167 protein-coding genes, 1 tRNA gene and 2 other RNA genes are annotated in these 188,194 nt (G+C 53.2%); 100 read left to right on the forward strand and 70 right to left on the reverse strand.

Annotated elements, in window-relative coordinates; genetic code table 11:
- Positions 1-495 precede the first annotated feature (495 nt).
- Positions 496-1,185 (forward strand): FadR/GntR family transcriptional regulator, encoded by a 690-nt coding sequence (locus M2403_RS21400; protein WP_152323781.1) that lies wholly within the window; start codon positions 496-498, stop codon positions 1,183-1,185.
- On the opposite strand, the gene rbsR is transcribed toward M2403_RS21400, so the two are convergent.
- The 7 genes from rbsR to kup all read right to left on the reverse strand — a co-directional run bounded on the left by rbsR (position 1,168) and on the right by kup (position 9,075).
- Positions 1,168-2,178: a ribose operon transcriptional repressor RbsR gene (rbsR, locus tag M2403_RS21405; RefSeq protein WP_259230878.1), complete on the reverse strand. Its 1,011-nt coding sequence runs from the start codon at positions 2,176-2,178 to the stop codon at positions 1,168-1,170. The genes M2403_RS21400 and rbsR overlap by 18 nt on opposite strands.
- Complete coding sequence (gene rbsK, locus M2403_RS21410) at positions 2,179-3,108, reverse strand: ribokinase (RefSeq protein WP_152323779.1); 930 nt, start codon at positions 3,106-3,108, stop codon at positions 2,179-2,181.
- A 60-nt stretch (positions 3,109-3,168) separates the two neighbouring features.
- The gene (gene rbsB, locus M2403_RS21415) at positions 3,169-4,059 is read right to left on the reverse strand and encodes a ribose ABC transporter substrate-binding protein RbsB (protein ID WP_152323778.1); all 891 of its coding nucleotides are present in this window, start codon (positions 4,057-4,059) and stop codon (positions 3,169-3,171) included.
- Positions 4,060-4,082: 23 nt separating this feature from the next.
- A complete protein-coding gene (gene rbsC, locus M2403_RS21420) occupies positions 4,083-5,054 on the reverse strand; it encodes a ribose ABC transporter permease (protein WP_208950093.1) in 972 nt (323 codons plus the stop codon).
- A 6-nt stretch (positions 5,055-5,060) separates the two neighbouring features.
- A complete protein-coding gene (gene rbsA / locus M2403_RS21425) occupies positions 5,061-6,566 on the reverse strand; it encodes a ribose ABC transporter ATP-binding protein RbsA (protein ID WP_152323776.1) in 1,506 nt (501 codons plus the stop codon).
- Positions 6,567-6,573: 7 nt separating this feature from the next.
- Positions 6,574-6,993, reverse strand: a complete 420-nt coding sequence (gene rbsD, locus M2403_RS21430; RefSeq protein WP_259230882.1) for a D-ribose pyranase — start codon at positions 6,991-6,993, stop codon at positions 6,574-6,576.
- Between the two features lie 213 nt (positions 6,994-7,206).
- Entirely contained in the window at positions 7,207-9,075 is a 1,869-nt protein-coding gene (kup, locus tag M2403_RS21435) for a low affinity potassium transporter Kup (RefSeq protein WP_208950092.1), read from the reverse strand.
- A 267-nt stretch (positions 9,076-9,342) separates the two neighbouring features.
- Here kup and ravA point away from each other — a divergent pair, with 267 nt between their 5' ends.
- The 23 genes from ravA to phoU all read left to right on the forward strand — a co-directional run bounded on the left by ravA (position 9,343) and on the right by phoU (position 33,472).
- Positions 9,343-10,851, forward strand: a complete 1,509-nt coding sequence (ravA, locus tag M2403_RS21440) for an ATPase RavA (protein WP_165060622.1) — start codon at positions 9,343-9,345, stop codon at positions 10,849-10,851.
- A gap of 2 nt (positions 10,852-10,853) precedes the next feature.
- Positions 10,854-12,323: an ATPase RavA stimulator ViaA gene (viaA, locus tag M2403_RS21445; protein ID WP_259230885.1), complete on the forward strand. Its 1,470-nt coding sequence runs from the start codon at positions 10,854-10,856 to the stop codon at positions 12,321-12,323.
- A 20-nt stretch (positions 12,324-12,343) separates the two neighbouring features.
- Positions 12,344-12,805: a transcriptional regulator AsnC gene (gene asnC / locus M2403_RS21450; RefSeq protein ID WP_259230886.1), complete on the forward strand. Its 462-nt coding sequence runs from the start codon at positions 12,344-12,346 to the stop codon at positions 12,803-12,805.
- A gap of 89 nt (positions 12,806-12,894) precedes the next feature.
- Complete coding sequence (gene mioC / locus M2403_RS21455; protein ID WP_152323771.1) at positions 12,895-13,338, forward strand: FMN-binding protein MioC; 444 nt, start codon at positions 12,895-12,897, stop codon at positions 13,336-13,338.
- A gap of 379 nt (positions 13,339-13,717) precedes the next feature.
- Complete coding sequence (mnmG, locus tag M2403_RS21460) at positions 13,718-15,607, forward strand: tRNA uridine-5-carboxymethylaminomethyl(34) synthesis enzyme MnmG (protein ID WP_208950089.1); 1,890 nt, start codon at positions 13,718-13,720, stop codon at positions 15,605-15,607.
- A gap of 130 nt (positions 15,608-15,737) precedes the next feature.
- A complete protein-coding gene (gene rsmG / locus M2403_RS21465; protein WP_152323769.1) occupies positions 15,738-16,358 on the forward strand; it encodes a 16S rRNA (guanine(527)-N(7))-methyltransferase RsmG in 621 nt (206 codons plus the stop codon).
- 649 nt (positions 16,359-17,007) lie between these two features.
- Positions 17,008-17,406, forward strand: a complete 399-nt coding sequence (atpI, locus tag M2403_RS21470; protein WP_152323768.1) for a F0F1 ATP synthase subunit I — start codon at positions 17,008-17,010, stop codon at positions 17,404-17,406.
- A 22-nt stretch (positions 17,407-17,428) separates the two neighbouring features.
- Positions 17,429-18,211, forward strand: coding sequence for a F0F1 ATP synthase subunit A (atpB, locus tag M2403_RS21475; RefSeq protein WP_152323767.1), 783 nt, complete (start codon positions 17,429-17,431; stop codon positions 18,209-18,211).
- Positions 18,212-18,260: 49 nt separating this feature from the next.
- The gene (gene atpE / locus M2403_RS21480) at positions 18,261-18,500 is read left to right on the forward strand and encodes a F0F1 ATP synthase subunit C (protein WP_004093904.1); all 240 of its coding nucleotides are present in this window, start codon (positions 18,261-18,263) and stop codon (positions 18,498-18,500) included.
- 65 nt (positions 18,501-18,565) lie between these two features.
- Entirely contained in the window at positions 18,566-19,036 is a 471-nt protein-coding gene (gene atpF / locus M2403_RS21485) for a F0F1 ATP synthase subunit B (RefSeq protein ID WP_104923890.1), read from the forward strand.
- Positions 19,037-19,050: 14 nt separating this feature from the next.
- Positions 19,051-19,584 carry a F0F1 ATP synthase subunit delta gene (atpH, locus tag M2403_RS21490; protein ID WP_152323765.1) on the forward strand — a complete coding sequence of 178 codons (534 nt, stop codon included), beginning with the start codon at positions 19,051-19,053 and terminating at the stop codon, positions 19,582-19,584.
- Between the two features lie 12 nt (positions 19,585-19,596).
- On the forward strand, positions 19,597-21,138 hold the full coding sequence (gene atpA / locus M2403_RS21495) for a F0F1 ATP synthase subunit alpha (RefSeq protein ID WP_152323764.1): 1,542 nt from the start codon (positions 19,597-19,599) through the stop codon (positions 21,136-21,138).
- A 71-nt stretch (positions 21,139-21,209) separates the two neighbouring features.
- Positions 21,210-22,073, forward strand: coding sequence for a F0F1 ATP synthase subunit gamma (atpG, locus tag M2403_RS21500; protein WP_152323763.1), 864 nt, complete (start codon positions 21,210-21,212; stop codon positions 22,071-22,073).
- 32 nt (positions 22,074-22,105) lie between these two features.
- Entirely contained in the window at positions 22,106-23,488 is a 1,383-nt protein-coding gene (atpD, locus tag M2403_RS21505; protein ID WP_101077832.1) for a F0F1 ATP synthase subunit beta, read from the forward strand.
- A 27-nt stretch (positions 23,489-23,515) separates the two neighbouring features.
- On the forward strand, positions 23,516-23,938 hold the full coding sequence (locus M2403_RS21510; protein ID WP_101077831.1) for a F0F1 ATP synthase subunit epsilon: 423 nt from the start codon (positions 23,516-23,518) through the stop codon (positions 23,936-23,938).
- A 271-nt stretch (positions 23,939-24,209) separates the two neighbouring features.
- On the forward strand, positions 24,210-25,580 hold the full coding sequence (gene glmU / locus M2403_RS21515; protein ID WP_259230892.1) for a bifunctional UDP-N-acetylglucosamine diphosphorylase/glucosamine-1-phosphate N-acetyltransferase GlmU: 1,371 nt from the start codon (positions 24,210-24,212) through the stop codon (positions 25,578-25,580).
- A gap of 228 nt (positions 25,581-25,808) precedes the next feature.
- A complete protein-coding gene (gene glmS / locus M2403_RS21520) occupies positions 25,809-27,638 on the forward strand; it encodes a glutamine--fructose-6-phosphate transaminase (isomerizing) (RefSeq protein ID WP_259230893.1) in 1,830 nt (609 codons plus the stop codon).
- A 154-nt stretch (positions 27,639-27,792) separates the two neighbouring features.
- Positions 27,793-28,665 (forward strand): 23S rRNA pseudouridine(2604) synthase RluF, encoded by an 873-nt coding sequence (gene rluF / locus M2403_RS21525; RefSeq protein ID WP_152323760.1) that lies wholly within the window; start codon positions 27,793-27,795, stop codon positions 28,663-28,665.
- A gap of 216 nt (positions 28,666-28,881) precedes the next feature.
- Entirely contained in the window at positions 28,882-29,922 is a 1,041-nt protein-coding gene (gene pstS, locus M2403_RS21530; RefSeq protein WP_152323759.1) for a phosphate ABC transporter substrate-binding protein PstS, read from the forward strand.
- A gap of 94 nt (positions 29,923-30,016) precedes the next feature.
- A complete protein-coding gene (gene pstC, locus M2403_RS21535; protein ID WP_152323758.1) occupies positions 30,017-30,973 on the forward strand; it encodes a phosphate ABC transporter permease PstC in 957 nt (318 codons plus the stop codon).
- 1 nt (position 30,974) lies between these two features.
- Positions 30,975-31,862 (forward strand): phosphate ABC transporter permease PstA, encoded by an 888-nt coding sequence (gene pstA, locus M2403_RS21540; protein WP_152323757.1) that lies wholly within the window; start codon positions 30,975-30,977, stop codon positions 31,860-31,862.
- A 100-nt stretch (positions 31,863-31,962) separates the two neighbouring features.
- Entirely contained in the window at positions 31,963-32,730 is a 768-nt protein-coding gene (pstB, locus tag M2403_RS21545) for a phosphate ABC transporter ATP-binding protein PstB (RefSeq protein WP_013577692.1), read from the forward strand.
- 10 nt (positions 32,731-32,740) lie between these two features.
- Positions 32,741-33,472, forward strand: coding sequence for a phosphate signaling complex protein PhoU (gene phoU / locus M2403_RS21550; RefSeq protein ID WP_152323756.1), 732 nt, complete (start codon positions 32,741-32,743; stop codon positions 33,470-33,472).
- An 80-nt stretch (positions 33,473-33,552) separates the two neighbouring features.
- On the opposite strand, the gene M2403_RS21555 is transcribed toward phoU, so the two are convergent.
- Positions 33,553-34,245 carry a TetR/AcrR family transcriptional regulator gene (locus M2403_RS21555; protein WP_152323755.1) on the reverse strand — a complete coding sequence of 231 codons (693 nt, stop codon included), beginning with the start codon at positions 34,243-34,245 and terminating at the stop codon, positions 33,553-33,555.
- Positions 34,246-34,355: 110 nt separating this feature from the next.
- Here M2403_RS21555 and M2403_RS21560 point away from each other — a divergent pair, with 110 nt between their 5' ends.
- Positions 34,356-35,186, forward strand: a complete 831-nt coding sequence (locus M2403_RS21560; RefSeq protein ID WP_259230896.1) for a sugar phosphate isomerase/epimerase — start codon at positions 34,356-34,358, stop codon at positions 35,184-35,186.
- Here the strand turns inward: M2403_RS21560 and yieH are convergent.
- On the reverse strand, positions 35,176-35,841 hold the full coding sequence (yieH, locus tag M2403_RS21565) for a 6-phosphogluconate phosphatase (RefSeq protein ID WP_152323753.1): 666 nt from the start codon (positions 35,839-35,841) through the stop codon (positions 35,176-35,178). The genes M2403_RS21560 and yieH overlap by 11 nt on opposite strands.
- 152 nt (positions 35,842-35,993) lie before the next feature.
- On the opposite strand from yieH, the gene M2403_RS21570 reads away from it, so the two are divergent.
- Positions 35,994-37,331 (forward strand): NCS2 family permease, encoded by a 1,338-nt coding sequence (locus M2403_RS21570; protein ID WP_165060642.1) that lies wholly within the window; start codon positions 35,994-35,996, stop codon positions 37,329-37,331.
- Between the two features lie 90 nt (positions 37,332-37,421).
- Here M2403_RS21570 and M2403_RS21575 read toward each other — a convergent pair whose 3' ends face one another.
- The gene (locus M2403_RS21575) at positions 37,422-37,991 is read right to left on the reverse strand and encodes an NADPH-dependent FMN reductase (protein WP_152323751.1); all 570 of its coding nucleotides are present in this window, start codon (positions 37,989-37,991) and stop codon (positions 37,422-37,424) included.
- Between the two features lie 93 nt (positions 37,992-38,084).
- The gene (locus M2403_RS21580) at positions 38,085-38,810 is read right to left on the reverse strand and encodes a 4'-phosphopantetheinyl transferase superfamily protein (protein WP_152323750.1); all 726 of its coding nucleotides are present in this window, start codon (positions 38,808-38,810) and stop codon (positions 38,085-38,087) included.
- 323 nt (positions 38,811-39,133) lie between these two features.
- Between M2403_RS21580 and M2403_RS21585 the strand changes: the two genes are divergently transcribed.
- A complete protein-coding gene (locus M2403_RS21585) occupies positions 39,134-41,029 on the forward strand; it encodes a methyl-accepting chemotaxis protein (RefSeq protein WP_217153262.1) in 1,896 nt (631 codons plus the stop codon).
- A 68-nt stretch (positions 41,030-41,097) separates the two neighbouring features.
- Here M2403_RS21585 and M2403_RS21590 read toward each other — a convergent pair whose 3' ends face one another.
- Positions 41,098-41,985 carry a LysR family transcriptional regulator gene (locus M2403_RS21590; protein WP_259230897.1) on the reverse strand — a complete coding sequence of 296 codons (888 nt, stop codon included), beginning with the start codon at positions 41,983-41,985 and terminating at the stop codon, positions 41,098-41,100.
- 100 nt (positions 41,986-42,085) lie between these two features.
- Here M2403_RS21590 and M2403_RS21595 point away from each other — a divergent pair, with 100 nt between their 5' ends.
- Positions 42,086-42,685, forward strand: a complete 600-nt coding sequence (locus tag M2403_RS21595) for a short chain dehydrogenase (protein ID WP_165060651.1) — start codon at positions 42,086-42,088, stop codon at positions 42,683-42,685.
- Between the two features lie 70 nt (positions 42,686-42,755).
- Here the strand turns inward: M2403_RS21595 and mnmE are convergent, their stop codons facing one another.
- From mnmE to rpmH, 5 genes are all read right to left on the reverse strand, one after another.
- Positions 42,756-44,120 (reverse strand): tRNA uridine-5-carboxymethylaminomethyl(34) synthesis GTPase MnmE, encoded by a 1,365-nt coding sequence (mnmE, locus tag M2403_RS21600; RefSeq protein WP_152323746.1) that lies wholly within the window; start codon positions 44,118-44,120, stop codon positions 42,756-42,758.
- Positions 44,121-44,230: 110 nt separating this feature from the next.
- Positions 44,231-45,865, reverse strand: a complete 1,635-nt coding sequence (yidC, locus tag M2403_RS21605; protein WP_165060657.1) for a membrane protein insertase YidC — start codon at positions 45,863-45,865, stop codon at positions 44,231-44,233.
- 2 nt (positions 45,866-45,867) lie between these two features.
- On the reverse strand, positions 45,868-46,125 hold the full coding sequence (gene yidD / locus M2403_RS21610; RefSeq protein WP_095924029.1) for a membrane protein insertion efficiency factor YidD: 258 nt from the start codon (positions 46,123-46,125) through the stop codon (positions 45,868-45,870).
- Positions 46,089-46,448 carry a ribonuclease P protein component gene (gene rnpA, locus M2403_RS21615; RefSeq protein WP_071823635.1) on the reverse strand — a complete coding sequence of 120 codons (360 nt, stop codon included), beginning with the start codon at positions 46,446-46,448 and terminating at the stop codon, positions 46,089-46,091. Before rnpA ends, yidD begins: the two co-directional genes overlap by 37 nt.
- An 18-nt stretch (positions 46,449-46,466) precedes the next feature.
- Complete coding sequence (gene rpmH, locus M2403_RS21620; RefSeq protein ID WP_009637487.1) at positions 46,467-46,607, reverse strand: 50S ribosomal protein L34; 141 nt, start codon at positions 46,605-46,607, stop codon at positions 46,467-46,469.
- A 685-nt stretch (positions 46,608-47,292) separates the two neighbouring features.
- On the opposite strand from rpmH, the gene dnaA reads away from it, so the two are divergent.
- The 11 genes from dnaA to M2403_RS21675 all read left to right on the forward strand — a co-directional run bounded on the left by dnaA (position 47,293) and on the right by M2403_RS21675 (position 60,714).
- Positions 47,293-48,684: a chromosomal replication initiator protein DnaA gene (dnaA, locus tag M2403_RS21625; RefSeq protein ID WP_152323743.1), complete on the forward strand. Its 1,392-nt coding sequence runs from the start codon at positions 47,293-47,295 to the stop codon at positions 48,682-48,684.
- 4 nt (positions 48,685-48,688) lie between these two features.
- Entirely contained in the window at positions 48,689-49,789 is a 1,101-nt protein-coding gene (gene dnaN, locus M2403_RS21630) for a DNA polymerase III subunit beta (protein ID WP_013573353.1), read from the forward strand.
- Positions 49,790-49,798: 9 nt separating this feature from the next.
- Positions 49,799-50,887, forward strand: coding sequence for a DNA replication/repair protein RecF (recF, locus tag M2403_RS21635; protein ID WP_152323742.1), 1,089 nt, complete (start codon positions 49,799-49,801; stop codon positions 50,885-50,887).
- Positions 50,888-50,906: 19 nt separating this feature from the next.
- Positions 50,907-53,321, forward strand: coding sequence for a DNA topoisomerase (ATP-hydrolyzing) subunit B (gene gyrB / locus M2403_RS21640; protein WP_152323741.1), 2,415 nt, complete (start codon positions 50,907-50,909; stop codon positions 53,319-53,321).
- A 143-nt stretch (positions 53,322-53,464) separates the two neighbouring features.
- Positions 53,465-54,280 carry a sugar-phosphatase gene (gene yidA / locus M2403_RS21645; RefSeq protein ID WP_152323740.1) on the forward strand — a complete coding sequence of 272 codons (816 nt, stop codon included), beginning with the start codon at positions 53,465-53,467 and terminating at the stop codon, positions 54,278-54,280.
- A 254-nt stretch (positions 54,281-54,534) separates the two neighbouring features.
- Entirely contained in the window at positions 54,535-55,233 is a 699-nt protein-coding gene (locus M2403_RS21650) for a FadR/GntR family transcriptional regulator (RefSeq protein ID WP_152323739.1), read from the forward strand.
- Positions 55,230-56,120, forward strand: a complete 891-nt coding sequence (locus M2403_RS21655; RefSeq protein WP_259230900.1) for a 2-dehydro-3-deoxygalactonokinase — start codon at positions 55,230-55,232, stop codon at positions 56,118-56,120. The genes M2403_RS21650 and M2403_RS21655 overlap by 4 nt, the downstream gene beginning before the upstream one ends.
- The gene (locus tag M2403_RS21660; protein WP_217153267.1) at positions 56,104-56,721 is read left to right on the forward strand and encodes a 2-dehydro-3-deoxy-6-phosphogalactonate aldolase; all 618 of its coding nucleotides are present in this window, start codon (positions 56,104-56,106) and stop codon (positions 56,719-56,721) included. Before M2403_RS21655 ends, M2403_RS21660 begins: the two co-directional genes overlap by 17 nt.
- Entirely contained in the window at positions 56,718-57,866 is a 1,149-nt protein-coding gene (gene dgoD, locus M2403_RS21665; protein ID WP_259230903.1) for a galactonate dehydratase, read from the forward strand. The genes M2403_RS21660 and dgoD overlap by 4 nt, the downstream gene beginning before the upstream one ends.
- A 218-nt stretch (positions 57,867-58,084) precedes the next feature.
- Positions 58,085-59,380 carry an MFS transporter gene (locus M2403_RS21670; protein ID WP_152323735.1) on the forward strand — a complete coding sequence of 432 codons (1,296 nt, stop codon included), beginning with the start codon at positions 58,085-58,087 and terminating at the stop codon, positions 59,378-59,380.
- Positions 59,381-59,448: 68 nt separating this feature from the next.
- On the forward strand, positions 59,449-60,714 hold the full coding sequence (locus M2403_RS21675; protein ID WP_259230904.1) for a DUF3748 domain-containing protein: 1,266 nt from the start codon (positions 59,449-59,451) through the stop codon (positions 60,712-60,714).
- Between the two features lie 51 nt (positions 60,715-60,765).
- Here M2403_RS21675 and M2403_RS21680 read toward each other — a convergent pair whose 3' ends face one another.
- The gene (locus M2403_RS21680; protein WP_152323733.1) at positions 60,766-61,143 is read right to left on the reverse strand and encodes a YceK/YidQ family lipoprotein; all 378 of its coding nucleotides are present in this window, start codon (positions 61,141-61,143) and stop codon (positions 60,766-60,768) included.
- A 391-nt stretch (positions 61,144-61,534) separates the two neighbouring features.
- Here M2403_RS21680 and ibpA point away from each other — a divergent pair, with 391 nt between their 5' ends.
- Positions 61,535-61,945 carry a small heat shock chaperone IbpA gene (gene ibpA, locus M2403_RS21685; protein WP_152323732.1) on the forward strand — a complete coding sequence of 137 codons (411 nt, stop codon included), beginning with the start codon at positions 61,535-61,537 and terminating at the stop codon, positions 61,943-61,945.
- Between the two features lie 118 nt (positions 61,946-62,063).
- Positions 62,064-62,498: a small heat shock chaperone IbpB gene (gene ibpB / locus M2403_RS21690; RefSeq protein WP_152323731.1), complete on the forward strand. Its 435-nt coding sequence runs from the start codon at positions 62,064-62,066 to the stop codon at positions 62,496-62,498.
- A 78-nt stretch (positions 62,499-62,576) separates the two neighbouring features.
- On the opposite strand, the gene M2403_RS21695 is transcribed toward ibpB, so the two are convergent.
- From M2403_RS21695 to M2403_RS21745, 11 genes are all read right to left on the reverse strand, one after another.
- Positions 62,577-63,827, reverse strand: coding sequence for a valine--pyruvate transaminase (locus tag M2403_RS21695; RefSeq protein WP_165060677.1), 1,251 nt, complete (start codon positions 63,825-63,827; stop codon positions 62,577-62,579).
- A gap of 131 nt (positions 63,828-63,958) precedes the next feature.
- Positions 63,959-64,936, reverse strand: coding sequence for a glyoxylate/hydroxypyruvate reductase GhrB (ghrB, locus tag M2403_RS21700; RefSeq protein WP_165060680.1), 978 nt, complete (start codon positions 64,934-64,936; stop codon positions 63,959-63,961).
- Between the two features lie 14 nt (positions 64,937-64,950).
- A complete protein-coding gene (locus M2403_RS21705; protein ID WP_259230907.1) occupies positions 64,951-66,228 on the reverse strand; it encodes an MFS transporter in 1,278 nt (425 codons plus the stop codon).
- A 28-nt stretch (positions 66,229-66,256) separates the two neighbouring features.
- Complete coding sequence (locus tag M2403_RS21710; RefSeq protein ID WP_259230908.1) at positions 66,257-67,006, reverse strand: sugar phosphate isomerase/epimerase; 750 nt, start codon at positions 67,004-67,006, stop codon at positions 66,257-66,259.
- A 212-nt stretch (positions 67,007-67,218) separates the two neighbouring features.
- Positions 67,219-68,253, reverse strand: coding sequence for a LacI family DNA-binding transcriptional regulator (locus M2403_RS21715; protein WP_152323726.1), 1,035 nt, complete (start codon positions 68,251-68,253; stop codon positions 67,219-67,221).
- Between the two features lie 68 nt (positions 68,254-68,321).
- Complete coding sequence (locus M2403_RS21720; RefSeq protein WP_259230909.1) at positions 68,322-69,608, reverse strand: MFS transporter; 1,287 nt, start codon at positions 69,606-69,608, stop codon at positions 68,322-68,324.
- Between the two features lie 58 nt (positions 69,609-69,666).
- Positions 69,667-71,793, reverse strand: a complete 2,127-nt coding sequence (locus M2403_RS21725; protein ID WP_259230910.1) for an alpha-galactosidase — start codon at positions 71,791-71,793, stop codon at positions 69,667-69,669.
- Positions 71,794-71,933: 140 nt separating this feature from the next.
- Positions 71,934-72,941 carry a LacI family DNA-binding transcriptional regulator gene (locus M2403_RS21730; RefSeq protein WP_259230912.1) on the reverse strand — a complete coding sequence of 336 codons (1,008 nt, stop codon included), beginning with the start codon at positions 72,939-72,941 and terminating at the stop codon, positions 71,934-71,936.
- A gap of 102 nt (positions 72,942-73,043) precedes the next feature.
- Positions 73,044-73,706: an OmpA family lipoprotein gene (locus M2403_RS21735; protein WP_152323786.1), complete on the reverse strand. Its 663-nt coding sequence runs from the start codon at positions 73,704-73,706 to the stop codon at positions 73,044-73,046.
- Positions 73,707-73,929: 223 nt separating this feature from the next.
- Positions 73,930-74,373, reverse strand: a complete 444-nt coding sequence (locus tag M2403_RS21740) for an N-acetyltransferase (RefSeq protein ID WP_208951426.1) — start codon at positions 74,371-74,373, stop codon at positions 73,930-73,932.
- Positions 74,370-74,936 (reverse strand): DNA-3-methyladenine glycosylase I, encoded by a 567-nt coding sequence (locus M2403_RS21745; RefSeq protein WP_152323721.1) that lies wholly within the window; start codon positions 74,934-74,936, stop codon positions 74,370-74,372. The genes M2403_RS21740 and M2403_RS21745 overlap by 4 nt, the downstream gene beginning before the upstream one ends.
- Before the next feature lie 183 nt (positions 74,937-75,119).
- Here M2403_RS21745 and M2403_RS21750 point away from each other — a divergent pair, with 183 nt between their 5' ends.
- From M2403_RS21750 to M2403_RS21820, 15 genes are all read left to right on the forward strand, one after another.
- Complete coding sequence (locus M2403_RS21750) at positions 75,120-77,120, forward strand: autotransporter outer membrane beta-barrel domain-containing protein (protein WP_259230914.1); 2,001 nt, start codon at positions 75,120-75,122, stop codon at positions 77,118-77,120.
- Positions 77,121-77,193: 73 nt separating this feature from the next.
- Positions 77,194-77,442: a type II toxin-antitoxin system Phd/YefM family antitoxin gene (locus M2403_RS21755; protein WP_152323719.1), complete on the forward strand. Its 249-nt coding sequence runs from the start codon at positions 77,194-77,196 to the stop codon at positions 77,440-77,442.
- Positions 77,432-77,716, forward strand: coding sequence for a type II toxin-antitoxin system RelE/ParE family toxin (locus M2403_RS21760; protein ID WP_259230915.1), 285 nt, complete (start codon positions 77,432-77,434; stop codon positions 77,714-77,716). Before M2403_RS21755 ends, M2403_RS21760 begins: the two co-directional genes overlap by 11 nt.
- Before the next feature lie 111 nt (positions 77,717-77,827).
- On the forward strand, positions 77,828-78,742 hold the full coding sequence (gene glyQ, locus M2403_RS21765; RefSeq protein ID WP_152323717.1) for a glycine--tRNA ligase subunit alpha: 915 nt from the start codon (positions 77,828-77,830) through the stop codon (positions 78,740-78,742).
- 9 nt (positions 78,743-78,751) lie between these two features.
- Positions 78,752-80,821: a glycine--tRNA ligase subunit beta gene (glyS, locus tag M2403_RS21770; protein WP_165060699.1), complete on the forward strand. Its 2,070-nt coding sequence runs from the start codon at positions 78,752-78,754 to the stop codon at positions 80,819-80,821.
- A gap of 183 nt (positions 80,822-81,004) precedes the next feature.
- Positions 81,005-81,727, forward strand: coding sequence for a DUF3053 domain-containing protein (locus M2403_RS21775; protein WP_259230916.1), 723 nt, complete (start codon positions 81,005-81,007; stop codon positions 81,725-81,727).
- Between the two features lie 329 nt (positions 81,728-82,056).
- Positions 82,057-82,503: a PTS mannitol transporter subunit IIA gene (gene cmtB / locus M2403_RS21780; RefSeq protein WP_259230917.1), complete on the forward strand. Its 447-nt coding sequence runs from the start codon at positions 82,057-82,059 to the stop codon at positions 82,501-82,503.
- A gap of 30 nt (positions 82,504-82,533) precedes the next feature.
- Positions 82,534-83,937 carry a PTS mannitol transporter subunit IICB gene (locus M2403_RS21785; RefSeq protein ID WP_208951430.1) on the forward strand — a complete coding sequence of 468 codons (1,404 nt, stop codon included), beginning with the start codon at positions 82,534-82,536 and terminating at the stop codon, positions 83,935-83,937.
- Positions 83,934-85,202 (forward strand): zinc-binding dehydrogenase, encoded by a 1,269-nt coding sequence (locus M2403_RS21790; RefSeq protein ID WP_259230918.1) that lies wholly within the window; start codon positions 83,934-83,936, stop codon positions 85,200-85,202. Before M2403_RS21785 ends, M2403_RS21790 begins: the two co-directional genes overlap by 4 nt.
- Before the next feature lie 42 nt (positions 85,203-85,244).
- Entirely contained in the window at positions 85,245-85,772 is a 528-nt protein-coding gene (locus tag M2403_RS21795) for an MltR family transcriptional regulator (protein ID WP_259230920.1), read from the forward strand.
- Entirely contained in the window at positions 85,750-86,457 is a 708-nt protein-coding gene (locus M2403_RS21800; RefSeq protein ID WP_152323710.1) for a nucleoside/nucleotide kinase family protein, read from the forward strand. Before M2403_RS21795 ends, M2403_RS21800 begins: the two co-directional genes overlap by 23 nt.
- Positions 86,458-86,573: 116 nt before the next feature.
- Positions 86,574-87,368, forward strand: coding sequence for a DsbA family protein (locus tag M2403_RS21805; RefSeq protein WP_259230921.1), 795 nt, complete (start codon positions 86,574-86,576; stop codon positions 87,366-87,368).
- Between the two features lie 528 nt (positions 87,369-87,896).
- Positions 87,897-89,810, forward strand: a complete 1,914-nt coding sequence (locus M2403_RS21810; protein WP_152323708.1) for a PTS mannitol transporter subunit IICBA — start codon at positions 87,897-87,899, stop codon at positions 89,808-89,810.
- A 125-nt stretch (positions 89,811-89,935) separates the two neighbouring features.
- Positions 89,936-91,084 carry a mannitol-1-phosphate 5-dehydrogenase gene (locus M2403_RS21815; protein ID WP_152323707.1) on the forward strand — a complete coding sequence of 383 codons (1,149 nt, stop codon included), beginning with the start codon at positions 89,936-89,938 and terminating at the stop codon, positions 91,082-91,084.
- Between the two features lie 136 nt (positions 91,085-91,220).
- Positions 91,221-91,769, forward strand: a complete 549-nt coding sequence (locus M2403_RS21820) for an MltR family transcriptional regulator (protein ID WP_014411435.1) — start codon at positions 91,221-91,223, stop codon at positions 91,767-91,769.
- A 2-nt stretch (positions 91,770-91,771) separates the two neighbouring features.
- Here the strand turns inward: M2403_RS21820 and M2403_RS21825 are convergent, their stop codons facing one another.
- Entirely contained in the window at positions 91,772-92,380 is a 609-nt protein-coding gene (locus M2403_RS21825; protein WP_152323706.1) for a LysE family translocator, read from the reverse strand.
- Between the two features lie 145 nt (positions 92,381-92,525).
- Here M2403_RS21825 and M2403_RS21830 point away from each other — a divergent pair, with 145 nt between their 5' ends.
- Together M2403_RS21830 and M2403_RS21835 are read left to right on the forward strand one after the other, a co-directional pair.
- Entirely contained in the window at positions 92,526-94,028 is a 1,503-nt protein-coding gene (locus tag M2403_RS21830) for a PLP-dependent aminotransferase family protein (RefSeq protein ID WP_208951434.1), read from the forward strand.
- A 65-nt stretch (positions 94,029-94,093) separates the two neighbouring features.
- Entirely contained in the window at positions 94,094-94,453 is a 360-nt protein-coding gene (locus M2403_RS21835; protein WP_208951435.1) for a YibL family ribosome-associated protein, read from the forward strand.
- Between the two features lie 65 nt (positions 94,454-94,518).
- Here M2403_RS21835 and yiiM read toward each other — a convergent pair whose 3' ends face one another.
- From yiiM to fdhD, 4 genes are all read right to left on the reverse strand, one after another.
- Positions 94,519-95,190 (reverse strand): 6-hydroxyaminopurine reductase, encoded by a 672-nt coding sequence (yiiM, locus tag M2403_RS21840; protein ID WP_152323703.1) that lies wholly within the window; start codon positions 95,188-95,190, stop codon positions 94,519-94,521.
- A 107-nt stretch (positions 95,191-95,297) separates the two neighbouring features.
- Positions 95,298-97,241, reverse strand: a complete 1,944-nt coding sequence (locus M2403_RS21845) for a methyl-accepting chemotaxis protein (RefSeq protein ID WP_259230926.1) — start codon at positions 97,239-97,241, stop codon at positions 95,298-95,300.
- A gap of 310 nt (positions 97,242-97,551) precedes the next feature.
- The gene (gene sodA / locus M2403_RS21850; RefSeq protein WP_259230928.1) at positions 97,552-98,172 is read right to left on the reverse strand and encodes a superoxide dismutase [Mn]; all 621 of its coding nucleotides are present in this window, start codon (positions 98,170-98,172) and stop codon (positions 97,552-97,554) included.
- A gap of 208 nt (positions 98,173-98,380) precedes the next feature.
- Positions 98,381-99,223 (reverse strand): formate dehydrogenase accessory sulfurtransferase FdhD, encoded by an 843-nt coding sequence (fdhD, locus tag M2403_RS21855; RefSeq protein ID WP_259230930.1) that lies wholly within the window; start codon positions 99,221-99,223, stop codon positions 98,381-98,383.
- Between the two features lie 145 nt (positions 99,224-99,368).
- Between fdhD and fdnG the strand changes: the two genes are divergently transcribed.
- The 6 genes from fdnG to M2403_RS21885 all read left to right on the forward strand — a co-directional run bounded on the left by fdnG (position 99,369) and on the right by M2403_RS21885 (position 107,293).
- The gene (gene fdnG, locus M2403_RS21860; RefSeq protein ID WP_259230931.1) at positions 99,369-102,416 is read left to right on the forward strand and encodes a formate dehydrogenase-N subunit alpha; all 3,048 of its coding nucleotides are present in this window, start codon (positions 99,369-99,371) and stop codon (positions 102,414-102,416) included.
- A 12-nt stretch (positions 102,417-102,428) separates the two neighbouring features.
- Complete coding sequence (gene fdxH, locus M2403_RS21865; protein ID WP_152323699.1) at positions 102,429-103,343, forward strand: formate dehydrogenase subunit beta; 915 nt, start codon at positions 102,429-102,431, stop codon at positions 103,341-103,343.
- The gene (fdoI, locus tag M2403_RS21870; protein ID WP_152323698.1) at positions 103,340-103,993 is read left to right on the forward strand and encodes a formate dehydrogenase cytochrome b556 subunit; all 654 of its coding nucleotides are present in this window, start codon (positions 103,340-103,342) and stop codon (positions 103,991-103,993) included. The genes fdxH and fdoI overlap by 4 nt, the downstream gene beginning before the upstream one ends.
- Complete coding sequence (gene fdhE, locus M2403_RS21875) at positions 103,990-104,916, forward strand: formate dehydrogenase accessory protein FdhE (RefSeq protein ID WP_165060719.1); 927 nt, start codon at positions 103,990-103,992, stop codon at positions 104,914-104,916. Before fdoI ends, fdhE begins: the two co-directional genes overlap by 4 nt.
- A 95-nt stretch (positions 104,917-105,011) precedes the next feature.
- The gene (locus tag M2403_RS21880; RefSeq protein WP_259230932.1) at positions 105,012-105,653 is read left to right on the forward strand and encodes a glutathione S-transferase; all 642 of its coding nucleotides are present in this window, start codon (positions 105,012-105,014) and stop codon (positions 105,651-105,653) included.
- Positions 105,654-105,754: 101 nt separating this feature from the next.
- Entirely contained in the window at positions 105,755-107,293 is a 1,539-nt protein-coding gene (locus M2403_RS21885; protein WP_152323695.1) for an aldehyde dehydrogenase family protein, read from the forward strand.
- A gap of 115 nt (positions 107,294-107,408) precedes the next feature.
- Here the strand turns inward: M2403_RS21885 and M2403_RS21890 are convergent, their stop codons facing one another.
- Complete coding sequence (locus M2403_RS21890; RefSeq protein WP_165060725.1) at positions 107,409-108,647, reverse strand: MFS transporter; 1,239 nt, start codon at positions 108,645-108,647, stop codon at positions 107,409-107,411.
- A 237-nt stretch (positions 108,648-108,884) separates the two neighbouring features.
- On the opposite strand from M2403_RS21890, the gene M2403_RS21895 reads away from it, so the two are divergent.
- Together M2403_RS21895 and M2403_RS21900 are read left to right on the forward strand one after the other, a co-directional pair.
- Complete coding sequence (locus M2403_RS21895; protein ID WP_259230933.1) at positions 108,885-109,880, forward strand: acyltransferase; 996 nt, start codon at positions 108,885-108,887, stop codon at positions 109,878-109,880.
- A 168-nt stretch (positions 109,881-110,048) separates the two neighbouring features.
- Positions 110,049-110,591 carry a hypothetical protein gene (locus M2403_RS21900; RefSeq protein WP_217153286.1) on the forward strand — a complete coding sequence of 181 codons (543 nt, stop codon included), beginning with the start codon at positions 110,049-110,051 and terminating at the stop codon, positions 110,589-110,591.
- A 164-nt stretch (positions 110,592-110,755) separates the two neighbouring features.
- Here M2403_RS21900 and M2403_RS21905 read toward each other — a convergent pair whose 3' ends face one another.
- The 5 genes from M2403_RS21905 to M2403_RS21925 form a co-directional block, all read right to left on the reverse strand.
- On the reverse strand, positions 110,756-111,703 hold the full coding sequence (locus tag M2403_RS21905; protein WP_259230934.1) for a GlxA family transcriptional regulator: 948 nt from the start codon (positions 111,701-111,703) through the stop codon (positions 110,756-110,758).
- A 35-nt stretch (positions 111,704-111,738) separates the two neighbouring features.
- Positions 111,739-112,293 (reverse strand): isochorismatase family protein, encoded by a 555-nt coding sequence (locus M2403_RS21910; protein WP_152323690.1) that lies wholly within the window; start codon positions 112,291-112,293, stop codon positions 111,739-111,741.
- A 119-nt stretch (positions 112,294-112,412) separates the two neighbouring features.
- Positions 112,413-113,009, reverse strand: a complete 597-nt coding sequence (locus M2403_RS21915; RefSeq protein WP_152323689.1) for a DJ-1/PfpI family protein — start codon at positions 113,007-113,009, stop codon at positions 112,413-112,415.
- A gap of 82 nt (positions 113,010-113,091) precedes the next feature.
- Positions 113,092-114,123, reverse strand: coding sequence for an L-idonate 5-dehydrogenase (idnD, locus tag M2403_RS21920; protein WP_259230936.1), 1,032 nt, complete (start codon positions 114,121-114,123; stop codon positions 113,092-113,094).
- A 133-nt stretch (positions 114,124-114,256) separates the two neighbouring features.
- Complete coding sequence (locus M2403_RS21925) at positions 114,257-115,459, reverse strand: benzoate/H(+) symporter BenE family transporter (protein WP_259230937.1); 1,203 nt, start codon at positions 115,457-115,459, stop codon at positions 114,257-114,259.
- Positions 115,460-115,596: 137 nt separating this feature from the next.
- Between M2403_RS21925 and M2403_RS21930 the strand changes: the two genes are divergently transcribed.
- Entirely contained in the window at positions 115,597-116,163 is a 567-nt protein-coding gene (locus M2403_RS21930; protein WP_208951447.1) for a helix-turn-helix domain-containing protein, read from the forward strand.
- A 28-nt stretch (positions 116,164-116,191) separates the two neighbouring features.
- Positions 116,192-116,644, forward strand: a complete 453-nt coding sequence (locus M2403_RS21935) for a GNAT family N-acetyltransferase (RefSeq protein WP_165060747.1) — start codon at positions 116,192-116,194, stop codon at positions 116,642-116,644.
- On the opposite strand, the gene M2403_RS21940 is transcribed toward M2403_RS21935, so the two are convergent.
- Both M2403_RS21940 and M2403_RS21945 read right to left on the reverse strand, forming a co-directional pair.
- Positions 116,641-117,114: an N-acetyltransferase gene (locus M2403_RS21940; protein WP_259230938.1), complete on the reverse strand. Its 474-nt coding sequence runs from the start codon at positions 117,112-117,114 to the stop codon at positions 116,641-116,643. The two genes, M2403_RS21935 and M2403_RS21940, sit on opposite strands and share 4 nt — an antisense overlap.
- Before the next feature lie 11 nt (positions 117,115-117,125).
- On the reverse strand, positions 117,126-117,665 hold the full coding sequence (locus tag M2403_RS21945) for a hypothetical protein (RefSeq protein ID WP_217153291.1): 540 nt from the start codon (positions 117,663-117,665) through the stop codon (positions 117,126-117,128).
- 257 nt (positions 117,666-117,922) lie between these two features.
- On the opposite strand from M2403_RS21945, the gene M2403_RS21950 reads away from it, so the two are divergent.
- Together M2403_RS21950 and yfcF are read left to right on the forward strand one after the other, a co-directional pair.
- Positions 117,923-119,917 carry a methyl-accepting chemotaxis protein gene (locus tag M2403_RS21950; protein WP_405047852.1) on the forward strand — a complete coding sequence of 665 codons (1,995 nt, stop codon included), beginning with the start codon at positions 117,923-117,925 and terminating at the stop codon, positions 119,915-119,917.
- Positions 119,918-120,088: 171 nt separating this feature from the next.
- Positions 120,089-120,721: a glutathione transferase gene (gene yfcF, locus M2403_RS21955; RefSeq protein WP_259230940.1), complete on the forward strand. Its 633-nt coding sequence runs from the start codon at positions 120,089-120,091 to the stop codon at positions 120,719-120,721.
- A 40-nt stretch (positions 120,722-120,761) separates the two neighbouring features.
- Here the strand turns inward: yfcF and M2403_RS21960 are convergent, their stop codons facing one another.
- The 3 genes from M2403_RS21960 to M2403_RS21970 all read right to left on the reverse strand — a co-directional run bounded on the left by M2403_RS21960 (position 120,762) and on the right by M2403_RS21970 (position 122,291).
- Entirely contained in the window at positions 120,762-121,208 is a 447-nt protein-coding gene (locus M2403_RS21960; RefSeq protein WP_208951448.1) for a GNAT family N-acetyltransferase, read from the reverse strand.
- 18 nt (positions 121,209-121,226) lie between these two features.
- Positions 121,227-121,862: a LysE family translocator gene (locus tag M2403_RS21965; protein WP_259230941.1), complete on the reverse strand. Its 636-nt coding sequence runs from the start codon at positions 121,860-121,862 to the stop codon at positions 121,227-121,229.
- A 171-nt stretch (positions 121,863-122,033) separates the two neighbouring features.
- A complete protein-coding gene (locus tag M2403_RS21970) occupies positions 122,034-122,291 on the reverse strand; it encodes a YdgH/BhsA/McbA-like domain containing protein (RefSeq protein WP_208951449.1) in 258 nt (85 codons plus the stop codon).
- Positions 122,292-122,707: 416 nt separating this feature from the next.
- On the opposite strand from M2403_RS21970, the gene M2403_RS21975 reads away from it, so the two are divergent.
- On the forward strand, positions 122,708-122,956 hold the full coding sequence (locus M2403_RS21975) for a GlsB/YeaQ/YmgE family stress response membrane protein (RefSeq protein ID WP_056775793.1): 249 nt from the start codon (positions 122,708-122,710) through the stop codon (positions 122,954-122,956).
- A 99-nt stretch (positions 122,957-123,055) separates the two neighbouring features.
- Here the strand turns inward: M2403_RS21975 and M2403_RS21980 are convergent, their stop codons facing one another.
- From M2403_RS21980 to atzF, 9 genes are all read right to left on the reverse strand, one after another.
- Positions 123,056-123,400, reverse strand: coding sequence for a hypothetical protein (locus tag M2403_RS21980; RefSeq protein WP_259230944.1), 345 nt, complete (start codon positions 123,398-123,400; stop codon positions 123,056-123,058).
- 84 nt (positions 123,401-123,484) lie between these two features.
- Positions 123,485-124,183: an urea ABC transporter ATP-binding subunit UrtE gene (gene urtE / locus M2403_RS21985; protein WP_152323678.1), complete on the reverse strand. Its 699-nt coding sequence runs from the start codon at positions 124,181-124,183 to the stop codon at positions 123,485-123,487.
- Positions 124,184-124,194: 11 nt separating this feature from the next.
- The gene (gene urtD, locus M2403_RS21990) at positions 124,195-124,992 is read right to left on the reverse strand and encodes an urea ABC transporter ATP-binding protein UrtD (protein WP_208951600.1); all 798 of its coding nucleotides are present in this window, start codon (positions 124,990-124,992) and stop codon (positions 124,195-124,197) included.
- A gap of 8 nt (positions 124,993-125,000) precedes the next feature.
- Positions 125,001-126,074, reverse strand: coding sequence for an urea ABC transporter permease subunit UrtC (gene urtC, locus M2403_RS21995; protein ID WP_259230946.1), 1,074 nt, complete (start codon positions 126,072-126,074; stop codon positions 125,001-125,003).
- Positions 126,074-127,642 carry an urea ABC transporter permease subunit UrtB gene (urtB, locus tag M2403_RS22000; protein WP_259230948.1) on the reverse strand — a complete coding sequence of 523 codons (1,569 nt, stop codon included), beginning with the start codon at positions 127,640-127,642 and terminating at the stop codon, positions 126,074-126,076. Before urtB ends, urtC begins: the two co-directional genes overlap by 1 nt.
- A 176-nt stretch (positions 127,643-127,818) precedes the next feature.
- A complete protein-coding gene (urtA, locus tag M2403_RS22005) occupies positions 127,819-129,087 on the reverse strand; it encodes an urea ABC transporter substrate-binding protein (protein WP_208951596.1) in 1,269 nt (422 codons plus the stop codon).
- A 67-nt stretch (positions 129,088-129,154) separates the two neighbouring features.
- Complete coding sequence (locus M2403_RS22010) at positions 129,155-129,877, reverse strand: GntR family transcriptional regulator (RefSeq protein WP_208951595.1); 723 nt, start codon at positions 129,875-129,877, stop codon at positions 129,155-129,157.
- 26 nt (positions 129,878-129,903) lie between these two features.
- Positions 129,904-133,536, reverse strand: coding sequence for an urea carboxylase (uca, locus tag M2403_RS22015; protein WP_259230951.1), 3,633 nt, complete (start codon positions 133,534-133,536; stop codon positions 129,904-129,906).
- A gap of 10 nt (positions 133,537-133,546) precedes the next feature.
- Positions 133,547-135,397: an allophanate hydrolase gene (atzF, locus tag M2403_RS22020; protein WP_259230952.1), complete on the reverse strand. Its 1,851-nt coding sequence runs from the start codon at positions 135,395-135,397 to the stop codon at positions 133,547-133,549.
- 268 nt (positions 135,398-135,665) lie between these two features.
- On the opposite strand from atzF, the gene M2403_RS22025 reads away from it, so the two are divergent.
- The 17 genes from M2403_RS22025 (at position 135,666) to M2403_RS22110 (ending at position 150,237) form a co-directional block, all read left to right on the forward strand.
- A complete protein-coding gene (locus M2403_RS22025; RefSeq protein ID WP_259230955.1) occupies positions 135,666-136,127 on the forward strand; it encodes a hypothetical protein in 462 nt (153 codons plus the stop codon).
- Between the two features lie 3 nt (positions 136,128-136,130).
- A complete protein-coding gene (locus M2403_RS22030) occupies positions 136,131-136,424 on the forward strand; it encodes a type II toxin-antitoxin system RelE/ParE family toxin (RefSeq protein WP_259230956.1) in 294 nt (97 codons plus the stop codon).
- Positions 136,424-137,869, forward strand: a complete 1,446-nt coding sequence (locus M2403_RS22035; protein WP_217152268.1) for a carboxylesterase — start codon at positions 136,424-136,426, stop codon at positions 137,867-137,869. Before M2403_RS22030 ends, M2403_RS22035 begins: the two co-directional genes overlap by 1 nt.
- Positions 137,870-137,935: 66 nt before the next feature.
- A complete protein-coding gene (locus M2403_RS22040) occupies positions 137,936-138,400 on the forward strand; it encodes a MarR family winged helix-turn-helix transcriptional regulator (RefSeq protein ID WP_371819720.1) in 465 nt (154 codons plus the stop codon).
- A 135-nt stretch (positions 138,401-138,535) separates the two neighbouring features.
- Positions 138,536-138,958 (forward strand): organic hydroperoxide resistance protein, encoded by a 423-nt coding sequence (locus tag M2403_RS22045; protein ID WP_013573432.1) that lies wholly within the window; start codon positions 138,536-138,538, stop codon positions 138,956-138,958.
- Between the two features lie 264 nt (positions 138,959-139,222).
- The gene (gene eptB / locus M2403_RS22050; RefSeq protein ID WP_208951589.1) at positions 139,223-140,902 is read left to right on the forward strand and encodes a kdo(2)-lipid A phosphoethanolamine 7''-transferase; all 1,680 of its coding nucleotides are present in this window, start codon (positions 139,223-139,225) and stop codon (positions 140,900-140,902) included.
- Between the two features lie 100 nt (positions 140,903-141,002).
- Positions 141,003-141,079: transfer RNA gene (locus tag M2403_RS22055), tRNA-Pro, on the forward strand.
- Between the two features lie 34 nt (positions 141,080-141,113).
- Positions 141,114-141,241: non-coding RNA, RtT sRNA (locus M2403_RS22060), on the forward strand.
- Between the two features lie 34 nt (positions 141,242-141,275).
- Positions 141,276-141,403: non-coding RNA, RtT sRNA (locus tag M2403_RS22065), on the forward strand.
- A 942-nt stretch (positions 141,404-142,345) separates the two neighbouring features.
- Complete coding sequence (gene dppA, locus M2403_RS22075; protein ID WP_152323667.1) at positions 142,346-143,953, forward strand: dipeptide ABC transporter periplasmic-binding protein DppA; 1,608 nt, start codon at positions 142,346-142,348, stop codon at positions 143,951-143,953.
- Between the two features lie 101 nt (positions 143,954-144,054).
- On the forward strand, positions 144,055-145,074 hold the full coding sequence (dppB, locus tag M2403_RS22080) for a dipeptide ABC transporter permease DppB (protein ID WP_259230958.1): 1,020 nt from the start codon (positions 144,055-144,057) through the stop codon (positions 145,072-145,074).
- Between the two features lie 10 nt (positions 145,075-145,084).
- Positions 145,085-145,999, forward strand: a complete 915-nt coding sequence (gene dppC, locus M2403_RS22085; RefSeq protein ID WP_013573446.1) for a dipeptide ABC transporter permease DppC — start codon at positions 145,085-145,087, stop codon at positions 145,997-145,999.
- 10 nt (positions 146,000-146,009) lie between these two features.
- Positions 146,010-147,035, forward strand: coding sequence for a dipeptide ABC transporter ATP-binding protein (gene dppD / locus M2403_RS22090; protein ID WP_152323665.1), 1,026 nt, complete (start codon positions 146,010-146,012; stop codon positions 147,033-147,035).
- Positions 147,025-148,038, forward strand: coding sequence for a dipeptide ABC transporter ATP-binding subunit DppF (gene dppF / locus M2403_RS22095; RefSeq protein ID WP_259230959.1), 1,014 nt, complete (start codon positions 147,025-147,027; stop codon positions 148,036-148,038). The genes dppD and dppF overlap by 11 nt, the downstream gene beginning before the upstream one ends.
- Before the next feature lie 259 nt (positions 148,039-148,297).
- Positions 148,298-149,197, forward strand: coding sequence for a DUF3289 family protein (locus M2403_RS22100; protein WP_208952402.1), 900 nt, complete (start codon positions 148,298-148,300; stop codon positions 149,195-149,197).
- The gene (locus M2403_RS22105) at positions 149,194-149,625 is read left to right on the forward strand and encodes a DUF943 family protein (RefSeq protein WP_165060781.1); all 432 of its coding nucleotides are present in this window, start codon (positions 149,194-149,196) and stop codon (positions 149,623-149,625) included. Before M2403_RS22100 ends, M2403_RS22105 begins: the two co-directional genes overlap by 4 nt.
- Before the next feature lie 72 nt (positions 149,626-149,697).
- Positions 149,698-150,237, forward strand: coding sequence for a DUF943 family protein (locus tag M2403_RS22110; protein ID WP_259230960.1), 540 nt, complete (start codon positions 149,698-149,700; stop codon positions 150,235-150,237).
- 74 nt (positions 150,238-150,311) lie between these two features.
- On the opposite strand, the gene M2403_RS22115 is transcribed toward M2403_RS22110, so the two are convergent.
- From M2403_RS22115 to M2403_RS22145, 7 genes are all read right to left on the reverse strand, one after another.
- The gene (locus M2403_RS22115; RefSeq protein WP_165060786.1) at positions 150,312-151,325 is read right to left on the reverse strand and encodes a glycosyl hydrolase family 8; all 1,014 of its coding nucleotides are present in this window, start codon (positions 151,323-151,325) and stop codon (positions 150,312-150,314) included.
- 9 nt (positions 151,326-151,334) lie between these two features.
- On the reverse strand, positions 151,335-151,814 hold the full coding sequence (bcsD, locus tag M2403_RS22120) for a cellulose biosynthesis protein BcsD (protein WP_259230961.1): 480 nt from the start codon (positions 151,812-151,814) through the stop codon (positions 151,335-151,337).
- A gap of 18 nt (positions 151,815-151,832) precedes the next feature.
- The gene (locus tag M2403_RS22125; protein ID WP_259230963.1) at positions 151,833-155,792 is read right to left on the reverse strand and encodes a cellulose biosynthesis protein BcsC; all 3,960 of its coding nucleotides are present in this window, start codon (positions 155,790-155,792) and stop codon (positions 151,833-151,835) included.
- Positions 155,793-155,877: 85 nt separating this feature from the next.
- Entirely contained in the window at positions 155,878-158,367 is a 2,490-nt protein-coding gene (bcsB, locus tag M2403_RS22130) for a cellulose biosynthesis cyclic di-GMP-binding regulatory protein BcsB (protein WP_259230964.1), read from the reverse strand.
- Positions 158,364-160,463 (reverse strand): UDP-forming cellulose synthase catalytic subunit, encoded by a 2,100-nt coding sequence (bcsA, locus tag M2403_RS22135; RefSeq protein ID WP_152323658.1) that lies wholly within the window; start codon positions 160,461-160,463, stop codon positions 158,364-158,366. Before bcsA ends, bcsB begins: the two co-directional genes overlap by 4 nt.
- Before the next feature lie 29 nt (positions 160,464-160,492).
- On the reverse strand, positions 160,493-161,296 hold the full coding sequence (gene bcsQ / locus M2403_RS22140; RefSeq protein WP_165060797.1) for a cellulose biosynthesis protein BcsQ: 804 nt from the start codon (positions 161,294-161,296) through the stop codon (positions 160,493-160,495).
- Complete coding sequence (locus M2403_RS22145; protein WP_259230965.1) at positions 161,287-162,129, reverse strand: cellulose biosynthesis protein BcsO; 843 nt, start codon at positions 162,127-162,129, stop codon at positions 161,287-161,289. Before M2403_RS22145 ends, bcsQ begins: the two co-directional genes overlap by 10 nt.
- 560 nt (positions 162,130-162,689) lie before the next feature.
- On the opposite strand from M2403_RS22145, the gene hmsP reads away from it, so the two are divergent.
- From hmsP to M2403_RS22160, 3 genes are all read left to right on the forward strand, one after another.
- Complete coding sequence (hmsP, locus tag M2403_RS22150) at positions 162,690-164,672, forward strand: biofilm formation regulator HmsP (RefSeq protein WP_259230966.1); 1,983 nt, start codon at positions 162,690-162,692, stop codon at positions 164,670-164,672.
- Between the two features lie 236 nt (positions 164,673-164,908).
- The gene (locus M2403_RS22155) at positions 164,909-166,201 is read left to right on the forward strand and encodes a dicarboxylate/amino acid:cation symporter (RefSeq protein ID WP_152323654.1); all 1,293 of its coding nucleotides are present in this window, start codon (positions 164,909-164,911) and stop codon (positions 166,199-166,201) included.
- 317 nt (positions 166,202-166,518) lie between these two features.
- Entirely contained in the window at positions 166,519-168,024 is a 1,506-nt protein-coding gene (locus M2403_RS22160) for a pitrilysin family protein (RefSeq protein ID WP_165060809.1), read from the forward strand.
- Between the two features lie 608 nt (positions 168,025-168,632).
- On the opposite strand, the gene M2403_RS22165 is transcribed toward M2403_RS22160, so the two are convergent.
- Together M2403_RS22165 and M2403_RS22170 are read right to left on the reverse strand one after the other, a co-directional pair.
- Positions 168,633-169,571 (reverse strand): sugar kinase, encoded by a 939-nt coding sequence (locus tag M2403_RS22165; protein WP_259230967.1) that lies wholly within the window; start codon positions 169,569-169,571, stop codon positions 168,633-168,635.
- A gap of 204 nt (positions 169,572-169,775) precedes the next feature.
- Positions 169,776-169,979, reverse strand: a complete 204-nt coding sequence (locus M2403_RS22170; protein ID WP_208951243.1) for a 2-hydroxymuconate tautomerase family protein — start codon at positions 169,977-169,979, stop codon at positions 169,776-169,778.
- A gap of 278 nt (positions 169,980-170,257) precedes the next feature.
- On the opposite strand from M2403_RS22170, the gene pdeH reads away from it, so the two are divergent.
- Positions 170,258-171,034: a cyclic-guanylate-specific phosphodiesterase gene (gene pdeH, locus M2403_RS22175; protein ID WP_152323650.1), complete on the forward strand. Its 777-nt coding sequence runs from the start codon at positions 170,258-170,260 to the stop codon at positions 171,032-171,034.
- Between the two features lie 212 nt (positions 171,035-171,246).
- Positions 171,247-173,301 carry an AsmA family protein gene (locus tag M2403_RS22180; protein ID WP_259230968.1) on the forward strand — a complete coding sequence of 685 codons (2,055 nt, stop codon included), beginning with the start codon at positions 171,247-171,249 and terminating at the stop codon, positions 173,299-173,301.
- 37 nt (positions 173,302-173,338) lie between these two features.
- Here M2403_RS22180 and M2403_RS22185 read toward each other — a convergent pair whose 3' ends face one another.
- The 4 genes from M2403_RS22185 to M2403_RS22200 form a co-directional block, all read right to left on the reverse strand.
- Positions 173,339-174,106 carry a CDP-diacylglycerol diphosphatase gene (locus tag M2403_RS22185; RefSeq protein ID WP_165060818.1) on the reverse strand — a complete coding sequence of 256 codons (768 nt, stop codon included), beginning with the start codon at positions 174,104-174,106 and terminating at the stop codon, positions 173,339-173,341.
- A gap of 60 nt (positions 174,107-174,166) precedes the next feature.
- Positions 174,167-175,489, reverse strand: coding sequence for an MFS transporter (locus M2403_RS22190; protein ID WP_259230970.1), 1,323 nt, complete (start codon positions 175,487-175,489; stop codon positions 174,167-174,169).
- Between the two features lie 287 nt (positions 175,490-175,776).
- Positions 175,777-176,901 (reverse strand): inner membrane protein YhjD, encoded by a 1,125-nt coding sequence (gene yhjD / locus M2403_RS22195; RefSeq protein WP_259230971.1) that lies wholly within the window; start codon positions 176,899-176,901, stop codon positions 175,777-175,779.
- 84 nt (positions 176,902-176,985) lie between these two features.
- Entirely contained in the window at positions 176,986-177,885 is a 900-nt protein-coding gene (locus M2403_RS22200) for a LysR family transcriptional regulator (RefSeq protein ID WP_165060821.1), read from the reverse strand.
- Positions 177,886-178,010: 125 nt separating this feature from the next.
- Here M2403_RS22200 and M2403_RS22205 point away from each other — a divergent pair, with 125 nt between their 5' ends.
- Positions 178,011-178,769, forward strand: coding sequence for an SDR family NAD(P)-dependent oxidoreductase (locus M2403_RS22205; RefSeq protein WP_165060824.1), 759 nt, complete (start codon positions 178,011-178,013; stop codon positions 178,767-178,769).
- 23 nt (positions 178,770-178,792) lie between these two features.
- On the opposite strand, the gene M2403_RS22210 is transcribed toward M2403_RS22205, so the two are convergent.
- Positions 178,793-179,539 (reverse strand): flagellar brake protein, encoded by a 747-nt coding sequence (locus M2403_RS22210; RefSeq protein ID WP_259230973.1) that lies wholly within the window; start codon positions 179,537-179,539, stop codon positions 178,793-178,795.
- A 271-nt stretch (positions 179,540-179,810) separates the two neighbouring features.
- Between M2403_RS22210 and M2403_RS22215 the strand changes: the two genes are divergently transcribed.
- The 6 genes from M2403_RS22215 (at position 179,811) to mqo (ending at position 185,376) form a co-directional block, all read left to right on the forward strand.
- A complete protein-coding gene (locus M2403_RS22215; RefSeq protein WP_259230974.1) occupies positions 179,811-180,869 on the forward strand; it encodes a GGDEF domain-containing protein in 1,059 nt (352 codons plus the stop codon).
- Positions 180,870-180,960: 91 nt separating this feature from the next.
- Positions 180,961-181,539: a cytochrome b gene (locus tag M2403_RS22220; protein ID WP_165060829.1), complete on the forward strand. Its 579-nt coding sequence runs from the start codon at positions 180,961-180,963 to the stop codon at positions 181,537-181,539.
- A gap of 31 nt (positions 181,540-181,570) precedes the next feature.
- Positions 181,571-182,113: a tetratricopeptide repeat protein gene (locus M2403_RS22225; protein ID WP_259230975.1), complete on the forward strand. Its 543-nt coding sequence runs from the start codon at positions 181,571-181,573 to the stop codon at positions 182,111-182,113.
- Positions 182,114-182,192: 79 nt separating this feature from the next.
- Complete coding sequence (locus tag M2403_RS22230; RefSeq protein WP_405047851.1) at positions 182,193-182,648, forward strand: sigma-70 family RNA polymerase sigma factor; 456 nt, start codon at positions 182,193-182,195, stop codon at positions 182,646-182,648.
- Positions 182,645-183,430, forward strand: a complete 786-nt coding sequence (locus tag M2403_RS22235; protein WP_217152597.1) for an anti-sigma factor — start codon at positions 182,645-182,647, stop codon at positions 183,428-183,430. The genes M2403_RS22230 and M2403_RS22235 overlap by 4 nt, the downstream gene beginning before the upstream one ends.
- 302 nt (positions 183,431-183,732) lie before the next feature.
- On the forward strand, positions 183,733-185,376 hold the full coding sequence (gene mqo, locus M2403_RS22240) for a malate dehydrogenase (quinone) (protein ID WP_152323637.1): 1,644 nt from the start codon (positions 183,733-183,735) through the stop codon (positions 185,374-185,376).
- A 199-nt stretch (positions 185,377-185,575) separates the two neighbouring features.
- Here the strand turns inward: mqo and M2403_RS22245 are convergent, their stop codons facing one another.
- Entirely contained in the window at positions 185,576-186,745 is a 1,170-nt protein-coding gene (locus M2403_RS22245) for a helix-turn-helix transcriptional regulator (RefSeq protein WP_259230976.1), read from the reverse strand.
- Between the two features lie 92 nt (positions 186,746-186,837).
- Positions 186,838-188,007, reverse strand: coding sequence for an MFS transporter (locus M2403_RS22250; protein ID WP_254302933.1), 1,170 nt, complete (start codon positions 188,005-188,007; stop codon positions 186,838-186,840).
- Positions 188,008-188,194: the final 187 nt, after the last annotated feature.

Below are 188,194 nucleotides of genomic sequence, written 5' to 3' on the forward strand. Positions count from 1 at the left end.
ACACGTTAAGCGGTGCTCAAAGTTTACTTTCGTAATAATTCAACTAAATGAATTACTGCTTGGTCACTCTAAGACTTGATATTTTTTGCCACCGAAGTGGCTGATATCGTCTTGTGAGTGCCCACACAGATTGTCTGATAAATTGTTAAAGAGCATGCCGCGGTTCGCAAGGAATCTTATGCGGCGCGGGAGGCGTATATTACGTTTTCCCGCTGAAGAGTCAAGAGATTATTCATTCGAACTTTCATCTTTTTCTCTTCCTGTCCGAGCGACTTGTCAGTCGTTGTTCCCGGTCAGTGGAGGCGCATTATAGGGAGTTCTCAGAAGGCCGCAACCCCTAATTTCAATTATTTTATCAACCGTTCACTAATTCAACAATTTCGCCCGAATTGGATAATAAACAATCTAAATCGACCCAAAAAGCATCAGTTTAAAGCCAGAGGCTGGCGTAAACTCTCCTTTATAATAAGAGAAAGACATTCAGGAATACCTTACATGCTACTCAATGCACATCAACAGGCTGCTCAACGTAACCTTTCTTATTTACTGGCGGAGAAGATTGCACAGCGCATTTTGTCTGGCGAGTATCCGGAGGGTTCTATCCTTCCTGGTGAAAACGAGCTGGGTGAGATTTTTGGCGTCAGCCGGACAGCGGTGCGTGAAGCGGTCAAAACGTTAACTGCAAAAGGGATGCTATTACCGCGGCCACGTATTGGTACGCGGGTGATGCCACAGTCCAGCTGGAATTTCCTCGATCAGGAATTACTGACCTGGTGGATGACGCGTGAGAACTTTGATGAAGTGATGGCGCATTTTATTGTTTTGCGCCGGGCGCTGGAGCCACAGGCTTGTGCTCTTGCGGCCATCTCAGCCACACAGGAGCAAAAGCATCAGCTATCTCTATATATGTCAGAGATGCGCCAGCTGCATAAGCGTTTTGACCGGGAACGCTGGATAACCGTCGATACACAGTTCCACCAGCTAATCTATGAAGCAGGAAAAAACCCTTTCCTGACTTCATTTTCGAATTTGTTCAGTTCTGTCTACCAGAGTTATTTCCGGGCCATCACGGAGAATGAAGTTATCAGGCTGGAACATCATCAGCGCCTGACGGACGCAATCCTTGCAGGCAATGCGAAAGCCGCATTACAGGAATGCCACCGTCTGTTACTTGCTGATGAGTGATCCCACGGACTGGCGTACAACCAGTTCCGGCGTCAGCACTAAAACCTGAGGCTCTGATTCAGGCTCTTGCAGACGATGTAATAATGCATCGACGGCCAGTTCGCCCAGCGAGTCTTTGGGCTGATGGATGGTGGTTAGCGGAGGCATCAGATATTGCGCCAACTGAATGTCATCGTATCCTACGACAGCGACTTCATCGGGCACGCGTAATCCGCGCTGATAAAGTGCCTGATAGATGCCCACGGCCATCGCATCATTGCTGGCAAAAACGGCATGAGGCGGTTCGGGCAACATAAGCAACTGCTCCATCGCCACCAGACCGCCGCCAAATTCAAAGTCACTGCTGACTTCATAACCCGGCGGGATCTCCAGCCCGGCTTTTTTCATGGCCTGACGATATCCGTTCAGCCGTTCCTGCGCCGTCGTTTTGTCCAGCGGGCCGGTGATGCAGGCAATGCGGCTATATCCATGACGGATTAAATAGTCCGTCGCCATTTCTCCACCCAGCAGCGCGTTATCCTGAATGATGTCGATGGCACCATCGAAAGGTGACCAGTCCATCATCACAATGGGTAATGACGGATAACGGCTGATAGCTTCTTTCGAAGGCCGGTGGTTTTCAGTACACATGATCAGTAACCCGTCGACGCGCTTTTGCAAAAGCGTTTCCAGGCTGCGGCTCATGCGTTCTGCGTCCCCGTCGGTGTTACAGAGGATCAGACTATAACCGCGTTCATAGCAACTGCGTTCAACGCCACGAACAACTTCGGAATAAAACGGGTTACTGCTGGCGGTCAGCAACATTCCGATGGTGCGGGTTTGATTGAGTTTAAGGCTTCGGGCTAACGCGGAAGGGGCATAGTTAAGTTGTTCAACAGCGGCATTCACTTTGTCGGCAATGGATTCGCTGACAAAGCGATTTTTATTGATGACATGAGAGACTGTAGAGGTTGAAACGCCCGCAAGGCGGGCGACATCTTTCATGGTGGCCAATCAGGCCTCCTGTTGTGCAAGAAAATCGTCGATTTCTTTACGCCACGGAACCGAGGGCTGCGCGCCAGGACGTGTTACGGCTATCGCGGCAGCGGCATGAGCAAAACGCACGGCGCTGTCCATGGCTTTGCCTTCAAGCAAAGCCGTGACTAATGCACCGTTGAAGGTATCACCGGCGGCGATGGTATCCACAGCTTTCACGCGGAACCCGGCAACCTGCTTGCCTTCACCGTTCTGGCTAAGCCAAACACCTTTACTTCCCATCGTAATAATGACCGTCGCGATACCTTTATCATGCAGTACGCGGGCGGCGCGTGTGGCGTCATCGTTATTTTCGACTTTAATCCCCGTCAGCTTTTCGGCTTCGGTTTCGTTAGGGGTGATCATATCCACCCGCGCCAGCAATTCATCAGGCAGTTTACAGGCCGGTGCCGGATTAAGGATAACCTGCGTGTCATTGTCTTTAGCCAGCTTCGCCGCTGCAATCACCGTTTCCAGGGGAGATTCCAGCTGCATCAGCAAGGCTGAAGCGCCGATTACGTTTTGTTTATAACGCTCAAGATAGTCAGGCGTGACGGCTTTGTTTGCCCCCGCATCGATACCAATGACATTCTCACCTTCCGCATTCACAAAAATCAGCGCTACGCCGGTGGTTGTCTCTTTGATAGCTTCGATAGGTTGCGTATTAATGTGGTCACTCGCCAGCTGCTTGCGAACACGCTCGCCAATATCGTCATCACCGACACAGGCAATAAATGAAATATCAGCGCCACTGCGACCGGCGGCGACCGCCTGGTTTGCACCTTTGCCGCCGAAAGCCACGGTGTATTGCTTACCGATTACGGTTTCACCCGGTTGCGGGAAATGGTTGATATTCAAAATATGGTCGGCATTGATACTGCCGAGAACCACCAGTTTGCCTGTCTTCACGTGTTGCTCCCTGAGTTAAATAGCGCCCCCGTAAGGAGGCGCGCAGATACAGCGTCAATATTACGGCTGAGCAACCAGTTTCAAATCAACAGGGATAACCGCCGGAACTTTTTCGCCTTTCAGCACTTTGTCTGCGGTTTGGACGCCGATTACGCCGATTTGTTCAGGACGCTGTGCCACAGTAGCGCCCATTTTGCCGCCGTTGACCGCTTTGATGCCGTCTTCTGTGCCGTCGAAACCGACAACCAGCACGTCAGTTTTACCGGCAGTCTGCAAGGCACGCAATGCGCCGAGTGCCATTTCATCATTCTGAGCAAAGACCGCCTGCACGTCCTGATGCGCAGTCAGCAGGTTTTGCATAACGTTCAGACCTTTGGTGCGGTCGAAGTCAGCAGGCTGGCTGGCCAGGATCTGGAAGTGATGTTTTTCAGCGGCCTGAGCGAAACCTTTACCACGTTCGCGGGCAACAGACGTCCCGGCAATCCCTTCCAGTTCGATAACTTTCGCGTTATCGCCCAGTTTCTTAGCAATGTAATCACCGGCCATCTGGCCGCCAAAGGCGTTATCAGAAGCCACGTGGCTGGCGACAACGCCCTTGGTCGCCTGACGGTCAAGGGTGATCACCGGGATTTTAGCCTGGTTGGCCATCGCTACGGCGTTACCTACCGCGTCAGAATCCGTCGGGTTGATCAGCATCAGCTTGGTGCCGCGAACGGTCAGGTCTTGCACGTTCGCCAGTTCTTTTGCCGGGTTGTTCTGAGAATCAAGCACTACCAGGTTGTAGCCCAGTTTATCGGCTTCTTTTTGCGCGCCGTCTTTCATAGAAACGAAGAACGGGTTGTTCAGAGTAGAAACGACCAGCGCAATGGTATCTTTCGCCAGAACGTTAGCACTGAAAGAAGCGGTGATCGCTGCGGCGGAAACCCAGACAGCCAGTTTTTTCATATTCATGGTCATAAGTCCTGTAGGAGAGTTTATTTGTTGCTTTTGTTATCCACCAGAACCGCCAGCAGAATGACGACTGCTTTTACGATCATCTGGTAGTAGGAAGAAACACCTAATAAGTTCAAACCGTTATTCAGGAAGCCAAGGATCAAAGCACCGATCAGGGTGCCTACAATACGTCCTTTCCCGCCAGAGAGGCTGGTTCCCCCTAATACCACAGCGGCAATCGCATCCAGCTCGTAACCGGTACCTGCGTTAGGCTGCGCAGAAGACAGACGCGCCACTTCGATGATACTGGCCAGAGCCGCCAGCAATCCGCACAGGGAGTAGACGATAATTTTGACTTTATCGACGCTGATACCTGACAGACGCGTCGCGGATTCATTACCGCCCAGCGCGTAGATATAACGCCCCAAGCGTGTGTGATGGAGCATGTACCAGGCGGCAATAAACACGATGGCCATCAGCCAGACCGGCGTCGGAATGCCCAGCGGACGTCCGATACCAAACCAGCCGAATACGTCTGCCACATCGTTAAAACCGGTGCTGATCGGGCTGCCGTTGGTATAAACCATCGTGATACCGCGCAGCAGTAACATCATGACCAGCGTGGCGATAAACGCCTGCACCTTGCCTTTAGCGACAATCAAACCCGTGACAGCGCCGACACCTGCACCCAGCGCCAGCGCGCCCGCCACTGCGACTAAAGCATTCACTTCCAGCCCGACAATTGAAGCCGCCACCGCGCCGGTCAGCGCCAGCAGAGATCCGACGGATAAATCAATGCCGGAAGTGAGGATCACCAGCGTCATACCGACCGCCATAATGGCGTTAACCGACGTCTGCTGAAGGATGTTAAACAGGTTATTGAGCGTGAAGAAATTCGGGCTCATGGAAGAAACCACGGCAATCAACACCAGCAGTGCAATCAGAGACTTTTGCTCCAACAACCACTCTTTACTGATCCAGCGCTTTTTGGCTGGCAATGTCTGAGAACTCATATCTGATTACTCCTGCGTCACGCCGTATTGCTTGCCGACAGCGGCTGCCATCAACACTTCTTGCGTAGCCTGTTCTATCGGGAATTCACCGCTTAAATGACCTTCATGCATCACCAAAATCCGGTCACTCATGCCGATCACTTCCGGCATTTCTGAGGAAACCAAAATGATGCTCAGCCCTTCGCGCTTGAACTGGTTTATAAGCTGGTAAATCTCTTTTTTGGCACCCACGTCAACGCCGCGCGTCGGTTCGTCCAGGATCAGGACTTTTGGCCGTGTCATTAATCCGCGGGCAATCGCCACTTTTTGCTGATTACCCCCGGAAAGCAGGCCAATGGTCTGCATCATTGAAGGCGTTTTAATATTGAAGAGGCGGATAAAGTCGCCGACGGCTTGCTGTTCTTCCGCATGTTTGAGTCGTCCGCCGCCGTGGCTGAAATAACGCAACGCGGTCAGTGACATGTTTTCTTTCACAGACATGCCCAGCACTAAACCATCACGCTTACGGTCTTCAGAGATATAAACGATGCCGTTCGCCAGCCCGTCCTGCGGTGAATGGGTGACGACTTCGCGCCCATCAAGCGACACATAGCCACTTTTACGCGGCAACGCGCCGTAGAGAATTTTCATCAGTTCGGTACGGCCTGCGCCCATCAAACCGGAAATCCCGAGAATTTCACCGCTGTGCAGATCAAAACTGACGTTATCCACACCCGGCCCGCTGACATCACGTACCTGCAGACGCAGCGCACCGCGCTGATGATTAATACGCGGGTACTGTTCTTCGAGGCGGCGACCGACCATCATTTCAATCAGCGAGTCTTCTTCCAGCGAACTGACCGGACGCTCTGCGATAAACTGACCGTCACGGAATACGGTCACGTCATCACAGATTTCGAAGATTTCTTTCATACGGTGAGAGATATACACCACGCCACAACCCGCAGCTTTCAGCTCGCGGATCACGCTAAATAAAGAGGCAGTTTCGGTGTCGGTCAGGGCATCCGTCGGTTCATCCATGATGATGACTTTGGACTCAAAGCTCAGCACCTTGGCAATTTCGACCATCTGCTGGTCGCCAATTGATAATTCGCCAACCAGACGATTGCTTTTGTAGCGCAAGTTCAGGCGTGCCAGCAGTTTATCGGCTTCGGCATACATCTTTTTCCAGTTAATGCGGCCAAAACCGTTCACAAACTCCCGGCCCAGAAAGATGTTTTCAGCGATGGTCAGCTGTGGGATCAGGTTCAATTCCTGATGGATGATGCCAATTCCGGCTTCCTGAGAAGCTTTCGGGCCATTAAACGCCGCTTCCTTACCGAGAAAATGTACTGAGCCGGCATCTTTCTGGTAGATGCCGGTCAGCACTTTCATCATGGTGGACTTGCCCGCGCCGTTTTCTCCCACCAGCGCCATCACACGTCCCGGATAGACGCTGAGCGCCGCGCCGGAGAGTGCTTTCACGCCAGGAAAGGCTTTATCAATGCCTGTCAGTTGCAGCAAAGGTTGCATAAAGACCTCAGAAGGTTACGCCGGCACACAGAATAATGTTCGCGTAGGGCGAACATTCCCCGCTGCGGATCACAGCCCGACTTTTTTCGCTTTGCGCTTTGAATGCCTCATGACTGACGTAATCCAAAGCAATGGTGTTTCCCTGGTGTTGTTCGAGTTGTGTCAATCGGGCGAGTAACGCTTCATGGAGTTGAGGATTTTTAGTGAGGATTTCCTCTGCGAGGATAGCCCGCTCAACCTGCATCTCGTGTGTCACTACCTCTAAGACTTGTAAAAAGGTGGGCACTCCCTGAGTTAGCGCCAGATCGATGCGTTGGCAAGCTGCTGGCACCGGAAGTCCGGCATCGCCAATAACCAGCTGATCGGTGTGACCTAACCGGGCAATAATATTTGAGATTTCGGCATTTAACAGCGGTGACTTCTTCATTGTGTACTCCTACAGCGAAACGTTTCGCTCACGGATGAGTTTATGAGACTCAGCGGGCAAGGCAACGAAGATGTGATGGAATTGTGATCAGCGTCGAAACGTTTCGCTGAATGATTCAGAAACCACGCAGAAATTTGAGTTTGGTGATTATTAAAGGGGTGAAGAAATAAAACAGGGCACCCGAAGGCGCCCTGTGAGCGGCAGAAAAAAGCGTTAAATTTCTACCTGTGTACCGAGTTCGATCACGCGGTTCGGCGGAATTTCAAACTGATCCGGTGCACGCAATGCGTTACGGCTAAGCGCCATAAAGAGTTTGCCACGGAAATAGAGATACCACGGTCGCTTGGTCAGGATCAGCGATTCGTGCGACATAAAGAACGAGGTTTCCATCATCCGGCACGGCAATCCTTCCAGACCACAGCGGTGGAAGACTTCTTCCACATTCGGCGTTTCTTTAAATCCATAACTCGCCACCACGCGCCAGAATGTCGGCGAAAGCTGCTCAATGGTGACGCGCCGGACATTATGCACATAAGGCGCATCTTCGGTGCGTAACGTCAGCAATACTACGCGCTCATGCAACACTTTGTTGTGTTTGAGGTTATGCAGCAGCGCAAACGGGATCACGTTGATGGCGCGCGACATATATACCGCCGTGCCCGGAACACGAACCGGCGGGGATTTTTCCAGGGACGCGATCATCGCTTCCAGAGAATTGCCGTGTTCGTTCATGCGGCGCATAAGGCGGAAGCGCTCGCTTTTCCAGGTGGTCATGACGATAAACATGCACAGGCCGAGCGTCAGCGGCAACCAGCCACCGGAGAACAGTTTCGTGGCGTTCGCGGCAAACAGCGGGATATCCATAAACAGCAGACCGATCAACAAAATCCCAACCAGAAACGGTTTCCAGTGCCAGTTTTTGAGCGCCACCGTGCAGGAAAGAATACTGGTCAGCACCATCGTACCGGTCACGGCGATACCGTACGCCGCCGCCAGATTGCTCGAATGCTCGAAGCTGGCGATGACGATAACCACCGCAAAGTACAGCAGCCAGTTAATCGCAGGGATGTAGATCTGACCCGCTTCCATTTCTGAGGTGTGGATAATGCGCATCGGCGGCAAATAGCCCAGACGCACAGCCTGACGGGTCAGGGAGAACACACCGGAGATAACGGCCTGGGACGCGATAATGGTTGCCAGCGTCGCCAGAATCAGTAAAGGAATCAGCGCCCAGTCAGGTGCAAGCAGAAAGAACGGGTTTTTGATCGACTCCGGGTTTTTCAGCAGCAACGCGCCCTGACCGAAATAGTTCAGCACCAGAGAAGGCAGCACGACGGTGAACCAGGCCAGACGGATAGGGAATTTCCCGAAGTGGCCCATATCGGCATACAGCGCTTCCACACCGGTAATCGACAGAACGACCGCGCCGAGTGCCAGGAAGGAAAACGACTTGTGCTCGATAAAGAAATTAACCGCCCACATCGGGTTCATGGCGCGCAGCACTTCCGGGTTCTGCATGATGCTGTTCACACCGAGCACCGCCAGCGTCAGGAACCACAGCAACATGACTGGCGCAAAGAGTTTGCCCACGATGCCGGTACCGTGCTTCTGAATAACGAAAAGCAACGTCAGGACAGTAATAGAAAGAGGGACAATATAGGGATCGAGTGAAGGTGCTGCGATTTCAAGACCTTCCATCGCGGAAAGAACGGAAATAGCCGGCGTGATCACCACTTCACCATAGAAGAAACTTCCCCCGATCAGGCCGAGAATGACCAGAACGGCGGTGGTACGTGCCGACGTATTTCTGCCCGCCAGAGACATCAGCGTAAGAATACCGCCTTCACCTGCGTTGTCTGCCCGCATCACATAAGTGAGGTATTTGAGCGAAACAATGAGGATTAACATCCAGAAAATCAGAGAGAGAAAACCAAAAACGACGCTGGGTTCAACGTTGAAACCATAGTGACCAGAAAAGCACTCTCTTAAGGTATAGAGAGGACTGGTACCAATGTCGCCATAGACCACACCAATGGCGGCCAGGGTTACTGCTGGGAGTGACCGTTTATGTTCAGTGCTCATATTTCGTTTCTTTTTTGCTCGAACATCCGTAAGCGATGCGTGCGCTCAGTCTTATGATGCCCACTAAAAGGCGCACAGTATGCACGAATAAATCAGATTGCCTACCCTTAAATGTGCAGCTAAACCGCCATTCAGATGAACGCGGTCACAATTCTGATAATAGAAAATTTTTACTAATCAACAAGCTATAGCGTTAAAAATAAACGTGGCATATCGTCATAAGCCAGTACACTATTCAACAACTAAATGGAAACCGGAAGAGACAGTATGGCGCAATCCCCCCTTCTGGCAGAACGGATAGCCCGTCTTGCTAACGCATTAGAACATGGCCTGTACGAGAGGCAAGATGCCATACGCCTGTGCCTGCTGGCGGCCCTGTGCGGGGAGAGCGTTTTTCTGCTTGGCCCGCCGGGTATTGCAAAAAGTCTGATTGCCCGCCGTCTGAAATTTGCTTTCCGTCACGCACGCGCTTTTGAATATCTTATGACGCGCTTTTCCACGCCGGAAGAAGTCTTTGGTCCGCTGTCGATTCAGGCCCTGAAAGATGAAGGCCGTTATCTGCGTCTGACTGAAGGTTATCTGCCGGAAGCGGAAATTGTTTTCCTGGATGAAATCTGGAAAGCAGGACCGGCCATCCTTAATACGTTGCTTACCGCCATCAACGAACGTCGTTTCCGTAATGGCGAGCGCGAAGATCCTATTCCGATGCGTCTGCTGGTCAGTGCTTCCAACGAATTGCCTGAAGCCGACGGCGGACTGGAAGCATTGTATGACCGCATGCTGATTCGCCTGTGGCTGGATAAAGTGCAGGATAAGCAGAATTTCCGCTTACTGCTGACCAGCCGTAATAATGAAAGCACCAATCCGGTGGCGGAATCCCTGAGTATCAGCGATGAAGAATATCAACAATGGCAGCCGGAGATCGATAAAGTCAATCTTTCAGACAGTTGCTTTGAACTGGTGTTTCAGCTTCGGCAGCGCCTTGATGCACTCGACACGGCGCCTTATGTTTCTGACCGTCGCTGGAAAAAGGCACTCCGCCTGTTGCAGGCCTGCGCCTTCTTCAGCGGCCGGGACACTATTACCCCGATAGATCTGATTCTGCTGAAAGATTGTCTGTGGCATGACCTGAATACCTATCAGCTGCTGCAAACCCAAATCGAGCAACTGATCACCGAACAGGCTTATCAGCAGCAAACCTTGCTGATGAAAATCCAGCAGCTCAACCAACAATGGATGCAATACCAACAGCAACAAAGCTCCCGCCAGTCGGTTAAGCTGAGCAAAAAAGCCGGTATTTTTAGCCGTAAGCCACAATACAGCCTGCCGGATGCGCTTGTTGCCAGCGGAGTGACGCTGTTGCTGCAAACGCCTTTGCATCTGCACGAGATTAAAGTCACGCATCTGCTTTTTGAACGCAGCGTTCTGGAAGAGTGGCTAAATAAAGGTGGCGTTCTGAAAGCCAAACTTAACGGGATTGGTTTTGTTCAAACGGTTGATGCCGAAATCGATGATAAGCAGCAATTACTGGTGCTGGATGTCAGCCGCCAAAGTACGCCGCTGACGCTGCCGGGTAATGAACACATCGCGGTGCCGGACGAAATGAAAAATACGCTGAATGACCTGAACGCAAAACTCGCTCAACAAAGACATGAGTTCGGCCAGCAGCAGAACTGCCTGTTTGTTCCCGCGACGTGGATGGCAAAGATTGAAGCCAGCCTGTTGCAGGTTTCTGAACAGCTCCGCCTCCAGCAACAAACCTTTAGCGGTCACTGATCGTGTTTACACTGGAATCTCTGGATCTTCTGCTGGCGATCAGCGAAGGAGAACTGATCGAGGAACTCATCGTCGGGTTACTGGCAGCGCCAGCCCTGGCGATTTTCTTCGAGAAGTTTCCGAGGCTGAAGCGCGCACTGACCCGGGATCTTCCTGAATGGAAATTACGTCTGCGCCAGAGGATCCACGAAACCCCGGTGCCCCCGGATCTGGCAAAAGAGTTTTATCTCTATCAGCATAGTCAGCAAACTGATGCCGTGACGTTTCAGTCAGAGCTGGGATCCCTGCTTGATGAGCTGGCGCGGCTGAATTCCCCGTTTGCGACCGAAGCCCGTACCTTGCGGGAAAATAATGAAAACTCCCGCACGGCGCAGACCGGTAACAGTTTTCAGACTTTATTCCTCCAGCGCTGGCGCCTGAACCTGACATTCCAGACGGTGAACGTTCATCATCAGTTGCTGGAACAGGAGCAGGAACAGCTACAGGAAGAATTATTACAACGCCTCGAACTGAGCAGCGAGTTGTCTCCTTTACTGGCAGAGAACGATACCGCCGCAGGCCGGTTATGGGACATGAGTAAAGGAAAGCGTCTTCGGGGCGATATCCAGTCGCTGGCACGTTTTGGCGCTTTCCTCCAGCAGCAGCCGGAACTGATGAAACTGGCAGAGCAGCTCGGGCGCAGCCAGACGGTGAAAACCAGCCCGCATGAAGATGCCAAAATGGAAACGCACCGGCTGATGGTTCGCGAGCCGGCGACGGTGCCGGAAGAAGTGAATGGCATTCATCAGAGCGATGATATTTTGCGTCTGATGCCCACCGAGCTGGGCACATTAGGAATTCCGGAACTGGAATATGAATTTTACCGGCGCCTGCTGGAAAAACGTCTGATGACCTACCGGCTGCAAGGCGACGTCTGGTGCGAAAAAGTCGTGAGGCGTCCGGTGGTCTATCAGCAGCAGGAGCCACAGCCGCGTGGTCCTTTTGTCGTCTGCGTGGACACGTCAGGTTCGATGGGCGGCTTCAATGAGCAATGTGCGAAAGCGTTCTGCCTGGCGCTGCTGAAAATAGCGCTTGCCGATAACCGTAAGTGTTACATCATGCTGTTTGCCAGCGAAGTGATCCATTACGAACTGACTTCTGCCGGCGGGCTGGATCAGGCGTTACGCTTTCTCGGGCAACATTTCCGCGGCGGTACTGATCTGGCTGCCTGCCTGAATGCCACGCTGGACAAACTGGCCTCTCCGCAATGGCACGACGCAGATGCGGTTGTCATCTCTGATTTTATCGCCCAGCGCTTACCCGATGAGGTGCAAAGAAAAGTAAAATTGCTGCAACGGGAAAAGCAGCACCGCTTCCACGCGCTGGCAATGTCACACTACGGAAAGCCCGGAATTCTGCGCATATTCGATCATATCTGGCGCTTTGATACCGGCGTTAAAAGCCGCGTTCAGCGACGCTGGCAGAGAAATTAAGCTTAAAGAGAAAGATAACCATGACTGAAATCTATCAGCTCGACGAGCTGGATCGCGCGATTCTGAACGCCTTGATGGAAAATGCCCGCACACCTTACGCTGAGCTGGCTAAAGTGTTTACCGTCAGCCCGGGAACCATTCACGTACGCGTCGAGAAGATGAAGCAGGCAGGCATCATTACCGGCGCACATATCACTGTGAATCCAAAGCAGCTGGGTTATGACGTTTGCTGCTTTATCGGCATCATTCTCAAAAGTGCCAAGGATTATCCGTCCGCGCTAAAAAAGCTTGAGAGCATAGAAGAAGTGGTGGAAGCCTATTACACCACCGGACATTACAGCATCTTCATTAAGATCATGTGCCGCTCCATTGATTCCCTCCAACACGTACTTATCAACAAGATCCAGACCATTGACGAGATCCAGTCTACGGAGACCCTGATTTCCCTGCAGAACCCCATCACACGGACTATCCAACCCTGAGTCTCCATTTCTATACCCCTATTATCCACAGGTAGATCCCAGCTCATTCACAGCGTACAATAGCCTCCTTTTCTCGGGTTGAGAGCACAATGGCAGACATTACCCTGATCAGTGGCAGTACGCTTGGCAGCGCCGAATATGTGGCAGAACACGTGGCAGAGAAACTGGAAGAAGCCGGTTTTTCGACCGAGATGTTTCATGGCCCGGAGCTGTATGAAGTCCCGCAGGACGGGATCTGGCTAATGGTGTGTTCAACACACGGTGCGGGTGAACTGCCTGACAATTTGCAGCCCTTTATGGAACAGCTGGAAGATCAGCAACCCGATCTGTCCAAAGTGCGTTTTGGTGCTTTAGGTTTAGGCAGCAGCGAATATGACACTTTCTGTGGTGCGATCGGCGCTTTGGATCAAAAACTGACGTCATTAGGGGCAAAACGGATCGGTGATCGTCTTGAGATCGACGTGACTCAACACGAAATTCCTGAGGATCCGGCCGAGGTTTGGGTGATCAACTGGATTAATTTGATCAAATAAGTGTAAATTTCAGGCGATCAGATGTGGATAAGTATGCTTAAAAGCAGGGTAAAACCCGTAGTTATCCCTCTAACAACTCCTGTACGCTTTTCATGCTGTGTATAACTCTCACTTCTGATCCCAGCTTATACTGTCCAGGATCACCGATCATTCACAGCATTCGATCCTTCTTAGCATACTGATCTTCATAAACAAAAATGACTTATGCACAGAGGATCGCGATCCTAATAGAAGTATTAATAAGAGATCTTTAAATAAAAAAGATCTTCTTTTAATTAGTGAAGATCCCCGGGGACTTGTGGAACCTCTAAACTTGAGTAGAATCCCTCCTCCCAACGCCATACAAAGAAAGTTCGCTTGAACGCTGAGGTGCAGTCGCATGTTTTATCCGGATCAATTTGACGTCATCATCATAGGTGGTGGTCATGCAGGTACTGAAGCCGCCATGGCTTCTGCCCGCATGGGACGTCAGACCTTATTATTAACCCACAATATCGACACGCTGGGACAGATGTCGTGTAACCCGGCGATTGGCGGGATCGGGAAGGGACATCTGGTTAAAGAAGTGGACGCACTGGGCGGACTGATGGCAACTGCCATCGATCATGCGGGCATTCAGTTTAGGATACTAAACGCAAGCAAAGGTCCTGCCGTAAGGGCAACCCGTGCTCAGGCAGACCGCGTGCTTTACCGCCAGGCGGTCCGTACTGCGTTAGAAAATCAGCCAAACCTGATGATCTTCCAGCAACCTGTTGAAGACCTGATCGTCGAAAACGATCGTGTCGTGGGTGCTGTGACCAAAATGGGCCTTAAATTCCGCGCTAAAGCCGTTGTGCTGACCGTCGGTACTTTCCTTGACGGGAAGATCCACATTGGTCTGGAGAACTACAGCGGCGGCCGTGCAGGGGATCCTCCTGCGATCTCTTTGTCACAGCGTCTGCGTGAATTGCCATTACGCGTCAACCGCCTGAAAACGGGGACACCACCGCGTATTGATGCACGTTCCATTGATTTCAGCGTTCTTTCACAGCAACATGGCGATAATCCGGCGCCGGTATTCTCGTTCATGGGGAATGTGTCGCAACATCCGCGCCAGATCCCGTGTTACATGACCTATACCAATGAAAAAACCCATGACGTGATCCGTAATAATCTGGATCGCAGTCCGATGTATGCGGGGATCATCGAAGGGATCGGCCCGCGCTACTGCCCGTCGATCGAAGATAAAGTCATGCGTTTTGCCGATCGCAATTCTCATCAGATCTTCCTCGAACCGGAAGGCCTGACCAGCAATGAAGTTTATCCGAACGGGATTTCGACCAGCCTGCCATTCGATGTACAGATGCAAATCGTCCGCTCAATGCAGGGGATGGAAAATGCGGTCATCGTTCGTCCAGGCTACGCCATTGAATACGACTTCTTCGATCCACGTGATCTAAAACCGACGCTGGAAAGTAAATTTATCGCTGGTCTGTTCTTTGCAGGACAGATCAACGGCACCACCGGTTACGAAGAAGCTGCTGCACAGGGCTTGCTGGCGGGGATGAACGCAGCCCGTTGCGCCACCGAGCAGGAAGGCTGGGCCCCACGTCGCGATCAGGCGTATCTCGGTGTGTTGGTTGATGACCTGTGTACGCTGGGCACCAAAGAACCGTACCGCATGTTTACCTCTCGTGCCGAGTACCGCCTGATGCTGCGGGAAGATAATGCTGATTTACGCCTGACTGAAAAAGGCCGTGAATTAGGTCTGGTTGATGATGCACGCTGGGCGCGTTTTAACGAAAAACTGGAAATGATCGAACAGGAACGTCAGCGCCTGCGTGGCATTTGGGTGAACCCGCACCATGCGCAGGTTGACGAAATCAACGCACATCTTTCTGCTCCGCTTTCTAAAGAAGCCAGTGCGGAAGAGCTGCTGCGTCGTCCTGAAATGACGTATGAGCTTATCACGCGTCTCTCTCCGTTTTCCCCGGCAGTTCCTGACGTCCAGGCGGCAGAACAGGTTGAGATTCAGATTAAGTACGAAGGCTATATCGCCCGTCAGCAGGAAGAGATCGAAAAACAGCAGCGCAACGAAAACACTGTGTTGCCAATAGATCTTGATTATCGCCAGGTGAATGGTCTTTCGAATGAAGTGATCGCCAAGCTTAACGATCACAAGCCGACCTCCATTGGTCAGGCATCACGGATTTCCGGGATTACACCGGCTGCGATTTCCATTTTGCTGATCTGGCTTAAAAAACAGGGCTTACTGCGCCGCAGTGCCTGAACCACATCTATAATGACCGCTCTTTAAACTTGAAGAGCGGTCAATTCTTGCTTTTCCCACTTTTATGGCTGTTTTATCATTTCTAAACCGGGCTGTTCCCGGCAAATCGACTCTGTCTGAGGATTTCACTGTGCAAAAGAAACTGGACTCGCTGCTTGCTGCGGCAGGAATAGCGTTACCCGATCAGCAAAAACATCAACTGATTGGCTATGTCGAGCTGCTGCATAAGTGGAACAAGGCTTACAACCTGACTTCTGTACGTGATCCGATGCAAATGCTGGTGCGCCATATTATGGACAGCATTGTGGTGAACGAGCATTTGCAAGGCAGCCGTTTCATTGATGTGGGAACAGGACCGGGCCTGCCGGGCATTCCGCTCGCTATTGTCCGCCCTGATTCACATTTCACGCTGCTGGACAGCCTGGGTAAGCGCGTACGCTTCCTGCGTCAGGTTCAGCATGAGCTGGGTCTGAAGAACATTGAGCCAGTGCAAAGCCGCGTTGAAGAGTTTGAGCCAGCGCCACCATTTGATGGCGTGATCAGCCGGGCATTTGCTTCCTTGCAGGACATGTTGTCATGGTGCCACCATCTGCCTCAGAAAGGGCAGGGGCGTTTTTATGCCCTCAAAGGCGTGCAGCCGGATGATGAGCTGAACGCACTGCCGCAAGGTATCACTCTGGAAAACGTCATAAAATTGCAGGTTCCGGAACTTGACGGAGAACGTCATCTGGTAATTCTGACTGCAAACTAAAGTTGAGTTTTATCAAATAATCCTTAAAAAACGTATGTGTTATCAGAGTTAAAATGAGCAGGCTAATTAAATAGCGTCACCGGCCTCTCAATTACCGATTTTTTACACACTGATAGCATTTCAGTGATGTTTTTATTTTAATCCGGGACGTAATAGTCACTTTTGAAATTGAACAATCGTCAACCTGCTGATATTCAACTTGTAATGAAAATGTTGTTATTTGTTGGGTTGTTGTATCAATAAATCGTGCCTATTTTTAAATAAGATTGATTATCAAACATGGAATTCTTAACGTGCTGATTTATATGTATTTTAAAAGGCCTGATTAGCTAAAGACATTCAAACAGCGCAAGGTATATAAAGAGGTCTGGGTTAATTATGTGATCCAGTGCACGCTTCTTTGTCAGGTGATGAAATAACCGAAGCAAAGTAAAAAGGACAAATTCAGCTATAGTTTGGTGGTCAAAATAGTGATGAAGCGGAAAATTTAAATAATTGTTCACCTTTTCGCTACTTATCCATTGAATTCGTTCCAGTGCCCCGTATAATTTGCTCGGTTTTTGCTGCTTGACTCAAAACAGTAAAGGCAGTGATATACGGCCTTCAGAATACCTCCAGCTAGGTACTTGATACGGAGAGAACAAACGTCATGTCTGTATCCGGTATTTTACACAGTGCCAATAGTGTGAAGGTTGCCAGAAAGCTGTTAATACTGCAGTTATTGACCTTTGTTCTGCTCAGCGCTGTATTTGGCTTTAAAAGCCTGGAATGGACCACATCGGCCCTTATGGGTGGTTTGGCCGCCTGGGTGCCAAATGTACTGTTTATGCTGTTTGCATGGCGCCACCAGGCGCAAACAACGGTCTCTGGACGGGTTGCCTGGTCCTTTGCTATCGGGGAAGCGCTGAAGGTTCTGGTTACGGTGATCTTAATGATTGTCGCACTTGGCCTGTTTAAGGCGGTTTTTGCCCCGTTGGGGTTGGCCTATTTATCGGTGTTGATGACTCAGATTTTGGCACCGGCCGTCATTAACAGTTACCGTACTTAACTACTAAAGGGTAAGAGGCATCATGTCTGCATCAGGAGAAATCTCTACTCCACAAGAGTATATCAGTCACCATCTGACCCAGCTTCAGATCGGGACGGGATTCTGGTCGATTAACATCGATTCGATGTTTTTCTCCGTGTTCCTCGGAGTACTCTTTCTGGTTATCTTCCATCGCGTAGCCAAAAACGCCACCAGCGGTGTCCCGGGTAAGCTGCAAACTGCAGTCGAACTGGTCGTTGGTTTCGTCGACAGCAGCGTGCGTGACATGTATCACGGCAAAAGCAAAGTGATTGCACCTCTCGCGCTGACCGTCTTCGTCTGGGTGTTTATGATGAACCTGATGGATTTGCTGCCAATCGATTTGCTGCCGACTATCGGTGAGAGAGTCCTTGGTCTGCCAGCGCTGCGTGTGGTTCCTACGGCTGACGTGAACATTACGTTATCCATGGCGCTTGGCGTATTCATTCTGATTCTTTTCTATAGCATTAAGATGAAAGGCTTTGGCGGTTTCATTAAAGAACTGACAATGCAGCCATTCAATCATCCGGTTTTCATTCCGATTAACCTGATTCTTGAAGGTGTCAGCCTGCTGTCTAAACCAGTTTCACTGGGTCTGCGACTGTTTGGCAATATGTATGCGGGTGAGTTGATCTTCATCCTTATTGCTGGCCTGTTGCCGTGGTGGTCACAGTGGATCCTGAATGTGCCTTGGGCCATTTTCCACATCCTGATCATTACGCTACAAGCCTTTATTTTCATGGTTCTGACGATTGTCTATCTCTCGATGGCATCTGAAAAACACTGATTTTCTTTCAACACTACTGCGTTTTAACTGAAACAAACTGGAGACTGTCATGGAAAACCTGAGTATGGATCTGCTGTACATGGCTGCCGCTGTGATGATGGGCCTGGCGGCAATCGGTGCTGCGATCGGTATCGGCATCTTGGGTGGTAAATTCTTGGAAGGTGCTGCACGTCAGCCTGACCTGATCCCTCTGTTGCGTACACAGTTCTTTATCGTTATGGGTCTGGTCGATGCAATCCCAATGATTGCTGTTGGTTTGGGTCTGTACGTGATGTTTGCTGTCGCCTAACACTGAGTTCGCTCAGCGTTAAACGAACTACATCAAATATTTCACTTTGAAAGAGGCATTGTGCTGTGAATCTTAACGCAACAATCCTCGGCCAGGCTATCGCGTTTGTCCTGTTTGTCGTGTTCTGTATGAAGTACGTATGGCCGCCAATTATGGCTGCCATCGAAAAACGTCAGAAAGAGATTTCTGAAGGTTTATCTTCTGCAGAACGTGCAAAAAAAGAACTGGATTTAGCGCAAGCCGATGCGACCGACCAACTGAAGAAAGCCAAAGCTGAAGCTCAGGTAATCATCGACCAGGCGAACAAGCGTAAAGCACAGATCGTCGACGAAGCGAAGACCGAAGCCGAGCAGGAACGTAACAAGATCGTAGCGCAAGCTAAGGCAGAGATTGACGCCGAACGCCAACGCGCCCGCGAAGAGTTGCGTAAACAGGTCGGGATTTTGGCCATTGCTGGCGCCGAGAAGATCATCGAACGTTCCGTGGATGAAGCTGCTAACAGCGACATCGTTGATAAACTGGTCGCTGAACTGTAAGGAGGGAGGGGCTGATGTCTGAATTTGTAACTGTAGCTCGCCCCTACGCCAAAGCAGCTTTTGACTTTGCCGTTGAGCACCAAAGCTTAGATCGCTGGCAGTCCATGTTAGCGTTCACGGCTGAAGTCACGCGCAATGAACAGATTGAAGAACTGCTTTCCGGTGCTAGCGCGCCAGAAACTTTGTCTAAAACGTTTATTGCCGTATGTGGTGAACAACTCGACGACGCAGGCCAGAACCTGATTAAGGTAATGGCCGAAAATGGACGTTTACGCGTTCTTCCTGAAGTGTTGCAGCAGTTCATCGAACTGCGTGCCTCACTGGAGGCGATTGCTGAAGTTGATGTGACCTCAGCAAATCCACTGACGGAAGAACAGCAGGCAAAAATTGCTGCTGCGATGGAAAAACGTCTGTCTCGCAAAGTTAAGCTGAATTGCAAAATTGACAAGTCTGTTCTTGCCGGTGTCATTATCCGTGCAGGTGATATGGTGATTGATGGCAGCGTTCGCAGTCGTCTTGAACGCCTGGCAGACGTCTTGCAGTCTTAAGGGGACTGGAGCATGCAACTGAATTCCACCGAAATCAGCGAACTGATAAAGCAGCGCATTGCTCAGTTCAATGTAGTGAGCGAAGCTCACAATGAAGGTACTATCGTTTCCGTCAGTGACGGGATCATCCGCGTGCACGGCCTGGCCGATGTCATGCAAGGCGAAATGATTGCGCTGCCGGGTAACCGCTACGCTATCGCCCTGAACCTGGAGCGCGACTCTGTAGGTGCCGTTGTAATGGGCCCTTACGCTGACCTCGCCGAAGGTATGAAAGTAAAATGTACGGGTCGTATCCTGGAAGTTCCAGTAGGCCGTGGCCTGCTGGGCCGCGTTGTTAACACCCTGGGTGCGCCAATTGACGGTAAAGGTCCGGTAGAGCACGACGGCTTCTCAGCTGTTGAAGCAATCGCACCGGGCGTTATCGAACGCCAATCCGTAGACCAGCCTGTGCAGACAGGTTATAAGTCCGTTGACGCCATGATCCCAATCGGTCGTGGTCAGCGTGAACTGGTCATCGGTGACCGTCAAACCGGTAAAACTGCTCTGGCTATTGATGCGATCATCAACCAGCGTGATTCCGGCATCAAATGTATCTATGTGGCTATCGGCCAGAAAGCGTCCACCATTTCTAACGTGGTTCGTAAACTGGAAGAGCACGGCGCACTGGCAAACACCATCGTTGTTGTTGCAACTGCATCAGAATCTGCTGCACTGCAATACCTGGCACCGTACTCCGGTTGCGCAATGGGTGAATACTTCCGTGACCGCGGCGAAGACGCACTGATCGTTTATGATGACCTGTCTAAACAGGCTGTTGCTTACCGTCAGATTTCCCTGTTGCTTCGTCGTCCACCAGGTCGTGAAGCTTACCCAGGCGACGTTTTCTATCTCCACTCCCGTCTGCTGGAACGTGCTGCGCGTGTAAACGCCGATTACGTTGAAGCATTCACCAAGGGTGAAGTGAAAGGCAAAACCGGTTCCCTGACTGCGCTTCCAATCATTGAAACGCAAGCAGGCGACGTTTCCGCGTTCGTTCCGACTAACGTAATTTCGATTACCGATGGTCAGATCTTCCTGGAATCAAACCTGTTCAACGCCGGTATTCGTCCTGCGGTTAACCCGGGTATTTCGGTATCCCGTGTTGGTGGTGCTGCTCAGACTAAGATCATGAAAAAACTGTCCGGTGGTATTCGTACCGCACTGGCACAGTATCGTGAACTGGCTGCGTTCTCGCAGTTCGCATCAGATCTGGACGAAGCAACGCGTAAACAGCTGAACCATGGTCAGAAAGTGACCGAGCTGCTGAAACAGAAACAATACGCTCCGATGTCTATCGTTGCGCAGTCTCTGATCATCTTCGCAGCAGAACGTGGTTACCTGGAAGACGTTGAATTGTCTAAAGTCGGTAGCTTCGAAGCGGCACTGTTGGCTTACGCCGACCGTGAGCACGGCGAGCTTCTGCAGCAAATCAACCAAACTGGTGCGTATAACGATGAGATCGAGGGTAAATTCAAAAATATTCTCGATACCTTCAAAGCAACCCAGTCCTGGTAATACTAAACGGCCCTGCTGCCCTGCTTTTAGCAGATAAGCAGCAGGCCGTTTGGTCATGAGGAGAAGCAGAGATGGCCGGCGGAAAAGAGATACGTAGTAAGATCGGCAGCGTGCAGAACACGCAAAAGATCACTAAAGCGATGGAAATGGTCGCCGCCTCCAAAATGCGTAAAACGCAGGATCGCATGGCGGCCAGCCGTCCTTATGCAGAAACCATTCGTGAAGTGATTGGTCACCTCGCGCTCGGGAATCTGGAATACAAGCACCCTTACCTGGATGAGCGTGAAGTTAAACGCGTCGGGTATCTGGTGGTGTCTACTGACCGTGGTCTTTGTGGTGGTCTGAACATTAACTTGTTCAAAAAACTGCTCACAGAGATGAAAGATTGGTCCGCGAAAGGCGTTGAGGTTGACTTAGCCCTGATCGGTTCCAAAGCAGCTTCTTTCTTCGGATCCGTTGGGGGCAACGTTGTTGCTCAGGTGACTGGCATGGGGGATAACCCTTCCCTGTCAGAGCTGATCGGACCGGTGAAAGTGATGTTGCAAGCTTTCGACGAAGGTCGTTTAGACAAGTTATGCGTTGTTAGCAACAAATTCGTCAATACCATGTCTCAGGAACCACGCATCGTTCAGTTGTTGCCTCTGCCACCGGCAGAAGACGGCGAACTGGCGAAGAAATCCTGGGATTACCTGTATGAGCCGGACCCTAAAGCACTGCTGGATACCCTCCTGCGCCGCTATGTGGAATCTCAGGTTTATCAGGGCGTCGTAGAAAACCTGGCCAGCGAACAGGCCGCGCGAATGGTAGCGATGAAAGCCGCAACCGATAACGGCGGCAGCCTGATCAAAGAGCTGCAGTTGGTATACAACAAAGCTCGTCAGGCCAGCATCACTCAGGAACTCACCGAGATCGTCGGGGGAGCCTCCGCGGTTTAAGCTAGGTTTACGAATTACGTAGAGGATTCAAGATGGCTACTGGAAAGATTATCCAGGTAATCGGCGCCGTGGTGGACGTCGAGTTCCCTCAGGATGCGGTACCGAACGTGTACCATGCTCTTGAGGTAGAAAACGGTACCTCCAAGCTGGTGCTGGAAGTTCAGCAACAGTTAGGCGGCGGCGTTGTTCGTTGTATCGCAATGGGTACATCAGATGGCTTGCGTCGCGGTCTGAAAGTGAACAACCTGGAACACCCAATTGAAGTTCCGGTGGGTGTTGCAACACTGGGTCGTATCATGAACGTATTGGGTGAACCAATCGACATGAAAGGTGAAATCGGCGAAGAAGAACGTCGTGCAATTCACCGTGCTGCGCCTTCTTATGAAGAGCTGGCAAACTCCCAGGAATTGCTGGAAACCGGTATCAAAGTTATGGACCTGATGTGCCCGTTCGCTAAGGGCGGTAAAGTCGGTCTGTTCGGTGGTGCGGGTGTAGGTAAAACTGTAAACATGATGGAGCTGATCCGTAACATCGCGATCGAGCACTCCGGTTATTCTGTGTTTGCAGGTGTGGGTGAACGTACTCGTGAGGGTAACGACTTCTACCACGAAATGACCGAATCCAACGTTATCGACAAAGTTTCCCTGGTCTATGGTCAGATGAATGAGCCACCAGGTAACCGTCTGCGCGTTGCACTGACCGGTCTGACCATGGCGGAGAAATTCCGTGATGAAGGTCGTGACGTACTGCTGTTTGTTGACAACATTTACCGTTACACCCTGGCAGGTACCGAAGTGTCTGCACTTCTGGGCCGTATGCCATCAGCGGTAGGTTATCAGCCAACGCTGGCGGAAGAGATGGGCGCTCTGCAAGAACGTATCACCTCTACCAAAAGTGGTTCTATCACCTCCGTACAGGCCGTTTACGTCCCTGCGGATGACTTGACTGACCCATCTCCAGCCACCACATTTGCTCACTTAGATGCAACCGTGGTACTGAGCCGTCAGATCGCGTCTCTGGGTATCTACCCGGCGGTTGACCCACTGGATTCCACCAGCCGTCAGCTGGATCCACTGGTTGTTGGTCAGGAACACTATGATGTGGCTCGTGGCGTGCAGTCTATTCTGCAACGTTACAAGGAACTGAAAGACATCATCGCGATCCTGGGTATGGATGAGTTGTCAGAAGATGACAAACTGGCCGTATCCCGTGCGCGTAAGATCGAACGCTTCCTGTCCCAGCCATTCTTCGTGGCCGAAGTCTTCACCGGTTCTCCGGGCAAGTTCGTATCGCTGAAAGACACCATTCGTGGTTTCAAAGGCATTATGGACGGCGACTACGATCACCTGCCAGAGCAAGCGTTCTACATGGTTGGCACCATTGAAGAAGCAGTGGAAAAAGCCAAGAAACTGTAACGCTAGTTTGTTGTGAGAGAGGATGACATGGCTGAAAAAGCTTACCATCTGGATGTTGTCAGTGCGGAAAAACGTATGTTTGCCGGCATGGTACAGAAAATCCAGGTGACGGGTAGCGAAGGCGAACTGGGTATTTTCCCGGGGCATGCTCCGCTGCTCACCGCCATCAAGCCTGGCATGGTGCGCATTGTTAAAGAACACGGTGAAGAAGAGTATATCTATCTTTCCGGTGGCATCCTTGAGGTGCAGCCGAATGCAACGACCGTGTTGGCTGATACTGCAATCCGTGGGCAAGACCTCGACGAAGCGCGCGCGCTTGAAGCTAAGCGCAAAGCGGAAGAACACATTAGTGGTTCTCACGGCGACGTTGATTACGCTCAGGCGTCAGCGGAACTGGCTAAGGCGATCGCGAAACTTCGCGTTATCGAACTGACCAGAAAAGCGATGTAACAACATCATTGAGAAAAGCGACCTTCGGGTCGCTTTTTTTTTACCTTTAAAAAAGGGTGTTTTCAGCATTTTCCCCAAGGTTAATTTGGGCATCTGGTGGAATACTTGGGTGATTAATGGACATATTACCCTCAGATTTTTTGTTATAGTCTATATCGTGTTCAACCCTTGCGGGCTGCGGTTTGCAGGCGGTTTTTGACGCGAAATATGTAGTAATTCGGTCACATAACGGGTTACTTTTGTCACTCAAATTGGATTTGTCAGGTCATCTATGTCAAACAGCGCACTGAGTGTGGTGATCCTTGCCGCGGGCAAGGGAACACGCATGTATTCCAACCTCCCTAAAGTTCTTCATACATTGGCGGGTAAGCCAATGGTTCAACACGTCATTGATGCGGCCACGCAAGTGGGTGCCAGAAACGTGCATCTGGTCTATGGCCACGGTGGCGATTTACTGAAGAAAACGCTGGCTGGCAGTGAACTGAACTGGGTATTGCAGGCTGAGCAGCTGGGTACCGGGCATGCAATGCAACAGGCTGCGCCTTTCTTTGCAGATGACGAAGATGTCCTGATGCTTTACGGCGATGTCCCGCTGATTTCGGTTGAAACGCTGGATAAGTTGCTGAAAGTTAAGCCTGAAGGTGGTATCGGTTTGCTGACCGTCGTGCTGGATGATCCAACCGGCTATGGCCGCATCGTGCGCGAAAATGGCATTGTGACCGGCATCATTGAGCAGAAAGATGCGAATGCTGAGCAGCTTAAAATCCAGGAAATTAACACCGGTATTCTGGTGGCTAACGGTGCATCGTTCAAACGCTGGCTCGGTCAGTTGAACAACAACAACGCGCAGGGCGAATATTACATTACCGACATCATCGCGATGGCACATGCGGAAGGCAATCTGATCGCCACTGTTCATCCGGCGAGAAACAGCGAAGTGGATGGCGTGAATAACCGCCTGCAGCTTTCCCGTCTTGAGCGCGTATATCAGACCGAACAGGCCGAACGTCTGCTTCTGGAAGGCGTAATGCTGATGGATCCGGCGCGCTTTGATCTCCGTGGCGAGTTGTCTCATGGGATTGATGTGGTGATCGACACCAACGTCATTATCGACGGCCACGTAAAACTGGGCGATCGCGTGAAAATCGGCGCGGGCTGCGTACTGAAAAACTGCGTGATCGGCGATGACTGCGAAGTCAGCCCTTACAGTGTATTCGAAGATGCGGTGCTGGAAAGCGGGTGTACAGTCGGACCTTTCGCGCGTCTGCGTCCGGGTGCCGAACTGGCTGAAGGCGCTCATGTGGGTAACTTCGTCGAAATCAAAAAAGCGCGCTTGGGGAAAGGTTCGAAAGCAGGACATCTTTCCTATCTTGGCGACGCTGAAATTGGCGACAACGTGAATATCGGTGCGGGGACGATTACCTGCAACTATGACGGCGTGAACAAAAGCAAAACGATTATCGGCAATGACGTCTTTGTCGGATCGGATACCCAGCTGATTGCGCCGGTCACCGTGGGTAATAACGTCACCATCGCTGCCGGAACAACTGTGACGCGCGATGTGCCGGATAACGGCTTGTTGCTAAGCCGTGTGCCGCAGGTACATAAACCTGATTGGCAAAAACCGGTGAAGAAAAAGTAAGCTATTCTGAGGTTTACGTATTCAGGCGCAGTTTTCTGCGCCTGATGTTTGTTTATTGCATTGTGTTTTGGTCTGGGTTTTGTCGTCGAAACTCAGTCCAAAACATAATAATCCCCAACTCTCTACAAGGCTCGGGGAACCGCACGTACACCGGAAAACGGGGCGTGTGGATAAATCAGGTCAGGCATCAAAAAAGGTCCCGAAAGACCTTCTATAGGAATAAAACTGATGTGTGGAATTGTAGGCGCTGTAGCGCAACGCGATATTGCTGAAATTTTGTTGGAAGGTTTACGCCGTCTGGAATACCGCGGTTATGACTCAGCCGGTCTGGCTGTCATTGATACCGACGGGAAAATGGGGCGCCTGCGTCGTCTGGGAAAAGTCCAGATGCTGGCTGAGGCTCTGGATCAACATCCTTTGCACGGCGGTACCGGTATTGCACATACCCGCTGGGCAACGCACGGTGAACCTTCTGAAGCGAACGCACACCCGCATGTGTCTGATTACATTGCGGTAGTGCACAACGGCATTATCGAAAACCACGAACCTTTGCGTGAATTACTGATTGAACGTGGTTACCGTTTTGATTCTGAAACGGATACCGAAGTGATTGCGCATCTGGTGCATTGGGAACAACTTCAGGGCGGCACACTGCTGGAAGTCGTTCAGCGCGTGATCCCTCAGCTGCGCGGCGCTTATGGCACTGTGGTGATGGACCGACGTGATCCGTCCGTTCTGGTCGCAGCCCGTTCCGGCAGCCCGCTGGTGATTGGCCGTGGCGTAGGTGAAAACTTCATTGCCTCCGATCAGCTGGCGCTGTTGCCTGTGACCCGCCGCTTCCTGTTCCTGGAAGAAGGTGATGTGGCTGAAGTTAAGCGCCGTTCCGTCAGTGTCTATGACAAAAATGGTCATGCTGTAGAACGTGCCGAAATCGAATCCAAAGTGCAGTACGACGCCGGTGACAAAGGCGCTTACCGCCACTACATGCAAAAAGAGATTTACGAACAGCCGCTGGCGATTAAAAACACGCTGGAAGGACGTTTCAGCCACGGTGAAGTGAATCTGAGCGAACTGGGCGAAAAGGCGGATGAGATACTCTCCCGCGTTCAACATGTTCAGATCATTGCCTGCGGCACGTCATACAACTCCGGTATGGTGGCGCGTTACTGGTTCGAATCACTGGCCGGTATGCCGTGTGATGTCGAGATTGCGTCGGAATTCCGTTATCGCAAATCTGCCGTTCGTCCTGGCAGCCTGATCATCACCCTGTCTCAGTCCGGTGAAACCGCCGACACGCTGGCTGCACTGCGCCTGTCCAAAGAGCTGGGTTATCTCGGTTCTCTGGCCGTGTGTAACGTAGCCGGTTCTTCGCTGGTGCGTGAATCCGATCTGGCGATGATGACCAAAGCGGGCACGGAAATCGGCGTGGCGTCGACGAAAGCGTTTACCACGCAGCTGACCGTTCTGCTGATGCTGGTGGCACGTATGGGTCGTCTGAAAGGCATGGCACCGCAGGTTGAGCATGACATTGTTCACGCGTTACAGGCGCTGCCTGCGCGTATCGAACAGATGCTGTCGCTGGATAAAACCATCGAATCGCTGGCGGAAGGCTTCTCTGACAAACATCATGCGCTGTTCCTCGGCCGTGGCGATCAATATCCGATCGCGATGGAAGGTGCGCTGAAGCTGAAAGAGATTTCCTATATTCATGCGGAAGCGTATGCGGCAGGCGAGCTGAAACACGGCCCGCTGGCGCTGATTGACGCGGATATGCCGGTGATTGTGGTTGCGCCTAATAACGAACTTCTGGAAAAACTGAAGTCGAATATCGAAGAAGTGCGCGCACGCGGTGGTCTGCTGTATGTCTTCGCCGATCAGGATGCCGGTTTCACCGACAGCGACGGTATGAAAATCATTCAGTTACCGCATGTCGAAGAAATCGTCGCACCGATCTTCTACACGGTCCCGTTACAGCTGCTGTCTTACTATGTCGCGCTGATTAAAGGCACTGACGTAGACCAGCCACGTAATCTGGCCAAATCGGTCACAGTAGAATAAGCCACGCTGGCTTTGAAACTGCCTGCTAAGCGCCCATCTCGGGCGCTTTTTTATTTCTAAAAGGCTAAGGCGTGGTCACGATTCTCCTCTCTCAGGCTTCGTTAGCCGCCACGGATAAGGTATAGTCCGCCTTTTTACGAAGGTGATTTGCTGAATGCTGTCCAACCCCTCCATTCGTCTCAACAAATACATTAGCGAGAGCGGGATCTGCTCACGCCGTGATGCCGATCGTTACATCGAACAGGGAAACGTTTTTATCAATGGCAGACGCGCCTCCGTGGGCGCACAAGTATTTGCCGGTGATGTGGTGAAAGTTAACGGCCAGCTGATTGAACCGCGTGATGAAGAAGATTTAGTGCTTATCGCGCTCAATAAGCCCGTGGGGATCATCACCACGATGGAAGACGGTGAGCGGGACAACATCAGTGATTTCGTTAACCACAGCAAGCGCGTTTTCCCTATCGGGCGTCTGGATAAAGATTCTCAGGGCCTGATTTTACTGACCAACCACGGTGATCTGGTCAATAAAATCCTGCGTGCGGGCAACGACCACGAAAAAGAATATGTCGTAACGGTCAACAAACCGGTGACGGATGAGTTTATTACCGGCCTGGGCGCGGGTGTGCCGATGCTGGGAACGGTGACCAAAAAGTGCAAAGTGAAGAAAGAAGCGCCCTTTGTATTTCGTATCACGCTGGTTCAGGGGCTTAACCGCCAGATCCGCCGTATGTGTAAGCATTTTGGCTTTGAAGTCACCAAGCTTGAGCGTGTGCGGATTATGAACATCAACCTGAAAGGCCTGCCTTTGGGGGAATGGCGTGATTTGACGGACGATGAGCTGGTCGAATTATTCAGACTGACTGAAAACTCAACTTCGGAAGAAAAGCCGGCCAAAAAAACGCAGTCTAAACCTGCTCAGGCCAAAAAACCGGTTGTCACAAAACCGAAAAATACCGAGAAACCCGACGGAAATTCAGCTTCCCGTAAACGTTTTGCACAGCCAGGACGTAAAAAGAAAGGGCGTTAAGTCCGCATCTCTTTCCGCTGCCACCGGCCTTTGGGCCGGTTTTTATTTGATCGGTCCGCTTCAGTTTGCCCATCTCGCCTAAATTGTGACCAGTGTCATAAAACTGTCATATAACGTACATTTTACTGTCACCAAACTGTCCTATTTTCCTCCTGTGCCAAACACTTTATAAATCTCGACCTGGGTCGAACAAAAAAAAACCACTAGGAGTGGAACATGAAATTGATGCGTAACACCGTCGCCGGTATTGTAGCAGCGACTTTCTCCCTCACAGCAATGTCTGCTTTCGCTGCTAGTAATCTGACTGGCGCTGGCGGCACCTTCCCTGCACCTGTCTACGCTAAGTGGGCGGATGCATACCAGAAAGCAACCGGTACTCAGGTTAACTATCAGGGCATCGGCTCTTCCGGCGGCGTGAAACAAATTATCGCCAAGACCGTTGATTTCGGCGCATCTGATGCTCCGATGAAAGAAGAAGATCTGAACAAAAACGGCCTGTTCCAGTTCCCTACCGTTATCGGTGGCGTGGTACTGGCAGTGAATATCCCGGGCATCAAATCAGGTCAGCTGACGCTTGACGGCGCAACGCTGGGTGATATCTACCTGGGCAAAATCAAAAAGTGGAACGACGCGGCGATCACTAAGCTGAACCCGGGCGTGAAACTGCCAGATACCAATATCGCCGTTGTTCGTCGTGCTGACGGTTCCGGTACTTCTTTCGTGTTCACCAGCTATCTGGCAAAAGTGAACAACGAGTGGAAAGAGAAAATCGGTTCAGGTTCAACAGTTAACTGGCCTACCGGTCTGGGCGGCAAAGGTAACGACGGCGTAGCCGCATTTGTACAGCGTCTGCCGGGCTCCATCGGATACGTAGAATATGCTTACGCTAAACAAAACAACCTGGCTTATACCAAGCTGGTTGATGCGGATGGCAAGGCGATCAGCCCGACAGAAGAATCCTTCAGTGCAGCAGCTAAAGGCGCTGACTGGAGCAAAACCTTCGCTCAGGACCTGACTTTCCAGAAAGGCGACAACGCGTGGCCAATCAGCTCCACCACCTTCATCCTGATTTACAAAGATCAGCAGGATGCGACCAAAGGTGCTGAGGTTCTGAAGTTCTTCGACTGGGCTTACAAAAACGGCAATAAACTGACGACTGACCTGGATTATGCAACGCTTCCACCTTCAGTCGTTGAGCAGGTTCGTGCAGCCTGGAAAGCAAATATCAAAGATAGCAGCGGCAAAGCACTTTACTAGGATCTGACGTCTCGTCTGATATAGAGTACAAGTCTTCTGCTTCATTCCCTCTCCGGCCGGGGAGGGAATTAAATCTTAATTAAAAGAGAGTGGTATGGCTGAATACAAGCCGGCTATCAAAGCACCAAGCAAAAACGGTGACATCCTTTTCGGCGCGCTGGTCAAACTGGCTGCGCTGATCGTGTTATTAATGCTGGGCGGAATCATCGTCTCGCTGTTTATTGCTTCGCTGCCTAGCATTGAAAAATTCGGATTATCCTTCCTGTGGACGAAAACATGGGATGCCCCGAATCAGCAGTTCGGCGCACTGGTGCCTATTTACGGTACCGTCGTGACCTCGATTATCGCCTTACTGATTGCCGTTCCCGTCAGTTTTGGTATCGCATTATTCCTCACTGAGCTGGCACCTAACTGGATGAAACGTCCGCTGGGTATTGCTATCGAACTGCTGGCGGCGATCCCCAGCATTGTTTACGGCATGTGGGGTTTATTCGTTTTCGCTCCGCTGTTTGCCCAGTATTTCCAGACACCGGTCGGTGATGTGCTTTCCGGTATTCCGATTGTTGGCGCGCTATTCGCTGGCCCGGGATTTGGTATCGGCATCTTGGCGGCAGGTGTCATTCTGGCCATCATGATCATTCCATACATTGCCTCCGTCATGCGTGACGTGTTCGAGCAAACGCCGGTCATGATGAAAGAATCGGCCTACGGAATTGGTTGTACGACCTGGGAAGTGATCTGGCGCATCGTGCTGCCGTTCACCAAAAATGGTGTCATCGGCGGTGTCATGCTTGGTCTTGGCCGTGCGCTCGGCGAAACCATGGCGGTGACCTTCATTATCGGTAACACCTACCAGCTCGACAGCATTTCGCTTTATGCGCCCGGCAACAGTATTACCTCGGCGCTGGCGAACGAATTCGCCGAAGCTGAAGCAGGTCTGCATACGTCCGCGCTGATGGAGCTGGGCCTTATCCTGTTTGTTATCACCTTTATTGTTCTGGCGCTGTCGAAAGTCATGATTCTGCGTCTGGCTAAGAAAGAGGGCCGTTAAGATGACGACACTCGAAATGCAAAGTAACGCAGCCTTACTGGAATCACGTCGCAAACGTCAGGCATGGCGCCGTCAGAAGAACCGTCTGGCGCTGATGATTTCCATGCTGACCATGCTTTTTGGCCTGTTCTGGCTGGTCTGGATCCTGTTCACGACCGTCGTGAAAGGCGTAGACGGTATGTCTCTGGCGCTGTTTACCCAAAACACCCCGCCGCCAAATACGGCTGGCGGTGGTCTGGCGAACGCCATTGCGGGCAGCGGACTGCTGATTTTATGGGCGACGGTTATCGGTACGCCGCTGGGCGTGATGGCGGGGATTTATCTGGCAGAATATGGCCGTAAATCCTGGCTGGCGGAATTCATTCGCTTCATCAACGACATTCTGCTTTCTGCTCCTTCCATTGTGGTTGGCCTGTTCGTTTACACCATCATGGTGGCGAAAATGGGGCACTTCTCTGGCTGGGCGGGCGTACTGGCGCTGGCGCTGCTGCAAATCCCGATTGTTATCCGTACCACGGAAAACATGCTGAAACTGGTGCCGGACAGCCTGCGTGAAGCGGCTTATGCGCTGGGGACGCCGAAATGGAAAATGATTTCTGCAATCACCCTGAAAGCGTCTGTTTCCGGCATTATCACCGGTATTTTGCTGGCTATCGCCCGCATCGCCGGCGAAACCGCACCGCTGCTGTTTACGTCGCTCTCCAACCAGTTCTGGAGCACCGACATGATGCAGCCGATCGCCAATCTGCCGGTGACCATCTTCAAGTTTGCGATGAGCCCGTTTGGCGAATGGCAACAACTGGCCTGGGCGGGCGTGCTGCTGATTACAGTGTGTGTGCTGTTGCTGAACATTCTGGCGCGTGTGATCTTCGCCACGAAGAAGCAGTAAGTTAATTCATTACTGATGGCAGAGTTTTTCACTCTGCCATCACTGTTTACCCGGCGTCGCACAGCGGCGCGCGCAAAAGAGAGATGTCTTAATGAGTCGAATGACTGACGCATCCAACAGCAAGATTCAGGTTCGCGATCTGAATTTTTATTACGGTAAATTCCACGCGCTGAAAAATATTTCCCTGGATATCGCTAAGAACGAAGTCACGGCATTCATCGGCCCGTCAGGTTGTGGTAAATCCACGCTGCTGCGTACGTTCAACAAAATGTATCAGCTTTACCCTGAGCAGCATGCAGAAGGCGAAATTCTGCTCGATGGCGAAAATATTCTGGTCGATAAACAGGATATCGCGCTGCTGCGTGCCAAAGTTGGCATGGTCTTCCAGAAACCGACGCCGTTCCCGATGTCGATTTACGACAACATCGCGTTTGGTGTGCGTTTGTTTGAAAAACTTTCCCGTACGGACATGGACGAGCGCGTGCAATGGGCGCTGACCAAAGCCGCTTTGTGGAATGAATCCAAAGACAAGCTGCACCAGAGCGGTTACAGCCTGTCCGGCGGCCAGCAACAGCGTCTGTGCATTGCGCGCGGCATTGCTATCCGCCCTGATGTTCTCCTGCTTGATGAACCATGTTCGGCGCTGGACCCAATTTCAACCGGCCGTATCGAAGAGCTGATCACCGAGCTAAAATCTGATTACACCGTGGTGATCGTGACCCACAACATGCAGCAGGCTGCGCGTTGTTCAGACCGCACTGCGTTTATGTATCTGGGTGAGCTGATCGAATACAGTGACACTGACTCGCTGTTTACTTCGCCAGCGCGCAAACAGACTGAAGATTACATTACTGGCCGCTACGGTTGAGGTAAGAACGATGGACAACCTGAACTTAAATAAACACATTTCCGGCCAGTTTAACGCCGAGCTCGAGCACATCCGTACACAGGTTCTGGCGATGGGTGGGCTGGTTGAACAGCAACTGACTGATGCGATCACCGCGATGCACAATCAGGATGCCGAACTGGCGCAGCGCGTCATCAAAGGTGATGACAAAGTTAACCTGATGGAAGTGGCGATTGACGAAGCGTGCGTGCGCATTATTGCCAAGCGCCAGCCGACCGCCAGCGATCTGCGTTTGGTGATGGCGATTATCAAAACCATTTCTGAGCTCGAACGTATCGGCGATGTGGCGGATAAAATCTGCCGCACGGCGCTTGAGAAATTCTCGCATCTGCATCAGCCGCTGCTGGTCAGCCTGGAATCTCTGGGCCGCCATACGGTAGAAATGCTGCATGACGTGCTCGACGCGTTCGCGCGTATGGATCTTGACGAAGCGGTGCGTATTTACCGTGAAGATAAGAAAGTGGATCAGGAATATGAAGGCATTGTGCGTCAGCTCATGACCTACATGATGGAAGATCCGCGTACCATTCCAAGCGTCCTGACCGCGTTGTTCTGCGCCCGTTCCATTGAGCGTATCGGCGATCGTTGCCAGAATATTTGTGAATTCATCTTCTACTTCGTGAAAGGGCAGGATTTCCGTCACGTTGGTGGCGATGCGCTCGACAAATTGCTGACAGACGGCAAAGACGCTGCGAAAGACTGATCGGTCACTGATACTCGTCATACAAAATCTTCGCCATAAAAAAGGCCTCTAACGAGGCCTTTTTGCTGTTCGCTGACGCGCTATTTCATCACATACCGCAGTGCCACCACCACTGCCAGCTGGCGATAATGCGCAACCTGCAAATCCACTTCGTCAGGGTTTTCGAACAGAGCACCGAATGTGTACTGGTTTGCGACCTGATGCACACACAGGCTGCTGATCAGCCGGTGAACGTCGCGCGCCTGGGAATCTTCCTTAAATAAATGGCTCTGTTTTCCGCGTTCGAGAATATCTTCCAGCAGCGTTAACGCCGTTTTATTGATCTCGCGGATGCTGGTGGACTGACGGATAAACCGGCCGCGCAGCATGTTTTCTGTCGACACAATGCGGATGAATTCCGGGTGAGAAACGTGAAAATCGAAGCTGGCTTCCACCAGTTTGACGATCGCCTCCGCCGGGGGAAATGACGACAAATCCAGATCCAGCTCGTGCTGGCGGATGCCGCGGTAAACGTGCTCCAGAACCAGCATGTACAGGGCTTCTTTGGTCTTGTAGTGATAGACCACCATACGTTTTGTGGTGTTGGCGTTTGAGGCGATATTTTCCATACGCGCGCCCATCAGGCCGGATTCAGCGAATTCAGCCAGAGCACTGTCGAAAATGCGCTGTTTCAGTCCTATCGGATCATTTTTACGTCCCGGCGCCGGGGAACTTTGGCTGCTCAGCGTCATATCCTCATTAATAACCTCAATCTCGCCACAGAGATTAACCATTGATTCGATCAGTTACAATCTGTGCGTTCATACAAGCCGCCAACACTTGACGAATGCGGTATGAAGGTCCACTACTGTAAGTCTCGAAGCCTGACAAAAAGGACGCTATTTTGCCTGCTACCACCCGGTTACGTTCTATTGCGACAGTTTCAGTACCAGGAACTCTGCCCGAAAAACTCACCGCCATCGCGGCGGCGGGGTTTGATGGCGTAGAGATTTTTGAAGATGATTTACTCAAAAGCCCGGTCAAACCCATCGCCATCCGAAATCTGGCGGATTCGCTCGGGTTACGGATTTTCCTGCTACAACCTTTCCGCGACTTCGAAGGCGTTCAGCCGGAAAAGCGTAATGAGAAGTTTGCCAGCGCGCGCCGGCAATTTGATCTGATGAATGAACTGGGGTGCGACCGCTTGCTGGTGTGCAGTAATACCGACCCTGAAAGTTCAGCGGAGCGCGATATACAGATTGCAGATCTCGCCGCACTGGCAGAAATGGCGCAGCCTCATGACATCCATATTGGCTTTGAGGCGCTGGCGTGGGGGAAACACATCAACCGTTACCGGCAGGCGTGGGATCGCGTGCGTGAAGTGAACCACCCGGCGCTGGGGATTGTGCTCGACAGCTTTCATATTCTCGCCGTGGGCGACAACCTCGACCGTCTGGATGAAGTGCCGCTGGAGAGAATCAGCTTCCTGCAACTGGCGGATGCGCCGTACAAAGACATGAACGTGCAGCAATGGAGCCGCAGTTACCGGTGTTATCCCGGCCAGGGCGACTTGCCGCTGGTGGATTTCGTCAGCACCCTGAACCGGAAAGGTTTTACCGGTCCGTGGTCGCTGGAAATCTTCAATGATAAAACCCTGCCGCTCGCAGAGGGCCTGAGTTCCCTGACGGAACTGGAACGACGCATGCAGGCTTACGACAAAACCCTTAACGCGTAATCTGATAACCCTTTTCACGCCAGATCGCCGGCAACTCGCGCATGTCGTGGAAAGTGGTCACCAGCGGATTGTTCAGCGGCGGGTTGTGCGGATCGGCGCAGTAATAAAATACCGGGATCCCGGCGGCGATCCCGGCCTGTGCGCCCGCCACGGAATCCTCAACCAGAATGCACGCTTCCACCGGAACGTCCATCACTTCGGCGGCTTTGTATAACACCGCCGGATCGGGTTTCCAGCGCTGTAAATCGTATCCGCTGAACAGTTTGTCGCCCATGAAAGGCAGCAGACCGGTGAGGCCGAGCGAGTGCTGCATTTTGGTGACCGGGCCGTTGGAGACCACACACATCGGCACGGAAATTTGCTCCAGCAGCTCCCGTGCGCCGTCAACCGGCTCAAGTTTGCTGTCGAAAAGCCGCGCAACGTGCTGGCGGAAAATCACTTCCATCTCCTCTTTTGGCACGTCGATACCGTGCTCTTTATTGACGATCTCGACGATTTCATAAAGCTTAACACCTTTGTATTTCTTATACATTTCGTCAAAAGAAACCGTCACGCCAAAATGTGCAAACATCTCGACATAGGCTTCGCAGCACAACATTTCACTGTCCACCAGCGTACCGTCGCAATCAAAAAAGACACATTCAACCTGTGACATACTTTCTCCCTGTGAGTGTTTCATCTATTCGCGTGGTTTATGGCACTGTACCCGAACGATAGATTTAATCCCACACATCCAGTGCTGGCGCTTTACGGCTAAAATCCTTAGGATACCCCCCGATTGTTTTTCCCCCATTTTGGAACTCACTGATGAGCACACCACACAGCAATGCTAACGGCGGAAGAGGCCTGGCTGAACGTTTATTTAAACTGACGCAGCACGGCACAACGGTACGCACCGAAACTATCGCAGGCTTAACCACCTTCCTGACCATGGTCTACATCGTTTTCGTGAACCCGCAGATTCTGGGTGTCGCGGGCATGGATAAACAGGCCGTCTTTGTGACCACCTGTCTGATTGCCGCGTTTGGCAGCATTTTGATGGGCGTGATTGCCAACCTGCCGGTTGCACTGGCGCCAGCGATGGGTCTGAACGCCTTCTTCGCCTTTGTGGTGGTGGGTGCGATGGGCGTTTCATGGCAAATCGGGATGGGCGCTATTTTCTGGGGCGCTGTTGGCCTGCTGCTGCTGACTATTTTCCGTATCCGCTACTGGATGATCGCGAACATTCCGGTCAGCCTGCGCGTGGGGATTACCGCCGGTATCGGGCTGTTCATCGGCATGATGGGGCTGAAAAACGCCGGCATTATTGTCGCGAACCCGGATACCATCGTCACCATCGGCAATCTGACATCCCACAACGTCCTGCTGGGCGTGCTGGGCTTCTTCATTATTGCCGTACTGGCGTCACGTAACTTTCACGCTTCCGTTCTGGTGTCGATCGTAGTGACCACGGGCATTGGTCTGGCGATCGGTGACGTGCATTACAACGGTTTCTGGTCGATGCCGCCGAGCATCACCACCGTCGTCGGTCAGGTTGACCTGAAAGGCGCGCTGAATATCGGTCTGGCAGGCGTAATTTTCTCCTTCATGCTGGTCAACCTGTTTGACTCCTCCGGTACGCTGATTGGCGTGACGGACAAAGCCGGTCTGGCGGATGAAAAGGGTAAATTTCCGCAGATGAAACAGGCACTGTACGTCGACAGTATTTCCTCTGTGGCGGGTGCTTTCATCGGGACATCTTCCGTTGGCGCGTATATCGAAAGTACGTCCGGCGTGTCCGTGGGGGGCCGCACCGGCCTGACCGCTGTCGTGACCGGTTTGCTGTTCCTGCTGGTGATCTTCATTTCCCCGCTGGCGGGCATGGTGCCGGAATATGCGGCAGCCGGAGCGCTAATTTATGTGGGCGTTCTGATGACCTCCAGCCTGGCGCGCGTTTCGTGGGATGACCTGACAGAAGCGGTTCCTGCTTTTGTGACGGCAGTAATGATGCCATTCAGCTTTTCCATCACAGAAGGCATTGCGCTGGGCTTCATCTCTTATGTGGTGATGAAACTGGGCACAGGCCGCTGGAGAGAGATCAGCCCGTGCGTCGTTGTTGTTGCCCTGTTGTTCGTGCTGAAAATCGCGTTTGTTGACGGTCATTAATCCGCACGCGATTTAGCGTCTGTGAATGATAAAAAAACAGCCCGCCACTTTCTGAAAGTGGCGGGCTGTTTGTATTTTAGCGGCTGAAAATTATTTGCTGACGCGGTGCGTATAGTCGGCAAATGCGGTCAGCTGGCCTCTGAGGAAATCCAGCGTCCCCTGATCGATAACTTCACCGGTTTGGGCGTCGACTTTGTTCTGAATGACGCCACCCATAAACTCAGGCTTATTCATCACCATCGCATCGAGGAAGACCAGAATCTGACGCAGATGATACTGACAGCGTGCGCCGCCGACCGGTCCCATTGAACTGGTCTGAATCAGCACCGGTTTGCCCGCCAGTGGCTGGTCAGGCAAACGTGAAATCCAGTCGATGGCGTTCTTCAGTCCGCCGGGAACGGAATAGTTGTATTCCGGCGTCACGATGATCACACCGTCCGCCTGGCGGATTTGTTCCGCAATCGCGTTTAAATCGGCCGGAAACCCCTCTTCCTGCTGAATATCGGCATCGTACAACGGCAGAGTACCGATAGACGGTAACGCTTCAATGGTGACGCCCTCAGGCGCGACTTTCGGCAGCGTGCGCGCGACCATGGCGTTGTAAGACGCTTTGCGAAGACTACCTAACAGTGTGACAAACTTCAGAGGCTTAGCTGACATGGTTAACTCCTGTTATGGATGACTCTCTGATTCTTACCTTAAACGAAAAACGGCACGTCGATATACAAGGTTTTTGAAAACATGAGTGAAGTTTTATTTGGCAGGCGGCAGGCTGGTGAACTTCATGTAATGCAGTGAATCAGATTGCTGATCAACGGACAGCGTTTGTGTGCGGGTAAAACCATTTTCCGGTTCGTAGCGCCAGCACTGTAACCGGATAATCGACGGAGACTGCGCGCATGCCCAGGTAATCGACCCTTCAATATCACTCATCACCTGCGCCTCCGGCGTGACCGTCGAACGCAGGCGGCCGGAAGCCGGATTCAGGCTGAGTGTCAGCTGGCTTTGTTCGTTCAGGCCGGACATTTTCAGCATACTTTGACGTATGCACCAAAGCTGTAGGGAGGATTCAATCGGGTCGGACTGCATAGCAATCCAAGTTTTTTCGACGGCAGAAAGTTGCAGCTGGTGCTGCGGATTAACCAGTGCGCTGCGCGCGTGAATAATTTCGAGATCAAGACCGACTTTTCCTTCGCTGCTGATCAGCACACCGACGGTGCTGCCTGCATATGCCAGGCTGAAATCGGGAAGATCGGAGGATTCAAAACTCGGGCGGCCGCTCGGCAGGGTGATGACGTTAGGAAGCTCCGCAATACCGTAAAGATAGAAAATCATTTCGGCCAGTAAAACACGACCGTTTAAAAATCGTTTTCGTTGTTTTTCGGAAAGGTGTTTTGCGGATACAACAATTTCTCTGGGCAACCGATGTGTATCGGGTTCAGCTTCCGTCACAGCCCATCTTGCAAAGTGGCACGCCATTGTTCACTCCATGATTAATGGTTCGACCGTATTTTCTCTGTATTCGTGAAGAATAACATTAAGAGAAATCATTAAAAACCGCTTAAACCCCGCGTCCGCGCACACTCTTTTTACTTTTCAGAAAGTTTTTCATAACGATAAAGCGAAAGGAATCACTGTATTAACCGCATATTGAGAAAAAATCTCATCGGGACGATGTTCTGGTTTTTCACTCATATGATCCGGGTACCAGATATATCTACTATAGCCTCATAAAGAAACCTCAGAAAATGCCGTTATAAGTTAAGCAGCGATCTCGCTGCTTTGCCTGTGAGTACCCTAAAATGTTAAAAACAACGCAATCCCGCTTTATCGCATTGATCAGCTTGTTTTTTATTGTGCTGGTCATCGTTACGCTCATCGTGATCCAGGTCTTTATTGCTCCTCAGCTGAAACAAACAGAAAGCACTCTGGTTGCGAATCAGGTTGATGATATCGCCGTCGTTATCAACGAACGGCTGAACAAAGTGGAATCTCAGGTGCGTACCATCACTCAAACCGTCGCACAAATGGACAGCGACAGCATTGACCGGTTGCTGCCCGCGCTGGTGGATCAATACGGTGATTCCGCCGTATTTGGGGGCGGTATCTGGCCGCTGCCGAACCAGCGCGACCCGGCAAAAATCAAATTCAGCACTTTCTTTGCACGTAACAGTAATAACCAACTGACGGTAAATACCTTCTGGAACAGTGCTGAATCGCCGAATTACTTCGAGCAATCCTGGTATCTTGCCGCTTCAAAAGGCGAAAAGGGCCAGTGTGTCTGGGCGCCTGCCTACTTTGATGACGCCAGTACACAGCCGCGTACCAACTGCGCGATGCCGATTTATAAAGGCGACAAACAGTGGGGCGTTGCCACCATCGACGTGACGCTGGGTTTCTTTAACCAGCTGGTGACGGAAATGGAGAAAAAGGTTCACGCGAAGATTTATATCGTCGAGAAAGACGGCACCCTCGTCGGTACCAGCCAGTCCACGGATGAAAAGCTGCCGAAGCTGGCTTCTCTGGGCGAACAATCTCCGCTGGTGGTGCAGATCCGCAAAAGTCTCGATCAGATTGACGGGCAGGCGAATCTGGTTGCCGACTACGACAACAACGGTACGTCTCACACGATGTTCATGAGCAACATTCAGGGGCCGTGGTATATCGCCACCGATATGCCAACCAGCCAGTTGCTGACGCGGACGCATGGCATCCTGCAAAGTCTGGGTCTGGTGCAAATTCCAATGGTGATTTTGCTGCTGGTTGTGCTGATCCTGGCGATCAAAATTTTTATGCGTCAGCTGGATGCGCTGCATAAAAATATCAGCCAGCTTTCCGCTGGTGGCGCTGATCTGACCCTCCGCCTGCCAGAAAGCCGCAGTCCGGAATTCAACCGTGTAAATCAGAGCTTTAACCAGTTCCTGTCATTCCTGCAATCGATCCTCCGTCAGGTCGGCGACAGCAGTCTGGCGATCACCTCGGCATCGCGCGAAATCGCCAGCGGTAACATGGATCTCTCCGGGCGTACCGAAGAACAGGCGAGTTCGATTGTTGAAACGGCGGCGTCCATGGAACAGCTGACCAGCACCGTGAAACAGAACGCCGCCAACGCCGAAGGCGCTAACCAGCTGGCGCGCGATGCGTCTGCGGTGGCGCAGAAAGGGTCGGAAGTGGTGAAACAGGTGGTCGATACCATGGGTTCGATCACCCGTTCCTCGCACAAAATTGTCGATATCATCAGCGTGATCGACGGTATTGCTTTCCAGACCAACATTCTGGCGCTGAATGCCGCCGTTGAAGCGGCCCGTGCGGGCGAACAGGGGCGCGGATTTGCCGTCGTGGCTTCGGAAGTGCGCAGCCTGGCGCAACGTTCTGCTACGTCTGCCCGCGAAATCAAAAAACTGATTGAAGATTCCGTCGCGGATATCACCACTGGCAGCCAGCTGGTGGCAACCGCCGGAACGACGATGGATGAAGTGATGGGTGGCGTGAATAACGTGGCGACGCTGATGAACGAAATCATGTCTTCCAGTCAGGAGCAAAGCCTCGGTATCGAGCAGGTGAACGTTGCAATCACCCAGCTGGATAACGCCACTCAGCAGAATGCGGCGCTGGTGGAACAGGTTTCTGCGGCCGCTCAGGCCATGCAGGATCAGACCGTTCAGCTGGAAACCGTGGTGGCGGGCTTTAAGCTCTGATTGTTTTTTTCACTGTAAATTGAACGGTAAGTGAGCGATCACTTACCGTTTTTTTATGGAAGGAATAATCAGTAGAAATCGTTTTCTGTCATGTAGTTAATCAGACTGTTCAGTTTCGCCCGCGGGCGGAAATCGGGCAGATAAACCACATGCACGGCGCGCGGTGTGGGAATGAAAGACTCGAGAACCGGGATAAGCCTGCCGCGGAGAATATCTTCGGCCAGCAGCACCTTCGGCTGAAGCAGTAAACCGGCTCCTTCCAGCGCGGCATTGCGCAATGCATGGCCATCGTTGGAGACATACCGGCTGTTCACCGGCCACGCCGACGTGGTTTGCCCGGCGTTCGCCAGATGCCAGCCTTCACTCTGATTCCACACGGAGTGGATCAGGCACGGATGCGTTTTCAGATCTTCCGGCGATTCGGGTGTGCCGTTGCGCTGCAAATACTCCGGCGATGCGCAAATCACCATTTCATAGGGTTTCAGTGGCCTGGCGACCAGCCGGTCATCCCCGATTTCACCAATACGGATGGCGAGATCGAAATTTTCGCCGATTAAATCGACGCGGGCATTGCTCAGCACCAGTTCCACTTTGACCTGAGGGTAGAGATTCAGATAACGGGCGAGCATCGGCGCAATCACGCCGGAGCCTAAAGAAACTGGCGCACTGACGCGCAGCAATCCGGTGGGAACGCTTTGCAGGCTTTCCATTGCGCTTTCCGTTAATTTCATCTGCTCCAGCACCCGTTTGCCGTTTTCATAAAACACTTCACCGGCATCGGTCAGGCTTTGCCTGCGGGTGGTGCGCTGCAACAGACGGGCATTCAGATGCTTTTCCAGCAGCTGGATATGCTTGCCGACCATCACTGCCGAGATCCCCAGCTTTTCGGCCGCAGTACTGAAATTTCCGGTTTCTACTACGCTGACAAAGACTTCAATATTTCGCAGCTTATCCACATTACAAACCCTGAGTTAGAACAGAACGAATAATACGAGTCTATATCTAACCCTGAGTTTGGTAAAAGATGAACTTACCAACAACATTGAGGAGTCTGTGATGAAAATTTTAGTGATTGGCGGGACTGGTACATTGGGGAGCGCTGTGGTGCGTGAGTTTGCCGATGATCATGAGGTGATCACTGCAGGTAAAACGCACGGTGATTTTCAGGTCGATATTACCGATGAAAGCAGCGTCCGGGCGCTTTTCAAAAACGCAGGGAAGGTCGATGCGATTATTGCCACCACCGGCAGCCTGCACTTTGGCCCGCTGACTGAAATGACCGCAGAACAATTCAATATTGGTTTGCAGGACAAACTGCTCGGGCAGGTACGTATTGCGCTGATCGGTCAGTCATTCCTGAACGAGAGGGGTTCCATCACACTGACCAGCGGGATTATTGCTGATGAACCTATCCGTCAGGGAGCAAACGCTACCACGGTAAATGCGGCTGTAGAAGGTTTTGTGCAGGGGGCGGCGATCGAACTCCCGCGTGGTATCCGCATCAACGTGGTTAGCCCGACTGTCGTGGAAGAGTCACTGAAAGCTTACGGTTCATTCTTTCCGGGTTTTGAAGCAGCACCGGCAGCACGCGTGGCGAAAGCCTATCGTCGCAGCGTGGAAGGGGCGCAGACCGGACGCGTTTATAAAGTCTGGTAAGGCTAATACGTTGAAAAAAATTAAAAACCCACATTTTACAATGTGGGTTTTGTTTGTTGCCAGGAGGGAATTATTTACCGATACAGAAACTCGAGAAAATGCGCCCCAGCAAATCATCAGATGTGAATTCGCCGGTGATTTCACTCAGTGACTGTTGTGCAAGGCGTAACTCTTCCGCCAGTAATTCACCTGCCCATGCGCCAAGCAGCTGATCTTTACCCTGAACCAGATGTTGTGCCGCGTCTTCCAGCGCCTGCAAGTGACGACGACGGGCAAGAAATCCGCCTTCCATGTTGTGATTAAAGCCCATCACCTGTTTCAGATGATCGCGCAGCAAATCCACGCCGTCGCCGGTGCGGGCAGAAAGGCGAATAAGTGAGTGACCATTCACTTCGGTTTTCCCCAGTGCTTCGGCGGTAATATCGGCTTTATTGCGTACCACGACGATAGGTAAAGAAGCGGGAAGGCGTGCCATAAACTCGGGCCAGATCTCTGCCGGTTCAGTCGCAGCCGTTGTGGTGCCGTCAACCATAAACAGCACTAAGTCTGCCTGTTCGATCTCATTCCATGCACGTTCGATACCAATGCGCTCAACTTCGTCGCTGGCTTCACGTAAACCGGCGGTATCAATAATGTGCAAAGGCATGCCGTCGAGATGAATATGCTCGCGCAGAACGTCGCGCGTGGTGCCCGCGATGTCGGTCACAATCGCCGCTTCACGACCGGCCAGCGCGTTCAGCAGGCTGGATTTACCGGCGTTCGGGCGTCCGGCAATCACCACTTTCATCCCTTCACGCAGCAGGCTGCCCTGACGGGCTTCAGCACGTACCGCATCGAGATCGCCCATCACCGTATTAAGTTTGGCTTCGATTTTGCCGTCTGACAGAAAGTCGATTTCCTCATCCGGGAAGTCGATAGCCGCTTCGACAAAGATCCGCAGGTGAGTGAGTGCTTCCACCAGATGATGAATACGGTTCGAGAATGCGCCCTGAAGCGAGTTAACCGCTGAGCGTGCGGCCTGCTCGGAGCTGGCGTCGATAAGATCGGCAATTGCTTCTGCCTGTGCCAGATCCAGCTTATCGTTGAGGAAAGCACGCTCAGAGAATTCGCCCGGACGCGCAATACGCACGTTTTCCAGCGCGATAATGCGTTTGAGCAGTAAATCGAGGATCACCGGTCCGCCGTGGCCTTGTAACTCAAGCACGTCTTCGCCGGTGAAGGAATTAGGGCCGGGGAACCACAGCGCGATGCCCTGATCCAGCGTACTGCCGTCCGCATCCTGAAATGGCAGATAGTCGGCGTAACGCGGCTTTGGCAGTTTACCTAAGACAACCTGTGCAACATCACGCGCCGCACGGCCAGAAATGCGCAAAATGCCCACACCACCGCGGCCGGGTGGGGTGGCCTGGGCGATAATGGTATCTGAGGTGCTCATAACGTTTTTCCCATCGGGTATTTACGGATATGCAAAAGGCGATCAAATGATCGCCTTTGTTTTTTATCATCAAGTTTAGCTGTCAGGACGGAAGCCGCCCTGACATTCACTTATGACTTTTTCTTGTCGCGGCTGTGCAGGCCGCGTTTTTCCAGCCCGCGATAAATCAGCTGCTGCTGGAGAATGGTTACCAGGTTACTGACGATGTAGTACACCACCAGACCGGACGGGAACCACAGGAAGAACACGGTGAAGATGACCGGCATGAAGGTCATGATCTTCTGCTGCATCGGGTCAGTGACGGTGGTCGGCGACATCTTCTGAATGAAGAACATCGTGATACCCATTATGACCGGCAGAATGTAGTACGGGTCTTGCGCTGACAGGTCATGGATCCACAGGATGAACGGCGCGTGGCGCAATTCAATGGAACCAGACAGCATGTAATACAGTGCCAGGAAGATTGGCATCTGAATAACCAGCGGCAGACAGCCACCCAGCGGGTTCACTTTCTCAGACTTATACAGCGCCATCATTTCCTGACTCATGCGCTGTTTGTCATCACCGATACGTTCACGCATCGCGGCCAGTTTCGGCTGCAACATGCGCATTTTCGCCATCGACGTGTACTGAGCACGGGTCAGCGGGTACATGATACCGCGCACGATGAAGGTGATAACAATGATTGAGAAGCCCCAGTTGCCGACGAAGCTGTTAATGAATTTCAACAGTTTGAACAGCGGCTGAGAAATGAACCATAACCAACCGTAATCGACTGTCAGGTCAAGGTGTGGCGCGATAGCGGCCATTTTGTCCTGAATTTCCGGGCCCACCCACAGGATTGAAGCAACCTGTTGTTGTGCGCCAGGGGCAACGGTGAACGGTGTGCCTTTAAAGCCAATCGATGAGATACCGTTGTTGGTGGTCGTGAAGAATGTGTTGGTGTCCTTCGCTGACGGGATCCACGCCGTTGCAAAATACTGCTGCAACATAGCAATCCAACCGCCCTGTGTGGTGACATTCAGCGCTTCGCTCTTATCGAACGCATACTTCTGATATTTGTCATCACTTGAAGAGTATGCTGCGCCACGGAACGTATGCAGAGCAAAGTTATTGCTGCCAGTATCGCGGTGCTTAGGCAAGTCGGTGGTTTGTTTGAGCTGGCCAAACATGGTTAGTTCAAGTGGGGCAGCCGTGGTGTTGTTGACGTTGTACTCAACATTCACCGCATAGGAGCCACGTTTGATCACGAAAGTTTTGGTAAAGATGGCACCGTTTTGAGCCGTATAGGTCATCGGGATGCGCAGTTCAGACTGGCCTTCTGCCAGAGTGAACGAATCCGAGCTGGCCTGGAACAGAGGACGTTCGCCGTTCGCCGGATTATCTGGACCATTTTTACCTGTCAGACCGCTTTGTGCCTGATAGATGAAATTAGGAGTGGTTTCCAGTAACTGGAAAGGCTGGTCAGAGCCCAAAGATGTAGGGTAAGCAGTCAGCAGAGCCTGCTCAATGTCGCCACCACGGGTGTTGATCGTTAATGACAGCACATCACTGTTAACTGTAATTAATTTGCCCTGTCCGCTACCAGGAACAGCCTGGTTAGCAGCATCACCGTTTGCAGTGTTCGCAGTCTGTTGCGTGGTCTGGTTGGCGGGTTGCGGAGCGTGGTCCGTTTGCCATGCCTGCCAGATCATGAAAGACACGAACAGCAGAGCGATGAGGAAAAGATTGCGTTGCGAATCCATCGTTAGTGTTCTCTGTTATTGTCGGTTTTCGGCGGTACGGGGTCATCACCACCTGGGTTCAAAGGATGGCATTTTAATACGCGTTTCAAAGTCAACCAACTGCCTTTTAACATGCCAAAACGACCAATTGCTTCAATACCGTATTGAGAGCAGGTTGGTCGAAAGCGGCAATGTGGCCCGAGCAACGGACTGATGAACAACTGATAACCACGTATCAGCTTTATCAGGATGCGGGAGCCTGTCGGCAATGTCGACGCCATAATTTCTCCAACGCTTCCGTCAGCGCGCGATTATCTAAATCGGCGACACCCTTCTTGGCCACAACCACAAAATCCATCGACGGCAGCGTATGCTGATTCAACCGGAAACTTTCGCGGGTAAGGCGTTTAATCCGATTGCGTTCATGTGCGCGTTTGACGTGTTTTTTTGCGACGGTGAGACCGATGCGGGGATGCCCCAGCTCGTTCAGGCGGCCGAGTATCGTAATTTGCGGCGTGCCAGCCCGTTGTGGCTGCTGGAAGACGAAAGTGAAATGACGGGGAGTTAACAAACGTAACTCCCTGGGAAAAGCGAGCTTAACCACTAAATAGGTTAGCTTTTATTACTTAGAAGCTGACAGACGGGTACGGCCTTTCGCACGACGGCGAGCCAGAACCTGACGACCATTTTTGGTGGCCATACGAGCACGGAAGCCGTGGCTACGGTTGCGCTTCAATACGGACGGTTGGAAAGTGCGTTTCATGGCGATTTCTACCTAAACTTAAATTATTACTGATCAGTAAACGCGAAGACATTTCGGCGAAAAAACGACCGGTGCCTTTGTCGCAACATATAAAGAAGCGGGATTGTAATAACTGTACAGTCCTGAGTCAATTTACATTGCCAGAAATGGTTCAAGTGTTTACCAGAATTGCCCGTGGTCACACCGCAATATCCATCTGGTTATGACCATCAGGAACACAGGCTTCACACGTAGGGCTGAGGATTATACGGACTCTGCCGCAAATCGCAAGGATCCTCGCCTGATCCTTATCCACAGGGCTGAGATCTTTCTCTCAATGTGATGAAAATTAGCTCAGCGGACTCCTATTTTTTCAGCAGAGTGATGATTACATCGCCTAATTTTAAAAGGATCGGCTAAGCTTACCCACTCGCTGACTGCTGCCTGTGGATAAAAAGGATCTAAACTGTCAGGAAGGGGAGGATCTCTGTGCCGGATTGCGTTATGATCCGCCATTCCGATCGCGATCCCGGCTGGGTGGCTTTCGACAAAAACCGCAAAAAGCGGTTCGCACGTGACTTTACGCCACTGACAGGGTGGTGAGAGAAATTTCCCCCTTCTATGGGCGGGACGTGTGCCAAAAATCATGATTTAAAAAATATCCTGATCCTTTTCTTTTTTGATACTTGTTCGAGTGGAGTCCGCCGTGTCACTTTCGCTTTGGCAGCAATGTCTTGCCCGTTTGCAGGATGAACTACCTGCCACAGAATTCAGTATGTGGATACGCCCCCTACAGGCGGAACTCAACGACAATACGCTGGCGCTTTACGCCCCGAATCGTTTTGTCCTTGATTGGGTTCGTGACAAATACTTAAACAATATTAACGGCTTGCTCAACGATTTCTGTGGGGCGGATGCACCGTTGCTCCGTTTTGAAGTCGGCAGCAAACCGGTGATGCAACGCGTCAGTCAGCCCGTTGCGGCCAGCGTCAGCTCTCAGGCTGCGCCCGCTATTCCGCGTCTGGCACCTTCACGTCCAAGCTGGGACAGTTCGCCTGCTCAGCCCGAGCTTTCCTACCGCTCGAACGTCAATCCGAAACACACTTTTGATAACTTTGTCGAAGGTAAGTCTAACCAGCTGGCCCGCGCGGCGGCGCGTCAGGTGGCGGATAATCCGGGCGGCGCCTACAACCCGCTTTTCCTTTATGGTGGCACCGGTCTGGGTAAAACCCACTTATTGCATGCGGTCGGTAACGGCATCATGGCGCGTAAAGCCAATGCAAAAGTGGTGTACATGCACTCGGAGCGATTTGTGCAGGACATGGTAAAAGCCCTGCAAAACAACGCCATTGAAGAGTTCAAACGTTACTACCGTTCTGTCGATGCGTTGCTCATCGATGACATTCAATTCTTTGCTAATAAAGAACGTTCACAGGAAGAGTTCTTTCACACCTTTAATGCACTGCTGGAAGGCAATCAGCAGATCATCCTGACCTCGGATCGCTATCCAAAAGAGATCAACGGTGTTGAAGATCGTCTGAAATCGCGTTTCGGCTGGGGCCTGACGGTGGCGATCGAGCCGCCTGAATTAGAAACCCGCGTGGCGATCCTGATGAAAAAAGCCGACGAGAACGATATCCGTCTGCCGGGCGAAGTTGCCTTCTTTATTGCTAAACGTCTGCGTTCTAATGTGCGTGAGCTTGAAGGCGCACTGAACCGCGTGATCGCCAATGCCAACTTTACCGGCCGCGCGATTACCATCGACTTCGTTCGTGAAGCACTGCGCGATTTGCTGGCGCTTCAGGAGAAGCTGGTCACTATCGATAATATTCAGAAAACAGTGGCCGAATATTATAAAATCAAGGTCGCTGACCTGCTCTCCAAACGGCGCTCCCGTTCGGTAGCCCGCCCACGCCAGATGGCGATGGCGCTGGCGAAAGAGCTGACCAACCACAGCCTGCCAGAAATCGGCGATGCGTTCGGTGGTCGGGACCATACCACGGTGTTGCACGCCTGCCGTAAAATCGAGCAGTTGCGTGAAGAAAGTCACGACATCAAAGAAGATTTCTCCAACTTAATCAGAACATTATCTTCCTAGCGCTATGAAATTTATTGTTGAACGTGAGCATTTGCTGAAACCACTGCAACAGGTCAGTAGCCCGCTGGGTGGACGACCGACGTTGCCTATTCTGGGTAACCTGTTATTACAGGTTACGGATGGCGCGCTGTCGCTGACCGGGACGGATTTGGAAATGGAGATGGTGGCGAAAGTTGCGCTGTCTCAGCCACATGAAGCCGGGGCGACCACCGTTCCTGCGCGTAAATTCTTTGATATCTGCCGTGGATTGCCCGAAGGCGCGGAAATTTCCGTCGCTCTTGATGGCGACCGCATGCTGGTAAAATCAGGCCGCAGCCGTTTCTCGCTGTCGACCTTACCGGCCACAGATTTCCCTAATCTCGACGACTGGCAAAGCGAGGTGGAATTCACCCTGCCGCAGGCCACGTTGAAACGTCTGATTGAAGCCACGCAGTTTTCTATGGCACATCAGGACGTTCGTTATTATTTAAACGGCATGCTGTTTGAAACCGAAGGTGAAGAACTGCGTACCGTGGCGACCGACGGTCACCGTCTGGCCGTCTGTTCTATGCCAATCGGCCAGTCTCTGCCATCGCATTCGGTGATCGTGCCGCGTAAAGGCGTGATGGAACTGGTTCGTCTGCTTGACGGCGGCGACACCACGCTGCAACTGCAAATCGGTAGCAACAACATCCGTGCGCACGTCGGTGACTTCATTTTCACTTCCAAGCTGGTTGATGGCCGTTTCCCTGATTATCGCCGCGTATTGCCGAAGAATCCGGACAAAACGTTGCAGGCAGGTTGTGACCTGCTGAAACAGGCCTTTGCCCGTGCGGCCATTCTTTCTAACGAAAAATTCCGTGGTGTGCGTTTGTACGTCAGCCATAACCAGCTGAAAATCACTGCGAATAACCCGGAACAGGAAGAAGCAGAAGAAATTCTGGATGTCGGTTACGAAGGCACCGAAATGGAAATCGGCTTTAACGTCAGTTACGTACTTGATGTGCTCAATGCCCTCAAGTGCGAAGACGTTAATCTGCTGCTGACAGACTCCGTCTCCAGCGTGCAGATCGAAGACGCTGCGAGTCAGTCAGCGGCCTACGTTGTTATGCCTATGAGGCTCTAGTCTGAATTAATGGCCTTAACGCGCTTACTGATAAAAGATTTCCGCAACATCGAGGCGGCGGATTTAGATCCGTCGCCCGGTTTTAACTTTCTGGTCGGTCCCAATGGCAGCGGTAAAACCAGCGTGCTCGAAGCGGTCTATACGCTGGGGCATGGCCGCGCTTTTCGCAGTTTGCAGGCCGGACGTGTTATCCGTCACGATCAGCCGGAGTTTGTTCTTCATGCCCGTGTGGATGATGGCGGTGATCGTGAGCTGTCGATTGGCTTGAGCAAAAGCCGTCAGGGTGACAGCAAAGTGCGTATTGATGGCAGTGACGGCCACAAAGTGTCTGAACTGGCACAAATGCTGCCGATGCAACTGATCACACCCGAAGGTTTCACCCTGCTCAATGGCGGGCCGAAATACCGGCGGGCATTTATCGACTGGGGCTGTTTTCATCACGACCCCGGTTTTTTTATCGCCTGGAGCAACCTGCGACGGTTACTCAAGCAGCGCAACGCCGCGCTGCGACAGGTGACTCGTTATGCGCAAATTCGTGCCTGGGATCAGGAATTGATCCCGTTAGCCGAGCGCATTAGCGAATGGCGGGCAGCATACAGCGACGCGATCGCGGCTGATATCAGCGCGACCTGCGCGCAATTCCTGCCTGAATTCGCCCTCAGTTTTTCTTTCCAGCGTGGATGGGACAAGGAAACGGAGTATGGCGAGTTGCTGGAGCGTAATTTTGAGCGCGACAGAGCCTTAACCTATACCGCATCAGGCCCGCATAAGGCGGATTTCCGCATTCGTGCCGACGGCACGCCGGTGGAAGATTTACTGTCCCGAGGGCAGCTGAAATTACTGATGTGTGCGCTGAGACTGGCGCAGGGTGAGTTTCTCACCCGACAGAGCGGGCGGCGTTGCCTGTATCTTCTTGACGATTTTGCCTCTGAGCTGGACGCCGACCGACGTCGGTTGCTGGCCGATCGCCTTAAAGCCACCCAGGCACAGGTTTTTGTCAGTGCGATTAGCGCTGAACAAGTGACCGACATGATGGGTGAAAAGGGCAAGATGTTCCGCGTGGAACAAGGTAAAATAGCCGTTCTATCACAGGACTAAAAATGAGCGAGAAACGTTGATGTCGAATTCTTATGACTCCTCAAGTATCAAGGTATTAAAAGGGCTGGACGCGGTGCGTAAGCGCCCCGGCATGTATATCGGCGATACCGATGACGGCACTGGTCTGCACCACATGGTATTCGAGGTTGTGGACAACGCTATCGACGAAGCCCTCGCGGGCCACTGTAAAGAGATTCAGGTCACGATCCATGCGGATAACTCTGTTTCCGTACAGGATGATGGCCGTGGTATTCCGACCGGTATTCACGAAGAAGAGGGCGTTTCTGCTGCTCAGGTCATCATGACCGTTCTTCACGCTGGCGGTAAATTTGACGATAACTCGTATAAAGTCTCCGGCGGTCTGCATGGCGTGGGTGTTTCCGTCGTTAACGCCCTGTCGGAAAAACTGGAACTGGTTATCCGCCGCGAAGGTAAAGTCCATACCCAGACTTACGTACACGGTGAGCCGCAGGATCCGCTGAAAGTTATTGGCGATACTGACGTAACCGGTACCACGGTGCGTTTCTGGCCGAGCTTTAACACCTTCACCAATCACACCGAATTCGAGTATGACATTCTGGCGAAACGCCTGCGCGAACTGTCATTCCTGAACTCCGGCGTGGCAATCCGCCTGCTGGATAAACGTGATGGGAAGAATGATCACTTCCATTATGAAGGCGGTATCAAAGCTTTCGTGGAATATCTGAACAAAAACAAAACCCCAATTCATCCGACCGTGTTCTATTTCTCCACGGTAAAAGATGACATTGGCGTTGAAGTGGCGTTGCAGTGGAACGATGGTTTCCAGGAAAACATCTACTGCTTCACCAACAACATTCCACAGCGTGATGGCGGGACTCACTTAGCCGGTTTCCGTTCGGCAATGACCCGTACCCTGAACGCGTACATGGATAAAGAGGGCTACAGCAAGAAATCCAAAATCAGCGCCACCGGTGACGATGCCCGTGAAGGCCTGATTGCTGTGGTTTCTGTGAAGGTTCCGGATCCGAAGTTCTCTTCCCAGACCAAAGACAAACTGGTTTCTTCCGAAGTGAAAACGGCTGTTGAAACGCTGATGAACGAGAAGCTGGTGGATTACCTGATGGAAAACCCGTCAGACGCCAAAATCGTTGTCGGCAAAATCATCGATGCGGCCCGTGCCCGTGAAGCGGCGCGTAAAGCCCGCGAAATGACCCGTCGTAAAGGCGCGCTGGATCTGGCTGGCTTGCCAGGCAAACTGGCAGATTGTCAGGAACGCGACCCGGCTCATTCCGAACTGTACTTAGTGGAAGGGGACTCAGCGGGCGGCTCTGCAAAACAAGGCCGTAACCGTAAGAACCAGGCGATTCTGCCGCTCAAAGGTAAAATCCTCAACGTTGAGAAAGCGCGCTTTGACAAAATGCTTTCTTCTCAGGAAGTGGCAACGCTGATTACCGCGCTCGGTTGCGGCATTGGCCGTGACGAATACAACCCGGACAAACTGCGCTATCACAGCATCATCATCATGACCGATGCCGACGTCGATGGTTCACACATCCGTACCTTGCTGCTGACCTTCTTCTATCGTCAGATGCCTGAAATTGTAGAACGTGGCCATGTATTTATCGCACAGCCGCCATTGTACAAAGTCAAAAAAGGCAAGCAGGAACAGTATATTAAAGACGACGAAGCGATGGATCAGTATCAGATTTCCATTGCGATGGACGGGGCAACGTTACACGCCAACGCCCATGCACCAGCCCTGGCGGGTGAACCGCTGGAAAAACTGGTGGCTGAACATCACAGCGTGCAGAAAATGATTGGCCGTATGGAACGTCGTTATCCGCGTGCGCTGCTGAATAACCTGATTTATCAGCCGACCCTGCCGGGCGCGGATCTGACCGATCAGGCGAAAGTTCAGGCCTGGATGGAATCGCTGGTGGCGCGCCTTAACGAGAAAGAGCAGCATGGCAGTTCTTACAGCGCGATCGTCCGTGAAAACCGTGAGCATCAGCTGTTCGAACCGGTTCTGCGTATCCGTACGCACGGCGTCGATACCGATTACGATTTAGATGCAGACTTCATTCAGGGCGGCGAATACCGCAAAATCTGTGCGCTCGGCGAACAGCTGCGCGACCTGATCGAAGAAGATGCCTTCATCGAACGTGGCGAACGCCGTCAGCCAGTGACCAGCTTTGAGCAGGCGCTGGAATGGCTGGTGAAAGAGTCCCGTCGTGGTCTGTCGATTCAGCGATACAAAGGTCTGGGCGAAATGAACCCTGATCAGCTGTGGGAAACCACAATGGATCCTGAGCAACGTCGCATGTTACGTGTGACCGTTAAAGACGCCATTGCCGCTGACCAGTTGTTCACCACGCTGATGGGCGATGCGGTTGAACCGCGCCGCGCTTTCATCGAAGAGAACGCCCTGAAAGCTGCCAACATCGATATCTGATAACGGCATAAGCTGATAAAGAGTCCGAACCGGGAAACCGCTTCGGACTTTTTTTTTCGTCTGACGCAGCCCGCATTCCGGCTGGCTTTACAGCGGGTAATCGCGTTAGCATTGATGAAGACTTTTCAAACTCTGAGGATGCTATGGCTATTGAATTAATTGCAATTGATATGGACGGGACGTTGCTCAATCCGCAGCATGAAGTGACACCGGCCGTTAAAAAAGCGTTGTCAGAAGCGCGGGCGAAAGGTGTGCAAATCGTTCTGGCAACCGGACGTCCCTTCGTCGGTGTACAGCGCTATCTGATGGAACTGGATTTGCAGCAGGACGGATGCTACTGCATCACCAATAACGGTGCGCTGGTACATAATGCGAAAGATGGCAGCGTGATTGCCGAAGTAGCCCTCACAATTGAAGATTATCACTACTTTGAACAACTGGCGCGTGAGCTGGGTGTGCATTTCCATGCGCTGACTAAAACCGACCTGTTTACTGCCAACCGCTTTATCAGCAAATACAGCGTGCACGAGTCCTTCACTACGGGCATTCCGCTGCAATTCTGTCCGGCAGAGGAAATGGATCCTGCGCTGACCTTCCCGAAAGTCATGATGATTGATGATCCCGAGTTGCTGGACAGCGCCATCAGCCAGCTGCCAGCAGAAGCAAAAGAAAACTACACCATCATGAAAAGCTCGCCGTATTTCCTCGAAATTCTCGATAAGCGCGTCAACAAAGGCGAAGGCGTGAAAGTGCTGGCGGAAAAACTGGGTATCGCGCGCGAAAGCGTGATGACGCTGGGTGACCAGGAAAACGACATTGCGATGCTGGAATACGCCGGAATCGGCGTCGCGATGGGCAATGCGCTGGACAGCGTCAAAGCCGTCAGCCAGTTCGTCACCAAAACCAACACCGAAGACGGTGTCGCGTTTGCGGTGAATAAGTTCGTGTTAGGTCAGTAAATCCTTCCTGATATCCCCGGCCTGTTTTTCTGAAACCAGGCCGTTCACATCCGTCTCCCCTCCTGATCCCTTCCTTCCTGATGAATATACCTGGATTGTCTGTTTTGTGATCTGGATTGTAGTACAAAGTAATTGTTTGGTACTACTATGATCATGCATTTTGCAGGGAAGCTTATAAGATTGTGCAGCAATCCAGAGACCGGCAAGGGTCTGAGCGGTAAAGTAGGGTTTTATCCTTCAGCCCCGGAGAAGTTATGCCTTCACATGAACTCAGTAAAACCGACCGTCTGGTCCTGGAAATGGGCCAGCAAATTGTCAGCGGAAAATACATCCCCGGCGCGGCACTGCCTTCAGAAATGGAGCTTTGCGAGCAGTTTGAGACGTCGCGCAACATTATCCGCGAAGTGCTGCGCTCGCTGACGGCGAAACGGCTGGTCGAAATCAAACGTTATCGCGGCGCTTTTGTCAGTCCGCGAAATCAGTGGAATTACCTCGATACCGACGTTTTGCAGTGGGTACTGGCCAGTGATTACGACCCGCGACTGATCGCTGCCATGAGTGAAGTACGTAATCTGGTGGAGCCGGCGATTGCGCGCTGGGCAGCCGAAAGGGCGACCTCCGGTGAACTGGCGGTGATCGAAGAAGCGCTGAACAACATGATCGCTAATCATCAGGACCGCGATGCGTTTAACGAAGCGGATATTGGCTTCCATGAAGCGGTGCTGGCGGCGGTACATAACCCGGTTTTACAGCAGCTGAGTGTTGCTATCAGCTCATTGCAACGTGCGGTATTTGAAAGAACCTACATGCCAGATGACAACAACATGCCGGTCACCTTGCAGGAACATCAGGAATTGTTCCACGCAATCCGGCATCAGGATGCCAACGCGGCGGAGCAGGCGGCCATGAAAATGATTGCCTCTTCGACGAAACGACTCAAGGACATTACATGACAGCAAGCTATATCGCGCTGGACTGGGGTTCCACCAACCTGCGCGCTTTTTTGTATCAGCAGGGAGAATGCACCGCAGAAGTCCGTTCAGAACGGGGAATTACCCGGCTGGAAGGCACCACGCCACAGCAGGTATTCAACGACGTGATTGCGCCGTGGCAATCCTTAAATCTCCCCGTGATTATGGCGGGGATGATTGGCAGTAACGCTGGCTGGGTGGATGTACCTTATCTTGCCGCACCGTTTTCCCTCGATGCGCTCGGGCAACATCTTTACCCTGTCCACGCCGCATTGCCGGTAAAAGCATGGATTGTGCCGGGGATCAGCGTCAGTCGTGACGACAACTGCAACGTGATGCGCGGCGAAGAAACTCAGCTGCTCGGCGCGGTTCATGATTCTCCTGCCTCCGTGTATCTGATGCCCGGCACCCACAGTAAATGGGTTGAGACTGACGGCAGTCAGGTTCTTGATTTTCGGACAGCCATGACCGGCGAACTTCACTATCTTCTGATGAATCATTCGCTGATCGGCAAAGGTTTACCCGCGCAGCAACCTGCCGCCGATGTCTTCCTGCAAGGGCTCAGCAAAGGTTTCAGCCAGCCGGACATCACCGGTCGCTTATTTGAAGTGCGCGCGGCGCATGTGCTGAACCGGCTGGACAAATCTGCCGTCAGCGACTGGCTTTCCGGCTTACTGATTGGCAGTGAAGTCGCGCAGATGCTCAGGCTTTTTGGCCATCATCATTCGGTCACCCTCATCGGAAATCCGCAGCTGACTGAACGTTACGCGCAGGCACTCCGTCTGGCGGGGGTCAGCTGGCAGGCTTTCGACGGCGATCAGGCTTTTCAATCAGGAATAAGGAGGATCGTAAATGCAATGGGCAACTGAAATCCCGCTTATCGCCATTCTGCGCGGCATTCGTCCGCAGGAAGTGAATCAGCATATTTCCGTCCTGCTGGAGGCCGGTTTTGACGCGGTAGAAATCCCGCTCAATTCACCGGACTGGCAGGAAAGTATCCGGCTGGCAGTAAGCACGTTTGGCGCGCAGGCGCTTTTGGGTGCGGGTACCGTGCTGGAACCGCAGCAGGTTGATGTACTTCATTCGCTTGGCAGCAAACTGGTGGTCACGCCGAATATCAATCCGCAGGTCATTCGCCGGGCGGTCGAACTGGGGATGACGGTTTGCGCCGGTTGTGCGACCGCCACCGAAGCCTTTACAGCACTGGAAGCCGGTGCGCAGGCGCTGAAAATCTTCCCGTCATCGGCTTTCGGCCCCGACTACATCAAAGCCCTGAAAGCGGTGCTGCCCGCACGTGTTCCGGTATTTGCCGTCGGCGGTGTGACGCCTGAAAATCTGGCGATCTATCTCAATGCGGGCTGTGCCGGTGCAGGACTCGGCAGCGATTTATACCGCGCAGGGCAGACGCCTGAAACGACGGCGCTCAAGGCCAAAGCATTTATCCAGGCCTATAAGGATGCAACACAATGAAAGTCACCAAACTGACCACTTACCGCCTCCCACCGCGATGGATGTTTCTGAAGATTGAAACCGATGAAGGTATAACGGGCTGGGGCGAACCGGTTATCGAAGGGCGTGCGCGCAGCGTTGAAGCGGCGGTCCATGAATTGAGTGAATACGTTATCGGGCAGGATCCGGCGCGTATTAACGACATCTGGCAGACGTTGTATCGTGGCGGATTTTACCGTGGCGGCCCGATCCTGATGAGTGCGATTTCAGGTATCGATCAGGCACTGTGGGACATCAAAGGTAAAGCGCTGGGCGTACCGGTTTATCAGCTGCTGGGCGGTCTGGTGCGCGATAAAATCAAAGCCTACAGTTGGGTGGGCGGTGACCGGCCATCAGAGCTGATTGATGGCATCAACAAACTGCGCGCCATCGGATTTGATACCTTCAAACTGAACGGTTGTGAAGAAATGGGCATTATCGAAAACGCCCGTCAGGTGGATGCTGCCGTCGCACAGGCTGCGCAAATCCGCGCTGAGTTCGGCAATGAAATTGAGTTTGGTCTGGATTTCCATGGTCGTGTCAGTGCGCCGATGGCAAAAATCCTGATCAAAGAACTCGAACCGTATCGCCCGTTATTTATCGAAGAACCGGTGCTGGCCGAGCAGGCCGAATATTACCCGCGTCTTGCCGCACAAACGCATATTCCGATTGCTGCCGGTGAACGCATGTTCTCCCGTTTCGATTTCAAACGTGTGCTGGCCGATGGCGGTCTGGCGATTGTGCAACCTGATCTCTCGCACGCTGGCGGGATCACCGAATGCTTCAAAATTGCGGCGATGGCCGAATCCTACGATGTCGCGCTGGCTCCGCATTGTCCGCTCGGGCCGATTGCGCTGGCTTCCTGTCTGCATCTTGATTTCGTCTCGCGCAATGCCGTGCTTCAGGAACAAAGTATGGGCATTCATTATAACAAGGGCGCGGAATTACTCGATTTCGTCATTAATAAAGACGACTTCGAAATGACCGATGGTTATTTCTATCCGTTAAATAAACCCGGTCTGGGCGTGGAAATAAATGAAGAGTTAGTGATTGAACGAAGTAAAAATGCTCCTGACTGGCGTAACCCGTTGTGGCGTTATCCTGACGGGGCCGTCGCTGAATGGTAATTACCTGTCATCTTTCAATCGTTTTCTGCGTTGGCTGCTTTCATTCACCCAGGTCAATTACTTAAGTAAGTTTCCGGGGATTCTTTCCATTGCCGCCTTGATAACGTTCGAATGATTTAAGGTAATAATTTAAGTGATTACAAACATTAAATAATCAGGGCAATTTCTGAGTCACCCTTACGCCTGTTAGTCAGAATAACCATTACCAGGAAATAAAAATGGATACCACCCTACAAGTCAGACCGACAAAAAGACGTTACGTCACCTTATTCATGATATTCATTACAGTAGTTATTTGTTATGTCGATCGCGCGAATCTGGCTGTCGCGTCTTCCCATATTCAGCAGGAATTCGGAATAAGCAAAACGCAGATGGGATATATCTTCTCCGCCTTTGCATGGACCTATACCGCCTGCCAGATCCCCGGCGGCTGGTTCCTTGACCGGTTCGGTTCGAGGATGACTTATTTCATCGCCATTTTCGGCTGGTCAGTCGTCACCCTTTTACAGGGATTTGCTGGCGGATTAGCGTCACTGATTGGCCTGCGCGCCGTGACGGGCATGTTTGAAGCACCCGCTTTCCCGACTAATAACCGCATGGTGACCAGTTGGTTCCCGGAACAGGAGCGTGCGTCTGCCGTGGGCTTTTACACCTCCGGCCAGTTTGTCGGATTAGCCTTCCTGACGCCGCTGCTGATCTGGATCCAGGAAATGCTCAGCTGGCACTGGGTGTTCATTATCACCGGTGGCATCGGTATTATCTGGTCGCTGCTGTGGTTCTGCGTGTATCAGTCGCCGCGTAAAAGCAAAGGCGTGAATGCAGAAGAGCTGGAACATATCCGCGCGGGCGGCGGCATGGTGGATGGCGATGCACCGGCGGATAAAAAATCACGAACTCCGCTGACATCCGCAGACTGGAAACTGGTATTTAACCGCAAACTGGTCGGGGTTTATTTAGGACAATTTGCTGTCGCGTCAACGTTGTGGTTTTTCCTGACCTGGTTCCCTAATTATCTGACCCAGGAAAAACATATTGCGGCGCTCACCGCCGGATTTATGACAACGGTACCTTTCCTCGCGGCCTTTTTCGGCGTGTTATTATCCGGAATGGTGGCGGATAAACTGGTGCGTAAAGGTAAGTCGATTGGTTTTGCGCGTAAATTACCGATCATCTGCGGGTTGTTATTATCTACCTGCATTATGGGGGCGAATTATACCAATGACCCGATGTGGATCATGATATTAATGGCGCTGGCTTTCTTTGGTAATGGTTTTGCCTCTATTACCTGGTCGCTGGTTTCGTCATTAGCTCCGGTAAGATTAATCGGGCTGACCGGGGGTGTATTTAATCTGGCAGGCGGTTTAGGCGGAATTACCGTTCCGTTAGTTGTCGGTTATTTGGCGCAGGATTACGGTTTTGCCCCGTCATTAACTTATATTTCCGTTGTCGCTTTACTGGGTGCACTTTCTTATATCTTCCTGGTGGGTGAAGTGAAACGTGTCGGAGATTGCTGAAGATTGCCACTGCCGTTTGAGTCCCCTATTCTTAGGCATACTTTAAACGGCAGGGCGCGCCTGAACGCATGAATGAAAAACAACTCACTACTGATGCCCGCGGGCATCAGCTGACCAACATTAACGTCTGGACGCCGGACAGCCAGTGGCTGGTGTATGACGTGCGTCCGCACGGTGGCTCTTTCACCGGTTCGACCATTGAGCGTGTGAATGTGAAAACCGGCGAGACGGAAGTCCTTTATCGCGCCGGTGAAAATGCTCATGTGGGCGTGGTCACAGTCAGCCCGCTCCAGCCGGCCCGTTATGCGTTTATTCATGGTCCGGAAAACCCGGATGCCCGCTGGCAGTATGATTTCCATCATCGCCGCGGTGTCATTGTCTCTGAGCCGGAGTGCGCGCAGGCCGTGACGCTCGATGCGATGGACATCACCGCGCCGTTTACGCCCGGTGCTTTGCGTGGCGGTACGCATGTTCACGTTTTCAGCCCCGACGGCTCCCGCCTCAGCTTTACCTACAATGACCATGTTTTGCATGAACTGAGTCCTGCTCTGGATTTACGTAACGTCGGTGTCGCCTTATCCGGACACCCCGTCATGCCGCCAAAACATCATCCCCGCGAATACGATGGCAGCCATTTCAGCGTGCTGGTCAGCGAAACAACGTCCCAGCCGCGGCCTGGCAGCGATGACATTAACCGTGCTTACGAAGAAGGCTGGATCGGGCTCGAAGGCTATGTCAAAACAGGCGGTTCACGTCAGCGGTGGGCGCTGGCCTTTATTGGCGACACGCTTTCCGCCATCGGAGAAAAGCATCCGGAAATTTTCGTGGTGGATCTTCCGGAAGACGACGCGGATTACCTGAAAGCAGGGGGAAAACCGTTGCAGGGAACGCCGGACACGCTGCCTGCGCCACCGTCGGGCGTGAAACAGCGGCGCATTACGTTTACCGAAAAAGGCGTCGCCGCTCAGCCGCGTCACTGGTTACGGTCTTCGCCGGATGGCAGCCAGATTGCGTTTCTGATGAAAGATGAAAAAGACGTGGTGCAGTTCTGGACGGTGTCGCCCAATGGCGGCAAACCGGTGCAGATCAGCCATTCGACCAGCGGAATTCAGTCGGCGTTTAGCTGGAGCCCGGACGGAAAATCGGTGGCGCTGGTGTGCGATAACAGCGTGATGCGCCTTGATGTGGAAAGCGGAGAAATGCACCGGCTGACCGGAAGAACGGAAATCGCGCCGTGCGCGGATGCTGTAGTGTATTCCCCCGACGGCAGCCAGATAGCTTTTATGCGTCAGGTGGGGGAATTTGCGCAAATTTTCGTGACGGGCAGCCGCTGAGATTTTACCTAACCGGCCGGTCTGGCCGGTTTCATTCCCTCAGGCTGAGGCTTACTTTTTATGTGTGGAGGATTTCTGAGTGCGCGGCGTCGTGGTCATCGGCGGAACGTGATCGATATCTACCCCGTTGCTCAGCGCAATGTTGTGCTCTTCGCTGGCTTTGACGCGGTCGCGCGTTGTGACCTTTCCGCTGCGATAATAATCATAAGGCAGCAAAACCGTATCGAGTAAGGCGCTGAAAGGTAAATCCACTAACAACAGCGGGGTCATCGCCCAGCTGGTGTCGTCGCTTTTCATCATATTCACATCAGCGCGTGCGCCTGAATAATAGCCGGTGTCTCCGCCGGTGTGGCTCATCACGCTGGAACAACCGCTCGTCGCTAAAAAAATACATCCTGTCATCAGCGGCGTCAGTACAAATTTCATCATGTTAGAACTCATCTTATGCTGTCAGTCTGAGTTTTTAAGTCAAAACGACTTATACCACCCAGCAAAAAAAATTAACAAAGCAAGCTGTAGCTCTGTGGCTGCGATCCCATTAAGTGTAATGACTATTTGAAATCTTGCAGGAAACCGCCTGCTGTCCCTGGCTTTTCGCCCTCGCACTATTTGTATTTTGACGTCCGCAGTTCAAACGAAAACAAAATTTTTGTCTTTTTCTTGCGAATGCCCACTTGAAATACTCTCTTTCATCGCCATTTTTAATGCACGACGCAGGGGAACGATCGCCGGAAGGGATCGTGAATATAAACCGCGCCGCGAGCCTGTCCCATCAGGAAGGCTATATACATATACTCGCTGAATGTCAGGAGAAGTAGTAATGCGTAATTTTGATTTATCACCACTATACCGCTCTGCAATTGGTTTTGACCGTTTATTTAATCTTATCGAATCGGGTCAGAATCAGGGTGGCGGCTATCCTCCTTATAATGTTGAATTGGTTGACGAAAACCATTACCGGATTGCCATCGCGGTAGCGGGATTTGCCGAATCCGAACTGGACATTACAGCGCACGACAATATGTTAGTGGTCAAAGGCGCGCATGCACCGACTGACGCTGACCGCACATATTTATATCAGGGCATTGCTGAGCGTAATTTCGAACGCAAATTCCAGCTGGCCGAACACATTCAAATTAAAGCGGCCAATTTGTCGAATGGTTTGCTGTATATCGATCTGGAACGCATCGTTCCTGAAACGTCCAAACCACGGCGTATTGAGATCCGCTAAGCGTTTATAAAGACAACGCACAAATGAAAAAGTTTAGGCTCGCCGTCAGGGGGCTGAACCGTCACACCCAAATCGGGCGACGGATTAATTAATCTCGCTTCAAAGAAGGAGTTACACAATGCGTAATTATGATATTTCCCCATTACTTCGTCAGTGGATTGGTTTTGATAAATTAGCCAGCTCAATGCAGGGCGGCGATCAGGCTTTTCCTCCGTACAATATTGAGAAGTCTGACGACAATCATTACCGCATTTCGCTGGCGCTCGCTGGTTTCCAGCAGAGCGAGCTGAATATTGAAGTGGAAGGGCCGCGTTTAACCGTCAGCGGTACGCCTGCTCAGCCGGAAGCGAAAGTGGAATATCTGCATCAGGGGTTAGTGATCAAGCCTTTCACCCTGAGCTTCACGCTGGCAGAGCACATGCATGTGTCGGCCGCCGAGTTTGTAAACGGCCTGCTGCACATCAATCTGGTGCGTGACGTACCGGAAGCTTTGCAGCCACAGAAAATTGCGATCGGCACCGAGAAACCTGCACTGGAGAATCAGTCAGCGTAATCCGGCGGCAGAGTCGCTAAAAACGAAAACAGGAGGACATTTGTCCTCCTGTTTTTTTATGCCTGTCGTGCAGGAAAATTAATTTTCGGCGTGCGCTTTTTCGACTTCTTCCGCCAGAATTTTCACGCCGCGTTCAATCTGTTCCGCATCCGGCACGTAGTTCATGCGCATGCACTGATGTGTATGCGGCCACGGATGCTCAAGCCCCGGGAAGAAATAATCCCCCGGCACCATCAGCACGCCGCGCTGTTTCAGGCGCTGATACAACACTTCAGTAGTAATCGGCAGATCCTTAAACCACAGCCACAGGAAAATTGCGCCTTCCGGTTTGTGGATCAGGCAGCGTTCTTCCGGCAGATAGCGGCGCAGCGTGGCGATGGTTTCCTGCACGCGCTGAGAGTAAAACGGCTTGATCACGTTTTCTGATAACTTCAGCAAGTCACCACGGGCAATCATTTCTGTGGCGATAGCAGGCCCGACGCTGCCCGGTGCCAGACTGATAATCCCGTTCATATTGCTGATCGCTTTGATGATTTTCTCATCGGCAATCACGATGCCGCAGCGAGAACCCGGCAGGCCGAGCTTCGACAGGCTCATGCACAGAATGATATTCGGGTTCCACAGCGGCGTTGCGTCGGTAAACACGATGCCGGGGAACGGCACCCCATAGGCGTTATCGATTAATAACGGAATATCTTTCTGCTGCGCCAGTGCATCGAGGCGAATCAGCTCTTCGTCAGTAATCACGTTGCCGGTCGGATTGGTCGGGCGTGAAACGCAGATCAGGCCGATATCATCAGTGATATTCAGATGATCAAAATCGACGTGATATTTGAACTGGCCTTCGGGCAACAGCTCGATATTCGGTTTGGCGGAAACAAACAGATTTTCGTCCAGCCCGGCGTCCGCGTAACCCAGATATTCCGGAGCCAGCGGGAACAGCACTTTCGACATGCTGCCGTCGGCGCGACGTCCGGCGAACAGATTGAATAAATAGAAGAAGGCGCTCTGGCTGCCGTTGGTCAGCGCGATATTTTGCGCATCGAGCTGCCAGCCGAGTTCTTTCTGCAACATTTCTGCCAGTGCGTGACGCAGCACGTCCTTGCCCTGAGGGCCGTCGTAATTGCACAGCGCTTCGGTCAGCTTGCCTTCGGCCAGCATTTCCGTCAGCAGCGTCTGGAAATAATCCTGCATCTCAGGGATCTGCGCCGGATTACCGCCGCCCAACATCACAGCACCTGGTGTGCGTAAACCGTCATTCATATCGCCCATCAGGCGGGTAATGCCTGAAAAACGGGTAAATTTGTCACCGAAAGCAGAAAACGTCATAGAAAGCTTTGTATGTTATCGAAATGTGATGCCCACCATAACGCCTGAGGCAAAGCAGTGCAATCCGACCACGGGGTTTTGAACTGTCCTTCCCTTTCAAAAATCCCTGAAAGGGAAGGAGAAGGAAGGGGTTACTTCCTGAGAACTTCAGGATTCACGCAGAACTGTTTAACGTCGCCGTTCAGGGCGGCGATCAGGTTATCCACCGCACAGGCCGCCATATCGTAACGGGTCTGATGTGTCGCGGATCCCACGTGCGGCAGCGCCACCACGTTGGGCAGGCTCAGCAGCGGAGAATCTTTCGGCAACGGTTCTTTCTCGAACACGTCCATCCCGGCACCATAAATCGTCCCGTCTTTCAGCGCTTCAATCAGCGCAGGTTCATCAATGACCGGGCCACGACCGGCGCTGACCAGCACGGCGCTGGATTTCATTTTCGCCAGCTGTTCCTTGCCGATCAGATGGAACGTTTGTTGGGTCATAGGCAGCAGAACACAGACGAAATCAGATTTCTCCAGCAGTTCGTCCAGCTCACATTTGCGTGCGCCAAAACGCTCTTCCGCTTCGGTATGCTGACTGCGTGCGTTGTACAGAATCGGCATATCAAAACCGAAATGCGCACGCTGAGCGAGCGCCAGGCCGATGCGGCCCATACCCACGATACCCATGGTTTTGTGGTGAACATCGATGCTGAACCAGTCCGGGCCGACGTTTTCTGTCCATTCACCCGCTTTCACACGTTCGGCCAGATTCACGACGCGGCGGGCAGTCGCCAGCACCAGCGCCATCACGGTATCAGCGACCGTATCGGTCAGCGCGGTCGGGGTGTGCATCAGCGGGATTTCACGACGCGTCAGTTCCGCGACGTCAAAATTATCGTAGCCTACGGAGCTGGTGGAAACGGCGCGCAGGCGCGGCGCGTGATCCAGCAAATCTTTATCCACCCGACCGCCTGAGCCCAGCAGTCCTTCTGCGTTCTGCAAAGCGTCTAAAACCTGCGCACGGTTTTCTTCAGTGATGTCATCAAATTGAGTGATGGCGAAATGCTGTTCCAGGCGTTGTTGCAGGTCTGCGGGTTGTTTCTTATACACAACGATAGACGGCTTCATCAATTACAACTCCCTCAGGTTAAGGAAACTTCTTTTTGTTTCATTTCAGATTGTCGCGGTTTTACCAGCAGGGTTAATCCTGCGGAAACCAGTAACGACACGGCCATAAAAATAAAGGAGGCTGCCGGGCTGCCCGTATTACCGTTCAGATAACCGACAAACCAGGAACCAAAGAACGAGCCAAGCGCTCCGAGGCTGTTGATTAACGCCATTGCGCCGCCGGAAACATTCTTCGGCAGCATTTCAGGAATGATGGCGAAAAACGGGCCATATGGGGCATACATTGCCGCGGCAGCGACCACCAGTAAACTGTACGAAAGCCAGAAATTGTTTGTGCCAACGGCCCATGAACCAAAGAATGCCAGCGCGCCGACCAGTAAAAGTGGCCAGACAAATAACCGGCGGTTTTGCATCTTGTCGGAAGCCCACGACACCAGAATCATGGCGATCGTGGCCGCCAGATACGGCGCGGACGACAGCCAGCCCGCTTCGACCATGCCCATCGATTTCCCGTCGCGCAAAATCGACGGCAGCCACAGTACAAAACCGTACACGCCGATGCTCCAGAAGAAATATTGCAGGCAAAGGAAAATGACGTTCCGCGAACGGAAAGCTTCGCGATAACCGCCCACCGCCTGAATATTTTTCTGCTCTTTTTCCAGCTGTGCGGCCAGCGCTTTCTTCTCCTGACTGCTCAGCCAGCTGACTTCTTCGGGTTTATCTTTGACGGTAAACCACCAGATAATCGCCCAGATCACCGCCGGAATACCCTCGAAAATAAACATCTCCCGCCACCCGAACGACTTGATCAGATAGCCGGAAAGCACCGACATCCACAGCACCGTGACCGGATTGCCGAGGATCAGAAACGTATTGGCACGCGAACGTTCGGACTTCGTAAACCAGTTGCTGATATACACCAGCATCGCGGGCATGACCGCGGCTTCCACCACGCCCAGCGCGAATCGGATCACTGCCAGCATCGGAATATCAGTGACGACACCGGTCAGCGAGGCGAATCCGCCCCACAGTAAAAGGCACCAGAAAATCAGTTTTTTAACGCTGCGCCGCTCGGCGTAAATCGTGCCGGGGATTTGGAAGAAGAAATAGCCCAAGAAAAACAGTGCGCCCAGCAGGGACGACATACCTTTGGTGATGCCGAGATCGTCATTAATGCCCGCCGCCGACGCGAAACTGAAATTCGAGCGATCGACATAGGCCAGGCTGTACGTGATGAACACGACCGGCATGATGTACCACCACCGGCGGGCGGCGATCCCGGGTTGTTTCATGGCGATTTCTCCGGATGAGGCATCAGAATTACTGACGCAGTAGTTCGACGTAGTAACGCGTCACGGCGGTCAGGTCATCCCCTTCCAGCGGGAATTCGATGCCGCGCGGCACATCCTGAGGCAACATTTTCAATAAAGGTTCCCAGCTGCCGTCGCTGTTATCGAGCGCCATGGCGTGCCATTTTCCGTCTCGCTGTTCCGCCGCTTTCACATGCACATAACCCACATGGCGTGCCAGGCGTTCAGCGGCCGCGCTCGGATCCTGTCCCACCCACAGCCAGTTCGCGGTATCAAACGTCAGGCTCAGCGGCAGATGCAGCGATTCCGCCGCAAACGCAAAGGCATTAATGCGCGACAAAATTCCGCAATCGCTCGACTGATCATTCTCCACCACCAATTTGACGGTCTGAGAATCCAGCAGTACGCGCAGCGGCGTCAGGTCGGCACCGGGTTCAAATTCGCCCAGTGAAAACTTAATGGTGCGGGCACCTAAAACATGCGCTTCGGAAAAATACTTTTTTGCATCCGGATTCAGTTTGCCGCCTGAAATGAACAGCGGGAAGGGCACCGAATAGACCGAAAACAGCCCGTGGCGCTTAATGTTTTCCGCCAGTTCGGGCAGGGCATCCAGTTCCTGCTCGCTGAACAATTCACGACGAATTTCCACACCGTCTGCCTGCGCGTCTGCAATGATTGAAAGCAGCGCGGCCTGCCCGCCAAGGGCCTTCACCACGCTGTTTCCGTAAGCGGCGGTGACAATGACGACTTCTCTTTTCATGCGTGTGTATCCTGGTAAACGCGCCACTGCGGCGGCGCAGGCGATCAAATCCAAAACATCATTTTAGTAAAACAAACGCCAGTTGGAGGTGTTGTTAATGTTTTGTTTCGTTTTATACAACCTAATTGGAACCGGTTCCAATCAACAGAACAAAAGGCCTAAAACATGATCCCGCTCACGAAGAACGGGGCAGGAAACGGAGGGGAAAAGAATCAGCGCGCTGCCGTGGAACCACGTGCAATCAGCTCGCCGGAGAATTCCAGGTCTTTAACGGGATCGGTATTTCCCTGTATCCGCGCGACCAGCTGGCCGAGCGCGGCCACGCCCATTTCGTAGGTCGGTTGTTTAAGCGTAGTGATCCCGACACCTGCCAGTTCGGCCCAGTCCAGTTCGTCGAAACCAGATAATCCGATGTCCTGCCCCCAGACAATCCCCTGCCGTCGCATGGCGCGAGCGACCTGCAATGTGAGCGTACCGTTCACGCACATTACGGCTTTTCGTTTGTCGGGATGGCGGGCAATAAATTCACGCAGCAGATTATCCAGTCCGTCGGTATTCGAAATCTCAATCTCGCCCTGTTCGGCGATGTGCTGCGGCGATTGCTGCATGCGATGGAGAAAAGTACGCAGACGGTCAAAACGGGTATTAATGGTGGCGGGCTCGCTGATAAAAAGCAGAGCTTCAAAACCCTGTTGCAGAAGATGATTGGTCATCATCTGCGTGGCTTCGACGTTGTTCAGGCCGATGACGTCGCAGGCAAAATTCGCGACTTTACGGTCGATCAGCACCATCGGTAAATTGGCCTGTTGCAGCGTGGAAATCGCCGCTTCACGCATTCCGACGGCGTTCACGACAATACCGTCCACGCGATAACTGCTGAGCAATTGCAGATAATGTTTTTCCTGATCAAGCTCGTTATTGGTGTTACACACCAGCAGCGTCAGCCCTTGCTGGCGGCAGGCAGCTTCGACACCGCGCATGACTTCAACGGAATACGGGTTGGTGATATCGGCAATAATCAGGCCAATCAGACGCGTCTGGCCGCTTTTCAAGCTGCGCGCCATCTGGCTGGGCTGATAATCGAGCAGGGCGATCGCCCGTCCGATGCGTTCTTTTAACGCGTCGGACAGCAGGTCTTTTTCACCGTTGAGATAACGTGAAACGCTGGTTTTACCCGTTTTCGCGGCGCTGGCGACATCACGTATCGTGGCGCGTACCGGTGCGCCCGGTTCCTGTTTTTTACTCACAGCCTTTCTCTCCTCATGCTTGTCCCACGGAGACTAGCACAGAGTGCCGAAAGGCTGCATCCCGTAAGTCAGCGCAATCCCTGCGCCGTTTGCACCCCGGAAACCGCCCCGGCCTTTGGTCTGCTGCTTAGCGTAAAGGCCGAAATGATCGTCACGCTAAAGGCAATACCGCCAAGGATCAGGTAGGTATCGCTGAACCCGATGCGGTCATACAAGTTACCGGCAAAAGCCGAAAGGAAGATGGCCGCCAGCTGTTTGGCAAAGTTAAAGCCAATCAGATAAATGGTCGCTGAGAACCGGACATCAAATATCTGCGTGATGTACTTGAACACGCCGACCAGCAGGAACGGCACTTCCAGCGCATGCAGCATTTTGAGTAAAATGACTTCGATGGCGGTGGTCGCAAATGACGAGCCGACAATGCGGATCGACATAATGGTGCCCGCCAGCAGCAGCGTATTTTTCGCGCCGATGCGGTTAATAATCCAGGGCGAACAGAACATGATCAGTGCGTTGCATAGCTCGCCCGCGGTGGTGACGTAGCCGAACATTTCCGTGCCCTGCTGCGGTGATGCAAAGAAGGTTTTGAAGAACGTGGCGAATTGCTGATCAAATACGTCGTAGACGCAGGCGACGCCGATAACGTACAAAATCAGCATCCACAGTTTGCGTTCTTTCAGCAACAAAGCCGCCGTTTTCAGTGAGAATTGCGGCTGATTAGCGCCGAGTTTATCCATCACTACCGCATTCTTGTTTTCCTGCGGGCGGGAAATCAGCAGCAGAACCATCAGGATCAGCGCCGCGCCGGAACCCATCCAGAACACGATGTCCGGATTAATGTTAAACAGCACGCCCGCTGTCGAGGCACAAATTCCCCAGCCGAAACAACCGAACATCCGCGCCTTGCCGTATTCAAATGAACTGTTGCGGCTGACTCTTTCGATATATGCCTCAGTTGCGCCTGAACCGCCCGCGAACACGAAACCGATATAGGCACCGCCGAGAATGGCGCCGAGCACGATATTGAGTTTTAACAACGGTGCGAAAACGTAAATGAAGAACGGCGCGAACAGGAAAAGCAGCACGGCGATAATCCACAGCAGATGCTTTTTCAGGCCAAGCTTGTCAGAAATGATGCCGAAAATCGGCTGAAACAAAATGGCGAACAGCGACATGCTGGAAAACACGATGCCGGTTTCCGTTTTGCTCAGGCCGATAATGTCCGAAAGCCAGATCGGTAAAAACGGATAACAGGTCGCCATAATGAAGAAATAGAGGAAGAAATAGGCGCCAAATATCCAGAAGTTGGCATTGTTTTTATAGAAACAGCGGTCAGAAGTTTGTGTAGGGTTCATAGTGATTTCCTTGCCGAAACCATGAAAACCGGCACTGTCGCACCGGTGTTTTTAGTTATTATCTGATTTGTTCGAAGCCCAGAAGCAGGGCGCTTTCAGGATCCAGTACCGGTAACGCCACCCCGGCATTTGCCAGCCATTCACCGCTCAGCACCGGCGATTCATGCAGCCACGCCGGTTGCACGCGCATGGTGTGACCGCTTGTGCCGCCTTTCAGCAACGCCGGTTCATCAAGCACTGTCACGCGATAACGCGCATCTGCTTTCAGCCCCGGCACGCGTAACGTACCGGGCTGCGACCAGGTTGGCATTGCCAGCTGACTGACCAGAAACACCGCGCGATCTTTGTTCACGCTGACCACGCCGTTAATCAGCACTGTTTCGTCGTGCGTATCTACGCGGTACACATCGCCGCTGTGTAATAACGGGCGCAACTGCTGATGCAGGCGGGTATATTTCGCAAAACCGGCGCGCTCAGCCTCCCCTTCTTTCACCGGATCCAGCTCAATGCCCATATGGCCGAACAGCGCCGTCAGGCCGCGAAATTCAATGCTGTGCTGGCGTGACGTGGCGTGGCACCGTTTATTGCCGATGTGCGAGCCCATGACTTCCGGCGGGAAGAAATAGCTCATGCCGCGCTGAATTTTCTGCCGCTCCAGCGCGTCGTTATTGTCCGATGTCCAGAAACGATGGCTGCGTTTGAGCACTTCGAAATCAATGCGGCCCCCGCCGGACGCGCAGGATTCAAACTCGATGTGCGGGAAGCGTTCGCCCAGCACATCCAGCAAACGGTAGAATTGCTGCGTTTGTGCCGTCAGCGCCGCGCGGCCTTCATGGCCGGGCTGGACGATTTCACGGTTCATGTCCCATTTCACGTAATCGACATCGTGCTCGCCGAGCAGCCAGCTCATGCGTTCCACCAGATAATCAAAGACCTGCGGATTGTTCAGGTCGAGCACGAACTGATGACGGCCACTCGGCTGCTGATAACCCGGCAATGCCAGCAGCCAGTCGGGATGGGCGCGGTACAAATCCGAATCCGGGTTAATCATTTCCGGCTCGACCCAGATACCAAATTCCATGCCGAGATTTTTAACGTGGTCGATCACCGGCTTCAGCCCGTTCGGGTATTTCTTCTCATCGAGATACCAGTCCCCCAGCGCGGCGCGATCGTGGTCGCGCCCCTTAAACCAGCCGTCGTCGATAATGAATCGTTCAACGCCTAACGCGGCGGATTCTGTCGCCATCTGCATGATGTAGTCAGGATCGTGATCGAAATAAATGCCTTCCCAGGTATTAAGATGCACCGGACGTGGTTTCTCGGTCGGGAACCGCAAAATCTGTTCACGCACAAACCGGTGGAACTGCTGACTCATCGGGTTCAGGCCGCTGGCGGAATAACTGGCGTACAGCCACGGCGTTTCCAGCGTTTCGCCCTGTTCCAGGCGCTGTTCGCCGGGGAAATACAACGCTTCGGCCTGCACCAGACGGCGACCGTCGGTTTTGATGTCAGCGCGCAGACGGTGGTTACCGCTCCAGCCCAGATGCATTCCCCAAACTTCGCCCTGTTCTTCACTGAAACCTGGATGACCGATCATCATCGCCGGAAAATATTCGGAGGACGTTTTCCCGCGGCGGTTTTCCTGAATGATGCCGCCATGACCGAGCAGCGTGCGGTGCGGTTGAAACTCTTTGATCCAGCGGCCATGAAACGCCATGACTTCGGCGGCGCGTTCCGGCAGCGGCAGGGTGACAGCCAGCCGCGTGACCTGATACGTGCCGGGTTTGAGACTGGTCAGTGCATTGCGTGCCTGTAAAACGCCGCTGTCATCAAGGCGCAGTTCGCTGCGAAATTGCAGACCGGCGATCGCGTCTTCGGTGGTGATCGTCAGCTGATTGCCGTCGTGCTTGACCTGCGTGGTATTGAATACCGGCGACCAGTCCAGTCCGTCGCGATGACCTTCCATGCCCGGCGTACCAAAAGAACCGCGGCCTGAATCGGCGCTGAAATTCACCGGCGCTTCCACATCAATCCGGCCATTTGGCACTGCGCGGCTCAGCGAAATAATGTCATCCGCAGAAAACTGACTGAGGCGATTTCCCCAGTAAAGAATCTCAGCGTAAGGCGTGCATCGGACGATCAGGCTGGTCTGTCCGCCGGTTAAATGAATAATCTGGTTTTCCATATAGTCACTGCTCCACACATAAAATTGCGCTGATAAGACGCGATCAGGTGGAGTAACTATTGATCCGAAACGTTTCGGATAGGAAATGAGAAAAGTGAAAAATGTGATATAGGGTGGAAAAATAACCTAAGGGTGAATTATCAGCGTGGTGGATGGACGGTGACGCCTGCCTGCAATTCGGGCTGCCAGAGAACCTGTAAATTTTTCAGCGGTTCGTTGCGGATCAGCGCCATCGTCATCGTGGCAATTTGCAGGCCGACCGCTTCGCGCGTGCCCTGACGGACGGCGGTAACGGCGACATCGGGCACGCTGTCGCCCGGCAAACCGTCAAAAATAATCAGGGAAATACCGCCGCTGAGCAGCAATCCGGCTTCCTGCAACGCCAGTGCGGCACCTTCGCCATGCATATTGCAGTCGCAGACAATGGCCGTCGGAGGCACCGGCAACGTCAGCAGCGCCTGCGTGGTCTGATAACCGGCGCGACGGCTCGGGCTGATTTTATGCACGTAATCAGGATTGTACGGCAGCGCGTTTGCCCGCAATCCGTCGAGATAACCCTGATAGCGCTGCCCGATAAACGATTGCTGATTGTTCTCGCCGAGAAACGCGATACGGCTGTGGCCAAGTGCGGCCAGATGATCGACCGCCATCTGCATTCCGGCGCGGTTATCGAAATCAAACCAGGCGTAATCCTGCGTCAGACACTGGCTGCGCCCCAGTGCCAGAAACGGAAAATTACGCTGTTGTAAATCCAGCAGTCGCGGGTCGTTATCCAGCGTATGCGCCACCAGCATGGCATCGACGCGTTTACTTTCGATCAGCCGCCGCCAGGAAAACGTGCCCAGTTCATCCGGCACCAGCAGTAAATCGATTTCATATTTTGCCAGTTCGCGGGTGATACAGCCGACCATTTCGATAAACGCGGAATTGCTCAACGGATGAGAAGAGAAAGGGAAAATGAGGCCAACGGCGTCGATCTTCCCCATTTTCAACCGGCGGGCGAGAGTGTTTGGCCGGTAGCCGCGTAAATCTGCTGCCGCCTGAACCCGCGCTTTGGTATCCGCTGAAACATCATCGTACCCGTTCAGCGCACGGCTGACGGTGGTGACAGAGAGACCGAGATCTTTCGCAATCGCTTTCAGAGACATACTGGCATCCGTTACACAGGGGGGAAGGCGCGTGGCGGGAGAATATCACAAACGTGAAAACGGAGCCGAATGGCTCCGTTTTTATCAGGGGAAGGATAAAATTTACTGCAACGGACTGAGGGTGATCTCGACGCGACGGTTCTGTGCTTTACCGGCCTCAGTGCTGTTGCTGGCGATCGGATTGTCCGGGCCTGCACCAGTGGTGTGTACGCGGCTGCCTTCAACGCCCTGTGTGATCAGCGCGCTGCCGACGCCATCAGCACGTTGCTGTGAAAGTTTCATGTTGAGCGCGCGGGTACCGGTGCTGTCGGTGTAACCGACGACGTTAACGGCGGTTTTCGGATACTCTTTCAGCACCATCGCCACGCCGGTCAGCGTGTTCGCACCTGCCGGTTTCAGCGTGCTGCTGTTGGTGTCAAACGTCACGTTGTTCGGCATGTTCAGCACGATGTTGTCGCCCTGACGGGTCACGCTGACGCCGGTGCCTTTCATCTTGTCGCGCAGTTTAGATTCCTGCACATCCATGTAATAACCCGCACCGCCACCCAGTGCAGCCCCTGCCGCTGCCCCGATCAGCGCGCCTTTGCCGCGATCGTGTTTGGATGAAGAAAGCATACCGACGCCCGCGCCGAGTGCGGCACCGATGCCCGCACCAATGCCGGATTTGCCTGCTTCTGATTCCCCGGTGTAAGGGTTGGTGGTACAGGCGGAAAGGCCCATCGTCACACACAGCACGCCCGCAACCACTAGAAGTCTTTTGTTCATCATTATTCCTTTCTGGATGTTTAATTTTTCAGAACTTTACTGCGGCATTATGACTGCTCTTTTGGCGGCAAGTTGCACAGAAAAAGGTGTCAAAACATAAACAAATGCAACAGGCAGAGTTCAGCCCTGCGGCGTTCTGGCGCTCTTTATGCGCAATTTTGGGGCGTTAAGCAGTAGGAGAATTCCGGTTATCTGTTTTTGTATTTTTGCAGATTTTGGGAACTTATTCGGAAAGGGGATGGAACCAGCGGAGGATCCAGGTGGGCATGTCGGTGCCGGGATGACGGGTTTCGGCGGTGATCTCAAAGTTTTCCTTACGATAGAACGCCATCGCACGGTGGTTTTGCTGGTACACCTCGAGCAGCAGAACCGGATATTCCTCCTTAGCCGCCGCCATCAGCCGTTGCGCGGTACCGTCGCCGTAATGGGACGCTTCGACAAACAGGGCACCGATAAACTGCTGATTCAGCACGCCGATAAAGCCGCAAATTTCATCATTTGTATCGCAATCCACCCAGATGCGGGCTTTGGGCAAAAAATCTTCCCTCACCATTTGCAGGCTTTCAATCCAGTAGGATTCGGCAATAAAAGAGTGAGAGATCAGAGAACTGCGCAGCCAGAGCAACAAAATGGTTTCGTGATCGGCGGGCTGCGCAAGGCGGATCATGATGGCTGATTCGCCGGATGGCAGAAGCAATAAGACTGATGATCGTTCACCAGCCCGGCTGCCTGCATAAAGGCATAACAAATCGTTGAACCGATAAATTTAAAGCCTTTCTTTTTCAGCGCCCTGGACATGGCATCGGACACCGTCGTTTTCGCCGGAACGCCTTCCGGGCCGAGCGGATTATTGATGACCGGCTGGCCGCCCACGAAATTCCAGATGAATTCTGAGAAACTTTCACCGCTGGCTTCCATGGCCAGATATGCCTGCGCGTTACCGATAATGGCTTTGATTTTTCCCCGATGGCGGATGATACCGGCATCAAGCACCAGGCGTTCAACGTCGTCGTCAGTCATTTTGGCAATTTTCACCGGATCAAACGCGTGGAAGTTCTGGCGGTAATTTTCGCGCTTTCTCAGTACGGTTATCCACGAAAGTCCTGCCTGCTGGCCCTCGAGGCACAACATCTCAAACAACTCGCGGCCATCTTTGACCGGCACGCCCCATTCTTTATCGTGGTAATCGAGGTAAATCGGTTCTTTGGAAACCCAGCTACAGCGCGTCATCTCGTTTTCTCCTTGAAAGCGTGGGCTCCAGTGTGTGGTTTCTCGGATAACTCTGCAACGTCGCAATTTGCGCACCGTGAACTTGACGCTGGTCGGATCTGAACAATATTTAAAGCCATTCATTACGAATTCCTTACATTTAATCAGGGGCATGCGCCGCTGAAACTTCAGGAAAACAGGTTTATGGCAGGCACAAAAAAGTACGCAACACGGCTGACGCAGGGCGCATTCGCCGTGGCGCTTTGCCTCGGAACGCAGGCTTCAGCGCAGGCTTATGATCAGCTGTATGTTTTCGGCGACAGCCTGAGTGATACCGGCAATATTGGCCGCTGGACCTTCGACAGCAGCTCACATCAGCTGTATGACGAAATTCTGGCGAACAACATCGGCACGACCTTAAAACCCTCTTCACAAGGCGGGCAGAACTATGCCGAAGGCGGCGGCGTCGCGGTGCCGGGGCTGGATTCCGATTACACCACGCAGGAACAGGTTCAACATTATCTGGCATCGACCGGCGGCAAAGCCGACCCGAACGGGCTGTATATTCACTGGATCGGCGGTAACGATCTGGCCGCTGCGGCGCTGAGCCTTAATCCGGTCACGGCGCTGCAAATTGCCACCAACAGCGCCACGCAGGCGGCCTCGCAGGTGAATGATTTACTGAAGGCGGGTGCCGGAACGGTCATCGTGCCGACGGTGCCCAACATCGGACTGACGCCGGTACTGATGGAAGGCGTGATTCAGGTCGGATTACTGCCGGTGCAGCAACAGGCGCTGGAAGCGGCCTATCAGTATCTGAATGCGCAGAATACGCCGGATGCCGGTGCCCGTACCGAAGCGATTCACAAGGCTCTGGCCGCAGCCGCGGCGGAAGGTTCCGGTATTCCGCTGGTGCAGGACGTTATCGCCAAAGGGCTGGCGGCAGCGTATGACGCGCTCAAAGACGTAGCGGGCGGCCTGACCGATACCTACAACACCACTGAGGATATCGCGCTGGCGAAAACTGGCGGCAATATTGCCCGCGTGGATATCAACGGATTGTTCAACGAAGTGGTAGCCGATCCGGCGTTATACGGTTTCGCCAATACTGCCGGCACGGCCTGTCCGGTCGGGACATCCGCGTCGGAATGCACCTCGAATCTGCCGGGCTTCGACGCCAGTAAATCGTTCCTGTTTTCCGATCATTTCCACCCGACACCTCAGGCGCACGCGCTGATCGCCCAGTACATGCAATCGGTGATCAACGGTCCGCTGGAAGCCACGGCGCTGAATCAGGGCTCGCTGGCGCTGGCGCGAAATACGCAGGAATTGCTCGACAGCCGTTATCAGCAACTTCGCACACAGGATAACGATGCCGGTACGTTTGGTATGTTTGGCGGGTATGCCGGGCAAAGTGCCGACAGCAAAATCAATCCGTCGCTGGGGGATGGCGATCTGACCTCGAATTCGCTCAATATCGGCATGGATTATCAGATGACCGATCGCTGGATGATGGGGCTGATGATTTCCGGTTCAGACGATAAACAGGATCCGACTGACCATTACAGCTACCGCACACGCGGCTGGATGGCGACGGCGTTTACCGGCGTGAAAATCGCCGAAAACGGCTGGATCAACGGCGATGTTCACTACGGCTCGCTGAATTATGATGACATTAAGCGCCGCATCACGCTCGGGCCCACCACCCGCACTGAGCGCGGTGAGACAGACGGTAAACAGATCGGCGGACGCGTCACCGCGGGCTGGGATTTCCCGATTTTACCGGTGCTGAAAACCGGCCCTGTGGCGCAATACAGCTGGGATTACAGCAGCATCAATGGCTACAGCGAACAGGGGAATACCAGCACCTCGATGCGTTTTGGCGACCAGACGTCCCATTCGCAGATCGGCGCACTCGGCTGGCGTGTAAATGCAGAACTCGGCATCGTCAATCCGTATGCACAGGTGACGTATGACCGGCAGTTTGGGGACAAAACCTATACCGCGACCGGTGCCATCAAATCCACCCGCACGCATTTTAGCCGCACCACAGGCGAGCAGGATGACGACTGGGTCGATATGACCGTCGGCGCCAACGTCCAGATCACCCACAGCATTTCCGCCTTTGCCGCCATCTCTCAGACCACCGGCCTGGATTCCGGCGAACAAACGTCATACAACGCGGGGATCAGCGCAAGATTTTAAAAGCATCTTAAAGGGTGCTTTTAAAGATGCTTTTAAGGCTATAATAACGGCATAGTGTGACAGGAGAAAAGCTATGCCGTTTGAAATACTCACTTCCTCAGCCGCCAGTATTACCGAGCTAAAACGTGATCCGATGGGAACGTTCTCCGCCGGAGAAGGTGAAGCCGTGGCGATCCTTAACCGTAATGAACCGGCCTTTTATTGTGTTCCACCAGAGGTTTACGCCTATTTCCTGAGTCTTGCAGAAGACGTGGAACTAAACCGCATAATGGATGCGCGGCAGGGCGAAGAAAGGATAAGGCTGACGCTGGATGACTTATAAAATCGATTTTCTGAAGTCAGCCCTGAAAGAATGGAAGGCGCTGGCACCTCCCATTAAAGACCAGTTTAAAAAGAAACTCGCTGAGCGGCTCGAAAATCCTCATGTTGTTTCTGCCCGTTTATGTGGCCCAAAAATTAACCGTTATAAAATTAAATTGAAGAGTCTCGGCTACCGTCTGGTCTATCAGGTTGAGGATCAGGAAATCGTGGTAATTGTTGTCGCGATTGGTAAACGTGAGGGCAATGAAGCCTATAAACTGGCAGAGAAGCGCTGAATACTGGCGTTTTTAAGGTAGTTCACAGGGATCTGTTGTGTGATTATCTTCCGTTCAGCGGGTATACTGTCCGACTCTTTATAAACCCACTTTCTCGCGTGCGAATCCAACATGCAAAAGTTTGATACCAAGACATTTCAGGGCCTGATCCTGACACTGCAAGATTATTGGGCGCAGCAGGGCTGCACCATTGTTCAACCGCTGGATATGGAAGTCGGCGCGGGCACCTCGCACCCGATGACCAGCCTGCGCGCACTCGGCCCTGAGCCTTTTGCGGCAGCCTATGTTCAGCCATCACGCCGTCCCACTGACGGCCGCTACGGCGAAAACCCGAACCGCCTTCAACACTATTATCAGTTCCAGGTGATGATCAAACCGTCACCGGAAAACATTCAGGAACTGTACCTCGGTTCCCTGAAAGAGCTGGGCCTTGACCCGCTTGTCCACGATATCCGCTTCGTTGAAGACAACTGGGAAAACCCGACGCTCGGCGCCTGGGGTCTTGGCTGGGAAGTGTGGCTGAACGGCATGGAAGTGACGCAGTTCACTTACTTCCAGCAGGTCGGCGGCCTGGAATGTAAACCGGTGACCGGCGAAATCACTTACGGTCTGGAGCGTCTGGCGATGTACATCCAGGGCGTGGACAGCGTTTACGATCTGGTCTGGAGTAACGGTCCGCTGGGCAAAACAACCTACGGCGACGTGTTCCACCAGAACGAAGTGGAGCAATCCACCTATAACTTTGAATACGCCGACGTCGATTTCCTGTTCACCTGTTTTGAACAGCACGAGAAAGAAGCGCAAACCCTGCTGGCGCTCGAAAAGCCGCTGGCACTGCCTGCTTACGAGCGCATTCTGAAAGCGGCCCATTGCTTCAACCTGCTCGACGCGCGTAAAGCGATTTCTGTGACTGAACGTCAGCGCTACATTCTGCGCATCCGTACCCTGACTAAAGCGGTAGCTGAGGCGTATTACGCTTCCCGCGAAGTGCTGGGCTTCCCGATGTGCAAAAAGAACGAGAAGTGAGAAACAGCCATGACTGAAAAAACTTTTCTGGTGGAAATCGGCACGGAAGAACTGCCACCGAAGGCCCTGCGTAGCCTTGCTGAATCTTTTGCCGCTAACCTGACTGCGGAGCTTGATGCGGCGAATCTGCCACACGGCGACGTTAAGTGGTTTGCTGCACCGCGCCGTCTGGCGCTGAAAGTCTCCGGTTTGCATGAATCACAGGCTGACCGCGAAGTTGAAAAACGTGGTCCCGCTGTGGCGCAGGCGTTTGACGCCGAAGGCAAACCAAGCAAAGCCGCTGAAGGCTGGGCTCGTGGTTGCGGCATCACCGTCGATCAGGCTGACCGTCTGGTCACCGACAAAGGCGAATGGCTGGTTTACCGTGCGCACGTCAAAGGCGAAAGCGCGCAACAACTGCTGCCGGCGATGATCGCGACCTCTCTGGCTAAACTGCCCATTCCTAAACTGATGCGCTGGGGCGATTCTGACGTACAGTTTGTGCGTCCGGTTCACACCGTGACCCTGCTGTTAGGCGACGAACTGATCCCGGCGAAAATCCTGGGTATCGATTCTGCGCGTACCCTTCGCGGTCACCGCTTCATGGGCGAGCCGGAATTCACGATTGATAATGCCGATCAGTACCCGCAAATTCTGCTGGAACGCGGCAAAGTCATTGCGGATTACGAGCAGCGTAAAGCCATCATTAAACAGGATGCTGAGAAAGCGGCGAAAGAGATTGGCGGTATCGCCGATCTGAGCGAAAGCCTGCTGGAAGAAGTGGCTTCTCTGGTGGAATGGCCGGTGGTGCTGACCGCGAAATTCGAAGAGAAATTCCTGGCAGTTCCGGCGGAAGCGCTGGTTTACACCATGAAAGGCGACCAGAAGTATTTCCCGGTGTACGACGCCGCGGGCAAACTTCTGCCGAACTTCATCTTTGTCGCCAACATCGAATCGAAAGATCCGCAGCAAATCATTTCCGGTAACGAGAAAGTGGTTCGCCCGCGTCTGGCCGATGCCGAATTCTTCTTCAATACTGACCGCAAAAAACGTCTGGAAGATAACCTGCCGCGTCTGGAAACCGTATTGTTCCAGAAACAGCTGGGTACGCTGCGTGATAAAACCGACCGCATTCAGGCGCTGTCTGGCTGGATCGCTGAGAAAATCGGTGCCAACGTTGAGAACGCTAAACGCGCCGGCCTGCTGTCAAAATGCGACCTGATGACCAACATGGTCTTCGAGTTCACCGACACCCAAGGCGTAATGGGCATGCACTATGCGCGTCACGACGGCGAGCAGGAAGAAGTCGCCGTTGCGCTGAATGAACAGTATCAGCCACGCTTTGCGGGCGACGAGTTACCGGCATCGCTGGTGGCATGTGCGCTGGCTATCGCTGACAAGATGGACACCCTGGCCGGTATTTTCGGCATCGGTCAGCATCCGAAAGGCGATAAAGACCCGTTCGCACTGCGCCGTGCTGCGCTGGGCGTGCTGCGTATCATCGTTGAGAAAAACCTGTCTCTTGATCTGCAAACCCTGACCGAAGAAGCGGTGCGCCTGTACGGCGACAAGCTGACTAACGCCAAGGTTGTCGATGAGGTGGTTGATTTCATGCTCGGTCGTTTCCGCGCGTGGTATCAGGAAGAAGGTCACGCGGTCGATACCATTCAGGCCGTGCTGGCACGTCGTCCAACCAAACCGGCCGATTTCGATGCGCGTGTGAAAGCGGTGAGCTACTTCCGTACGCTGGATGAAGCGGCAACGCTGGCGGCGGCTAACAAACGTGTGTCGAACATTCTGGCGAAATCCACCGACGTTCTGCTGGATCACGTTCACGCCTCCGTGCTGAAAGAACCTGCCGAGCTGAAACTGGCGACGCATCTGGTGGTTCTGCGCGACAAACTGGAACCGCTGTTTGCGGCCGGTGAGTACAAAGAAGCGCTGGTGGAACTGGCTGCGCTGCGCGAAACCGTCGATACGTTCTTTGACACCGTGATGGTGATGGATGAGAACGAGGCGGTGCGTATCAACCGCCTGACACTGCTGTCCAAGCTGCGTGAGCTGTTCCTGCAGGTCGCGGATATTTCGCTGCTTCAGTAAGTGAAGTTTTTGCTCCTCCCTCTGCGAAGGGGGAGGAGCAAGGCACCTTATCAGATGTCAATTTCTACGCTTTTTTAAAAAGCGTTATCCCCCCAATTGTTCTATCCTATATCCCGCATGGAATGCACAGCATCGGCAGGGAACTGGCCGGAAGAAGAACATTGAAATCAGGAGTCAGGACTCATGGCTGTAGGGATCAGAAGCGGTGTATTTTCTCGCTGGCTGGCGCCGTTTATCGCACTGCTGGTTGTTTTCCAGCTCACTGCCTGTGGCGATAAAGAACCGGAACAACGCAAAGCCTTTATCGATTATTTGCAAAATACCGTCATGCGCAGCGGGCAAAACCTGCCTTCGCTGAGTGAAGATCAGAAACAACGGTTTGGTAATTACGCGAATGACTACGGCATCATCCTGTCGTTCTCCCGCCAGATGAAAGGCGCTGTTGATGGCAGTCTGGTACCGGTGGTGAGCGCGATTGGCCAGGTGCGTACCCCGCAGGATTACATGACCCAGCGCAGCGCGTTACAACAGGCGGCCAGCACGCTGAGCATGCTGAATGCGCAGTTGCGTGATTCAAAAGTGAAAGCCGATACGGCGATGGCTGCCCTGAAACAACCGGATGACCTGAAAGCGGTTTATGGTCAGGTCTACAACACTGTGGTGACCCAGCCAGCTAACGTGCTGACTCCGCTGGTGCCGGAGCTGCAAAGCTTCACGCAGGATATCGTCTCCGTGGGTGATTTCCTGCAACAACAGGGCCCTCAGGTGGCATTCGCTAACGGCGGCGTGCAGTTCCCGACGCAGCAGCAGGCGACGCAGTACAACACCATGATGTCGAATCTGGTCGGCAAACAGCAGACATTGCTTCAGGCGCAAAAAGTCGCCCAGGGTGATTTCAGCAACTAAGCCAGTTTACGATGTGATGAACAGAAGCCACGCCTCAACGCGTGGCTTTTTTATGAGCGAAAACCAAACGCAATAACGCCAATCAGACGACGGTCACAAAAATGAATAATAATATAAAAACATTTTTTGTGGTCTTGTTCACAAACAGGCTATTGCATTTATTCTAATTAATTGAAATAACCCACCATCGGTGTGATGCATGTCGGGTTTTATTATTGCGAACGCCATTTTTATAATGCTGATCACAAATCCCCGCCGGTTTGATTAAATCCCTTTCAGAGAATATGCTCGGGAATATAAATTCTCATCGATAAAAATAAGGATAAATAATGTCATCATTAATGGATTTTTTCGACAGTGAAAGTATTGCCATATATCCATCAGCGGAAGACTGGTCGCAGGCAATAGATTTATCGATGAGAAACCTGCTGCAAAGAAAATACATTACTGCGGATTATATTCAGTCAATAAAAGATACCACAATGGAAATCGGGCCTTATTATTTGCTCGCGCCCGGCATTGCCATGCCACATGCCAGACCGGAATGCGGTGCGTTAAAGACGGCGCTCAGTTTTACGCTGTTGCTAGAAGGCGTCAGCTTTGAAGCTGAAAGCCCGCCCGTTAGGCTGCTTATCGGATTAGCGGCAAAAGATTCTGATTCACATATTGAGGCGATTCAGGCGTTAAGTGAAATGCTTTGCGAAGATGACGTTATTGATGAATTACTCAATGCAAATAACCCAGAGGAATTAATTAACATCATTCAGCGTTATTAGTTTTATCCTAACACTCAACAGGATTTTAATATGGCTAATAAATCAATGCGCGCCAGAGTGCAGGCTTTTGGCGGGTTTCTCACAGCGATGGTCATTCCCAATATAGGCGCGTTTATTGCCTGGGGTTTTATTACAGCATTGTTTATTCCCACCGGATGGACACCTAATTCGCATTTCGGGCAACTCGTTAGCCCTATGATCACCTATTTATTGCCTCTGATGATCGGGTCTACGGGTGGGCATCTTATTGGCGGAAAACGCGGTGCCGTGATGGGCGGTATCGGCACGATGGGCGTGATTGTCGGGGCGGATATTCCGATGTTTATCGGCGCGATGGTCATGGGGCCGCTGGGCGGTTATCTCATTAAAGTGGTCGATAAGGCGTTGGAGAAACGTATTCCGGCGGGCTTTGAGATGGTGATCAATAATTTCTCACTCGGCATTCTCGGCATGCTGCTTTGTTTGCTGGCGTATGAAGTGATCGGCCCGGCGGTAATGGAAGCCAATAATTTTGTGAAACAGGGCATTGAGGCGCTGGTGGCGACCGGTTACCTGCCGCTGCTGTCGGTGATTAATGAACCCGCCAAGGTGTTATTTCTGAATAACGCCATCGATCAGGGCGTTTACTATCCGCTGGGTATGCAGGACACCGCCGTCGCCGGAAAATCTATTTATTTCATGGTGGCCTCAAATCCCGGCCCCGGTCTGGGGATCCTGCTGGCATTTTCGCTGTTCGGCAAAGGGCTGAGTAAAAAATCTGCGCCCGGCGCGATGATCATTCATTTTCTCGGTGGTATTCACGAGCTGTATTTCCCGTATGTACTGATGAAACCGCTGATGATTATCGCCATGATCGCGGGCGGCATGACCGGCATTTATGTTTTCGAGCTCTTTGGCGCAGGGCTGGTGGCGGGGCCAAGTCCGGGTTCTATCTTTGCGTATCTGGCACTGACGCCACGTGGGGGCTTTATGGGAACCTGTGCGGGCGTGCTGGCCGGAACCGTGGTCTCTTTCGTCGTCGCCTCTGCCATTCTGAAACTGGACAAATCCCCTGCGGAGGACAGTTTTGCGGATTCTCAGGCCGCCAGCAAAAAGCGCAAAGCCGAAGGCAAAAGCGGGATGCAGCCTGTGGCGGCCAGTATCCGGTTAATCGCTTTTGTGTGTGATGCGGGAATGGGGTCGAGCGCGATGGGGGCGACGACTTTTCGCAAAAAGCTGCAAAAAGCCGGTTATGAAATCGAAGTGAAGCATTACTCCATCGAAAACATTCCGGCCGATGCCGACATCATTGTGACCCACGCCAGTCTTGAAGGCCGCGCTCAGCGTGTGACCGACCAGCCACTGATTCTGATTAAAAACTATCTCGGCGATCCGGCGCTCGATGCGTTGTTTGCCGATATCACTTCCCCGGTTCAGCAAGGAGCAACAGCATGAAAACCAAAGTCGCCGCCATTTACGGTAAAAAAGATGTGAGACTCCGTGAATTTGAATTGCCGGAAATCACCGATGACGAACTGCTGGTGAGCGTGGTGTCGGACAGCGTTTGCCTCTCGACTTACAAAGCCGCTTTGCTGGGCGGTGAACATAAACGCGTACCGGAAGATATCGCCGACCATCCGGCGGTAACGGGGCACGAATGCGCGGGCGTGATTGTGCAGGTGGGCAAAAATCTCACGAACCGGTTTGAAGCGGGAAAACGCTTCGTGCTGCAACCGGCGATGGGGCTGCCCAGCGGGTATTCCGCCGGTTACAGTTACGAAACCTTTGGCGGCAACGCGACGTACATGATCATCCCGAAACTGGCTATCGACCTGGGCTGTGTTCTGCCGTACGAAGGGCATTATTTCGCCGCCGCCTCGCTGGCTGAACCGATGTGCTGCATTATCGGCGCGTATCACGCCAGCTATCACACCACGCAATATGTGTATGAACATCAGATGGGCATCAAAGCGGGGGGAAATCTGGCGCTGCTGGCATGCGCGGGGCCGATGGGCATTGGTGCTATTGATTATGCGATCAACGGCGATGTGCGCCCGGCGCGGGTGGTGGTGGTGGATATCGACGAACAACGGCTGGCGCGCGCAGAGCAACTTCTGCCGGTGGCTATGGCGGCAGAAAAAGGCATCGAGCTGGTGTATATCAACAGTAAAACGTTGTCTGATCCGGCTGCCACGTTGCGCGAAATGACGGGCGGCGCAGGTTATGATGATGTCTTTGTTTTCGCGGCCGTGGCTGAAGTTATCGAACTGGGCGACGCGCTGCTGGGCGAGGACGGTTGCCTGAATTTCTTTGCCGGACCGACCGACAAAAACTTCAACGTTCCCTTCAATTTCTACAACGTTCACTACGGTTCTACGCACATTGTCGGCACATCCGGCGGTTCGACCGGCGATATGCAAGAGGCGCTGGCACTGACGGCGGCCGGACGTATTCAGCCTTCTTATATGATTACGCACATCGGCGGCCTGGACGCTGTACCGGAAACGGTGCTCAATCTGCCGCATATTCCCGGCGGTAAAAAGCTTATTTATAACGGTATTTCTCTGCCGCTGACCGCCATTGAAGATTTTGCAGAATTGGGCAAAACCGATCCGCTGTTTGCCCTGCTGGCGGAACGGGTAGCACCTACGCATGGCGTCTGGAATGAGCAGGCCGAGCAGGCGCTGCTGAACCATTTTGGTGTTTCCACCGGGCTGTAATATTATCGGTTCTCCTCATTACTGACGGTGTTTAAGGGAAGGATGACTGTATTAACTGAAGATCAGGTGCTGGAGAGGTTATCCGGCCAGACGAATCTCAATGATTTTCTGCATGCCGCGAATGCCATTTTACTCAGCGGTATAAAACAGTTCCTTCCCCACCTTTTTATCAATAATGACGAGGACATCCGCGAATTTGCCGTAAAGCCCTTACTCGCTAAATCAGGCCCGCTGGACAGTATTGATGTTTCCCTGAGGCTGATTTATGCCCTGGGGAAAATCAAAAAACCGGTCTATGCCGATATTTTGCTGTTTTCTCAGCTGGACGAGCACCTGAAAGCAGGGACAGAGATTGTGGAATTTCATGAAGAAACGGCTTATGAATTTCTCCAGAATTTGAGCTGCGTGACGGATAACACGCTGATGTTTCAGTCTGTCGAGAAAATGAAGTTTGCCAGTTTTGAAACCTTCAGTAAGGTGCGTTACGGCAATCTGATGAGGACGGCACTGTCTCTGGCAGTGACGGATTTACTCAAGGAACTGACTTATGAACGTGATGCTGACCATTAACGGATTGTCCACGCAGGCTTTTTTCCCCGACGAAGATATCGAACAACTACACCTTCCCCTTCTTCAACGTTTTTCTTCACAGCAGCGCCTGCTTAACCGCCCGCTGGTGGTGTTTCTGGTTGCGCCGCCCGGCACCGGCAAATCGACGCTTTCCGCATTCTGGCAAAAGCTTTCTCATGAAACGCCGGATTTAGTCCCTTTGCAGACCCTGCCGATGGACGGTTTCCATCATCGCAATGACTGGCTGGACGCACACAACTTGCGTCAGCGTAAAGGCGCACCACAGACGTTTGATGTGACCAAATTGCGGGACGCACTGATCGCTTTACGCGAGCCGGGAAGCCGCTGGCCGGAGTACAGCCGCACGCTGCATGAGCCGGTCGAAGGCGCGATCCATGTTACCGCGCCTGTTTTGGTCGTCGAGGGAAACTGGCTGCTGCTTGACGATGACGGCTGGCGGCAACTGACAGAAAATTGCGATCTGAGCGTCTTTATTCGTGCCAGTCCGGAAGTCCTGCGCGGTCGTCTTATTGAACGTAAAATCCGTGGTGGACTGACGCCTGCCCGGGCCGGTGATTTTTACGCTGCCACGGACGGACCCAATGTGGCGCGGGTTCTGAGGGATAGCCGTCAGGCAGATATCACGCTGCAAATGTCGGGCGATGGCGCGTTTCATTTTGAGTGATAGTGACGGCGGGATTTATAAAAAATGACAATTTTTAGCCTGCAAAGCCGGGAAAATTCCTCTACTTTTGAAGGCAACTGTCCGGTTTTCCCCGTATTTCACTTTAAGGATTTTTGATGAAACGTCAGACGATGACTCTGTTGGCTTCTCTGGTGCTGGCTCCGACGCTGGCTTTTGCTACTGACAGCGCAACGGCAGATTTCACCCCGGCGCAACAGGAAGCCATTGGTAAAATTGCAGCAGATTACATGCTTCAGCATCCTGAAATTCTGGTGCAGGTCAGCCAGAAGTTGCAGGCACAGCAGGCGGATCAGCAGCAACAGGAAACCCTGAGTGCCGTTCTGGCAAATTCAAAAGCCCTGACTGAAGACCCTGCCACGCCGAGTTATGGCCCGAAAGATGCCAAAGTGGCCTTCGTAGAATTCTTCGATTACCAGTGCCTGTATTGCAGCCACATGGCACCGGTAGTCGAGCAAACGGTGAAAGCCAATCCGAACGTGCGTTTCGTCTTCAAAGAATGGCCAATCTTCGGTGACCGCTGGAAAGCGTCCATTACTGCGGCGGAAACCGGTATGGCTATCTGGAAAGAGAAGGGCGCGCAGGCGTACTTCGACTACCACAACAGCATTTATCGCACCGGCCATGACGAAGGTAAACTGACCGATGCCGATATCGCCGGTGCGGTGAAAGCGGCCAAAGCCACCCAGCCTACTGATGCGCAGCGTAAAGCCACGCATGAGGCGATAGCCTCCAATGACGAACTGGCCCGTACGCTGGGCTTCAGCGGTACACCCGGCTTTGTCGTGATGCCAACCAGCGGCGCAACGGCGGCGAACACCACCGTGCTTCCGGGTGCGGTTTCAGCCGAAGAATTGCAGGCTGCCATTGTTAAGGCGCAAGGCGGGAAGTAATTTTTTCGCTGCGAAAAACTCATTAAATAGCGGCGGGCTGGCAGACAGCTCGCTTTTTTTTTCAGCACCCCATTCTGTAATTTTATTTCAAACTCTCCCCCGTAAACTCAGTTCCGCATTCACCTGACACGTCTGAACGGTTTTTAAGCGAAATAAGCAAGGTTATCGAAAAATACTTTGTGATGAATATCACGTTTTTATGATAAAGACTCGTTAATAAAAAGTGACTTTCATCACGTTTTTATACGTATCAAGCTCAAATTATCGTCTGTGTAGCCGGATTACAGGGGTGTTTTGTGATCGCGATCACCAAAATACAGGGGGTAGTGGTCGTATACGTGTGATCTCTGTCACGGGCTGTGGGGTGGCTACGCGAGGCCTATAATCACGTGGTAGAGTCCGCCTCGCAGACAGCAATTCGACGGACGGATTTTTAAAGCAGTGGCAGAAAAACCGAAATAACCGTCACCGATAATTAACTGATATCACGCGCTCTATTGTCAGCGCGTATCAATAGGGGTGCGTTTTATGTTTTCACCAGACGTTAAGATCAAGGTTCAAAACTTTGGTCGCTTCCTGAGTAACATGGTAATGCCCAACATCGGCGCGTTTATCGCGTGGGGTATCATTACTGCTCTGTTCATTCCTACCGGCTGGATCCCTAATGAAACATTAGCGAAGCTGGTGGGCCCGATGATCACTTATCTCCTCCCGTTGCTCATCGGTTTCACCGGTGGTCGTCTGGTCGGTGGTGATCGCGGTGGTGTGGTCGGCGCAATCACCGTTATGGGTGTTATCGTCGGTGCGGATATGCCAATGTTCCTCGGCGCAATGATTGCAGGTCCGCTGGGTGGCTGGGCAATCAAGCGTTTCGACCGCTGGGTTGACGGTAAAATCAAAAGCGGCTTCGAGATGTTGGTTAACAACTTCTCCGCCGGGATTATCGGTATGCTGCTGGCGATCCTCGCCTTCCTGGCTATCGGTCCGCTGGTAGAAGCGCTGTCTAAAGTGCTGGCTGCAGGCGTGCACATCATGGTTATTCATAACCTGTTGCCGCTGGCCTCTATCTTTGTTGAACCGGCGAAAATCCTGTTCCTCAACAACGCCATCAACCACGGTATCTTCTCTCCTCTGGGTATCCAGCAGGCGACTGAAACCGGTAAATCAATCTTCTTCCTGATCGAAGCGAACCCGGGTCCGGGTATGGGCGTCCTGATGGCGTACATGTTCTTCGGTCGTGGCAGCGCTAAGCAATCTGCCGGCGGCGCGGCAATCATCCACTTCCTGGGGGGTATCCACGAAATTTACTTCCCGTACGTTCTGATGAACCCGCGTCTGTTACTGGCGGTTATTCTGGGCGGTATGACTGGCGTGTTCACCCTGACTATGCTGAACGGCGGTCTGGTGTCTCCGGCTTCTCCGGGGTCAATCCTGGCCGTGCTGGCGATGACGCCAAAAGGTGCGTACTTCGCTAACATCGCTGCTATCGTGGCTGCGTTTGCGGTGTCCTTCGTGATTTCTTCCTTCTTGCTCAAAACCACCAAGGCGAAAGAAGGTGATGATCTGGAAGACGCAACCCGTCGCGTTCAGGACATGAAAGCCGAATCTAAAGGCGGTAAAGCAGGCGCGACTGGCGTTGCTGGCGACCTGTCTACCGTGCGCAAAATCATCGTTGCCTGTGATGCCGGTATGGGTTCCAGCGCAATGGGTGCCGGTGTTCTGCGCAAAAAAGTGCAGGATGCAGGGCTGACCAATATCAGCGTAACCAACAGCGCGATCAACAATCTGCCTGACGATGTGGACCTGGTGATTACGCACCGTGACCTGACTGAACGTGCGATGCGCCAGGTGCCACATGCACAGCACATCTCGCTGACCAACTTCCTCGACAGCGGCCTGTACACTGACCTGACTTCCCGTCTGGTGGAAGTGAACAAAAGCAGCCAGTACAAAGAGAAAGTGACCACCACGTTGGGCGACAGCATCGTGTCCGACAGTGAAAACGAAAACCTGTTCCGCATCAGCGAAAGCAACATCTTCCTGGGCCTGCACGCAGCAACGAAAGAAGACGCCATTCGTTTTGCAGGTGAACAACTGGTTAAAGGCGGTTACGTTCAGGCAGAATATGTCGATGCGATGCTGGCGCGTGAAAAACTGACGTCCACGTATCTGGGCGAGTCAATCGCGGTACCACACGGTACAATCGAAGCGAAAGATCGCGTACTGAAAACCGGTATCGTGTTCTGTCAGTATCCGGCGGGCATCCGCTGGGGTGAAGACGAAGATGATTCAGCGCGTCTGGTGGTGGGTATCGCCGCACGCAACAACGAACACATCAACGTGATCACCAAGCTGACGACTGCGCTTGACGAAGACGGTGTTATCGAACGTCTGGCGAACACCACCAGCGTTGAAGAAGTTCTGACGATTCTTCGCGGTTAATCAGTAGAGCGTTACTAAGCGGGTCTTGATATCGAGACCCGCTTGTTGATTCGGAGCCGGGCGGCTCCCAGCTTTACCAAAAGCTTTTTACCAGAAAGTATGGCCCCCGATTTGAAGGAAATATTATGAAAGCATTACATTTTGGCGCAGGTAACATTGGTCGCGGTTTTATCGGTAAATTACTTGCTGATGCCGGGGCTGAACTGACATTTGCCGATGTCAGCCCTGCTTTACTGGATGCACTGAACAGCCGCAAAGGCTACAACGTGCACGTTGTCGGTGAACAGGCCACCGTTGAGCCTGTCAGCAATGTGAATGCCGTGAACAGCGCCGGTCAGGATGCCATCAACCTGATTGCCGAAGTCGATTTAGTGACCACCGCCGTTGGCCCGACCGTGCTCGAAAAAATCGCACCGAACGTGGCGAAAGGTCTGGTGCTGCGTCATCAGCAGGGCAACGAAAAGCCACTGAATATTATCGCCTGTGAAAACATGGTGCGGGGCACCAGCCAGTTCAAACAGCATGTATTCAACGCGCTGCCGGAAGATGAAAAAGCCTGGGTTGAAGCGCATATCGGCTTTGTCGATTCCGCCGTAGACCGCATCGTGCCACCGGCAGCCGCCGGTTCGACCGATCCGCTGGAAGTCACCGTTGAAACTTTCAGCGAGTGGATTGTGGACAAAACCCAGTTCAAAGGGGAGTTGCCGCAAATCGCCGGTATGGAGCTGACGGATAATCTGATGGCCTTCGTCGAGCGTAAACTGTTCACCCTGAACACCGGTCATGCGATCACTGCGTATCTCGGTCAGCAGGCAGGCCACGCGACGATTCGTGATGCGATCCTCGATGAGAAAGTGCGTCTGGTGGTTCGTGGTGCGATGGAAGAAAGTGGTGAAGTCCTGATCCGCCGTTACGGCTTTGATCCGGAAAAACATTCTGCGTACATCGAAAAAATTCTGTCTCGTTTTGAAAATCCGTACCTGCATGACGATGTTGAACGCGTTGGCCGTCAGCCACTGCGTAAACTGAGCGCAGGCGACCGGCTGATTAAACCGTTGCTGGGCACGCAGGAATACCGCCTGCCGAACGACAATCTGGTCAGAGGGATTGCGGCCGCGATGCATTATCGCAGCGAGCAAGACCCGCAAGCTAAAGAACTGGTAGAGTTGCTGGAGAAAGTAGGGCCAAAAGCCGCCCTCGCCCAGATTTCAGGTCTGCCGGAAGATGGCGAAGTTGTGGCGAAAGCCGTCGCTCTCTACGAATCGATGCACTAATACTGCGTTTATTTTGATTTCGCCAACACCAGGCAAAGAAAGCCCTGTCGGGCAGGATGTTTCTGCCCGACATGCGCGCATCATGGATGACGCCAGGGGCGCTGTCAGCATCGGCACTTTACTGCAAGTAAGCCCTATGGAAAAAGCTCAGGCGTTTGAAAACCGGGTTCTTGAAAAGCTCAATGCGGGTAAAACCGTGCGCAGCTTTTTGATGACCGCCGTGGAATTGCTGGCCGAAGCGCTGGATATTCTGGTGGTGCAGGTTTTCCGCAAAGACGATTACGCAGTGAAATATGCCGTCGAACCGTTACTGACCGGTACCGGCCCGCTCGGTGATTTATCGGTGCGTCTCAAACTGATTTACGCGCTGGGAGTGATCAGCCGTCATGAATATGAAGACGCCGAATTACTGATGGCGCTGCGGGAAGAACTGAATTACGACGGCGAAGAGTATCGTTTTACCGACGATGAAATTCTTGGCCCGTTTGGTGAATTACATTGCGTTACGGAGCTTCCGCCTGCACCAACCTTCCTCAAACCCGGTGAAGCCGACGAATCGCTGATCGCCATGCAACGTCAGCGCTACCAGCAAATCGTCCGCTCCACGATGGTTCTTTCCGTGACCGGGCTGATCGCCCATATCAGCAATCAGCAGCCCTCAAGACTTTCTCCGGTGCAAAAATAACGTTACGCCAGTACGTGGCGCACTTCGCCGACCAGCAGCCACAGCGCGGTTAACGCCATCATGCCGCCCATAATCGTATTGAACAGTTTCAGCTTCCATTCCACGCGTAAAGCCTGACGTAATCTGTCACCCATCACCACCCAGACCAGTATGCACGGCAGGTTGATCAGCGCGAATCCGACGCAAATCAGCAGCGTGTGATGCAGCATATTGCCGTCCGGTGGCGTAAACAGGATCGCGACGTTAGTCGCCATCAGCCAGGCTTTCGGGTTAACGGCCTGAAACAGTGCACCGCTGAACAGATTCATCGGCTGCTGTTTTTCGCCTTCTTTTGGCGTGCCGGAACGGTAGATTTTCCACGACAGCCAGAAAAGATAGGTACAGCCGATCACCGCCATCGGCAGGCGCACCACATTCATCCAGCTGAGTAAAATCGCCAGCATCGAGGTCATCAGCGCGCACTGCACCACGCAGCCGAGCGTGATCCCCAGCATCATCGGCACGCTGCGTCGCAGCCCGAAATTGACGCCGGAAGCAGCGAGCAACAGATTGTTCGGACCGGGCGTAATCGACATCACGGTGACATAACTGACAAAAGCGGTATCTATCATTTTCGTTTTCCTGCATCCCCTGTTTTCCAGAGAACCAGAATAATCAGAGTCAGTCGAAGGTAACAGAACCAAAAATACGCTATTGTCATGGTTACAGATTGCGTAACAAAAAACTGTACCCATCACTTTTCACGGAACTGACACCATGACTGACACTGCGGATCTCACTGACACCCGATATAACCAGCTGGCGGAACAACTGGCGGATGCCATCCGGCGGGGCACGCTCGCGCCCGGCAGCCGTTTGCCTTCGGTACGGCGCAGCGCACAAACCTGGTCAGTCAGTATTAATACCGTGGTGGCAGCGTACCGGCGGCTGGAAGATCGCGGTTTTATTGAGGCTCGCCCGCAGTCCGGTTTTTATGTGCGTGCCGCATTGCCCGCGCTGGAACATCAGCCGCCGCAGGAACAACCTCAGACGCCAGCCGCCGAACCGGCAGACGAAGTACTGGATCTGATCGACACCGTTTTTGCCTCGCAAACCGACCCGGCGTATACCAATCTTTCGCTGGCGTGTCCGCAGTCCAATGACTTTTATCCGAGCGGAAAACTCGGGCGCATTATGTCGTCCCTGTTGCGCCGTCAGCCGGACTTGATCGGGAAATATGCTTTGCCGCCGGGGCATCCGGCGCTGCGACAGCAAATCGCCCGCCGCGCGCTGGCGCTGGGCATGATTTTAGAACCGACCGACATTACGATTACGCACGGTTGTATGGAAGCGTTACAGCTGGCGCTGCGCGTGACCACCAAACCGGGCGACAGCGTCGGGCTGGAAACGCCGACCTATTTTTATCTGCTGCCAATGCTGGCGAGCCTCGGGCTGAAAGCGGTGGAAATCCCGACCGATCCGCAAACCGGTTTATCGCTGGATGTGCTGGAAATGCTGCTCAGCGAGAAGCGCCTGAATGCGGTGATCGCCATGCCAACGGCGCAAAATCCGCTGGGCTTCACCATGCCGCTGGCAGCCAAAAAACGGCTGGCGCGGTTGATGAACGTTCATCAGGTCCCGCTGATTGAAGATGGCCTTTATGCGGAAATCCAGTTCGGTACGACGTTGTCTCCGGCGGTGAAATCGTTTGATACCGATGGCTGGATCCTGTTCTGCACCAGTTTCACTAAAACGCTGGCACCCGATTTTCGTATCGGCTGGGTAGAAGGCGGGCGCTTTGCGGACAAGCTACATAAACTCAAAGCGGTCTCGTCGATGGCAGAATCCGCATTGCTTTCACAAACGCTGACGGTGTTTCTGGAATCGGGTGGCTATGACCATCATCTGCGGGCTTTGCGTAAGCGTTACGCGTCGCAGGTCGAGCAGGCACGTGCGCTGATCGCCCGCCATTTCCCGCAGGGAACGCGCGCCACGCAACCTGCGGGAGGCTTTGTGATTTGGGTCGATTTTCCGCCGGGCGTGGATTGTGTCACGCTGTTTAAGCAGTTGCTGAAAGATAAAATTTGTATGACGCCGGGACAGTTATATTCGCCGAGTGGCCGCTACAGTAACGGCCTGCGTTTATCGTGCTGCTATGTTTTTGATACCCGCTATATATCGGCGATGATCCGCATCGGCGAGCGGGCGTGCGAGATGTGTGGCTTGCCGCCCGGACTGGCAGAAACGCAGGAGCAAGCTGAAGAATCGCGCACTTCCTGATACACTGATGTTTATTATTCCCAATTTACAGTTATGCCCGCTGCGGCATGAACGGATCTGAAACCATGAAAGAAGTTGAAAAAGCCGAGATCAAGCGTCTCAGCGACATGCTGGATGCACTGAATCACAAAGATGCGACCGTTATTCAGGCAGGTAACGCTGAACTGATCGACAAGCACGAAGAAGAGAAAGAAAAGCTGGCTGCCGAGATCGCGCGTCTCAAAGAAGTGCGTGTGAAAAAACTCAGCACCGAAGCGCAAAAACTGGAAAAGCTGTTCAGCCGTGAAATCACCAAGAAAGAACAGGCTGATATGGGCACGCTGAAGAAAACCGTGCGCGGTATCGTGGTGGTTCACCCGATGACCGCACTGGGCCGCGAAATGGGCCTGAAAGTCGTCACCGGTTTCGCTAAGAAAGAATTCTGATGAAATACTCTCGGGGGTGAAGTTTTGCCCTGCTCCTCCCCCTGCGAAGGGGGAGGGCGTTAACATTATTTCCCAAACAATCTCCGCCCAAAATCTTCGATCTTGCGATTCACCAACCGCATTTGCATGGTTTTAGTCCAGCTCGCCGAAATCCCCGCCGCAGACATCAGACGCCGGTACTGCTCCTCATCGAACGGCATGTTAAAGGCTATCGAAATCGCTTCAGCCACGGAGACTTCGCTGTTACGCGTCAGCAACTCCAGCGGGCGATCGCCGCTGACATTTCCGGTGCCGACAACGCGATAAAGCCAGCCGCAGCGGCCGCTTTGTTGCAACAACGGCGACAGGTTTTTGCATCCCAGAAAATGATTGAGCTTATAACAGGGCGCGCGCGGCTGTGTGACCTGAATCAGCGCTTCGCCCCAGCGGAAAATATCGCCGATAAACACGTTATCCTCCGTCATGCCGAGCGTTGAGAGATTTTCGCCGAAGGCGGGAGGATGGAAACGTTCTTCCTCTTCAGGAAACTGCTGACGCAGCCAGGCGTAGTGTTCGCGAGGGAAATGGCACAGTGCGCGGTCTGCGCCGCCGTGATAACTCTTTTCTGCCTGCTGATCGCCTTCGAGCCCGGCAGACGTCAGAACGACCGCACCGTCGATCTGTCGTTTGGCAATCGCGCTGGGCGAATAATCCGGGTAGCTTTCGATATTGCCGATATAAACGTCGGGATAATGCATATGGTCTCCGCGAGGAATCAGTCGTTAACCTCAGCATAACCTGCATTACTGGTTCGGAGTATCAGGAATCGCCCTGCGCTAAAATTACGCAGGGCGATAGGGGAAAATCAGAAGGTTTCCCAGTTATCCTGACTGGTTTTGCCCTGTACAGCCGGCAGAACCGGGCGGCGCAGCGCGCCGGAGTCTGGCGCTTTCAGCATATTGCCGTTATCGGCCAGACGGAATACCGACACCGCCTGCGTCAGCGTTGCGGCCTGATCTTCCAGAGAATCCGCCGCCGCCGAAGACTGTTCAACCAGCGCGGCGTTCTGCTGGGTGGTGCTGTCCATCTCCACAATCGCCTGCGAAATCTGGCTGATCCCGCGGCTTTGTTCGTCAGAAGCCGACGCAATTTCGCCCATAATATCGCGGACGTGCGAGACGGATTTCACAATGTCCTGCATTGTGCGCCCGGTATTTTCCACCAGCTTCGCGCCGGTATTCACCCGTTCAACGGATTCGGCAATCAGTCCTTCAATCTCTTTTGCTGCCTGCGCACTGCGCTGTGCCAGCGTGCGGACTTCAGACGCCACCACCGAGAATCCCCGGCCCTGTTCACCAGCGCGCGCGGCTTCTACGGCGGCGTTCAACGCCAGAATATTGGTCTGGAACGCAATGCCGTTGATGACAGAGGTGATTTCAGCGATGCGTTTTGAACTGCCGGAAATCTGCTGCATGGTATCGACCACTTCGCCGACCTGTTTGCCGCCCAAGGTGGCGGTGCCCGATGCTTCGCTCGCCAGTTTGCTGGCGTGATGGGCGTTATCGGCGTTCTGTTTCACCGTGGCGCTCAGTTCTTCCATGCTGGCGGCCGTTTCTTCAACCGCAGCGGCCTGCTGTTCGGTGCGTGAAGACAAATCGGTATTCCCGGCGGCGATTTCCGCTGCTGCGTGGGAAACCTGCGAGACGCCTGAGCGGATTTCATAAATCATCGTGCTGAGATTCTGGCTCATCCCGGCAACGGCGTTCATCAGCATGCCCAGTTCGTCACGGCGCGTGGTGGTTCGGGCAGCGGTCAGATCACCCTGTGCAATGGCTTCGGCGGTTTTCAGCGTATCGCGGATCGGCTGCGCAATCTGACGGGTAATTCGCCACGCAATCAGGATACCGGCGAGCATTACAATCAGCGTAATCACCATCATGATCATCTGCGCATTGCTGATATCGTTGTGTGTATTATCGAGTTCGTTTTCGAAGATTTTCGCCACCAGCGCGTTCATCTCCGCGGCTTTCACAGACAGAAGTTGCGAGTTTTTCTGTTCATCTTCATAGGCTGGCATATACGCCACAACGTGGCTTTTGTACGTCGCCAGCGCGGTCATCAGCGGAGCCAGTGTCGCCTGCTGATTGGGGAGCAGCAGTGCGTTGAGTTTTTTGGCGTTGGCCTGCGTATCGTCGATGGCCTGCAACAATGTGGCCTCAGACTCCTTGTTGATGCTGAGCAACAGACCGCGCACGTAATAACGTACGCTAATCAGTTTCTGAATCACTTCCGCAAGGGAAAGACGAATCGACGGATCGGCATCTTCTACGCGCAGCTGCTCCTGCAGGCGCTTCACAACGGCTTCGGTTTCGGAAAGGTTCCAGCTGGCACGCACGGCATCTTTTCTGTCGACAGCCTGTTTGAAGGCGTCCTGCGCTACCTGATATTCACGGATTTTTACCGGTACCTGCTTGAGATCGGCCTGGCTGGTCGCATCCCATTCCAGTTTGCCTTTCGACTGCGTAATCAGCTGCGACAGTGCATTAATTTTGTCCTGATTTTGCTTGAGATAGGCAGGGTCGTAGTTGAGCTGATACAACGTGCGGCTGAGGCGGGCATCATTAAGTAACGCATTCATCTGATTACTAAAATCAACTTTCTCAGCGCGCTGGCTGATGTCATTAAACTTAATCATTCCGGCTGCGGTGATCACCGCGGCGATCAAAAGAACCAACCCGAAGCCGAGCCCCAGTTTGGTGCCGACTTTGAGATTATTCATCCACTGCGAAAGACCCGTGCCGTTGCCCATTGCTGTTCTCCGTCAAGCATTCCATGCAATAAAATTTGCGATTTTGTGACGCCTTTGTGAACAATCTATCGTCAGGACTTAAGAGAAACTTTATAGGTGTCGGGGGGTATTTTTGAATAATGAGAGGGCGGTCTAAAAATGGCGGAAGAGGTGAGGATAATTCGCTGTAACACAGTGATCAGGCTTGGGTTTTGTCTGCATAAAGTCAGGGCATAAAAGTCGGGGTATTAAAACGAAGGCATAAAAAAAGGCAGGTCACCGACCTGCCTCTTGCGAAAACATCGTGCCCGTTCAGGGCGGTAAAGCGAAATTATTTCGTTTCAGCCAGACGTTTTGCTGCTTCGTCCCAGTTTACAACAGCCCAGAAGGCTTTGATGTAATCAGGGCGTTTGTTCTGATATTTCAGGTAGTAAGCGTGTTCCCAAACGTCCAGACCCAGCAGCGGGTAACCGGAAACGCCTGAAACAGCTTCGCCCATCAGCGGGCTGTCCTGGTTAGCAGTAGAAACAACAGCCAGTTTGCCGTCTTTCAGAACCAGCCATGCCCAACCGGAACCGAAGCGGGTTGCTGCTGCTTTCTCAAAAGCTTCTTTGAAAGCATCAACGCTGCCGAAATCGCGTTCGATCGCAGATTTCAGTTCGCCCTGTAAGGTAGTGCCAGTTTTCAGGCCTTTCCAGAACAGGCTGTGGTTAGCGTGGCCACCTGCGTTGTTACGCAGTGCAACTTTCTTGTCCGCAGGCACTTTGTCCAGGTTAGCAATCAGCTCTTCAACAGACAGCGCAGCCAGTTCCGGCAGGCTTTCCAGCGCGGCGTTAGCGTTGTTAACGTAAGCCTGGTGGTGTTTAGAGTGATGGATTTCCATCGTTTCTTTGTCGAAATGCGGTTCGAGTGCGTCGTATGCGTAAGGCAGTGATGGCAGTGAATAACTCATGTTCATCGTCTCCATAGTGTAGGGCGGCACCGTCTTTGTGAGCACCGCGTAATCAGTCGGATCATTATAGTTAATTAAATGATATTGAAAATGATTATCTAAGCCCGACGCTTCGTGAGGTTACGCGTAAGCCCCTGTTATTGAGGGCTTAGAACCAGATAACCGCAAACAATCCTAAATTGTCTAAAGGCACGTGATGCTTAGAGGGTTACCGCAACCGCTGAGGATGCGTATACACCGTTGCCCGTCCTGGTTTGCTGAAACCGACCAGTGTCAGGTTGCATTTTTCGGCAACGTCTACCGCCAGCGTCGTGGCGGCGGAGACGGCAAACAGAATTTCGACGCCACACATCGCGGCTTTCTGCACCATTTCATAGCTTGCGCGGCTAGACACCAGCGCAGCGCCGGTGTACCAGTCGTTTTGTCTGGCGCGCAGGCCGAGCATTTTATCCAGTGCCACGTGACGTCCCACGTCTTCGCAGCCACCCGACAGTGTGCCCTCCGGTGTGATCCACGCGGCGGCGTGTGTGCAGCCGGTCAACTGACCGATGGTCTGAACGGATTTCAGCTGGTGCAGCGCGGCGTCCAGATTCGCCAGATCGAAGGTTTGCGTAAACGGCAGCGGCGCAAGCGGGCGAAACAGATCGCCCAGCTGTTCGATACCGCAGACACCGCAACCGGTACGGCCCGCCATCGCGCGGCGGCGTTCTTTAAGCCCGGCAAAGCGGCGGCTCGATAATTCAATATTAACTTCGATTCCATTACAGTTTTGTGCGATGTCCATTCCGTAAATGTCGCTGACTGATTCGATAATGCCTTCCGACAGCGAAAATCCCAGCGCAAAGGCTTCGAGATCCTTCGGCGACGCCATCATCACCACGTGCGATATCCCGTTATAGACCAGCGCGACGGGCACTTCTTCAGCAATCCAGTCCTCTTCAGGCGCGTCCAGACGGGCGCGCTGCATCACCGTTTTTTGGCGCACTCCGATGATCTGAGTCACTTTTTTGTCATCTTTTTCGCCCAGTTCGTTTACTTGATGGACATCCATTGGCAATAACCTTATAAACAATCCGGCTACATAAGCCGTACAAAAAATATGGGTAATGAGTCTTAATTTTACCGCTTCCGCGTCTGACGGGGAAAGCGCCAATTTGAAATGCAATGTGTTAACAAATGATGGGAAGGAGTCTTTCATGCAGGTCAGCAGAAGACAATTATTCAAGATATGTGCGGGCGGTATGGCCGGCACCACGGCAGCATTGTTAGGGTTCGCCCCGACGCTGGCGCTGGCGGAAACCCGCCAGTATAAGCTGCTTCGTTCGCGTGAAACCCGCAATAACTGCACGTACTGTTCAGTCGGTTGCGGCATGCTGATTTACAGCCAGGGCGATGGCGCGAAAAACGTCACTGAAAATATCTTCCACGTAGAGGGTGACGCCGATCATCCGGTCAGTCGTGGCTCATTGTGCCCGAAAGGGGCAGGTGTGCTGGATTATATTCACAGCGAAGGCCGTCTGAGATACCCGGAATACCGTGCGCCGGGCTCAGATAAATGGCAGCGTATCACCTGGGACGAGGCGATTTCCCGTATTGCCCGCCTGATGAAAGATGACCGCGACGCCAACTTTATCGAGAAAAACGAAAATAACGCCACCGTTAACCGCTGGCTGACCACCGGAATGCTCTGTTCGTCTGCGGCCAGTAACGAAACCGGCCTGCTGGATCAGAAATTCACCCGCGCAATGGGTATGGTCGCCATCGACTGTCAGGCCCGTCTTTGTCATGGTCCGACCGTGGCGGCATTAGCGCCTAGCTTTGGTCGCGGTGCGATGACCAACAACTGGGTGGATATCAAAAACGCCAACGTCATTTTGATTATGGGCGGTAATGCGGCGGAAGCCCATCCGGTCGGATTCAAATGGGTGATTGAAGCCAAAACTAAAAATAACGCCAAAGTCATTGTTGTCGATCCGCGCTTTAACCGCAGTGCCGCCGTCGCCGATATTTACGCGCCAATCCGCGCCGGTTCCGACACCGCCTTCCTGCTCGGCATGATCAACTACCTGATTACGCATAATAAAATCCAGACCGAATACGTCAGGGAATACACCAACGCCAGTCTGCTGGTGCGTGAAGATTATGAATTTAATGACGGATTGTTCAGCGGCTTTGATGCGACCAAAAAATCCTACAACAAAGACAGCTGGCATTATCAGCTCGATGAAAACGGTATCGCAAAACAGGACAAAACGTTACAAGACCCGCGCTGTGTCTGGAATCTGCTGAAAGAGCACGTTTCCCGTTATACGCCGGAAATGGTCGAACGCCTGTGCGGAACGTCGAAAGAAGATTTCCTGCTGATAAGCTCGATTCTGGCGGAAACCTGCGCGCGCGATAAAACTTCCACCATCCTGTATGCACTGGGCTGGACGCACCACACCGGCGGCGCGCAAATCATCCGCTGTGCGGCGATGATTCAGTTGCTGCTCGGCAATATCGGCATGCCTGGTGGCGGCGTCAATGCGCTGCGCGGCCACTCGAATATTCAGGGTTATACCGATCTTGGTTTGCTGTCGCTCAATCTGCCGGGTTACATGCCGCTGCCGTCTGAGAAACAAACCAATATCACCGATTACCTGAAGCAAATTACGCCGGGAACGCTGGTCGAAAATCAGGTTAACTTCTGGAAAAACACGCCGAACTTCTTCGTCAGCATGATGAAAAGTTTCTGGGGCGAACACGCCACGGCGGACAACGACTGGGGTTATGACTGGTTGCCGAAATGGGACAAAAGCTACGACGTGCTGCAACAGGCCGAGCTGATGACCCAGGGCAAACTCAACGGGTATATCGTGCAGGGCTTCAACCCGCTGGCGGCTTTCCCGGACAAAAACAAATCCTCGCGTGCGCTTTCAAAACTGAAATACATGGTGGTGATCGACCCGCTGGTGACTGAGTCTTCGAACTTCTGGCAGAACCATGGCGCGATGAACGACGTGCAAACCGCCGACATTCAGACCGAAGTGTTCCGCCTGCCGTCTTCCTGTTTTGCGGAAGAAAATGGCTCAATCGTGAACTCCGGCCGCTGGCTGCAATGGCACTTCCAGGCGTCTGAGCCACCGGGTGAAGCGCTGCACGACGGCAAAATCATCGCGCGTCTGTTCATGAAACTGCGAGAACTGTACCAGAAAGAAGGCGGGGCGAATCCGCTGCCGGTAATGAACATGGCGTGGGATTATCAGGATCCACTTGACCCGCTGCCGGAAGAAATTGCCCGAGAAGCCAACGGCAAAGCGCTGGCGGATATCCGCGACGATCAGGGCAATATTCTGGCGAAAAAAGGGCAGCAGATTTCCACCTTTGCGCACCTGAAAAATGACGGTTCGACCGCCAGTTTCTGCTGGATTTACGCCGGCAGCTGGACCGAAGCCGGTAACCAGATGGCGCGCCGCGATAACGCCGATCCGTCCGGTCTGGGCTGTACGTCCGGCTGGGCATGGAGCTGGCCGTTGAACCGTCGAATTCTGTATAACCGCGCCTCCGTTGATCCGCAGGGCCAGCCGTGGGATCCAAAACGTGAAATCATCCGCTGGGATGGCGCGAAATGGACCGGTTTCGACGTTGCCGATTACAGCACCGCCGCGCCGGGCACCGGCGTCGGGCCGTTCATCATGCAACAGGAAGGCGTCGGGCGTTTGTTTGCGACCGACAAAATGGCCGATGGCCCGTTCCCGGAGCATTACGAACCGATCGAATCGCCGATTGGCACCAACCCGTTGCATCCGGACGTGATCTCCAATCCGGTCGCCCGCATTTTTGCCAGCGATTTACCGAATATGGGCACCGCGAAAGACTTCCCTTACGTCGCGACCACCTATTCGATCACCGAACTTTTCCGCCACTGGACCAAGCACGCCTTGCTGAACGCCATCGCGCAGCCTGAGCAGTTTATCGAGATCGGCGAAAGTCTGGCCGCCTCGAAAAATATCGCTCAGGGCGATGAGATTAAAGTCTCCTCGAAGCGCGGTTTTATCGTGGCGAAAGCCGTGGTGACCAAACGCATCCGCCCGCTGACCATCGACGGCAAACATGTCGATACCATCGGCATCCCGTGTCACTGGGGTTTTGAAGGTGCGACGCGTAAAGGTTATCTGGCCAATACGCTGACGCCGTCAGTCGGCGACGCTAACTCGCAAACGCCGGAGTTCAAGGCGTTCCTGGTTAACGTGGAAAAGGTTTAACGGAGGCGAATTATGGCAATGCAATCTCAGGACATACTTCGTAAGTCCGCAACCAACGGGTTCACGCCAGCGCCGCGTGCCCGCGATCATCAGCAGGAAGTGGCGAAGCTTATTGACGTCACCACCTGCATCGGCTGCAAAGGCTGTCAGGTCGCCTGTTCCGAATGGAACGACCTGCGCGATGAAGTCGGCGTGAACACCGGCGTTTACGACAACCCGATGGATCTCAGCGCGAAATCCTGGACGGTCATGCGTTTCTCGGAAGTGGAAGAGAACGGCAAGCTGGAATGGCTGATCCGCAAAGACGGCTGCATGCACTGCGCCGATCCGGGCTGTCTGAAAGCGTGCCCGGCGGAAGGCGCAATCCTTCAGTACGCCAACGGCATCGTCGATTTTCAGTCGGAACACTGCATCGGCTGCGGTTACTGCATCGCCGGTTGCCCGTTCAATATCCCGCGCATTAACCCGCAGGATAACCGCGCTTACAAATGCACGCTGTGCGTTGACCGCGTCAGCGTCGGGCAGGAACCTGCCTGTGTGAAAACCTGCCCGACCGGCGCGATTCATTTCGGGACCAAAACGGAAATGCAGGATCTGGCGGCAGAACGTGTCAGCGAGCTGAAAGGGCGCGGCTTTGAACAGGCCGGTTTGTACGATCCGCAGGGTGTCGGCGGCACGCACGTTATGTATGTGCTGCATCATGCTGACAAACCCGACCTGTACCACGGCCTGCCAAAAGACCCGGCCATCAGCACGGCGGTTACGCTCTGGAAAGGCATCTGGAAACCGCTGGCGGCCGTTGGTTTTGCAGTGACCTTCGCGGCGGCGGCCTTCCACTTCCTTGGCGTGGGGCCAAACTACGTGAAAGAAGATCACGCAGATGAGAAAGAGGAAGAAAAACAGAATGATGAGGAGACACACCCATGAAAAAAGAGAAGTTAATCCAGCGCTATAGCCTGGTGGAACGCCTCAATCACTGGATCGTCGCTTTTTGTTTTGTGACGCTCGCACTCAGCGGCATCGGCTTCTTTTTCCCGTCGTTTAACTGGCTGATGAACGTTTACGGCACCCCGCAAATGGCGCGCATTCTGCATCCGTTCTTCGGCGTGGTGATGTTCGTCTCTTTCCTCGGCATGTTCTTCCGTTACTGGAAGCACAATCTGCCGGAAAAAGATGACATCGTGTGGGCGAAAAATATTCATAAAGTCCTGATGAATGAAGAAGTCGGAGACACCGGTCGCTATAACTTCGGTCAGAAATGCGTATTCTGGGCGGCCATCAGCTGTCTGGTTCTGCTGATGGCGAGCGGCGTCATTATCTGGCGCCCGTGGTTTGCCGGTTACTTCCCGATCCCGCTGATCCGCCTTGCACTGCTGGTGCATTCGCTGGCCGGTATCGGGTTGATTCTGGTGATTATCATGCATGTATACGCGGCGACCTGGGCGAGAGGCTCCATCACGGCCATGACGGAAGGCAAAGTTCCGGCGTCATGGGCGAAATATCATCATCCTCGCTGGTATCGTCAGGTGCGTGCTGAACAACTGAAAAAAGACAAGGATGAAAGGAAAGCCGGATGAGCATACAGATTGTTCCACAGGACGAACTGGCTGACGGCAAAACGGCGGGAAATATCCCGCCCGTATTGTTCGCCAATCTGAAAAACCTTTACCAGCGCCGCGCCGATCGTTTGCGCGCACTAGCTGAAGACAGCCCGCTGGACGGGTATCTGAATTTTGCCGCGACGATTTGCGACGCGCAGCAGCGCGTTCTGGCGGCATTCCCGCTGGAAATTGACCTCAGCGAAGAACTGCAAAAAGCCGCCGGTAAACCACCGCTCGATTGCAGCCTGTTTCCGCGAACGCCGCACTGGCTGGTTCTGCTGGATGCGCTGATTGCGGAACTCAAACCGGGTGCCGATGAAACAGTGCGCCAGGTACTGGAACGCCTCGAACATTCCCCGAGCCTTCAGCGGGAAATGATGGCGACGCAATTACTGAACCAGGATTTCGTACACGTTCCTGCTGACAAAGCGCCGTTTATCTGGGCGGCGCTGTCACTGTACTGGGCGCAGATGGCTGCGCAGCTTCGTGGCGTTGGCCGCGCCGATTATGGTGAAAGCCGACAGTTTTGTCCGGTGTGCGGCAGCATTCCGGTTTCGGCGGTGATTGCGATGGGGGCTAATAACGGCCTGCGCTATCTGCACTGCAATCTGTGCGAAAGCGAATGGCACGTCGTGCGTGCCAAATGCAGCAATTGCGACGAAATGGGCAATCTTCACTACTGGTCTTTAAGCGAAGATACCGCCGGTGCTGAGCAGGCGACGATCAAAGCCGAAGCCTGCGATGATTGCGGCGCGTATCTCAAAGTGATTTATCAGGATAAAGATCCGCAGGCCGATGCCGTCGCCGACGATCTCGCCACGCTGTTGCTCGACGACCGCATGGAAGATAAAGGCTTTACTGGCAGCGGCGTGAACCCCTTCCTGTTCCCCGCAGGATGACTCTGAAAGCTGGCAGTCCGTCGCGTCTTTACTGGTAAAGCGTGCCGTGGCTGCTAGCTTTAACAGAGGTTCCGGTGAAAAACGTGGAGGCTCAGATGAAACTGATCGGCAGTTATACCAGCCCGTATGTGCGCAAAATTTCGGTGATGTTGCTGGAAAAAGGTATCCCGTTCGATTTCATCAACGACGTGCCGCACGACGCGGGCTGCAAAATCACCCAGTTTAATCCCCTCGGCAAAGTCCCCGCGCTGGTCACTGACGACGGCGAAGTGTTTTACGATTCCCCCATAATTGTGCAGTACATCGAGCTGATGAACGTCGCGCCGACCTTTTTGCCGTGGCAGCCGCTGGAAGCGTTGCGGGTAAAACAGATTGAAGCGCTGGCCGATGGCGTGACGGACGCCGCCGTCGCGCTGGTGCTGGAAAACCGCCGTGAAGCCGTTAAACGCAACGAAGCCTGGATTTTACGTCAGCGGGAGAAACTCCTGCGCGGGCTGGACGCGCTGGAAAAACACGCCGAAAACCGCACGCTGCTGAATTCTGACTATCTTAACGTCGCCGATATCGCTACCGCCTGTTCGCTCGGTTATATCAACTTTCGCCGCATTGCGCCGGGCTGGTGTGTTGAGCGTCCGGCGCTGATCAAACTGGTTGAACGCCTGTTCCTGCGCGAGAGTTTTGCGCGCACGACACCCCCTGCCAGCGGTAACGCCAGCGTTGCAGCAAAAAAGGTGTGAAGCCGCTCGAAGAGTTCTCTTTACATCCCGTCGGTTAGATTTTCACTGCCTAAACTTTATGCAGCGCTCTGCTAAAACCTGCTGCATAAAGGAGTTCCATCATGGCTTATGATAAAAATCCTCATGCCGTCAAACCGGAAGAATACGGTTTCCCGCTCAAACTCAAAAAACAATACGACAACTTCATTGGCGGCGAATGGGTCGCGCCGGTGAAAAAAGAGTATTACGACAATCTGACGCCAGTGACCGGTGAGGTGCTGTGCAAAGTCGCCAGTTCCGGCACCGATGATATTGAGCTGGCGCTGGACGCCGCGCACAAAGCCAAAGGTGACTGGGGCAAAATGCCGGTGCAGCAGCGGGCAAACTTGCTGCTGAAAGTCGCCGACCGGATGGAAGAAAACATTGAGTTGCTGGCGAATGCCGAAACCTGGGACAACGGGAAACCGATCCGCGAAACCAGCGGTGCGGACGTTCCGCTGGCCATCGACCATTTCCGCTATTTTGCGTCCTGCGTGCGTGCGCAGGAAGGCGGGATCAGCGAAATCGACAGCGAAACTGTCGCCTATCATTTCCACGAGCCGCTGGGCGTGGTGGCGCAAATCATCCCGTGGAACTTCCCGCTGCTGATGGCCTGCTGGAAAATGGCACCGGCGCTGGCTGCCGGTAACTGTATCGTGCTCAAACCAGCCAAACTGACCCCACTTTCCGTGCTGTTGCTGATGGAACTGGTGCAGGACATTCTGCCAGCGGGCGTCATCAACGTGGTGAACGGTTCTGGCGGTGAAATCGGCGAATATCTGGCGACGTCCAAACGTATCGCCAAAGTCGCCTTTACCGGTTCGACCGAAGTCGGCCAGCAAATCGCCGGTTACGCGGCACAAAACCTGATCCCGGCTACGCTGGAACTGGGCGGCAAATCCCCGAATATCTTCTTTGCCGACGTGATGGACAAAGAAGATGAGTTTTTTGACAAAGCGCTGGAGGGTTTCGCGCTGTTTGCGTTCAATCAGGGCGAAGTTTGTACCTGCCCGAGCCGCGCGCTGGTGCAGGAATCCATCTACGAACGCTTTATGGAACGCGCCATCAAACGCGTAGAAGCCATCAAAACCGGTAACCCGCTGGATATCGAAACCCAGATGGGTGCGCAGGTTTCTGCCGGACAGATGAAAACCATTCTGGATTACATCGAAATCGGTAAGAAAGAGGGCGCGGAAGTGCTGACCGGTGGCGCGAAGAAAAAACTCGAAGGTTCGCTGAACGACGGTTATTACCTGCAACCGACCATCCTGCTGGGTAAAAACAACATGCGGGTATTCCAGGAAGAAATCTTCGGGCCGGTGCTGGCGGTGACCACGTTTAAAGATATGGATGACGCGCTGCAAATCGCCAACGACACGGCGTATGGGCTGGGTGCGGGCGTCTGGAGCCGTGACGGCAATGTGGCGTATCACATGGGACGCAACATTCAGGCCGGTCGCGTCTGGACCAACTGCTACCACGCCTATCCGGCACATGCGGCGTTCGGTGGCTACAAACAATCCGGTATCGGGCGTGAAACCCATAAGATGATGTTGGATCACTATCAGCAAACCAAGTGTTTACTCGTTTCATATTCGAGTAAACCGATGGGGTTATTCTAAACACTGAGCTGTCTGCTAAACCCCCTCCCAGCCTCCCCCTTCGCAGGGGGAGGAGCAAAGGCGCGATCTGCTCCCTCCCCTGCGAAGGGGGTATTAATGGCGACTCAGAACGAAATCAAACTACGCTGTTTGGCGGCAGCACAACCTGACGACTGCGCAGGAAAACGACTACCAGGGCCAGCCACGACAGGCCGCTCAGCAGGTTGAACAGGTTAAACATTCCCGCACCGCCTTCTACGTAAGCCACTTTCGCCAGCTCAATCCCTAACGTGAAAATCATCATGCTGATGACGCCCATCGCCGCAGAAACGGTGCCTTTGCTCATGTCGCTGGAGAACAGCGTCAGGCGGTACAAACCGGCGTTCGCCACACCAATCCCGAAAGCGTAAAGGCTCAGACCGGCGGTCATCCACAGATAAGCATGGGCGGAGAAAAGCGTCGCCACGGCGGAAATCAGCAGACCGACAACCATCGGGCCCGCGCCGAGTTTAATCAGATATTCGACCGTCCGTTTGCCGGTCAGGCGCGCCAGCGTAACGTTACCAATAATCAGCGCACCGAAAATCGGCACCTGTAACAGGCCGTAATCGTACGCCGGTAAGCCTTCGCCGCTGATTAAGATGACCGGCGACTGCGCAATCCACGTCAGCAACGGCAGGCTGGCAAAGCCAATTGCCAGTGCGCCACACAGGAACTGGCGGTTTTTGAGCACCAGTTTGTAATCGTGCAGCAGGCTTGGCATGGAAAACTTCTCGCCGAGGCGTGACGCGGTTTCTGGCATGGATTTCCACAACCCCCACAGCGAAATCGAGGCCAGCACGGCGAAAATCACAAACATCAGCTGCCACGGCGCAACGTGGATCAGCGCCGCACCGGCCAGCGGGCCCAGCAGCGGTGCGATCAGCGCGACGTTTGCCATCATGGCCGTGATTTTGATGCAGATGGATTCCTCGAAGGATTCCTGTATCGCGGCATACCCGACCGCGCCGATAAAGCACAGACTGATGCCCTGAAGGAAGCGCATGACCATAAATTGTTCGATGTTCTGTACGAACAGAATCGCCAGACAGGTGACGATGAAAAAGCTGACGCCCGCAAGCATCACCGGCCGCCGCCCGCGCCGGTCGGACAGCGGCCCGAGCAGCCATTGCAGGAACATTCCGCCCGCGAGATACGCGGTCATTGAGGTGGGCACCCATTCTTCCCCGGCATTAAAATTAGCCACGACGGCCAGCATGCCCGGCTGGATCATATCGTTGCCGATATAGGTCGCAAACTCGAACAACACCAGACACAGAGGGAACAAAAGCGCCTGCCGCCCCAGAAGGGACGCAGTATTTGGAGAATTATGCATATTTTTATTTCACAGACGTAAGGCTAATCGTTTGATTATTAGCGGAAGAATAAGAGACTGTCCGGGCGGGATTCGCAAGCGAGGCAGTAATGGGCGTTATTTTGCCCATTTATTGAGCGTAGCGCAATCTTCTGATTCACGTTAAGCACAATCTGAGATCGGCACTTTTGCCTTGTTTACGTTCAAAAAGGTGACTACGCTGCAAACAGCACATCAACGGGAAGGAAATCGCAGGTAATGAGCCAAAAAATCAGCTGGATAGATAACCTGCGCGCGCTCGCCTGCATGATGGTGGTGATGATTCACGCCAGCACGTCACTGGTAGTGAATTTTTCGGCGATACACACGGCGGAATGGACCGTTGCCAATCTGCTCAATTCGGCTTCGCGTGTCTGTGTACCGCTATTTTTTATGATTTCCGGCGCGCTGTTTTTTGGTGAACGGAGCGCACAAAAACGGCATTTCCTGCGCGTCACACTATGCCTGATTTTTTACAGCGTTGTCTCGCTTATCTATATCCTCACGATGACAAAGATTGGATTTTGGCCGTCTCTGCGTCTGATTCTGGAAAAACCGGTGTTTTATCACCTTTGGTTCTTCTACGCGATTATCGTGGTTTACCTCCTTTCCCCGCTGATAAACGTCAAAACTGTGTCTGGCAAATATCTGCTGATCGCCGGAATACTGCTCGGCGTGCTGGCGAACCCGCAGCTTCCGGCTTTCACCTGGCAGAAAATCCATCTGTTACCGCTGGATTTGTACATCAGCGGCGACACGTTTTATTACGTCCTGTATGCCCTGATGGGGCGCGCCATCAGCCAGCTTGATACCCGAAAATCCGGCGTGACGCTGACCGCCGTGGCCGTTTTCGTTCTCAGCACGCTGGCGATTGCGGACGGGACTTACCGGCAGATGCTGATTAACCAGAATTTCGCCGATACTTTCTACGTCTACACCGGCCCGCTGGTGTTTATCTCCGCCATATCACTGTTTGTGGTGTTTAAGAATGCGCTGGCACTGCGCATCCTGCCGGGATTTGCGCTGATCTCACGCCATTCACTGGCTATCTACGGCTTTCATGCGCTGATTATCATCGGATTGCGCGGCCGCCATCTCGATTTCCCCCAATTCCCGCTGCTCAATGTCGCGTACCTGTTTATCTGCGGGCTCGGCGGCGGCCTGCTGCTGGCGATGGCGCTGGGGAAAATTGACCGGCGGAATTGGGTGAGTTAATTCGGAGTAATGTGATTATAACTGGCGTGAATGATATTGGGTTATATTATTAATTCCTTTGTCTATTTTATTATGTCAGGAATGTACCGCAGGACGATTAATCTATTTCATTATCTTTGTCTGTTTTTTCTGGATACTCTTTCATTTCCTTTTTTCAGGCAAATCAACATGACATTTTGGCTGCCCTTTGAAATCAACGGTGAGATTTATTCGCTGGAACATCTGCGGGCATCGACAATTACCGCGGTAAGGCCTGCCAGCCATGACTTTCCAGTTCGTCAGTTGCAGATTTTTATTGTTTATACTGATCATTGTTTTACAGCACATCAGGCTGAGTCTGAGCTCTGGGTTTATCCGCACAGCCCTGGTAAGCACCGGCGCTATTTCTGCCGGGAGCGTTATTCTTATTCATGCCGCTTACCCGACCTTGTTAATAAATTGATTAACGAAAATGCGATATTAGCAAGAACTCCTCATCAGCATCAGGACACCTTTTATTATCTTGAAGAACATTATATGGGTGTAGATTATTGTATGTTTTTTGAGATAACGAAAAACACACATCCTGCGAGTGATATCCGATTAAAAGTAATGACAGGTTATCCGAGAGAAAAATGGGCCGGACAGGTTGGTGTAAACGGGCGATTCAGTTTTTGGTATATTTTTGATGCGAGAATGAAAGGAATAAAACTGCCGGCAAAGCGCAGATAACAAAAAAGCGACTCAGGGTCGCTTTTTTATTTTACAGCTTCAGGCGGAGGTCTTTAGATTTTTCATCTTATCGCGGCACGGCCAGCGACCTTTAAAGGCAGACACTGACGTACTGTTTAGCGTTGCTATTCAGTCCCACAAACCGTCAGTGAGTAAAATTTTACTCACTTATTGCTCAACTTGCAATCAGCAACGCCATCATTCCAGCGCTCCTGCGCCCGCCGGAATTGTCTTGCAGAGGAAAATCCGGCGGCGAGGGCGGCTTTTTCGATACCGGCGCCTTGTTGCAGACGTTGTTGCGCGACGGCGATGCGCAGCTGTTCGTGGTAGTCGCGCACGCTGATCCCCAGATACTGGCGGAACAAACGGGTGAGGTGGCGGCCGCTGATGTGTGCTCTGGCGGCAACGTCTTCCACCTGCCAGGCAGATTCCGGCTCGGCGGCCATCAGGTTTTGCGCGCGGTGTACGGCGGGATGCAGGTGATTGCGATAACGCAGCCACGGGGAAAGCTGCGGATCATTGCCACCACGGCGGAAATACACCACCATTTCACGGGCGACGTCCAGCGCGGCCTGCGGGCCGAGATGTGTGGCGATCAGGTGCAGTGCCAGATCGATACCGGCGCTGATCCCCGCGCTGGTCAGCACGGAACGATCCTCGACAAATATCCGGTTATCTTTCACCTGTGCGGCAGGCACCTGCTGTCGCAGACGCGCGATCACGTCGTGATGCGTGGTGCACTGATAGCCGTCGAGCAGCCCGGCCTTTCCCGCCAGAAGGCTGCCGGAACAGATACAAACCAGCGTCAGCAAACCGTTTTCGATGGCATTTTTTTGCTGACGCAGCCAGTCACAGGCAAATTGGGCGACGGGTGAGGAAAAATTTTCTGCTGAACGATCAACGCCGGGCATGATCAGAATGCTGCCTTCCGGCAACGCTTCCGGCAGTGGCTGCAAAAGGCTGACTGTCAGCCCGGTCGACATCGTGATTTCCGGCAGCGGGCCGATGTAGTGCAGCGCAAACTGCCCGGCGATACGCAGTGCCTCCGCCGGACCGGTCAGGTCTAAGGCCATCACGCCCGGCAGCGTCATAAAGTAGACATTTCGTTGCATATCGCCTCACAGATTCATCATCACTGCGCCTATCTTCACACAGCGCGAGCGAGTTCCGCCAGTGCGCCGCTGACGTCGGTAATCGTGGCAAAACGGTCGGCCAGCACCAGCTCGGTGCGCAATTTGATTTCAGCCGCGCTCAGCGTCACGCCGCTGGCGTGTGTCATCGGAAACGTCAGCGTCGCTTCGGTAACAAACGTCACTGTGTAACCCAGATCGGACGCCACGCGCGCCGTGGTTTCACAGCATTGTTCGGTACGCATTCCGGCAATGATCAGATGTGTGATACCTCGTTCCCGCAGCCACGCGTCGAGGCCGGATTCGGTCAGGGAATTGTGAACATGTTTATGGACAACGTGCTGCGGCTGATGGGTGAGAAAAGCCATCGGCGTGACCAGCCCGGATTCAAGCGAAAACACACCGTCAGGATTGACATGAAACACGTCGATGATGGGAACTTTACGGGTCTGACAGCCGTCGATCAGGCGGGTTAATGCCTGGCTGAAAGCCGGTAAATCATCCTGCTGCCAGAAATCTTTTTGCTCGAAAGAACGTTGCACGTCGATATTTAACAGGGCGCTGTGGGTCATTTTCGGACTCCGTCTGGTGAATGTGAAACCAGTCTGCGCCTGAAAACCTGCCGGGAGAATGCCAAAAACGGACATGATGCTGATGTTGGCGGACGATCTGCATCGCCCGCTGATAAAAATCAGATTTTCTGGTCAGCGCGCCAGTGGTGATAATCGATGTGGTCGGCCTGAAAATTGGTGGTCTGGGCGTCGCCGGTCAGGCGGTACGCCAGCTGGAAAGCGAAATCAAATGCCAGCCCTAAGCCTTTTCCGCTGAGCAGATTGCCGTCCTCGACAAAAGACTGATTCACATAAACACCGTCTTTGACGTCTTTGTATAAATCGCCGGAACAGACATAACGCCGTCCTTTCAGCAGGCCGTTACCGCCCAGAACGCGCGCGGCCGCCGAGCACAGCGGGCAAATCAGTTTTCCAGCTTCGTCATGACGGCGGACAAATTCCACGACATCTTTGCTGGCCGCCAGCGCCACCGAGCCTTCCGGGCCGCCGGGCATCACCACCGCGTCATACAAACGATCGCCCTGTGCGCTCAGCAATTCATTGGCCTGCATCTGAATGCCGTGGTAAGTGCGCAGCGTCAGGCTTTTCTGGCAGGCCAGCGTAGTGACCTGAATTTCCAGCCGCTCGAGAATATCGAGCACAATCACCGCTTCGCCTTCTTCAAATCCGTCGGCCAGCAGCAGCGCGACCTGCTTTTTCGCGTTATCCTTCACCATAATGCAAATGTCCTCTGAGGATGAAAATCAGAGGACATCATAAAATGAAACGATGTTTTGATATTGTGAGTCCGTCAGCAGACTAGAAAACCAGCTGAACTTTCGATGCTTTGGATTTATCCATTGCATAGTCCAGTGCTTCCACCAGACTTTCCTGCGGGAATTCCGCTGACAGTAACGGCATCGGATCGACGGTTTTATTCGCCAGCCATTCCACCGCCGTATTAAATTCCCCGGTGAAACGGAAGCTGCCGACCCAGTTAATTTCTTTGGCAATCAGCATCATCAGCGGGAATTCATTCACCACCGGCCCCATGCCGACCTGCACCAGTGTGCCGCGTGCGCGGGTGACTTCCAGACAGCGGCGGATAGAAGAAGGATGGCCGGAGGCGTCAAAGGAGACATCGAAGAAACCTTTTTCGGCCTGATATTCGCTGAAATCACCCTGCGCGGCGTCCAGCGCTTTGTTTGCACCAACGGCCAGTGCCAGCGTGCGGCAACGTTCGCTCGGATCCGTTACCACGATTTGTGCTGCACCTTTGGCTTTAGCGGCCAACACGATCAGGCAGCCAATCGGGCCGACGCCGGAAACAAACACCGTTTTGCCGTGAATATCCCCGGCCTGATTGACCGCATGGATTGCTACCGCAAGCGGTTCAGCGAAAACCATCAGCCGGTCGCTGACCTGATTGTCGTAAGGAATACACTGTTCGCTGTCGACGATTTTATATTGCGTAAATGCGCCGTTGATGTGCGGGAAATACATCGCGCTGCCGAAGAATTTCATGGTAGTACATTGGTTTTCATCACCGGAAAGGCAATATTTGCAGGCCTTGCATGGCTTGCTGGGGTTCAGCGCGACTTTCTGGCCCGGCTGCAAACGCGGGTTATCCGATTTTTCCACCACGCCGACCACTTCGTGCCCGAGCACCATCGCCTCGCGCACTTTGAAATCACCGACGGCACCGTGTTCGTAGTAATGCAGGTCGGAACCGCAGATGCCGCCACGGGTGATTTTTACCAGCGTGCCCTGGCCTGTGTAGTCGATGGTCTGGCCGATCACCGAGACGTCTTTTTTCCCGGTTACGACGCAGGATTGAGTGGCAATTGTCATGGAATTCTCGCTCTTTAAAGGGGGCATTTTTGGCCTGATGGCTCCCAGTAAAGAGCGTTTGGACGGCGGAAAATGTGACCACCGTCACTTTGTTTCGTGTTACGAAAACCTGTTACCCATAACTTGAACGGACTCAACCTTTCGCGGGCGGTTGCGCCTTGTTACGCGCAGGAATACTGAGGATCAGATGCGAGATCACGCCGCCGGTTAAGCCCCAGAACGCCGAACCCACGCCGAGTAATGTCACGCCGGACGCGGTGATCAGAAACGTGATAATCGCTGCGTCACGCTGACGTTCATTTTCCAGCGCCCGGTATAAACTCCCGGCAATAGTGCCGAGCAGTGCCAGCCCGGCGATAGTATGAATAAGCGCGGGAGGTAGCGCGGTAAACACCAGGCCGATCGAACCCCCAAACACACCGGCAATCAGGTAGAAAATCCCGGCGGCGACGGCGGCCATGTAGCGCTTTTTCGGATCCGGGTGGATATCTTCACCCATACAAATTGCGGCGGTAATGGCGGCGATACAAACGGTAAATCCGCCGAACGGTGCCAGAATTAACGCGGTGAGCGCGGTCCACGAAATCAGCGGCGAAACGGGCAGGTGATAGCCGTGCGCTTTCAGCGTGGCGATACCTGGTGCATTTTGTGACGCCATGGTCACCACGAAAAACGGAATGCCGATGCCGATAATGGAAGGCCACGTAAAATGCGGCATCACAAATGCCGGCGCGGCAAACGTCATGGTCTGGCCGTGCAGCGCAATATCACCTTGTAAGCCGGCGACGATCAGCCCGGCAATCAGCGCAAGCACCACCGCATAGCGTGGCAGGGCGCGTTTCGCCAGCAGATAAACCAGACACATCGTGCCCGCCAGCGCGAAATTACTTTGCAGCGAGGTAAACGCATTCAGCCCGAAACGCAGCAGAATGCCGCCCAGCATCGCAGCCGAAAGCGCCTGCGGAATGTAATGCATCAGTCTGGCGAACAAGCCGGTCACGCCGCACAGCAGGATCAGACCGGTGGCAAATACAAACACGCCAATGGCCTCGTTAATCGACGTGCCGGGCAGACTGGTGACGAGTAACGCTGCGCCGGGCGTCGACCATGCGGTCACGACCGGCGTGCGGTAATACAGCGAAAGTCCGATGCTCGTCACGCCCATTCCCAGGCCCAGCATGCTCAGCCAGCCACCGATTTGTGGCGCGCTGGCACCCGCCGCTTCAGCTGCCTGAAAGATAATTGCCGCGGAGCTGGTATAGCCGACTAAAACTGCGACAAATCCGGCGATCACCGCCGAAAAAGTGACATCCTGCAAACTGATACGCATGGTCATTTGTGAAAATCCTTCGGGTTAGCGGACGCTGGCGGTATGCTGTTGTGCGTTATAGCGCACATATGATGCGCTCAAGATATCACTGTGCGTTATAACGCACAATCGCGATGAACGATCATCGTCGCAGAGGAGACACAATGCAGGAACTTACCCGCCATATTGGCAGTCAGCTGAAAGCCGTGCGCAGCGAACGCGGATGGAGTCTCACTCAGGCGGCAGAAAAAACCGGCGTCAGTAAGGCCATGCTCGGGCAGATTGAGCGCGGCGAATCCAGTCCGACCGTGGCGACTTTATGGAAAATCGCCAGCGGGCTGAATGTCTCGTTTTCAGAGTTTCTCGAAACACCGCCGGAGCAATCTGCCGCGCTGCATCGCCACGGGTTGCTGACCACGTTTAACAGCGACACTTCAGGAATGCGCGTCGTGCCGTTATTCCCCTACGACACGACTTTGCGCATGGATATGTTTGTTATCGATCTCGAACCCGGCGGTTGCAGCGAGTCTACGCCTCATGAAGCCGGTGTTATCGAGCATGTGATTGTGATTGAGGGCGAACTGACGCTGACCGTGGATGGCGTGACCCGCGTACTGAGCGCCGGAGAAGCGCTGCGGTTTGCGGCGGATTGCGCGCACGCATACCGCAATAAGAGTGAACATTCCGTGCGTTTCCACGACCTGATACATTATCCGCAGTCCCGCCCGTAACGATTTCATTTACCGAGGAGAATGACCGATGAGCCAGCCGCAAGATGTTGTTATCCGTCCGTTAACGCCTGCCGACCGCGAAGGTTGGGAAAATTTGTGGCGCGGTTATCTGGATTTTTACCAGTCGGAGCTGGATCCGGCGCAGTTTGATTTCACGTTCCGGCGGTTGTCGGATCCTGACTATGACGGCATGTTTGGCTATGTGGCGGAATATCAGGGGAGGCTGGTCGGGCTGGTGAATTGCCTGAATCACGATCACGGCTGGCACATGAATCAGGTGGTGTATTTGCAGGATTTATACGTCGATGAGTCCGCGCGCAAACTGGGTATCGGGCAGAAACTGATTGAAGTGGTCTACGCTCATGCTGACAAAAACGAAAAAGCCAACGTGTACTGGATGACGCAGACCACCAATTACACCGCGCGCCAGCTTTATGACCGCGTGGGTAAACCGACTAACTTTATGAAATACATCCGCTAAAGCGGTTTACGCATATTCATTTTTGTCGTGACATAACCCAGGCTGGCATAAAGTGCCTGCGCGCCGGGATTGCTGGCGAAAACGTTCAGCTCAATCGCCACGCTGCCCAGCTCGCGCAGGTGTTCTTCCATCAGCCGGAACGCCGCGATGGCATGTCCCTGACGACGAAATTGCGGATAAACCGTCAGTTCATACACGAAAGCGCTGCGCACGCCGTAGCGTTCAATATTGGCAAACCACAGATATCCCACGGTTTCGCCAGGTTCTTCCTGCCTGATTTCATACAAATAGTGATCCGGTGTTTCAACGCCCTGCGGCAGCGCGTTTTTTGTGGCGCTGCGCGCGCGTTCCAGGGCCGTATCCGGCAGCCACAGCCCGGCATTCACATTCTCTTCGGCATAATCTTTCGCCAGCAGTTCTGCAAATTCTTCATAAAATGCAGCGCTCATCGGTACTAAAACAGTCATCATTTCCCTCTGATTTATCGGGCAGTTTCTGCCTTTTTATACGGCGTTACATAACATTCGCTGATGGTGGTGGAATGGCTATCAACCTGAGTGATGATGTAGCCTTTTTCAGTCAGCGCCACTGAGCTGTAGGGTGTTTCATTGTGCTTGTCGGAAATAACATCTTCGAAAGACTGAATGATTTTGGCTTTCTCGCCGGCGCGCGCCGGGTCATCCATTCCCTCGACCTGAATCATGGCCTGCCTGAACTGGTTGGAGAATGACGTTTTCCCCATCTTGCTTTCAATCACGGCTTTGATGTTCACCGTGACCTCGTTACCCAGCAAAAACAGCGTATTACTCTGATAAATAAGCATGTTTTTTCGCTTCGAGACCACAAAACCATTCTCGATGACCTTCATTTTGCTGTTGTTGGCGTAGGTCACATCATCGAGACAAATAGTTTTATCCCCGACCTTAAACTGGCTGAAACGTGCTTTGATTTCTTTCGGCGTAGATGCCGCCTGCGAGCACAGCGGAACAAGCAACAAAAGCGATAAGAGCCATGACTTCATAGGAGTTTCCCAAACAAGGTGCTGAGCCAGCTGACATAACAGCAGTATAGGGAGACACCGGCAGGATGCGAACGTTTATCTTTGCGGGACAGTTTTTTACCGTTTTGGCTAAAGACCCGCCCCTGTTATGCCGATAATTCAGGCGATAAGGGAATTCCTGCTTATCTTCAGGGGGCACAAATCAGGGACAGATAATCCGCGTTTTTTCATCGTGAATTTCACAGTACGTTGACTGTTCCGGGGTAATTATGAGTCAGATGCAGGCGCTTTCACCGGCAGCCGGAGTTGGGGTTGCACCACAGAAAACTGTTCCTAAAAAAACCATGCGTACCCGTACGCTGATGCTGATTGTCGGGCTACTTACGATAAGTCTCGGTTACATCATTACGGTCGGATTGCTGAGCTGGCAGTCCGCCGGGCAGCAGCGCGACATCGCCCGCCGTTATCTCCAGCAGACCGCCAATACCGACGGCTATCTTGCCCGCCAGAAACTCGACACGGCCCTGCATGCCGCGCGTGACCTGGTTCAGAGCATGATCAGCCTGCGTGAAGCCGGGCATACTGACCGCAAACTCGCCGATACGCTGTTACAAAATGCGCTCAAAAGTCATCCGGATTTTTTATCGATGTCACTGGCCTGGGAGCCGGACGCGTTTGACGGCAAAGACGGCGATTTCGCCGCAAAAGAAGGGCAGGATCCCAACGGGCGTTATGTCCGCTACGTTGACCGCGATACCAGCGGAAATACCGTGCTGCACAATCTCACCGACTACGAAACGCCGGGCAGTGGCGACTACTATTTGCTGCCGCGAAAGCTGCAAAAAGAAGTCATTCTGGAGCCATACAGTTACCCGTATAACGGCGTGGATACGTTGCTGACGTCCATTGCCGTGCCGATTATCGTGGACGGGAAATTTCTGGGTTCGGTAACGGCGGATTTCTCGCTGCAAACCTTGCAGACGCTGGTCAATGGCATCAAACCGTATCAGGGAACCGGCTACGCAATGCTGTTTTCGCAGACCGGCCATTTCATCTCTTCGCCTAAAAAAGAGCAGGTCACGCACCAGCTTGAAAACGATGCGCCGTTGCTGAAAAGCATACAGACCGGGCAAATGACCAGCCGCGAACAGCAGGATCCGGTGCTGGGCGAAAACGCCTTTGCCGAGTTTGTGCCGATTCAGATCGGTAATACCGGCACGCCGTGGATGCTGGGCATTGTGGCGCCGGTAAAAGCGGTGATGAAAGAAAGTACGCGTCAGCTTTATTACGCGCTGGTGCTGATGGTGCTGAGCATCGTGGTGGTGTTTGCCGTGCTGAGCGTGATTTTCACCCGCAAAGTTTTGCGCCCGGTGGGCGGGGAGCCTGCGGATGCGGCGAAAATCGCGCTGACGGTCGCAGACGGTGACCTAACGCACCCGATCGTCACGCAGAAAAACGATCACAGCAGCATCTTCTTTGCCCTGCAAACCATGCAGGCGCAACTGCGGCATGTAGTGAACGACATTATTTCGACCAGCCATGCGGTCGGCAGCGGCGCATCGCAGATTGCCGCGGGGAATATCGATCTGGCTTCGCGAACCGAGCAGCAGGCGGCCGCGCTGGAAGAAACCGCCGCCAGCATGGAACAGCTGACGGCGACGGTAAAACAGAATGCCGATAATGCACACGTTGCGACCGAACTGACGGCGAACGCCACGGAAATCGCCGGAAAGGGCGATCGCATTATGTCCGACGTAGTCGGCGTAATGAGCGCGATTGACGACAGTTCGCGGCGAATTGGCGACATCACGACGGTCATCAACGGCATTGCTTTCCAGACCAATATTCTGGCGCTGAATGCGGCGGTAGAAGCCGCCCGCGCGGGCGAGCAGGGGCGCGGATTTGCCGTGGTGGCATCTGAAGTGCGCAGTCTGGCGCAACGCAGCGCCGACGCCGTAAAAGAGATTTCTGCCCTGATTGAGGAATCGACGTCCCGCGTTGATCACGGCGTCGGGCTGGTGAAAAGCGCCGGGGAAACGATGAAAGAGATCATGAAAGCGGTCACCGACGTGCGCGATATCATGAGCGAAATTGTCGCGGCCTCCGACGAGCAATCGCGCGGGATCAGCCAGGTGACGCAGGCCGTACACGAAATGGACGGTGTGACGCAGCAAAACTCCGCGCTGGTTCAGGAAGCATCAGCTGCTTCGGCTTCTCTGGAAGATCAGGCGCGTCGCCTGAATGAAATAGTTCAGGTATTCCGGCTGAAATAATAGCGACGCAGATGCTATTAATACCCCACCCCAACCCTCCCCCCGCGAAGGGGGAGGCTGGGAGGGGGTTTTACACCGGGCAGGAGAACTGAAATATCGGTTTTTTAAACGACACGTCCCCCTTTCTGCGCTATGTTTTTCTCCTTTGCTGTATTTTTTCAGGAGATTTCCATGAGCCAGCCTTCGCTGATTTTGTATTCTGATGCGAATTATTTCAGTCCTTACGTGATGTCAGCTTTTGTGGCGCTGACAGAAAAGGGCATCCCGTTTGAACTGGAAACGGTCAGTCTGGCGGATGCGGAGAACCTGAAAGAAACCTATTCAGCACTGTCCATGACCCGTCGTGTTCCGACGCTGACCAATGGTACGTTTGTGTTATCCGAATCTTCCGCGATTGATGAATACGTGGAAGAGCTGTTCCCGGCGCCGACGTTTCCGGCTATCTATCCCCCGGATCCGGAAAATCGTGCCAAAGCGCGTGAAGTGCAGGCGTGGCTGCGCAGCGATCTGATGCCCATCCGTCAGGAACGTTCAACGGAAGTGGTCTTTGCGGGGGCTAAATGTCCGCCGCTTTCTGCTGAGGGCCAGCAGGCCGCAGAAAAGTTGTATGCCGCCGCCGAACGTTTACTGGGGGATAAAGAGCATTTGTTTGGTGAATGGAGTATTGCGGATGTTGATCTGGCGCTGATGCTGAACCGTCTGCTTCTCAATGGTGATGCAATGCCGGAAAAACTGGCGGCTTACGCACAGGCGCAGTGGCAACGACCCGCTGTTCTGGAGTGGTTAGCGCTGTCTGCTAAATAACTAAAAAGGTGCGCGGCCTGTTTAGCCGCGCGTTGCTCTTTCAGCCTAGTGTTTTCGTCAGGAAATAGCGGGTATGGGTTGACGGTGCATCATCAGGTGTACGGGTATCGCGGATATAATCTTCCAGCGTCATCTGCGTCGCATAACCCATGCGCTCATAGAAAGGCCGAGCCTGAAAACTAAACGTATCGACCAGCGAATACCGGCAGCCCCGCGTTTTGGCTTCTTCTTCCGCTTCTGTAATCAGCTGTGTCCCGACATCTTTTCCGCGTAACGACTCATCGACCCACAGCATCTGGATATACATCCAATTACCGATGGTTTCAGCCACAATTCCTGCCTGTTTGTGACCATTTTCATCTTCAACAAAAATCCCTAACTCGCGAAATTTCGGCTGCGGAATGAAGTTTCTGTTGAAACTGCGCAGACCGGCTTTGATTTCATCGAGATCGTCTGCGGTCGGGGCATGGCTGAGTCGGGTCTTCATGACATTCTTCCTTTTTCGTTAGCGTTTGGTCGTAGCGAGTCGGACTGCAAAAGCAATAAAAACGGTACCCGTGAGACGATCCAGCGTTCTGACTACCCCCGGACGGCGTAACCAGCGCGACAGCGGGCGCGTGGCAGAAATCATTGTGACTGACCAGAGTGTGCCAATCACGGCGTGCATGGCGGCGAGCCCGAAAATATAGGGCCCGACGGGATAGCCGGTAGCGACAAACTGCGGCAGGAAAGAGACATAAAACACACCGACTTTCGGGTTCAGCACATTGCCAAACAGCCCTCTCAGGAACGGTGAATTACCGATACGTCGCATTTTTCCGCCGCCTTCAGGCGCCGCCATGTTCATTTCGCTGCGGGGTTTGAACAACATTTGCAGGCCCAGCCAGCCGAGATACGCGGCACCGATCCATTTGAGTACATTGAACGCGATTTCAGACGCGGCGAGCACGGCACCCAGGCCGAGTGCGACCATCGCCCCCCACAGCAGACAACCGCTGCTGATCCCGATGGCGGTAGACAGCGCTTTTTTACTGCCCTGACTGGCGGCGGTACGCAGTACTAATGCGGTATCCAGGCCAGGCGTGAGGGTCAAAATGCCGGCGGCAAACGCGTAAGAAATAAGGGATTCGGTGACGGTCATGGCTTTTCCTGATGAGCGAAAAAACCAGAATAGTTAACAAAATAGGTAAGATGCAATCAGGATGTAAAAGAAATTCTGAGAGGGCGGCGCAGATAAACAAAAAGCCTGTGGAAGATGCGCTTCCACAGGCTTTTTAAGAGGGTTTTATCGGGCTACGGTTCTGCGCGGCGATTATTTGTATATTTCAGCGTCAGCGTGCAGTTTGTTGTTACCGGTCACGGAAATGATACGGTAAGAAGAAGCACCGGCGTCTTTCGCCTGCTGTGACAGTTTTGCTTCCAGGCCACTCAGAGTGGTGGAGTTAGCCGCAGAGATAACACCGATTTTCTGCATGTCACCGGAAGGCTGAGTGACCTGCTGAGCCGCGAAGCTACCGAAAGAAATCAGGGAGAGGGTAGCAGCTACAGCAAAAATTTTGACGTTTTTCATGATAAGTATTCCATTCAGGTTTGTATGAGTGAAAGGTGGTTGCCTTTCGATGGAGGTATAATAGGCCTGATGAATGGAGATGAAAAACGGATTGATTTGAGTAACTCGTTCAAAATATTTGGCGTACTTTTTACGCAATTTTACGTCCCTGTGCGGGTACCTGACGAAAGCCCTGTTGATGCTGACGTTGCCTTTAAAAACGTCAGCATTTGCTGCTATTTTCTCCTTCCTGCTGATTTTTGGCGGGTTTGTCGATTCAGTGCTACGCTTTCAGGGTAGTTTGAGAGAGGGTTGTGCGTGGGGCATGAAAATAAACCTGCCACCCGGTTTGCAGAGTCTCAACGGTTCTGCTTTTGTTTGGCCGACTTGGCTGAACAATATTCACGGTAACGGAAATCTATTCGGAGGAGTCGAAAATGGGAATTTTATCCTGGATCATCTTTGGTCTTATTGCAGGTATTCTGGCTAAGTGGATCATGCCGGGCAAAGATGGCGGTGGTTTCATTCTGACTGTAGTACTGGGTGTTGTCGGTGCTGTGGTGGGTGGCTATATCAGTACATTCTTCGGTTTTGGCCGCGTGGACGGATTCAATTTTGGCAGCTTCGTTGTCGCTGTTATCGGTGCGATCGTCGTTCTGTTTATCTACCGTAAAATCAGAAGTTAAGGTTTCGACCTGACGTTGAAGTGTTAAAAGCCGCGTAAGTCGCGGCTTTTTTGTGTCTGTTAATCACTCTACCGGTGAAGTCGGCAGACGCACGATGTCCTAATTTTCATTGCCCATCCAGTAAACGCCTTCCTTCGCCCAGAAGGGCCCTTCGATAAAGTCGAGCAGGTCAGAATACTCCTCGTAAAACTGCTTGCCGTCGCGGTTGTACACGCGCATATAACCGGAATAATGCCCGCCATCGCCCGGCATGGTCATGCGCGGGATAAATTCGAAAGTCCGGTACTCACGCACCACATACTGCTTGTTAGGGCTCCACTGCTCGGAGACGAGTTTTCCCTGCTTCCACCACTGATAGCCTGCTGTCATCAGCGCGAGCAGTACCGCCAGCATTACCCAGCGCTTGCGCTGACGCACCAGGGCTTCCTGACTTTTGATTTTCATACTTAGTATTCTTTTCAGCGGATTCGAAAATAGCTCTCAATGTGGCTGAAAAGTATCAGCTTGTCTTGAAAAAGTGTGTATCGCCTAAATCGCCACCAGCCCCCGCACGCCTTCCGCCTCCATTTCTTGTCCGCGCCCCCGTTTAACAATGCTGCCGCGCGACATCACCAGATAGCTGTCGGCGAGTTCGGCGGCGAAATCGTAGAATTGTTCTACCAGCAGAATGGCCATGTCGCCGCGGGCGGCGAGTTGTTTAATGACGGCACCGATTTCCTTAATCACTGACGGCTGAATGCCTTCGGTGGGTTCATCGAGGATCAGGAGAGTCGGTTTGCAGGCCAGCGCACGGCCAATCGCCAGCTGCTGTTGCTGACCGCCCGACAAATCCCCGCCGCGACGATGTTTCATTTCCAGCAGGATCGGGAACAGGTGATAGATTTCATCCGGCACCTGCTTTGCCCGGCTGCCGGAAAAACGCGACAGGCCCATCAGCAGATTTTCTTCGACGGTCAGGCGCGGAAAAATTTCGCGTCCCTGCGGGACGTAGGCAATGCCCGCCTGCACGCGCTGGTGCGGCTTGCGGGCATTGATCACCTGATCCTGCCAGCTGATGGTGCCGGATTTCGCCGGGATCAGCCCCATCAGGCATTTGAGCAACGTCGTTTTGCCGACGCCGTTTCGCCCGAGCAGACACGTCACTTCGCCGATTTTTGCCTCAAAAGACAGACCGCGCAGAATGTGGCTGCCGCCGTAAAACTGATTCAGTTCATTTACCTGCAACATAATGCGATTCCTCAGCGCCCTAAATACACGTCGATAACCTGCTCGTTGGCCTGTACGTCACGCAGTGAACCTTCGGCCAGAACCTGTCCCTGATGCAGCACCGTCACGTGATCCGCAATGGTTTCTACAAAACCCATATCGTGCTCAACCACCATCAGAGAATGTTTGCCCGCCAGCTGCTTAAACAGCTCGGCGGTGTATTCGGTTTCGGCATCGGTCATGCCCGCCGCCGGTTCGTCGAGCAGCAACAAATGCGGCTCCTGTACCAGCAACATACCGATTTCCAGAAACTGTTTCTGACCGTGAGAAAGCAGGCCGGCAGGACGATGACGTTCCGCCGTGAGGCGCAGCGTCCCTAGCATTTCATCAATGCGGTCGCGCTGTTCGCTGTTCATTTTTGCGCGCAGGCACGCCCATACTGACTTATTGGTTTTCTGCGCGATTTCCAGATTTTCGAATACCGTCAGCGCTTCAAACACCGTCGGTTTCTGGAATTTCCGCCCGATGCCGGACTGTGCGATGCGCACGGGATCCAGCTTTGTCAGATCGGTGCGCTGATCGTAAAAAACGCGTCCGCTTTGCGGTTTGGTTTTGCCGGTGATCACGTCCATCAGCGTGGTTTTCCCCGCGCCGTTAGGGCCTATCACGCAACGTAACTCGCCGACGCCGATGTTCAGCGACAAATTGGTCAGCGCTTTAAAACCGTCAAAACTGACGTTGATGTTTTCCAGCTGCAAAATCGGATCGGTCTGCTCGCGGTGCCTGTCCGCCAGATGCGGTTGGGTAAACAGGTCTTCAGTCATGGTCATCGGGCTCATCAGGATTTCCTTTTGCGCAGCAGGCCAATCACGCCATGCGGCAGGAACAGCGTCACCAGAATAAACATGCCGCCGAGAACAAATTGCCAGTATTCGGGAATGGCGACGGTGAACCAGCTTTTCGCGCCGTTGACGATGCCCGCGCCAATCACCGGGCCGATCAGCGTACCGCGTCCGCCGAGTGCCACCCAGATGGCGGCTTCGATGGAGTTGGTTGGCGACATTTCGCCCGGATTAATGATCCCGACCTGCGGTACGTACAGCGCGCCCGCCAGGCCGCACAGCATGGCGGAAATCGTCCAGACGAACAGCTTGAAACCTTTCGGATCGTAGCCGCAGAAAATCAGCCGGTTTTCAGCGTCGCGTACTGCCGTCAGCACGCGGCCATATTTGCTTCTCGCCAGCGCAAAACCCAGCGCGAGGCTGGCGACCAGCACCAAAACCGTCGCCAGAAATAATCCCACGCGCGTGCCGGTAGCCGTGACCGGAAAGCCGAGCAGGGTGGTGAAACCGGTGAAACCGTTATTGCCGCCGAAGCCGGTTTCATTGCGGAAAAACAACAACATACCGGCATAGGTCAGCGCCTGCGTCATTATGGAAAAATACACGCCTTTGATTTTTGAGCGGAAGGCGAAATAGCCGAACACAAATGCCAACGCGCCTGGCACCAGTACAATCAGGCACAGCGCCCAGGCAAAATGCTGCGTGCCCGCCCAGAACCACGGCAGCTCGGTCCACGACAGAAACGACATAAAGTCCGGCAGCCCGCTGCCTGCGGCCTGTCGCATCAGATACATGCCCATCGCATATCCGCCGAGCGCGAAAAAAAGCCCGTGACCGAGTGACAACAAACCGGCATAGCCCCACACCAGATCGAGTGCGATCGCGACGATCGCATAACAGAGGATCTTACCGGCCAGCGTCAGCGTGTAAGTGGAAATCGCCAGCGGACTGGTGGCGGGCAGCAGCGCCAGAAACGGCATCACAATCAGGAGGATGAGCACCAGCGTGCCCACAGAAATTGCAATCTTCGGCGCTTTTTGTACGCCGGTAATCGTCAGCGGCTGGCTCATCAGTCAATCACCCTGCCTTTAAAGGCGAAGAGTCCCTGCGGACGTTTCTGGATAAACAGGATTATCAGCGCGAGGATCAGGATTTTGCCCAGTACCGCGCCGATTTCCGGCTCAAGAATTTTGTTCACAATGCCCAGACCAAAGGCCGCCACCACGGTGCCTGCCAGTTGTCCGACGCCGCCGAGCACCACGACTAAAAAGGAATCGATGATGTAGCCCTGACCAAGTTCCGGGCCGACGTTGCTCAGCTGCGACAGCGCGACGCCACCCAGACCGGCGATCCCGGAACCGAGGCCGAACGCCAGCATATCGACGCGTCCCGTCGGCACGCCGCAGCAGGCCGCCATCGCACGGTTTTGCGTGACGGCGCGCACGTTCATGCCGAGCCGCGTTTTGTTGAGCAGCAGCCAGGTCAGACCGAGAACCAGCATGACGAAGATGATCACCGCGATGCGGTTGTATGGCAGCACCAGGTTGGGCAGCAGCTGAATGCCCCCGGACAACCAGCCGGGGTTCGCCACTTCCACGTTCTGCGCGCCAAACAGCACGCGCACGCCCTGGATCAGGATCAGGCTGATGCCCCACGTCGCCAGCAGGGTTTCCAGCGGACGACCGTATAAATGACGGATAACGGTGCGCTCCAGCGCCATGCCAATTCCGGCAGTGATAAAAAATGCCACCGGCAGCGCCACCAGCGGATACAGCGCCAGCAGCCCCGGCGCGTAGTGCTGAAACAGCGACTGCACCATGTACGTGGAGTAAGAACCGAGCATTAACATTTCGCCATGCGCCATATTGATCACGCCCAGCAAACCGTAAGTGATCGCCAGTCCCAGCGCGGCCAGCAGCAGAATTGAGCCAAGTGATAAACCGGTAAAAGCCTGACCGAGTAAATCGCCGATCATCAGACGATGCTGCACGGCTTTCAGACTGGTCAGTGCGGCATTGCGCACCGTGGCATCAGGCTCCGTTTTCGGGTCAGTCAGACTTTGCAGGCGGCCTTGTGTATCCGGATCGCCCGAGGTGCCGAGAAGTTCAACGGCTTTCAGACGCACCTGCGGGCTGGCATCGGCCAGCTGTAAATTCGCCAGCGCGATGGAAAGGGCATCGTGAACCGTGCGGTCTTTTTCCAGCTCAAGACGACGCGTCAGCAGCGGCAACTGATCGGCCTGCGCTTCGCGCTGTAAGGCTCTGGCCGCCTGTAAACGGACGGTGCTGTCAGTGCTCACCAGACGATGTGCGGAAAGGGCATTGGCAATCAGAATGCGCAGGCGGTTGTTCAGCCAGACTTTTTTTGTATCGCCCTGTGGTTTGACGCCGCCCTCCAGCGGTGTCAGCCGGTCGCCGTTCTGGATGAATGCGTGTTTCGCTTCGTCGGTGACGACGTTTTCCTGCTTCAGCGCTTCGAGCAGCGGCAGCCTTTCCGGCTGCGGATCCGCCGCCCATTGCTGTAATAACGTGGCCTGCTGACTGCGGCTGGCGGCAGCAAAGTCATTCGCCGCACCCGCCTCGGCCAGCAAAGGAAGGCAACAAAGCAGGAAAAGCAGTGATCGGATGAGGATTCTCATAATGTTCTCGCCGCATAAAGTGGATGCTGGTTTGCTCCTCCCCCTGCGAAGGGGGAGGCGGGGAGGGGGTTTTGCAAACAACACTGTCGCCATTAATACCCCACCCCAACCCTCCCCTTCGCAGGGGAGGGAGCTGACCGGTTTATCCTTCCACTCCTTCATTCGAAGGAGCTTGATCAGTGAGCCGTTTTCACCGGGGTATCTGGCTTTTTGTCGTTACCCGCGATGTACGGGCTCCACGGCTGGGCGCGGATCGGTTTGTCGGTCTGCCAGACCACGTTGAACTGACCGTTGGATTCGATTTCGCCGATCATCACCGGTTTGTGCAGGTGATGGTTGGTTTTATCCATGGTCAGCGTGAAACCAGACGGTGCGGCGAAGGTCTGTCCGGCCATCGCGGCACGGACTTTATCCACGTCCGTCGTCCCGGCTTTTTCCACCGCCTGCGCCCACATATGGATGCCGACATAGGTGGCTTCCATCGGGTCGTTGGTCACCGCAGTACCGGCGTTTGGCAGGTTGTGCGCTTTGGCGTACGCCTTCCATTCGGCAACGAATTTCTTGTTGGTTGGATTATCGACGGACTGGAAGTAGTTCCACGCCGCGAGGTCACCGACCAGCGGTTTGGTGTCGATGCCGCGCAGTTCTTCTTCGCCGACGGAGAATGCCACTACCGGTACGTCGGTGGCTTTCACGCCCTGATTGGCCAGTTCTTTATAGAACGGCACGTTGGAGTCTCCGTTGATGGTTGAGATCACGGCGGTTTTGCCGCCTGCGGAGAATTTTTTAATGTTGGACACGATGGTCTGGTAATCGCTGTAACCGAACGGCGTATAGACTTCTTCGATATCGCTGTCTTTCACGCCTTTGGAATGCAGGAAGGCGCGCAGGATTTTGTTGGTGGTGCGCGGATACACGTAGTCGGTGCCGAGCAGGAAGAAGCGTTTGGCGGCGCCGCCGTCTTCACTCATCAGATATTCCACCGCCGGAATGGCCTGCTGGTTAGGCGCGGCGCCGGTGTAGAACACATTTGGCGACATCTCTTCACCTTCGTATTGCACCGGATAGAACAGCAGGCCGTTCAGCTCTTCAAACACCGGCAGCACGGATTTGCGCGACACCGACGTCCAGCAGCCGAACACCACCGCGACTTTATCCTGTGTCAGCAGCTGGCGGGCTTTTTCAGCGAACAGCGGCCAGTTAGACGCCGGATCGACCACCACCGGCTCCAGCTTTTTGCCGAGCACGCCGCCGTGCGCGTTGATATCGTCAATGGTCATCAGCGCCACGTCTTTCAGCGGCGTTTCGGAAATAGCCATGGTGCCGGAAAGCGAATGCATGATACCGACTTTGATGGTGTCAGCAGCCTGTGCGCTCCAGGCTAAACCCATGCTGACTACGGTGGCGGAAAGAGCAAAGGCTTTAATAAAACGTCGACGTTGCATAGATGTACCCTCTGGAAAAGTTAAGAGAACGCTGTTATGTAGGAAGTCGAAAAAACATTTAAAAAAGTCATGACGGGTTGCCCTCGTCACTCTCCGCCCGCGCCCGGTGCAGCATATGCAGGGTAATTTTGCGCACCTCGGCTTTACTGACGGCAATATGGTCGTGTAACTGGCGCTGTGCCTCCTCAGTCTGTTGTTGGATGATGGCGAGCAAAATGCCCGCGTGTTCTTTATAGGTAGCGTTGACGCGCTCACCTTTGGTGAAATCCAGACGCCGGATGATGCGGATTTTCTCCGTCAGTTCGCGGTGGATACGCGCCATTTCGGCGTTACCCGCCGCCGCCACCAGCGTCATATGAAACTCTTCGTCATAACGCGAAACCCGCTGGCCGTCTTCGAGCTGCGGTTGGTCAATCCAGAACGCTTTCAGTTCGGCCAGTTGTAACGGCTGCAATGACGGCGACAGCGCGCACAGACGTTTCACCGCTTCCAGTTCCAGTACGATGCGCAGATCGTAAAGCTGCTCGAAAAAGTCGAAATCGAACGGACGAACCTGCCAGCCGCTGCGGAAAAACACTTCGACATAACCTTCGTGTTCCAGCCAGAACAGCGCCTGACGCACCGGCGTGCGGCTGACTTCCATCCGGTCAGCGATGTCGTTTTCGCTGAACCGGTCACCCGGCAGCAGGCGGAAGCTGAAAATGTCGTCTTTCAGTTGCTGATAAATACGTTCTGCCAGCCCTTCCGGACGGCTTTTACTGCGTGAAGATTTAGAGCCCGTCAGTTGCATGAAATATTCCCTGTTTGTCGGTAGCGTTAAACGGCTGCGTCCAGCCACAGCAAGGCATCACCCGGACCGACCGGACGACCCTGCTGGCAACTGATTTTCAGAACGATGCCGGCGCACGGCGCGGTAACCGACAGTTCCATTTTCATGGCTTCGACAACGATCAGTGGCTGGCCTTCTTCGACCTGCTGACCCGGCTCGACCAGGATTTTCCAGACGTTTCCGTTCAGATCGGCGCTGACGAGATGCCCGTCCTGATCCGCATCGTCCTCCACTAACTGCACGGCGTTGGCGGCGGCTTCCACTGCGGCGCTTTCCGCTTCGTGCCAGTGCGCCACTTCGCGGGTAAAGGCTCCGGCCTGTTTCTCGCGAAAATCAGCAATATCGGCGGCGTTGTCGGCGAGAAATTGCGTATATTGCGCAAAGTCGAATTCGGTCTCTTCGATACGAACTTGTGCGCGGCCTTCGCGGAACGCGTCGCGCTGAATGTCCAGTTCGGCTTCACTGACCTCGTAGAAACGCACCTGATCGAAAAAGTGCAGCAGCCACGGTTCGCCGTTTTTAAACTGTTCATTTTTCAGGAACTTGTTCCAGATAGGTAACGTGCGGCCCACCAGCTGATAACCGCCCGGCGAATCCATGCCATAAATGCACATGTACATGCCGCCGATACCGACCGTGCCTTCGGCGGTAAAAGTACGCGCCGGGTTGTATTTGGAACTGAGCAGACGATGACGCGGATCAACCGGCACTGCGCAGGGCGCACCGAGATACACATCGCCCAGCCCGAGGATCAGATAGCTGGCGTCGAAAATGATGTTTTTCACTTCGTCGCGGCTCGCCAGCCCGTTGGTGCGCTGGATAAAATCGACGTTATTCGGCAGCCAGGGTGCGCCGGCACGCACGGTTTGCTGATAACGTTCAACTGCGCCGAGTGTGGCGGAATCTTCAAAGGCCATCGGCATATGTACGATACGGGTCGGGATTTTGAGCTGGCTGACATCAGGCAGATTGTGTTCCAGCGTCAGTAAATGTTGCAGCAGCGCCCTCTGATGCAGCACGCCACTGTCATAGCGGATTTGGAGCGAGCGCACGCCCGGCGAAAGTTCTTCAATGCCCTGCTGTCCGGCGGCTTTGATGGCGTTCATCAGCAGGTAGATGCGCATACGCACCGCCAGATCCAGCACGTTATCTCCGTACTCAATCAGCACGTAGCCGTCGCCCGCCTGACGGTATTCCACCGAAGGCCGGTCGTCTGTCGCAGGAAGCGCCGCAAGTATCGTGGCAGAAGCAGTGGTATCGGGCAGCAGCGACGGCACCGGCAGCGCCATCGCGTTGACAGGCATCAGCGAATCAATCGTGCCCTGCTGCGCCAGTTCAAGTGCCTGGGCCTGTTCAAAACTGATCGGATGGAACCGGATTTTATCGCCCGGTTTCACCTGTCCGACTTTCCATAATTCGGCCTTAGCGATGGTCACCGGACAAACAAAACCGCCGAGACTTGGCCCGTCGCGGGTCAGAATGACCGGGAAATCGCCGGTGAAGTTGATTGCACCAATGGCGTATTCACAGTCATGCACGTTCGAGGGATGCAGACCGGCTTCGCCACCGTCCTGCCGCGCCCATTGCGGTTTCGGGCCGAGCAGCCGCACGCCGAGGCGGTTGGAGTTGTAATGCACCTGCCATTCGGATTCGAAGAAGGTGTCGATGGATGCTTTGGTGAAGAAATCCGGTGCGCCGTGCGGCCCGTAAAGCACGCCGATATTCCAGATATCGCCGTAAGGCGACACGATATTTTCGGCAGCGGCCTGCGGTAAACCGACCGGTGCGGGCGTGGTGCAGGCCGCGAGTTCCGGCTGAGAAACGGTCAGCATATCGGCGACGCGCAGCGTGCGACCGGCATGGCCGCCAAACTGCCCGAGCGCAAAGGTCGAGCGGCTGCCGAGATACACCGGCACATCAAATCCGTTACGTACCGCCAGATAGGTGCGGCACCCCTGCGTGGCGCGGCCCAGCGTCAGCGTCTGACCGGCTTTTACGTTCACCGGCTGCCAGTAAGAAACCGGCTCGCCATCAATATTTGCCGGACAACGTGCGCCGGTCAGGGCGATAATTGCGTCACAATTAAAACGCAGCACCGGCCCCTGTAATGTGAATTCCAGACCGGCAGCATCAGGATGATTACCGACAATGCGGTTGGCGAGACGGAAGGCAAAATCGTCCATCGGGCCGGAAGGGGGGACGCCGATATCCCAGTAACCGAGGCGTCCCGGATAATCCTGCACGCTGCTGTACGTGCCGGGCGCAATGACTTCGACGGCGTTTGGTGCGTAAGCAAAACTGTCGAGCATCCGCGTCCACATTTGGGCGTCGCGGAACACCGGCGTAGCCACCACCTGGCGCAGATAATCAATGTTGGTGGCGATACCATGCAGACGTGTGGCGGCAAGCGCGGCAGACATTTTCGCCAGCGCGTCCTGACGGTCGGTGCCGTGAACAATCAGTTTGGCGATCATCGGGTCGTAAAATGCGGAGACTTCGCTGCCGGTAGAAACCCAGCCGTCAACGCGCACATTTTCGGGGAAAAACACTTCGGTCAGCACGCCCGGACTTGGCTGGAAATTCTTCAGCGGATCTTCGGCATAAATTCGCACTTCCATCGACGCGCCCTGCGGGGATTTTTCCATCGCAGGCCAGTCGGGCGGCTCGTCTGCGGCGACTTTCAGCATGCAACTGATGAGATCTAAACCGGTGACCATTTCGGTGACCGGATGCTCCACCTGCAAACGGGTATTCACTTCGAGGAAATAAAATTCGTCGCGTGCGGCGTCATAGATAAATTCAACGGTTCCGGCGCTGCGGTAATTCACCGATTCACCCAGCTGCACGGCGGCGCGGTGCAGGGCTTCGCGGCTGGCCTGCGGCAGATTCGGCGCAGGCGTTTCTTCCACGACTTTCTGATTGCGGCGCTGCAACGAACAGTCGCGTTCGCCGAGCGCTACCACGCGGCCCTTGCCGTCGCCAAAAATCTGTACTTCAACGTGACGGGCGCGATCGACAAAGCGTTCCAGAAACACTCCGGCGTCGCGGAAAAATTGCTCGCCGAGACGCTTCACGCTGTCCCACGCGGCGCGTAATGCGTCTTCATTGTCGCAGCGCGTGAGGCCAATGCCCCCGCCGCCTGCGGTGCTTTTCAGCATGACCGGATAACCAATTTTTGCGGCAGCATTTACCGCATCTTCAAGGCTGGCGAGCAAACCGGTGCCCGGCGTCATGGGCACATTCGCGGCGCCGGCTAATTCACGGGCGCGGTGCTTGAGACCAAACTCGCGGATTTGTCCGGCAGTGGGCCCGATAAACACAATGCCCGCGGCTTCGCAGGCGTCGGCGAATTCGGCGCTTTCGGATAAAAATCCGTATCCCGGATAAATCGCCTGTGCGCCGGTTTCCTTCGCGGCGGCGAGAATTTTGTCGATCATCAGGTAGCTTTCGCTGGCCTTTTCACCGCCCAGCGCAATGGCGATATCCGCCTGCGTGACGTGTGGCGCATTCCGGTCGGCGTCGGAATAAACGGCCACGCTGGTGACGCCCAGACGTTTCAGCGTGCGGATGGCGCGGCAGGCGATTTCGCCACGGTTAGCAATTAAAACGGTGTTAAACATATGCGCGCCCTCAGCTTTTAACCGGTGATGAATTCAGGCTCTGGATGTAACTTCTCCAGCCGCCAGACGCCGTAATATCGGTGGCTTCGCCAATCGCCCACGGCTCGCAGATAAAACCTTTTACGATGCGTCCATCGGCCAGTTCGAGCGATCCGATACCGAGCGGTGCCGGGATTTCGGCGACGAATTCTCCAAAACGTGCCAGCGGGATATCCCACAATTCGACGATAATCGCGCTGCCGCTTTCAGCCCGCACCAGTCCTGGCTTCGGCGGCGTAGTGTTGGCGAGGGCGTAAAGTTTGTAGGTGGCGGCGGTGGTCGTTTGTTCGACCCGAACGGCGTTCCGGCTGGTGAGCTGGAAATTGAGCGGCATACCGGTCAGATGTGCGCCGACCACGGCGACGCGCACGCTGGCGGCACTGACCGGCGCGGGAGTCATGAATTCTTCGGGCTTCATCGCAAGGCCTGTTGCGCCAAGGGGAAGGCTCAGGCTGCGCTGCCACTGACGGCCAAAACTGGCCAGCGCATCGTCGTGCCAGGCAGGGGCGATCAGCGTGATACCGGCGGGCAGACCGTCTGCCCGCAGACCGGAGGGCAGCGCCAGCGCGGATAAATCCGCCAGATTAGTGAAGTTGGTGTAAATACCGAACTGTGAGTTATAGAGCACCGGCTCCTGCCCCATTTCTGCCTGCGTGCGGATGGTCGGGGAGGTCGGCACAACCAGCGCATCAAACCCTTCCAGCACCTGATTGATTTTGCGTGAGAGCTCAGCGCGCAAATATTCCGCCCGCCATGCATCGCACGCGCTGTAGTTCAGGCCGCTGGCGACAATTTCCCGTACTACCGGGTCCATCACTTCCGGGCTATCTTCGAAAATCTTACCGACAGCGACGGTGCGTTCCGCCACCCATGCGCCGTAATACAGTTGCTCCGCCAGTTCACGAAACGGCGTGAAATCAATCATTTCCAGCGTCACGCCATTATGGCGCAGGCGATCGAGTACTTCGCTGAACGCCGCCTGTGCCAGTTCATCACCAAAAAATTCCACGCGATCGGGGATAGCGATGCGCGGCTGGGCGGAAAACGCCACCGGCGCGGTATGGGGATTTTTCCGTGAATAAGCATCGGCGGCATCATATCCGCCTGCTGCGTGGGCAACGGTTTGAGCATCGCCCACGGTGAGAGCGAAAATCGAGACGGCATCGTTCAGACGGCAGGCCGGAACCACGCCGGTATTCGACAGCCAGCCTTTGGTCGGTTTCAGTCCGACGACATTATTAAAGCCTGCCGGAACGCGCCCGGAACCGGCGGTGTCGGTGCCCAGTGAAAACGCCACCAGACCACGTGCCAGAACGGAGGCTGAACCGGAACTGGAACCGCCGCTGACGTAATCCCGATTGAACGTATTGCGCACTGCGCCGTAAGGGGAGCGCGTGCCGACCAGTCCGGTGGCGAACTGATCGAGATTGGTTTTGCCGACCACCACCGCGCCTCTGGCTTTGAGATTGGCAATCACCGTGGCATCCGCTTCTGCGGTATAGGCAAATGCCGGACAGGCCGCCGTCGTCGGCCAGCCGCCGATATCCATATTGTCTTTGACGGCGAACGGCACGCCAAACAATGGCAGGGTGCTCAGCGAGCCTTCGGCCTGAGCGAGAAGGGTTTCCAGACGAATGATTTGCGCTTCAAGCTGCTCTGCTGTGGCGAGATAAATCCAGGCATTGTCGGCCTTACTCAGGCTTCCCAGAACCAGAGAAAGCGTGGTGCGCAGGCTGTCCGGCGCACTGCGATAATGCTGCTGCCATTCCCGAAGGGTAAAACCACGATACGGTGATGCGACGGTGTCTGAAGCTGAAAGCATTTTGGAATCCCATCTGGTATACAAGATTGAATTCATCTAAGCAAAGCCTGTGCCAGATTATTAACCTTTGAATTTATTAGGTTTAATTATTTCCGCATGACCGCATCGTCTATTTGTTGCACCATGGCCGGAATGCAACTGAACAAAAATGGGGCGAAAATTTGCGCGATGCCTCGCATCGAAAAGATAAACGTAGCTCGTGAGTGGTGTCGGTATATAGTTGTATGAACAGATGATTTATTATTGTTTGCAGAGAGGCTGCAGGGTTATGTCTAAGGAAACGATCGACCATTCCACATTAATTTGTCTGGCAGAAGCTGGCGCTGTCAGCCGGTTAAAGGTGGTCGCGCAACAGGGAGGATGGGTAATCATGATCAGATACGGCGAGCATCAGCGCACACTTATCGCCCAGCGCAGTGGCAAGGTTCGGGTTTTCAAACGCTTTGACGCCGTGGCGGCTTATTTGAAAGACATGGGGATAAAGCAGTTCGAAGTGGATATTACCGACTATGATCCTGAAGGTAGCGGTAAAGGAACGCGGCCTGACCGGTCAGCCGCGCTAAAACGCGCGCATGAAGCGGCGGCGATGGATGAAGCCACGTATGATCTCTGGTTTCGCGAGCGCGTTCAGGAATCATTAGATGATCCGCGCCCGGCAATTCCTCACGAAGAGGTGAAGGCGCAGTTTGCTGCCCGGAAAGCCGCGTTACTTAAGAAACAGGAAAAGTAACGGATGACCAAAATGCTGGTATGGAAACCCCATGCGCAGGAAGATCGCGGGTCTATATTCAGTTATGTCGCGTGTGAAAATCCTCAAGCTGCCATTGAGCTTGATGATGACTTTGATGCCGCCGCTGAGCGCATTTTTCAGCGTCCCGCCATGTATGCCGCAGGGCGTGTTGCCGGCACGAGGGAATGTATAATCCGTGCTCATTTTAGAATGGTATATCGCATTACAGATACAGAAATTCAAATCGTCAGGCTTGTGCATACCGCTCAGCATTGGCCAGAGGAACTTCCGACTTGATACAACTTCGTCGTCTTTTTGAACGTCTGAAAAAACTGTTACTGGCGCTGATTCTGGTGATCATTACCCTTTTGGGTGTGCGGACTTATGACGCCTTACAGGGGCCGCCGCTTGAGCCGTGGCACAAGCTGGTGCCGGACGAACTGAGTGCCACGCAGCTCGATAAAAGCGACTGGGCGGCCTATCTGCGCGCCGAGCAGCAGGCGTTTGCAGAAGTGAAGCAGGAAGTGACGGACAAACTCGACAGGGAAGACCGCATCCCGCTGAACCGTTATTACGACCGCAGCCCGATTTATCCCGAACATTTTGCGCAGGACTGGAACCGGTCTTATGAGCTGATGCCCGATGGAAAACCGGTGGGGGCGGTGGTGCTGTTGCACGGTCTGACCGATTCGCCTTACAGCCTGCGGCATATTGCGCAGGATTATCGCCGTCGCGGATTTGTGGCGGTCGGTATCCGTTTGCCCGGCCATGGAACGGTGCCTGGCGGTCTGACCCGCGTGGACTGGGAACAGTGGCTCGCCGCGACAAGGCTGGCAATCCGTGAGGCACGGCGTGTAGCCGGACCGGATGTGCCGCTGCAACTGGTGGGTTTCTCCAACGGCGGCGCGCTCGCCATGAAATACACGCTGGATTCGCTAGATGATCCGGCGCTGGCGCGGCCTTCGCGCGTGATCCTGATTTCTCCGATGATCGGCGTAACGAGTTTTGCGCGCTTTGCCGGTTATGCGGGATGGCCGGCGATTTTCCCGGCCTTTGCCAAAACCGCCTGGCTGAATCTGATGCCGGAATTTAATCCGTTTAAATATAATTCATTTCCGGTGAAGGCGGCCCGTCAGTCCTATCTGCTGACCCATGTTCTGCAACAGCAAATCAGCAAAGACGCGGAGTCTGGCAAGCTGGCGCAGTTGCCGCCGGTGCTGGCTTTTCAGTCGGTGGTCGATTCAACCGTCAGCGCCCGTGCGGTGGTAGCGGCGCTGTTTAATCAGCTCCCTGCAAACGGCAGCCAGCTGGTATTGTTTGATATAAACCGCAGTGCGTACGTCGGCCCGTTGCTGCGTCCGTCTTCAGAAACCGCGGCAGAGCGGCTGTTGCCTGCGCCGCCGCGCGCGTATCAGACGACAGTGATCACCAATGCTTCACCGGATGATGCGGCGACGGTGGCGAAAATCACGCAGGCGGGGCAGAACAGTGCGGCGGTCATGCCGCTCGGGCTGAATTATCCGTCGGAATTCTATTCGTTATCGCATGTGGCGCTGCCTTTCCCGACAGACGATTCACTTTACGGACGTAATCCGCAAGGCCCGGTACAGTTTGGAGTCCGGCTGGGAACACTGGCCGCACGGGGAGAGAGCGGCGCGCTGGTCGTGAGTATGGATCAGCTGATGCGTGTTTCATCGAACCCGTTTTATCCGTATATGTTGCAGCGAATTGAAGGCTTCTGAACCGGCGGGTTTAGAAAAGGATAAAAAGCGCTTGCGATAATATCGTGCACTATATATATTGGCGGCATGAACATGACAACAGACACCGACTCAACCCAAAACGGCATGCTGCATCTGGATCAACAGATGTGCTTCGCGCTGTACTCCGCGAATCTGGCATTGCATAAGGTTTACCGTAAATTGCTCGGGCAGCTCGATCTCACTTACCCGCAATATCTGGTGATGTTGGTGCTCTGGCAGCGTGATGAAGTCACGGTGTCTGAAATCGGCGAAAAACTGTTTCTCGATTCCGCCACGTTAACGCCGCTGTTAAAGCGTCTGGAGACTGCCGGTTTGCTGATGCGTCAGCGGGCGAAAGCGGATGAGCGTCAGGTGATTATCTCCCTGACCGCCGAAGGCAGGGCGCTGCGCGAAAAAGCACAGGGCATTCCCGAAGCCATATTGTGTGCGACAGACTGTGAGGTCGGTGAAATTGTGGCGCTGAAGCAGCAGCTCGAAGTCTTACGGGCTAAGCTTCAGGATAAAGCGTAAGGGTCTGCTTTACAGAAAGCATGTTAAACAGACGAGTCTGAAGGAACAACACAGATTCGTTTGATAGAATCTAATAAGTAGTGTGCTATTAAATCGTTTAATATTTTCTGACTCTCAATGATTAAGGAACGAAATATGTCTATTGAAAAAGTTGTGTATCGTGCTCATGCCTCAGCCACCGGCGGTCGTGATGGTCGTGCGACTTCTGACGACGGCGTTCTTGACGTCAAACTGGGTGTTCCAAAAGAAATGGGCGGTATGGGCGGCGGCACCAACCCTGAGCAGTTGTTCGCAGCGGGCTATTCCGCCTGTTTCCTCGGCGCATTGAAAGCCGTTGCCGCTCAGGAAAAAATTAAGATCCCTGCGGATGCCAAAATTGAAGGCGCGGTAGGCATCGGCGCCATTCCAGGCGGTTACGGTATTGAAGTACAGCTGGATATCACCCTGCCGGGCTTTGAGCGCAGTGAAGCCGAAGCGCTGGTGGCGAAAGCCCATCAGGTTTGCCCGTACTCCAATGCAACCCGTGGCAACATCGACGTCACACTGAACGTAAAATAACGTTTTAGAATTAGCGCCTTCACCAGGGGCCGCTTTTCAGATATCCATAAAATAATAAAGTAATACCCGCAGGGAGGCTAAGGCCTCCCTTTTTTTACGTAAAATTCCCTGCTTTTTCGCAAAGGGGTAAGACGCCATATAACGGCAGAAATATCCTGAAAGCCGCATAAAACCTCAATCTCAGCATATTCCGTGAACCAGTCTCTTTTAAACATGTCACAATGATTCGGAATTTTAAAAAACATACTGGATAAGTAACAATTCATGAATAGAGTGAAGACTCTATCGCAACAAAATATCTCTTTATTGTTAGCGATTTACATTGGCATTTTCCTGAATGTCTCCGTTTTCCAGCGTCGCTTTGCCGCTCTGGTCAATCATTTCACCTCCGCTGAACTGGTTCAGGCGGTCACCGAAGTGTGTGCCATCGTTTTGTTCACCTTTTTCGTTCTGCGTTTAATTTCGCTGGGGGGAAAACTGTTTTTCCGCGTTATCGCCTCGTTGCTGGTTCTGATTTCTGTCGCAGCCAGTTATTACATGGTGATGTTCAACGTCGTGATCGGGTACGGCATTGTGGTTTCGGTCATGACGACGGATATCGATCTCAGTAAGGAAATCATCGGGCTGCATCTGTTTATCTGGATGGCGCTGGTCAGTGCGGTGCCGCTGTTCATCATCTGGAAAAACAACCTGAGTCTGACATTGATCGAGCAGATGAAAACACCGGGGCAACGTGCGTTGCCCCTGCTTGTGCTACTGATGGCGGCGGCGCTGGTCTGGATCCCGCTGCGTACGCTCGATCATGCGCAGAGCGTGAATGAGAAAAAAACCAATATCGATTTGCCAAGCTACGGCGGCGTCGTCGCGCACTCATATCTGCCTTCTAACTGGCTGGCCGCGCTGGGTTTATACGCCTATACGCAGGTTGATGAGAGTCAGGACGCGAGCAATTACTTTGATCCGGCGAAGAAATTTACCTATGTGCCCCCTGCCGATATCGACGATACCTATGTCGTGTTTATCATCGGTGAAACCACCCGCTGGGATCACTTAGGGATTCTGGGTTATGAGCGCGACACTACGCCGCGTCTGTCGAAAGAGAAAAACCTGGTGGCATTCCGCGGCACGTCATGCGATACGGCGACCAAACTGTCGCTGCGCTGTATGTTCGTGCGTGAGGGCGGAACGGCGGATAATCCGCAGCGTACCCTGAAAGAGCAGAATATTTTTGCCGTGATGAAGTCACTGGGCTTTACGTCTGAACTGTTCGCGATGCAAAGCGAGCTGTGGTTCTACAATAATGCGGATACCAATAACTTCTCTTTCCGCGAAATTATTGCATCAGAGAAGCGCAACGACGGTAAACCGGTCGATGACATGCTGCTGGTGAATGAATTACAGGAATCGCTGAAGAACTATCCGAAAGGCAAACATCTGGTGATTCTGCATACCAAAGGCTCGCATTACATGTACTCCCAGCGTTATCCGCGCAGCTATGCCCGTTTTACCCCGGAATGTATGGGCAATACCTGTAGCAAAGCCGAGCTGATTAACGCCTTTGATAACAGCGTGTTGTATACCGACACCTTTATCGACAGCGTGATTGATCAGCTGCGCGATAAAAAAGCACTGGTGTTTTATGCTGCTGACCACGGTGAATCTATCGATGAAAACTCACACCTGCACGGCACGCCGCGCGAAATGGCGCCACCGGAGCAGTTCCGTGTACCGATGATGGTGTGGGCGTCCGACAGCTTCCTCGAACAGCCTGATCATAAACGGGCGTTTGAGCAGTTACAGGCACAGCAGCGAGTGGGCGCGAAGAAACGTCACGTTGAACTGTTCGATTCGATTCTGGGCTGTCTGGGTTATACGTCGCCAGACGGCGGCATCAATCCGGCGAACAACTGGTGTGCAAAACCTCAGTCAGAACAGCAGTTGTAGGTCATTTTGGCGGCGTATCGGATAAAATCTGGTCAGTCAGTTCGGATGTCTTAAAAAGCCGTTGACGCTCTGAGGGGGTCGCAGTAAGATGCGCCCCATTCGGCGAGTAGCGCAGCTTGGTAGCGCAACTGGTTTGGGACCAGTGGGTCGGAGGTTCGAATCCTCTCTCGCCGACCACATTTGAAAAACCTGCTTTTAAAGCAGGTTTTTTTTCGTCCGGAGTTTATGAGGATGAGAACCTCCGAAGGAGGTTTGAGCCGAGCGAAGCGAGACAACGTTGCTTCAGCAACGGCCCGCAGGGCGGCATCGAAGATGCCAGTCATCCTCTCTCGCCGACCACATTTGAAAAACCTGCTTTTAAAGCAGGTTTTTTTTCGTCCGGAGTTTATGAGGATGAGAACCTCCGAAGGAGGTTTGAGCCGAGCGAAGCGAGACAACGTTGCTTCAGCAACGGCCCGCAGGGCGGCATCGAAGATGCCAGTCATCCTCTCTCGCCGACCACATTTGAAAAACCTGCTTTTAAAGCAGGTTTTTTTTCGTCTGTAAAAAGCCCGCGCCCTTCAGGTTGCGGGTTTTAGCTTCTGAGATTTCATTTCATCATCTTCAAATCACCTTTACGGTGATTTTTATGATCCTGATAGAAGTTCTCATAAGAATCCAGGCTCAGCAGATACAGTTCTATTTTCTCTTCCCGCCAGCCGACTTCTGGGACTTTCACGCAAATCGGGCAAGTAGTACGTTCTTACGAACAAGCAAAAAGTAAGCCAGAATTTAAAAATCCCTTAACATATTCTTTTCAATTAATGTCCATCCTTGCCCTCACTTATGGCGTAAAAACAGACAAAATACGTACGGATGATCACCTGCACCATCAGTGTGCAATTGCGCCATTTTGGGGTTTTTTAACAGTGCTCAGATGAACACGTTCGCTGATAGCCGCGCGCTGTTTGCTGCACTTCTCAGCATTTTCAGCTGGTTTCCACCCCAATCTCAAAAATAACCGTTCATATATTCATCATTTAGCCAGAAATTTTTAGGGAATTAATATGGGCTAAACCGCCAGGAATATTCTTTTACAAAGTGGATTGTGTGGTTATTTGATGTCCAGACTGAACATTCATCCTGATTTGGTTAATGAAATGTTTTTTTATGTTTGTTTGTTGTAACTCACAGTCTGTGTAAATGCCTGATGGTTATATTGACGTCAAGGAAAGGAGTTGCCAAATTGATAGCCCCAAGGAAGACCAGTGATTATTTCCGGTAAGGTTTTGTAAAGCCAGCTTTACAGAACGCAGGAAAAAAATGGCAGTTCACCATGCTCTGGTTGGACTTATTGCAGCGCACGAGCAAACACAGTCACCCGCATATAAAAATAAAGGGTGACGTGAGCTGTAAAACACAACACACACATCCACATCACCATTAATCGATGGAGCAGAAGCGATGACAATCTCTTTAGGTAAGTCGGGGCTACTGAAATTCAGTATGGGCCTGATTGCGCTGACCGTTGCGGCCAGTGTCCAGGCAAAAACGTTAGTGTATTGCTCTGAAGGTTCACCTGAAGGCTTTAACCCTCAGCTGTTCACCTCCGGCACCACGTATGACGCAAGCTCCGTGCCTATCTACAACCGTCTGGTCGAGTTCAAAATCGGGACCACAGAAATCCAGCCAGGTCTGGCAGAGAAGTGGGACGTTTCCGCTGACGGCAAAACGTACACCTTCCATCTGCGCAAAGGCGTGAAATGGCAGGACAACAAGGACTTCAAACCGACCCGTGATCTGAATGCGGACGACGTAATCTTCTCCTTCGAACGTCAGCTGGACAAAAATAATGCCTACCACGGTGTTTCCGGCGGCAGCTATGAATACTTCGAAGGTATGGGAATGGGCGATCTGATCAACAAGATCGTGAAAGTGGACGACAACACCGTGCAGTTCGTACTGAACCGCCCGGAGTCTCCGTTCCTGGCTGACCTGGCGATGGACTTTGCATCAATCCTGTCTGCGGAATACGCTGACAACATGATGAAAGCGAAAACGCCTGAGAAAGTGGACCTGGATCCAATCGGTACCGGTCCGTTCCAGCTTCTGCAATACCAGAAAGATTCTCGCATCCTCTACAAAGCCTTCCCGGGCTACTGGGGCACCAAGCCGCAGATCGACCGTTTAGTCTTCTCCATCACGCCTGACGCCTCCGTGCGTTACGCGAAATTGCAGAAAAACGAATGCCAGGTAATGCCGTACCCGAACCCGGCAGATATCGCGGCAATGAAGAAAGATAAATCCATCAACCTGATGCAACAGCCAGGTCTGAACGTGGGTTACCTGTCCTTCAACGTTGAGAAAAAACCCCTGGATGAAGTGAAAGTGCGTCAGGCACTGACCATGGCTGTGAACAAAAAAGCCATCATCGACGCGGTTTATCAGGGTGCTGGCCAGCCGGCTAAAAACCTGATCCCACCAACAATGTGGGGCTACAACAAAGACGTGGTGGATTACCCGTATGATCCGGCCAAAGCCAAAGAGCTGCTGAAAGAAGCAGGTCACGCAGACGGTTTCACTATCGATTTGTGGGCAATGCCGGTACAGCGTCCGTACAACCCGAACGCGCGCCGTATGGCTGAAATGATCCAGGCTGACTGGGCGAAAATTGGTGTGAAAGCCAACATCGTGACGTACGAGTGGGGCGAATACCTCAAGCGTGCGAAGAACGGTGAGCACCAGTCTGTGATGATGGGCTGGACCGGCGACAATGGGGATCCGGATAACTTCTTCGCGACCCTGTTCAGCTGTGCGGCTGCAAAAGACGGTTCCAACTACTCCCGCTGGTGCTACAAGCCGTTTGAAGATTTGATCCAGCCAGCCCGTGCTGAATCTGATCACGCCAAACGTGCTGCGCTGTACCAGCAGGCTCAGGTTGTGATGCATGATCAGGCACCTGCGCTGATCATCGCCCACTCTACTGTGTATGAGCCAGTACGCAAAGAAGTCAAAGGCTATGTCGTTGATCCGTTGGGCAAACACCACTTCGAAAACGTAAGCATGGAGTAATAGCGCTTCGCTATTGAATCCACTTGTTAAGAGTTTTGTGAGCTACTAATAAGCCCGGAGCGCTACGGTTCTCCGGGCATTTTATACAGAGAGTACGGGATATGTTGCAGTTCATACTCCGACGTTTGGGGTTAGTTATCCCAACGTTTATCGGCATTACTTTGCTGACTTTTGCCTTCGTACACATGATACCAGGCGACCCGGTCACTATCATGGCAGGCGAGCGCGGGGTTTCTCCCGAACGTCATGCCCAGTTAATGGCAGATATGGGGCTCGACAAGCCTCTCTATCAACAATACTTCAAATACGTGAACGGGGTGCTGCATGGCGACCTGGGCACTTCCTTAAAAAGCCGCACCCCTGTCTGGCAGGAGTTTGTACCGCGCTTTAAAGCCACCCTGGAACTGGGTATCTGCGCAATGATTTTTGCCATCATTGTCGGGATCCCGGTAGGTGTGCTGGCGGCGGTAAAACGAGGCTCGATATTCGACCACACGGCCGTGGGGATATCGCTGACCGGCTACTCGATGCCGATATTCTGGTGGGGGATCATGCTGGTTATGCTGGTCTCGGTGCAGCTTAACCTGACGCCGGTGTCGGGGCGAATAAGCGACACTGTTTTCCTGGATGACAGCCTGCCGCTGACCGGCTTTATGCTGATCGACACGCTGTTCTGGGGCGAACCGGGTGATTTCGTTGATGCTGTGATGCACATGATCTTACCGGCTATCGTGCTCGGAACCATTCCGCTGGCGGTGATTGTGCGTATGACCCGTTCTTCCATGCTGGAAGTGCTGGGCGAAGACTACATCCGTACCGCGCGCGCCAAAGGCGTGAACCGTATGCGGGTGATCGTCATCCACGCACTGCGTAATGCGCTGTTGCCGGTAGTGACCATCATTGGTTTGCAGGTCGGTACGCTGCTCGGCGGTGCCATTCTGACCGAAACCATCTTCTCCTGGCCAGGACTTGGCCGGTGGCTGATCGACGCACTCCAGCGCCGCGACTATCCGGTCGTACAGGGCGGGGTGTTGCTGGTCGCTACTCTGATCATTGTGGTTAACCTGCTGGTAGATGTGCTCTACGGCGTGGTCAACCCGCGTATTCGCCACAAGAAATAAGGGGCGCACAATGTCTCAAACCACTGAGCCGGTCGCTAACGAGTTAGTGACGGCTGCGCCAGTGCCGATGCCGCCTCTGCGCGAATTCTGGCATTACTTCAAGCGTAACAAAGGGGCCGTTGTCGGCCTGGCTTACATCATTATTATGCTGGTCATTGCGATTGGCGCGAACGTGATTGCACCACACCTGCCTGCTGAACAGTTCCGTGACGCGCTGCTGCGCCCGCCGGTCTGGATGGAAGGCGGCAGCTGGAAATTCCTGCTGGGCACCGACGACGTGGGCCGCGATATTCTCTCGCGTCTGATGTACGGCGCGCGTTTATCGCTGCTGGTCGGTTGTCTGGTTGTGGTGCTGTCGTTAATCCTCGGTGTGGTTTTCGGGCTGTTTGCCGGTTACTACGGCGGTGTCGTGGACGCCATCATCATGCGCGTGGTCGATATCATGCTGGCCCTGCCAAGTCTGTTGCTGGCGCTGGTGCTGGTGGCGATTTTCGGTCCGTCGATTGTTAACGCCTCGCTGGCGCTGACATTTGTTGCTTTGCCACACTATGTTCGCTTAACCCGCGCGGCGGTGCTGGTGGAAGTGAACCGTGACTACGTGACCGCTTCGCGCGTCGCCGGTGCCGGTTCTGCGCGCCAGATGTTCATCAATATTTTACCTAACTGCTTAGCGCCGCTGATTGTTCAGGCATCGCTCGGCTTCTCCAACGCCATCCTCGATATGGCAGCGTTGGGCTTCCTCGGGATGGGCGCACAGCCGCCAACGCCTGAGTGGGGCACCATGCTGTCTGACGTTTTACAGTTTGCTCAAAGTGCCTGGTGGGTCGTGACCTTCCCCGGTGTGATCATTCTGCTGACGGTGCTGGCATTTAACCTGATGGGTGATGGCCTGCGTGATGCCCTCGACCCTAAACTTAAGCAGTAAGGGGTTGGAGATGGAAACAACATTAACGAATGACGTTCAGGTCGGCAAAACGTTGCTGACCGTGGATAAACTCTCCGTTCACTTTGGTGACGAAGGGACGCCGTTCCGCGCCGTAGATCGTATCAGCTACAGCGTGAAGCAGGGCGAAGTGGTCGGGATTGTCGGCGAGTCCGGCTCCGGTAAATCAGTCAGTTCACTGGCGCTGATGGGGCTTATCGACTTTCCCGGCAAAGTGATGGCGGAAAAACTGGAGTTCGGTGGCCGTAATCTTCAGGGGATCAGCGAAAAAGAGCGCCGCCAGATTGTCGGTGCCGAAGTCGCGATGATTTTCCAGGATCCGATGACCAGCCTGAACCCGTGTTACACCGTGGGTTTCCAGATAATGGAAGCCATTAAAGTGCATCAGGGCGGGAACAAAAAGACCCGTCGTCAGCGCACCATCGATTTGCTGAATCTGGTCGGTATTCCTGACCCGGCTTCGCGTCTCGACGTGTATCCGCATCAGCTTTCCGGCGGGATGAGCCAGCGCGTGATGATTGCGATGGCGATCGCCTGTCGCCCGAAACTGCTGATTGCCGATGAGCCGACGACTGCACTCGACGTGACCATTCAGGCGCAGATCATCGAGTTGCTGCTTGAACTGCAACAGAAAGAAAACATGGCGCTGATGCTGATCACCCATGACCTGGCGCTGGTGGCGGAAGCTGCGCATCACATCATCGTGATGTACGCCGGTCAGGTGGTGGAGTCGGCCAAAGCCACGGAAATCTTCCGTGCGCCACGCCATCCGTATACCCAGGCGCTGCTGCGCTCGCTGCCGGAATTTGCGGCAGACAAAGCCCGTTTACAGTCATTGCCGGGCGTAGTGCCGGGTAAATATGATCGTCCGAACGGCTGTCTGCTCAATCCGCGCTGCCCGTATGCAACCGACCGTTGCCGTACAGAAGAACCCGCGCTGCGTGACCTCGCGAACGGGCGTCAGTCGAAGTGCCATTATCCGCTGGATGATGCCGGGAGACCTACTTATGAGTCCTGATAACACCCAATCGCAGCCGCTGTTGCACGCGATTGACCTGAAAAAACATTACCCGGTGAAGAAAGGCATCTTCGGCCAGGAACGTACCGTGAAAGCGCTCGACGGTGTGTCGTTTACGCTCGAACGCGGTAAAACGCTGGCGGTGGTCGGGGAATCCGGTTGTGGTAAATCCACGCTGGGCCGTCTGCTGACCATGATCGAAGTGCCGACCGGCGGTGAACTGTATTACCGCGGGCAGGATTTGCTGAAACCTGACGCAACAGCTGAAAAGCTGCGCCGTCAGAAGATCCAAATCGTGTTCCAGAATCCTTACGGATCGCTGAATCCGCGTAAGAAAGTCGGTCAGATCCTCGAAGAACCGCTACTGATCAACACCAAACTGACCCGCGAAGAACGTCGCGAAAAAGCGCTGGCGATGATGGCGAAAGTGGGTCTGAAAACCGAACACTACGATCGTTATCCGCATATGTTCTCCGGCGGTCAGCGTCAGCGTATTGCCATCGCCCGCGGTCTGATGCTGGATCCGGACGTGGTGATCGCCGATGAACCGGTGTCCGCGCTCGACGTTTCCGTGCGTGCGCAGGTGCTGAACCTGATGATGGATTTGCAGCAGGATCTGGGGTTGTCTTACGTCTTCATTTCTCATGATTTGTCCGTTGTGGAACATATCGCCGACGAAGTGATGGTGATGTACCTTGGCCGCTGCGTGGAGAAGGGCCCGAAAGACGCCATCTTCAGCAATCCGCGCCATCCGTACACGCAGGCATTGCTGTCTGCGACGCCGCGTCTGAATCCGGACGAGCGCCGTGAACGCATCAAGCTGACCGGCGAGCTGCCAAGCCCGCTGAACCCGCCAGCCGGTTGCGCCTTCAACGCCCGCTGCCGCCGCGCGTTCGGCACCTGCAAACAGTTCCAGCCACAGCTGAAACAGTACGGCGACCAGCTCGTCGCCTGCTTCGCCGTCGATCAGGATGAAACCGGCACGACGCAGACCGTCGCGTAATTCTGAAGGATTTGCAGAAATGACAAAGCCCGCGAAAGCGGGCTTTTTTGTGGGTGATATTTACGGTGGAATATTTGGGATGACTACTTAGATCAATAATAAATAAAAATTTGGGAATAATATAACGGACTTGATAGCAACAATTAGCTGATTTCATATGGATAAATCATATACGTTGTTAATTAATATTTACTTTATCAATGACTAGTTCAGTTTATTGATTCGTATATATTTACCACATCAATTAAAAGGAACTTATATGTCACAAATCAGACTGCCCGCCAGAATATATACAACCCCCGCAGGTGCGAAGTCCTCAGAGGATTTGCACTATGGTGATATGACAGAGCAGCAACTCAGGTCTGTCTACCAACTGGATGATGTTTCAGCAAGAGTAAACCCCTATACCCTGACTAAAATTGAAGAGTTAAAGGCTTCTCCTTTTTCGGATTATAATTTTCCCGATCGTCCCTCTTCTTTGCTCATCGATTACTTTCCAAAAAAGACATCACGTTTTCTTCATTCTTATCCGGAAGTAAAAAGTACCCTTTCATTAAAACAATGCAGCGACATTCTTTTTGATGAAATGAGGGAACTGTCTAAACCTTTCGCCTTATATGGCGTTTACAGCGGGCTGATCGTGAAGATGATCAACCATATGCAAAAGAACAGCGGGTTGCTATTCCGGGATTATCTTTTAAACAGGGCACTTGAGGATCAGATAAGACATGATTTTTCTGGGGGGAGTACTTTAAACAGAATCGCTAAAGGTTTGTCTGATAACATTGACTGGAATGCTAATATCTTACCAGAATCATCTATATTAGATTTAAATGCAGAAGTCAGGGCTGGGAGAACACCTAAATTCACTCGATTCAAAGATAAATTTAATGGAATGGGAATTACAGTTCACGATACTTATTCTACACAAATAACGCTAAATTATCTGTCGATCAAAAAAGGCGAGTTTGAAGCTTCTCTACATTACAAAGTTCAGGATCATTTTGGATTAGATAAATGGGATATTATGAAATCAGAATATCATACCTTCAGGTTTTTCAGAGTTTGGTTTTTTTTACAGCACTATAACAAAATGGCTTTCAAACCCTTTGTCACAGAGATGGAGTGTACTATAAGTATTTCAGGGCGTAAGCCATGAGGATTAAGATAACACTATTCGTTATTGCAACACTACTTTTTGTAATTTCTTTACTTATTTCTTTAAGGGAGCCTGAAGTTATATTTGTACACCAGGGGAATGAATTCACAGATATAGTGGTGAAAAAATTTCCTTTGACTCAGAGAGGAAGAGTTAAATGGTGGGGTGATAACAAGTTATATTTAAAGGAAAAATATGGAATACCAAAAGCTGATGAATTCGGCCATTATCATATTTTTATTTTTGATATAGGAGATGGATTCAAAAAAAATTCAGAGGCTGATTCCATATGGTTTTCTTTTTCTACTACTGATCTGATTTGTTTTGATGAAATTAAATCAGAAGACAGGTGTATCGAGAAAAGTATTCTTATGCGAGTAACAAGGAAAAAAATGGGTGAGACGAGTTACATATTCGATGGTGACTAAATTTATCAAAATATTCTGGTGAAGTATAACAGTGAGGTTTTTTAAAATTACTTAGGTCGGAGTGAATATGACATGCTGAAAGTAAAACATAGCACTATCAGATTTTTCGAATCTGGTTTGTTTTGCAAAGATGGGGAAAATTTTGATTCAAACCATTCTCTAACGAAATGGAATAAAATATTTCCATTCAAGGAGGCATTCGATGAACAAAAAATTCGTTATTCTTACAATTATTATACTAATTATAGTGACTTTTTTTTCGTTTTAATAAAACCGGAAATTATCTACGTCCACGAAGATGAGGATAGTACCGTTATCATAGTTAGAAAATTTCCCATTACGCAGAGGGGAAAGATTTACTGGTGGGAAAGTAATAAGGATAGCCCTCTTATTAAAAATAAGATATCTGATGTCGATGAATATGGTCACTATTTTGTAGGAATAGAAGATCTTGGCGTAGGGTTTATAAAAGTATCAGAGGCAAGATTTACATCATGGTATTCCTTTTCAAAGAATGATCAGATAATGACAATTATTCATGATGAAAATAATAAAATTTCTTATTTGATAGATGATGATGAAATCTTAAAAAAACCACAAAATGAATATTAAATATCCATTTTGTGGCGATGATCTTTATAAACCCAACACGTTATAAAAATAGTGAGGGTCAATTCAAACCGTTTTTACCCTTTATGACTTGCCCACCAGCTCAGCAGTTGCAGAGTGGAAGAGTAGTAATCGTCCTTCGGTGCCAGGTTCGGGCTGATGGCTCCGGCATTGGCCATGGTGAAGTCGCGGATGGCTAACAGGCCCGGCGACATGTTGTAACTGGCTTTGGTGCCGGTCATGACGTCAATCCAGGCAGGTGTGGCGTCACGCGGAGACTTCTGCCACCACAAAATAAACGGCGCCATCTGCGGGCTGCCGGGATGTGCCCAGCCGAGATACAGCGGAATACGCACGGCATCATAGCTGAAACGCGTTGGCCAGCGGCTCGCCGGTTTCATCGTGCCGTCAGCCTGCATATCAACCCAGTCAGTCGGCAGCCGGAATTCACCAAACGCCATTTTACTGAGCATCGCGGTGCCGCTTTCGTCCAGATCTTTCCACACTTTTAAATGGCTGCGCGCAAAGAACGCCTGCCAGGCGGGGAAGATGAAATAAGACGGGTTGACCGTGATATTGCTGGTCTGATTGAAACCTGATACGCCGGGCAGCATCACTTTGTAGCCCGCGTAATCAATCACGTTATGTTTAATCAGCGCGGCCTGCAATTTGTCAGAAGCCTGGGTATAGCGGGATTCATTCCATTTATCCCCCGCCAGCAACAGCGCCCAGGCGATAAGCGTGTCGCCATCAGAGGCGTTATTCTTGTCCGCGACATGGACGCTGCTATTCGGGTCATAGCGCCATGAGTAGAGACCGATATCTTTACGGTAAAGCGTTGTGTTTGCCCACTGCCACAGTTTGTCGAACGTCGCCTGATCGTCATTGAACACGGCCAGCAACATGCTGAAACCCTGGCCCTCTGTGTGGCTGACATTTTTATTGGCGGTATCAATAATTCGACCGTCTGGCATCAGAAAGCGGCTTTTATAAGCCGACCAGCCTGCATCCTGCGCCATTACTGAAGAGCTGAAAAATGCAACAATGAGGCTGAACCACAGCACCAGACTGTAGCGCCGAAATAACCACATATAAATTCCTTACAAACCATTTTGATAGCGGAAAACAAAGGCGCCTTCCGGTGTGCTTTCCTGCCAGCGCAGGGGAACATAAGGCTGCCCGCCTTGTGATAACAACCATTCGGCATACAGACCTTCAAACAACGAAATCAGGGCGATACGCCATAATTCGTCATCCTGTCCTTGTGGCGACACCGGCCAGGCAATATGAACCAGCGCGAGCTGTTGCTGAGTGGCTTCCAGCTTCACCACACCCCAGTCAAAATGGCTGAGGATATGGTTAATGTTATCTTCCAGTTCACCCAGAGTTGAAGAAGCCGGTAACGCATGTTGTCGCGCCAGATTACTGCCCATCAGCGTGAGAAAACGACGACCATCGTCATCGTCGGCGGAGGCCAGAATACCTGAAAATAGCACCTGCACCAGGCTTTGCCAGCCCGGAGTGGTATGACGCTGGCGGTAATATTCCTGCGCGACCTGAGTATAGTTATGTTCTTGCATGGTTTTATTTCACCGCGATTAATTTTGGCCCATCAGATAACGGAAGTAGACCTGCGCGGTGCTTTCGTTGTAGTCGCCGAAAGTATCGTAGCCAACCTGTCCGCCAATCTGCATGCTTTTGTTCAGATGATAGTTGCCGCCAACGCCTGCGTTCCAGCCGATGCCGTTTTGTGTTTTCCCGCCGTAATAGGCTTCAGTGCCGTAACCTTCTGCCACCAGATCTTCCAGCTGTTTCTGCAAGTCCGGGTTATTCGGGAAGTACGCACTCTTATCCTGAGAGTAAGACTGATAACCCACGGAGCCTGACAGTTTCAAATCCCAGTCGTCATACTTCTGGGTGTATTCCACCGGGAAGGAGACGCTGACGTAGTTTTGCGGGCTGAAGTAACCGCCCTGGCCGTAGGAGTAGTAGCTGAGGTTCTTGTCGAAATTCATGTAGCCGACGTTGATCCCCGTTTTCAGCTCGCGGTCGTCATAACGATACGGACGAACGTACAACCCGGCGTTGGCATTCACCGACTGGTTGCTCTTCACGTTATTACCCAGATAGCTGTAGTAACCGCCTTCGGCATAGAAACCGGCGTCGCCATCGTCATAGGACAGATTGATGCTGCCGCCGTTTTTGGTGACCTGACCCCATTCCTTGCCGCTGTAATTATCTTTGGTGCCGACGTAAGACAGAATACTGTCGGTGACGGCACGACGTTCAGCGGTCACGCGCAGGGTGGTGAAATCAGTCAGTTTCGGTGCCCATTGCACGCCACCGACCAGTGAGTTCAGATCCTGTCCGAGCGGGGTACTGCCGATATCCGCTTTATAGCTGTCGCCGGTCAGCGCGGCGTTCACTTCTACGCCGGTCGCGCTTTGGTTGCCTGCGGCGGGAGCGGAATACGTTGTCGGATCGGTGCCGGTAATCGTGTTGTAGGCCACGCACTGATCGGACGTTGCATTGGTCGATGTACAGTTTGTACTTGAGTTCGCCGCTGCGGCTGCCTGCAATTTGGCAAAGGTGCTGTAGTTTGCGATATCCAGACCGGCGGCTGCGGCGGCTGCGGCCACATCTTTTTGCGCCGACTGCGCCTGTGCCAGCGCACCCTGACCAAACCGGGTATTGCCGGTGCCGGACGGGCTGCCTGCGCTGAGGGAAACCGGCGTGACGCCGATGCTCAGACGCGACGTATCAAACGGCACGAAGGCAAAGGTCATCGGCGCTTTCGCTTCGGTCAGCTGGCTGAGACCGCTTTCACCGTCACGTCCGCGAATTGACATATCGCCCTGCGCCCAGGTCGCAGTTTTGCCCTGCAAATCGTCGAGCATGTCGTCGATCTGTTTTTCCGTCGCGGTACGCTGTGCGACGGCGGTTGGTACGGCAGGTGTCGGAATATTGCCCGGCACCGAAACCTGATCAGAGACCTGCCACGGCAATACCGTTCCGTAGGACGATTGTGTTGCCGGACGGCCCGGTGAAGTTCGCGTTGAGCGGTTGATAAACGGGTTGTCGCTGATCTGCAATCCGGCCACCTGCGCCGTGCTGTCTGCGCCTTCCAGACCAATCATCTTGCCCTTTGCGGAACGCAGTAACGCCAGCGCCTGCTGGTGATCGCCCTGTGCTTCGGCAACGCGGGCTTCGAGTAACAAACGGTCCGGCGTACGTTCGCCGCGCAGACCGGTTAACAGTTCCTGCGCCCGTTTATTATCGCCTTCGCCCAGCGCAACGTTGATAGCACCGACGCGTGCATCCTGCGTCGGCGTATCGTTAAGCATCAGGTAGTTATAAACCTGACCGGCCTGTTTATTGAGTTTGCCGGACTGATAAAGGCGCGCCATCGCCAGCATCAGATCGCGGTTTTGCGGATCGGCCTGGAGCGCGACGACCAGTTTGTCGTAAGCGGCGGCGTACTGACCTTGCTCACGCAGCTGATCGGCCTGAGTGATCACGTATCCGTTACGCAGATTAGCCAGTGCGGTTGCGGATGTGCCGGACTGAATTTGCGGATTTTGCAGGAAAGCCTGCGCTTCGTTGCCCAGACCGGCGGAATTGAGCACGGTGATCTGATCGGCATAATCGCCCGCATTGCCGTTCACGCCCTGACGCATGTTCTGGCGAACCAGCTGCACGGCTAGCGGAACTTGCCCGGTGGCGGCGAGATTTTTTGCCAGTGCGCCGACATCGGCTGGTGCCGTCGGCGGATTCTGCGCCAGTGCGCGCAAGGTATTGGCGGCCGCGGCGGTATTACCCTGTTGCAGATAATTTTCGGCATCCGTCATTTGTGCATTGAAGTTGGCGCGCTGCGCCAGTTCACGCATACCCTGATTCTGGCTGCTGCGCGGAATGCGCGAGAGCAGGGCATTGGCGGTGGACCAGTTTTTGGTTTCGGACGCAAACAGCGCGGCGGCGTAAAGGTCTGCCGATGACGCGCCCGGACGCGAAGACGGCGCCATGATGGACTGCGCCTGCGCGGTTTGCCCCTGCGATTGCAGAATCCGCGCCATATCCAGTTTTACCCAGACGTTAGACGGCTGACGTTCCTGCGCCTGCTGGAGAATATTCAGCGCGCGCTGCGGATCGTTGTTTGCTACGGCCTGCGCGGCCTGACGGCGCATCGGTTCGATGACGTCGGCCACGGTCGGCGGATTCATCTTCGCCTGCAAACTGGCTGGCAGGGTTTTCAGAACCTGATTGGCCTCAGCCGTTTTGTTTTGCTGACGCAGTACGTAGAACAGGCCAGCGCGGGCATCGGCGTTGTCACCGAGTGCGCTGTACTGCTGTTCCGCAGCGGCCAGATCGCCTTTGCGGCGCAGAATATCTGCACGCAGCAAACCGGCTGACTGACCTTTTTCACCGCCGACTGACGCCAGCGGGGTAACGGCGGCCAGCGCGGCGTCATAACTGCCAGACGCGGCGGCGGCTTTGGCTTTCGCCAGCTGGGCATAAAACGCAGAATCCTGCGCCTGATTGCTCAGCTGCGCACTGTTCGCGCCGCCCTGTGCCGCGGCTTTGCTCAGGTACTGCGACGCCTCTTCAAAGTTTCCGCTGCGCTGCGCGATGTAACCCAGACCGGCCAGTGCATCGGCGTCGTTCGGGTTATCGGCCAGCACGCTTTCAAACTTGGCTTTCGCGCTGTTGACGTCGCCGCTGTTGAGCGCCGTAAAGCCCTGACCCTTCGCCGCGCCGCCAATATTTTTCTGGAAGTACGCCATCACGGCGGTGTCATTCGGATGACGCGCCTGATAGCCCTGATACAAATCGCGGTCATCTTCCTGCGGTGCCATCCACAACAACGCCTGACGCAGCGAGCGGTCGGCTTCCGTGCTGGAACCGGCCATCGTGCTCAGTAGTTTTATCCCGTCGCGGCGGGTCGATTCCTGATACGTCAGCACTTTGCCTAGTCCGAGACGCGCCTGCGTGTCGTCCGGACGGGCGGCGACGCGCTGCTGTAATCCCTGAATGGCCTGCGGCTGGAGCGATTTGTCGCCCGCCATGGTCAGGTAATATTCGGTCGCCAGACTGTCGAGGGGCTGGTTGCCGTTGAAAATAGTGCGGTAGGCAGAAAGCGCGCCGCTGACGTTCCCCTGCGCCGCCATCTGACGGGCAGACGCCAGCTGCGCCGGTGGAATGGACTGCATCGCTTTGGCGCTGTTGAGCGACGCCAGGCGCGGGTCATCCGGCGAAACGCTGGACAGTTTCTGACGCCACTGGTTTGCCGCCGTTTTGTCGCCGCTTTGCATGGAATACAGCGACATCAGGTACAACGCCTGCGCGTTATTCGGTTCTACCAGCAGGACTTTCTGCAAGGCATCTTTCGCCAGATCATCGTGGGCGCGTTCATGCCAGTAAGCGGCCTGATCAAACAGAGCTTTCATGGCCGGATTGGTGGTGTCCGCCGCAAATGTGGTGGCACTGAAACTTGTAACTCCGGCGATCCCTACCAGATAAATAGCCCTGATCACCGCCAGGGACAGTTTATGTTTTTTCATTTTCCAGCTCCGGTAATCGCCAGGTTATAGCCGGGAGTAACGGCTACCTTCATTGTTATTGTTGTTCTTCTTGAGACGACGCTTTTCATTTCTGACCCAGACGTTTAGCAGCATGACGACGCAACACGACGAACAGGCTCAGGCCAATCAGCAGTGAAACCAGTGTGGCAATCAGCGAGAGGATCACAATATGTGTGCTGGCGTACCAGAGCACCATCATGTACCACGGCATCTGTCCGGTCGGGAATTGCTGGCCGACGGAGAAGCTGCGGATGCCATTTTCATCGGTAATAATCGCCAGATCGCCACGCACGTTGGCGTTGATTTTCGGCGATTTCAGGTCGTTATGAATTTTCAGCAGTTGCTGATCGTCCGTGCCCGTTGCGACGACCACGACGTGATCGTTTGACCAGCGTGAGCGGTAGCTGACGAAGCCGCGCCATGCGCCGGTTGAGGACAGATAACGGTCAGCATCCACCGGCTGGCGGTACCAGTCGCCGGTGAGCCAGGCCACGATGCGCTGGACCTGCGTCGGCGTTTTCACGCCCATCGAACCGGCATTCACGCTGAACGGCGAATCGGCCAGTAACTGCTGGTTGAACGGCGTATCGCCCAGCGTGGTGACGGCCAGAATATCGCGGTCAAACAACGCGTTATTTCTTTCATCGCCTTTCAGGCCAAAGGCGACCTGCACGTGATTCACCGGTACACCCGTGGCTTTCCCGGCGCGTGCGGCCAGATTCAGCAACGTATGAATTTCACCGGCAGAAGGCACTTCCGGTAGCAACATCAGCGTGTCGGTGAAGTCAGCCAGTTTGGAGTACGGATAAGACGCACCGACGAAATACGACAGGTTCGGCAACTGTGCGAAATGGTAGCTTCCGCTCAGGTCGATGAAGGATTTCGGATCGATACGGCTCTTGATGTTGTCGCTGGTCAGAATGCTGCACGGCGCATCTTTTTTCGGCCTGATGTCGAAATAGAATTGCAGCTGGTTATCGCCGTAAATCAGGTATGGCGCGAGTTGCAGGGTATAACGTTCCTGACGGCTGTCACCGCCCAGACGACGCCAGATATTTTCCACCAGACCGACTTTGTTCACCGTCAGGCTGCGCAGGAAGTTGCTGTTGATGGACACATTGAGGCGGGAGCTGTCTTCATCAATCCAGTTTTCCGTCGGGAAACGGTAATCGATGCGCACTGGAATGTTGTGGCCATCCCACATGAACAAGTCTGGCGCGGCGCGGAAGGCGACCTGAATGCCATCGTGGTAAATCCCGTTGGAAATCAGGGAGTCCGGATCTTTACCCGCAAGTTCGCCCAGCGTGACCGGGCGCGAGGTGTCAATCCAGCGCGGCGCGTCATACGGTTTGCTCGACGGAATAGTTTGCTGCGTGACATCCAGACGTTCGGCATTGTTCGGCATACCGCCGCTGATCAGGCGGTATGCGGCCTGACGCAGTTCGTTATCATCATTGCCCAGTACCAGCAGCAGTTTGTAAACCGGGTTAATCGGGTTATCGATAATCTGAATCGATGCGCCGTTGCTGGCTGGCAACGTCAGTGAACCGATTTTATCGCCTGGCTTACCAAACAGAATGCCGTTCTGGTCCGGTAAATCGTTCAGGATGACCGGGAAATCGACGCTGCGATAATCGGACAACATGCCGAGATAAGAAGAGACCATCGCCGCTGCGCTGACATCGCCGGGTTTCATCGCCGCAGAGAAACCCATCGTAATTTTCGATTCCTGCATTTGCAGGCCATCAAAGAACGGACGCGGGAAGTTACCCAGATTGCGGCCAATATTCAGCTGCTGACCTTCCAGACCAATGCTGGTGGTCGGCAAAATTGTGACCCAATATTTGTCTGACTGATCTTTCTCGCAGGTCATGGTGTTGCTGTCATGCACGCGGAAGCTCAGGTTGTTGTTGGACACCACCATCGCCGACGGAATATCCAGATCGTAAACATCGCCGCCGTTGCTGCTTTGATTGAGCGGCAGATTGCCCAGAGGCTGACCGTTAAGCATCAGTTCCAGCGTAGTATCGCGGGCAATCAGCGCCGGGGAAATTTTCAGTGCCAGCGACAGGTGGGCGTTGGTGACCACTTCATCGGCAGGCAGCGTAAAGATAATCCCGGACTGCAACTGGCCGCCGCTGAGGGTCAGGCCGTTGGTCTGCCCCATTTCAGCCACGGTGATAGTGCTGGTCACCGGCTGAACCAGCGGAATGACCGGCGCAGGGGCTGCCGACGGATCGGCGTCGGGCGCGGTGTTGCTGGTATTCAACGGCGTTGTATCGGTCTGAGGTGCGTCGCCCGCCGGAGCTGCCGTGGCTGGTGCTGCGCTGGCCGGTGCGCTTTCATCCGGCATCGGCGTGACGGGCGGCAACCATGATGGCGCAGCGGGAAGGCTGGTCGCCGGATCCACGGCTGGCGCCGCGGCGTCTTCAGCATGAGTAAACGGCAGGCTGCTGAAGGTCAGCAATACACCTGCGGAGATTTTCCTGAGCAGGGACGCGCCCGGCACAGCAGATAAACGGCGTTTTACGGTCTGTTTACGTGGTCGATTCATGCTGCTTCACTCTTGCTGGTGGCGTCAGCGGGTTTATTTTTGGCACGGCGCTCTTTCCAGGTGTTGTAGAACAGCTCAAACACGCAACGGATAATGCTGACCAGAGATTTGAACGGGTTGTCCGGCGGATACTCTTCGCCAATCCAGGCGTCAGCTCGGCATAACACAACGCGCACCAGCTCGCGGCGTTTCGACAGCGGCAGGTTTTCAAATTGCAGACGCAGGCGTTCTTTATTGCCGCTGATTTGCGTCACCGGGAAACTCTCTGCACCGGAAGAAAGCTGAATTTCAACTTCTTCAATTTCTTCGTCGATGTAACGCACATCCGGCGTTACCAGCTGCACGCCGCCCATCGACATATCAATCGTGGTGGTGCGCAGTGAAATCCCATTGGCGTAATGAATGATGGCCGGAATAGCGACATCAATACGGATGGTTTTACGCACCTGACGGGTTTCTTTCGCCACGGCAATCGCCGCCAGCAAAATCAGCACGCTGAAGCTCCCCCATGCGACGTTCAGGGCAATAACGTTCGGATCGATGGCAAAGTAGTCATGGAAAATCGCCCGCACTACGCCGTAACCGATGCCGATAATCATCAGAATCGCGACAATCAGGTGCGGTTTGACAATGTTGAAGTCGAAGAAGCCGACGTCCAGCAGGCCGCCTTTGTCGGTCACGTTAAATTTCCCGCGTTTTGGCGCGAACATCGTGACCAGCGTTGGCAGGATCAGGTGGAAAGCCATGACGGTTTCGTAGATTTCACCCCAGAACGTATAGCGGAACCGGCCATTCATGCGGGAGTTGATGTACAGCGACATCACCAGATGCGGCAGCGCGTACGCAAAAATCAGGCTGGCTGACGAGGAAATGATGTTCAGGTTAAACAGCAGGAACGCCAGCGGGGCGGTCAGGAACACCACGCGCGGCAGGCCAAACTGGAAGTGCAGCATGGCGTTCAGATAACACAGGCGTTGCTGCCATTTCAGGCCACGGCCCAGTAGCGGGTTATCGACGCGGAAAATCTGCGTCATGCCACGCGCCCAGCGGGTACGCTGAATGACGTGCAGACCAAGACGTTCTGTCGCCAGACCGGCGGCCAGCGGAATATCCAGAAACGCGGTATTCCAGCCACGGCGCTGCATTTTCAGCGCGGAGTGCGCATCTTCTGTTACGGTTTCAACGGCAAAACCGCCGACTTCTTCAAGCGCCACGCGGCGGATAACCGCACACGAACCGCAGAAAAAGGTGGCATTCCAGTTATCGTTACCTTGCTGAACCGGGCCGTAGAACAGCGCGCCTTCGTTTGGCATGGTGCGGCCGGCGGAAAGGTTACGTTCGAACGGATCCGGCGAGTAGAAATAGTGAGGCGTCTGGATCAGCGCCAGTCGCGGGTCTTTCAGAAAACTGCCCACGGTCGCCTGCAAAAACGCGCGTGTCGCGACGTGGTCGCAGTCAAACACACAAATCAGCTCACCTTTGGTGAGTTTCATCGCATGGTTCAGGTTACCGGCTTTGGCGTGGGAGTTGTCGTTACGGGTGATATAACCCACGCCCGCATCGGCGGAGAACACGGCAAATTCATCGCGTTTACCGTCATCGAGCACGTATATTTTGATTTTGTCTTTCGGATAATCGATACATTGCGCGGCCAGAACGGTATCACGCACCACATCCAGACTTTCGTTATAAGACGGAATATAAACGTCAACGGTTGGCCACAGGGTGGTGTCATCCGGCAATGGTTCGATGGTACGTTTCAGCGGCCACGTGGTTTGCAGGTAGCCCAGCAATAAAATAATCCAGACATACAGTTCGGCGAGGAATAACCCGATCCCTAAGATGGCTTCTATCGTTGAATTAAAATGCAGCGTCTCTGTCGCGCGCCAGTAAATATAACGCGTCGACATGATAACGGACATGATGACCATGACCACACTGATACGGCGGCTCTTGCTGATACCGAGCAGGAATAACAGCCCGATGCTGATCAGACCAAAAATGTACTGTTTCTGGCTGTCCATAGGGGTGATGATGATCACTGCTGCCACCGGCAGCAGCAGAAGCACAAGTAAGGAAAACAGGAATTTATTCATCGCTTTGGGGTCGCTGTTAACAGTGATAGTTAATAACTGCCAGATTTAGGCGCGGCGTGTAATTCACCATCACCGACTTTAATCCCTAAAATAGCGGCGACTTTTTTGCTGATCAGTTCAATATCAAATGCCGAAGCCGATACCGGACTAAAATCAATAATAGAGCGCTGCGAGGCATTTGCCTCTGGCACACATTCATCCCTGTGGATCGTGCCTAATAATCTTTCGTTCAGACGTTGTTCAAAAAATTGCGTCACGTCGCGGCTTAATGTCCGGCGAGTGTCACTTTGGTTAACGACGTAATATTCACCTTTCTTATTATTTAAAGGCGTGCCAATTAATTTATTTTTTTCCATTAATGGCAATAAAGATAATGACGCGGTATCCGCTAACATCACCACAATATGTAAATCCGCAAGCGCCTGAACGGCTTTTAACGCCGGGCTCGGGCCCGGAGGAAAATCGGCGACAATAATTAAACCCGGATAATTCAGTACGGTATTTAATCCCCGCTGTAAGAAATGCGGATCGCTGGCTAACTGGTGTTCGAATTCCAGACGCTGATCTTCCGTCACTTCGCCGTAAGGTAAAACAAAGGTATTTGAACCCGCTTTGAGAATAAACTGGCTCCAGTCGGATTCATTGCCTGAACCGGCGACAAAGCCGCGGGTATCGGAAATAGGCACACCAAAATGAAGGCGAAGGGCATTCTGCACATCAAAATCGATGACCAGAACTTTGCTGCCACTGCGGGCAAGCGAATAGGCCAGGTTGGAGGCCACCGTGGTTTTTCCTACCCCACCTTTCGGTGAACAAACGCAAACTAACGGCATGAGGCAATCATCTCTAACAGGGGTTGAAGCGGTGTGTCGCGATGTAAATAGGCGCTGACAGGCTGTGGAGCCCGCTGTTTAAACATTTGTTTAAAGCGCTGGTTAGCATCAGCAGACGCCGGGGACGCGGGTGCAACAGGCGCCGTGCTGGTTGTGTACGGGCTGGCCGGTGCCGGTTGATACGCCGGTGCTGCAGGCTGTACGGGCTGGCTGCGAACCGGGGCGGCTTGCTGAGCCGGGGCCGGCTGAACATGCGCGGGCCGCACAGGTGCTTCAGGCATGACTTTACGCAGTGAATCGAGCAGACTTCCGCCGTTGTCAGGAATAACTGACTGGGCGTGGAACGTCGGCGCGGTGTGAACCGGTTGATGTTTTCCGGGCTGCGCGGCCTGCACGGGAGCAGGCTGTGGCGGCACCGGAGGCAGCGTTTCACGCAAGGCTTCGAGCAATCCAAAACCCGCCACGGGCGGAGGGACTTCCGATGACAACGGTGCGGCCTGATTTTGCTGCACGGGCTGTGCGGCCGCGGCTTGTGGCAACGGTTGCTGAGGCTGATTCACCGGGGGTTGCGTGAACGAAGGTTCGCTCATGGGCTGCGACGCAGCGAGTGAAAACTCATCGGCAGAAATAGACTGAGGCGTAGGTTGTGTCGTGCGGCCATTGTCGAGCGGTCCGGCCGGATTTTCGCTGGCTGACACTTGTTTAATCAACGTCCATTGGTTCATAGAACCGGTAATGGATTCACCCGTTGATTTTTCGTTAAGCTCTTTATAATCAAGCTTTTCCAACTTCGTTTTATCCATAAAACGTTTAATGTCGTCATATTTATTCATAAATCCCGCCCGCTAGGATTATATATATCGGTGTTTTCTGGACGTCAAAACGGACTTTAAAAGGCCGCTAACAAAGCATAAGAAAAGTTTAATTTTGTTTAAGTTTTTAGTGGGAATAAGACTCTTCTTAATATATCAGCTCTTTTACAGCATAGAGCACTTTTTACAAAAAATAGGATTATCACGCATAAATAACAACGCCCCTATAACTGCCTGTTACAGAAAGATTTAGATATTAATTATCTGTTTTTTTGCGTTAAAGCAGAGTAATGCGTTGCCCGTATTGAAATCGGTAGCACACAAACAACATTAGTTAAGTTGATGTTAGGATCTTCTTACGTTGCTAAGTATTCAATTACGACCCGTAATGTATGTTTTTCGTCAGTGAAATACCCTTGTGAATAATGAGTGTAGATGCTGACGGTCAAACGTGTTGTTTTTTATAGCCAAAACATTGTGTTTCACCTCGAAATAACCGGTTATGAGGTATACTGCGCAGAAGTACCGTTCCTGTTAGTGTATGCGGGGCAAATCAGCCCGGCAGTTGATGGAGAAATAAGTTGCGGGTCAGGCGTTCATTAACGATTAAACAGATGGCGGCGGTATCCAGTATTGCTGCAGTCACCATTTGTATTTTTATCGTCATCCAGTTGTTTCACTTTGTGCAACAGCGGAGGGACGATTACGCCCAGCAACTTGAAAATATTGCACATTCTGTCCGCGAACCGCTGTCGCAGGCGGTGCTCGATGTCGATCTGGAAGAAACGCAGGACATTCTCAATACCCTGCAACCGGTCGGGATTCTGAGCCGTGCCGACGTCGTGATGCCTAATCAGATTGCTGCATTGCACACGCATTTCCCGCCGGGCAGACCGGTGCCGCAGTGGGTTACCCGCGGTTTCAATCTGCCCGTCACCATTTCAGTTCCCCTTTATTCTGCGGCTGCCAGCCCTAAAGCCCCCAAGCCGCTGGCGTATCTGGTTCTTCAGGCGGATTCGTACCGCATGTATCAGTTTATCGTCAGCGCGCTGTCGACCATGCTGACAACCTATCTCCTGCTGTCACTGATCCTCACCATCTCGGTGAGCTGGGTGGTGAACCGCCTGATCGTCAAACCGCTGCGCACCATTGCCAGAGAACTGGAATCGCTGCCGGAAAGTGAAGTGCCTTATCACCAGCTGGTGCTGCCGGAGCGCCATGAAGACGATGAAATTGGCATGCTGGTGCGCAGTTATAACCGTAATCAGCAGCAGCTGGAAAAAGCGCAGCAAAGCATGAATGACGCGCTGCTGCCCGCGGAAGATATCCTCAATAATGCCGAGCAGTTTATGCTGCGCCTGCAACACCGGCTGCATTCGTCGGAGCCCGAAAAGGGCTTCCACCTGTTACTGATCGGCATTGAAAGCCTGCGCGACGACGGCCATGTCAGCTGCCCGCTGATCTCTTCTATTATGGATGTGCTGCCGGAACACTGTTTGCTGGCGCGTCTGAGCTACAACGAATTTGCGTTGCTGGCGGGCGATGTGCCACGGCCATTTATGGCGATGCGCCTTGCGCGACAAATCATGGAACGCATTAATGCGCCGCAGGAAAGCGATTCCGGGAATATGTCCCTGCATCCGACCGGCAGCATCGGCATTGTTCAGCACACGGGCGAAACGCCGGTGACCGCACAGCAGCTGATGGCGAATGCCCGTGCGGCCAGAGTGTCGGCGTATCAGCAGGGCAAAAACCAGATTCTGTTTTTCGAACCGGAACTGACTGAGAAAATTCAGAAACGCCTGTTGCAGGAAAATGAAATTCTGCACGCGATGGAACAGAACGATTTCACGCTGTTCATCCAGCCCCAGGTCAATATGGAAACCGGCACGGTGTTGGGCGCTGAAGCCCTGTTGCGCAGAAAAATGGCCAACGGCAGTTATGGTCTGGAAAGCGATTTCATCGTGCTGGCCGAAGAAATCGGCGTAATGAGCATGCTGGGTTACAAAATCCTCGAACTGGGCTGCGGCATTCTTGCCGACTGGCAACAGCGCGGCATTACCTTACCGCTCTCGGTGAATTTATCCGGCGTCCAGGTTCAGCAGCGTAATTTCCTGCCGGAACTGCGCAGCCTGCTCAGCCGCTACAAAATTAATCCGGGTCAGCTGGTGCTGGAAATCACCGAAACGGCGCGCATTGATGATTTGGATCGCGCGCTGTTGTTGCTCAGCGAACTCCGCGCCGTGGGCGTCTCGATTGAACTGGATGATTTCGGCCTGGGCTATTCCGGGCTGGAATATCTCAACCGCCTGCGTTCTTTACCTATCGATGTGATCAAAATTGACCGCAGTTTCGTCAGCGTTCTGCCGGAAGACGAAGTGATGGTAAACATTGTGGCCTCAATTGGCCGCGCGATGGATATTCAGCTTATTGCAGAAGGCGTTGAAACCGAAGCGCAGCGCCAGTGGCTGCTGAAAGAAAATATCCAGTTCGGGCAGGGCTATTTATTCTCTGCGCCGCTTTCTAAAGAAGAGTTCGAACAGAAATTCTGTCAGCCCGCCTGAATCCGATAAAGGGCAGGAAACCCGTTCCTGTCCGGCCTTTTTTACCCCTCCTTTACTTTTTTTAATTACATTACTTATTGCTGAATGCTTTCCGCTCTGGTTTTTCATGAACCGTTATTGCAGTGCGAAACGAAATATTTCCATCATGTTGTGTGTGTGTTATTTCCCTGCTGCCGCTCATTAACTTTGACCTTACAAAAATAGAAGGCGGCGCAATCACTTCAGGATGGGTATTTATGAAAAAATCACTCTTCAAGAGTCTGTATTTTCAGGTTCTTCTGGCAATCACCCTCGGTATTTTACTGGGACATTTCTACCCCGATCTCGGCGCTCAAATGAAACCATTGGGTGATGGTTTTGTTAAATTAATCAAAATGATCATCGCCCCGGTCATCTTCTGTACGGTGGTGACCGGCATTGCGGGCATGGAAAGCATGAAAGCCGTGGGGCGCACCGGGGCGATCGCGCTGCTCTACTTTGAAATCGTCAGTACGCTGGCGCTGATTATCGGCCTGGTGATTGTGAATATCGTCCAGCCCGGCGCGGGAATGAACGTCGATCCGGCGGCGCTGGATGCCAAGGCGGTCGCGGTTTACGCCGAGCAGGCGCAGAGCCAGGGCATTATTCCGTTCCTGCTGGATGTCATTCCGTCGAGCGTGATCGGCGCATTTGCCAGTGGCAATATCTTGCAGGTGTTGCTGTTTGCCGTGCTGTTCGGCTTCGCGCTGCACCGGATGGGCCACAAGGGCCAGCTGATTTTCAACGTCATCGAAAGCTTCTCACAGGTCATTTTCGGCATCATCAATATGATCATGCGTCTTGCGCCGTTAGGGGCATTCGGGGCGATGGCGTTCACGATTGGTAAATACGGCGTCGGTTCTCTGGTGCAGCTCGGCCAGCTGATTCTGTGTTTCTACCTGACCTGTATTCTGTTTGTGGTCGTGGTGCTGGGGCTTATCGCCCGCTTTACCGGCTTCAGCATCTTCAAGTTTGTTAACTACATTAAAGAAGAACTGCTGATCGTGCTGGGTACGTCGTCCTCTGAATCCGCGCTGCCGCGGATGCTGGATAAAATGGAGCGTCTGGGTTGTAAGAAATCAGTGGTGGGGCTGGTTATCCCGACCGGCTACTCGTTTAACCTCGACGGCACCTCGATTTACCTGACCATGGCGGCCGTGTTTATCGCACAGGCGACCAATACCCATATGGATATCTGGCATCAGATCACCCTGATTGTCGTGCTGTTGTTGTCCTCGAAAGGGGCGGCGGGCGTGACCGGCAGTGGTTTTATCGTTCTGGCGGCGACGCTGTCAGCGGTCGGGCATTTACCGGTTGCCGGGCTGGCGCTGATTCTGGGCATTGACCGCTTTATGTCAGAAGCACGTGCGCTGACCAATCTGGTGGGTAACGGCGTGGCAACCATCGTGGTTGCAAAATGGTGTGATCAGCTGGACGAAGGTCAGTTAAAAGCGACGCTGAATGGTCAGAAAGGTCTGACGGAAGCTGAGAAATCGGCGTCAGGTTTCTGAATAATGGTCTCTGAACGGATGAAAATATCGTTAACCGTTCCAAAAAACGCATTTATTTAGGCTCAAAATCCCCTAATAACCACCGGTTACTTGATGTAACCGGTGGATTATCTTCATAATAACTCCCTCAAAGGCCACCTCCGGCGCTTTTTACCAGAATATTTTCACGGGCTGCGCGACATTGCGAAAAACGCGCGGTCTAACGAAGGGCTGTAATTTACGTCCTTAACTTACGCATTCAGTTCCTGTGGGCTCGCCGAACAGCACCGGCAGGACAGCATATTTGAACATTAGATTGTCATTACGTAGGGGTTCACATGCAGGGCACCAAAATCCGTTTACTCGTTGGTGGATTGTTGCTGGCAGCAGCCGCAAGTCATGTGCAAGCTGAAGCATTACAACCTGACCCGGCCTGGCAGCAGGGCAAGTTGGATAATGGATTTACCTGGCAGTTGCTGACCACGCCGCAACGTCCGAGCGATCGTATTGAATTACGTCTGGTGGTACGCACCGGCTCGCTGGCAGAATCTGCCCAGCAGGCGGGCTACGCCCATTTCCTGCCGCGTCTGGCGCTGATGCACAGCGAAGGATTCAGCACGTCTGAGCTGCAATCACTCTGGCAGCAAAGTATCAATCCGCAACGGCCATTGCCGCCCGCGGTCAGTTCCTATGATTTCACGATGTATAACCTGAGCCTGCCGAATAACCGCCCGGAGCTGCTGAAAGATGCGCTGAACTGGCTGGCGAATACGGCGGGTAAAATCTCTGTGACGCCTGCGCTGGTCAGCGCCGCGCGGCAGGAAACGCAGGATCCGGTGGGTTCATTGCCGCAAAATACGCAGGATGCCTGGTGGCGTACCCGTATCGTCGGCTCAACGCTGGTGGGGCATAGCCCGGATCAGCTGCCGACCAAACCGGTCAATATCGAAGCCCTGACGAAGTTTTATCATCAGTGGTATACACCGGACGCCATGACGCTGTTTGTGGTGGGTAATGTCGACAGCCGCGCGCTGGGTGAACAAATCAACCGGACATTCTCGCCGCTGAAAGGCAGCCGTCAGACGCCACAAACGTTGCCGACGCTGTCGGAAGTCACCACCAAATCCATGACCACGATGGACGGCAACCTGACGCAAGATCGTCTCTCATTAATGTGGGATAACGCGTGGCAGCCGATTCAGGATTCGCAGGCGCTGGCCGCTTACTGGCGCAGTGATCTGGCCCGCGAAGCGCTGTTCTGGCATCTTCAAGAAGCCCTGAAAAGCGCTTTTGAAAACAAAAAAGACGCCACAACACCGGGCCCTGGCCTTGGTTTTGATTGCAACGTCCAGTATCAGCGTGCGCAGTGCGCCATCCGAATTGAAGCGCCACAGGCTAAGCTGACCGAACTGTTCAAGCGTCTTTCCGAAGAACTTCTGGCCGTGCGTGACAAAGGGATTTCTCAGGCTGAGTTTGATGCGCTGATTGCGCAGAAGAACGATCAGCTGAGCAAACTTTTCGCCACTTACGCGCGTACCGACACCGACGTGCTGATGAGCCAGCGTTTACGCTCGCAGCAAAATGGCGTTGTCGACATCGCGCCTGAGCAATATCAGCAATTGCGTCAGCAGTTCCTTAGTACGCTGACGCTGCCGGTGCTGAATCAGGAGCTGAAACAACAGCTTTCCCGCGAACCTGCCATGCTTATCGCACAACCTAAAGGTGAGCCAGAACTGAATGCGGGTGAACTGCGGGCGGTATATGACAAAGTGATGGCACCGGTGGAGAGCGCTCCGGCAGCGGGTGATGTGCCGGCGGCATCGGCGGCGGCGAGTGCGCAATAAGGGAGAATCCCTTATTTATTCCCGGTTAGGATGGGTGAAAGTTTCGGTTTTTTAAGTGCAGCGCTCACTTAACTCACCGCGCCGAAACCGATAAAGAGAGGAAAGTGCTTTTCCTCTCTTTAATCTCTCCTCGCTTTTTCACTCCGCGCTATCGCTCGCTGGCTATGTTTCAGCAACCGCAGTGACAGGCTGGAAATCTTGCCGCTGCGCGGTACCTTTGCTCGGGTTTCGAGCCATAGGTCTCGAACCTCTCGCGCAGCAAGCTTTCTGAAACGCCCGTACGATCTTAAATTCAAAACCAATATGCTTTTAGAAAGTTAAAAATGGCGTGATCAAAAATCCTGCTGAACGGAGCGGCTTCGAGACCTGCGGCTCGAAGACCGAGAGAAGGAAGTGCGAAGCACCAGGATTTGCGCCACTCGCTTAAGTGACAGAACATGTCCGTCTTGCCTGCGGTAGCGCGCAGTAAAAAGACGTGGGAGATCCAAGAGGGGCCCGTCATGGCCCCTTTTGGGCGGTTTCGGCGCAGCGAGTTAAGTGATCACTGCAATAAAGAAACCGAAATACCCACGGTCAATTTTGGCAGCCCCACTGCAAGTGAAAAATCGTTATACCCGCTCTGGCATAAACTCCACAGGAATGATCGCCCCGCGATGCTGAATCACAGTACTCGCAGTCTCATGCCCGCGCACGGCGGCTTCCACCGCGCTGCCACCGGTTAACCGAACAGCCAGATACCCGGCGCTGAATGAATCGCCCGCCGCAGTGGTATCAATCACTTTCTCTTTCGGTAATTTAACCGCCGGAACGTCGTGCAGTTCGCCTTCGGCGCTGGATACGATGCAGCTGTCAGCGCCGCGTTTTACCACGACTTCACTGACGCCAAGCGCGTGGGTGCGGGCTATCACTTCGTCGTACGGCTTCTGGCCCCACAGCATATCTTCGTCATCAAGCGTCAGAAATGCGATGTCCGTGCAGGAAAGCATGGCGTTGTAAGCCGCCTGCGTTTGCTCTTTGTTCGCCCATAAGCGCGGACGGTAGTTGTTGTCGAAAATGACTTTTCCGCCGCGTGAACGACACGCTTGCAGCAGTGTCATCAGACGTTTACGGCTTTCATCGTTCAGAATTGCCAGGCTGATCCCGCTCAGATACAGATAATCAAACTCTGCCAGCTTCTGGCAAATCTCTTCGGATTGCGGGCTGTCGAGCCAGTAACGCGCGGCGGCATCGTTGCGCCAGTAGTAGAACGTGCGCTCACCGGTGCTGTCCGTTTCAATCACATACAGGCCAGGTAGTTTGTGTTCCAGACGCTGCGTCAGCGCGGTGTGGACACCTTCCTGCTGCCACGCCTGCAACATCTCATTGCTGAAACTGTCATTGCCGAGCGCTGTCACGTAGTGAACGTTCAGCGCTTCAGGCGAAACCTGGCGGGAAATATAAACAGACGTGTTCAGCGTGTCGCCACCAAAACCACGGTGAAGGGCATCGCCTTTCTGAGACAATTCGATCATGCATTCGCCGATAACGGCAATATTTTTGCTGGTCATTGTACCTGGCCTATGTCTGAAACATTAAAACGAAAGGAAAGAAAAGACCGTCATTATTGCGCTCTAGTCTCTTCATAAGAATGCGGTCAGTCAAATAAATTAAAACGAGGTTTTATTTTTTTAGGCAGGAAGCGGAAAAATGAAATAAAAGGAGGGTAAAAGTGGAAGCAGCAGAACTTCCACCTGGGCATCACCGTGGGAAGGCTACTGGCTTTCTTTACGCAGTTCGGTCACCGGTCGGCCCCCGATCCCCCAGTTATCGGTATCGACTTCATCAATGACCACAACCGTGGTGGCCGGATTTTTACCCAGCGTATCGGCCAGCAGCTGGGTCACGCCGGCGATAAGTGCCTTTTTTTGTTCGACGGTTGCGCCTTCTCGGGTGATTTTGATATTCACGTAGGGCATTTTTTTTCTCCGTATCGGGTAAGCAAAAGGGAAATAACGTGGGGTCAGTTCTCCACTGTAGAAGCGGATGAAAAGAACCGCCAGCCAGCCTTTTTGGTTTTTTATGCGGGCAGAACGGCGAGAAATGCGGAGTGATTAAAGTTTCCCCGCGCAGCGCCGATAGATATCTCTACTAATGAAAGCCAGGAAATCGGGCTACTAATCACCTTGTAGTCACGCAACACATGTTGCCGCATGTCCCCTGATGATCTGATTCTTATTCATGACGGCAGAAAAATATGATAACTAAGATGATGTTAGGGCTGATTACGCCTTCTTTTACCGCTATCGAACGCGTAAAAGCACAGTCTTACTGGCGTCAATGTCAGAGAGTGTACCGTTTTCAGCCGATTTATCGCACTACAGGAAAACTGTTGGGGATTGAATTGCTGACCGGGGTTTTCCACCCTGCGAACCCGCATAAATTCATTTCGCCCGAAGAATATTTTGTCGCGATCGCTGTCGGTAAACGCCTGCAAATCGTTCAGGAACAACTTAACCTGTTGCAGCGCTGGCAAAATCTGTTCATCGATAACGAATTACTGGCCTCAATCAACGTCGATGGTCAGGTGCTGGAAATGTTGCAGTCTGATTCTGCGCTGCAAGCGCAAATCAACGCGATGCCATACGTCCGTTTTGAACTGGTCGAAAGTGCTGAACATGCGCTGAGCATTCCGTTGTCCCAGATTGAACAATCCGACCGGTTATGGCTCGATGACTTTGGTCAGGGCATTGCCAACTTCTCTTCCTTCACCACCTGGCACTACGAATACATCAAAATTGCCCGCGATTTGTTTATTCTGCTGGGTCAGAGCGAAGAAGGCTCGCGCCTGTTTTACACGCTGGTGACGCTGATGAAGCGCTACAGCAAAGGCGTCATTATCGAAGGGGTCGAAACCGCCGCTGAATGGGCGATGGTGCGTAATTCTGATGCGCTGGCCGCTCAGGGCTATTATCTGGCGCGACCCGTTGTTTTCGACCATCTGGATAATCTGCCAATACATTTCAAAGGATAATGAATCACACCTAACTCGCTGAGGCTAAGTCTCAAAATGCCGGGTGAGTTGATGTGGTGTGATGCATTATCATCACGCTGATTTTTAAGGCGTTATCACTGCCCCTCCTTCACGTTTTATCCCTCCTGATGCAGACCGTTTCCGGCAAGCTGTGACGAATTCAACTATGGTTAAACTCTGGGATTCGTTAACTGTTTGAAAGGAACAGCGTTATGACGCGCACAGGTAAAGTGATCTCCTGGGTTGTCGGTGTGATTGTTATTCTGTTGATTGCCATCGTGATTTTCATCGCGATGTTCGACTGGAACCGCCTCAAACCCACGATAAATCAAAAGGTCAGTACTGAGCTCAACCGGCAATTCGCGATCCGCGGTGATTTGGGCGTGGACTGGTCGCGGCAAAAAGATGAAGCGGGCTGGCGGGCGTGGGTTCCCTGGCCTCACATCCATGCGGAAGATATCGTGCTCGGAAACCCTTCCGACGTTCAGACCGGCGAAAAAGACGCGCAGATGGTGAAACTCGCCCGCGTTGATGCCAGCATTGCGCCGCTCGCGCTGCTGCACAAAGAAGTGCTGATACCACGCATCTGGCTGAAACAGCCGGATGCTTCGCTGCTGCGTTTGGATAATGGCAAAAATAACTGGACGTTCAATCTCGCTAACAGCGACACCAAAGACCCTGCGCAGCCGCCATCAGCCTGGTCATTTACTCTCAACGATATCGTGTTTGATCGCGGGCAGATTGACTATAAAGACGCCAAACTCAAAGCCGATTTCCGCGCCGTAATTGATCCGCTGGGTAAACCGCTGCCGTTTACGGAAGTGGTCGGCGATAAGAAAGATGCGCCGAAAACCAAAACCCCGCCTTACGTGTTTGGCTGGAAAGTGGACGGGAAATACAACGGCGAATCCCTGTCGGGCAGCGGGAAAATTGGCGGAATGCTGGCGCTGAAAGACCCTGACGCGCTGTTCCCGTTACAGGCGGATGTGCGTTCGGGGAAAACCCGCGTAGCCGTCGCCGGGACATTGCAGGATCCGATGAACCTCGGCGGTCTGGATTTACGCCTGAAATTCTCCGGGCAAACGCTGTCTGATTTGTACGGTCTGACCGGCGTCCTGCTGCCGCAAACGCCGCCGTATTCTACCGACGGCCATTTGTCGGCGACATTGCACGGGAAGAACGGCGCCATTTACCGTTATCAGAACTTTAACGGCGAGATTGGCGACAGCGATATTCACGGCTCGCTGACCTATGAGGCCAGCAAACCAAGGCCAAAACTGACCGGCGACGTGGTGTCCAAACAGCTGCGTTTTGCTGATCTCGCGCCGCTGATCGGGGCCGATTCCAATACGGATAAAGCGAAACGTGGCGAAACGACCCGTCAGCCTTCTGACAAAGTGCTGCCGGTAGAGAAGTTTGATACCAAAAGCTGGCGCGTGATGGACGCGGATGTGAAATTTAGCGCCAAACGTATTGAGCACGGTAAATCGCTGCCGCTGAGCGATTTAAGCACGCACCTGAAACTCACCGACGGCGAAATTCTGCTCGACCCTCTGCGTTTTGGCGTGGCGGGCGGTAATCTCAATTCCACCATCCGGCTGGAGGGCGACAAATCGCCGATGCAGGCGCGTGCGGATATTCATGCGCGTAAGCTGAAACTGAAACAGTTGCTGCCGAGCGTACAGTCGATGGAGCGCAGTCTGGGCGATCTCAACGGCGATGCGACGCTGACCGGGACCGGGAATTCGGTGGCCGCGTTGCTCGGCACCAGCAACGGCGACATGAAAATTCTCATCAACGACGGCGTGATCAGCCGGGGTCTGATGGAACTGGCCGGGCTGAACGTGGGGAACTACGTGGTCAGCAAATTGTTCGGCGATGACGAAGTGGCGATCAACTGCGCCGCCGCCAACGTGAACGTCAAAAACGGGCTGGTAACGCCACGGTTGTTTGTGTTCGATACCGAGAATGCGGTGATCAACATTACCGGTAGCACCAATATGGCGACGGAACGTCTGGATTTGTCGATCAACCCCGAAAGCAAGGGCGTGCGTATTCTGACGCTGCGTTCACCGCTGTATGTCCGCGGCACGTATAAAAATCCGGACGCCGGTGTAAAACCCGGCCCGCTGATCGCCCGTGGCGCTGCTGCCGTCGCGCTCGGCGCGGTCGTCGCCCCGGCCGCTGCATTGCTCGCACTGATTTCCCCAAGCGACAACGAAGAAAACCAGTGCGGTCCGATATTGCAGCAGATGAAAGAGAAGTGATTGATACGCTCCTCCCGGCGAAAGGGAGGAGCTGATTTCACCGGGGCACCGGATCCAGTACTGCGCAGCTATGATCCTGGATTTCTTCGGTCGAGGCGTTGTTGAGTTTGAGTAAATCGCGCTCGCTGGCGAGCAGCAGGAAGTCGCCGCCCGGCAGGCTGACCATCGCCATGCCGAAGTGGCCCATTTTTTTATCTGCGTCCGGCACGCCTTGCGCCAGAATTCTGAACGCGCCTTTCTCATTGAGCTCGGCGGGCGTCACTTTACGCGCCAGGTACGTGTGGCCCAGCAGTTTGTCCGGCAGTTCCTGCCAGTTGTATCCCATCTGCGCGCCCTCTCTGGCCAGCGTAGTTTTTACCTGCGGCAACAGACAGGAAATATGGATGTGCAGTTGATTCTGCGAGCGTCCGTATTGTGAATTAATCGCCAGCGAGATATTGCTGTCATCAATCGGTTTGCCGTATTTATCCGCCATAAAATGCCGCGCATTCCAGGCCTGATTGAAAAAGTTCGGCGTTTCCGGCTCCAGCAGCGCCGGGCTTTCCATACCGGTGATCCGCGCGCTGGGCATCAGTAAATACTGCAATGGCCCGTTCAAATCCTTCAGCACCACAAATCCGTGTTGTTCATCCACCTGCGCGCAGGGATCGGGTTTGCCCGTGCTGCGCTGATTCGGCACGCATTTTTTGCTGATGATGTTCCACAAGGCGTTAGGATTGGAAGAGTGGGGCCAGAAATACCAGAAAGCGGCGGCAATGATGATAAGCAGGAGCAGGGCAGGCAAAACTAATCGTCGTAAACGCATAAGAAACCTTCGCAGAAGGCACCGTGCCAGGCGAAAAACCTGGCACGGTGTCCGGATCAGTTACAGCGACTGATGGGCAGTTTCTTTGGACAGCAGCAGCGCGATCAGCGTCAGCGTTGCCATAAAGGCCAGATAAACGCCCACATAGAACAACCCGTAATGAGTTGCCAGCCAGGTGGCGATGTACGGCGCGACGGACGCACCCAGTATCGAAGACACATTATAGGAGAAGGATGCGCCGGTGTAGCGGACTTCTGTCGGGAACAGTTCAGGCAGCAGCGCGCCCATCGGACCAAACGTCAGCCCCATCACCATAAAACCGCACAGCAGGAAGACCATCACCAGCGCCTGCGAGCCTGAACCGAGAATGGTCGGGAAGCACAGTGCGAAAACAATCATCAGCAAGGTAATGCAGATCATCGTTTTGCGACGCCCAAATTTATCCGCCAGCTGACCGGCAATCGGTACCATTACGCCGAAACCGACCACGCCAATCATCAGCATCAGCAGGAATTCATTACGCGGAATGCCCAGGCCCGCGGGCTGAGCTGCCGTGCCGTAACCCAGTGAATACACGGTCATGATGTAGAACAGCGTATACGTTGCCACCATGATGAACGTGCCGAGCAGGGTCGCTTTTTTGTATTTGGTGAACAGCATGCCAATCGGCACTTTTACCTGTTTACCGGCTTTGGCAATTTTAGCGAAGACCGGCGTTTCGTGAAGGGAAACACGCACGTAAAGGCCAACCAGCACCAGCACCGCAGAAAGCAGGAACGGCACGCGCCAGCCCCAGGAAATAAACTGTTCGTCGGTCAGCAGCCAGGACAACAGCAGGAACATCCCGTTAGCGAAGAAGAAGCCAATCGGCGCGCCAAGCTGCGGGAAAGAACCGTACAGCGCGCGTTTTTTCGGTGGCGCATTCTCCGTTGCGAGCAATGCCGCGCCGCCCCATTCGCCGCCCAGACCGAGACCCTGACCAAAACGCGCCAGCGCCAGCAGCATTGGTGCGAAAACGCCAATCGTCGCGTAAGTCGGCAGCAGGCCAATGACAACGGTGGAAACACCCATGGTCAGGAGGGACGCCACGAGCGTCACTTTACGCCCTACGCGGTCGCCGAAATGCCCGAACAGCGCGGAGCCAATCGGACGCGCAATAAAGGCGATAGCGAATGTGGCGAGCGACTGTAGCGTGGCGGCCGTCGGGTCGCCCTGCGGGAAGAAGATGTGCGGGAACACGATCACCGCAGCGGTGGCATAAATGTAAAAGTCGAAAAACTCGATGGCCGTCCCGATCAGCGACGCAACGATGACTTTTCCGCGTGAGTTCTGATTCACCAGGTTGGCGTCAGCTTCTAATTCTTGAGCGATGGAGGCTTGCATAAGTGTTTCTTATTTGTTGTTGATGAAATAGAGGGTTTGTAAATAAATGTGTGGTGAAAGGGCATCTTATGCACAGCCAGACGGGTTTTCAACGAGGGAGAAATGCCTAAAAACGGCATTTCGGGCGGGATCGGGGGAATCTTTTTTGGCGTTGCCCGTTTGCAAATCATAAGTTTGCTCAATGGAACAAATTCAGAGTAACTGACTGCAAAACCGTGAAATAAAAGTACGGCCATTAGTCAGTTATTCTGGTTTTAAGGGCAGTGAGAAGTGCTATCTGGTGTTATTCACTGCTTTTTGACTTCTCTTCCAGAGTTAACGGCGGTTATATGCATTTCATCTGGCACGATGAGGTCGTCAGGCGTGTATTCGCTGTCGTTTCCCGACGTCGTTTTGGCCGTTTTTGCGCCTTTTTTCCCGTGATCGGGCATTACCGGGTCATCTTTGTATTTCGCGGTGGCAATCCACGCGGCGACAAACAACGTCAGGCGGGCGAAGAAATAGAAGAACGCCATCAGGCCAATGACCGACCCGAACGCCGCGCCGGAAGGCGAGGTGGCCAGTTTCGGCAGTGTCATGGTCATCACGAATTTAATCACCTCAAAGCCAATCGCCGCCAGCAGCGTGCCGCGCAGCAGGGCTTTCTTGCGCGGTTTATGGCGCGGCAACATCCAGAAAATCCACAGGAACAGCAGATAGTTGGCCGCAATGGAAATTACCAGCGCAATACTGGTCATCACCGGTCTCAGCCACTCGATACCGCCGAGCCCCAGCGCATCTACAATGGTTTTTTGCGCCGCACCGGCAATAGACGTCAGCGACAGCGTGATGATCAGCGCCAGCACCAGCCCGGTCAGCGAAATAAAATCGCGAATGTAGCGGCGGTAAATCTTCTCCTGATCCTGCGGATTGCGTTCCCAGACGTCACGCGACTGCGCGCGGATCGCCTCGCGCAGATTTCCCATCCAGCTGATGCCGGAGTACAGCGCAATCAGCAGGCCGGATAACCCGACGGCGGTGCGTTGCTGAATGGCCGTATTGACCGTGCTTTTCAGCGTATTCGCCAGATTCGGGTCGCTGATGCTGTTCACGATTTTATTGATGAGACCGGCCAGCAGATCCGGATTGGACGCCAGCACGAAACCCACGGCGGCGAAGGAAACCATCAGGATCGGGATCAGCGAGAGGAACGAGAAATAGGTGATCGCCGCACCAAACTGGCTGCCCAGACGATCGTTGAAACGTTCCGTGGCCCGCAGCAAATGCGCGACCCAGCCCCAGGACTGAACGTATTCCACCAGCCGTGAGAATCTGCCGATGTTTTTATCCACCGTCGAATTGCCGGTTTTGATGTTAATCAGCGGGGCGGGTGTTTCCTGTTTTACCGGTTCTTGCTTAGAAATAATGGGCATTGATCCATGTTGTCCTTAAAAGTGCATCCAGCCTTAAGTATAGACGCCTGAGCCGTCCGGGTGATGTCTGGCGGGTTTAACCGCTCAGGCAATGAACGTTTGGGTTATATCTGTCAGCCAGTCCATGAAGACTTTGACGCGCCGCGAAAGGTTCAGGCGGTGCGGATAAACCAGCGTCACGGGCATCGGCGGCGCACGGAACTGCGGCAAAATACTCACCAGCTGGCCACCCGCCAGCGCGTTACGAACGCCAATCAGCGGCGCCTGAATAATCCCCAGACCGGCCACGCAGGCTGAAACATAGGTTTCCGTGCTGTTGACCGTCACCGCACCGCCGCTTTTGACGGTTCTCACCTGCTTGCCGTCGAGATATTCAAACGCAGACGTATGGCTGCCGAGCGTTTGTTCGTAATGCACCATCGCGTGCTGCGCCAGCTGATCGGGATGATCCGGCGTGCCGTAGCGTTGCAGATAACCGGGGCTTGCGCAGTTAATCACGCTCAGATGCCCCAGCGGGCGGGCGATCAGGCCGGAATCCTTCAACGTGCCGCTGCGCACCACGCAGTCAAACCCTTCGCGCACCACATCCACACGGTGATCGGTACTGCTCAGTTCGATTTCCAGCGCCGGATAGCGGTTCAGAAACTCCGCCAGACGCGGCAACACCAGATGCGTCGCCATGCCGACCGACATATCCACGCGCAGCCGCCCGCTGATGCTCGCCGGGTTCGACTGAAACATCGATTCGAGTTCGTCCATGCTCGAAAGCAGTTCTTTGCAGCGCTGATAAAACACCTGACCGTCCTGCGTAAGCTGAACGCGGCGCGTGGAACGGTGCAGCAAACGGGCGGACATGCGGATTTCCAGTTGCTGGACCAGCCGCGACACGCTGCCTTTGGGTAATCCCAGACTTTCGGCGGCGCGGGTAAAATTGCTCAATTCCGCGACGCGAACGAAAACCTTCATTGATTGAATTTTATCCACATTTTGCCCGATTGTTGTTGGTTTTGAGACAGTGAAACTCATTATGGACTATTTATCATTACAGAGGAGTCCAATAGGCTGTGTTTTAAACAACGAAAACCTACCAAATGCCAATGAGGTCTGAAATGAATCGTAAAATCGCTATCGTAACCGGCGGAAGCCGTGGTTTAGGCCGGAATGCCATTGAAAAATTGGCGAAAAAGGGGGTAGACGTCATTTTCACTTACCACAGTCAGATCGACGCGGCGAAAGCCGTGGTGCAGAACGTGGAAGCCTCAGGTGGAAAGGCGGTGGCTTTAGCGCTCAATACCGGCGAAACCGGTTCGTTTAATGCGTTTGTGGCTGATGTGAAAACGCAGCTTCAGCAGGTCTGGCAGCGCGAAACTTTTGATTTTCTGGTCAACAATGCGGGCGTAGGGCTGCATGAAGCGTTCACTGACACCACCGAAGAACAGTTTGACCTGATGATGAATGTCCATCTGAAAGGGCCGTTCTTCCTCACGCAAAAACTGTTGCCGCTGATGGCCGACGGTGGCCGTATTCTGAATATTTCCAGCGGTCTGGCGCGGTTTGCGCTGCCGGGCTCTTCGGCTTACGCCATCATGAAAGGCGCAATCGAAGTGCTGACGCGTTATCAGGCGAAAGAGCTGGGCGCGCGCGGTATCACCGCCAACGTTCTGGCACCGGGAGCGATTGAAACGGATTTCAGCGGCGGAATGGTGCGTGACAATCCGCAGGTGAACCAGATTGTCTCCGCGAACACCGCACTCGGGCGTGCCGGTTTGCCGGATGATATCGGCGGGATGGTGGCGCTGATGCTCAGCGATGAAGCTGGCTGGATGAACGCCCAGCGCGTAGAAGCGTCGGGCGGAATGTTTATCTGAGCCGTTTCTCTCAGATCTGAACGTTAACTTTCCTGGAAACGTCTGGCTTTGAGATGTTGCTGTTTTTCCAGCTCGAAAATCGCCCGTTGCAGGTCACGTTCCTGCGCGGGCGACAAATGCGGAAACTTAAAACTCAGCCGCTGCGTGCTGACTGTTTCGCCTTTGTTGCTGACAGATTTACGCGGCATCGAGCCGATATATTGCAAATCCAGCTTGAACGAGCCGAGTTCCGCCAGCTGAATCAGCGAATCTTTCAGCACCGCGCCGGAAGCCATTTCCGGTGGCGTTGTGCCGTCAATTTCCAGACCAAGACCGCCGAGGGAAATATCGCGCACGCGCCAGGCAAACTCTGAGGCATCCGGCAGCTTTCCGCTGCAACGGTAATCCGGCAGCCAGGGAACGTTCACGCGGAAATACTCGCGGCGCTGGATAAAATACAGAACGGGGGGAATGTCGCAGGTAAACGTCGGCAAACTTTCGTACGTCACCTGACGTACCTGACCGCAGGCAAATTCCACTTTCGCACCTGCAGGTTCCGCGACAAAGTTCAGCGTCCCGGCATTGATCGCCAGACCGTTTTCATAATCTGAGCTGCCCAGATCGAACAAAAACTGATGGTTGTCAGAATCAACGTCCAAAATTTTACTGATAAATTGCCCGCGGGCGTGACTGACCATGACCAGCGTCTGGTTCTTCTTCAAGTCACGCAGTACGGACAAGATTGCCAGCGTGTTCCGCTTAGCAAACGACTCTCGGGATACTTCGCTCACCTGCCACACCTCTATATGCAATGATCACAATATGTTCGTACAGCCCTCGAAATAAAAAGTGCCTATTACGGATATCGGTTATTCAAAACAAAACTTTAATGTGTAATAACGGGTATTTTCTCCGGCTTAAGATGAAATTCCGCCGAAGACAGGCCGGAGTTGCTGCCGTCTTCACTTTATATATAGGCTATCTTTCACACTATCGAAGGTTATTTTCCGCCCTTGTCACGGATTTTTTGTTGTCCGGTTCGCAACGGGTTTCAGGAGTTGTATGGAACAAGTGATCAAGTCGCTGGATGCGCTTTACATTAATATTTGCGTGACTTACGCCAGCCTGGTGTTTTTCTATTTTTTCCTCAGCAGCGACAGCCCGCTCGGGCCTAACTCCCCGCTCTACAAGCGTGTGTTGTTCGGAGTTCTCTGCGGCGCCGTGGCGGCTTTTCTGGATCGCGATTTGTTCCGACTCAGCGGCACGGTGTATTACAGCTTTGAGATGATCCCGCTGGTGATTTGCGTGTTCTACGTCGGCTGGTTCAGCGTGCTCTGTGGGTTTATGCTGAAATTCTTCCTCACCGGAATGTTCACTATCGATAACCTGTTTGTCGCGGTGATGATTGCGGGCATCTGCTATTTCCGGCCATGGCGCGACAACAACATCCGCACCTTCGCTATCGCGACGTCGATAGTCCTCGTGATCCGGCTGATTGTCTCGGCCCCTTATCTGAATTCCTGGGCAATTATCTGGAGTTCACTTGGCTACCAGCTGGTCACGCTTTTTTGCATGTTTATCTGTTACCACGGGCTGGGAGGTAAATTCCGCTACGTGCGCGCGTTCTTCCGCGAGAAAGAAAACTCGTCGATGGATTTCCTCACCAAAACCTTTAACCGTATGGGGCTGGAAGAACACCTGAAAGCGGTGCAGAAAAACCACAGCGGATTCGGACTGGCGATGCTGGATATCGATTTCTTCAAGAAAGTGAACGATACCTACGGGCATGCGATCGGCGATGACGTGCTGGTGCGCGTGGCGAATGTGGCGCGGATGATGCTGCGAAAAGACGACGTTCTGGCGCGTTTTGGCGGCGAAGAATTTGTGATTCTGATTGCCAGCGGCAACACGTACGAATGCGTGAAATGCTGTGAGCGTATCCGCCGCGCGGTCGAAAGCACGGTCTTTACCAACGCCGACGGCGAACCCTTCAAGATCACCGTATCGCTGGGCGTGGCGAACTACCAGCCAGACAAAAGTTGGCAGGAAAATATCATTGTGGCCGACGGTGCGCTGTATCAGTCGAAAACCAACGGACGCAACCGGACGACCAGCTTTTAACGATTTCTGAAAATTATTTTTCCCTCATACCGAATAAAAAGCGGTGCTCAGGTGTTTACCTCATATCGAACACTTACGGGCACCGTTTTTTATGCAAACTTCCACTTCTGTTTCCCGCCACCGTTACGACGGGCTGACCATTCTTCTGCACTGGCTGACGGCGCTGTGCGTCATTTTTCTGTTTGCCAGCGCGCATATCTGGGAAGTGCTTGAGCGCGGCACGCCGCTGCGCAAAGGGCTGCAATCCGTGCATATTTCTGTCGGGATTTTACTGGCGGCGATTATCCTCGGGCGTTTGCTCTGGCGTCTGTTTACGGTCAGCACCGGGCGCAGCAAACAGGAACCTGTCGCCATGCCGGTGATGATGAAAGCGGCGGCGCATCTGACCCATCTGGCGCTCTACATTTTGCTGGTCACGCAGATCGTGCTGGGCTTTTTGTTCCGCTGGTCTCAGGCCGAGCCTTTCTACTTCTTCGGGCTTTTCCCCATTCCTGACGTTTTCAATTTCGACAGTGTGATGACCCGAACCTTCGGCACGTTACACAACAATGTGGCCTGGGCGCTGATTGTTTTGGCGGGCGTACATGCGCTGGCCGCACTGTTCCATCACTACGTTCTCCGCGACGGCATTTTGCGCCGCATGCTGCCGGGCCGCGTCAGCCGCCCGTAAATAATCTCTCCCCTACAGGAAGACAAAAACTATGAAGACAAAAACAGTGATTCAGGCGTTGTCGGTGGTGTGTCTGGCGGGTAATTTGCTGATGTTCAGTGTCGCCGCGCACGCGATGGGTGATGATTCTGATGAGAAAAAAACGCCGGACTGCCCGAAAGGGCAAATCTACGACAGCAAAACCAAAAGCTGCATGGTGGATAAAGGCGGCATGATTTCCGATCAGGACAAAACCCAGTACGCCTACCATCTGGCGAAATCGGGCCGGTATCAGGAAGCGCTGACGGTGCTCGACACGCTGAAAGACCCGAACACCAAAGAAGCCTGGAACTATCGCGGCTACGCCACCCGCAAACTCGGGCGTACCGACGAAGGCATCCGCTATTATCAGAAGTCGATTGCGATTGACGCAAATTACGCCAAAGTCCGGGAATATCTCGGCGAGGCTTATATGATTAAAGGGCGTCCTGATCTCGCGAAAGCGCAACTGGCGACCATCAGAGGCCTGTGCAGCACCGGCTGCGAAGAGTATCGCGATCTGAGCGCGGCTATCGACGGACATCCTGAATCCTGAAACGGGGAAACGCTAAATTTCACCCACCGACTTACGTCATGAACTGAGTCAGTGTCTGGCGCGTCTGTGGCGTTACGCGATGGTGTTATCGCGCAAGCCGGACGTGGCAGATGATCTGGTGCAATCGACCTGCGTGCGGGCACTTGAACGCTGCGCGCAGGTGGTTGATCGCGCCGGTGCCGATCGCTGGTTCTTTTCGATTCTGCATTCCATATGGGTCAACGAACTCAGGGCGCAGCACGTCCGCCAGGGGCAGGGATTTGTCGATGTCAGTGAAACCGACGTGCCCGCCGATGCGTTCTCTTTTGAAGACCGGCGCTGGCATACGCAGGTGATGCAGCGGGTGAATGCCCTGCCGGAAGCCCAGCGGAACGCGGTGTTTCTGGTGTATGTCGAAGGTTTTACCTATCAGGAAGCGGCAATGACGCTGTCAGTGCCTATTGGCACCATTATGAGCCGTCTGGCGGCTGCCCGGCTTTCGCTGGCAAAAGACACCGGTTCCGGCGCTCAGTCACAACAGGGAGAGAAAAAATGACCCGCGAAATCCCGCAAGCGCCATTCTCCGATGAAGTTCTGGTCGCCTACCTCGATAACCGGCTGAGCGAAAATCAGCGGGCGCAGTTTGATGCACGGCTCGCCGCAGACGACCTGCTGGCCGGACGTCTGGAGCAGATGGCGCGCAGCAATTTACCTTTCCACGATGCGTTCGGGTCGATGTTGCAGGACGCGCCGGTGGGGCGTTTGCAGGCAGCTTTGGACGCGATACCGGATGCACCGGTTGCCCGTTCGCGCGGATTCAGCCGCCGTGCGTTGCTGGCGGCGTCGGTCAGCTTTATGGCCGTCGGGCTGCTCGCCGGACGCTATTCCGCGCTGCTTTCCGGCGAATCTTCCAAAGACAACTGGCGTGATCGCGTGGCGGATTACATGTCGCTGTACACCGCGCAGACACTGGCGGACGTGAATGACTCTGCTGAACAACAGCAAATTCAGCTGGCGCGGGTACATAAAACGATGGGCATCGGGCTCAGCCCGGCAGCGCTGGAAGTGCAGGGCGCTGAGCTGAAAAACGCCCGTATTTTGCATTACGACGACTACGATATTGCGCAGATCACTTACCTTGATGCGCGCTACGGGCCGATGGCGCTGTGCATTACCCGCAGCGAACACCGGAATAATACGGCGCAGGAAAGTGAAATCCGGCAAAAAATGAACGTCGTTTACTGGCGCGAGGCGGGTTACAACTTCATGCTGATCGGCCACAGTCCCGCAGCCGTTATGGCCGCGCAGGCCGCGGCTTTGCGGGCTAATCTCGCCTGAGTAGTTTCTCTCCGAAACTAACTTATGTAATTATTTAAAGTATTAAACTATTTTTAATGCACGTAACGACGATGTTAAATTGTTTACGAAATCTCGATAATATGAGTATTCGGTAACATTTGTGTGGTTGATTTGTCGTTGTTCACCGCGGTTTTCGTTACTCCCCATTATTGTCCTTTCAGACTCTGAGGAAATAATCGCTTATTTCCCCACCGCACCGGGTTGTTGATTTCGTTTATCCAGGGAATCTGGATAGCTTTCACCTGCAAAACTAAAACTAAACATTCAGAGAAACAGACGTCATGAGAAAGATACTCGCCATGATCCTCTGCCTTAACGTGGTTGCATTCAGCCAGTCAGCGTTCGCAGAAGATGAAAAGCCCGTTGATGTGTTACTGATCGGCGGCGGCATTATGAGCGCGACGCTGGGGACATACCTTCAGGAATTAGAGCCGGACTGGTCAATCGACATGGTCGAGCGTCTGGACGGTGTGGCGCTCGAAAGTTCCAACGGCTGGAACAACGCCGGTACCGGGCACTCTGCGCTGGCTGAAATGAACTACACGCCGGAAAAAGCCGATGGCAGCATCGACATTTCCAAAGCGGTCGAAATCAATGAATCCTTCCAGATTTCCCGCCAGTTCTGGACTTATCAGGTACAGAACGGCGTTCTGCACAACCCGCGTTCCTTCATCAACAGCACGCCGCACATGAGCTTTGTGTGGGGCGATGACAATATCAATTTCCTGCGTAAACGCTTCGCGGCGCTGCAACAAAGCACGCTGTTCCGCGGCATGGAATATTCAGAAGACCCGGCGCAAATCAAACAGTGGATCCCGCTGGTGATGGAAGGCCGTGACCCGAAACAGAAAATCGCGGCGACCCGTATTCCGATCGGCACCGACGTGAACTTCGGTGAAATCACCCGTCAGCTGGTGGCCTCGCTACAGAAAAAACCCAACTTCTCACTGAGCCTCGGCCATGAAGTGCGCGGTATCAAACGTAACCCGGATAACACCTGGAACGTGACGGTGGCTGACCTGAAAAATGACGGCAAAGAAAGCGTCATCAAGGCGAAATTCGTCTTTATCGGTGCGGGCGGCGCGTCCCTGACCCTGTTGCAGGAATCCGGTATTCCTGAAGCGGATAACTACGGCGGCTTCCCGGTTGGCGGCCAGTTCCTGGTGACTGAGAACCCGGAAATCGTGAAACGCCATCTGGCGAAAGTGTACGGTAAAGCTGCCGTCGGCTCCCCGCCGATGTCCGTGCCGCACCTCGACACCCGTATTCTTGATGGTAAACAGGTTCTGCTGTTCGGGCCGTTCGCGACCTTCTCCAGCAAATTCCTGAAAAACGGTTCCCTGTGGGATCTGTTCGGCAGCGTCAACTTCTCCAACATCATGCCGATGACCCACGTGGGTATCGACAACTTTGATCTGGTGAAATATCTGGTCAGCCAGGTGATGTTGTCCGACGAAGACCGTTTCGATGCGTTGCGTGAATACTTCCCGGATGCGAAGAAAGAAGACTGGCGCTTGTGGGAAGCCGGTCAGCGCGTGCAGATCATCAAGAAAGATGAGAAAGAAGGCGGCGTTCTGCGGCTGGGCACTGAAGTAGTCAGCTCCAAAGATGGCAGCATTACCGCGCTGCTGGGCGCATCACCGGGCGCGTCTACCGCGGCGCCGATCATGCTGCACCTGATGGAAAAAGTGTTCAAAGACAAAGTTGCGACGCCGGAATGGCAGGCGAAACTGAAGGAAATCATCCCTTCTTACGGCACTGAGCTGAACGGCAACGTCGCCGCCACCGAGAAAGAACTGGGCGACACCAGCCGCGTTCTGATGCTGGACAACCCGCAACCCAAAGCGGCGGAACCTGCACCGGCGGCAGAGACAAATGCTGCACCGAAAAAAGAGCAAAAAGTCGTCGCTGACGTCGCGCTCTGACCGAATTTATTAAGCAGTGATTTTGAAGGCGCGGGAGACCGCGCTTTTTTGTTTCTGCTTTCCACCATTTCCCTGAAAATACGGAAATATAAAAAATGCGCGGAACTAAGACCGATGTGCTTACAGAGGCTTCAGTGGTTGGCACCCTTCGCCTAGATAAAATGTGAAGGAATAAAAAAAGTAACTTATTTATCAAAGGTTAGTTTTGAAATATGGAATCATGCAATGAAGATGATATCCATTTGTTTTCATGAAGAGTTTGAATCTCTGTTTCCACAATAATCTCCAGATAACAGACAATCCGCACCAATTGGATTTGGTTTCTAATGCCTATTTTCTCATATATAATATTACGTTGACTTTTTACTGTGTTAATTGAAACCCCATTTTGGGTCGCAATGTCGCTAAGCTTACTCCCATTCCCCAAATGGGTAGCAACGTTGGCTTCCCTAAGTGTGAGATTAAAAAGCGTACATAAAATAGATTCACTACGAACATTATGGAATGGATCACATATAATTAATGTAGCATTATGATCATTTGACGATATTGAATTGTTAGCCACTATGCGAACCAGATAAAACCTATCCCTGTCGCGCTGGACTTTTATTAATTTTGTGTATTGATTGGTTGCGGTGAAAATATCCACCAACGATTTCTTAAACAGAAAATGGCTATGGCTGTCTTGCATTTTTATATGGTTTTTCTGAAGCAATATACCATCTTCTCTGACGAGTATTCCATGCCCTTCTGAATTCATTTTAATGAGTCGGCCTGACTTCGATATATTAATGATTGCAGTTGCTGAATTACTGAATGCATCAGGTACATCTGTTTCATTTAGAGATTGATTACATAACTGTAAATGTACATTTAGCGCAGTTCTGAGAAGCGGAGATAATTGAGATATGGTATCAGAATCTGCCACTTTAAATTCTCCACGGCGAGGATCACTTCGTACAGCTAGAATTCCCCGGTCTCCATTTTGAGAGTAAAAATTGACAAGTAGTGCATCTTTATATCCAAAGGACTGAAAAGAAGATCTATGAACTTTGCCCCATTCAGGGTCTTGATTACATAGGTCAGCCATAGTAAATCCGGTATCCAGTTCGTATCGGGTGACTCTTTCAGATATAGGATCATGATAGCTTCTTTTTTTAAGGTAAAAATCAGAGAAAAAACTATCAACTCCGGTATGACAAATCAAATCTACAGGTTTTTTTGTGTTGCTTATTCGTAATGAAAGGGAACTAGATGAAACACAAAATAGAGCATTAATGTTATTAAGTACTCTTTGAATTGAGTATTGGGTATCGTCCACTCCGTAAAGTGGACGCAATACTGAAGAAAAGATATCACGACTTTCCATATCTGATACCTATCTTAATAAGTTGTTGGGCTGTTGGCTGTATATTTTCATAGCATGTTCCTTCACACTAATCGATCACATTGATTTACTATTTATTCTACTTTATCAGTAAAACCATGTTTACGCGCTAAAAATGTAATAAAAAAAGCAATAATCAAGAGGCCTGTGACAAAATATGGCAGAGATAACACCCCTGTTTTCATTAAGAGCGCCCCACCCAGGATACCTCCCCCACCAATCGCAATATTCCAAATAGTCACCATCATTGATTGGGCAACATCAATAGCATCACTCGCGGTCTTTACTAATGCGGCCTGCAAAAGGGTTGGAGCGCCTCCGAAGGCGAAACCCCACACGGCTATAGACGCATATATTGACCAGCTTTGACTTGTTACCGTTAGTGCGAAGATTGATACTGCAAAAAGTAAAATGCTTAATATCATCGATTTTCTAGGCCACCGGTCAACGGTGAGACCGGCACCCCAGACACCTGCCAGTGCGGCTATGCCGAAAATAAATAATACTAAATCAATATGTTCCGATAGCCCTATATTTGAAATAAATGATGCGATGTAGGTGAAAATTGTATTATGGGCAAGAATGAAGAGTAGCGTTACAAATAAAACAACTGATACACCTTTCATTTTTGCTACCTGAAAAAGAGAAAGGTGTTCACGTTTTTTTTGGCCTGCCGCATCTGGCACTGACATAATAACCCAAAGAAACAAAATCATAGTAAGCGCACTCATAACTATAAAGTCAGTACGCCAACCTATTAATCCTGCAAGATATGAACCTGTGGGTATACCAATTGTCAGGGCTAAGGGGGTTCCCAGCATTGCAATTGCAATCGCACGCCCGGCAAGATGAGGAGGTGACATGCGAATGGCAAACCCAGCAGCTAAAGACCACACTAATCCGGCAAAAACACCACCAAAAAAACGTACCACTAGAGTCAGCATATAGCTGGTAGAAAATGCTGTGATTATATTGACGATCGCAAATCCAAAGATAGCCAGTAACAATAAAGGTTTGCGACGCATACCTTGAGTTAAAGTAATCAACGGAATTGCACTTAACAATGAACCCGCAGCATAAACAGTTACCAGCTGGCCTCCGTAACTAGCAGAAATCCCAAAGTCTTGGCTAATCCATAGCAAGAGCCCCGCAGGCATGGCTTCCGTCAACATTGTGATAAAGCAAGCCATAGACAAAGCCAATAAACCAAACCAGGGTAATTTATCTTTTGAATAATTATTCATGTCAAAATTTTTCCTACCTTAGAAGAAGATGGTGCAAAAAAATCCATTAGAAATTCATTCCTAAAAAATATCACTCTCTTGCATAGAAGAATTGAATCGCCACGGGTTTAACAGACACCTCGGAGTCATTTAAGATGACTTAAAGAGAGGTGCCCATGAGCGGTAAACGTTATCCCGAAGAGTTTAA

Origin of the sequence: Rahnella sp. BIGb0603 (assembly GCF_024808755.1) — a bacterium.
In the GTDB taxonomy this organism is placed as follows: Bacteria; Pseudomonadota; Gammaproteobacteria; order Enterobacterales; family Enterobacteriaceae; genus Rahnella; species Rahnella contaminans.

What these genes read in the sequence shown, in the direction of transcription:
- M2403_RS21400 (WP_152323781.1), top strand. Translation starts at nt 496, where the DNA reads ATGCTACTCAATGCACATCAACAGGCTGCTCAACGTAACCTTTCTTAT.
- rbsB (WP_152323778.1), bottom strand. Translation starts at nt 4,059, where the DNA reads ATGAATATGAAAAAACTGGCTGTCTGGGTTTCCGCCGCAGCGATCACC.
- rbsC (WP_208950093.1), bottom strand. Translation starts at nt 5,054, where the DNA reads ATGAGTTCTCAGACATTGCCAGCCAAAAAGCGCTGGATCAGTAAAGAG.
- rbsA (WP_152323776.1), bottom strand. Translation starts at nt 6,566, where the DNA reads ATGCAACCTTTGCTGCAACTGACAGGCATTGATAAAGCCTTTCCTGGC.
- rbsD (WP_259230882.1), bottom strand. Translation starts at nt 6,993, where the DNA reads ATGAAGAAGTCACCGCTGTTAAATGCCGAAATCTCAAATATTATTGCC.
- kup (WP_208950092.1), bottom strand. Translation starts at nt 9,075, where the DNA reads ATGAGCACTGAACATAAACGGTCACTCCCAGCAGTAACCCTGGCCGCC.
- ravA (WP_165060622.1), top strand. Translation starts at nt 9,343, where the DNA reads ATGGCGCAATCCCCCCTTCTGGCAGAACGGATAGCCCGTCTTGCTAAC.
- asnC (WP_259230886.1), top strand. Translation starts at nt 12,344, where the DNA reads ATGACTGAAATCTATCAGCTCGACGAGCTGGATCGCGCGATTCTGAAC.
- mioC (WP_152323771.1), top strand. Translation starts at nt 12,895, where the DNA reads ATGGCAGACATTACCCTGATCAGTGGCAGTACGCTTGGCAGCGCCGAA.
- mnmG (WP_208950089.1), top strand. Translation starts at nt 13,718, where the DNA reads ATGTTTTATCCGGATCAATTTGACGTCATCATCATAGGTGGTGGTCAT.
- atpI (WP_152323768.1), top strand. Translation starts at nt 17,008, where the DNA reads ATGTCTGTATCCGGTATTTTACACAGTGCCAATAGTGTGAAGGTTGCC.
- atpB (WP_152323767.1), top strand. Translation starts at nt 17,429, where the DNA reads ATGTCTGCATCAGGAGAAATCTCTACTCCACAAGAGTATATCAGTCAC.
- atpE (WP_004093904.1), top strand. Translation starts at nt 18,261, where the DNA reads ATGGAAAACCTGAGTATGGATCTGCTGTACATGGCTGCCGCTGTGATG.
- atpH (WP_152323765.1), top strand. Translation starts at nt 19,051, where the DNA reads ATGTCTGAATTTGTAACTGTAGCTCGCCCCTACGCCAAAGCAGCTTTT.
- atpA (WP_152323764.1), top strand. Translation starts at nt 19,597, where the DNA reads ATGCAACTGAATTCCACCGAAATCAGCGAACTGATAAAGCAGCGCATT.
- atpG (WP_152323763.1), top strand. Translation starts at nt 21,210, where the DNA reads ATGGCCGGCGGAAAAGAGATACGTAGTAAGATCGGCAGCGTGCAGAAC.
- atpD (WP_101077832.1), top strand. Translation starts at nt 22,106, where the DNA reads ATGGCTACTGGAAAGATTATCCAGGTAATCGGCGCCGTGGTGGACGTC.
- M2403_RS21510 (WP_101077831.1), top strand. Translation starts at nt 23,516, where the DNA reads ATGGCTGAAAAAGCTTACCATCTGGATGTTGTCAGTGCGGAAAAACGT.
- glmU (WP_259230892.1), top strand. Translation starts at nt 24,210, where the DNA reads ATGTCAAACAGCGCACTGAGTGTGGTGATCCTTGCCGCGGGCAAGGGA.
- glmS (WP_259230893.1), top strand. Translation starts at nt 25,809, where the DNA reads ATGTGTGGAATTGTAGGCGCTGTAGCGCAACGCGATATTGCTGAAATT.
- rluF (WP_152323760.1), top strand. Translation starts at nt 27,793, where the DNA reads ATGCTGTCCAACCCCTCCATTCGTCTCAACAAATACATTAGCGAGAGC.
- pstS (WP_152323759.1), top strand. Translation starts at nt 28,882, where the DNA reads ATGAAATTGATGCGTAACACCGTCGCCGGTATTGTAGCAGCGACTTTC.
- pstC (WP_152323758.1), top strand. Translation starts at nt 30,017, where the DNA reads ATGGCTGAATACAAGCCGGCTATCAAAGCACCAAGCAAAAACGGTGAC.
- pstA (WP_152323757.1), top strand. Translation starts at nt 30,975, where the DNA reads ATGACGACACTCGAAATGCAAAGTAACGCAGCCTTACTGGAATCACGT.
- pstB (WP_013577692.1), top strand. Translation starts at nt 31,963, where the DNA reads ATGACTGACGCATCCAACAGCAAGATTCAGGTTCGCGATCTGAATTTT.
- phoU (WP_152323756.1), top strand. Translation starts at nt 32,741, where the DNA reads ATGGACAACCTGAACTTAAATAAACACATTTCCGGCCAGTTTAACGCC.
- M2403_RS21555 (WP_152323755.1), bottom strand. Translation starts at nt 34,245, where the DNA reads ATGGTTAATCTCTGTGGCGAGATTGAGGTTATTAATGAGGATATGACG.
- yieH (WP_152323753.1), bottom strand. Translation starts at nt 35,841, where the DNA reads ATGTCACAGGTTGAATGTGTCTTTTTTGATTGCGACGGTACGCTGGTG.
- M2403_RS21570 (WP_165060642.1), top strand. Translation starts at nt 35,994, where the DNA reads ATGAGCACACCACACAGCAATGCTAACGGCGGAAGAGGCCTGGCTGAA.
- M2403_RS21575 (WP_152323751.1), bottom strand. Translation starts at nt 37,991, where the DNA reads ATGTCAGCTAAGCCTCTGAAGTTTGTCACACTGTTAGGTAGTCTTCGC.
- M2403_RS21580 (WP_152323750.1), bottom strand. Translation starts at nt 38,810, where the DNA reads ATGGCGTGCCACTTTGCAAGATGGGCTGTGACGGAAGCTGAACCCGAT.
- M2403_RS21585 (WP_217153262.1), top strand. Translation starts at nt 39,134, where the DNA reads ATGTTAAAAACAACGCAATCCCGCTTTATCGCATTGATCAGCTTGTTT.
- M2403_RS21595 (WP_165060651.1), top strand. Translation starts at nt 42,086, where the DNA reads ATGAAAATTTTAGTGATTGGCGGGACTGGTACATTGGGGAGCGCTGTG.
- mnmE (WP_152323746.1), bottom strand. Translation starts at nt 44,120, where the DNA reads ATGAGCACCTCAGATACCATTATCGCCCAGGCCACCCCACCCGGCCGC.
- yidC (WP_165060657.1), bottom strand. Translation starts at nt 45,865, where the DNA reads ATGGATTCGCAACGCAATCTTTTCCTCATCGCTCTGCTGTTCGTGTCT.
- yidD (WP_095924029.1), bottom strand. Translation starts at nt 46,125, where the DNA reads ATGGCGTCGACATTGCCGACAGGCTCCCGCATCCTGATAAAGCTGATA.
- rpmH (WP_009637487.1), bottom strand. Translation starts at nt 46,607, where the DNA reads ATGAAACGCACTTTCCAACCGTCCGTATTGAAGCGCAACCGTAGCCAC.
- dnaN (WP_013573353.1), top strand. Translation starts at nt 48,689, where the DNA reads ATGAAATTTATTGTTGAACGTGAGCATTTGCTGAAACCACTGCAACAG.
- recF (WP_152323742.1), top strand. Translation starts at nt 49,799, where the DNA reads ATGGCCTTAACGCGCTTACTGATAAAAGATTTCCGCAACATCGAGGCG.
- gyrB (WP_152323741.1), top strand. Translation starts at nt 50,907, where the DNA reads ATGTCGAATTCTTATGACTCCTCAAGTATCAAGGTATTAAAAGGGCTG.
- yidA (WP_152323740.1), top strand. Translation starts at nt 53,465, where the DNA reads ATGGCTATTGAATTAATTGCAATTGATATGGACGGGACGTTGCTCAAT.
- M2403_RS21650 (WP_152323739.1), top strand. Translation starts at nt 54,535, where the DNA reads ATGCCTTCACATGAACTCAGTAAAACCGACCGTCTGGTCCTGGAAATG.
- M2403_RS21655 (WP_259230900.1), top strand. Translation starts at nt 55,230, where the DNA reads ATGACAGCAAGCTATATCGCGCTGGACTGGGGTTCCACCAACCTGCGC.
- M2403_RS21660 (WP_217153267.1), top strand. Translation starts at nt 56,104, where the DNA reads ATGCAATGGGCAACTGAAATCCCGCTTATCGCCATTCTGCGCGGCATT.
- dgoD (WP_259230903.1), top strand. Translation starts at nt 56,718, where the DNA reads ATGAAAGTCACCAAACTGACCACTTACCGCCTCCCACCGCGATGGATG.
- M2403_RS21670 (WP_152323735.1), top strand. Translation starts at nt 58,085, where the DNA reads ATGGATACCACCCTACAAGTCAGACCGACAAAAAGACGTTACGTCACC.
- M2403_RS21675 (WP_259230904.1), top strand. Translation starts at nt 59,449, where the DNA reads ATGAATGAAAAACAACTCACTACTGATGCCCGCGGGCATCAGCTGACC.
- M2403_RS21680 (WP_152323733.1), bottom strand. Translation starts at nt 61,143, where the DNA reads ATGATGAAATTTGTACTGACGCCGCTGATGACAGGATGTATTTTTTTA.
- ibpA (WP_152323732.1), top strand. Translation starts at nt 61,535, where the DNA reads ATGCGTAATTTTGATTTATCACCACTATACCGCTCTGCAATTGGTTTT.
- ibpB (WP_152323731.1), top strand. Translation starts at nt 62,064, where the DNA reads ATGCGTAATTATGATATTTCCCCATTACTTCGTCAGTGGATTGGTTTT.
- M2403_RS21695 (WP_165060677.1), bottom strand. Translation starts at nt 63,827, where the DNA reads ATGACGTTTTCTGCTTTCGGTGACAAATTTACCCGTTTTTCAGGCATT.
- ghrB (WP_165060680.1), bottom strand. Translation starts at nt 64,936, where the DNA reads ATGAAGCCGTCTATCGTTGTGTATAAGAAACAACCCGCAGACCTGCAA.
- M2403_RS21705 (WP_259230907.1), bottom strand. Translation starts at nt 66,228, where the DNA reads ATGAAACAACCCGGGATCGCCGCCCGCCGGTGGTGGTACATCATGCCG.
- M2403_RS21710 (WP_259230908.1), bottom strand. Translation starts at nt 67,006, where the DNA reads ATGAAAAGAGAAGTCGTCATTGTCACCGCCGCTTACGGAAACAGCGTG.
- M2403_RS21720 (WP_259230909.1), bottom strand. Translation starts at nt 69,608, where the DNA reads ATGAACCCTACACAAACTTCTGACCGCTGTTTCTATAAAAACAATGCC.
- M2403_RS21725 (WP_259230910.1), bottom strand. Translation starts at nt 71,793, where the DNA reads ATGGAAAACCAGATTATTCATTTAACCGGCGGACAGACCAGCCTGATC.
- M2403_RS21730 (WP_259230912.1), bottom strand. Translation starts at nt 72,941, where the DNA reads ATGTCTCTGAAAGCGATTGCGAAAGATCTCGGTCTCTCTGTCACCACC.
- M2403_RS21735 (WP_152323786.1), bottom strand. Translation starts at nt 73,706, where the DNA reads ATGAACAAAAGACTTCTAGTGGTTGCGGGCGTGCTGTGTGTGACGATG.
- M2403_RS21740 (WP_208951426.1), bottom strand. Translation starts at nt 74,373, where the DNA reads ATGATCCGCCTTGCGCAGCCCGCCGATCACGAAACCATTTTGTTGCTC.
- M2403_RS21745 (WP_152323721.1), bottom strand. Translation starts at nt 74,936, where the DNA reads ATGACGCGCTGTAGCTGGGTTTCCAAAGAACCGATTTACCTCGATTAC.
- M2403_RS21750 (WP_259230914.1), top strand. Translation starts at nt 75,120, where the DNA reads ATGGCAGGCACAAAAAAGTACGCAACACGGCTGACGCAGGGCGCATTC.
- M2403_RS21755 (WP_152323719.1), top strand. Translation starts at nt 77,194, where the DNA reads ATGCCGTTTGAAATACTCACTTCCTCAGCCGCCAGTATTACCGAGCTA.
- M2403_RS21760 (WP_259230915.1), top strand. Translation starts at nt 77,432, where the DNA reads ATGACTTATAAAATCGATTTTCTGAAGTCAGCCCTGAAAGAATGGAAG.
- glyQ (WP_152323717.1), top strand. Translation starts at nt 77,828, where the DNA reads ATGCAAAAGTTTGATACCAAGACATTTCAGGGCCTGATCCTGACACTG.
- glyS (WP_165060699.1), top strand. Translation starts at nt 78,752, where the DNA reads ATGACTGAAAAAACTTTTCTGGTGGAAATCGGCACGGAAGAACTGCCA.
- M2403_RS21775 (WP_259230916.1), top strand. Translation starts at nt 81,005, where the DNA reads ATGGCTGTAGGGATCAGAAGCGGTGTATTTTCTCGCTGGCTGGCGCCG.
- cmtB (WP_259230917.1), top strand. Translation starts at nt 82,057, where the DNA reads ATGTCATCATTAATGGATTTTTTCGACAGTGAAAGTATTGCCATATAT.
- M2403_RS21785 (WP_208951430.1), top strand. Translation starts at nt 82,534, where the DNA reads ATGGCTAATAAATCAATGCGCGCCAGAGTGCAGGCTTTTGGCGGGTTT.
- M2403_RS21790 (WP_259230918.1), top strand. Translation starts at nt 83,934, where the DNA reads ATGAAAACCAAAGTCGCCGCCATTTACGGTAAAAAAGATGTGAGACTC.
- M2403_RS21795 (WP_259230920.1), top strand. Translation starts at nt 85,245, where the DNA reads ATGACTGTATTAACTGAAGATCAGGTGCTGGAGAGGTTATCCGGCCAG.
- M2403_RS21800 (WP_152323710.1), top strand. Translation starts at nt 85,750, where the DNA reads ATGAACGTGATGCTGACCATTAACGGATTGTCCACGCAGGCTTTTTTC.
- M2403_RS21805 (WP_259230921.1), top strand. Translation starts at nt 86,574, where the DNA reads ATGAAACGTCAGACGATGACTCTGTTGGCTTCTCTGGTGCTGGCTCCG.
- M2403_RS21810 (WP_152323708.1), top strand. Translation starts at nt 87,897, where the DNA reads ATGTTTTCACCAGACGTTAAGATCAAGGTTCAAAACTTTGGTCGCTTC.
- M2403_RS21815 (WP_152323707.1), top strand. Translation starts at nt 89,936, where the DNA reads ATGAAAGCATTACATTTTGGCGCAGGTAACATTGGTCGCGGTTTTATC.
- M2403_RS21820 (WP_014411435.1), top strand. Translation starts at nt 91,221, where the DNA reads ATGGAAAAAGCTCAGGCGTTTGAAAACCGGGTTCTTGAAAAGCTCAAT.
- M2403_RS21825 (WP_152323706.1), bottom strand. Translation starts at nt 92,380, where the DNA reads ATGATAGATACCGCTTTTGTCAGTTATGTCACCGTGATGTCGATTACG.
- M2403_RS21830 (WP_208951434.1), top strand. Translation starts at nt 92,526, where the DNA reads ATGACTGACACTGCGGATCTCACTGACACCCGATATAACCAGCTGGCG.
- M2403_RS21835 (WP_208951435.1), top strand. Translation starts at nt 94,094, where the DNA reads ATGAAAGAAGTTGAAAAAGCCGAGATCAAGCGTCTCAGCGACATGCTG.
- yiiM (WP_152323703.1), bottom strand. Translation starts at nt 95,190, where the DNA reads ATGCATTATCCCGACGTTTATATCGGCAATATCGAAAGCTACCCGGAT.
- M2403_RS21845 (WP_259230926.1), bottom strand. Translation starts at nt 97,241, where the DNA reads ATGGGCAACGGCACGGGTCTTTCGCAGTGGATGAATAATCTCAAAGTC.
- sodA (WP_259230928.1), bottom strand. Translation starts at nt 98,172, where the DNA reads ATGAGTTATTCACTGCCATCACTGCCTTACGCATACGACGCACTCGAA.
- fdhD (WP_259230930.1), bottom strand. Translation starts at nt 99,223, where the DNA reads ATGGATGTCCATCAAGTAAACGAACTGGGCGAAAAAGATGACAAAAAA.
- fdnG (WP_259230931.1), top strand. Translation starts at nt 99,369, where the DNA reads ATGCAGGTCAGCAGAAGACAATTATTCAAGATATGTGCGGGCGGTATG.
- fdxH (WP_152323699.1), top strand. Translation starts at nt 102,429, where the DNA reads ATGGCAATGCAATCTCAGGACATACTTCGTAAGTCCGCAACCAACGGG.
- fdoI (WP_152323698.1), top strand. Translation starts at nt 103,340, where the DNA reads ATGAAAAAAGAGAAGTTAATCCAGCGCTATAGCCTGGTGGAACGCCTC.
- fdhE (WP_165060719.1), top strand. Translation starts at nt 103,990, where the DNA reads ATGAGCATACAGATTGTTCCACAGGACGAACTGGCTGACGGCAAAACG.
- M2403_RS21880 (WP_259230932.1), top strand. Translation starts at nt 105,012, where the DNA reads ATGAAACTGATCGGCAGTTATACCAGCCCGTATGTGCGCAAAATTTCG.
- M2403_RS21885 (WP_152323695.1), top strand. Translation starts at nt 105,755, where the DNA reads ATGGCTTATGATAAAAATCCTCATGCCGTCAAACCGGAAGAATACGGT.
- M2403_RS21890 (WP_165060725.1), bottom strand. Translation starts at nt 108,647, where the DNA reads ATGCATAATTCTCCAAATACTGCGTCCCTTCTGGGGCGGCAGGCGCTT.
- M2403_RS21895 (WP_259230933.1), top strand. Translation starts at nt 108,885, where the DNA reads ATGAGCCAAAAAATCAGCTGGATAGATAACCTGCGCGCGCTCGCCTGC.
- M2403_RS21900 (WP_217153286.1), top strand. Translation starts at nt 110,049, where the DNA reads ATGACATTTTGGCTGCCCTTTGAAATCAACGGTGAGATTTATTCGCTG.
- M2403_RS21905 (WP_259230934.1), bottom strand. Translation starts at nt 111,703, where the DNA reads ATGCAACGAAATGTCTACTTTATGACGCTGCCGGGCGTGATGGCCTTA.
- M2403_RS21910 (WP_152323690.1), bottom strand. Translation starts at nt 112,293, where the DNA reads ATGACCCACAGCGCCCTGTTAAATATCGACGTGCAACGTTCTTTCGAG.
- M2403_RS21915 (WP_152323689.1), bottom strand. Translation starts at nt 113,009, where the DNA reads ATGGTGAAGGATAACGCGAAAAAGCAGGTCGCGCTGCTGCTGGCCGAC.
- idnD (WP_259230936.1), bottom strand. Translation starts at nt 114,123, where the DNA reads ATGACAATTGCCACTCAATCCTGCGTCGTAACCGGGAAAAAAGACGTC.
- M2403_RS21925 (WP_259230937.1), bottom strand. Translation starts at nt 115,459, where the DNA reads ATGACCATGCGTATCAGTTTGCAGGATGTCACTTTTTCGGCGGTGATC.
- M2403_RS21930 (WP_208951447.1), top strand. Translation starts at nt 115,597, where the DNA reads ATGCAGGAACTTACCCGCCATATTGGCAGTCAGCTGAAAGCCGTGCGC.
- M2403_RS21935 (WP_165060747.1), top strand. Translation starts at nt 116,192, where the DNA reads ATGAGCCAGCCGCAAGATGTTGTTATCCGTCCGTTAACGCCTGCCGAC.
- M2403_RS21940 (WP_259230938.1), bottom strand. Translation starts at nt 117,114, where the DNA reads ATGATGACTGTTTTAGTACCGATGAGCGCTGCATTTTATGAAGAATTT.
- M2403_RS21945 (WP_217153291.1), bottom strand. Translation starts at nt 117,665, where the DNA reads ATGAAGTCATGGCTCTTATCGCTTTTGTTGCTTGTTCCGCTGTGCTCG.
- M2403_RS21950 (WP_405047852.1), top strand. Translation starts at nt 117,923, where the DNA reads ATGCAGGCGCTTTCACCGGCAGCCGGAGTTGGGGTTGCACCACAGAAA.
- yfcF (WP_259230940.1), top strand. Translation starts at nt 120,089, where the DNA reads ATGAGCCAGCCTTCGCTGATTTTGTATTCTGATGCGAATTATTTCAGT.
- M2403_RS21960 (WP_208951448.1), bottom strand. Translation starts at nt 121,208, where the DNA reads ATGAAGACCCGACTCAGCCATGCCCCGACCGCAGACGATCTCGATGAA.
- M2403_RS21965 (WP_259230941.1), bottom strand. Translation starts at nt 121,862, where the DNA reads ATGACCGTCACCGAATCCCTTATTTCTTACGCGTTTGCCGCCGGCATT.
- M2403_RS21970 (WP_208951449.1), bottom strand. Translation starts at nt 122,291, where the DNA reads ATGAAAAACGTCAAAATTTTTGCTGTAGCTGCTACCCTCTCCCTGATT.
- M2403_RS21975 (WP_056775793.1), top strand. Translation starts at nt 122,708, where the DNA reads ATGGGAATTTTATCCTGGATCATCTTTGGTCTTATTGCAGGTATTCTG.
- M2403_RS21980 (WP_259230944.1), bottom strand. Translation starts at nt 123,400, where the DNA reads ATGAAAATCAAAAGTCAGGAAGCCCTGGTGCGTCAGCGCAAGCGCTGG.
- urtE (WP_152323678.1), bottom strand. Translation starts at nt 124,183, where the DNA reads ATGTTGCAGGTAAATGAACTGAATCAGTTTTACGGCGGCAGCCACATT.
- urtD (WP_208951600.1), bottom strand. Translation starts at nt 124,992, where the DNA reads ATGACCATGACTGAAGACCTGTTTACCCAACCGCATCTGGCGGACAGG.
- urtC (WP_259230946.1), bottom strand. Translation starts at nt 126,074, where the DNA reads ATGAGCCAGCCGCTGACGATTACCGGCGTACAAAAAGCGCCGAAGATT.
- urtB (WP_259230948.1), bottom strand. Translation starts at nt 127,642, where the DNA reads ATGAGAATCCTCATCCGATCACTGCTTTTCCTGCTTTGTTGCCTTCCT.
- urtA (WP_208951596.1), bottom strand. Translation starts at nt 129,087, where the DNA reads ATGCAACGTCGACGTTTTATTAAAGCCTTTGCTCTTTCCGCCACCGTA.
- M2403_RS22010 (WP_208951595.1), bottom strand. Translation starts at nt 129,877, where the DNA reads ATGCAACTGACGGGCTCTAAATCTTCACGCAGTAAAAGCCGTCCGGAA.
- uca (WP_259230951.1), bottom strand. Translation starts at nt 133,536, where the DNA reads ATGTTTAACACCGTTTTAATTGCTAACCGTGGCGAAATCGCCTGCCGC.
- atzF (WP_259230952.1), bottom strand. Translation starts at nt 135,397, where the DNA reads ATGCTTTCAGCTTCAGACACCGTCGCATCACCGTATCGTGGTTTTACC.
- M2403_RS22025 (WP_259230955.1), top strand. Translation starts at nt 135,666, where the DNA reads ATGTCTAAGGAAACGATCGACCATTCCACATTAATTTGTCTGGCAGAA.
- M2403_RS22030 (WP_259230956.1), top strand. Translation starts at nt 136,131, where the DNA reads ATGACCAAAATGCTGGTATGGAAACCCCATGCGCAGGAAGATCGCGGG.
- M2403_RS22040 (WP_371819720.1), top strand. Translation starts at nt 137,936, where the DNA reads ATGAACATGACAACAGACACCGACTCAACCCAAAACGGCATGCTGCAT.
- M2403_RS22045 (WP_013573432.1), top strand. Translation starts at nt 138,536, where the DNA reads ATGTCTATTGAAAAAGTTGTGTATCGTGCTCATGCCTCAGCCACCGGC.
- eptB (WP_208951589.1), top strand. Translation starts at nt 139,223, where the DNA reads ATGAATAGAGTGAAGACTCTATCGCAACAAAATATCTCTTTATTGTTA.
- dppA (WP_152323667.1), top strand. Translation starts at nt 142,346, where the DNA reads ATGACAATCTCTTTAGGTAAGTCGGGGCTACTGAAATTCAGTATGGGC.
- dppB (WP_259230958.1), top strand. Translation starts at nt 144,055, where the DNA reads ATGTTGCAGTTCATACTCCGACGTTTGGGGTTAGTTATCCCAACGTTT.
- dppC (WP_013573446.1), top strand. Translation starts at nt 145,085, where the DNA reads ATGTCTCAAACCACTGAGCCGGTCGCTAACGAGTTAGTGACGGCTGCG.
- dppD (WP_152323665.1), top strand. Translation starts at nt 146,010, where the DNA reads ATGGAAACAACATTAACGAATGACGTTCAGGTCGGCAAAACGTTGCTG.
- dppF (WP_259230959.1), top strand. Translation starts at nt 147,025, where the DNA reads ATGAGTCCTGATAACACCCAATCGCAGCCGCTGTTGCACGCGATTGAC.
- M2403_RS22100 (WP_208952402.1), top strand. Translation starts at nt 148,298, where the DNA reads ATGTCACAAATCAGACTGCCCGCCAGAATATATACAACCCCCGCAGGT.
- M2403_RS22105 (WP_165060781.1), top strand. Translation starts at nt 149,194, where the DNA reads ATGAGGATTAAGATAACACTATTCGTTATTGCAACACTACTTTTTGTA.
- M2403_RS22110 (WP_259230960.1), top strand. Translation starts at nt 149,698, where the DNA reads ATGCTGAAAGTAAAACATAGCACTATCAGATTTTTCGAATCTGGTTTG.
- M2403_RS22115 (WP_165060786.1), bottom strand. Translation starts at nt 151,325, where the DNA reads ATGTGGTTATTTCGGCGCTACAGTCTGGTGCTGTGGTTCAGCCTCATT.
- bcsD (WP_259230961.1), bottom strand. Translation starts at nt 151,814, where the DNA reads ATGCAAGAACATAACTATACTCAGGTCGCGCAGGAATATTACCGCCAG.
- M2403_RS22125 (WP_259230963.1), bottom strand. Translation starts at nt 155,792, where the DNA reads ATGAAAAAACATAAACTGTCCCTGGCGGTGATCAGGGCTATTTATCTG.
- bcsB (WP_259230964.1), bottom strand. Translation starts at nt 158,367, where the DNA reads ATGAATCGACCACGTAAACAGACCGTAAAACGCCGTTTATCTGCTGTG.
- bcsA (WP_152323658.1), bottom strand. Translation starts at nt 160,463, where the DNA reads ATGAATAAATTCCTGTTTTCCTTACTTGTGCTTCTGCTGCTGCCGGTG.
- bcsQ (WP_165060797.1), bottom strand. Translation starts at nt 161,296, where the DNA reads ATGCCGTTAGTTTGCGTTTGTTCACCGAAAGGTGGGGTAGGAAAAACC.
- M2403_RS22145 (WP_259230965.1), bottom strand. Translation starts at nt 162,129, where the DNA reads ATGAATAAATATGACGACATTAAACGTTTTATGGATAAAACGAAGTTG.
- M2403_RS22155 (WP_152323654.1), top strand. Translation starts at nt 164,909, where the DNA reads ATGAAAAAATCACTCTTCAAGAGTCTGTATTTTCAGGTTCTTCTGGCA.
- M2403_RS22160 (WP_165060809.1), top strand. Translation starts at nt 166,519, where the DNA reads ATGCAGGGCACCAAAATCCGTTTACTCGTTGGTGGATTGTTGCTGGCA.
- M2403_RS22165 (WP_259230967.1), bottom strand. Translation starts at nt 169,571, where the DNA reads ATGACCAGCAAAAATATTGCCGTTATCGGCGAATGCATGATCGAATTG.
- M2403_RS22170 (WP_208951243.1), bottom strand. Translation starts at nt 169,979, where the DNA reads ATGCCCTACGTGAATATCAAAATCACCCGAGAAGGCGCAACCGTCGAA.
- pdeH (WP_152323650.1), top strand. Translation starts at nt 170,258, where the DNA reads ATGATAACTAAGATGATGTTAGGGCTGATTACGCCTTCTTTTACCGCT.
- M2403_RS22180 (WP_259230968.1), top strand. Translation starts at nt 171,247, where the DNA reads ATGACGCGCACAGGTAAAGTGATCTCCTGGGTTGTCGGTGTGATTGTT.
- M2403_RS22185 (WP_165060818.1), bottom strand. Translation starts at nt 174,106, where the DNA reads ATGCGTTTACGACGATTAGTTTTGCCTGCCCTGCTCCTGCTTATCATC.
- M2403_RS22190 (WP_259230970.1), bottom strand. Translation starts at nt 175,489, where the DNA reads ATGCAAGCCTCCATCGCTCAAGAATTAGAAGCTGACGCCAACCTGGTG.
- yhjD (WP_259230971.1), bottom strand. Translation starts at nt 176,901, where the DNA reads ATGCCCATTATTTCTAAGCAAGAACCGGTAAAACAGGAAACACCCGCC.
- M2403_RS22205 (WP_165060824.1), top strand. Translation starts at nt 178,011, where the DNA reads ATGAATCGTAAAATCGCTATCGTAACCGGCGGAAGCCGTGGTTTAGGC.
- M2403_RS22215 (WP_259230974.1), top strand. Translation starts at nt 179,811, where the DNA reads ATGGAACAAGTGATCAAGTCGCTGGATGCGCTTTACATTAATATTTGC.
- M2403_RS22220 (WP_165060829.1), top strand. Translation starts at nt 180,961, where the DNA reads ATGCAAACTTCCACTTCTGTTTCCCGCCACCGTTACGACGGGCTGACC.
- M2403_RS22225 (WP_259230975.1), top strand. Translation starts at nt 181,571, where the DNA reads ATGAAGACAAAAACAGTGATTCAGGCGTTGTCGGTGGTGTGTCTGGCG.
- M2403_RS22230 (WP_405047851.1), top strand. Translation starts at nt 182,193, where the DNA reads ATGGTGTTATCGCGCAAGCCGGACGTGGCAGATGATCTGGTGCAATCG.
- M2403_RS22235 (WP_217152597.1), top strand. Translation starts at nt 182,645, where the DNA reads ATGACCCGCGAAATCCCGCAAGCGCCATTCTCCGATGAAGTTCTGGTC.
- mqo (WP_152323637.1), top strand. Translation starts at nt 183,733, where the DNA reads ATGAGAAAGATACTCGCCATGATCCTCTGCCTTAACGTGGTTGCATTC.
- M2403_RS22245 (WP_259230976.1), bottom strand. Translation starts at nt 186,745, where the DNA reads ATGGAAAGTCGTGATATCTTTTCTTCAGTATTGCGTCCACTTTACGGA.
- M2403_RS22250 (WP_254302933.1), bottom strand. Translation starts at nt 188,007, where the DNA reads ATGAATAATTATTCAAAAGATAAATTACCCTGGTTTGGTTTATTGGCT.